The organism is Picosynechococcus sp. PCC 11901 (assembly GCF_005577135.1).
Classification (GTDB): Bacteria; Cyanobacteriota; Cyanobacteriia; order Cyanobacteriales; family MRBY01; genus MRBY01.
In genome coordinates this window covers 1,263,954-1,488,569 of record NZ_CP040360.1, presented here as the reverse complement: position 1 = coordinate 1,488,569, position 224,616 = coordinate 1,263,954, and the positions used below count along the sequence as shown (strand labels likewise).

At 49.8% G+C, this 224,616-nt stretch carries 233 protein-coding genes, 3 tRNA genes, 1 pseudogene and 1 riboswitch (2 of these 238 running past the window's edge); of the genes and pseudogenes, 125 read left to right on the top strand and 112 right to left on the bottom strand.

Going from position 1 to position 224,616, the window contains the following annotated elements:
• On the bottom strand, nt 1-205 hold the beginning of the coding sequence (locus FEK30_RS08215; protein ID WP_138072835.1) for an isoaspartyl peptidase/L-asparaginase. It extends 728 nt beyond the left edge of the window; 205 of the gene's 933 nt are visible here — the first part of the coding sequence; its start codon is at nt 203-205; the stop codon falls past the left edge of the window.
• 161 nt (nt 206-366) lie between these two features.
• Nucleotides 367-1,419: a uroporphyrinogen decarboxylase gene (gene hemE / locus FEK30_RS08210; protein WP_012306451.1), complete on the bottom strand. Its 1,053-nt coding sequence runs from the start codon at nt 1,417-1,419 to the stop codon at nt 367-369.
• A gap of 103 nt (nt 1,420-1,522) precedes the next feature.
• Here hemE and FEK30_RS08205 point away from each other — a divergent pair, with 103 nt between their 5' ends.
• The 4 genes from FEK30_RS08205 to FEK30_RS17345 all read left to right on the top strand — a co-directional run bounded on the left by FEK30_RS08205 (nt 1,523) and on the right by FEK30_RS17345 (nt 4,306).
• Nucleotides 1,523-1,954: an FYDLN acid domain-containing protein gene (locus tag FEK30_RS08205; protein WP_138072833.1), complete on the top strand. Its 432-nt coding sequence runs from the start codon at nt 1,523-1,525 to the stop codon at nt 1,952-1,954.
• Between the two features lie 48 nt (nt 1,955-2,002).
• The gene (locus FEK30_RS08200) at nt 2,003-3,772 is read left to right on the top strand and encodes an ABC transporter ATP-binding protein (RefSeq protein ID WP_099238163.1); all 1,770 of its coding nucleotides are present in this window, start codon (nt 2,003-2,005) and stop codon (nt 3,770-3,772) included.
• Between the two features lie 74 nt (nt 3,773-3,846).
• Nucleotides 3,847-4,068, top strand: coding sequence for a hypothetical protein (locus FEK30_RS08195; protein WP_138072831.1), 222 nt, complete (start codon nt 3,847-3,849; stop codon nt 4,066-4,068).
• On the top strand, nt 4,046-4,306 hold the full coding sequence (locus tag FEK30_RS17345) for a ParE family toxin-like protein (protein WP_099238165.1): 261 nt from the start codon (nt 4,046-4,048) through the stop codon (nt 4,304-4,306). The genes FEK30_RS08195 and FEK30_RS17345 overlap by 23 nt, the downstream gene beginning before the upstream one ends.
• Nucleotides 4,307-4,316: 10 nt before the next feature.
• Here the strand turns inward: FEK30_RS17345 and dxr are convergent, their stop codons facing one another.
• On the bottom strand, nt 4,317-5,495 hold the full coding sequence (gene dxr, locus FEK30_RS08185) for a 1-deoxy-D-xylulose-5-phosphate reductoisomerase (RefSeq protein WP_138072829.1): 1,179 nt from the start codon (nt 5,493-5,495) through the stop codon (nt 4,317-4,319).
• 68 nt (nt 5,496-5,563) lie between these two features.
• Nucleotides 5,564-6,202 (bottom strand): class I SAM-dependent methyltransferase, encoded by a 639-nt coding sequence (locus FEK30_RS08180; protein WP_138072827.1) that lies wholly within the window; start codon nt 6,200-6,202, stop codon nt 5,564-5,566.
• Nucleotides 6,203-6,313: 111 nt separating this feature from the next.
• On the opposite strand from FEK30_RS08180, the gene dacB reads away from it, so the two are divergent.
• A complete protein-coding gene (dacB, locus tag FEK30_RS08175) occupies nt 6,314-7,786 on the top strand; it encodes a D-alanyl-D-alanine carboxypeptidase/D-alanyl-D-alanine endopeptidase (protein WP_138072825.1) in 1,473 nt (490 codons plus the stop codon).
• A 59-nt stretch (nt 7,787-7,845) separates the two neighbouring features.
• Nucleotides 7,846-8,418, top strand: a complete 573-nt coding sequence (locus FEK30_RS08170; protein WP_138072822.1) for a CesT family type III secretion system chaperone — start codon at nt 7,846-7,848, stop codon at nt 8,416-8,418.
• An 84-nt stretch (nt 8,419-8,502) separates the two neighbouring features.
• Here the strand turns inward: FEK30_RS08170 and ndk are convergent, their stop codons facing one another.
• The 3 genes from ndk to FEK30_RS08155 all read right to left on the bottom strand — a co-directional run bounded on the left by ndk (nt 8,503) and on the right by FEK30_RS08155 (nt 10,729).
• Complete coding sequence (gene ndk, locus FEK30_RS08165) at nt 8,503-8,952, bottom strand: nucleoside-diphosphate kinase (protein WP_030007591.1); 450 nt, start codon at nt 8,950-8,952, stop codon at nt 8,503-8,505.
• A 99-nt stretch (nt 8,953-9,051) separates the two neighbouring features.
• A complete protein-coding gene (locus FEK30_RS08160; RefSeq protein WP_099238175.1) occupies nt 9,052-9,660 on the bottom strand; it encodes a PspA/IM30 family protein in 609 nt (202 codons plus the stop codon).
• Nucleotides 9,661-9,727: 67 nt separating this feature from the next.
• Nucleotides 9,728-10,729, bottom strand: coding sequence for a hypothetical protein (locus FEK30_RS08155; RefSeq protein ID WP_138072820.1), 1,002 nt, complete (start codon nt 10,727-10,729; stop codon nt 9,728-9,730).
• Between the two features lie 399 nt (nt 10,730-11,128).
• Between FEK30_RS08155 and FEK30_RS08150 the strand changes: the two genes are divergently transcribed.
• Nucleotides 11,129-11,875, top strand: coding sequence for a phycobilisome rod-core linker polypeptide (locus tag FEK30_RS08150; RefSeq protein ID WP_138072818.1), 747 nt, complete (start codon nt 11,129-11,131; stop codon nt 11,873-11,875).
• 260 nt (nt 11,876-12,135) lie between these two features.
• Entirely contained in the window at nt 12,136-12,879 is a 744-nt protein-coding gene (locus FEK30_RS08145) for a TIGR01548 family HAD-type hydrolase (protein ID WP_138072816.1), read from the top strand.
• Between the two features lie 216 nt (nt 12,880-13,095).
• Here the strand turns inward: FEK30_RS08145 and psbN are convergent, their stop codons facing one another.
• Complete coding sequence (gene psbN, locus FEK30_RS08140) at nt 13,096-13,227, bottom strand: photosystem II reaction center protein PsbN (protein WP_012306437.1); 132 nt, start codon at nt 13,225-13,227, stop codon at nt 13,096-13,098.
• 80 nt (nt 13,228-13,307) lie between these two features.
• On the opposite strand from psbN, the gene psbH reads away from it, so the two are divergent.
• A complete protein-coding gene (gene psbH / locus FEK30_RS08135) occupies nt 13,308-13,511 on the top strand; it encodes a photosystem II reaction center phosphoprotein PsbH (protein WP_012306436.1) in 204 nt (67 codons plus the stop codon).
• Between the two features lie 77 nt (nt 13,512-13,588).
• Here the strand turns inward: psbH and FEK30_RS08130 are convergent, their stop codons facing one another.
• The 4 genes from FEK30_RS08130 to FEK30_RS08115 all read right to left on the bottom strand — a co-directional run bounded on the left by FEK30_RS08130 (nt 13,589) and on the right by FEK30_RS08115 (nt 18,598).
• On the bottom strand, nt 13,589-15,829 hold the full coding sequence (locus tag FEK30_RS08130; RefSeq protein WP_255448004.1) for a serine/threonine-protein kinase: 2,241 nt from the start codon (nt 15,827-15,829) through the stop codon (nt 13,589-13,591).
• Nucleotides 15,830-15,952: 123 nt separating this feature from the next.
• A complete protein-coding gene (locus FEK30_RS08125) occupies nt 15,953-17,629 on the bottom strand; it encodes a DUF3352 domain-containing protein (protein ID WP_065710279.1) in 1,677 nt (558 codons plus the stop codon).
• Nucleotides 17,630-17,704: 75 nt separating this feature from the next.
• A complete protein-coding gene (locus tag FEK30_RS08120; protein WP_065716088.1) occupies nt 17,705-17,884 on the bottom strand; it encodes a DUF8622 domain-containing protein in 180 nt (59 codons plus the stop codon).
• Nucleotides 17,885-17,929: 45 nt separating this feature from the next.
• The gene (locus FEK30_RS08115) at nt 17,930-18,598 is read right to left on the bottom strand and encodes a class I SAM-dependent methyltransferase (protein ID WP_138072814.1); all 669 of its coding nucleotides are present in this window, start codon (nt 18,596-18,598) and stop codon (nt 17,930-17,932) included.
• A 97-nt stretch (nt 18,599-18,695) separates the two neighbouring features.
• On the opposite strand from FEK30_RS08115, the gene FEK30_RS08110 reads away from it, so the two are divergent.
• The gene (locus FEK30_RS08110; protein WP_138072812.1) at nt 18,696-19,190 is read left to right on the top strand and encodes a hypothetical protein; all 495 of its coding nucleotides are present in this window, start codon (nt 18,696-18,698) and stop codon (nt 19,188-19,190) included.
• 21 nt (nt 19,191-19,211) lie between these two features.
• Here the strand turns inward: FEK30_RS08110 and FEK30_RS08105 are convergent, their stop codons facing one another.
• The 4 genes from FEK30_RS08105 to FEK30_RS08090 form a co-directional block, all read right to left on the bottom strand.
• Nucleotides 19,212-19,637 carry a ferredoxin gene (locus FEK30_RS08105; protein ID WP_138072810.1) on the bottom strand — a complete coding sequence of 142 codons (426 nt, stop codon included), beginning with the start codon at nt 19,635-19,637 and terminating at the stop codon, nt 19,212-19,214.
• 3 nt (nt 19,638-19,640) lie between these two features.
• The gene (locus tag FEK30_RS08100) at nt 19,641-20,024 is read right to left on the bottom strand and encodes a DUF1257 domain-containing protein (protein WP_012306430.1); all 384 of its coding nucleotides are present in this window, start codon (nt 20,022-20,024) and stop codon (nt 19,641-19,643) included.
• A gap of 40 nt (nt 20,025-20,064) precedes the next feature.
• Nucleotides 20,065-20,277 (bottom strand): DUF2997 domain-containing protein, encoded by a 213-nt coding sequence (locus FEK30_RS08095; RefSeq protein WP_012306429.1) that lies wholly within the window; start codon nt 20,275-20,277, stop codon nt 20,065-20,067.
• Between the two features lie 233 nt (nt 20,278-20,510).
• Nucleotides 20,511-21,305 (bottom strand): Crp/Fnr family transcriptional regulator, encoded by a 795-nt coding sequence (locus FEK30_RS08090; protein WP_030006012.1) that lies wholly within the window; start codon nt 21,303-21,305, stop codon nt 20,511-20,513.
• Between the two features lie 352 nt (nt 21,306-21,657).
• On the opposite strand from FEK30_RS08090, the gene FEK30_RS08085 reads away from it, so the two are divergent.
• The 4 genes from FEK30_RS08085 to FEK30_RS08070 all read left to right on the top strand — a co-directional run bounded on the left by FEK30_RS08085 (nt 21,658) and on the right by FEK30_RS08070 (nt 26,388).
• On the top strand, nt 21,658-23,484 hold the full coding sequence (locus FEK30_RS08085; protein ID WP_012306422.1) for an SLC13 family permease: 1,827 nt from the start codon (nt 21,658-21,660) through the stop codon (nt 23,482-23,484).
• Between the two features lie 102 nt (nt 23,485-23,586).
• Nucleotides 23,587-24,150 carry a peroxiredoxin gene (locus tag FEK30_RS08080; RefSeq protein WP_012306421.1) on the top strand — a complete coding sequence of 188 codons (564 nt, stop codon included), beginning with the start codon at nt 23,587-23,589 and terminating at the stop codon, nt 24,148-24,150.
• 118 nt (nt 24,151-24,268) lie between these two features.
• The gene (locus FEK30_RS08075) at nt 24,269-25,258 is read left to right on the top strand and encodes an NAD(P)/FAD-dependent oxidoreductase (protein WP_138072806.1); all 990 of its coding nucleotides are present in this window, start codon (nt 24,269-24,271) and stop codon (nt 25,256-25,258) included.
• Between the two features lie 149 nt (nt 25,259-25,407).
• Nucleotides 25,408-26,388: a GntR family transcriptional regulator gene (locus FEK30_RS08070; protein WP_168191135.1), complete on the top strand. Its 981-nt coding sequence runs from the start codon at nt 25,408-25,410 to the stop codon at nt 26,386-26,388.
• A gap of 169 nt (nt 26,389-26,557) precedes the next feature.
• On the opposite strand, the gene FEK30_RS08065 is transcribed toward FEK30_RS08070, so the two are convergent.
• From FEK30_RS08065 to lipA, 5 genes are all read right to left on the bottom strand, one after another.
• The gene (locus FEK30_RS08065; RefSeq protein ID WP_138072802.1) at nt 26,558-27,505 is read right to left on the bottom strand and encodes a hypothetical protein; all 948 of its coding nucleotides are present in this window, start codon (nt 27,503-27,505) and stop codon (nt 26,558-26,560) included.
• Between the two features lie 98 nt (nt 27,506-27,603).
• Nucleotides 27,604-28,440, bottom strand: coding sequence for a nucleoside triphosphate pyrophosphohydrolase (gene mazG, locus FEK30_RS08060; protein ID WP_138072800.1), 837 nt, complete (start codon nt 28,438-28,440; stop codon nt 27,604-27,606).
• A gap of 102 nt (nt 28,441-28,542) precedes the next feature.
• Nucleotides 28,543-30,624 (bottom strand): ribonuclease E, encoded by a 2,082-nt coding sequence (gene rne / locus FEK30_RS08055; RefSeq protein WP_138072798.1) that lies wholly within the window; start codon nt 30,622-30,624, stop codon nt 28,543-28,545.
• Nucleotides 30,625-30,980: 356 nt separating this feature from the next.
• Complete coding sequence (locus tag FEK30_RS08050) at nt 30,981-32,144, bottom strand: cysteine desulfurase family protein (protein WP_315862704.1); 1,164 nt, start codon at nt 32,142-32,144, stop codon at nt 30,981-30,983.
• Entirely contained in the window at nt 32,141-33,031 is an 891-nt protein-coding gene (gene lipA / locus FEK30_RS08045) for a lipoyl synthase (RefSeq protein WP_138072794.1), read from the bottom strand. Before lipA ends, FEK30_RS08050 begins: the two co-directional genes overlap by 4 nt.
• A gap of 93 nt (nt 33,032-33,124) precedes the next feature.
• Here lipA and FEK30_RS08040 point away from each other — a divergent pair.
• A tRNA-Pro gene (locus FEK30_RS08040) sits at nt 33,125-33,198 on the top strand.
• Between the two features lie 57 nt (nt 33,199-33,255).
• Here FEK30_RS08040 and FEK30_RS08035 read toward each other — a convergent pair.
• Nucleotides 33,256-33,765: a pentapeptide repeat-containing protein gene (locus tag FEK30_RS08035; protein ID WP_138072792.1), complete on the bottom strand. Its 510-nt coding sequence runs from the start codon at nt 33,763-33,765 to the stop codon at nt 33,256-33,258.
• Nucleotides 33,766-34,011: 246 nt separating this feature from the next.
• On the opposite strand from FEK30_RS08035, the gene FEK30_RS08030 reads away from it, so the two are divergent.
• The gene (locus tag FEK30_RS08030; RefSeq protein WP_138072790.1) at nt 34,012-35,637 is read left to right on the top strand and encodes an iron uptake porin; all 1,626 of its coding nucleotides are present in this window, start codon (nt 34,012-34,014) and stop codon (nt 35,635-35,637) included.
• 83 nt (nt 35,638-35,720) lie between these two features.
• Here the strand turns inward: FEK30_RS08030 and FEK30_RS08025 are convergent, their stop codons facing one another.
• Nucleotides 35,721-36,038, bottom strand: a complete 318-nt coding sequence (locus tag FEK30_RS08025; protein WP_012306410.1) for a DUF3082 domain-containing protein — start codon at nt 36,036-36,038, stop codon at nt 35,721-35,723.
• Between the two features lie 216 nt (nt 36,039-36,254).
• Here FEK30_RS08025 and FEK30_RS08020 point away from each other — a divergent pair, with 216 nt between their 5' ends.
• Complete coding sequence (locus FEK30_RS08020; protein WP_052349580.1) at nt 36,255-36,497, top strand: hypothetical protein; 243 nt, start codon at nt 36,255-36,257, stop codon at nt 36,495-36,497.
• On the opposite strand, the gene FEK30_RS08015 is transcribed toward FEK30_RS08020, so the two are convergent.
• The 4 genes from FEK30_RS08015 to FEK30_RS08000 form a co-directional block, all read right to left on the bottom strand.
• Nucleotides 36,494-36,877 carry a VOC family protein gene (locus FEK30_RS08015; RefSeq protein ID WP_138072788.1) on the bottom strand — a complete coding sequence of 128 codons (384 nt, stop codon included), beginning with the start codon at nt 36,875-36,877 and terminating at the stop codon, nt 36,494-36,496. The two genes, FEK30_RS08020 and FEK30_RS08015, sit on opposite strands and share 4 nt — an antisense overlap.
• Before the next feature lie 3 nt (nt 36,878-36,880).
• Complete coding sequence (locus FEK30_RS08010) at nt 36,881-38,005, bottom strand: DUF3747 domain-containing protein (RefSeq protein ID WP_138072786.1); 1,125 nt, start codon at nt 38,003-38,005, stop codon at nt 36,881-36,883.
• A gap of 153 nt (nt 38,006-38,158) precedes the next feature.
• The gene (locus tag FEK30_RS08005) at nt 38,159-38,449 is read right to left on the bottom strand and encodes a hypothetical protein (RefSeq protein ID WP_030005999.1); all 291 of its coding nucleotides are present in this window, start codon (nt 38,447-38,449) and stop codon (nt 38,159-38,161) included.
• A gap of 162 nt (nt 38,450-38,611) precedes the next feature.
• Complete coding sequence (locus FEK30_RS08000; RefSeq protein WP_015132356.1) at nt 38,612-38,728, bottom strand: photosystem II reaction center protein I; 117 nt, start codon at nt 38,726-38,728, stop codon at nt 38,612-38,614.
• 158 nt (nt 38,729-38,886) lie between these two features.
• Between FEK30_RS08000 and FEK30_RS07995 the strand changes: the two genes are divergently transcribed.
• Nucleotides 38,887-39,849, top strand: coding sequence for a DUF6282 family protein (locus tag FEK30_RS07995; protein WP_181445683.1), 963 nt, complete (start codon nt 38,887-38,889; stop codon nt 39,847-39,849).
• 33 nt (nt 39,850-39,882) lie between these two features.
• A complete protein-coding gene (locus FEK30_RS07990; protein ID WP_062432810.1) occupies nt 39,883-40,668 on the top strand; it encodes a DUF1350 family protein in 786 nt (261 codons plus the stop codon).
• Nucleotides 40,669-40,685: 17 nt separating this feature from the next.
• Here the strand turns inward: FEK30_RS07990 and FEK30_RS07985 are convergent, their stop codons facing one another.
• Nucleotides 40,686-41,981 carry a Glu/Leu/Phe/Val family dehydrogenase gene (locus FEK30_RS07985; protein ID WP_138072784.1) on the bottom strand — a complete coding sequence of 432 codons (1,296 nt, stop codon included), beginning with the start codon at nt 41,979-41,981 and terminating at the stop codon, nt 40,686-40,688.
• Between the two features lie 208 nt (nt 41,982-42,189).
• Here FEK30_RS07985 and FEK30_RS07980 point away from each other — a divergent pair, with 208 nt between their 5' ends.
• The 7 genes from FEK30_RS07980 to FEK30_RS07950 all read left to right on the top strand — a co-directional run bounded on the left by FEK30_RS07980 (nt 42,190) and on the right by FEK30_RS07950 (nt 47,480).
• Complete coding sequence (locus FEK30_RS07980; protein WP_062432805.1) at nt 42,190-42,771, top strand: DUF4126 domain-containing protein; 582 nt, start codon at nt 42,190-42,192, stop codon at nt 42,769-42,771.
• 52 nt (nt 42,772-42,823) lie between these two features.
• A complete protein-coding gene (locus tag FEK30_RS07975; protein ID WP_138072782.1) occupies nt 42,824-44,035 on the top strand; it encodes a molybdopterin molybdotransferase MoeA in 1,212 nt (403 codons plus the stop codon).
• 135 nt (nt 44,036-44,170) lie between these two features.
• Nucleotides 44,171-44,638, top strand: a complete 468-nt coding sequence (locus tag FEK30_RS07970) for an LptA/OstA family protein (protein WP_012306399.1) — start codon at nt 44,171-44,173, stop codon at nt 44,636-44,638.
• Nucleotides 44,639-44,641: 3 nt separating this feature from the next.
• A complete protein-coding gene (lptB, locus tag FEK30_RS07965) occupies nt 44,642-45,385 on the top strand; it encodes an LPS export ABC transporter ATP-binding protein (RefSeq protein ID WP_138072780.1) in 744 nt (247 codons plus the stop codon).
• Between the two features lie 140 nt (nt 45,386-45,525).
• Nucleotides 45,526-45,903, top strand: a complete 378-nt coding sequence (locus tag FEK30_RS07960) for a hypothetical protein (RefSeq protein WP_255447999.1) — start codon at nt 45,526-45,528, stop codon at nt 45,901-45,903.
• A gap of 29 nt (nt 45,904-45,932) precedes the next feature.
• On the top strand, nt 45,933-46,505 hold the full coding sequence (gene lepB / locus FEK30_RS07955) for a signal peptidase I (RefSeq protein ID WP_138072776.1): 573 nt from the start codon (nt 45,933-45,935) through the stop codon (nt 46,503-46,505).
• Nucleotides 46,506-46,538: 33 nt separating this feature from the next.
• Nucleotides 46,539-47,480 carry a glycosyltransferase family 2 protein gene (locus tag FEK30_RS07950; protein WP_138072774.1) on the top strand — a complete coding sequence of 314 codons (942 nt, stop codon included), beginning with the start codon at nt 46,539-46,541 and terminating at the stop codon, nt 47,478-47,480.
• 11 nt (nt 47,481-47,491) lie between these two features.
• On the opposite strand, the gene FEK30_RS07945 is transcribed toward FEK30_RS07950, so the two are convergent.
• Nucleotides 47,492-48,157, bottom strand: coding sequence for a class I SAM-dependent methyltransferase (locus FEK30_RS07945; RefSeq protein ID WP_065710250.1), 666 nt, complete (start codon nt 48,155-48,157; stop codon nt 47,492-47,494).
• A 73-nt stretch (nt 48,158-48,230) separates the two neighbouring features.
• On the opposite strand from FEK30_RS07945, the gene FEK30_RS07940 reads away from it, so the two are divergent.
• Both FEK30_RS07940 and FEK30_RS07935 read left to right on the top strand, forming a co-directional pair.
• Nucleotides 48,231-49,931 carry an ABC-F family ATP-binding cassette domain-containing protein gene (locus FEK30_RS07940; RefSeq protein ID WP_138072772.1) on the top strand — a complete coding sequence of 567 codons (1,701 nt, stop codon included), beginning with the start codon at nt 48,231-48,233 and terminating at the stop codon, nt 49,929-49,931.
• A gap of 17 nt (nt 49,932-49,948) precedes the next feature.
• Nucleotides 49,949-51,031, top strand: coding sequence for a YheT family hydrolase (locus FEK30_RS07935; protein ID WP_138072770.1), 1,083 nt, complete (start codon nt 49,949-49,951; stop codon nt 51,029-51,031).
• Nucleotides 51,032-51,059: 28 nt separating this feature from the next.
• Here the strand turns inward: FEK30_RS07935 and FEK30_RS07930 are convergent, their stop codons facing one another.
• The 6 genes from FEK30_RS07930 to psbX form a co-directional block, all read right to left on the bottom strand.
• Nucleotides 51,060-51,275, bottom strand: a complete 216-nt coding sequence (locus tag FEK30_RS07930) for a hypothetical protein (RefSeq protein WP_030005987.1) — start codon at nt 51,273-51,275, stop codon at nt 51,060-51,062.
• Entirely contained in the window at nt 51,275-51,403 is a 129-nt protein-coding gene (locus FEK30_RS17095) for a hypothetical protein (protein ID WP_255447998.1), read from the bottom strand. The genes FEK30_RS07930 and FEK30_RS17095 overlap by 1 nt, the downstream gene beginning before the upstream one ends.
• Before the next feature lie 130 nt (nt 51,404-51,533).
• Nucleotides 51,534-52,034: a TolB family protein gene (locus FEK30_RS07925; RefSeq protein WP_138073770.1), complete on the bottom strand. Its 501-nt coding sequence runs from the start codon at nt 52,032-52,034 to the stop codon at nt 51,534-51,536.
• Between the two features lie 65 nt (nt 52,035-52,099).
• Nucleotides 52,100-53,020 carry a Ycf66 family protein gene (locus FEK30_RS07920; protein WP_138072768.1) on the bottom strand — a complete coding sequence of 307 codons (921 nt, stop codon included), beginning with the start codon at nt 53,018-53,020 and terminating at the stop codon, nt 52,100-52,102.
• A 73-nt stretch (nt 53,021-53,093) separates the two neighbouring features.
• Entirely contained in the window at nt 53,094-54,344 is a 1,251-nt protein-coding gene (locus FEK30_RS07915) for an RNA-guided endonuclease InsQ/TnpB family protein (protein ID WP_138072766.1), read from the bottom strand.
• Between the two features lie 240 nt (nt 54,345-54,584).
• Nucleotides 54,585-54,701 (bottom strand): photosystem II reaction center X protein, encoded by a 117-nt coding sequence (gene psbX / locus FEK30_RS07910; RefSeq protein WP_030005983.1) that lies wholly within the window; start codon nt 54,699-54,701, stop codon nt 54,585-54,587.
• Between the two features lie 76 nt (nt 54,702-54,777).
• Between psbX and FEK30_RS07905 the strand changes: the two genes are divergently transcribed.
• Nucleotides 54,778-56,403, top strand: coding sequence for a PhnE/PtxC family ABC transporter permease (locus FEK30_RS07905; protein WP_255447997.1), 1,626 nt, complete (start codon nt 54,778-54,780; stop codon nt 56,401-56,403).
• 100 nt (nt 56,404-56,503) lie between these two features.
• Nucleotides 56,504-57,622 carry a hypothetical protein gene (locus FEK30_RS07900; RefSeq protein WP_138072764.1) on the top strand — a complete coding sequence of 373 codons (1,119 nt, stop codon included), beginning with the start codon at nt 56,504-56,506 and terminating at the stop codon, nt 57,620-57,622.
• Nucleotides 57,623-57,632: 10 nt separating this feature from the next.
• Here FEK30_RS07900 and recO read toward each other — a convergent pair whose 3' ends face one another.
• The 8 genes from recO to rimP form a co-directional block, all read right to left on the bottom strand.
• Nucleotides 57,633-58,445, bottom strand: coding sequence for a DNA repair protein RecO (recO, locus tag FEK30_RS07895; protein WP_138072762.1), 813 nt, complete (start codon nt 58,443-58,445; stop codon nt 57,633-57,635).
• Between the two features lie 7 nt (nt 58,446-58,452).
• The gene (gene deoC / locus FEK30_RS07890) at nt 58,453-59,139 is read right to left on the bottom strand and encodes a deoxyribose-phosphate aldolase (RefSeq protein ID WP_065710244.1); all 687 of its coding nucleotides are present in this window, start codon (nt 59,137-59,139) and stop codon (nt 58,453-58,455) included.
• Nucleotides 59,140-59,312: 173 nt separating this feature from the next.
• Nucleotides 59,313-59,450: a hypothetical protein gene (locus FEK30_RS16750; RefSeq protein WP_168191133.1), complete on the bottom strand. Its 138-nt coding sequence runs from the start codon at nt 59,448-59,450 to the stop codon at nt 59,313-59,315.
• A gap of 4 nt (nt 59,451-59,454) precedes the next feature.
• The gene (gene petN, locus FEK30_RS07885) at nt 59,455-59,544 is read right to left on the bottom strand and encodes a cytochrome b6-f complex subunit PetN (RefSeq protein WP_071819460.1); all 90 of its coding nucleotides are present in this window, start codon (nt 59,542-59,544) and stop codon (nt 59,455-59,457) included.
• Nucleotides 59,545-59,737: 193 nt separating this feature from the next.
• Nucleotides 59,738-62,677, bottom strand: a complete 2,940-nt coding sequence (gene infB / locus FEK30_RS07880; protein ID WP_138072760.1) for a translation initiation factor IF-2 — start codon at nt 62,675-62,677, stop codon at nt 59,738-59,740.
• A gap of 237 nt (nt 62,678-62,914) precedes the next feature.
• On the bottom strand, nt 62,915-63,169 hold the full coding sequence (locus FEK30_RS07875) for a YlxR family protein (RefSeq protein ID WP_012306383.1): 255 nt from the start codon (nt 63,167-63,169) through the stop codon (nt 62,915-62,917).
• Nucleotides 63,170-63,220: 51 nt separating this feature from the next.
• The gene (gene nusA / locus FEK30_RS07870) at nt 63,221-64,483 is read right to left on the bottom strand and encodes a transcription termination factor NusA (protein WP_030005978.1); all 1,263 of its coding nucleotides are present in this window, start codon (nt 64,481-64,483) and stop codon (nt 63,221-63,223) included.
• A 59-nt stretch (nt 64,484-64,542) separates the two neighbouring features.
• A complete protein-coding gene (gene rimP, locus FEK30_RS07865) occupies nt 64,543-65,004 on the bottom strand; it encodes a ribosome maturation factor RimP (RefSeq protein ID WP_138072758.1) in 462 nt (153 codons plus the stop codon).
• Nucleotides 65,005-65,294: 290 nt separating this feature from the next.
• Between rimP and FEK30_RS07860 the strand changes: the two genes are divergently transcribed.
• Nucleotides 65,295-65,597, top strand: coding sequence for a 30S ribosomal protein PSRP-3 (locus FEK30_RS07860; protein ID WP_012306380.1), 303 nt, complete (start codon nt 65,295-65,297; stop codon nt 65,595-65,597).
• Nucleotides 65,598-65,748: 151 nt separating this feature from the next.
• Here the strand turns inward: FEK30_RS07860 and atpC are convergent, their stop codons facing one another.
• The 5 genes from atpC to dusA form a co-directional block, all read right to left on the bottom strand.
• A complete protein-coding gene (gene atpC / locus FEK30_RS07855) occupies nt 65,749-66,153 on the bottom strand; it encodes an ATP synthase F1 subunit epsilon (RefSeq protein ID WP_012306379.1) in 405 nt (134 codons plus the stop codon).
• A 100-nt stretch (nt 66,154-66,253) separates the two neighbouring features.
• Nucleotides 66,254-67,705 (bottom strand): F0F1 ATP synthase subunit beta, encoded by a 1,452-nt coding sequence (gene atpD / locus FEK30_RS07850; protein ID WP_012306378.1) that lies wholly within the window; start codon nt 67,703-67,705, stop codon nt 66,254-66,256.
• 156 nt (nt 67,706-67,861) lie between these two features.
• Nucleotides 67,862-68,611, bottom strand: a complete 750-nt coding sequence (gene rsmG / locus FEK30_RS07845; RefSeq protein ID WP_138072756.1) for a 16S rRNA (guanine(527)-N(7))-methyltransferase RsmG — start codon at nt 68,609-68,611, stop codon at nt 67,862-67,864.
• A 32-nt stretch (nt 68,612-68,643) separates the two neighbouring features.
• Entirely contained in the window at nt 68,644-69,957 is a 1,314-nt protein-coding gene (locus tag FEK30_RS07840; protein ID WP_138072754.1) for a four-carbon acid sugar kinase family protein, read from the bottom strand.
• Nucleotides 69,958-69,959: 2 nt separating this feature from the next.
• Nucleotides 69,960-70,994 (bottom strand): tRNA dihydrouridine(20/20a) synthase DusA, encoded by a 1,035-nt coding sequence (gene dusA / locus FEK30_RS07835; protein ID WP_138072751.1) that lies wholly within the window; start codon nt 70,992-70,994, stop codon nt 69,960-69,962.
• A gap of 127 nt (nt 70,995-71,121) precedes the next feature.
• On the opposite strand from dusA, the gene ebsA reads away from it, so the two are divergent.
• The 3 genes from ebsA (at nt 71,122) to ispG (ending at nt 73,959) form a co-directional block, all read left to right on the top strand.
• Entirely contained in the window at nt 71,122-71,502 is a 381-nt protein-coding gene (gene ebsA / locus FEK30_RS07830) for a type IV pilus biogenesis protein EbsA (protein WP_012306374.1), read from the top strand.
• Nucleotides 71,503-71,578: 76 nt separating this feature from the next.
• Entirely contained in the window at nt 71,579-72,667 is a 1,089-nt protein-coding gene (locus FEK30_RS07825) for a phosphotransacetylase family protein (RefSeq protein WP_138072749.1), read from the top strand.
• Between the two features lie 71 nt (nt 72,668-72,738).
• The gene (ispG, locus tag FEK30_RS07820) at nt 72,739-73,959 is read left to right on the top strand and encodes a (E)-4-hydroxy-3-methylbut-2-enyl-diphosphate synthase (protein ID WP_012306372.1); all 1,221 of its coding nucleotides are present in this window, start codon (nt 72,739-72,741) and stop codon (nt 73,957-73,959) included.
• Nucleotides 73,960-74,116: 157 nt separating this feature from the next.
• Here ispG and FEK30_RS07815 read toward each other — a convergent pair whose 3' ends face one another.
• From FEK30_RS07815 to FEK30_RS07805, 3 genes are all read right to left on the bottom strand, one after another.
• Nucleotides 74,117-74,338, bottom strand: a complete 222-nt coding sequence (locus FEK30_RS07815; RefSeq protein WP_065710238.1) for a hypothetical protein — start codon at nt 74,336-74,338, stop codon at nt 74,117-74,119.
• 112 nt (nt 74,339-74,450) lie between these two features.
• Nucleotides 74,451-74,819, bottom strand: coding sequence for a hypothetical protein (locus FEK30_RS07810; RefSeq protein WP_255447996.1), 369 nt, complete (start codon nt 74,817-74,819; stop codon nt 74,451-74,453).
• A 15-nt stretch (nt 74,820-74,834) separates the two neighbouring features.
• Entirely contained in the window at nt 74,835-75,809 is a 975-nt protein-coding gene (locus tag FEK30_RS07805; protein WP_138072745.1) for an aldo/keto reductase, read from the bottom strand.
• Nucleotides 75,810-76,119: 310 nt separating this feature from the next.
• On the opposite strand from FEK30_RS07805, the gene FEK30_RS07800 reads away from it, so the two are divergent.
• From FEK30_RS07800 to psb29, 9 genes are all read left to right on the top strand, one after another.
• On the top strand, nt 76,120-76,668 hold the full coding sequence (locus tag FEK30_RS07800; protein ID WP_255447995.1) for an ATP synthase subunit I: 549 nt from the start codon (nt 76,120-76,122) through the stop codon (nt 76,666-76,668).
• A 54-nt stretch (nt 76,669-76,722) separates the two neighbouring features.
• Entirely contained in the window at nt 76,723-77,463 is a 741-nt protein-coding gene (gene atpB / locus FEK30_RS07795) for a F0F1 ATP synthase subunit A (RefSeq protein WP_173867214.1), read from the top strand.
• Nucleotides 77,464-77,624: 161 nt separating this feature from the next.
• Nucleotides 77,625-77,870 (top strand): ATP synthase F0 subunit C, encoded by a 246-nt coding sequence (atpE, locus tag FEK30_RS07790; protein ID WP_012306367.1) that lies wholly within the window; start codon nt 77,625-77,627, stop codon nt 77,868-77,870.
• Between the two features lie 150 nt (nt 77,871-78,020).
• Entirely contained in the window at nt 78,021-78,506 is a 486-nt protein-coding gene (locus tag FEK30_RS07785; RefSeq protein ID WP_012306366.1) for a F0F1 ATP synthase subunit B', read from the top strand.
• A 129-nt stretch (nt 78,507-78,635) separates the two neighbouring features.
• Complete coding sequence (locus FEK30_RS07780; RefSeq protein ID WP_012306365.1) at nt 78,636-79,163, top strand: F0F1 ATP synthase subunit B; 528 nt, start codon at nt 78,636-78,638, stop codon at nt 79,161-79,163.
• The gene (gene atpH, locus FEK30_RS07775) at nt 79,160-79,717 is read left to right on the top strand and encodes an ATP synthase F1 subunit delta (RefSeq protein WP_138072743.1); all 558 of its coding nucleotides are present in this window, start codon (nt 79,160-79,162) and stop codon (nt 79,715-79,717) included. The genes FEK30_RS07780 and atpH overlap by 4 nt, the downstream gene beginning before the upstream one ends.
• A gap of 101 nt (nt 79,718-79,818) precedes the next feature.
• The gene (gene atpA / locus FEK30_RS07770) at nt 79,819-81,336 is read left to right on the top strand and encodes a F0F1 ATP synthase subunit alpha (RefSeq protein ID WP_030005968.1); all 1,518 of its coding nucleotides are present in this window, start codon (nt 79,819-79,821) and stop codon (nt 81,334-81,336) included.
• 84 nt (nt 81,337-81,420) lie between these two features.
• Nucleotides 81,421-82,365 (top strand): F0F1 ATP synthase subunit gamma, encoded by a 945-nt coding sequence (locus tag FEK30_RS07765; protein WP_030005967.1) that lies wholly within the window; start codon nt 81,421-81,423, stop codon nt 82,363-82,365.
• Nucleotides 82,366-82,668: 303 nt separating this feature from the next.
• Nucleotides 82,669-83,433, top strand: a complete 765-nt coding sequence (gene psb29, locus FEK30_RS07760) for a photosystem II biogenesis protein Psp29 (protein ID WP_062436490.1) — start codon at nt 82,669-82,671, stop codon at nt 83,431-83,433.
• Nucleotides 83,434-83,487: 54 nt separating this feature from the next.
• Here the strand turns inward: psb29 and FEK30_RS07755 are convergent, their stop codons facing one another.
• Nucleotides 83,488-83,961, bottom strand: a complete 474-nt coding sequence (locus FEK30_RS07755) for a DNA-binding protein (RefSeq protein WP_138072741.1) — start codon at nt 83,959-83,961, stop codon at nt 83,488-83,490.
• Between the two features lie 251 nt (nt 83,962-84,212).
• Here FEK30_RS07755 and cimA point away from each other — a divergent pair, with 251 nt between their 5' ends.
• The 7 genes from cimA (at nt 84,213) to FEK30_RS07720 (ending at nt 92,222) form a co-directional block, all read left to right on the top strand.
• Entirely contained in the window at nt 84,213-85,829 is a 1,617-nt protein-coding gene (gene cimA / locus FEK30_RS07750; RefSeq protein ID WP_138072739.1) for a citramalate synthase, read from the top strand.
• Between the two features lie 350 nt (nt 85,830-86,179).
• A complete protein-coding gene (locus tag FEK30_RS07745; RefSeq protein ID WP_012306358.1) occupies nt 86,180-86,680 on the top strand; it encodes a DUF2231 domain-containing protein in 501 nt (166 codons plus the stop codon).
• A gap of 3 nt (nt 86,681-86,683) precedes the next feature.
• Nucleotides 86,684-87,283, top strand: coding sequence for a DUF2231 domain-containing protein (locus FEK30_RS07740; RefSeq protein WP_138073767.1), 600 nt, complete (start codon nt 86,684-86,686; stop codon nt 87,281-87,283).
• Nucleotides 87,284-87,302: 19 nt separating this feature from the next.
• Complete coding sequence (locus tag FEK30_RS07735; protein ID WP_138072737.1) at nt 87,303-88,196, top strand: cytochrome c oxidase subunit II; 894 nt, start codon at nt 87,303-87,305, stop codon at nt 88,194-88,196.
• An 82-nt stretch (nt 88,197-88,278) separates the two neighbouring features.
• A complete protein-coding gene (gene ctaD, locus FEK30_RS07730) occupies nt 88,279-89,934 on the top strand; it encodes a cytochrome c oxidase subunit I (protein WP_030005960.1) in 1,656 nt (551 codons plus the stop codon).
• 117 nt (nt 89,935-90,051) lie between these two features.
• On the top strand, nt 90,052-90,645 hold the full coding sequence (locus tag FEK30_RS07725; protein WP_138072735.1) for a cytochrome c oxidase subunit 3: 594 nt from the start codon (nt 90,052-90,054) through the stop codon (nt 90,643-90,645).
• 86 nt (nt 90,646-90,731) lie between these two features.
• Complete coding sequence (locus tag FEK30_RS07720) at nt 90,732-92,222, top strand: GMC oxidoreductase (RefSeq protein ID WP_138072734.1); 1,491 nt, start codon at nt 90,732-90,734, stop codon at nt 92,220-92,222.
• Here the strand turns inward: FEK30_RS07720 and FEK30_RS07715 are convergent, their stop codons facing one another.
• Nucleotides 92,223-93,080 carry a pentapeptide repeat-containing protein gene (locus tag FEK30_RS07715; protein ID WP_138072732.1) on the bottom strand — a complete coding sequence of 286 codons (858 nt, stop codon included), beginning with the start codon at nt 93,078-93,080 and terminating at the stop codon, nt 92,223-92,225.
• Between the two features lie 542 nt (nt 93,081-93,622).
• Nucleotides 93,623-94,165, bottom strand: coding sequence for an HD domain-containing protein (locus FEK30_RS07710; RefSeq protein ID WP_138072730.1), 543 nt, complete (start codon nt 94,163-94,165; stop codon nt 93,623-93,625).
• 152 nt (nt 94,166-94,317) lie between these two features.
• On the opposite strand from FEK30_RS07710, the gene ureE reads away from it, so the two are divergent.
• The 4 genes from ureE (at nt 94,318) to FEK30_RS07690 (ending at nt 97,958) form a co-directional block, all read left to right on the top strand.
• Nucleotides 94,318-94,767, top strand: a complete 450-nt coding sequence (ureE, locus tag FEK30_RS07705) for an urease accessory protein UreE (protein ID WP_012306349.1) — start codon at nt 94,318-94,320, stop codon at nt 94,765-94,767.
• 107 nt (nt 94,768-94,874) lie between these two features.
• The gene (locus FEK30_RS07700; RefSeq protein ID WP_138072728.1) at nt 94,875-96,233 is read left to right on the top strand and encodes an MFS transporter; all 1,359 of its coding nucleotides are present in this window, start codon (nt 94,875-94,877) and stop codon (nt 96,231-96,233) included.
• Nucleotides 96,234-96,256: 23 nt separating this feature from the next.
• Nucleotides 96,257-97,420, top strand: coding sequence for a glycosyltransferase family 4 protein (locus FEK30_RS07695; protein WP_030005953.1), 1,164 nt, complete (start codon nt 96,257-96,259; stop codon nt 97,418-97,420).
• Nucleotides 97,421-97,493: 73 nt separating this feature from the next.
• Complete coding sequence (locus FEK30_RS07690) at nt 97,494-97,958, top strand: hypothetical protein (RefSeq protein ID WP_138072726.1); 465 nt, start codon at nt 97,494-97,496, stop codon at nt 97,956-97,958.
• A 31-nt stretch (nt 97,959-97,989) separates the two neighbouring features.
• Here the strand turns inward: FEK30_RS07690 and FEK30_RS07685 are convergent, their stop codons facing one another.
• Entirely contained in the window at nt 97,990-98,286 is a 297-nt protein-coding gene (locus tag FEK30_RS07685; RefSeq protein ID WP_138072724.1) for a TatA/E family twin arginine-targeting protein translocase, read from the bottom strand.
• 34 nt (nt 98,287-98,320) lie between these two features.
• Nucleotides 98,321-99,361: a dual-specificity RNA methyltransferase RlmN gene (rlmN, locus tag FEK30_RS07680; protein ID WP_138072722.1), complete on the bottom strand. Its 1,041-nt coding sequence runs from the start codon at nt 99,359-99,361 to the stop codon at nt 98,321-98,323.
• A gap of 192 nt (nt 99,362-99,553) precedes the next feature.
• On the opposite strand from rlmN, the gene FEK30_RS07675 reads away from it, so the two are divergent.
• The 5 genes from FEK30_RS07675 to FEK30_RS07660 all read left to right on the top strand — a co-directional run bounded on the left by FEK30_RS07675 (nt 99,554) and on the right by FEK30_RS07660 (nt 104,499).
• Entirely contained in the window at nt 99,554-100,387 is an 834-nt protein-coding gene (locus FEK30_RS07675) for an alpha/beta hydrolase (protein ID WP_168191132.1), read from the top strand.
• Between the two features lie 9 nt (nt 100,388-100,396).
• Nucleotides 100,397-101,152, top strand: a complete 756-nt coding sequence (locus FEK30_RS07670; protein WP_138072718.1) for a phosphonate ABC transporter ATP-binding protein — start codon at nt 100,397-100,399, stop codon at nt 101,150-101,152.
• Between the two features lie 26 nt (nt 101,153-101,178).
• Nucleotides 101,179-102,978: an ABC transporter ATP-binding protein gene (locus tag FEK30_RS07665; RefSeq protein WP_138072716.1), complete on the top strand. Its 1,800-nt coding sequence runs from the start codon at nt 101,179-101,181 to the stop codon at nt 102,976-102,978.
• A 62-nt stretch (nt 102,979-103,040) separates the two neighbouring features.
• On the top strand, nt 103,041-103,214 hold the full coding sequence (locus FEK30_RS16745; RefSeq protein WP_012306340.1) for a DUF8621 family protein: 174 nt from the start codon (nt 103,041-103,043) through the stop codon (nt 103,212-103,214).
• 4 nt (nt 103,215-103,218) lie between these two features.
• The gene (locus tag FEK30_RS07660) at nt 103,219-104,499 is read left to right on the top strand and encodes an FAD-binding oxidoreductase (RefSeq protein WP_138072714.1); all 1,281 of its coding nucleotides are present in this window, start codon (nt 103,219-103,221) and stop codon (nt 104,497-104,499) included.
• Here the strand turns inward: FEK30_RS07660 and FEK30_RS07655 are convergent.
• A complete protein-coding gene (locus tag FEK30_RS07655; protein WP_138072712.1) occupies nt 104,496-104,990 on the bottom strand; it encodes a PH domain-containing protein in 495 nt (164 codons plus the stop codon). The genes FEK30_RS07660 and FEK30_RS07655 overlap by 4 nt on opposite strands.
• Nucleotides 104,991-105,267: 277 nt before the next feature.
• Here FEK30_RS07655 and typA point away from each other — a divergent pair, with 277 nt between their 5' ends.
• On the top strand, nt 105,268-107,061 hold the full coding sequence (gene typA, locus FEK30_RS07650) for a translational GTPase TypA (protein ID WP_138072710.1): 1,794 nt from the start codon (nt 105,268-105,270) through the stop codon (nt 107,059-107,061).
• A 97-nt stretch (nt 107,062-107,158) separates the two neighbouring features.
• On the opposite strand, the gene FEK30_RS07645 is transcribed toward typA, so the two are convergent.
• Both FEK30_RS07645 and FEK30_RS07640 read right to left on the bottom strand, forming a co-directional pair.
• Nucleotides 107,159-107,776, bottom strand: coding sequence for a cation efflux transmembrane domain-containing protein (locus FEK30_RS07645; protein WP_030005944.1), 618 nt, complete (start codon nt 107,774-107,776; stop codon nt 107,159-107,161).
• Nucleotides 107,777-107,859: 83 nt separating this feature from the next.
• On the bottom strand, nt 107,860-108,225 hold the full coding sequence (locus FEK30_RS07640; RefSeq protein WP_030005943.1) for an ArsR/SmtB family transcription factor: 366 nt from the start codon (nt 108,223-108,225) through the stop codon (nt 107,860-107,862).
• 257 nt (nt 108,226-108,482) lie between these two features.
• Between FEK30_RS07640 and acsF the strand changes: the two genes are divergently transcribed.
• The 4 genes from acsF (at nt 108,483) to FEK30_RS07620 (ending at nt 112,625) form a co-directional block, all read left to right on the top strand.
• Nucleotides 108,483-109,562 (top strand): magnesium-protoporphyrin IX monomethyl ester (oxidative) cyclase, encoded by a 1,080-nt coding sequence (gene acsF, locus FEK30_RS07635; RefSeq protein ID WP_012306336.1) that lies wholly within the window; start codon nt 108,483-108,485, stop codon nt 109,560-109,562.
• A gap of 275 nt (nt 109,563-109,837) precedes the next feature.
• Complete coding sequence (locus FEK30_RS07630; protein WP_045441381.1) at nt 109,838-110,680, top strand: inositol monophosphatase family protein; 843 nt, start codon at nt 109,838-109,840, stop codon at nt 110,678-110,680.
• Nucleotides 110,681-110,742: 62 nt separating this feature from the next.
• Nucleotides 110,743-111,765: a daunorubicin resistance protein DrrA family ABC transporter ATP-binding protein gene (locus tag FEK30_RS07625; protein WP_030005941.1), complete on the top strand. Its 1,023-nt coding sequence runs from the start codon at nt 110,743-110,745 to the stop codon at nt 111,763-111,765.
• Between the two features lie 83 nt (nt 111,766-111,848).
• Complete coding sequence (locus FEK30_RS07620) at nt 111,849-112,625, top strand: alpha/beta fold hydrolase (protein WP_138072708.1); 777 nt, start codon at nt 111,849-111,851, stop codon at nt 112,623-112,625.
• Here the strand turns inward: FEK30_RS07620 and FEK30_RS07615 are convergent.
• Entirely contained in the window at nt 112,622-113,548 is a 927-nt protein-coding gene (locus FEK30_RS07615; protein WP_138072706.1) for a homogentisate phytyltransferase, read from the bottom strand. The two genes, FEK30_RS07620 and FEK30_RS07615, sit on opposite strands and share 4 nt — an antisense overlap.
• A gap of 69 nt (nt 113,549-113,617) precedes the next feature.
• On the opposite strand from FEK30_RS07615, the gene FEK30_RS07610 reads away from it, so the two are divergent.
• Both FEK30_RS07610 and FEK30_RS07605 read left to right on the top strand, forming a co-directional pair.
• On the top strand, nt 113,618-114,781 hold the full coding sequence (locus FEK30_RS07610; protein WP_138072704.1) for a class I SAM-dependent methyltransferase: 1,164 nt from the start codon (nt 113,618-113,620) through the stop codon (nt 114,779-114,781).
• 27 nt (nt 114,782-114,808) lie between these two features.
• Entirely contained in the window at nt 114,809-115,885 is a 1,077-nt protein-coding gene (locus FEK30_RS07605) for a glycosyl transferase (protein ID WP_138072702.1), read from the top strand.
• Here the strand turns inward: FEK30_RS07605 and FEK30_RS07600 are convergent.
• The 4 genes from FEK30_RS07600 to FEK30_RS07585 all read right to left on the bottom strand — a co-directional run bounded on the left by FEK30_RS07600 (nt 115,882) and on the right by FEK30_RS07585 (nt 121,000).
• On the bottom strand, nt 115,882-116,439 hold the full coding sequence (locus FEK30_RS07600; RefSeq protein WP_138072701.1) for a hypothetical protein: 558 nt from the start codon (nt 116,437-116,439) through the stop codon (nt 115,882-115,884). The genes FEK30_RS07605 and FEK30_RS07600 overlap by 4 nt on opposite strands.
• Before the next feature lie 8 nt (nt 116,440-116,447).
• Nucleotides 116,448-117,686 (bottom strand): type II secretion system F family protein, encoded by a 1,239-nt coding sequence (locus tag FEK30_RS07595; RefSeq protein ID WP_012306328.1) that lies wholly within the window; start codon nt 117,684-117,686, stop codon nt 116,448-116,450.
• 65 nt (nt 117,687-117,751) lie between these two features.
• Nucleotides 117,752-118,858, bottom strand: a complete 1,107-nt coding sequence (locus FEK30_RS07590; protein WP_012306326.1) for a type IV pilus twitching motility protein PilT — start codon at nt 118,856-118,858, stop codon at nt 117,752-117,754.
• Nucleotides 118,859-118,978: 120 nt separating this feature from the next.
• The gene (locus FEK30_RS07585) at nt 118,979-121,000 is read right to left on the bottom strand and encodes a GspE/PulE family protein (RefSeq protein WP_099237884.1); all 2,022 of its coding nucleotides are present in this window, start codon (nt 120,998-121,000) and stop codon (nt 118,979-118,981) included.
• Between the two features lie 409 nt (nt 121,001-121,409).
• On the opposite strand from FEK30_RS07585, the gene grpE reads away from it, so the two are divergent.
• The 12 genes from grpE (at nt 121,410) to rimK (ending at nt 134,039) form a co-directional block, all read left to right on the top strand.
• A complete protein-coding gene (gene grpE, locus FEK30_RS07580; protein ID WP_138072699.1) occupies nt 121,410-122,159 on the top strand; it encodes a nucleotide exchange factor GrpE in 750 nt (249 codons plus the stop codon).
• Between the two features lie 116 nt (nt 122,160-122,275).
• Nucleotides 122,276-124,231 (top strand): molecular chaperone DnaK, encoded by a 1,956-nt coding sequence (gene dnaK / locus FEK30_RS07575; protein WP_030005934.1) that lies wholly within the window; start codon nt 122,276-122,278, stop codon nt 124,229-124,231.
• Between the two features lie 121 nt (nt 124,232-124,352).
• On the top strand, nt 124,353-125,489 hold the full coding sequence (gene dnaJ, locus FEK30_RS07570) for a molecular chaperone DnaJ (RefSeq protein ID WP_030005933.1): 1,137 nt from the start codon (nt 124,353-124,355) through the stop codon (nt 125,487-125,489).
• On the top strand, nt 125,486-125,740 hold the full coding sequence (locus FEK30_RS07565) for a sulfurtransferase TusA family protein (RefSeq protein ID WP_030005932.1): 255 nt from the start codon (nt 125,486-125,488) through the stop codon (nt 125,738-125,740). The genes dnaJ and FEK30_RS07565 overlap by 4 nt, the downstream gene beginning before the upstream one ends.
• On the top strand, nt 125,716-126,813 hold the full coding sequence (gene rsgA, locus FEK30_RS07560; protein ID WP_138072697.1) for a small ribosomal subunit biogenesis GTPase RsgA: 1,098 nt from the start codon (nt 125,716-125,718) through the stop codon (nt 126,811-126,813). Before FEK30_RS07565 ends, rsgA begins: the two co-directional genes overlap by 25 nt.
• A gap of 46 nt (nt 126,814-126,859) precedes the next feature.
• Nucleotides 126,860-128,248 (top strand): IctB family putative bicarbonate transporter, encoded by a 1,389-nt coding sequence (locus tag FEK30_RS07555; RefSeq protein ID WP_062432612.1) that lies wholly within the window; start codon nt 126,860-126,862, stop codon nt 128,246-128,248.
• A gap of 153 nt (nt 128,249-128,401) precedes the next feature.
• Nucleotides 128,402-130,612 (top strand): ATP-binding protein, encoded by a 2,211-nt coding sequence (locus FEK30_RS07550; RefSeq protein ID WP_138072695.1) that lies wholly within the window; start codon nt 128,402-128,404, stop codon nt 130,610-130,612.
• A 91-nt stretch (nt 130,613-130,703) separates the two neighbouring features.
• Nucleotides 130,704-131,225, top strand: a complete 522-nt coding sequence (locus FEK30_RS07545; RefSeq protein ID WP_138072693.1) for a hypothetical protein — start codon at nt 130,704-130,706, stop codon at nt 131,223-131,225.
• 82 nt (nt 131,226-131,307) lie between these two features.
• Nucleotides 131,308-131,841 carry a DUF4330 domain-containing protein gene (locus tag FEK30_RS07540; protein WP_062432590.1) on the top strand — a complete coding sequence of 178 codons (534 nt, stop codon included), beginning with the start codon at nt 131,308-131,310 and terminating at the stop codon, nt 131,839-131,841.
• Nucleotides 131,842-131,851: 10 nt separating this feature from the next.
• A complete protein-coding gene (locus tag FEK30_RS07535; RefSeq protein ID WP_065710202.1) occupies nt 131,852-132,634 on the top strand; it encodes an ABC transporter permease in 783 nt (260 codons plus the stop codon).
• 44 nt (nt 132,635-132,678) lie between these two features.
• Nucleotides 132,679-133,137 carry an ATP-dependent zinc protease family protein gene (locus FEK30_RS07530; RefSeq protein WP_012306314.1) on the top strand — a complete coding sequence of 153 codons (459 nt, stop codon included), beginning with the start codon at nt 132,679-132,681 and terminating at the stop codon, nt 133,135-133,137.
• Entirely contained in the window at nt 133,134-134,039 is a 906-nt protein-coding gene (gene rimK, locus FEK30_RS07525) for a 30S ribosomal protein S6--L-glutamate ligase (RefSeq protein WP_012306313.1), read from the top strand. The genes FEK30_RS07530 and rimK overlap by 4 nt, the downstream gene beginning before the upstream one ends.
• A 23-nt stretch (nt 134,040-134,062) precedes the next feature.
• On the opposite strand, the gene FEK30_RS07520 is transcribed toward rimK, so the two are convergent.
• A complete protein-coding gene (locus tag FEK30_RS07520; protein WP_138072691.1) occupies nt 134,063-134,947 on the bottom strand; it encodes an alpha/beta hydrolase in 885 nt (294 codons plus the stop codon).
• A 316-nt stretch (nt 134,948-135,263) separates the two neighbouring features.
• Between FEK30_RS07520 and FEK30_RS07515 the strand changes: the two genes are divergently transcribed.
• A complete protein-coding gene (locus FEK30_RS07515; RefSeq protein WP_012306311.1) occupies nt 135,264-135,692 on the top strand; it encodes a photosystem I reaction center subunit II PsaD in 429 nt (142 codons plus the stop codon).
• A gap of 215 nt (nt 135,693-135,907) precedes the next feature.
• Complete coding sequence (locus tag FEK30_RS07510) at nt 135,908-137,428, top strand: anthranilate synthase component I family protein (protein ID WP_138072689.1); 1,521 nt, start codon at nt 135,908-135,910, stop codon at nt 137,426-137,428.
• A gap of 22 nt (nt 137,429-137,450) precedes the next feature.
• Here FEK30_RS07510 and FEK30_RS07505 read toward each other — a convergent pair whose 3' ends face one another.
• From FEK30_RS07505 to FEK30_RS07480, 6 genes are all read right to left on the bottom strand, one after another.
• Entirely contained in the window at nt 137,451-138,260 is an 810-nt protein-coding gene (locus FEK30_RS07505; protein WP_138072687.1) for an MOSC domain-containing protein, read from the bottom strand.
• Between the two features lie 3 nt (nt 138,261-138,263).
• The gene (locus FEK30_RS07500; protein ID WP_030005923.1) at nt 138,264-138,641 is read right to left on the bottom strand and encodes a DUF1823 family protein; all 378 of its coding nucleotides are present in this window, start codon (nt 138,639-138,641) and stop codon (nt 138,264-138,266) included.
• Nucleotides 138,642-138,938: 297 nt separating this feature from the next.
• Nucleotides 138,939-139,607, bottom strand: coding sequence for a protein-L-isoaspartate(D-aspartate) O-methyltransferase (locus FEK30_RS07495; RefSeq protein ID WP_138072685.1), 669 nt, complete (start codon nt 139,605-139,607; stop codon nt 138,939-138,941).
• Between the two features lie 68 nt (nt 139,608-139,675).
• The gene (locus tag FEK30_RS07490; protein ID WP_065711617.1) at nt 139,676-140,512 is read right to left on the bottom strand and encodes a prephenate/arogenate dehydrogenase; all 837 of its coding nucleotides are present in this window, start codon (nt 140,510-140,512) and stop codon (nt 139,676-139,678) included.
• An 86-nt stretch (nt 140,513-140,598) separates the two neighbouring features.
• Nucleotides 140,599-141,042 (bottom strand): YlqD family protein, encoded by a 444-nt coding sequence (locus tag FEK30_RS07485; RefSeq protein ID WP_012306305.1) that lies wholly within the window; start codon nt 141,040-141,042, stop codon nt 140,599-140,601.
• 120 nt (nt 141,043-141,162) lie between these two features.
• The gene (locus FEK30_RS07480) at nt 141,163-143,076 is read right to left on the bottom strand and encodes a long-chain fatty acid--CoA ligase (protein ID WP_138072683.1); all 1,914 of its coding nucleotides are present in this window, start codon (nt 143,074-143,076) and stop codon (nt 141,163-141,165) included.
• Between the two features lie 234 nt (nt 143,077-143,310).
• Between FEK30_RS07480 and argF the strand changes: the two genes are divergently transcribed.
• Nucleotides 143,311-144,231, top strand: a complete 921-nt coding sequence (gene argF, locus FEK30_RS07475) for an ornithine carbamoyltransferase (protein ID WP_012306303.1) — start codon at nt 143,311-143,313, stop codon at nt 144,229-144,231.
• Nucleotides 144,232-144,245: 14 nt separating this feature from the next.
• Here the strand turns inward: argF and FEK30_RS07470 are convergent, their stop codons facing one another.
• Nucleotides 144,246-144,416 (bottom strand): hypothetical protein, encoded by a 171-nt coding sequence (locus FEK30_RS07470; RefSeq protein ID WP_223209840.1) that lies wholly within the window; start codon nt 144,414-144,416, stop codon nt 144,246-144,248.
• Between the two features lie 229 nt (nt 144,417-144,645).
• Between FEK30_RS07470 and msrB the strand changes: the two genes are divergently transcribed.
• Together msrB and pdxA are read left to right on the top strand one after the other, a co-directional pair.
• A complete protein-coding gene (gene msrB / locus FEK30_RS07465) occupies nt 144,646-145,047 on the top strand; it encodes a peptide-methionine (R)-S-oxide reductase MsrB (RefSeq protein WP_138072681.1) in 402 nt (133 codons plus the stop codon).
• Between the two features lie 72 nt (nt 145,048-145,119).
• A complete protein-coding gene (gene pdxA, locus FEK30_RS07460) occupies nt 145,120-146,196 on the top strand; it encodes a 4-hydroxythreonine-4-phosphate dehydrogenase PdxA (RefSeq protein ID WP_138072679.1) in 1,077 nt (358 codons plus the stop codon).
• Here the strand turns inward: pdxA and FEK30_RS07455 are convergent.
• Nucleotides 146,126-147,178, bottom strand: a complete 1,053-nt coding sequence (locus FEK30_RS07455; RefSeq protein WP_138072677.1) for a tocopherol cyclase family protein — start codon at nt 147,176-147,178, stop codon at nt 146,126-146,128. The genes pdxA and FEK30_RS07455 overlap by 71 nt on opposite strands.
• 168 nt (nt 147,179-147,346) lie before the next feature.
• On the opposite strand from FEK30_RS07455, the gene FEK30_RS07450 reads away from it, so the two are divergent.
• Nucleotides 147,347-147,769: a hypothetical protein gene (locus tag FEK30_RS07450; protein ID WP_012306298.1), complete on the top strand. Its 423-nt coding sequence runs from the start codon at nt 147,347-147,349 to the stop codon at nt 147,767-147,769.
• 24 nt (nt 147,770-147,793) lie between these two features.
• Here FEK30_RS07450 and FEK30_RS07445 read toward each other — a convergent pair whose 3' ends face one another.
• From FEK30_RS07445 to FEK30_RS07415, 7 genes are all read right to left on the bottom strand, one after another.
• Nucleotides 147,794-148,285: a TolB family protein gene (locus tag FEK30_RS07445; RefSeq protein WP_138072675.1), complete on the bottom strand. Its 492-nt coding sequence runs from the start codon at nt 148,283-148,285 to the stop codon at nt 147,794-147,796.
• Between the two features lie 4 nt (nt 148,286-148,289).
• Nucleotides 148,290-148,577 carry an MSMEG_0570 family nitrogen starvation response protein gene (locus FEK30_RS07440; RefSeq protein WP_062432560.1) on the bottom strand — a complete coding sequence of 96 codons (288 nt, stop codon included), beginning with the start codon at nt 148,575-148,577 and terminating at the stop codon, nt 148,290-148,292.
• Between the two features lie 5 nt (nt 148,578-148,582).
• On the bottom strand, nt 148,583-149,560 hold the full coding sequence (locus FEK30_RS07435) for a sll0787 family AIR synthase-like protein (RefSeq protein WP_138072673.1): 978 nt from the start codon (nt 149,558-149,560) through the stop codon (nt 148,583-148,585).
• Nucleotides 149,561-149,586: 26 nt separating this feature from the next.
• Nucleotides 149,587-150,105 carry an MSMEG_0567/Sll0786 family nitrogen starvation N-acetyltransferase gene (locus FEK30_RS07430; protein WP_138072671.1) on the bottom strand — a complete coding sequence of 173 codons (519 nt, stop codon included), beginning with the start codon at nt 150,103-150,105 and terminating at the stop codon, nt 149,587-149,589.
• Nucleotides 150,106-150,119: 14 nt separating this feature from the next.
• Nucleotides 150,120-151,214 (bottom strand): MSMEG_0568 family radical SAM protein, encoded by a 1,095-nt coding sequence (locus FEK30_RS07425; RefSeq protein WP_315862703.1) that lies wholly within the window; start codon nt 151,212-151,214, stop codon nt 150,120-150,122.
• A 24-nt stretch (nt 151,215-151,238) separates the two neighbouring features.
• Entirely contained in the window at nt 151,239-152,246 is a 1,008-nt protein-coding gene (locus tag FEK30_RS07420; protein ID WP_138072669.1) for a Nit6803 family nitrilase, read from the bottom strand.
• A gap of 164 nt (nt 152,247-152,410) precedes the next feature.
• A complete protein-coding gene (locus FEK30_RS07415) occupies nt 152,411-152,893 on the bottom strand; it encodes an MSMEG_0572/Sll0783 family nitrogen starvation response protein (protein WP_012306292.1) in 483 nt (160 codons plus the stop codon).
• A 403-nt stretch (nt 152,894-153,296) separates the two neighbouring features.
• Between FEK30_RS07415 and FEK30_RS07410 the strand changes: the two genes are divergently transcribed.
• From FEK30_RS07410 to FEK30_RS17085, 4 genes and pseudogenes are all read left to right on the top strand, one after another.
• A complete protein-coding gene (locus FEK30_RS07410) occupies nt 153,297-154,535 on the top strand; it encodes an MSMEG_0569 family flavin-dependent oxidoreductase (protein ID WP_138072667.1) in 1,239 nt (412 codons plus the stop codon).
• A 150-nt stretch (nt 154,536-154,685) separates the two neighbouring features.
• Nucleotides 154,686-154,958, top strand: coding sequence for a hypothetical protein (locus FEK30_RS07405; RefSeq protein ID WP_012306290.1), 273 nt, complete (start codon nt 154,686-154,688; stop codon nt 154,956-154,958).
• Between the two features lie 3 nt (nt 154,959-154,961).
• A pseudogene (locus FEK30_RS17090) lies at nt 154,962-155,159 on the top strand (HNH endonuclease); the annotation flags it as partial.
• A 9-nt stretch (nt 155,160-155,168) separates the two neighbouring features.
• Nucleotides 155,169-155,429, top strand: coding sequence for a hypothetical protein (locus FEK30_RS17085; RefSeq protein WP_255448033.1), 261 nt, complete (start codon nt 155,169-155,171; stop codon nt 155,427-155,429).
• On the opposite strand, the gene FEK30_RS07395 is transcribed toward FEK30_RS17085, so the two are convergent.
• The 5 genes from FEK30_RS07395 to FEK30_RS07375 form a co-directional block, all read right to left on the bottom strand.
• Entirely contained in the window at nt 155,426-156,517 is a 1,092-nt protein-coding gene (locus tag FEK30_RS07395) for a LuxR C-terminal-related transcriptional regulator (protein WP_138072663.1), read from the bottom strand. The genes FEK30_RS17085 and FEK30_RS07395 overlap by 4 nt on opposite strands.
• A gap of 234 nt (nt 156,518-156,751) precedes the next feature.
• Nucleotides 156,752-157,147 (bottom strand): hypothetical protein, encoded by a 396-nt coding sequence (locus tag FEK30_RS07390; protein WP_138072661.1) that lies wholly within the window; start codon nt 157,145-157,147, stop codon nt 156,752-156,754.
• A gap of 88 nt (nt 157,148-157,235) precedes the next feature.
• A complete protein-coding gene (secF, locus tag FEK30_RS07385; RefSeq protein ID WP_099237936.1) occupies nt 157,236-158,207 on the bottom strand; it encodes a protein translocase subunit SecF in 972 nt (323 codons plus the stop codon).
• Nucleotides 158,208-158,239: 32 nt separating this feature from the next.
• Entirely contained in the window at nt 158,240-159,640 is a 1,401-nt protein-coding gene (secD, locus tag FEK30_RS07380) for a protein translocase subunit SecD (protein ID WP_138072659.1), read from the bottom strand.
• Between the two features lie 40 nt (nt 159,641-159,680).
• Nucleotides 159,681-160,664: an alpha-ketoacid dehydrogenase subunit beta gene (locus FEK30_RS07375; protein ID WP_012306284.1), complete on the bottom strand. Its 984-nt coding sequence runs from the start codon at nt 160,662-160,664 to the stop codon at nt 159,681-159,683.
• 368 nt (nt 160,665-161,032) lie between these two features.
• Between FEK30_RS07375 and FEK30_RS07370 the strand changes: the two genes are divergently transcribed.
• From FEK30_RS07370 to FEK30_RS07345, 6 genes are all read left to right on the top strand, one after another.
• Complete coding sequence (locus tag FEK30_RS07370) at nt 161,033-161,509, top strand: Hsp20/alpha crystallin family protein (protein WP_030005901.1); 477 nt, start codon at nt 161,033-161,035, stop codon at nt 161,507-161,509.
• 408 nt (nt 161,510-161,917) lie between these two features.
• A complete protein-coding gene (locus FEK30_RS07365; RefSeq protein WP_168191131.1) occupies nt 161,918-163,147 on the top strand; it encodes a Sll1247 family protein in 1,230 nt (409 codons plus the stop codon).
• A 93-nt stretch (nt 163,148-163,240) separates the two neighbouring features.
• The gene (gene ilvD, locus FEK30_RS07360; RefSeq protein ID WP_030005899.1) at nt 163,241-164,926 is read left to right on the top strand and encodes a dihydroxy-acid dehydratase; all 1,686 of its coding nucleotides are present in this window, start codon (nt 163,241-163,243) and stop codon (nt 164,924-164,926) included.
• Nucleotides 164,927-165,017: 91 nt separating this feature from the next.
• Nucleotides 165,018-165,674, top strand: coding sequence for a hypothetical protein (locus FEK30_RS07355; RefSeq protein ID WP_138072655.1), 657 nt, complete (start codon nt 165,018-165,020; stop codon nt 165,672-165,674).
• 63 nt (nt 165,675-165,737) lie between these two features.
• Nucleotides 165,738-166,763, top strand: coding sequence for an IS5 family transposase (locus FEK30_RS07350; RefSeq protein WP_138071033.1), 1,026 nt, complete (start codon nt 165,738-165,740; stop codon nt 166,761-166,763).
• A gap of 184 nt (nt 166,764-166,947) precedes the next feature.
• A complete protein-coding gene (locus FEK30_RS07345) occupies nt 166,948-167,160 on the top strand; it encodes a hypothetical protein (RefSeq protein WP_138072653.1) in 213 nt (70 codons plus the stop codon).
• Nucleotides 167,161-167,178: 18 nt separating this feature from the next.
• Here the strand turns inward: FEK30_RS07345 and FEK30_RS07340 are convergent, their stop codons facing one another.
• Both FEK30_RS07340 and FEK30_RS07335 read right to left on the bottom strand, forming a co-directional pair.
• Nucleotides 167,179-167,532, bottom strand: coding sequence for a type II toxin-antitoxin system RelE/ParE family toxin (locus FEK30_RS07340; RefSeq protein WP_138072651.1), 354 nt, complete (start codon nt 167,530-167,532; stop codon nt 167,179-167,181).
• Nucleotides 167,525-167,755 carry a hypothetical protein gene (locus FEK30_RS07335; protein ID WP_099237948.1) on the bottom strand — a complete coding sequence of 77 codons (231 nt, stop codon included), beginning with the start codon at nt 167,753-167,755 and terminating at the stop codon, nt 167,525-167,527. The genes FEK30_RS07340 and FEK30_RS07335 overlap by 8 nt, the downstream gene beginning before the upstream one ends.
• Before the next feature lie 144 nt (nt 167,756-167,899).
• On the opposite strand from FEK30_RS07335, the gene FEK30_RS07330 reads away from it, so the two are divergent.
• The 3 genes from FEK30_RS07330 to FEK30_RS07320 all read left to right on the top strand — a co-directional run bounded on the left by FEK30_RS07330 (nt 167,900) and on the right by FEK30_RS07320 (nt 171,897).
• The gene (locus tag FEK30_RS07330) at nt 167,900-168,463 is read left to right on the top strand and encodes a Uma2 family endonuclease (protein ID WP_138072649.1); all 564 of its coding nucleotides are present in this window, start codon (nt 167,900-167,902) and stop codon (nt 168,461-168,463) included.
• A gap of 156 nt (nt 168,464-168,619) precedes the next feature.
• Nucleotides 168,620-170,326: a DNA mismatch repair endonuclease MutL gene (gene mutL, locus FEK30_RS07325; RefSeq protein WP_138072647.1), complete on the top strand. Its 1,707-nt coding sequence runs from the start codon at nt 168,620-168,622 to the stop codon at nt 170,324-170,326.
• A gap of 35 nt (nt 170,327-170,361) precedes the next feature.
• Nucleotides 170,362-171,897, top strand: coding sequence for an NAD(P)H-hydrate dehydratase (locus FEK30_RS07320; RefSeq protein WP_138072645.1), 1,536 nt, complete (start codon nt 170,362-170,364; stop codon nt 171,895-171,897).
• A 21-nt stretch (nt 171,898-171,918) separates the two neighbouring features.
• Here FEK30_RS07320 and FEK30_RS07315 read toward each other — a convergent pair whose 3' ends face one another.
• Entirely contained in the window at nt 171,919-172,308 is a 390-nt protein-coding gene (locus tag FEK30_RS07315) for a C6orf136 family protein (protein WP_138072643.1), read from the bottom strand.
• Between the two features lie 15 nt (nt 172,309-172,323).
• The gene (locus FEK30_RS07310) at nt 172,324-173,055 is read right to left on the bottom strand and encodes an OmpA family protein (RefSeq protein ID WP_168191130.1); all 732 of its coding nucleotides are present in this window, start codon (nt 173,053-173,055) and stop codon (nt 172,324-172,326) included.
• A 7-nt stretch (nt 173,056-173,062) separates the two neighbouring features.
• On the opposite strand from FEK30_RS07310, the gene FEK30_RS16740 reads away from it, so the two are divergent.
• The 3 genes from FEK30_RS16740 to hemJ all read left to right on the top strand — a co-directional run bounded on the left by FEK30_RS16740 (nt 173,063) and on the right by hemJ (nt 174,676).
• Nucleotides 173,063-173,209 (top strand): hypothetical protein, encoded by a 147-nt coding sequence (locus tag FEK30_RS16740; RefSeq protein ID WP_156785464.1) that lies wholly within the window; start codon nt 173,063-173,065, stop codon nt 173,207-173,209.
• A 53-nt stretch (nt 173,210-173,262) separates the two neighbouring features.
• The gene (locus tag FEK30_RS07305) at nt 173,263-173,973 is read left to right on the top strand and encodes a hypothetical protein (RefSeq protein ID WP_138072639.1); all 711 of its coding nucleotides are present in this window, start codon (nt 173,263-173,265) and stop codon (nt 173,971-173,973) included.
• Between the two features lie 88 nt (nt 173,974-174,061).
• Entirely contained in the window at nt 174,062-174,676 is a 615-nt protein-coding gene (gene hemJ / locus FEK30_RS07300; RefSeq protein ID WP_012306273.1) for a protoporphyrinogen oxidase HemJ, read from the top strand.
• Nucleotides 174,677-174,804: 128 nt separating this feature from the next.
• Here the strand turns inward: hemJ and cynS are convergent, their stop codons facing one another.
• Nucleotides 174,805-175,248 carry a cyanase gene (gene cynS / locus FEK30_RS07295; protein ID WP_138072637.1) on the bottom strand — a complete coding sequence of 148 codons (444 nt, stop codon included), beginning with the start codon at nt 175,246-175,248 and terminating at the stop codon, nt 174,805-174,807.
• Between the two features lie 477 nt (nt 175,249-175,725).
• Between cynS and FEK30_RS07290 the strand changes: the two genes are divergently transcribed.
• From FEK30_RS07290 to FEK30_RS07280, 3 genes are all read left to right on the top strand, one after another.
• Nucleotides 175,726-176,757, top strand: coding sequence for a cysteine hydrolase family protein (locus FEK30_RS07290; protein WP_138073765.1), 1,032 nt, complete (start codon nt 175,726-175,728; stop codon nt 176,755-176,757).
• A gap of 92 nt (nt 176,758-176,849) precedes the next feature.
• The gene (pedR, locus tag FEK30_RS07285) at nt 176,850-177,125 is read left to right on the top strand and encodes a photosynthetic electron transport-dependent transcriptional regulator PedR (protein ID WP_012306270.1); all 276 of its coding nucleotides are present in this window, start codon (nt 176,850-176,852) and stop codon (nt 177,123-177,125) included.
• Nucleotides 177,122-177,637: a TolB family protein gene (locus tag FEK30_RS07280; RefSeq protein WP_138072635.1), complete on the top strand. Its 516-nt coding sequence runs from the start codon at nt 177,122-177,124 to the stop codon at nt 177,635-177,637. The genes pedR and FEK30_RS07280 overlap by 4 nt, the downstream gene beginning before the upstream one ends.
• Before the next feature lie 94 nt (nt 177,638-177,731).
• Here the strand turns inward: FEK30_RS07280 and FEK30_RS07275 are convergent, their stop codons facing one another.
• Nucleotides 177,732-178,460, bottom strand: a complete 729-nt coding sequence (locus FEK30_RS07275) for a phycobilisome rod-core linker polypeptide (protein WP_062432506.1) — start codon at nt 178,458-178,460, stop codon at nt 177,732-177,734.
• Nucleotides 178,461-179,433: 973 nt separating this feature from the next.
• Here FEK30_RS07275 and FEK30_RS07270 point away from each other — a divergent pair.
• The 11 genes from FEK30_RS07270 to FEK30_RS07220 all read left to right on the top strand — a co-directional run bounded on the left by FEK30_RS07270 (nt 179,434) and on the right by FEK30_RS07220 (nt 193,090).
• The gene (locus FEK30_RS07270; RefSeq protein ID WP_138072633.1) at nt 179,434-180,588 is read left to right on the top strand and encodes a D-alanine--D-alanine ligase family protein; all 1,155 of its coding nucleotides are present in this window, start codon (nt 179,434-179,436) and stop codon (nt 180,586-180,588) included.
• 68 nt (nt 180,589-180,656) lie between these two features.
• Nucleotides 180,657-180,803, top strand: a riboswitch (cobalamin riboswitch).
• Nucleotides 180,804-181,168: 365 nt separating this feature from the next.
• Complete coding sequence (locus FEK30_RS07265; RefSeq protein ID WP_138072631.1) at nt 181,169-183,139, top strand: TonB-dependent receptor plug domain-containing protein; 1,971 nt, start codon at nt 181,169-181,171, stop codon at nt 183,137-183,139.
• Nucleotides 183,140-183,179: 40 nt separating this feature from the next.
• Nucleotides 183,180-183,947, top strand: a complete 768-nt coding sequence (locus FEK30_RS07260) for a phosphodiesterase (RefSeq protein ID WP_138072629.1) — start codon at nt 183,180-183,182, stop codon at nt 183,945-183,947.
• Between the two features lie 11 nt (nt 183,948-183,958).
• A complete protein-coding gene (locus FEK30_RS07255; protein ID WP_138072627.1) occupies nt 183,959-185,173 on the top strand; it encodes an ABC transporter substrate-binding protein in 1,215 nt (404 codons plus the stop codon).
• On the top strand, nt 185,170-186,222 hold the full coding sequence (locus tag FEK30_RS07250; RefSeq protein ID WP_065716000.1) for an iron chelate uptake ABC transporter family permease subunit: 1,053 nt from the start codon (nt 185,170-185,172) through the stop codon (nt 186,220-186,222). Before FEK30_RS07255 ends, FEK30_RS07250 begins: the two co-directional genes overlap by 4 nt.
• A gap of 261 nt (nt 186,223-186,483) precedes the next feature.
• Nucleotides 186,484-187,432, top strand: a protein-coding gene (locus FEK30_RS07245) for an IS630 family transposase (RefSeq protein ID WP_138071064.1) whose coding sequence is annotated in 2 segments (ribosomal slippage) — nt 186,484-186,824 and nt 186,823-187,432 — 951 coding nt in all. Because the reading frame shifts where the segments join, the coding sequence is not laid out codon by codon here.
• 102 nt (nt 187,433-187,534) lie between these two features.
• Nucleotides 187,535-187,996 (top strand): hypothetical protein, encoded by a 462-nt coding sequence (locus tag FEK30_RS07240; protein WP_138072625.1) that lies wholly within the window; start codon nt 187,535-187,537, stop codon nt 187,994-187,996.
• A gap of 233 nt (nt 187,997-188,229) precedes the next feature.
• A complete protein-coding gene (locus FEK30_RS07235) occupies nt 188,230-188,715 on the top strand; it encodes a crossover junction endodeoxyribonuclease RuvC (RefSeq protein WP_099237976.1) in 486 nt (161 codons plus the stop codon).
• Nucleotides 188,716-188,808: 93 nt separating this feature from the next.
• A complete protein-coding gene (thrS, locus tag FEK30_RS07230) occupies nt 188,809-190,623 on the top strand; it encodes a threonine--tRNA ligase (protein WP_138072623.1) in 1,815 nt (604 codons plus the stop codon).
• A gap of 57 nt (nt 190,624-190,680) precedes the next feature.
• Complete coding sequence (locus FEK30_RS07225; RefSeq protein ID WP_181445682.1) at nt 190,681-191,121, top strand: DUF29 domain-containing protein; 441 nt, start codon at nt 190,681-190,683, stop codon at nt 191,119-191,121.
• A 49-nt stretch (nt 191,122-191,170) separates the two neighbouring features.
• Nucleotides 191,171-193,090: an ABC-F family ATP-binding cassette domain-containing protein gene (locus FEK30_RS07220; RefSeq protein WP_138072619.1), complete on the top strand. Its 1,920-nt coding sequence runs from the start codon at nt 191,171-191,173 to the stop codon at nt 193,088-193,090.
• Between the two features lie 74 nt (nt 193,091-193,164).
• Here the strand turns inward: FEK30_RS07220 and FEK30_RS07215 are convergent.
• A tRNA-Ser gene (locus tag FEK30_RS07215) sits at nt 193,165-193,251 on the bottom strand.
• Between the two features lie 71 nt (nt 193,252-193,322).
• On the opposite strand from FEK30_RS07215, the gene FEK30_RS07210 reads away from it, so the two are divergent.
• From FEK30_RS07210 to FEK30_RS07180, 7 genes are all read left to right on the top strand, one after another.
• A complete protein-coding gene (locus FEK30_RS07210; RefSeq protein ID WP_012306254.1) occupies nt 193,323-193,691 on the top strand; it encodes a 2Fe-2S iron-sulfur cluster-binding protein in 369 nt (122 codons plus the stop codon).
• Nucleotides 193,692-193,786: 95 nt separating this feature from the next.
• Nucleotides 193,787-194,629 (top strand): inositol monophosphatase family protein, encoded by an 843-nt coding sequence (locus tag FEK30_RS07205; protein WP_138072617.1) that lies wholly within the window; start codon nt 193,787-193,789, stop codon nt 194,627-194,629.
• 71 nt (nt 194,630-194,700) lie between these two features.
• Complete coding sequence (locus tag FEK30_RS07200) at nt 194,701-195,633, top strand: J domain-containing protein (RefSeq protein WP_065715992.1); 933 nt, start codon at nt 194,701-194,703, stop codon at nt 195,631-195,633.
• A 34-nt stretch (nt 195,634-195,667) separates the two neighbouring features.
• On the top strand, nt 195,668-196,882 hold the full coding sequence (locus tag FEK30_RS07195; protein ID WP_138072615.1) for an ATP phosphoribosyltransferase regulatory subunit: 1,215 nt from the start codon (nt 195,668-195,670) through the stop codon (nt 196,880-196,882).
• Between the two features lie 47 nt (nt 196,883-196,929).
• Nucleotides 196,930-197,562, top strand: coding sequence for an ATP phosphoribosyltransferase (gene hisG, locus FEK30_RS07190; RefSeq protein WP_012306250.1), 633 nt, complete (start codon nt 196,930-196,932; stop codon nt 197,560-197,562).
• Nucleotides 197,563-197,698: 136 nt separating this feature from the next.
• On the top strand, nt 197,699-199,018 hold the full coding sequence (rimO, locus tag FEK30_RS07185; RefSeq protein WP_065710156.1) for a 30S ribosomal protein S12 methylthiotransferase RimO: 1,320 nt from the start codon (nt 197,699-197,701) through the stop codon (nt 199,016-199,018).
• Nucleotides 199,019-199,198: 180 nt separating this feature from the next.
• On the top strand, nt 199,199-200,662 hold the full coding sequence (locus FEK30_RS07180) for a DEAD/DEAH box helicase (protein WP_012306248.1): 1,464 nt from the start codon (nt 199,199-199,201) through the stop codon (nt 200,660-200,662).
• Between the two features lie 156 nt (nt 200,663-200,818).
• Here FEK30_RS07180 and FEK30_RS07175 read toward each other — a convergent pair whose 3' ends face one another.
• The 10 genes from FEK30_RS07175 to FEK30_RS07130 form a co-directional block, all read right to left on the bottom strand.
• Nucleotides 200,819-201,205, bottom strand: a complete 387-nt coding sequence (locus FEK30_RS07175) for a RidA family protein (RefSeq protein WP_138072614.1) — start codon at nt 201,203-201,205, stop codon at nt 200,819-200,821.
• A 39-nt stretch (nt 201,206-201,244) separates the two neighbouring features.
• Nucleotides 201,245-201,679 carry an NUDIX domain-containing protein gene (locus FEK30_RS07170; protein WP_138072612.1) on the bottom strand — a complete coding sequence of 145 codons (435 nt, stop codon included), beginning with the start codon at nt 201,677-201,679 and terminating at the stop codon, nt 201,245-201,247.
• 71 nt (nt 201,680-201,750) lie between these two features.
• Nucleotides 201,751-203,397: a DUF3685 domain-containing protein gene (locus tag FEK30_RS07165; RefSeq protein ID WP_138072610.1), complete on the bottom strand. Its 1,647-nt coding sequence runs from the start codon at nt 203,395-203,397 to the stop codon at nt 201,751-201,753.
• A 161-nt stretch (nt 203,398-203,558) separates the two neighbouring features.
• Nucleotides 203,559-203,786 (bottom strand): DNA-directed RNA polymerase subunit omega, encoded by a 228-nt coding sequence (locus tag FEK30_RS07160; RefSeq protein ID WP_012306244.1) that lies wholly within the window; start codon nt 203,784-203,786, stop codon nt 203,559-203,561.
• Between the two features lie 72 nt (nt 203,787-203,858).
• Complete coding sequence (locus FEK30_RS07155; protein ID WP_138072608.1) at nt 203,859-206,867, bottom strand: sll1366 family intein-prone helicase; 3,009 nt, start codon at nt 206,865-206,867, stop codon at nt 203,859-203,861.
• A gap of 26 nt (nt 206,868-206,893) precedes the next feature.
• Nucleotides 206,894-206,966: transfer RNA gene (locus FEK30_RS07150), tRNA-Arg, on the bottom strand.
• Between the two features lie 81 nt (nt 206,967-207,047).
• Entirely contained in the window at nt 207,048-208,271 is a 1,224-nt protein-coding gene (locus tag FEK30_RS07145) for an ABC transporter permease (RefSeq protein ID WP_065710153.1), read from the bottom strand.
• An 81-nt stretch (nt 208,272-208,352) separates the two neighbouring features.
• Nucleotides 208,353-209,801: a bifunctional orotidine-5'-phosphate decarboxylase/orotate phosphoribosyltransferase gene (locus FEK30_RS07140; protein ID WP_138072606.1), complete on the bottom strand. Its 1,449-nt coding sequence runs from the start codon at nt 209,799-209,801 to the stop codon at nt 208,353-208,355.
• On the bottom strand, nt 209,792-210,079 hold the full coding sequence (locus tag FEK30_RS07135) for a DUF3288 family protein (protein WP_030005865.1): 288 nt from the start codon (nt 210,077-210,079) through the stop codon (nt 209,792-209,794). Before FEK30_RS07135 ends, FEK30_RS07140 begins: the two co-directional genes overlap by 10 nt.
• Nucleotides 210,080-210,150: 71 nt before the next feature.
• Entirely contained in the window at nt 210,151-210,849 is a 699-nt protein-coding gene (locus tag FEK30_RS07130; RefSeq protein ID WP_138072603.1) for a response regulator transcription factor, read from the bottom strand.
• A 94-nt stretch (nt 210,850-210,943) separates the two neighbouring features.
• Here FEK30_RS07130 and FEK30_RS07125 point away from each other — a divergent pair, with 94 nt between their 5' ends.
• Nucleotides 210,944-211,357, top strand: coding sequence for a gamma-glutamylcyclotransferase family protein (locus tag FEK30_RS07125; protein ID WP_138072601.1), 414 nt, complete (start codon nt 210,944-210,946; stop codon nt 211,355-211,357).
• On the opposite strand, the gene FEK30_RS07120 is transcribed toward FEK30_RS07125, so the two are convergent.
• The 4 genes from FEK30_RS07120 to FEK30_RS07105 all read right to left on the bottom strand — a co-directional run bounded on the left by FEK30_RS07120 (nt 211,354) and on the right by FEK30_RS07105 (nt 215,652).
• On the bottom strand, nt 211,354-212,496 hold the full coding sequence (locus tag FEK30_RS07120; protein ID WP_138072599.1) for a 5-(carboxyamino)imidazole ribonucleotide synthase: 1,143 nt from the start codon (nt 212,494-212,496) through the stop codon (nt 211,354-211,356). The two genes, FEK30_RS07125 and FEK30_RS07120, sit on opposite strands and share 4 nt — an antisense overlap.
• A gap of 90 nt (nt 212,497-212,586) precedes the next feature.
• Complete coding sequence (locus FEK30_RS07115) at nt 212,587-213,759, bottom strand: iron-containing alcohol dehydrogenase family protein (RefSeq protein WP_138072597.1); 1,173 nt, start codon at nt 213,757-213,759, stop codon at nt 212,587-212,589.
• A 56-nt stretch (nt 213,760-213,815) separates the two neighbouring features.
• Nucleotides 213,816-214,337: a Ycf51 family protein gene (locus FEK30_RS07110; RefSeq protein ID WP_138072595.1), complete on the bottom strand. Its 522-nt coding sequence runs from the start codon at nt 214,335-214,337 to the stop codon at nt 213,816-213,818.
• A gap of 325 nt (nt 214,338-214,662) precedes the next feature.
• The gene (locus FEK30_RS07105; protein WP_012306234.1) at nt 214,663-215,652 is read right to left on the bottom strand and encodes a phosphotransferase enzyme family protein; all 990 of its coding nucleotides are present in this window, start codon (nt 215,650-215,652) and stop codon (nt 214,663-214,665) included.
• A gap of 248 nt (nt 215,653-215,900) precedes the next feature.
• Here FEK30_RS07105 and FEK30_RS07100 point away from each other — a divergent pair, with 248 nt between their 5' ends.
• The 3 genes from FEK30_RS07100 (at nt 215,901) to FEK30_RS07090 (ending at nt 217,657) form a co-directional block, all read left to right on the top strand.
• The gene (locus FEK30_RS07100; RefSeq protein WP_012306233.1) at nt 215,901-216,113 is read left to right on the top strand and encodes a high light inducible protein; all 213 of its coding nucleotides are present in this window, start codon (nt 215,901-215,903) and stop codon (nt 216,111-216,113) included.
• Nucleotides 216,114-216,275: 162 nt separating this feature from the next.
• A complete protein-coding gene (gene rdgB / locus FEK30_RS07095; protein WP_138072592.1) occupies nt 216,276-216,851 on the top strand; it encodes an RdgB/HAM1 family non-canonical purine NTP pyrophosphatase in 576 nt (191 codons plus the stop codon).
• A 2-nt stretch (nt 216,852-216,853) separates the two neighbouring features.
• Entirely contained in the window at nt 216,854-217,657 is an 804-nt protein-coding gene (locus FEK30_RS07090; protein ID WP_030005859.1) for a M48 family metallopeptidase, read from the top strand.
• Nucleotides 217,658-218,101: 444 nt separating this feature from the next.
• Here the strand turns inward: FEK30_RS07090 and argS are convergent, their stop codons facing one another.
• The 6 genes from argS to FEK30_RS07060 all read right to left on the bottom strand — a co-directional run.
• Nucleotides 218,102-219,865, bottom strand: coding sequence for an arginine--tRNA ligase (argS, locus tag FEK30_RS07085; RefSeq protein ID WP_138072590.1), 1,764 nt, complete (start codon nt 219,863-219,865; stop codon nt 218,102-218,104).
• 151 nt (nt 219,866-220,016) lie between these two features.
• Nucleotides 220,017-220,400 carry a DUF4346 domain-containing protein gene (locus FEK30_RS07080; protein ID WP_030005857.1) on the bottom strand — a complete coding sequence of 128 codons (384 nt, stop codon included), beginning with the start codon at nt 220,398-220,400 and terminating at the stop codon, nt 220,017-220,019.
• A gap of 103 nt (nt 220,401-220,503) precedes the next feature.
• A complete protein-coding gene (locus FEK30_RS07075) occupies nt 220,504-221,109 on the bottom strand; it encodes a Uma2 family endonuclease (RefSeq protein ID WP_065710143.1) in 606 nt (201 codons plus the stop codon).
• Nucleotides 221,110-221,225: 116 nt separating this feature from the next.
• Entirely contained in the window at nt 221,226-223,274 is a 2,049-nt protein-coding gene (gene bchD / locus FEK30_RS07070) for a magnesium chelatase ATPase subunit D (protein WP_138072588.1), read from the bottom strand.
• 114 nt (nt 223,275-223,388) lie between these two features.
• Nucleotides 223,389-224,114, bottom strand: a complete 726-nt coding sequence (tpiA, locus tag FEK30_RS07065; protein ID WP_138072586.1) for a triose-phosphate isomerase — start codon at nt 224,112-224,114, stop codon at nt 223,389-223,391.
• 66 nt (nt 224,115-224,180) lie between these two features.
• On the bottom strand, nt 224,181-224,616 hold the 3' end of the coding sequence (locus FEK30_RS07060) for a S66 peptidase family protein (RefSeq protein ID WP_138073764.1). It continues 470 nt past the right edge of the window; only the last 436 of its 906 coding nucleotides appear in the window; its start codon lies beyond the right edge, outside the window — the gene reads right to left on this strand; the stop codon is at nt 224,181-224,183.

Sequence of the window (224,616 nt, the reverse complement as noted above, 5' to 3'; positions counted from 1 at the left end):
CTGTCCCTGCATTGAAACGCGGCTCATCTTCCAATAATTTTGCCCCTAGGATAACGGCTTCCACAGCACTGCCGCCCTGTTCTAAGAAGTCATAAACCTCTTGGATAATCCTGTGGAGCGACTTCCGTACGGCGATTAAGCCCCCTTTGCCCTTGAGGGAACTGCCGGCCCCACCGTGAATAATGAGTTTTGGTTGCACTGTCATCCCGCTGATTCCCCAGAATTTTTAACTAAAAGCAAACGCTAGGAAATTCTATCGAGAAATGTCGGCCCTGCCTATGGTATCAGCCCAATTCCCCAAAAAAAGCGCCCTAGGATTCGACTCTCCTAAAACGCTTTTTCTGAATGAAGGAATGGCTTTAAAACCTAGAGGAAACTCTGGACGTTCTTACAGGTTTCAAAGAAGAAGCGGACATTATCTTCGGGGGTACCGACGAGCACGCCATGGCCGAGATTGAGAATATGTCCCCAATTGCCGGCTTTACGCACGGTGTCAATGATCCGCGCTTTGATGAAGTCCTGGGAACCAAACAGCACACCAGGATCGATATTGCCTTGGACTTTCATGTCTTTACCAAGGCGCTGGCGGGCATCGGCCATATCCACCGTCCAATCGACGCTGACGATATCGACACCGGATTTACCCATGCGTTCTAGGACACCGGCACTGCCACTGATGTACAGAATCAGCGGAAAGTCTGGGTATTTTGCTTTGACTTTGTCCACGACCCGTTTTTGATACGGCAGGGCAAACATATCGTAGTCTTGGGGACTGAGTTGGCCCGCCCAAGAGTCGAACATTTGGATCACCTGGGCTCCACATTCGATCTGGTAGCAAACATAATCGGCGATCGCATCGGCAATTTTTCCAAGGAAACTGTGCAACACAGCCGGCTCAGAAAAGGCCATATTTTTGATGATGGCGTAGTTCTTTGAACTCTTACCTTCAATGGCATAGGCAGCTAGCGTCCAGGGGGCACCGACAAATCCCAGTACCGTCGAGGCATTGCCCACTTCCTGGCGGAGGGTGCCAAGGATTGTTTTGATAAAAGGCAAGGATTCTGCCGGATCAAAGGGGGTCATAGCATCGACCTGGGCCTGGGTGCGGATCGGGTTTTCAATGATTGGCCCTTTGCTTTCGATGATGTCGAAGGGAATCCCCATCCCTGGTAGGGGAGTGAGAATATCCGAAAACATAATTACACCGTCAGGCTGGAATGCATGCCAAGGTTGGAGCGAAATTTCGATGGCGAGATCAGGATTTTCAGAACGTTCCCGGAAGCTCGGGTACTTCTCCCGCAGGTCGCGATAAATTTTCATGTAACGTCCGGCTTGACGCATCATCCAAACCGGTGTCCGCTCAACTTTTTCCCCCCGTGCAGCCCTCAATAAAAGAGGTGTATTATTGCTTTCCGACATGATTTATTAAAATAATTTTTGTGCATTTGTAAGCTTATCATCTCGGTTTGTGAAATAAACTTGAGGCACTATCGTAAGCAGTTAACAATTATTAAGAAATATTGTGAACGATCCTTTCTCTCGTAATATTCAATTCTCTTCTTCGGGCATCGGCTGTTTTTTGACCTTTATTCTGATCGCGGCGTTACTGACTTCGGTGGGCCTCGGCTGGGTTGTCAACGGGTTTATTATTCTCATTCTGCTCATTCCCGTGGCGATCGCCTTGGGGGTGGTGGGCTTCCAGTGGTGGCTCAAGCGCAATTTGGTAGAGGCAGATTGTCCGGTCTGTGGCTATGAATTTACGGGTTTAAACAATTCCATGGCCCGCTGTCCTAGTTGTGGTGAAGTGGTGCAAATTACAGAAAAGAAATTCCAGCGCCAGACCCCTGAGGGGACGGTAGAGGTGGCCGCTGTGGAAGTGGACGGGCCGAAAGGGACGGATAACGCCGACGCTAAAACGGTGGATGTGCAGGTGCTAGAGCCGGGCGAAGATTAAACAGAACAGGTTATGATCTCTTGGGTATTGGCTTGATTTTCTTTGAGTATGTCCCATCCGCTAACCCGTTTATTTCGCTATGGTAGTCGCTACCGCAAACAGATCAATTTGGCGATCGCCTGTTCCGTTCTGAATAAACTCTTTGATCTGGCGCCTCCGGTGCTAATTGGGGTGGCAGTGGATACCGTGGTACAGCGGGACAACTCCTTTGTGGCCCAGTTTGGTGTCACCAGCATCATCGGTCAATTGGTCGTCATCGGCATTTTGTCTTTCCTGATCTGGAGTGCCGAGTCCATTTTTGAATATTTCTACCAACGTCTGTGGCGCAATTTAGCCCAAAAAATGCAACACAACCTCCGTCTCGATGGCTACGGCCATTTGCAGGAACTGGAGTTGGGCTACTTTGAAGAACGCAGCACCGGGGAACTATTAGCCCTGCTCAATGATGATGTGAACCAGTTGGAACGCTTTCTCGATGTGGGCGCCAACGAAATCTTGCAGGTGATCACGACAGTGATTTTGATTGGAGGCTTATTCTTCTACGCGACCCCCTCAGCGGCCTGGATGGCGATGGCGCCGATTCCGATCATCATTTGGGGTTCGGTGGCATTTCAGAAAAAATTGGCTCCCCGCTATGCCGATGTGCGCGAAAAGGTAGGGGTACTCAGCTCGCGCCTATCCAATAACCTCAGTGGCATCACGACCATTAAAAGCTTTACGACGGAGCATTACGAGCTAGAACGGCTCCGCTTTGATAGTGATGCTTATCTTCAAAGTAATGAGCGGGCGATCGCCTTAAGTGCCGCCTTTATCCCCTTAATCCGGATTGCGATTTTGGCTGGGTTTACGGCGATTCTCTTTTTCGGTGGATTGCAGGTGGAACAAGGAGCCTTGGCTGTGGGTACCTACAGTGTGTTGGTGTTTATGACCCAGCGGTTGCTATGGCCCCTGACCCGCCTGGGACAAACGATGGATCTTTATCAACGGGCGATGGCTTCGAGTAACCGGGTCTTTAATCTCCTCGACACGGAAGTGCAAATTCGTTCTGGGGAAGTAGCCCTGCCCACCCATACCGTCAAAGGAGAAATCAAACTCGACAATATTTCCTTTGCCTACTTTGAGCGGGCACCGGTTTTGCAAGATTTTTCCCTCCACATTCCTGCGGGTCAAACCATTGCGATTGTGGGGGCGACAGGTTCTGGGAAAAGTACGATTGTGAAATTGCTCCTGCGTTTCTACGAAATTAACCAGGGACAAATTACCGTCGATGGCCTTGATATTCGCGATATCTATCTCAAGGATCTGCGGCGCGCCATTGGTCTAGTGAGTCAGGATGTGTTCCTCTTCCATGGCACCGTGGCCGAAAACATTGCCTACGGGAACCCCGATGCAACTCTCCCGGAAATTATCCAAGCCGCAAAACTTGCCGAAGCCCACGACTTTATCGAAACCCTGCCCCAACAGTACGACACCATCGTCGGGGAACGGGGACAAAAACTCTCCGGTGGTCAACGGCAACGCTTGGCGATCGCCCGCGCCATTTTAAAAGATCCGCCCATCTTGATTTTGGACGAGGCTACTTCTGCTGTGGACAATGAAACCGAAGCGGCGATCGCCAAATCTCTCGAAAAAATCACCCAGCACCGCACTACGATTGCGATCGCCCACCGCCTTTCCACGATCCGCCATTCCGACTGCATTTATGTGATGGATCAAGGCAAAATTGTTGAACAAGGCACCCATGAACAACTCCTTGATCGGCAGGGTTTATACTACAGCCTCTGGCAAGTCCAAACCGGAGCACGTCTAGCAGTTTAACTTCCTTGGGTTTGGGTTTTAGTCGTTCTTTTTGACTTTTATATTTTTGAAAAAATATGGAGATGTTGCCCAAAATGACTTCCCTAGTAGAAATTGAAGCCGCCATCAAAAATCTGTCTGAAAATGAAATTCGCCATCTCTCGGAATGGATTCAAACTTATCTTGCTGAGCAGTGGGATCAGCAGCTTGAGATGGATTTCAATACAGGCAAGCTAGATCAACTGATTGCCAAAGCCGAGGCAGACATTACGAACAATCAGGTCAAAGATTTACATGCAGTCCTTCGTAACCTCTGAGTTCTGGAAAGCCTATAAAAAACTGCCACCAGAACTTCAGCAGAAGGCAAACAATACCTATCATTTGTGGCAAGCCAACCAAGATTATCCCTCCCTTCACTTTAAGAAAGTAGGCAAAAACCTATGGTCAATTCGGATTACCAATAATTATCGAGCTTTAGCCCTAAAAAAAGGGGATGATTACTATTGGTTTTGGATTGGCAACCATGCTGAGTACGAGCGTCTTATTAATTCGTGACAACGGTTAGCTAGGCCAATTGTGGTTGTAATTTAAGAACAGCTTGTCTGGCCCATTGATCTGCCTGCAAAATGTCGTCTAGGGTCGGGTTTGTCTTGTTGTCGTTTTGGTGGCGATCGCAAACCTTTTCAATCAAACGAGGGATATCGAGGAATTCAATTTTTTCTTCGAGGAAAAGGGCCACAGCTTGCTCATTCGCTGCATTTAAAACTGCTGGCATCGATCCCCCGGCCCGTCCCGCAGCATAGGCCAAATTCATGCAGGGATATTTATGGTGATCCGGTTCCCGGAAGGTAAGATCACCCGCCTTCACGAGGTCAAATTGCTCCCAATCGGTGTAGATGCGCTCAGGATAGGAGAGGGCATAGAGCAAAGGCAAGCGCATATCCGGCCAACCCAACTGGGCTAAAACCGAGGTATCTTGCAGCTCGATCAGGGAGTGGATGATGCTCTGGGGATGCACCACAATGTCGATGTCGTCGTAATCTTTACCAAAGAGATAATGGGCTTCGATCACCTCTAAACCTTTATTCATTAGGGTGGCAGAATCAATGGTGATTTTCTGGCCCATCGACCAGTTGGGGTGTTTCAAAGCATCTTTGACGGTGACAGTGGCCAATTTTTCCACGGGGAGATCCCGGAAAGCGCCCCCGGAAGCCGTCAGAATAATCCGCTTTAAACCTCCTTCCGGCACCCCCTGGAGACATTGGAAAATCGCGGAATGTTCGGAGTCAGCAGGCAGTAGTTTCACGCCATGTTTTTCGATTAAGGGCAAAACTACTGGCCCCCCGGCAATCAGGGTTTCCTTATTCGCGAGGGCAATATCTTTTCCGGCTTCGATGGCGGCAATGGTGGGTAAAAGTCCAGCACAGCCAACAATTCCCGTCACCACGCTTTCTGCATCACCATAACGGGCCACTTCGGCGATCGCCGCTTTGCCAGCGATGATTTGGGGTTGGTAATTTAAATCTTTGAGGAATGCTTTGAGTTCAGGTAAAAGGCTTTCCTGGCTGGTGGCGACAATTTCCGGGTGAAACTCCCGCACCTGTTCGGCTAGGAGTTGAATATTACGCCCAGCGGCCATCCCCACAACGCGGAATTTATCGGGGTGCGATCGCACAATGTCGAGGGTTTGCGTCCCGATTGATCCGGTGGAACCAAGGATAGAGATGGCTTTAGCGTTGGTCATGATACTTGTTTGCGTGAACCCGTTTGTTGCAGACAATCATCTCATAATCGGGGCTTCGTGGGGACGACTTAAGGGGCGATCGCCGCTGGGATTTCCTCGCTTTTCTGGAAAATCGTCAGTAAAACGCCGAACATCAAATAATGGTGCGCCACGGTTTCCAGGCCAACCTGTTCCCCCATGGCGGTTCGTTCTGCCCGGGAATAGAAACGCAATCCCCCAGGCGAAAAGGGAAAACCATCCCCTTGGCACAATTCTCCCTTGCCGTAATCTGCCAGATAAAATTGGCCACCCGGCTTGAGCACCCGCTGCACTTCCCCTAAAACCGTTTCGGGGTGGAGATAGTGCAAAAAGCTAATCGTATTAAACGCCGCATCAAAGGTATTTTCCGGAAAAGGTTGCGCCTCGGCATTCCCCTGGACAAAAGAAAGGCGATCGCCATGGATATTTTTCCGTTGGGCCTGGGTTAACATTTCTGGAGACAGATCCAACCCCACCCCCGTTAATTCTGGATAAAGCTTGCCGAGTCGTTTAAATAATTTGCCCGTTCCACAACCCAGGTCAAGCACATGGCCATCTCTGGGGAAATCAGCATCGGTGAGTAACCGCTTATGGACAGCCTGGTAAAAGGGCGTGGTCAATAAAATATCGTAATTTCTCGCCCAGCGGTCAAAAAAAGTCTGCTTCCGTTGAAAAAATTGTTCGCTCATGGAGATTTAGCCCAAGAAAACCACAAAGATCCTTTTCGCAGTGTACCGAAGCCCACCAAAAACGGCAGTATAGTAGGACAAATGCGCCCTGACCGTTGACGAGGAGAAAAAATGGGGAAAACACAATTTCAACCGGTAAGCCAGATCCTCGCCCTGGCAAGTTTAGCAACCCTGGCTTTTAGCTCCCAAAGTCTGGCCCAATCCCAAAAGACCTGCGATCTCTCTGGCACTATTTCTCAGATCCTGGAGCGTCCAGAACAGCAACAAACCCAGTGGGGCATTGCGATCCAAGATCCCCAGACCGATAGTTTCTTATTTGAGCACCAAGCCGACACTCTTTTTGTGCCAGCTTCTAACCAAAAACTCCTCACCACTGCCGCTGCCCTCACCGACTTAGGCGCAGACTACCAATATCAGACGCCCATTTCCCTCGTTCGGCATATCCACGGAGAAGTTCGCTATTTGGTAATTGAAGGCCAAGGAGACCCGACCCTAACCACGGCAAAGCTCCGCACTGCCCTCGAAGAACTTAAAAACCAAGGGATTACGGATGTGGGGGAGGTCATTATTATTGATAGTCCACCGTCCGCAACCCTGTCCCCCACCTGGGAATGGTCTGATTTACCTTGGTATTATGCAACGGCTGTAAATCAGCTTATTCTCAATGAAAATGTTGTCACTGCCACTGTGACGCCCGGAGCCGTGGGGAGTCGCGCCCGTGTCACTTGGTCGGATGCGATCGCCGCCCGCCAATGGCAACTGGATCACCAACTTTTTACAACCCCAGAAGGCGCAACTATTCCCCCAGAACCTCGCCAAACCTACGGGACGAATAGCCTAACCCTCCGGGGAGAACTGGCTCCCGATGCACCACCAAGGCAATGGTTTTTATCGATTCCAAATCCTGGCCGCTATGCCCTCGAAACGGTACAAACCATCCTGCGCAGTCAAAACATTAGCTTCAAAGGGGGACGGGTCATCAATACCGATATCCAATCCCTACTCCCTGATCCCCTTAATAAAGAAAGCCTCCTCTACAAAATTGAACCACTCACGGTGATCGCCTCTGACCCCTTGGCTGAAATCCTCAAAACTACCAACCAAGACAGCAATAATCTCTTTGCCGAAAGTCTCCTAAAAACCCTTACTGCCGCTGACCGAGACCCAGAAACAATCCTAGAATCTATTGGGGTAAATCCTGCCACCTACCGATTGCGGGACGGCTCTGGTCTTTCTCGCCATAACCTTGTCACTCCCATGGCCTTAATCCAAACCCTAGACGGTATGCTGACCCATCCCCAGGGGGAAACTTACCGCAACTCTTTGGCGATCGCCGGTCGCACAGGCACTCTCCAAAACCGCTTTCAAGATACCCCAGTCGAAAACCAATTCTTTGGGAAAACAGGCACCATGACCCACGTTTCTGGCCTCTCTGGCTACCTCGATCTACCCGATGACAGCACCTTATTGGTCAGTATTTTGGCGAACCAAACTGGCCAATCGGCTCGAATTACCCGTCAAGCCATTGATGATGTTGTCGTCGCTGTCCATGATTGGCACTCCTGTTCCACGACCCAGCCATAACCTCCGCTGTTGATCGAGTACAAGGCGAATATTCAATTTTTCCGATTCAAGTTGCAACAATGACCCCAGACGCCATCTTCGCTACCCTCACTGAATTTTTTCCTGACGCCAAAATTAACCACACAGACAACAAAACTTGGAAAGTACACAAATCCCAAGCCCGGTTTCACCTGCTGGTGAGCCTGTCTAGTGATGGTCAAATGCTGCGGATCTTCGTGCCTGTTGCGTCCCAGGATGATGCAGAACCCTATTATGGCCAGTTGCTCGAGAGTAACTTTAATGAAAATAAACTCGTCCGCTACGCCCTCAACCAGGGTTTACTCTGGGGCGTATTTAAATATCCCCTAGAACAACTTGACACCACCATTTTCCAACAGGTGTTAACGGAAATGGTGGCCTTACACCAACAAAATCTCAGTCCCTTTTTTAATCAACTGGCCGAAGATAAAGTGCGAGAAATTATCCGTGCCGCCAAGTCTCAGGGGCAAAGTATCGAAAAGACGATGCAAACGATTACCCGGTTTTACCAAGAAGGGATTATGGGGGGCCTCGACCAAGAACCCAGGGAACAACAGCGGGCTTTATTGGCTTGGCAGCACCAATTAGAACGGCTCTGGGATGAAGAGGAATAGCCACGAAAAAACCTCGTTGGGGTTGAACGAGGTCTTGAAAAAATTAAATTGCCGAAATTTGCTTGGAAACCAAACAGATTGGATTTATTCGTAGAGCCAAGCTTTGGTGGCGGGTTCCCAGTTGGCCAATTCAGATTCGGAGAACCAGAGGGCAATTTCACTGGCGGCGGTGTCGGGGCCATCGGAACCGTGGATCAGGTTACGGCCAATGTCCACACCGAAGTCACCCCGGATTGTGCCGGGTTCTGCTTCGAGGGGGTTGGTGGCACCGATGATTTTCCGGGCGGCGGCGATCGCCCCTTTACCTTCCCAAACCATGGCGACGACGGGGGCAGAAATAATGAATTCTACGAGGCTACCGAAGAACGGTCTTTCTCTGTGAACGCCGTAGTGCTGCTCTGCTAATTCGCGGGAAACAGAAACCAATTTTAGACCGACAAGCTTAAAGCCTTTTGCTTCAAAACGACGGATAACATCGCCGACCAAACCGCGCTGAACACCGTCCGGTTTAACCATTACAAATGTGCGTTCCACAGAATTCTCCTTTGGACATATACAAAACCACAGGCCAGCGTAACATAAGTTTTACCCTTCGTTGCGCCTAAAATGGAGTGGGCGATCGCCTTTATTTTTCTAAGAATTTTTTGGGTGATGGCGCTGACTTTTTTCTAGCTGACGGAATTGTGCTTCGAGGGGATCGATGAGATCGGTTTCTGCTTCCACTTGCCACAGGGACAATTCCAAATCGGCGATCGCCGTATCCAAACTTCCCCCCATTAATTCTTGCTGGAGGGTTTGTAACTGCTGTTGGGCGATCGCCGTCCGCAACCGCGTCACATACCAATCTTTTTGCAGTTTAATGTGGTTGATTTTGTCTTCGAGGGCCTCAAGATCGTGGCGTACGCCTCGGATAAAGGCTTGTTGTTCTTCCCGTTGCGCCTCCAGTTTCGCCAACATTTCCCCATAGGTTTGTCGTCGGGCGATCGCTGCTTTTGCTAAGGTTTCATCGCCACAATCCAGGGCCAATTTTACCCACTGCTGCCATCGCTGTACCATTGCCGCCATGGTTTTTCGGTGTCGTTCTCCCCGTTTAGCACTCGCCACCGCCTGGGCCACGGCCCGCCGCATTTGGATCAATTTTTTTTCCATGTCCCAGAGGGTCTGCTCCAGGAGGTGCTCTGGATCAGCGGCAGGTTGCCACCATTGTTGAATGCCATCCCAGGTGCGCCGGAAAAAATTCATCGTGCCCAGTGTCCCGCTTACTGACGCGTTTCAACTACTAATCTAGCCCAGGGGGCGATCGCCTCGTTTAGGAAGCTGGCGACAGTTGATGGTAATAAACCTCCGCTGCAATTTTTTGGGCCTTAAATTGACGCATCAGATCATCGGCTTTGGTGGCTGAATCGACTTCTGCCATCTGAATGGCTTGGCCCACGGGGAACTGTCGCACAAAAGCCCCATCAACCACTGCCTGAGCCCGATCCAGGGCGCTGGGACTCGTATTTCGGAAAATCACGTAGTAATATCCCAACTTCAAACCATCGGGGGTGGCCAAAGGTGTCCCCGGAAAGCCCGGCACTGGCGCAAGGGGGGTTGCTATTGCTTGATCTGGAGTCGGGGGAGGCGTTGTGGCACTGGTAGAAGCAGTGGCATCGGCTTCGGTATTTTCGGTGTCCGTGGGTACGCTGGGATCAATGATGCTGAGATTGTCTAGGCGCAACTCGATAAATTCTTGGGAGGCTAAATTAACGGTGCTAGAGGTCGCCGACGCAGTGGTCTCTGGCGTTGTTGCCGTGGTCTGGGCCGGGGAGGATTCTGCGGCTGTTTCCGGGGCTGGGGTCGGGGTAAATAAATCGGGAACGGCGATCGCTAAGGCCACCAATCCACCCCCTAAAATGGCTGCTCCCAAAAAAGCAAGACCTAATTTCCAACGTGGCGTGGGCGGGGTAACAGGTTGGCTGCTGGCATCTAAACTTTTGAGGAGTTCTTCCGACGATTGCAGGTAATCTTCCGGGGGGGGCGTGGGCTGCTCCCAGGGGGAAAGGGGGCCAGCAACGGCAGTGATGGTCTCGGTAGTGTCTGTTTCAGAAGCCTGTGCTGGTTGTTGGGCCATTAATTCGCCATCATCACCCTGATCGAGAGCTGCAGATCCCCCATCGAGAGGCGGTTCTGGACTCGGAGGCGGTGTGAATCGCTCGGATGGTGGCCGCTGTTGTCGATAACGTTGCAATTCTCGGTCTAGATCTAGGTCTAAATTGTCTAAAGCAGCCTGAAAGCTGGCATTTGCGGCGTTAGGGGGGGCTTGATTCATCCGAAAACTCCTACACTCTCAACGGAGAACAATCAATGGGATGGGGAAGGCGATCGCGGCTCAGTAACCCCGCTGTCAAACTAAGGGGTTGAGAGACTCAACTTTCTCTAAAATACTGCATTTTTTTCGGGCACCGTCAATTGTTCTAAATTGACCTTTTAGGGCCGGATCTTTTTTCCTTTTATCTTAAGGAAATGGCCCCGGCGATCGCCCCAGAATAGACCCTTGTTTGATCAAGTTTTGCCGAAAAAGCAAGCTACTGCGGCCCTAGGGCGCGGGAAATAAACGTTAACTTCTGTAATATTTTTTAATCTTTCCGAGGGATAGCCCCTGACTCCCTTATGCTAATCAGTAAGAAATTTTATTTTTTAAAGTCTTCTGATATAACGGAGGTCTGGTTTGACAATTCCTTTATTACAATACGCCCCCTCGAGCCAAAACACTCGGGTAGCAGGGTATACCGTCGGTGGCGACGAGCAGCCTTTTGTTTTTACAACCGATAACGTCATTAGCGATTCTGACTTTGACGTTCTCATCAACGCTGCCTATCGTCAAATTTTCTTCCACGCTTTTAAGTGCGATCGCCAACAGCTACTCGAATCCCAGTTGCGCAACGGTCAAATCACTGTCCGTGACTTCATTCGGGGTCTGTTGCTGTCGGAAACCTTCATCGATAGCTTCTATAACAAAAACAGTAACTATCGCTTTGTTGAGCAGTGTATCCAACGGGTACTCGGTCGCGATCCCTTCAGCGAACAGGAAAAAATTGCCTGGTCAATCGTGATCTGCACCAAGGGTCTAGCGGCCTTTGTTGACCAACTCCTCAACACTGATGAGTATATGGAAAACTTCGGCTATGACACGGTGCCCTACCAGCGCCGCCGTAGCCTCGCTAGCCGTGAGCAAGGTGAGACACCCTTTAACATCAAGTCTCCCCGTTACGATGCTTACTACCGCTCCCAGTTGGGCTTCCCCCAAGTGGTTTGGCAAAATGCAGTCCGTCGTTTCCGGACTCCCGACCGGGTGCCCCAAGCTGGCGATCCCGCTCTCTTCCTCAACATGGCGCGTTCTGCTCAGATTCCCAAAGTCAACGTTCGGGTTTCCACCGCAGACATCAGCCTTGCCGCAGTGCCTTACCGCAACTAAGACGGACAGCTTCTAGCACCCCATGGGGTGTTATTGTTTTGTTCTAAAAAATTGAATTACCGTCTTTAATCTTAGTTTGAGCAACCTCGTTTTGTTTGGACTGATATTAAGGGGCGGTAATTTTGTTATGGGGTATTGAGCCTTTGCCCAAGCCCCCAAAGGAACAGAAAAAATCTGATTTTGTTTTCAGTCAAAGACTTGGGAAAATAGCAAACGAGACGATAAGTATAGCGATAGGTTTTGCAACAGAGGTGGTGACCATGGCGAAGGGGATTGTGATTTTTGATATCGACGGGGTGATTCGCGATGTGAGTCAGTCCTACCGGCGGGCGATCGCCGATACCGTTGAACATTACACCCAAGGGGAATATCGCCCCAGCAATGGTGAAATCGATAGTCTTAAGGCCGAGGCCATTTGGAATAACGATTGGAAAGCCTCCCAGGAGCTGATCCGCCGTTGGGATGAGACGATTCCTGTCAATTTTAAAGAGCTCGTCGCTTTTTTCCAGCGCAAATACCGGGGTCACAATTTTGATGGGTATATCAACGATGAACCGTTACTCGTCACCAAAGCCTATTTTGAGGCCCTCACCGCTGCCGATATTGCCTGGGGCTTTTTTAGTGGTGCCATGCGGGGTTCTGCTGAACACGTACTAAAAGGGCGTTTGGGCTTAGAAAATCCTGTGCTCATTGCCATGGAAGATGCCCCCGAAAAACCTGATCCCAAGGGATTACTCGCGGCGATCACCCAACTCGAAGCCGCATCAGCCAAGACCCCCGTCGCCTACGTGGGAGATACCGCTGCCGATATGCGCACCATTACCAATGCCATCAGCCAGCAGCCCCAACGACGATGGCGAGCCATTGGGGTGATCCCACCCCACGCCCAGACTGGTGACGACAAGGAGTATATGTATGCCTCTAACTTGCAGGATGTCGGGGCCAATATTGTTCTCCCAGGAGTGCAAGAGCTCTTACCTGAGGTTTTATTACAACTATTTTGACGTTTTTAAAACCCAGAATTTCGAGTAATCCCCCAAGAAAAAACAGCCCGGAGGCTGCCTGATCAACTTATTTCAAGTGAGCTAGTTGAAGTGCGTCAGATTGTGACGGTATAAAAAGACATCTCAAAAAGGGTTTTATGATGACAGCGAGACTGGGGAGAAAAACAACCCAGGCATAAGAGCCATGGGGCTTGATGTTAAAGGATCGCTGCCCGCTTAATCTTCATGATCTTCAAAGGGATCCTCAAGTTCTACCGAAGGAGGCCCGAAGGCTGTGTAAATCGAAAACCCTGTTACGGCGATCACAACCACCGCAATGCCGATGCTAAGAACTGTTGCAGAATCCATAGGTGTATCTCAGTTTATGATGACTCTTCCTCTATAATATTACGGAACATTACAAAAATCCTTTACGATACACGAATCCTATGGCACAGCGTACTCGGTTGGGAGATATTCTCAAGCCTTTGAATTCTGAATACGGTAAAGTCGCTCCCGGTTGGGGCACCACACCGCTCATGGGCGTCTTCATGGCGTTGTTTTTAGTATTCCTGCTTATTATTCTCCAGATCTACAATTCTTCTCTGATTCTCGAAGGTTTTGAAGTGGATTGGACTGCCCTTGGTTTCTAAGGATTTACCAATCACCATTTTTGAAGCCATTTTTCTGCTGAGATCCGGGTCTACCCGGATTTTTTGTGGTTAGTCACTTACAACCAGGGCACAATTTCCCGCAGGGTATCCCGGAGCACTTTTTTCAGGCTATCGGCTCCTTCTTTAAAATCATCTTGGGCTTGTTCCCACTGGAGACGCTCCTGGGCATCCTGGCGATCGCCTAAAATATCTGGGTCATTGGGCTTGTACTGGAGCGCTTCGTCGTAGGCATTGATGGCAGTTTGGTACTGACCGGTCGCTTTGTAGGCATTCCCCAAACGCGCCCAAATATCTCCATCGGCATCGTCTAGGCGGAGGGTATTTTCGTAGGCGGCGATCGCCTCGGTGTAATTTTCAGAGTCATAGAGTAAATTTCCTAGACTGCGCCAACTGGGACGATCATCGCTATTTAGGGCAACGACACGTTGGTAGGCATCGATGGCCGTGGGGCGATCGCCATTTTGTTCTGCGTTCCAGGCGAGGTGATACCAGGCCCGGTCGTTGTTAGGTTCGAGGCGAGTGACATTGGCAAAGGCATCCTGGGCTTCGGTGTAATTGCGGAGATTTTCCTGGGCCATGCCGAGGCTATACCAGGCGGGAGCGCGGTCTGGCTCCAGTTCTACTACCCGGACATAGGCATTTTTGGCGTCCCGGTACCGTTGCAGTTTGCTATAGCTGTTGCCCTGCTGGTACCAAATATCGGCGTTCCGGTCGTCAAGTTTGAGGGCCTGCTGGTAGGCGGCGATCGCCGCATTATATTCGGCGCGATTATGGTGGATCCAGCCCTTCTCAAACCAGGCCCAGACCTGCTGGGAATCCAACCTGAGAAACGCATCAAGACTACTAAGGGCGGCATCGGTTTCTTCGCGACGGAGATGAAGTCGCGCCTTTGTCTCCCAAACCACCGCTTGCCGGGCATCTTCTTGAATAGCGCGGTCGAGAAAGGTTAGGGCTTGGTCGTCCTGTTGGCGATCGCTGGCGATTTTACCTTTGCTCCACCAAGCTTCCCAACGGCGGGGATTGACCTCCAATAGCTGATCATAGGCCCCTAAAGCCGCGTCAAATCGTTCGAGGGCTTGGAGGACTTGGGCCTTTCCCAAAAGCGCTCCTTCATGGTCTGGGACGGTCTGTAAAATTTCTTGGTATTGGGCGAGGGCCTGCTCCAGTTGATTTTGAGATTGGGATAGTTGGGCCTGTTCGTATTGGGCCATCAGGGCTTGGCGCTCTGACCACCACCGCCACCCCGCATGAACACCTAGACCAGTGCCCACCAACGCCGCTAAGCCAACACCGAGGAGTGCGGCCTTGATCGCCTGGTGATTAACGCTCAAACGCTGGTATTGCTGGGAAACGACCGTTGAGAGGTAATTGAGGGGGGCGATCGCCGTTTGTTTAATGTGTTGAATGCTGCCCGTTACGGGTGACAAAACACGAGTGCTCGTTTGCGGTGACTGTGTCCCCTGGGCCGCCAATGGCAGCAAGGCTTGTTGGGCTTCTGTGGCTGTCCCAAAGCGATCGCGCCAATTATGGTGCACCATCTTAGAGAGAAAATGCCTGACTTCTGCTGAAATTTCCACTTGATCCTGCCATTGCACTTCCCCGGTTTGGGCATCGAGGGGAATTTTGTCGGGGGCGGTACCCGTCAGGGCCGTAATCGCAATCATCCCCGCCGCATAAAGGTCGCTACAGTAACGGGGATAGCCCTGAATCTGCTCTAGGGGCATATAGCCTTGGGTGCCGATGGCGATGGTGGGCCGACCGGAAGTAGTCGCAAATTGGTGGGTGACCTGTTTAACCGCACCAAAATCAATGAGGCAGAGTTTTTGATCGGCTTGGCGGCGAATGAGGTTACTGGGGTTGAGATCCCGGTGAATTACCTGGTGCTCGTGGACAAAAACCAACAATTCCAGGATTTCTTGCACAAGGGCGATCGCCCCTGCCGGAGGACAAGGAGAAAGCTGCTGTAGTTCTTCCCAGAGACTTTGTCCTTCAATATATTCTTCAACTAAATAAAATTCTTGGCCTTCTTCAAAATAAGCCAGCAACTGAGGAATTTGCGGGTGCTGACCCAATTCATCGAGAATTTTTGCCTCGGTTTCAAACAAACGCCGGGCCGTTGCCAAGGTTTCTGCATCGGTGGTTTGGGGCTTGAGGAGCTTCACTACACAGATGGGCCGCTTTGGGCGATCGCGGTCTTCTGCCAAAAAAGTCGCCCCAAATCCTCCCTGGGCCAGAGACCGGAGAATATGATAACGTCCGCGCAGGGTGTGTCCGGGGGCCAATAGGGAAGCAGTCATCGGCAGCGGGGAAATAAAAGCAACAGATTAAAATCGCAGGGGCAAGGATTACCGGAGGACAAAATTTTCAAAAAGATCACCTTGTTCCATAGTAATCGGGACTTTCACAAATCGGGGACCGTCTCAATTTTGTAAACGATTGGGGGAGAGGTTGAAAAATAGGGTTGATCGCCGAATATCTTGGGTACTGCCGGCACTGGTGAGGGTAAAGGCGCGGAGATGGTTAAAGAAGGGTTTGGCCACATAATCGACCACCCGCAGGATCGGCACTTGGGTTTTGAACAGTTGGGAACCTTGACGCCAATCGGCAAAAAGATAGCCGCTGTTTTCGGGAGGCAGTTGGGCAATGCTGGTCTGGAAATCTTTGTTTTTCAGGAGCGATCGCCCGGTATTAGCTTGGATCGCCCGGCTGAGGGTTTTTACAGAAGTGGCAAAGAGTTCGTACTCGTCAACGCTGAGGTGCGCCCCCCGGACATCGGCATTGAGTTGTACCAGCTCATCTTGGTCTTGGGTATCGATGGCTGTCCAGGCAGTGACGCGGCGATCGCCCAAGGGTAAACGCCCCACACTTAAGCCTTTTTCCTGGGCCAAGCTATCAAAATGTTCAATGACGGGATCGAGGTTGACCTCCGGTTGTCGTTCCGCCACAAAGAGCCATTCCACATCATTGCGTTCGGCATCGGGGACGAGGGCCAGGGCATATTCCCCAGAAATCCACGCAAAAATATCTTCGGGGAGGTCAATGCCCAGGGGATCTTGAATTGCGGCGACCGCCTGTTGCAAGATCTGGGATAAGGGACTTTTCGGATTTAACCCTGTAGTCGCTTCACCCCAGAGAGCGTTTAAATCTCGCCCAGCCACGGCAAACATCGCCTCCTGGGGAATGTAGTTGAGGACATGGGTCGGTGCCGTGGTCGCCCCTGGCATCAGGCTAGGTTCCGTGTCCCCAATCAAAGCCGTTTCCGCCACTAACCCCTCTGGATGAAGACCGATGGCGATCGCCAAACGTTGTTCGAGGGTCGGTTCCTCTGGGGTCGGATCGTTGGCAATCCAAGCGCTGAGGGCGGGTAAATTCGCCACCATCACGCCAATGTGTTTCCGGTCAATGGTTTCTAGGGCTTCTGTATATTGCGGGTCATGGCTCAAATTCAAATCTGGCACCTGCACCGTATTAATCGCACTGCGTAGCACCTTTGCTTCGTTGGCAAACAGTACATAATTACCCACAATCGCACTGGCAAACCGATGGCTGTCCGCCTGGGGAATGACTAAATTGACCCCCTTATATTGATCAAACGTCAAACCCGCTTCTGGGGCGATCGCCTGTTCCGTATAAGAAAGCTGTAGAAATTCCTTGGCTAAGGCCTGATCCCGTGCTTCTACCACCAATAAATAACCCGGCTGCACCCCATTACTCGGATCGCGATCCACATCTAAAGTAGTCACCGCCAAGCTCAACTCGTCCCCCAGCCACGGTTCAATCTGCTTGCTGTAATCCAGTCCCGTCGCACTGAGTAAACTTGTTTTCACCTGTTGTAATTCCGTGAGCGTCGCCCGCCGTTTACCCCAAGGGGTTTGCACGAGGCCCAGGGCGGCTAATTTCTCTGGATTCACCACTAGCGAAAGCATCAATGGCGCTTGCCGGGGAACAAACAAGGCTGCTGCCGGATTGCGCGCTACCCCACCCTGCAACCAAGGTAAGGGACTCTGTTTAAAAATAGCGAACCAACTGCCTAGCCCCACCGAGAGCAGAAGCACCACCAGAAGACCGAGATACACAAAAAAGGAACGAGATTTCATGGGCTGCCTAGAAACGCACGGCATTCATTATCCCATTGTGCTGGGAGGATCGAAAATTCCCGACCGCGAAAAGGTTTATTTACGTTTCTTCGCCTTCCAGGTGCCGCCGTAGCGATAGTTAGGATTATTGGTTGCTAACTCGCGCCGACAATCAGGGCAAACTAACACCCACTGCTCACTCGCATCATATTGAATTCGGTAACGAACTGCCGCAATGGTTTGGCAATAATCACAGTTTTTCTCTCGAATACGCATGACTTCAGAACTGAGGCTAAAAAATTTATTCCTTGTTGCATGGCGTTAAGGCTGGGGAAAAATCAGCGTCCAATGACGTTCTGAAGATTGATAAACTTGGGCCTTGGTTAAGCCCGCTTCAGTGGCGATCGCCTCAATTTCAGGCACCGTAAACGCCGCATGGAGCGAATCCCAGAATAATTGACGTTGACGCGCATCAAAACCTGGCCCCTCGGCAGCAGCAACGATCTGGTCAATGGTGGCGGTGCTATCGGGACGAAACAAATCCCGCACGATAATGTTTCCCTGGGGTTTGAGGAGACGGCCCATTTCCTGAAAACAGGGCAACGGATCAGGTAAATGGTGAATCAGGCTATTAGAAATAATCACATCAAAGCTTTGGTCGGGCCAGGGCAAATTTTTCGCATCGGCATAAACCAACTCGATTTGTGCTGTTAAACCTGCGGCCACAACGTTTTTTTGTCCCAGGGCGAGCATCGACTGCGCTAAATCGGTGCCTTTAATCTGCCATTGGGGGCGCTGTTGCCCTAACAAAATCGGAATTTGTGCTGTCCCTGTGCCCAAATCTAAAACGAAAGCGGTTTCTTGGGGGTAAGTTGTAACCACGAGATCCGCAAAATCTTGATTCACCGCCCGAAAGTCCATCGCATCGTAGGCGATCGCCTCGGCGGGATCGTCCATCACTTCCGGTTCTAAAATTCTTGTTAGCGCCATCTTTCGTTTATTCCTGAAAAAATATCTCCGAATTGATTCTGATTGTCTAATGTTCTAAAAAATTCGCTACACTGCCGATATTGAGTGTTCGTCTGTAATGTCCTTGCTCTCGCCCTTTCGTCTGATTTCTCTCATCGGTTGCACCAGTCTTTTGAGCCTTGGCGCTTGCCAAAGGATTGACCCGGCCCTCTACGACTGTCAAAAACTTTTGGCGCAAATCCAAAGCACTGTCACGGAAGCCCAGACCCTTGTCCAGAACGAACCAACGGCAGAAGCTCCGCAAACTTTTAATTTTGAGCGTTGGCTCCAGGCGGCCGATGCCCTAAAAATGGGGGCCGAGGCGATCGCCCAACTGCGTTTACGGGATAGCCAGATGAAAACCTACCAAACGCAAATTAGCGACATTTATCAACGTCAGGCCGAAGCCACCTATGCCATGGTAAAAGCGCGCCAGGACAAAGACCTAGAAGCGGCCCAAACTGCCCAGTCCCTGAGCCAGACCGCAGGCACCGAAGAACAAACCATCGGCCAAGCCCTTAATGATTATTGCCAAGCCAAATATCAAGCTGTCACCGCTACAGAAGACCCATAAGCCAAGCAAAATTTAAAATGCTTAGGGTTTCCGGGAGGGTTTAGGTTTGCGGGCGATCGCCTGACCTGCCCCATCCTGGGGACAACCGAGGGGCCGAATCACCTGGTTTTTCCTGGCTGCTTCCTTAGCCTTTAGTTCCGTGTAATCTAGCCAATGGATGCAGTCTACCGGACAGGTATCAATCGCCTCTTGGACAACTTCCTCAGCATCTCCATCCTGGCGATAGGCCCGGGCCCGACCATGTTCTTCTTCGATATAAAAAGTGTTGGGAGCCGTGTGGGCGCAATGTTTGCAGCCGATACAGGTGGTTTCATCCACATACACCCCTTTTTGGCGCAGCAGGCCACCTAGTTCCGGTTCAAACCCAGACCGTTCCGTGTCATTTCTTAAAAAGCCCCCCAACTCCGGCTCAAAACCAGACCGCTGGGGGGAATTTTCAAAAGTCATACATTAGCTCCAGCGCTGGACGACGAGGCGAATCGAGCCATCTTCGTTTTTCTGCTGTTCACTGACTTGAAAGCCTTGTTTGTTGGTTTCGTTGAGGATCGTGTGGTAGGCATAGCCCTGGGTGAGACGTTGGAGGAAGCCATCAACGGTTAGGGGTTGCTGCCAATATTGCAAATCCGCGACGAGTTCATATTCATGGCCATTCCAGCTAAAGCCGATGTCGTAGTCATTGTTCTGTTGGATGACAACTTCAGCGGTGCGGCGATCGCCTTTATAACCCCGCACAGCACTGGGGCCTTCTTTCCACTCAATGTCCATGTCCTTGAGGGCAGACTTGAGGGAAGTCAAATTACGGATTTTGGTTTTGATATTGCTGAAATGAGACATAGGATTTAACGGGGCTATTTATAGAGGTTTGCAGAAAAAATCACCAATTGCTTTGGACGGGGTTCGTCGTCGTTGCAGTTTGGCTTACCGGTTGGGCAAAATATTCCGAGGTTTGTTCTTGGGAGAGAACAACGCCCAGTTGCTCTTCGATCGCAGCGGTCACTTCTTGGCATGAAGACCCGACAATGCCTGTGACCTTTTCTTGGACACGGCCATCAGGGTAAATGATGAATTCTAATGTCTCCATGTTCATGGGTGCGCTTCCTCATTGGCATGGTGGGAAAGTTGACCGATTTGGCGGGGGACAATATACAGAATTTTGCCCTTAACTTTCCAGCACATTTGTGTTTACAGCAGTTTAACAAATCTCGACAATGGGAGGGTAGCTTGCCGCCGCAAATCGTAAGATTCCTTTCATTTTCAGGTGGCTAAATAGATGATTTTCAATGGTGGTTAGGCGATCGCCCCAATGGTTGACTCCCTTGCCTAGCGCAATGGCCACCAAGCCACCTTATCGCGGGTCGCACTATAGACTTCCTTGAGGCCTTCTGGATTCAACACATGGATCAGATCCCCTTGTCCCTCAGCGGATTTTTCTGTCTTAATCAGTTCCACCTTCGTCATCCCCTTCAACACCTGTTCCACAGTGCGGTGGTTGAGTTGGCAGGCATGGGCAATGATATCTACGGGGAGATCAAAGCTAAAAACGCCATCACGCTGGGGTTGATTGGCCAGCGATCGCTCTTGGTAAATCAAAGCCCGCAGCAGGGAAGCGACGGCCTGGGGTGGGTAGGTACTACAGTTCAGCAGATGGTACTGGAATTTTTCTCGCAACTCGAAACTCAAGTTATAGCGATCGCGAAAATCAGCACTCTGGTCATAGATCCGTTGTACCGTTGCTACCGGAATTTTCAGCACATCGGTAGTTTTGTAGGCTTCCACCAAACTGGGAAAACTCCGACTCACCTGCCCAAACCCAACGGGAAGATTGCGCATCCCAAAACAACTGCCCATGTAGGTAATCGCTAAGATGCGGTCGAGGGGCGTACTCCGCACAATCACTGGCCCCCCCGCCAGTAACACGTAGAGAAATTCCAAATTGTGGTTCGGGCGAAAAGCTGTATAGATCGGCCGACTGGAATAGAGTTTCTCGGTGATCAGTTCCGCTGGATCAAGCCAATTTTGCAGTGCATCTGGATCCATTCCCCGAAAGAAAAAATTGTTTTCGGTCAACTCAGTGATGATTTCTGGCACTTTGGGAGCTTGGACAGGCTTGGCCATGGGGTTTTGTTGGATCTTGGTTCGGTCTTGGGACGGGTCTTTGGTCATTTTAACGGAGGATTGTCGCCCAATGTCTTCCAAACCAAGACATGAATTCTAAATGAATTGAAATACATCTTAAATTTTATTTGAAATTATTTTTCGTTGGGATATACTTCAAGGTTACTTAATCTTTTTTTCTTAGTGCCCCTGTCCTATGGCAAAACAACCTCCCTGGTGGCCGCGAATTTTGCAACGTCAGTGGCGATCGCCCCGAACTTGGAACGCGATTCTGCCCTTTAATGTCATAAAAACGACTAAATTCTTTTCAACGGCGCCCATGCTAGGCGTTCTATGTGCTGGAGGATTTTCGATGGCAATGTTTGCGCAGTTGCCTTCTTTGGGGGAGGCGGCTTTCTTCGGTTTGGGTTGGCAAGGTTGGTTGACCCTCGGTCTGACCCTGGTGGCCTTTCTTTTAAATGCCCTGACGCCTCTCCCTGCCGAGGTGATTTTTCTTGGTGCCTTGGGAGCCTTGCTGCTGACGGGGGTGCTTGATACGAGTACTACCCTCGCCGGGTTTAGTAACGAAGGTTTGGCGACCATTGCGGTGCTTTATCTCGTGGTGACTGGCTTGCAACAAACCGGCTCTCTCAGTTGGATTTCCCAGCGGGTTTTAGGACTGCCGAAAGGAGAGTCTGCGGCCTTGATGCGGTTGATGGTGCCCGTGATGGGCCTGAGTGCTTTTCTAAACAACACCCCTGTGGTGGCGATGTTTATCCCGGTAGTGAACGAGTGGTGCCGCAAGCTGCGCATTAGCCCCTCAAAATTAATGTTGCCCCTAAGCTATTCCGCTTCCTTTGGGGGCGTCTGTACTTTAATTGGTACCAGTACAAACCTGGTGGTCAATGGCCTCTTGATTGCGGAAACAGACCATGCCGGTCTCGGCCTCTTTGATATTGCCTTGGTGGGATTACCCTGTGCGATCGCCGGTGTGACCTTTCTAATGCTGAGTCACAGTTGGCTACTACCAGAGCGCAAACCAGCCATTAGTGACCAAGACGATCTGCGGCAATACACCGTGGAAATGGTTGTCCACGAAAACAGTCCCCTCATTGGCAAAAGTATTGAAGAAGCTGGGCTACGAAATTTGCCAAACCTGTACCTGATTGAAGTGGTGCGGGATTCCTTGGTGTTGCCAGCAGTCAGCCCGCGCGAAGTTTTGCAGGAAAAGGATCAGTTAGTTTTTGTCGGGGCAGTGGATTCGATCCTCGACCTCAATCGACTCCGGGGGTTACAGCCAGCCACGGATCAAGTTTTTAAATTAGATACTCCCCGCTCTGAACGTTGCCTAATTGAGGCGGTTGTTTCCAATACCTGTCCGCTAATCCGACAAACGATCCGGGAAGGAAAGTTTCGCAGTCGCTATAATGCCGTCGTTTTAGCCGTGGCCCGGAATGGGGAACGTCTCAAGGGAAAAATCGGGGAAATGCGCCTGTTGGCAGGGGATACCTTATTACTCGAAACCCATCCCACCTTTTTGGAGCAGCAACGGGGTTCCCGGGACTTCTATTTAGTCAGTGAAATTCCTGATTCGGAGCCGATGCGCCATGACCGTGCTCCCCTCGCCCTGGGAATTCTGCTGGTGATGGTGGTTTGTGTGGTGTTCGGTTGGCTCTCGATGTTAAAGGCGGCAACCCTAGCGGCGATCGCCATGATTGTTTTCGGTTGCTGTTCCCCCAGTCGTTCCCTCAAAAGTATTGAATGGTCTGTGTTGCTCGTCATTGGGGCCGCCTTTGGTTTGGGGAAAGCCTTAGAAACGACCGGGGCTGCTGGGGCGATCGCCGCCAATCTTCTGCAACTGGCCGGAGACAATCCCTGGCCCACCCTGGTTGTTGTCTACGGAATTACAACCCTCCTCACAGAATTAATTACCAACAATGCCGCAGCGGCGTTAATGTTCCCCATTTCAGTATCTTTAGCCAATACCCTCGGTGTGGATGTGATGCCTTTTGTGATTGCGATCATGATCGGCGCTTCGGCGAGTTTTTCGACTCCCATCGGCTACCAAACTAATTTGATGGTCTACGGGCCAGGGGGCTACAAATTCACCGATTATTTTCGGGTCGGGATTCCGTTAAATCTCCTGTTTTGGGCCGTGTCCTGTGTTCTGATTCCCTTCGCCTTTCCCTTTTACCCCTAAAAGAATCTTGACTTATTCCTAAATAAGAATTATTCTGGCTTATTAAGAAAGGTTGAGACCTTTCCTAAAATTTTCTGTTATCACACTATCCAAGAGGTCCACATGGCTAGAGTACCTGACGTTGTCTTCAAAACCCGCGTCCGCGATGAATCCGTAGAAGGCCCCAACCCCTACCGTTGGGAAGACAAAACCACCGCTGACATTTTCGGTGGCAAGAAAGTTGTTCTTTTCTCCCTGCCTGGTGCTTTCACGCCCACCTGTTCCTCCAACCACTTACCCCGTTACGAAGAGCTTTATAGCGAATTCCAGGCCCAGGGCGTTGATGAAATCATCTGTCTGTCTGTAAACGATGCTTTCGTAATGTTCAAGTGGGGTAAGGAAATCGGTGCTGACAAAGTCTTCCTCCTTCCCGATGGTAACGGTGAATTTACCCGCAAAATGGGGATGCTCGTTGAGAAGTCTAACCTCGGTTTTGGGATGCGTTCTTGGCGCTACTCCATGCTCGTCGAAGATGGCGAAATCAAGAAAATGTTTGTAGAGCCTGACTTCTCTGATAACTGCCCCACCGATCCTTTTGAAGTATCTGATGCAGATACCATGCTGGCTTACATCAAGGGCGAATCTGCTCCTGGTGTTTCTGAACCCCGCAAAGAATTTGTTGGCTAAGTTTCTATCACTGACGCTCACCAAATAATTTTTTTAGACTAAGGCAAGGGGGGCGGCGATCGCCTTCTTTGCTTTTTTTATTTCTCGTACCACCGCCAAACCATTGGGGGACCCTGCCATGAAGCTTTCTAGTAAAAACCTCGAAACCCGTTTAGATACCGTCTATGATGCCATTATTGTGGGGGGCGGGATGGGAGGACTATCCGCTGCAATCTACCTTGCCCGCTACGGTCTTAAGTGCCTCATCGTTGAAAAAGGCAGGGGCCGCTCCTTCTGGATGCAAGATCTCCGCAACTACGTTGGCTTAGATCCTGAAACCCCCGGACGAGATATTATTCTCCAGAGCACTAAGCAGGCCATTGATTGGGGCGCCGATCACCTGCGGGGTTACGTCGAAGAAGTCACCGATGAAGGTGAAACCCTCGCTGTCAAAGTAAAAGTTGGCAAAAAAAATAGTACTTATCCTGTTTTTCGCAGTAAATATGTAGTCGCCGCCTCTGGCATCATCGACAATCTCCCCGAAACCGATGATATGCAAAACGTCTATGACTATGCTGGCTATACTCTTCATGTCTGTATGATCTGCGATGGCTTCGATATGTGGGATCAAAAGGCGGTCGTCATTGCGGGCACCGAAGGACAGATCAACGCGGCTTTTGTCTTAAATTGGTTCACCCCCTACATCTCCGTGCTGACCCATGGCCTCGTGGAAGTGAGCGATGAAATGAAAGAAAAGCTCGCTGAACACGGCTATCCCCTCTACGAACAAAAAATTGTGAAGTTCCACGGCGAAAAGCACAAGATGAGCGGCGTTGAACTAGAGGATGGCACCATTGTCGAAGCCACTACGGGTTTGGTAAATATGGGTTCGACCTACTACAACGAATACTTGAAAGGGATTGATGGTTTGGAGTGGGATGGCGAAAATCTCGTGACCAATGATATGTGTCAAACAAGCCATGAACGAATCTTTGCCCTTGGTGATCTCAAAAAAGGTCTTAACCAAGTATCTGTGGCGGTGGCAGATGGCACTTTGGCGGCAACGCAGATTTGGCGCAATACTCGTCGAGCGGCTCCCCCCCGCAAATGGGAAGAGAATATTGTCTAGGCTTAAAGTAAGCACGTTTCGGCTGTTTGGCCACTTAATGTCGCAGAATTGAGATTCCCTCCATAATGAAAATTTTTTGATAACCCAGGGCGATCGCCTTGGGTTTTTTGGCTTTGATAATAGAAGCAATGATCTCTGCGAGGGTCCCCATGGCGTTTTCTTTTCATATTCAGTCCGATAGTGAAATTCCCGCGTCCCAACAGCTTCTGGATCAATTACAATTTGCGATCGCCTCCCATCAGTTTGCTAGCGATCAACGGCTGCCAAGTCTGCGACAATTGGAGATGATTACCGGACTTCACCGCAACACCATCAGTAAGATCTACCGAGAACTCGAAGCCCTCGGCCTCGTAAAGTTAGTCCCAGGCTCAGGGGTTTACGTCCAAGATCAGCGCCAGTCCCCAGCGACACCACCCCAGGCCATCAAGGAACCGTCACCTCAACTCCAGACCATTTTTGATGACGCGATTCACCAACTGTTAGAGGCGGGGTATAGTTTGCCCCAAATTCGACAACTGTTCATTAAGGCGATTGATTGGCGTTTTGCCTGTGCTGCCCAGGTGATTATCACTGTCCCTCAACGGGAATTGGGGGCTGGCCAGTGGATTTTGCAAGAAATTAGTCAGGCGATCACCATTCCCCTCCAACTAGTTCCCCTAGAAGCACTGGCTGAACGCTTAGAACGGATCACTGCAGCAACCCTTGTCACTACTCCCTATTTTGTCCAAGCCGTGGCGGCGATCGCCCCTCCGAATATCCAAATTATTCCGGTCACACTCCATGACTACGGCCCCGAACTCGCCCAAATCAAGGCATTACCCCCGAACCATCATCTTGGTTTAGTGAGCTTTAGTCCCGGGATACTTCATGCAGCCTCTACAATTATCCAAAGCCTTAAAGGTAGTGATATTAATTTGATTGTGAGCACTCCTGAGGATTCACCACGGTTGTGCTACTTAATTCAGCGTAGCGAGACCATTTTATGTGACAGTCTTAGCTATAAAATTATCAAAAAGCAATTAGAAAAACTTTATCCCAGATTGATTCATCAACCCCAGATTATTCTCTGTAAAAACTATATTAGTAAAACTTCCCTAAGGTTACTCAAACAGACCTTTGAAACGGATTGAATTTGGAAGGAATATTTTATAGAAAAATACAATCGAGTTAATCCCTTAAAACTCAACGAGCAGCGCACTTTCTATCGTTACTTATTACATTTAAAATATGTAAGCCTTAATGGAACAAAAATCCTGACTTCATGCCTGAATAATCCAATTAGAAGTCATACACGCTAGATCACAAATGTTTTTTGTACTTTTTATAAATTTCAAAAGCCGGTATAGGATTTTTGAAGTCCGGAGGGAGCTTGTACTCATAGGGACTGAATTTGCTCTGAGTAAATTTAATCTTTTTGTAAATCCTCTGCCAATCCTTTAGATATTTGAGTAGATCCTCAAATTCTTTTGCTTCCTTTTGATATCTATTTTTTAAGCCAATATACTGCAATATTCGAGCATAAGAGGCAATATTTCGATGCTCTTTTGGAACGCTTAAAAGACCATTGAGCTTTTTAAAAACCTCAATATTTTCCTGGACAACGAACTCAATCTGCTGAATAGATTGAACTTCAGATTTTTTGAATGTTCTCGCTAAATCATAAATTGTACGCAGGATACCATATAATTCAGTGGTATCACTGATTGTCCTAAATGTTCTTAAAAGATCAAAACCGAGAGGGTACTGAGAAACGGTATCGATTGCATCTAGATAGTCTGTTAAAACAAGACGTCCATGGTCAGTCTTAATTTTGCCTGTGAGAGGTCGGATTTTACCATCAATTACCTTTAAGGCTTTTTCGTTATCTTCTTTATTTAGGGTCTCTGTAATAAATCGATAGATTGTTTTTTGCATGGGGCTGCGAAAACGAACCTCAGTATCAGAAATTAAAAGATAACTCTCTGTCGCATCAAAACATACTTCTAAGAGTTCAATGATTTTTGCAAGACCTTCATAGTTACCAAGGTTACGGTCAACTGATAATTTGATCTGAGTATATTGAATGAACTCTTCATTATTAAATTTATCTAAATCTATACGATAGAGATGCCAGGCTTTCGATCTGATCTCCCTAAGATCTCGGTGATAAGCACGAAGAATATTATCTGGGATTTTTTTGGGAAATAAAAAATGGAGAATTTTTTTCCAGAAGACTCTAATCTTTTGTTTCAAAGGACTAATATACATATTAAAAGCATATTTCTAAGTATAGAGAAGCATCAAAGACTTCTTGTCGGTAGAACAAGTTTTATTGGTCAAAAAATGCTGAATATATTAGATAATACTTATTTTTGAAATAAATTCTTCTCACTGAGAACAGTTTTAGCTTTTTGCCATAAGGTTTCGAGCTCAGCGAGGGAGTAATCTGTCAGGGACTTATCTGCAAACTTTTCCATCAGAGAAATGCGTTGCACCATGCGGTCGTTGGTGCCGTGAAGCGCCGCATTGGGATCGAGGTCATACCACCGGGCTAAATTGACAATGGTGAATAGCAGATCTCCGAGTTCAGCCTGTTGATGGGCTTTGTCCTCGGTTTGAAGCGCCTCGTGAAATTCTTGGAGTTCCTCCTCAAATTTTGCCCACACTTCTTCGATGTTTTCCCATTCAAAGCCGGCCGCTGATGCTTTTTCTGACATTTTCAGGCTCGCCAGCAATGGAGGGAGGGTGCTGTTATAGCGGTCTAATTTCCGACTGAGCTGGGGCAAGTTCTGTGGAGATTCACCTTTTTCTTTGGCCTTAATGGTCTCCCAATTTTGACGAACTTCAGCGACGGTGCTGGCATTGGTTTCGCCAAATACATGGGGGTGACGTCGAATCAATTTTTCGCTAATGCCTTCGGCGACTTCCTGGAGGCTGAAGTGACCGTATTCTTGAGCAATTTGGGCTTGCAATACCACCTGAAGCAGTAAGTCCCCTAATTCTTCGGCGATCGCCTGTTGGTCATCCTGACGGAGGGCATGGACAACTTCATAGGCTTCTTCGATCACATAGGGAATTAACGTTTGGGGGGTCTGTTCTAAATCCCAGGGACAACCGCCATCGGGCGATCGCAATTGGGCGACAACCTCAATTAAATGTTGTAGAGCCGTGAGGATTGCGTCGGTCGTTTGTTTCGGTGCCATAGCTTTTTAAGGGGGAATTTTGGGGTCAGAGTGAGGGCGCGAAAACACCCCCAAAAGAAAAAAGCAGTGTTGCCACTGCCTTAGGTTAACGGTAATTGGGTTTTAACTACTGGCGGAAGAACGGCGACGGCGACGGCGGCGGCCATTGGTCTTTTCTTCAGCGTCTTTTTCTGCTGCTTCCGGTTCCGCCTGGGGTGAAACTTTTGTTTCTACGGGTTGAGCAGTTTGGGGAGCTGTGTCGTCTGCTTCGGGGGCGGCCTCTCCAGTTTCAGGGGTCTCAATCTTGAGTTGTTGCGGCTCTAAATTTTCGACTGGTGTTACTTTTTCCGAAGTGGCATCGGTTTCTTTGGCGCTTCCCGGTCGCACAATTTCGATAATCGTTGAGCGGGGGTCTTTTTTCCCAGCAGCGTCTAAACGCACCAGGGGTGATACCCCAATCAGGGCATAGACATTTTTTTCCTGCTCCGTCATTTCCACCTGGACGGTTTCTTTGGGCTCGTCACGGCGGTAACGACTCCGTTCGCGACGGTCATAGCGGGAAGACGTATTGCTGTTGTCTTGGGACGAAGACGTTTTTGTTTCTTTTTTTTCTTTTGTTGGCGTCTCAGCAGAGGGGCGATCGCCACCATTATCTTGGGTCTCTTTTTCGTCCCGGAGCACCGGCTTACTCGAAACCTCCGGCGATCGCCGGCGACGACGACGATTATTATTATTGCTGCTTTGTTCCTGATAATCGGGATGATGCACCAGATTTAACGGCTCTGCCGCAGGTGTATTCCCTGCATTAATCAGCTTGCTCCGAGCAACCCGTGATGTAATCCGTCGTCCGTGGCTGGTGGTGCCGCGCCGTCCCCCAGACAGTACAGGCCGACTTTCTCCCGGTGTCCGCGCCCCGCCCTGGAGCGAGAGAGAAGACAGAATATTGAGCTGGAGTGGTACAGGTTCCTCTTCACCGGGTAAATGTACCAAGTGACCGAGGCCATTACAGTGGGCGCAGGGCTTACCGAACAGTTCATAAATATTTTGACCCTGCCGTTTGCGAGTCAGTTCTACCAAACCCAATTCAGACAACTGGGCGATCTGGGGCCGGGCCTTATCTGCCTTGAGAATACTTGTAAAATGCTCCAGCAACTTCAACTGATCATGGCGAGAATCCATGTCGATGAAATCCACCACGATTACCCCACCAATGTTGCGTAACCGCAGTTGCCGCGCAATTTCTGTGGCCGCCTCATAGTTCGTCCAGAGCACCGTTTCCCGTGCGGTGGCGGATTTAGTAAAAGAACCAGAGTTTACATCAATAACAGTTAAAGCTTCGGTGGGTTCAATGATGATGTAACCCCCAGAAGGCAACTCAACCCTGGGCTTGAGGGCTTCACGAATGGCCGCATTCACCCGGAAATAGTCCAGAATCGATTGCTTTTCGCGGTGATGATCAATTAACAAACCGTCGGGCGCTTTCCCCCCTTCCCAGTTCATGAGCTGGCTTTTCACCCGTTTCATGCCGCTGGCAGAATCCACCACGATGCGGTTCACTTCATCGCTGTACATGTCCCGCAGCACCCGCTGAATAAAGTCGTCATCGCGGTTGATCAGGGTCGGAGGACGGCCGTAGTTTGCCTGCTGCTGGATCGCTTCCCACTGTTTTTGGAGCAGTTCTAAATCTTCGATGATCGCTTCTTCGTCGGTACCTTCAGCCTCAGTCCGCACCAAAAGTCCCATGCCGGGGGGTTTCATCAGCACGGCGAGGGCCCGCAGACGGTTACGTTCGCTATCACTACTAATGCGGCGGGAAAGGTTAACTCCTTTGCTGTAGGGCATCAGGACGACGTAGCGACCGGGGAGGGTAATATTGCCTGTGAGCCGTGGCCCTTTGTTCCCCGTGGGTTCTTTCATCACCTGAACCAGGGCTTTTTGTTGGGGTTCGAGGAGTTCGGTGATTGAGCTGGAATTTTTTCTGAGTCGAATGGGGCCGAGATCGCTGACGTGGATGAAACCGTTTTTTTCGGTGTCACCGATGTTGACAAAGGCCGCGTCAATGCCAGGAATGACGTTTTCGACGATACCGAGATAGATGTCACCGACCTGTTGGGCACCGGTGGATACGACAATTTCTTGGATTTGGTCTTCCCAAAAAACGGCAGCAATCTGATGCTGCTCTGCAATAATAATTTGCTTAGGCATTCAAATTCCTCGATTTTTTTCGCTTAATGCTGAAAAAACTGTTCTATGCAAGTTCTGTTGTCTGAAATAAATGCTTTGAAACTAGGCTGGATATTTCTTGTTTCGTGCAGACTTCACCGCAGACATGAGTCTATGTATGGCTGGGTGAGATGAAATGGTAGGCGATCGCCGGATCTTGTGTCGTTGAGGAAAAGGTTAGGATTACCGCAACAACAAACAAAGACCGGAGCAAATTCTTTCTTCACACGCTGTGTAAAGGGAGAAGACGGTTACGGCTAAATACAGGAAGGTTTAGCGGCATATTTGCAATCGCCTCAGATCCCATTCTAAAGCCAAGTGTTCACTTTGGATCACTTTCATGGGGTCTTGGTGGGCATTTTTCGGAGGCTGTGGAGGGTGTGCTGTAGGGTGTGGGCGACGTGATCGATATCGGTAGCGGTGGTGAAACGGCCTAAACCAAAGCGCAGGGAGGCGCGACAAAGGGCTGGCGATCGCCCCAGGGCCGTGAGGACATGGGAGGGTTTACCGGAACTACAGGCGGAACCAGCGGAAAGGGCGACGGTATTGCGCAGTGCCAAAAGGAGGGCGGTGCCGTCAATATTTTCGATACTGATGTTGAGGTTATGGGGGAGCCGTTGGTCGAGGTCGCCGTTGAGATAAATGCCTTCTAGGGGTTGGAGTTGCTGCCAGAGGCGATCGCGTAATAGTTTAAGCCTGGTATTTTCTTCGTCCATCTGGGCCAGACCGATTGTGATGGCCTTACCAAAGCCAACAATTTGCGGCGTGTAGAGAGTGCCCGATCGCCGTCCCCGTTCTTGGCCACCGCCGTGGAGTTGGGGCGCAAGATTGACACGGGGATTTTTTCGGCGCACATACAACGCACCGATTCCCTTGGGGCCATAGACTTTGTGGGCTGTCAGGGACAGCAGGTCAATGTTTTGGGTTTGGACATTTAGGGGGATTTTGGCGATCGCCTGGGCCGCATCACAGTGAAATAAAATTCCCCGGTTATGACAAAGGTCGCCAATCTCGGCGACAGGTTGGAGTACGCCAATCTCGTTATTGGCCGCCATTACCGAGACCAGCACCGTATCTTGACGGAGTGCTTTTTCCAACAAGGATAAATCCAATAAGCCATTGGCTTGCACGGGCAGATAAGTTACCTCAAACCCCAAAGTTTCTAAATAGGCACAGGGGTCAAGCACCGCTCGATGTTCCGTTTGCACCGTAACAATATGCCTGCCCTTGTCAAAATAAGCCTCAGCTACCCCTTTAATCGCTAGATTATTTGCCTCCGTTGCCCCGCTAGTAAACACAATTTCCTCTGGCTCTGCCCCAATGCTGCTGGCGATTATTTCTCTGGATTGTTCTACCGCTGCCGCTGCTTCCCACCCATAAACATGGCCAGCACTCGCAGGATTGCCAAACTGCTCCGTAAAGTAGGGCAACATCGCTTCTAGTACCTGCGGATCAACGGGAGTTGTCGCATGGTTATCGAGATAAATGGGGCGCTTCATCACATAACAACGACAGGTTTAGATCTAGGGTGAGTCTCCATTAAATGTCGCACCTGTTCGGCATGGTAGGAACTGCGGGTGAGGGGGCTAGATACTACTTGCAAAAAGCCGAGGGATTCACCATATTCGCGCCAAGCGTCAAATTGTGCTGGGGTAATAAAATCTTGCACCCCTAAATGCTTTTGGGTGGGCTGGAGGTATTGACCAATGGTGAGAATGTCACAGTCTACGGCTCGCAGATCACGCATTACTTCACGCACTTCGGCATCGGTTTCTCCAAGGCCAACCATAATCCCCGATTTGGTGTAAACCCAGGGGGTTAGCTCGCGGGTGCGCTGGAGTAACTCCAGGGAACGTTGATAATCCCCTTGGGGACGCGTTTTTTTATAAAGACGGGGGACGGTCTCGGTGTTGTGGTTCAACACTTCGGGGGCCGCATCAAGGATCGTTTTGAGGGCGTCCCAATTACCGCAGAGGTCAGGAATCAAGACTTCAATGGTGGTTTTGGGTGACAGTTCGCGGGTGCGTTCGATACATTTTACAAATTGGCTTGCGCCACCATCGGGGAGATCGTCACGGTTGACGGAAGTGATCACGACATGATTGAGATTCAGACGGCGGACGGCTTCGGCAAGATTGTCGGGTTCTGTGGGATCTAAACCCCGGGGCACTTTGTCAAAGTCAATGTCGCAGTAGGGGCAAGCACGGGTGCAGGCTGGCCCCATAATCAAAAAGGTGGCGGTGCCTGCATTGAAACATTCGCCAATGTTGGGACAGGAGGCTTCTTCGCAGACGGTGTTGAGGCTGAGGTCCCGTAAAATTTCTTTGACGCTGCCAACCCGTTGCCATTGGGGGGCCTTTACTCTGAGCCAATCTGGTTTTACCGCCACGGCGATCGCTCCTTACTTTTTGAGAATTTTGGACTTAACGGACAAGTTTTTATCGTAGCAAGGTTTACCTGTGTTAGTATAGGTTCTGTTTTTCGGGATGTAGCGCAGCTTGGTAGCGCACCTCGTTCGGGACGAGGGGGTCGTAGGTTCAAATCCTATCATCCCGATTTTTTGAAAAATCGCGACCAAAGATCTCCTGGATATTTTGCTAATTCCCAGGGGGACTAATTTTTACAGTTGAGACTGTAGCGGGTGTCGGTGCCGGTAATAGTATTGGTGCCGCTGGCTCGTTTGCAGAGTTCAGACAGTTGATAGCGGTCGAGGAGCGCACCAGAAAAATCAGCCCCGTCGATAATCGCTTCGGCAAAGTTTGTCCCCGGTGCAACGGCATCAACAAAAATGGCGTTGGTGAGGTTTGCCCCTTCCATGTTGACTTGATCCATAAAGGCTTCGGAAAGGTTGGCTTCGGTGAGATTGGCCTCCATAAATTTGCCTTCGGTGAGGATGGCTCGGCTTAGGTCACTGCCAGTAAAGTCACTCCCCCGCACATCGGCCCGGGCAAAGCTCGCTGCCTGGAGATTTTCGTGGGCAAAGTCATGGTTCGGCAGTTCGGAATAGGTGTAGTTCAGTTTACTGGCGGCGATCGCCTCTGGGGTCACCAAAATTATCACGGCGATCGCCAACAGAAAAATCATTCCCACACGTCGAACAAATTGCGCGGCTACAGAAACCATAATTTCACTAACCTCAAAAAATATTTTTCTTTTTCTAGGATACAAGCCTTCCCCAAGGGGGTTACATCCAGAACTTCCATGTAGTACCCGCTAAATTTGCATCACCGCCACAATTTCGTAGGAAATACTACAAAACTTCCACCATAAGTCATGGCAAAACTAAGCCATTCATTTTTTAACCCCGACTTCAACTTTGATTAACCTTGCCAAAATCAAAGCTTCGGGTGTGAGGACAAACACCAAACTATGACTTCTTTGAAAACTGTATCCTTAGCTGCAACCGCTTTTGTGACGATGACCGGCCAGGCGATCGCCGCAGATAATCAAGCATTGCTCGAACAAATTAATCAGTACAGTGCGAACAGTTCTACCGCTCAAGTCAATAGCATTTTCCAGCTCAGTGATGTGTCCCCTTCGGACTGGGCCTTTGATGCGCTGCGAAATTTAGTCGAAAACTACAACTGTATTGTTGGCTATCCCGATGGTACCTATCGTGGCAACCGTCCCCTCAGTCGTTATGAATTTGCTGCTGGTTTAAATGCCTGTTTACAGCAAATTGAGCGGCTGATTACCAGTGGCAGTTCTGAAGTTACGGCAGAAGATCTCGCTGCGCTACGTCGCCTCGTGAATGAATTTGAAGCAGAACTCGCAACCCTCGGTGCCCGCGTTGATGACCTCGAAGGCCGCGTTGAATTCCTCGAAGATCATCAGTTCTCAACGACGACCAAGCTAGTGGGGGAAGTTTCTTTTAATGTTTCTGATGCTTTTGGCGATGGCGTCAATGATGCCCAAACCGTTTTTCAAGACAAAGTTCGCTTAATGCTGGTCACCAGCTTTACTGGCAAAGATCGGCTCTATACACGTTTAAGTGCCGGAAATTCTGGCCCTTCATTTACAGGACAATACGATACTTTAGGGTCTCCTTCTACTCCCAGAACTGCAGAAGGACGTTTTTCCTATGATGGTGAGCGTGACAACGACGTCACAATCGATCGACTGCACTATGCCTTTCCAGTTGGTGATAGCACAACTGTCACGGCGATGGCGATTCTCGGTGCTCACCACTTCTATGCAGATACCTTCAATACAGGTCTAGAAGCTGGTGGTGGTTCAAATGGTGCCCTCTCTCGTTTCGGTGAGCGCAACCCAATTTATCGCCTGGGGATTGGTACTTCCACTACCGGGATTGGGATTAAACATGACTTTAATGATGTCTTCCAGCTTTCGGCGGGATATCTCGCAACAAATGGCAGTGATCCGAGCGAAGGAGAAGGACTATTTAACGGCACCTACTCCGCAATGGCGCAATTGGCAATCAAGCCCAGCGACAAGTTTAAATTTGGGGTGAACTATGTTCGCGGCTATGCCACTGACAGAAGTGATTTTGCCTATGGTGGTACTGGAACTGGCTGGGCTAACAATCTTAATATTAACGATCCTGAAATGATGCCTGGTCTCAATAATATTAAAAATATTGAAACTAATTCGTTTGGTGGCCAGGTTCAATGGGATGTTACCGATAAAATCAGCCTCCGGGGTTGGGTCGGCTATACCGATGCCAAGTTCGATGAAGGTGAAGCGGATATCTGGACTTGGGCTGGTATTTTGGCATTGCCTGACCTTGGTAAGCCTGGCAATATGGGGGCAATCATCGTTGGCTCAGAACCCTATGCAACTAATCTAGAGGTCAATAATGGCACACCCCAAGGCTTTACCGATGATATGCCTTTGCACATTGAAGGGCTTTATAAGTATCAGTTGAGCAAGAATATTTCCATTACCCCTGGTGTGATTTGGTTGATTAACCCAAATCAAAATGAGGATAACGAAGACATCATTATTGGCACGATTCGGACAACCTTCTCGTTCTAGAGGAGCTGGCAGCAAGTGAAGCTGTTTAACTGAAAATGCTGAAAAATAATGACCTGACCCTGGAAGCAATTCTAGGGGTTTTTTTATGAATCACCAGGGGAAGTTGTTTGCTTACCGCTTAAGAGAGACTGGAGACCCAAAATAAATAGACCTACAGCAATGAGGCCAAATACCCCGGTCGCCATGGTAAATAAGCCCATAATGAGGGTGCGTACTGTAATCCCAATTTGGATGGCAAGGCCATTCCCCGTAGGTGGTTTACTAGCAAAGCCCGCAATGACTTTATTGGTTAAAAGGTAGGCTGCAAAGGACATGGAACCAGCAACGGCAGTACCGTACCAACACCGCAAAGGACTGGGTAAGGTTTCGTCTGGTTTTAGGTCGGGGGTTTCTTCGCTCATCGTCTCGATTTGTTAAATAGTAGAAACTACAAATTACAGGCCAGGGGACATGGTTGATATTTTACGCCTTTGGGGTTTGGGCAAGGAAATTTTCTAGGAGTGCCAAGATCAAGATTTAAGCCAATATTTAGTACCGATGCCACTGGGCCAGGTGTTGCCATAGTATAAAAATTGAGAGAAATATTTCCGTGGCCGTTTACGAGGAAGGATAGATCCATGAAAGTTAAGTTCATGAGTGCAGGCAATTCGGTGAAGTTAGTTATTTTTCTGTTGCTGGCATTTGTGGCGGTGGGAGATGTCTTTTTACCGGAACCTCTCAAGGGGGCGAGTAAACAAATAAAGACAACCGTAAACAATCTTGTCCTGGGTATTTTGCCACGGGAGGGATTTCAAGATCCCCATGAGCGGACGGAAAAGGCCGTAGAAGAAATGGAACAGGAATCAGGGAGCCAACCCTAGGGATTGGGTTGAATAGCATTACTTTGGTGCAGAATTAAGCGGTTTTGGGCAGGATCGTAGGCGTAACATTCACGTCCATGAGAGGCTGTTATGATTTCACCATTTATCGCTCCCCCTAAGGCTTGCACGGTGGCGATCGCCTCTTCGAGATCATCAACTTCTAGGCAAAAACTCAAAGCCCCTGAGGTTCCGGTAAATTCTGCTTGGTGTTGGGGACTGGGTTGAAAAATGCCGATTTTCAGACCCAGAATCCGAAACTCCGCGTAACGATCTTGGCTGTAGCTTGCGGGTTCGTCATTCAGGAGGCCACGGTAAAAGTCAACCACCTCCTGCCAAGGGTCAGCGGCGATCGCCACAAAGATTTCTGAAAAATTTGCCATCACTTACTGCACAGGGACAATTTGCACGGCTAGACCCGTTTCTCGCAAGCGCATTTGCAGATCTTGGGCTTCAAATTCTGCGGCGAAGGCTCCGGCTTGCATCATCCGGCGATCGCCAACCCACGTATGAAACGCATCCGGGATAACAGCCTTTAACCGTTCTTTTTGTTCTGGGGTTTGGGCATCAACCACTACCCGGTAACGCAAGCCTAAACTCTGGGCTAGGGAAGCACTATTGGGCGGTGGCGGTGGTTGTTTGCCTGGTTCTTCGAGGCGAATGACCCCGGTATTGCTAGAACTGTAGGTGGGGATAGAGCGTTGGGGGACAGGGAGAACGTTGGGATTGCTGGGATTGCTCGGTAGACTCACGATGGGTTCAGGGGCCGCAGGAACTGTAATTGCTGCCACGAGAGTTTCGTTCGGGCGACTGGTGGTTTCTTGGTAGGGAGGCACAAAAATCTGAATTGTTTCGCTGCCAGAGACCGATTTTTCGGTGATTTTGCTACTGGTATAGGTGGTGGGCGCAGTTGCAACCCATTCCTGTCGGGGAGCGGCAGCAACCAGTTGATCACGGGGCCGTTCATTGGCGAGGTAAATGTGACCCAGGGTTTTTCCTTCATAGGTGCGTTTCGCCATGCGCCAACCCGGATTAAGGTTAATCTTCAGCATCCCCTGGGCCAGCCCTCCCGTATCTCCCACTTCGATGGGCGATCGCCCCGGATTTTCCACATCAAAAGCCTTGAGGACAACCGCTCCCCTTTCCTGAACCAGTTGGAGGCGATAGCGCCAAGCCATATCTTGCTCCCCTAGGCGCAGAGAATAGCCGTTGGAATCGGTGCTGCGGCCACAAATCCCCGTAAAGTCAAATTGCAACAGTAGCGGATCAATGACCGTGGGAGAGCCTGCCTGTTCTCGCCAACAGGCCCGGTTTTGATCAAGTTGTTCAAGGATCACAAGATTATAGGCTTCACCACCAGCAAGGGGGACGGCGATCGCCACCACATCTCCAGGAGTCAAATCCTGGGTGCCAAACAAACCGCTATTAGCTTGGGCTATGGGTGCAAAGCTAATGGGCCCTAGGGTAGCCATACTCACCCCCAACGCCGTGAGACCTGCGCGAATATTCATCTGATCCTCATCACCAAAATGAACAATGGGCCTGGGTTTTCCCCTGGGGGAAAGCTCAGAATTGCCAGCATTTTAGCACCGGACTTTTGCCTCTCCCATCCCCTATCCGGCCATCAGTCAACAAAAATTTATAGTTCCGTGTGCCGACACAGTTTAAAAGGGAGAAATTGTTTGCAGCAGTTTCCGCAACCGGAGAAGAAAAATGGTGTGCTGGATGTCTGCATTGACGGTGGGGGGAAGATTTCGTTCCGCCTGTTCCTGTTGGATTTCGGCGTATTCTTGGGCAGTGACGGGTTCTCCATCAATGGGCGATCGCCCTTCGGTAATCATTTCTGTGCGCAACACCTCCTCCGGTAAATCCTCTGGGGGCGGCAAGGCGATCGAGAGGGGCGTTGTCAGGAGCAAAACAACGGCGGTTATGGGAAAAGCAGGTCGTCTTAGCATGGTGACATTTAGGGGACAGTTGCGGGGGACTCAATGGCCTTTCTTTTCAATGTAGCGAATCTAAAACCCATACCCATGAAAAAGTGGGGTTGCCCTAGGACAGATCCCCACCATTTTTGATGCTGTAAATCAAGTTTGCTGCGATAAACAGCCCAAAATACTTTATTCGAAATCCTTTCTACCGGGGTTGCGGGTTGGGTCGCTAGATAGAAAACCGAAGATAAACAGAGATACAAAGAAAATGACTGTGATGTAAACAGCAATCTTAAGGGTAAGCATATTTATAGGTCTCCTGTGAACACAAAACCAACGGATGCAATTGGTTTTATGAGGATATTTTAATTAACGTAACATATCATACGTTGATATCCTCGCTTCCGTAAACGAAAGGAATCCTTAAACCGTATTCGCTAGCGCAAAAGCTATCATTCTCTGCCATGGAACGTCCCCTTTATTTCCTTAAAAATCCTTGCCTGTTGCGGTTGGTAGTCGGGATCGGTTTGGGCCTCTGGATTTGGGGGGTTGGGATGCTGGGGGCGATCGCCACGGATTTTAAAGGCAGTATCGATTTCCATGTCCATTCTGCTCCGGATATCACGGCTAGGTTATACGACGACTTAGAACTGGTTGAAAAAGCGGCCCAGGCAGGGATGCAAGCCCTCGTGCTCAAAAACCACGTCACCCCAACGGCGGATCGGGCGGTGTTGGCCCACAAAGTTGTGCCGGACATGGAAGTATATGGCGGCGTTGTGCTCAATGAAACGGTGGGCGGCTTAAATCTCCGGGCTGTGGAAACCATGGATCGCCTGGGAGAAGGGCGGGGAAAAGTCGTTTGGCTACCCACCATTGATGCGGCCCACCATCGTCAGACCCTAAACCACCGCTTTGGGGGATTGCGGGTTGCCCGTTATGGCCATCTGGTGCCAGAAATGCCGGACATTTTGCAGTACATTGCTGCCCATAATCTGGTTTTAGGTACGGGCCACATTTCCCCAGCAGAAATTCTCACCGTTGTCCCTGTGGCGAAACAATTGGGCGTTGAAAAAATCCTCGTAACCCATGCCATGGCCACCGTACCAGGATTAAACCTCGCACAAATGCAGGCGATCGCCGACCAAGGGGCTTTTTTAGAATTAACCTACGTGAATACATTGATGGGGGAAAATGCCACCGAAGCCGACCACCAAGCCTGGGAGAATGTGAGCATTGAAACAATGGCGAAGGCGATCCAAACCATCGGCGCAACCCACTTTGTCCTGAGCACCGACCTCGGACGAGCCCTTGATCCATCGCCCATTGAAGGCTACCAGCGATTTTTAGAACAGTTGGCGGCGGCGGGCATTTCTGAAGCTGACCTGTACCTGATGAGCCACACCAACCCCGAAAAACTTTTACAATAAAAGCCACTTTTAGTAAGCAACAAACGGCAAATAATGATTTGGCAAGAGTCTGGTGGCAGTTGGATTTTAATCCCAGTACAACCGGTGGGGGTGATTCATTTTTTGGGGGGTGCTTTTGTGGGCACTGCGCCGCAACTCACCTACAAATGGCTCCTAGAACAGCTTGCTGCCGAAGGGTATGCGATTATCACCACTCCTTTTGTGAATGGTTTTGATCATTTGGCGATCGCCCGGCAGGTGCTTAACCGCTTTGAAAATATCCTCGAACGACTGCAAAACTCAAACCAACTGGGCTACCGTTACCTCCCTGTCTATGGTGTGGGCCACAGCATGGGCTGCAAAATTCACCTGTTGATTGGCAGCTTATTCAATGTGCAACGGGCAGGCAATGTTTTGATGTCCTACAACAACTTTCCCGTGAAAAAATCTATTCCTTTCTTCGAGCAGTTTGACCCGGATAACACGATTAATTTTGAATTTACCCCTTCTCCTCTTGAGACCAATGAAATTATCCAAACCAGCTACCAGATCCGGCGCAATCTCCTGATTCAGTTCAACAACGACACCATTGACCAAACCCCAGATCTAACCCCCATCCTCATCGAGCGCTTTCCCAATATGGTGGCCACCCTCAACCTCACGGGGAATCACCTCACCCCCTTAGGTCAAGATCTAGACTGGCAATTTACCGAAGGCTTTTCTCCCCTCGATACCTTTGGCCAATGGTTAAAACAAGGCCTATCAAAGGATCTAAAGGGACTGAAAACAGAGATCTGCCGTTGGTTGAACCCTGCTGATTTTGCCGTCTCTAGAGCGTAAATCGAAAGAATTCTCCCCTAGGCCGAACTGCCTGAAAAATAAGTGCGTGTCCCCTTCGCATCTAGGGCCTCACCGAGGCGCATCAGAGCCTGGACATAGGCCGCAGTCCGCATCGAAATCTGTCGCGTTTGGGCAATGTGCCACACCTGGTTTGTGGCTGTAACCATACGTGTCTTCAGCTGATCACGAATGTCCGTCGCTGGCCAATAAAAGCCACTGCGATTTTGCACCCACTCAAAATAACTCACCGTGACCCCCCCAGCATTGGTGAGAATATCCGGCACCACCATAATTCCCTTTTCTTCTAGGATGACATCCGCAGCCGAGCTAATGGGGCCGTTGGCCACTTCAAAAATTAATTTGGCTTGCACTTGATGGGCATTGTCCGCCGTAATTTGATTTTCAAGGGCTGCCGGAATCAAAATATCAACATCTAAGGTCAAGAGTTGTTCATTGGTGATTGTTTGGTGTTCAACAATATTACAAACGGATTTTTCACAATAAACAGCAGCCATATTCCGACTTTCTGACTTGTACTGGCGGATGCTCGGAATATCTAAGCCCTGTTCTGCATAGATCCCCCCACGGGAATCACTAACGGCGACAACACGGTAGCCAGCGCAGGCTAGTTGTTGGGCCAGTTCTGCTCCGGCATTGCCAAACCCTTGCACCGCAACGGTGGTTTTTTCGGGGACATATTCTAGTTTTTTGCAGATGGTTTTAATCACATCAAAGGCACCACTGGCCGTCGCGGTATTGCGTCCTTGGCTTCCCCCCATGCCCAAGGGCTTGCCCGTTACGACCCCCGGCAAAATTTTCCGTTGAATAATGCTGTAATGATCCATCATCCAACCCATCACCATGGCATTGGTATAGGCATCTGGTGCCAAAATGTCCGTGTCGGGGCCAATGGCATCGGCGATCGCCTCGATGTAACCCCGGCTCAAACGTTCTAGTTCGGCTTTAGAAAGGCTTTTGGCATCAACAGTAATGCCCCCCTTGGCTCCCCCAAAGGGGAGATCTAGCAAGGCACATTTGAAGGTCATCCAAAAGGCCAGGGATTGTACTTCGTCTAAGGAAACGCTGGGATGATACCGCACGCCTCCTTTACCCGGCCCCCTAGTGTCGTCATACCGCACCCGATACCCCCGGAAGATTTTCAAAGAACCATCATCGAGGCGCACGGGAATAGAAACGCTCAGGCTCATTTTGGGATATTTCAAGCGTTCGCTGGCATCTTCAGAGATGTTGACGTGGTGGAGCGCTTTTTCGAGGCGTAGGCTAGCATCGCTCAGGAGAGAATTTACCGTCATGGTTCATGGTTTAAGCCGAATAAGGGGTATTAAATCACGGTGACTTTGGCTTGTGAGGTTGGGAACATGAATCACGGGGAAATCGTTACATCTGCTGGTGTGAAATCATTCGGGATTGGAAAAAAGGCCATCCCTAAAAATGGAACGATACACTGAAGGGTAAGGTCTTCTGTCCACGGGATTGTGGCACAGAATTTTTTATGCAGACATGATCATCGGATTTTTGGCGGTATTGTCAGCAGCGGCGGCGGCGGGAATGCGCATCGGTTTACCGTTGCTGATTATTTTGCTGCTCCACAGTGATGAATTGGTGGCAAATTTGCCTGGGATCGGTTGGTTGCCGCCCCGGGTTTTGATCGCTATTTTTACGATGTGGGCCGTATTTGAGCTGTTTGGCTCGAAGCAACTCCTGGGTCAACGCATTCTCCAGGCGATCGCCCTCTTATTTAGTCCGATTGTGGGGGCTATTTTGAGCCTGACCGTGGCCCAGGTGATCCGTTTAGAATTTGAACCGCTCTGGCTGGTGGGGGTAATGGGGGGGCTGGTCGCTTTTGTGCTGAAGCTGACTTTGACGGGGTGGTTTTTCCGGTTGCGGGGTCTGCCCCTGTGGTGGTCTTTTACGGAAGATTTTTTATGTGTGGTGCTGGTGTTGTTTGCCTTTCAATCGCCGGAGCAGGGCGGCATTATCGCGATGATTTTGCTGTGGTTAGCGGTGCGCAGTTCCACAGAATGGAAACGCTATTACGAAGAGAATCGCCAGCCCCAAGGTGATGCTTCAGGGCCAGACTAACTTGTTTGGCAAACTGACCTACTATATTGGGTGTCAAAATGCGTGACGAAGTATGATTTCCGTTGATCAAGCCCAAGCTTTAATTCTCCAGGCGATCGCCCCCCTGGGCGAGACTGAACCCAGCACCCTAGAAACGGCTCTGGGGCGGATTTTGGCGACGACGGCGACCGGAAAATTAGATATTCCCCACTGGGATAATTCCGCCATGGATGGCTATGCGATCCGGTTTGCAGACCTGGAAGAAGAGCCCGTCGAACTAGAAGTTGTTGAAACGATTCCAGCAGGTCAAGCGCCCCAAAAATCCCTAGCATCTGGTCAAGCCGCGCGCATTTTTACCGGGGCAATGTTACCAACCGGAGCGGATACGGTGGTGATGCAGGAGCATGCAGAGCAATGGGGTGATCGGGTCAAAATTTTACAAAATCCCTCTTTGCGGCAGTTCGTGCGCCAGCGGGGTGACTATTATCGCGCCGGGAAACCCCTTTTAAAACCGGGGCAACGGTTGGGCGCAGCGGATTTAGCCGTTCTTGCGGCCTGCCAATGTGTGGAATTTCCGGTCTATCGGCAACCGAGGGTCGCAATTTTTTCCACGGGAGATGAATTGCGATCGCCCCAGGAGAATTTAGAAGTCGGCCAGATTGTTGATTCGAATCGCTATGGTTTGACGGCCTTTGTCCAGGGGCAACGGGCGATTCCGAAAAATTTTGGCATTGTCCCCGATGATCTGGCCCAACTGAAAGCAACCATGGAAAAGGCGATCGCCGCCGGAGATCTCATCCTCTCGACGGGGGGCGTTTCCGTGGGCGAGTTTGATTATGTTGAAAAACTCCTCGAAGAATTAGGGGGCGAAATTTTCATCCGTAGTGTGGCCATCCGTCCCGGTAAACCCCTGACAGTGGCGAAATTTCCTGGAAATAAACTCTATTTTGGGTTGCCCGGCAATCCGGTATCGGCCCTGGTGGGTTGTTGGCGGTTCGTGCAACCTGCGTTGAAAAAGTTGTCCGGCGATGCTGGGCCTTGGGCACCAGAATTTGTCTGGGCCACCTGTGATCAGCCCCTCAAGGGCGCTGGAAAGCGGGATACTTACCTGTGGGGAACCTTGGTAGCCACGGCGACAGATTATCTTTTTCATTTGGCTGGGGGCGGCCACAGTTCTGCGAATTTAGTGAATCTTGCCCAAACCAATGCCCTCGCCATTGTCCCCCAGGGGACTGGTGAAATCCCAGCAGGCGATCGCCTCCGGGTGATGCGTCTCCAAACCTAGGAGAATTTTTGTTGAAAAGGGAAATCCCAGGCTTACTATAGGAAGATAATTCCGCAACTCAATCGGCCATCGTTGCGTCTTTAGGGTAAATAGCCGCACCCAGCGCGCATAGTCTTTTTAGCAGGTACAACAATTATGACGGTCAAGGGCTTTGGTAATCGAATGATTTATGGATTTGGGGGACTCTCCTTGGCGATCGCCGCCACGGTCAGTCAGCTTCCCCCCCAGCAGGCCGCCCAAGCCCAAAATGCCAATGCCCTCACGGTGCGTTCTGATATCCAAGAGGCGAATACCGAAACGGGGATTATCACTGCCCGGGGCAATGTACGGATCAATTATCCCGCCCGCAATCTCCAGGCTACTGCTGCCCAGGCCCAATATTTTTCAGAAGAACGTACACTAGTGCTCAGCGGCAACGTCTATGTCCTCCAGGATGGCAATAGTCTCCGGGCAGAACAAATGACTTATTCCATCGACGAAGGACGCTTTGTCGCCACCCCAGGCCGCAGCGAACAAGTAGAAGCCAGCTATCTCATTCCCGAACAGCCCCCGACAAGTCAATCCCGCACCCCTGCTCCCATTACCCTCCCCGAAGACGAATAAACCGTGACCATCGTTCTCGAAAACATCCGTAAAACCTATGGCAAACGCGTCATTGTTAACCGTGTCAATTTAAAAGTAAATCAAGGGGAAATTGTCGGCCTCCTGGGGCCAAATGGTGCTGGGAAAACCACTACCTTTTACATTACAACGGGTCTGATTAAACCCAATGAAGGGCGCGTCTGGCTCCAACGGCAGAACATTACGCCCCTAAGTCTAGATGAGCGGGCCAAACTCGGCATTGGTTATCTCACCCAGCAACCCAGCATTTTTCGGAATTTAACGGTCAAGGAAAATATTCAACTGGTTCTCGAACAGTCCCCTTTGTCCCACCGCCAACAGCAACATCGCCTCAAGGAACTGGTGAGCGAATTTCGGCTGCACCGCATTGTGAATACCCATGGTCGTCTGGTGTCAGGGGGCGAACGACGGCGTACCGAACTGGCCCGCGCCTTAGCCGTCGGCGGTCAAGGGCCGAAGTTTCTCCTACTTGATGAACCCTTTGCTGGGGTTGATCCCATTGCCGTCGCTGAAATTCAACAAATTGTGGCCCAACTGCGGGAACGGGGCATGGGAATTTTGATCACCGACCACAACGTCCGCGAAACCCTTGCGATTACTGACCGTGCTTACATCATGCGGGACGGGGAAATTCTTGCGGCGGGAACGACAGAAGAGCTTTATAGCAATCCCCTTGTGCGGCAGTATTACCTTGGGGAAAATTTTGAGCGCAATGTGAAATATTTCTAGGGCAAGGGTTGCGGGGCGATCGCCAATGGGTAAGGTTTTTACGGACTGAGACTTCATAAAACGTTAGGTAAAAGTTCCTAAGAATTCGTTAGGCTCAGATCAATAACATCATCTTTTTTTAAGAGCCTTTGAATATTGCCGTGTTCGAATTGAGTAGCGTTTTTGAGCAGTTGTGTGAATTTTCCCGGTGCCATTGTATTGCCATCTGTGGCGGTTTGGTTCCCTTTAACCTGATTTTGAGTTTTTTGACCTTGGTGTACGTGGTGCGCCAAGCTTCCCCCAGTTTGATCCAAAGAAATGCGATCGCCGTTTATGGGGGCGTAACCCTGATGGTGCTCCATGTCAGCACGTGGTTCCTGGTCGGCGTTGTAATGGTGCCCACCTTCCTCCTGCCTGCTTTTGGGGCAGTTTGTGTCGCGATTAATCTCTGGGGAACCCAAGCGCCCGCATCCCTGCGCCGTTTCCTGTTTTGGCTGTGGGGAACTGTACTGAAACGAAGCGAACGTGCCACAATATAGAGCCGTCGTATCAAATTTCACGGAGACCCATGGGCGATCAGGGCGAACACCTCAGCACAAATCAACAACCGAAACCATGGGCCGCCCTCTGGGAAAATATTCGCATTCTAGTCATTGCCCTGGCGATCGCCTTGGTGGTGCGCTGGTTTATCGCGGAACCCCGGTATATCCCCTCCGGTTCGATGCTGCCGACCCTCGATTTAGGCGATCGCATTGTTGTCGAGAAACTATCCTATCGATTCCAGCCCGTGCATCGGGGTGATGTGGTGGTTTTCCGGACGCCCCCTCAATTAGAACTCCTCGGTTACGATCCCCAACAAGCGTTTATCAAAAGAATTATTGCCACCCCCGGTGAAACTGTATCCGTTCACAATGGCACCGTGTATGTTGACCAAACGCCCTTAACGGAACCCTTCATTGCTGCGTCGCCTGACTATGAATTGCCGACCCTAACGGTGCCGCCCCACAGTTTTTTTGTCCTTGGTGATAATCGCAACAACAGCAATGATTCCCATATCTGGGGCTTTGTCCCTGCCGATAATGTTATTGGCCATGCCATTTTTAAATTTTGGCCCCTGAACCACCTCGGCAAAATTCTCTAGAACTATTTTCTCAACCTGCCCCCCCTTCTTTCGATGATTACTTACTCCATCATCATCCCGGTGTACAACGAAGAAGCGAATCTTCCGGAAATGTATCGGCGCGTTGTCCAGGTCATTGAAGAGTTAGATGGCCCCGCAGAGTTGGTTTTAATCGACGATGGCAGCCAGGATCGCTCCCTCGCCATTTTGGACGAATTGCACCAAAGGGATCCCAGGGTCCACTACTTAAGTTTGGCGAGAAATTTCGGCCATCAAATCGCGGTTACAGCTGGTTTGCAATATGCCCAAGGGGAGGCGGTCATTATCATGGATGCCGATCTCCAGGATCCCCCCGAACTGGTTCCTCAATTAATTGAAAAATGGCGGGCGGGCTACCATGTGGTTTATGCTCAACGGGTAAGTCGGGCCAAAGAAAGCCGGTTTAAGAAGCTCATGGCCTATGGCTTTTACCGAATTTTAAATCGATTCACCGATGTCACCATTCCCACGGATACGGGGGATTTTTGCTTGATGTCCCGTCAGGTGGTGGATATTCTCAACAGTATGCCCGAAAAACATCGCTACATTCGGGGTCTCCGGGCCTGGGTGGGGTTTCCGCAAACGGCGGTACGGTTCAACCGGGAGCCGCGTTTTGCCGGCGATGTCAAATACACCTTTCGTAAATCCCTGAAGCTTGCCATTGATGGGATTATTTCCCTGTCCCGTAAACCCTTAAAGATTGCCACTTATTTGGGTTTGGTGACGGCCCTAGTGGCGATCGCCATGATGATTTTGGTGTTATTTTGGCGGATCTACAATGCCCCGGCCCAGTTAATTGGCTATACCTTGATCACCATTGCCATTTTCTTTTTGGGAGCTGTGCAACTTATTTGTCTTGGCATTCTCGGTGAATACATTGGCCGCATTTACGACGAGGTGAAACAGCGCCCCCTCTACACCGTTAAAAAAGCGGCAGGCTTTGACGAAGTACTTTAAGCCAGATTTTTCTAAAGTTTGCGGGCGAGGGTCAGACCATCAGCTACAGGCAATACCGTCAAACTAATGCGTGGGTCGTTGTACAAAGCTTCATTGAAAGCGCGAATTTTTTCCGTACGTTTGTCTTGATCCGCTGGATCGGCCACGCGTCCCGACCACAACACATTATCAATGACAATGACACCGCCGACCCGCAATAGTTTGAGAGACCGCTCAAAATAATTTAGATAATTTCCTTTATCCGCGTCAATGAAGGCAAAATCAAAGGTACCCGCTTGGCCATCCGCTAGCAGAAGAAAATCTAACGTTTCGAGGGCTGGGGCAAGGCGGAGTTCAATTTTTTCGGCGACCCCTGCTTTTTCCCAATAGGTTTGGGCGATCGCCGTTGGCCTTGGGTCGCGATCGCAAGCAATGACTTTTCCATTTTTCGGCAGCGCTAAGGCGACAACAAGAGCACTGTAACCCGTAAAAACGCCGATATCTAGAGTTTTCCGCGCCCCCAGCAGTTGCACGAGCCAGGCCATCAATTGACCCTGTTCCGGGGCGATCTGCATCCGGGCCGCTGGGTGTTGGGCCGTGATTTCCCGTAATTCTTTGAGGACGGGATGCTCTTTGAGGGAAATGTGGAGGAGGTAATCATATAAAGGGGCGTCCAGGGAGAGGCTACTACGGGTCATGGCAAAGGAGTGAACGAAAAAAGTTTACAATTTGTTATAGACTGATGCTAATCCCACCCAGGAGTTTTTCCCGATGTTAAGACTTGAGCACATCCGCAAAATTTATCCCACCGGCGAAGTTCTCAAGGATATTAACTGGGAAGTGAAAACGGGTGAACGGGTTGGCCTTGTGGGGGTCAATGGTGCGGGAAAATCCACCCAGATGAAGATCATTATGGGGGAAGTGGAGCCGACGGATGGTGAAATTATTCGTCCGGCTGATCTGCGCATTGCCCATTTAACCCAAGAATTTGACGTGGTGCCGACGCGCACTGTCCGAGAAGAACTATGGACAGTCTTCACAGAAGCCAATGCTGTGCAGGATGAAATTCACCGCATTCAGCATGAAATGGCCGAGCCGGATGCCGATTTAGATGATCTGATCCACCAACTTGACCGGGCCCAACGAAAATTTGAAGCCCTTGATGGTTATCGTTTAGAGTCCCAAATTGAAAAAATTCTCCCGGAAGTGGGCTTTGAGATCGAAGATGGCGATCGCCTGGTGAGTTCCTTTAGTGGCGGCTGGCAGATGCGGATCAGTTTGGGCAAAATTCTCCTTCAGGAACCAGATATTCTCCTCCTAGACGAGCCAACTAACCATTTAGATCTAGAAACTATTGAATGGTTGGAAAATTATCTCCGGGGTTTAAAGACGCCGATGGTAATTATTTCCCATGACCGAGAATTTCTAGACCGCCTTTGTACGAAAATCGTTGAAACAGAGCGGGGAATTTCGACCACTTACCTCGGTAACTATTCCCAGTATTTGCAACAAAAAGCAGAAAATAAAGACGCCCAGCAATCTGCCTTTGAGCGCCAACAAAAAGACTTGGCCAAACAACAGGAATTCATTGAAAAATTCCGGGCGAGTGCCACCCGCAGCACCCAGGCAAAAAGTCGCGAAAAACTATTAGATAAGGTCGAACGCATCGAAGCACCCATTAGTGATGTGCGCACCCTCAAGTTCCAGTTTCCCTCAGCGCCCCGGGGTGGCCAGGAGGTGGTGACGATTCAGGATTTGACCCACACCTACGACGACAAAATTCTGTTTCTCGGTGCGAATCTGGCCATCGAACGCGGCGATCGCATTGCTTTTCTAGGGCCGAATGGCTGTGGCAAGTCCACAACTCTACGCATGATCATGGGCATGGAAAGCTACGACGAAGGCAACGTTAAAATTGGCACCCACAACATCATTCCCGGTTATTTTGAGCAGAACCAAGCTGAAGCTCTCGACCTTGAAAAAACGGTAATGGATACGATCCACGATGAAGTACCCGATTGGAAAAATGGCGAAGTCCGGACGCTCCTAGGGCAATTCCTCTTTAGTGGCGACACCGTTTTCAAAAAAGTAGGTGCCCTTAGTGGTGGTGAAAAAGCCCGGTTAGCCCTGGCAAAAATGTTGCTGCGGCCCGCAAATTTTCTAATCCTCGATGAGCCGACCAATCACCTTGATATTCCAGCGAAGGAAATGTTGGAAAACGCCCTCAAGGAATATGACGGCACCGTGGCGATTGTCTCCCACGACCGTTTCTTTATTTCCCAAGTCGCCAATAAAATTGTCGAAATTCGCGACGGAGAATTTATTGTTTACAACGGCGATTATCATTACTATCTTGAAAAAATCGAACAAGAAAAAGAAGCAGCACGACGACGTCTAAAAGCAGAGCAAGAAGCGGCGAAAAAAGCAGCAAAAAAAGCCAAGCAATTGGCCAAGAAAGCGACTAAAAAATAATAGCAAGATGTAGTTTTATGTTTTATCAACCGCCCCTCTGGTTACGGTCTGGCATTGCCATGACAATCTATGCGGCCTTTGGTGCTGCGAAACAGTGGCACAGTCAACCAAAAACATCTCCTTTAAAGTATCGGGAGGTGATCCTGACGGGGGCGAATCAAACGCCTATTTTTTGCCAATATGCGCAACCCAGTGATTCAAAAGGAACGATCGTTGCTACCTATGGCATTACCGGCAGTTTAGAAGACCAATGGTTTTTAGAAATTCTCGCCCATAAGGCTTTCCAGGCAGGCTATGGTGTTTTGTTGTTCGATTGGCGTGCCCATGGCAAAACAGCAGCCCTCTCCCCTGATTTGACTAGCGATGGTCTCCTCGAAGGCGAAGATTTTGTGCGTCTAGCGGCCCAGGGCAAACAACAACTGGGGTTAAAGCCGCCTTTTTTCTTTGCTGGTTATTCTCTGGGGGGACAATTAGCTTTATGGGGATTAAAAAAAGCCCAGGAATTGGATTTAAAGGCTTTAGGGTTGCAACCAGAAGATATTCTTGCGGGTGCTGTCATTTGCCCCAGTTTAGAATCCCACCGTTCCCTCAGTTATCTCGAAAAACATCCGTTCAAATGCTATTTTGAGCAGGCGATCGCCAAAAATCTACAGAAGCTGGCTTGGCAGTTACAAAGCTACCATCCCCACGCTTTCCAGACTGAAACCATTGAAAAGGCGACGACAATCCGAGAGTTTGATCAGTATCTCGTGATTCCCAAGCTGGGTTTCACCACAACCCAAGCTTATTACGAGGCCAGTAGCCCCCTTTATTTTCTCCAGGATTTACACAGGCCGACTTTTATTTTGTATGCAGCGGATGATCCCCTCTTTGCGCCGGATCTTGTTGAAGATCTCCGCTATGTCGATCAACGGAATACTCACCTAAATACCCAAATTACAAAGTTTGGGGGCCATGTGGGTTACATTAGCGATCGCCACTGTCAAAACCATTGGGGAGACAGTGATCCCTGGTGGGCATGGCAAAGAATTCTTTCTTGGTTTGACCAACAGTTAAGTCAGCACCACCGGACTCGTTCTGTCACGACAGCGCAACAATAGAACAATAGTCAGAAAGTCGCACAGAAATTCAAAGATCAGAAGAACGGGCTTTGAGGCGCTCGATGATGATTGGTAATGCAATGACGAGTACCTTAACGACCCAGGGGGCGTAACACAAGGCCAGAAATCCGGCGAGGATAGCCACGCATCCCGTGGCAACTTTGACAATTTCTTCCTTTGTGGTGACACTCAAACAAGTTGCACAAGCAGCAACTCCGAGACTCAAAATCGATGGGTTAATCATTATTCAATACTATTTCTGCTGCAAAAGGCGATCGCCCGAATGGCGTTGGTGCGGATTTTTACTTCCCTAGCTGTCATGGTGGGGCGGTTAGGGAGCGCACAGTCAATAAAAGTTAAGATATATGACATGATACTCCGATCTACTCATCTGTCAAGGTAGAGCAAGACGACTTTTTCTCACATTGTTAACAATTGCCCACAGCAATGGGGCTCAACATTTTCCGCTGAAGCAATCGCCAACTTACCTACAGCGGCGCGGTTAACCTGACGGATTTACAATCACTTCCTGGGGTAAATCAAATTCAATATTCGGGCCACGGTCTAAAACCTCAATGTCCCACTGGCCCCGCCGAGCTGATTCAAACACTACATAGCGGCCATCGGGGCTAATTTGGGGGTTGCGCACCCAATGACGGTAGCCCTGGGTCAAAATATCAGACTGCTTGGTCGCCCGATCGTAGAGGATAATATCCGGCTTCCCCAGGGGACTAGAAAGATAAACAAGGTAACGCCCGGTACGGCTTAGGCTAGGGCTTTCATAAATTGCATTTTTTTGATTGAGATTCGGCAATTCCACAAACTGCTTTTGGTTTAAGTCATAAAAAAGCAGTTCACTGGTGCCATGGCGATTGGAAATGAAGGCTAACCAGCGACCGTCCCCACTCAACGCAGGCTGTTCATCGTGGAAGCGGCTATTGAGGGAAACGGGGGTTAAGGGGGTGTTGCCAAAGGAGCAGCCTCCCAATCCCACCAATATCATCAACAACCAGAGAAAGCGAGGGGTTTGCCTAAGCACGTTCGTTAATGGGCAGAAAATTCGGGCAATTAGTAGTCGAAATTGACGGGGTTGTTGGGGCGATCGCCTTCTGGCATTTCTGGATTGTCGGGGGCCGGATCATCCCAATCTTGATCCTCACCAAAGGAGGCCCCATCAATGGGTTGATAGTCAACGGTGGCCACTTCCTCATCGGAGGCACCATAGTTATCGGGGCGAGGCCGACGGGGACGACGGGGGGCTGGTGGCTCATCATCGGGTCGGGGGCGGCGGGGTCGACGGGGCGCTTCATCGACGGGGCGATCGCCTTGCTCCCAGGCATCTTCTGACCAGACATCAGTGACATTACCGCTGCTGGGGCCATAGGCATCGTAGCCGCCATTGTCATAGCGATCCGGACGGGGGCGGCGGCTAGGGGGTGTGGGGCGACTGGGACGACGACTGGTGGGGCGGCCACTGGGGCGATCGCCATAATCCGTGGGAGGACGATTGGTGGGGCGGCTACTGGGTCGGGTACTCGTTCCCCGAGGGGCTTCATCTTCGTAACCCCGGCTCCGACTCGAACGGGGTTCAGGATAGCCCCGCAACCGACGTTCATAGCGTTCTTCCCCTTGGTAAGGCTCAATCTGATCCAGCTCCGCCCGATAAACCCGACTGACGGGCCGTTCATCGTCCACAATGGGCGTATTGCGGCGGGCCTGCTCTGTGGCCAAACCCCGGAGGCGAATTGATTCAATGGCGAAAAATACTGCTGAGCCAGACAAGAGAAATTGACCAAATTGCAAAATCGGGTCTAAACGCCACCCTTGGAACAGGAGAATGAAGCCGCACAATAGCCCAACCGCCGCAAAGAAAATATCGTGGTCGCGGGAAAGTTCTGGGCGTACCGACCGTAAAAAATAGAGGGATGCACCCGCTGCGGCCAGCGCAATCCCCAAGATACTGGCGGAATTTAGCCCAAAATTAACCATTGTTGATCTCCCTTGACTCTACCTTCTATAGTGACATACTCCCGACTCTGCTCTAGGAGACAGCGCGGGCTTCTTAAGTCGCCTCAAGAAATTCCTGCTTCAAAGCCTCCCCACTGGGCGTAGCTCCACAGGATTGAACGGTCTGTCCAACCGCTACACTTCGACATGCTTCGACAAGCTCAGCAACATGCTCAGTGCTAGCTAGTCCACGATTGCGAATTACTTGCCCACTGGCTACATCTCGATTGGTTGTGTAGCCACATTCTGGACATTCATGCCGACGCATGGACAAATCTTTTTTCACCGCTACCCCACACTCTGGGCATTCCTGGCTTGTACCAGCGGCTTTAACTTTTTGGAAATACACCCCACGCTTAAAGCAAACCCATTTCAATGTATCCAGGAACTGCCCCCAACCCGCATCCAGGCAATGCTTCCCCAGCATTCCTTTTGCCAGTCCTTTTAGGTTCAACTCCTCCGCAAATATCATCCCTGCTTGGTCGCAGAGATGATGGGCTAACTTACGGTGAAAATCTTTGCGTCGGTTCGCAATTCGTTCATAGAATCTGGCGACTCGTTGACAAGCTTTTTGCTGGTTCTTTGAACCTTTCTGCTTTCTGGCAACGGCACGGTTCAGCACTTTCAGCCTGTGTTGTGCCTCCACAAAGAATTGAGGTCTTGCTATCAACTCGTTGTCTGATGTAGCAACAAAATGACTTAACCCCACATCAATACCAATGGCGTGGCCTTTAATTGGGGGTTCTGGTATTTTGACGTCGCTTTGGATTACCAACTGGATATACCAGCCAGAAGCGCGTTTAACCACCCGTGCTTGCTTCGCCTCAAACCCATCAGGGATAGGACGGTGCATCACGGTCTTCACCCAGCCAAATACAGGCAACTTGATTTGATTGTCACCAATTGGGTTTTTGCCCAACTGCGGGAAGTTAAAGCTGCGAAAACGCTTCTTAAACCGTGGGAATCCGAACCCACTATTCCACAATGCATTAAACGCCTTTTCCAGCCTGCCCATCACATCCTGAAGCACTTGAGAATGCACCGCTTGCAGAAAAGAATTAGTTTTCCTTGCGGCGGTCAAATTGCGCTTTTGACTGTAATAGGTCGGCTTTTCTGAATCCATTGGGTAAATAAATTCCCGCTGAATACTGCAAGCATTAACTGGGCACTTACGGGACTGAATCCAGTCACGACGCTCCGCCAAGGCGTAGTTATAGACGCGTTTGCACGTTGCCAGCCACTCCTCCATTGTGGAAGATTGATTGGCCGTTGGATAGGCTCTGTACTCGTAAGTGAGGTTAAGCATCAGGTTATTCTATCAGGTTCTAGGGAGCTTGTTGATTTCCCTAAGATTTGTTGTTTGTCTCCGCGTTGCTATGACTTACCGCTTCTTATCCCGACGCTGTAATTTTAATTCAGCGTCGGGCTTCCTCATGATTTAGCTAACGACTTCCGTTTCCAGACTATAAGATATCTCAGATGAAAACAGAGGTGGGCAATGTTACAAAATGCCCACCTCGCAGTTTCGTGTTTTGGAAGGGAATATCTAGCGCTTAATTTTGTCCTGCTGACTGATGAAAATCAAAAATGCGGTGGCAGGAATGACCACAACTAAGGTGCCAGCCAAGAGGCTATAGAAAAAGTTTGCCAAAGAGGGAGTCATAATGAGGGTTTCCTTAATGTGTTTAATAATTATTTGTTGATAATTTTGCCATACTCTCCGCCGAATCTTGCCATTGATGTTTAGAATCTCCCTGCCGCTGCCCCGAAATGTTCAGCCCAAGGCTTGGGGATTTGGTCTTTTTGGCCTGGCGATCGCCTGCAGTTTGATCGACGTTACCGTTCGGGGTGGAGCCCTATTTAATGGCCAGGGTTTAGGCACCCTTGGGCGATTTGTGGGGGCCGCTTTTCAGCCAAATTTAACAGTAGACTTTCTCCTCCTGACCTGCCAGGCAAGCCTGACCACCTTTGCCTATGCGATCTGCGGCACCTTTTTGAGTTTGGTGGTGGGTACTATCGGCGGGCTACTCAGTGCCAGGTTACTCTGGGAGACGATATTTCCCCAAGGCAAGCGGTTAGGAAGCGGCATCCGGTTGCTTTTAGCTGTACCCCGTTCGATCCATGAGGTGGTGTGGGGTCTGATTTTGATTAATGTTTGGGGCCTAGATCCGGTGGTGGCCTTGGGGGCGATCACCATTCCCTTTGGGGCGATTGTGGCGAAAATTTTTGCTGAAATCATTGATGAGACTCCCCGGGCCGCCTTTGAAGCCTTAATTTATAGCGGTGTCCCCACGGCCCAAGCTTTTCTCTATGGGATTTTGCCCCAGGCTTTGTTTAATTTGTTGTCCTACAGTTTTTATCGCTTTGAATGTTCCCTGCGTTCGGCGGCTGTGTTGGGCATTATTGGTGCTGGGGGCCTGGGCTATGAGATTTATTTAAGCCTACAATCCCTCCGCTACGAACAGCTTTGGACGTTGTTTTATGCCCTGATTGCGTTGAATGGGATGGTGGATTGGGGGAGTCATTTTTTGCGGCAACGGCTAGATTGCACCAGTCGCTTTGACCTCAACAGCCACCGTTACAAATTGGGGGGACAGCGACGGGATTGGCTCCTCGGTACGATGCTTTTCGGTAGTGGTTTAGTGGCTTGGGGATTTGGGTATATTCAGCCCGATTGGTCGCGACTCTGGTCTGGCCGGGGCCAAGACTTTTTGGAGGAAGTTATGACTCAACTCCAGACCGTCAGTTTCGATTTCGCCCAGGGAAAACAGTTAGCGATCCTGAGTCTACAAACTCTGGAGATGTCTATTTTGGCGATCGCCTTAGCGGGGGTGGGCGGATTCTTTCTGGCCTTTTTGGCAGCGAAAAATCAGCGGCCCATTTTCTGGGGACAACGGCTCTTAAGTCATTTAGTGCTTTTGGTCTGTCGCAGTATTCCGGCTCCCATCTGGGCATTGGTAGTGGTATTCGTGATGTTTCCGGGGACTTTGCCGGGGGCGATCGCCCTGGGGATTCATAACCTGGGCATTTTAGGCAGATTAATGGGCGAAGTAATTGAAAATGTTCCCCCTGCGCCCCTCAATGCTCTCCGGAACCTAGGCAGTAGCGAAGGCAATGTTTGGCTCTACGGTACGGTGCCTTTAACGCTGCCTAATTTTATTGCCTACAGTTTTTATCGTTGGGAAGTCTGTCTGCGGGAAACGGTCATTGTCGGCCTCGTGGGGGCGGGCGGCCTCGGACGGCTTTTGATGGAACAATTGAGCAGTTTTAATTATGGTGGCGTCAGTCTGACCTTGCTTTGTTTCCTCTTGCTTACTTGGGGAGTTGATAGTTTTAGTGGATTTTTACGACAACAGCCCCGCTAAATAAACTGAGCTTTGGCGATCGCCGGGGTCTTTTGACAAGACTTTTTTTTTGAGCTTTACTTACAATGACATTTCAAGTCCATAGGCTGTTCTTGCGGTTATGTCCGATGTTGCCCCGTTAAATCTCCAGGATCTGCAAGCGGATCTCCAAACTCAACTTGAAGCAGAATATTTCCCCACAGACCCGATTCAGGTGCGTTGTCTCTTTAAGGAAGGTCTGTTGCTTGTCCTGGTGCAACATCAAGCTCCGGCCCCGGCAGAGCTCCCGCCCCTTTTCCGGCTGATCCGCGATCGCCTCCAGGGTGATCCCCGCGTCCAAGGGCATCAAACTCTCATTTATTTGCGAATCACCGGGGCCAACGAACCCTATGCTTTCCACGCCCTCACCCAGTCTGAAGTCGAGCCGGTTTCCGATGGAAAACCTCCAGAAAGTGAACCGGACTCCCCTGAACAATCTGAATTTCCGGAAGATATTGACCTCGAAGCCACGGATGATCCCTTTCCGCCCGTGGGCAATGAGTTAGAAGAAGACTCGTTTGACACCGCCGCCCCAGAAGAAGAGCCGACGGATTCCAGCGGCGATTTTGAAGGGTTTACCACTGCTGACGGGGGGCTAGAAGAGTTTACCGAATCCTCTAATCGCCCTCGCAAAAAAGGCCCCCTAATCCTCGGTGCGGGTTTGTTGTTAGTCCTTGTGGGGGTAGCGGGCTATGGTTTGAGTCGTCCCTGTGTGATTGGTGCCTGTGCGCCTCTGACCACCGCCACACAACTGGCTGATCCGGCTCGATCGCTGTTTGCTGCTGGCGAAAATCCCTCTGGCCAAGCGATTCTCCAGGCCCAAGCCAATTTAGAAGAGGCGATCGCCACCCTAGAAACCGTGCCCCGTTGGTCGCCTCGGTACGGAGAAATGCAGACCCAAATCGCCGATTACCAGTCCCTCAATGGCAGTCTTGGCAATCTAATCACAGGCTTATCCCAGGGAGCAACGGCAGCCCAAATGGCTGAAAATCCGCCCTCTTCTGTGGCCCAATGGCAAGAGATTATTGAACAGTGGCAAACGGCGATCGCCACCTTAGACGCAATTCCAGCAGAGGATTTTTATTACGATTTTGCCCAGGCAAAACGGGCCAGTTACCAACAAAATCTAGCGGCTGTGGAACAACGGGTACAACAACTCCAGGCCCAAGAATCCTCAGCCCCGGCTGCAGCCAGCAATTAACGATCGCCCCTTAAAAAGCTAAGGGGGCAAGGGTATCAATGAGCGGGGCCGCTTTGAGGGTTTTGCCAATGTGATGCTCAAGGTACTGCCGTAACAGATGTTCAACCCGGAGCCAAGCCGTTTCTAAGGAAAATACCATTTGTTCTGCTTGGGACCACCGCTGCAGCTCCGGCAGGGTGCGGTTGGGCAGCATTTGTAAAATATCTAGTTCCAAAGCCGTCAGCCGTTGATCGGGACGAATGTTTCCCTGGCCCAGCACCATAATCCCCCCCAGATCGTGACTAAAGCCAATGCGCCACCGGGGATCAACAAAGTTGGGAGAAATAAGGGTTTGACTGCCCTGGCAATGTTGAACTTGAGGGGCAAAACCGGCGATCGCCAACAGATGAAATAGAGCTTGGGTTAGGTGGGCGATGATCTGGGTCACCCTGGCGCTGGGCTGAAATTCTAAAGCTTCGATGCGGCGCAGATGTTCCCGGAGCAATTCATATAGTTCCGGCTGGGGGGTGTGGCTCACTGCGAGGTAATGGGTTACTTCTGCGAGGTATTGACCCACGGCTAATTTGGCAAAATCATGTCTGAGGCCAGAATAGGAGGTGAGCATATCCGCCTGCTGAATCCGGTCTAGCGATCGCCCCCTGGTCAAAACAAATTCATTGACCACCAGTAATTCGGTGCGTCCCCGCAGGGCAGAACGGTGTTGACGCGCCCCTGGGGCTACGGCTTTTACCAACCCTTGTTCCGGCGATAGGATCGTTACCAGCCGATCCGCTTCACCGAGGGGGCTGCCTTTGAGAATGATGCCTGTGATTTTAAAAGACATGCCGTATTTACCAAGTTGGGTTGTCGCTCGCTTGTTCCCTTTCCTGCATAATCTTGATACTCCGGGAGGTGCCAAGGCGAGTCGCACCAGCCTGGATTAAGGCGATCGCCTGGTCAACCGTTTTGATCCCTCCTGCTGCCTTGATCCCAATGCGCCCTTTGGTGATCCCATGGAGCAACTTTACATCGGCCACCGTTGCCCCCCCGAACCAGCCCGTTGAGGTTTTGAGATAACTCACCCCTGCATCGAGGCAAATTTCTGCGGCAAGGCGTTTTTCGGTATCGGTTAGGAGAGCCGTTTCTAAAATGCCTTTGATGGGAACCTTAGTTAGTTCGACGATTTGCGCCACTTCCTGATAGAGCTTCTCCGATTCCCCCATTTTCACCAAGGCCAAATTAAGCATCACATCTAATTCCGTTGCGCCATTTTCTACTGCTTCCTGGGCTTCGTAGAGTTTGGTTGCGGTCGTATGGGCCCCGGCCGGAAAACCGACGACAGAACAAATCTGAATCGGTCGCTGGTGTAAATAATCCCGGGCTGTTTTTATCGCCGTTGGGTAGAGGCAGACCGCCGGAAAATCAAATTGGACTGCCGCCTCACAGCATTCTTTGACCTGGGCTGCGGTGGCGGCTGGGTGCAACAGGGAATGTTCGAGATACCGGGCTAAATCAATTTCGTTTGCGGGAATCGCCATGGTTTTTGGAAATGGTACTTCCTTTGATTGTGGCAGAAATTGTTCGGCTTCTGGGGCGTCTGTAGAAATTGTCTAGGCACAACATCCACAAAAAAATCTCCTGCCATCACAGGAGATTAATCAAGCAAGATAGTTCGGGAAAGGCACCAAGGCCGCGCAAGTTCGTTTGAGGGTTACTTGCCCCGTTTATCTCGGTCTTGACGACGGCGATCGCGCCATTCCACAAAGGTGAGGTAGGAGATCCCACCGCTGACCAATAGCAGCAAGGCAAGGGCTCCCAAAAAAAGAGAATTTAAAAAAATTGTTTCCACGATCCTAGAAACCGTTACGTGCCCAAACAACCATGGCGATCGACCAAGTGAACAGGGCCAATAGCGCGCCCCAACCTAGAGAAAGAACATCCATTTTTAATAACGCCTTGAAATTACTAAAGAGTGATCATCCCATATCTTATCCTGTCTTGAAACCTACCGAAACGTGACTCCCTGAATCCCCAGGGGGAAATTGAAAGCGAAATTGGCGATCACCAAAAAAACCTCCCAGTTGCCCAGGAGGTTTTGGATTAAAGGATTATCGCCAGTTAAACAACGTGCGTCACTTAACTGGTGCGGCCCGCCAAGGTGCGGCGTTTGAAGACCATTTCGTAGGCTTCGATAATGTCCCCTTCTTTCCAGGTGCTAAATTTATCGACGCCAATCCCACATTCATAGCCAGAATTGACTTCCCGGACATCCTCGCGGACACGCTTGAGGGAATCGAGGGAACCGTCATAGACGACGACATCACCCCGACGCACGCGGATCATCCGGTTACGAACGACCTTACCCGACTGGACATAACAGCCCGCAACGGAGCCACGACCGACGGGGAAGACGGCCCGCACTTCGGCCCGACCTAGGGGTTCTTCGACTTCCTCTGGATCCAGGAGACCTTCCATCGCCCCTTGGATTTCTTCGAGGAAACGGTAGATCACGTTATATTCGCGGATATCAACCCCTTCTTGTTCGGCGGCCTGTCGCGCACCGGGAGCCAAGGTCGTGTTAAAGCCGATAATGATCGCCCCACTGGCGGCGGCAAGATCAACATCTGTTTCGCTGATTTCACCGGGAGCAGACAGCAAGACACGAATTTGGACTTCGTCCTGGGGCAGTTGTTGGAGGGAGCCAAGAATCGCCTCGACGGAACCCTGGACATCAGCCTTGAGTACCAAGTTGAGTTCCTTGAGTTCCCCTTCTTGGGCTTGGGCCGAGAGACTGCTGAGGCTGACCCGTCGGGAAGACATGGCCTGTTGGAGCCGAGATTGACGCTTCCCTTCAGCCCGTTCGTCGGCGATCGCCCGGGCTTCTTTTTCACTGGAGTAGACTTCAAATTCATCCCCAGCCGCTGGTACCTCACTTAAACCAAGGATTTCCACTGCAAAAGACGGTGTTGCATCCGTGACTTTTTCACCGCGATCGCTAATCATGGCCCGGATTTTACCCATCACCGATCCCGCCACAATGATGTCACCAACCCGTAGGGTTCCGTTCTGTACTAACAGAGTCGCTACCGGGCCGCGAGCGCGATCCAAGTGGGCTTCAATGATTGTGCCTCTCGCCAGACGATCTGGGTTCGCCGAGAGTTCTTCAATCTCAGAGACGAGCAGAATCATTTCCAGGAGAGTATCTAGGTTTTCTCCCTTCAGGGCACTGACGGGCACCATAATGGTTTCGCCGCCCCACTCCTCAGGCACTAAGCCCTGTTCTGAGAGTTCCTGCTTGACGCGATCCGGTTCTGCGCCGAGTTTATCCATTTTGTTGATCGCCACAACGATGGGCACTTTGGCCGCTTGGGCGTGGCGGATTGCCTCTAGGGTCTGGGGACGGACACCGTCATCGGCGGCGACAACGAGGATAGCAATATCTGTCACCTTTGCGCCCCGGGCCCGCATGGCCGTAAAGGCTTCGTGGCCAGGAGTATCGAGGAAAACAATTTGACCGGGTTTCCCGTTGTGTTCGATGTCTACGTGGTAAGCACCGATGTGCTGGGTAATTCCCCCGGCTTCCCCTTGGGCCACCTTAGTCTCGCGGATAGAGTCCAGGAGGGTGGTTTTACCGTGGTCAACGTGACCCATGATGGTGACGACTGGAGGACGATGTTGGAGGTGTTCGAGGTCGGCCACATCCAGCATTTCTGTGGATTTTTCAGCCGCTGATTTCACCTCTGGGGCAATGACTTTCACGTCAAATTCCTCGGCTACCATCTGGGCGGTGTCGTAGTCTAGGGTTTGGGTGATGTTGATCGCGATCCCCTTACTAAAGAGGCGACGGATAATGTCTGTTTCAGCGATGCAGAGGATATCCGCCATTTCCCGGAGGGTCATGGTTTCTGTGAGGGTGATCTCCGCTGGTGGTGTTTTCACATCAGGGCGATCGCGCCGTTGTTCTTTCTGAGATTGACCACTGCCACCACTGCCAGATCGTTTCGCCGCTGGTTTCTTCGGTTTTGAAGGTGATGGCTTGCTTGGGGAAGGAGATGATGAAGCACTCTTTGGTTTGGGGGGACGGGCAATGGACAAGCTGACAGAAGGCACTTCGGCATTGTTGTTTGTGGTTGTGCCAAAGTCATCGTCATCGTCATCAATGACAACGGGGCGACGCTTGAGTTTGCTGGTTTTTGTCTTCTTGCTTTCGGATTCGTCCTCTTCCTCATCTTCCCAGACTTTACGTTTGCTGGGTTTCGGGCCAATGGCTTTTTTGGGTTTTGCGGCGGGACGCTTGGGGGGAGCGAGAAGGACTTCTGGGGTCGCATCATCATCCCCTTCGACATTGTTGGTATCGGGTTCTTCGTCAAGCTCGGGTTCAATCGCTTGAACGGGGGCGGGCTTTTTACTGACGGTGCCAACAATTTGCGGTTTTGGCCGTAATTTTGGTGCTTTAGCCGGGGCTTCGGCGGTATTTTTCGAGAGGGATTTGGCCCTCACATCGGCTTGGGTTGCTCCACTGCTTGTTTCTGCCGTTGCAGGACTGGCATCGGGTGTCTTGGAAGCAGATGATTTGGGGGTTGGCCGAGGCGGCGGCCCCATGAGCTTGGGTTTCGGGGCAGCGGGGGCTGCTGGTTCTGCTTTGGGGGAAGTTGTCTTGGCCACTGGCTCAGCTTTGGCTCCATTGTTGGTCGGAGACTCTTCTGGTTGTGCAGGTGCCTCTTTTCCTCGACTCGGAGGAGACTGCAATTTCGGACGTTCAAGCTTTTTGGCTGTTGAGGTTGGTTGATTTGCGTCGGCTGATTCTGATTTACTAGCCTGGGGTTTTGCGCCCTGGGGCTGGTGCTGGACGGAGAGAATTTCTTGTTTTTTCTTTCTCTGGGGCCGCTGGGCCTTGGGGGCTTGGGGGCGCTTTTGTGTGGCGATCGCCCGGATTTTATCAGCTTCTTCTGTCGTGATGGTGCTACTGTGACTCTTCACATCAATGGAGAGCTGGCCACAGAATTCTAAAATGTCTTTGTTTTCGAGATCTAGTTCCTTTGAAAGTTCGTAAATTCTAACTTTTTCGTTATTCATCCAATAATGTCCTTAACTACTAGTCGTACAAATTGAGGGTGAGTGAGGGATAGGTGGGTTTAATGTGGATTGTGGGATCTAAATCCAACGGGGATTAGCGGCAATGATGAATGGAAAGGCCTCCGGGCTTGCTAGAGTTCAACAATAAAAAGAAGGTTTAATCTGAGTAATTTCAGGGATGATTTTAAATAGCATCGCGCGTCCATAATGGCTTGAGGAGTGGCGATTGTTAGAGCTTTAATTGAGAGAATTTAAGCGTTCTTTTAGGGTTTGATAAATCTCAGGGGAGACGTTCTTTTTGAGCGATCGCCCGAGCCGATCTTTGCGCTGGGCCATTTCTAGACAATGGTGACATTGACAGAGATAGGCGGAACGCCCCATGCCCCGATCCAATTGTACCTGCTGGGATGGATAGACTCGAACCACCCGCCAAAGAGATTGTTTTGGGGCAAGTTTGCGGCAGGCAACACAGCGGCGTAGATTTGGTTCCATGGCAATGGTTGAAATGGCGATCGCCTTTTACATCAAAATTCCCCCCGGAATCTAAGCGTCCGTTGGCGTGGCCTCTTCTTCTAAAGGTTCCGTTTCAGCTTGATCCGGCAGCACAGCAGTTTCCGATGCCATTTCATGGGGGGGGGCTGTCTCTTGTTCAGCGAGGGCAGCCTGTTCTGCCTCGTACTTAGCACTATCTTTAATATCAATTTTCCAGCCCGTCAAGCGTGCGGCCAAACGCACATTTTGTCCCTCCTTACCAATGGCAAGGCTCAGTTGGTTTTCGGGGACTAATACCGTGGCCTGTCGCTCTTCCGCATCAACCAAGATTACCCCATCGACCCGTGCTGGGCTCAGGGCATTGGCAATGTAAGTCGCTGGATCTGGCGACCAACGGATCACATCAATTTTTTCGCCCCGCAGTTCATTCACCACGGCTTGGATCCGTGATCCCCGTGCCCCAATACAAGCACCGACAGGATCAACATCCCGCTCTAGGGTATCCACCGCAATTTTTGTGCGGGGGCCAACATAACGGCCGGGGGGATTCGCTTCCCGGGCAACGGCCACAATCCGCACGATTTCTTCTTCGATTTCTGGGACTTCGTTGGCAAACAGGTAAACGACTAAATCTGCGGCGGCGCGGGAAACGACTAACTGGGGGCCACGGTGGGAGCCTTCTTTAACGTGTTTTAAATAAACTTTGTAGGTGGTATTGGCGCGGTAATTGTCGTTGGGGAGCTGCTCCCGTCTGGGTAATTCGGCTTCGGTTTCTGGTTGACCAAAGGCGCTGGTAACCGCCATCACCACAAAGTTCCGCTCAAAACGGAGGACACGGGCCTGGAGGACTTCTCCTTCTAGTTCTTGGAATTCTTCTTGGACGAGTTTGCGTTGCTGATCCCGTAATTTCTGAAGCAGCACTTGCTTGGTTTGAATCGCGGCCATCCGCCCAAAATCACTCTGTTCGGGGGTGACGTCTAGGATTACGGAATCACCGAGTTGGGCTTCATTGGCAACTTCTTGGACTTCTTGTAGGGCAATTTGATGATCGGAGTTTTCCACTTCTTCGACAATCACCTTGGTGGCCAATACCCGAAAGCCTTCGTCTTCGAGGTCTAGTTCGACTTCAAAGTTATCAAAGTAATCTTCGGCGAAGGGGGTGGCTTGGTTGAGCGTTAGGGAACGGCGATAGCGCTCATAACCTTTGAGCAGGGCTTCCCGGAGGGCTTCATGGACGGCACTTTGGGGTAAATTGTGGCGATCGCTGATTTCTTCAACGAGGGCGCTTAAACCAGTGAGACTAACAAGGGACATAGAAATTTACGGATAGAAAAAATCGATAAATGAACAAAGCTTGGGGCAGTTTGGGGCAACTAGGGTTGGCCATCTAGCTGTACTTTGGCGACCAGTTCCCGGGGAATGGCGATCGCCTTGCCCTTGAGATTGAGATGGATTGCCGCTTCATCCCGTTCCCGGAGGGTGCCACACCACTCTTTTTGATCTTTGTAGGGAGCATAGGTTTTCACCCGGACAGGAAAGCCCCGGAAGGCGATAAACTCTCGATCCGTGGTGAGGTTGCGGTCGGTGCCAGGGCTAGAGACTTCCAGCACATAGGCCCCAGGAATGATCTCTTGGGCTTCCAGTTGAGGATCGAGTAGGCGACTGAAGCGCTCGCAATCCTCCAGGCCAGTGTCTTGGGAGAGATTCCGGACATCAATTCTGAGGACTGGTGGTTTTTTATTCGTCTGGAACACCACGTCCACCACTTCTAAACCCAACTCTGCAGCAATGGGTTCGGCACAGGTTACGATTCGGGGGATGAGGGGATGAGCCATGGGGAAATCTAGACAACAAAAAAAGCGGGTCAGGCCCACTTCAGGATTTCTTGATCGGGGTGGTATGGATAAAAAATATTTTATCCATCTGCAAATAGTCTAACATTCGCCCGTCACAATGACATAGCTTGGGGCGATCGCCCCCGGTAACAAGTGTTTATTTCTCTGGATTTGTTACCCCAATTCGTCAGGAGATTTTCTAGGGGGCATCCAAATCTCCCGCTTCAATGTAAAATAATAGACTGTAAATTTTTGAAACCACTTGTGTAAATTTGGGTTTGGAGGCTTCTTTGGTAGAAAGATTTCTTTTAAAGGTACTTTGGTTAGATAAAGACGTGGCGATCGCCGTGGATCAAGTTGTTGGGAAAGGCACCAGTCCTTTGACTGCCTATTTCTTTTGGCCCCGTAACGACGCTTGGCAACAATTAAAAGACGAACTAGAAGCGAAGCACTGGATTTCTGAGGCAGAGCGCATCGAAGTGCTCAACCAAGCCACAGAAGTTATCAATTACTGGCAAGAACATGGCAAAAAGACCAGTATGGCTGAAGCCCAGGCAAAATTCCCTGAAGTGGCCTTTAGCGGCAGTAACTAAAGTCAATTGCCCCTGTACTTGTCTTAAATGTAATCACTATCTAAGTTTTTACGATTGTTATTTTGTAATTAATTTCTATAAAAAAATGGGCAGCTCTAGGGCTGCCTTTTTATTGCAAAATTTTTCTTTTGGCTCTAGGGCGACACATTGCCTATGCCATGCCACCAGCCGCCATGTAGCGGGCCCGGGTCCGCTTGAGTTCTTTGCGGGCATCAAGGATTGCTTTACGATCTGCCGCATTGACTTGATCAAGTTGTGCCTTTGCACTTTCAAAGGCCTTGCGGGCTTCCTCAAGATCGATGTCTTGACCCTTGGCTGCAGTGTTAACCAGCACCTTTACTTCATTGGCTTCTACCTCAGCAAAGCCATCGGTAATTGCGATGTTCTCCCAACCACTGGTCCGGACGCGAATGACGCCGGATTCGAGGGCTGTGAGGAGGGGCGCGTGGCCCGACAAAATACCGATTTGACCAGAACTACTGGGGAGGATGACTTCTTCGACACTGTCATCCAGTACCGTCCGGTCTGGGGTGATCACTCGTACTTTTAAAGCCATTTGCTTAAATCTAATTCAAAAAATAAGGAAAATTCTGACGTTCAAGGTCAGCACCCCGCAGAACGGTAGCACTGACCTGATGTCTTAGGCGAGGCAGGGTTTAGCCTTGCTCTTTGAGCTTCTTACCTTTGGCGATCGCCTCTTCGATGTTGCCAACGAGGTAGAACGCCTGCTCAGGTAGATCATCTAATTCACCAGAGAGGATGCGCTTGAAGCCTTCAATGGTTTCTTCAAGGGTCACATACTTACCAGGAGAACCGGTAAATACCTCTGCCACGAAGAAAGGCTGAGACAAGAAACGCTCAATCTTCCGAGCCCGGTCTACGGTCAGACGGTCTTCTTCAGAAAGTTCGTCCAAACCAAGAATTGCGATGATATCCTGGAGTTCCTTATAGCGCTGGAGAGTAGACTGTACCGCACGCGCCGTGTTGTAGTGGTCTTCACCCACGATGCTGGGCTGAAGCATTGTACTGGTGGAATCGAGGGGGTCCACAGCAGGATAAATCCCTTTAGACGCCAAAGCACGGGAAAGTACAGTAGTACCGTCGAGGTGAGCGAAGGTGGTTGCCGGAGCAGGGTCAGTCAAGTCATCCGCAGGGACATAAACTGCCTGGATCGAGGTGATAGAACCTTCCTTGGTGGAGGTAATGCGCTCCTGGAGATCCCCAACGTCAGTACCGAGGGTGGGCTGATAACCTACCGCAGAAGGCATCCGACCGAGCAGTGCCGATACTTCAGAACCAGCCTGGACAAAGCGGAAAATGTTGTCAACGAAGAGAAGTACGTCCTGCTTGTTTACATCACGGAAATATTCCGCCATGGTCAAACCAGACAGACCAACCCGCATCCGGGCTCCGGGGGGCTCGTTCATCTGACCGTACACGAGGGCGATCTTGGAATCGTTGAGGTTATCGGGGTTGATAACGCCAGATTCGATCATTTCGTTGTAGAGGTCATTCCCTTCACGGGTCCGTTCCCCTACACCAGCGAATACAGACACACCACCGTGGTTAGTGGCGATGTTGTTGATCAGCTCCATCATGATGACGGTTTTACCAACACCGGCACCACCAAAGAGACCAATTTTCCCACCACGACGGTAGGGAGTAAGAAGGTCAACAACTTTAATGCCCGTTTCAAACACAGAAGGAGCCGTGTCGAGTTCGGTCAGCTTAGGAGCAGGGCGGTGGATTGGGGAGGTTTCTTCTGCACCAACTTCGCCTTTTTCGTCTACGGGTTCACCGAGGACGTTGAAAATCCGACCGAGGGTTTTCTTCCCTACAGGAACGCTGATGGGGGCACCAGTGTCGAGGATATCCATGCCGCGAACGAGACCGTCGGTGGAGCTCATGGCAACGGCCCGGACTTGGTTGTCGCCGAGCAACTGTTGAACTTCACAGGTGAGGTTAATTTCTTGGCCGTAGGGGTTTTTTCCTTGGATTTTTAAAGCGTTATAAATCCGAGGCATTTTGCCACTGGGGAACTCTGCGTCAATGACAGGGCCAATGATCTGAGTGATTTTACCTAAAGTTTTTTCTTGTGTAGCTACCATGCTTCTCTATTATCGATTGGTTTCGCTCTAGGCCAAATGCTGGCTTTGTTCCTAAAGTTTTAACCAAATGTAAAAATTTGCCATACTCAGGGTACCATCTCTTGGGATCAAGTAAACAAGATTCGACAGAGGGCCAGGGAGCTTGATCTATAAGGCTTAAACCGGGGCGAGGGGGGATTGTTTCGGCAGGCCGATCGCCCTGGGGAATTGGGGGGCTGTGGTCTGGTTTTTCTCGATGTAGAGACAGGTGCGCTGGCCTTGAGTAATCGGGGTTGTAAATTGCTGTACGGCTAGGAGTTGACCACCACATTGGGCGATCGCCCCTTGGAGTTGTTCTGTTTCGGCCTCAGACCATTGACCCCGATAGAGGATCGCGAGGCCGCCAATTTTGAGTAGGGGCAAGAGATATTCCACACAGAGGGAGGCTTTACCCACGGCGCGGATCGTCGCGATGTCATAGCTTTCCCGGTATTTTGGGTCTTGGCCCAGGGTTTCGGCTCGGTCAGCGATGCCAAGGGTGTTCAGTTGGAGGGTTTGGCTCAGTTCAACGAGGAAATTAATTTTTTTGCGGGTGGCATCGAGCAGGGTAATTTGCCACTCAGGAAAGGCGATCGCCAAGGGAATGCCGGGAAAGCCGCCCCCGGTGCCCACATCGATTACTTTTTGGGGTTGGGTTAAACGTTCCCCCAGTACGTCTAGTTTCAAAGCGGCATAGGAATCCCACAAATGCTTTTCCCAAAAGTCTTCCGGAGACGTGATTCGGGTCAGATTCAGCCGCTGGTTGCCGTCGCAAATGCCGTGGTAAAGGGCAGCAAGAGCCGGATAGTGGGAAGAATCGGGTTGCCAAAGGTGAGGATCGGCATAGCGCTGGCATAGGTCGCGAAATAGGGCTTCGATGTCGTTCATGGTTTCAAGAAAAAATAAAGCCTAGATTGGGATCAACGAGGAATTTGGAGGCGTTGGTAAGCGGTGACGAGACTGTGGCGATCGCCCACATTGCCAGGAAACAGTACCACAGGTAACTGGGGAAATTGCGGGTGATCATGCTCCGTTTGCACGAGGCAACAACCAGGGATAATTTGGCCGAGCAACTGAATTGCCGGAACCCACAAACCTTTTTGGAGCAGCGCATTGGTGGTGTTACCGCCTTTACTAATCACAAAGCCGAGATCTGCGGGCAACTGGGCAAAAATTTCAAGGAATAGAGCCGTGATATTTTTACCAAATTCAAGGTTATGTTGGGCTTGGTCGCTGGCTGGCACTTGCCGACTGGTAAAGAGTACGGGGGTTTGTCCGGCCTGACGAATTTTTTGGATCTGCTCCAGAATTGTCACTGCTAGTTGATCACGACCTGGGGATGTTTGGCACAGCTCTACGTCGATTTCAACGCCGACAACGCCTGCTAATTGCAGCAATTCCGCGAGTTGTACAGTGGTTTTTTGCGTATGGGAGCCGACGATAATCAGGCCGGGTTGGGGCGATCGCCGCACGGTAAAACTTTCTTCTGGGGGAATCGGTTGGGGGCCAAGAGCCGCGAGGGAAGTCAGCAAACTGGCGGCACTGCGAAAGAGAAACTTTTTACCCTGGTGAATCGCTCGGAAGAGGTCGGGGACTAAACGATCAAAATCAGCTTGTTTTTCACCGTCGAGGACAACGTATTTTCCCTGCTGAAGTCCGCAAAAATAGCCCTGGAGATTTTCGGGTAAATTCCCTGGACTGAGGCAAGCCACTTGATTCGCTGTCACTGCGCCCTGGGTTTTCGTCGCAATAAAATCAGGTAAAAAACTGTCCTGAAAACCAAAGAGGCGATCGCCCGCAAATTCTGTCTCAGCCACGGGGATCAAGCGTTCATTTTCCTGGACATAGTGAATGCCGTTGCGGGTAATGCGGCCCCCCTCAAAAAATGCTGGGGCAAAAAAACAAGCATCAAACGGCCCTAATACGTTGGCGATCGCCTCAGTTTCTGCCGGGAAATGGCCCCTCAAGGTGGAATCCGAGCGACTGACGATCAGATATTCCTGGATATTTTCCTGGGTCAGGGCAATTTTGAGATTCCGACAAACTGCTGTGGTGGTGGCGATCGCCTCTGGTTCTGTCAAAGCGCGGGTATTCGCCAAAATAAAAATAATGGGGGCAGTATTCCGTAAACCCAACCGCAGCGTGTCCACATCCCAACGCAATAATAATGGACAACTATGCACCGTTTGGGAGCCCGTCGGGTCATCATCAAGCACAATAATTTTTGCTGTCATGGTCACTTTCTCCCAGAAACCATGGAGACCGGATCGGCGATCTCGTTTGTCTGGGGCACCAGGGCCAAGGCTTGCTCAATAATTTCTCGTCCCACCGTCGTTCCTCGACCCTCCTCCGTGATAAACCGTTTCCAGGCTTTGGTGCCGGGCTGGCCTAAAAACAGCGACAACATGTGACGACTAATGCTGTGGAGTTTCACCCCGGCTTTTGTGGCACGTTCAATGTAAGGCAACATCTCCTCAACAATTTCATGGCGGCTTTTGGGCTGTACCGCTTCCCCGTAGATATCGCGGTCCACCGTCGCAAACAGATAGGGGTTGTCATAGGCTGCCCGCCCCACCATTACTGCATCCACTTGGGTTAAATGGGTTTGAATTTGTTCTAGCGTCGTAATGCCGCCATTGATCTCGATCCAGAGGTGAGGAAAGTCTTGTTTTAACCGATAAACATCTGCATAACGTAAAGGTGGTACCGTGCGATTTTCCTTTGGGCTTAAACCCTGTAGCCAGGCTTTGCGGGCATGGACAGAAAAGCGATCGCATCCGGTTGCCGAGACAATCTCGATAAAGCGGCAGAGGTCTGCGTAACTATCTTGTTCATCGACGCCAATGCGATGTTTTACCGTAACGGGAATATTGACTGCCCCCTGCATCGCCGCTACACAATCGGCCACCAACTCCGGCTGGGTCATCAAACAAGCCCCAAAATTGCCCTGTTGCACCCTCGGACTGGGACAGCCCACATTGAGATTAATTTCGTCATAACCCCAGTCTTCGCCCACCTTGGCACATTCAGCTAATTCCTTGGGATTATCGCCTCCCAATTGGAGGGAAATGGGATGTTCTGCGGCATCGAAGTCTAAAAGCTTGGGGCGATCGCCATGGATAATCGCCTGGGTGGTAATCATCTCTGTGTAGAGTAATGTCCGTCGGGTAATCTGGCGCATCAAGTAACGAAAATGGCGATCGGTGCGATCCATCATCGGCGCTACACTTAACAAATGGGGACAAACCACGGCATTGATCCTCTGCGACATAAACCAAAACGGATGAAGAAATGTTCAACGGAAATTTCAGCCAATCCTAGAACAAAACAGAAACCAGCCAACAGGCTACAATGCGATGTATTCTCAACGCTAACTGATTTCTTTAGAGCAATGCCCCATGGCTGTTTTTGACGATATCCAATCTGCAGGAAAGGGAGAAGTGATGGTTTATGCTCCCTACTATCCAAAAAATAAACAAAAAACACTGCCCAAAGCCCTCGGACTATACCAGATCGGCTCCGTTGAGGGGAAACGGGTGATTGAAAAAGGAGAAAGTATCCCCTTTGTGGCCAGTTGGTATGTCTCTAAATTACCGTCGGAAATGACCAGTTGTCGCCTTCAATTTGCGGCCCAGGCGGATCTCAGTTACAGCGTGACATTACCAAACCACCAGTTTGTAGATTACCTCATTGATCTCTTAATTGGCTTCGGCCGTGACGGGGCCATTGACTTTCCTAAGGATTTTTATCGGGAGCTTCTGGGCCTAAAAAAAGAATAGCGTCCTGGTTTGCTCAGTCGCGAAATTCCGTTATTGTGGAGGCTAAAGAATGTGAGCTTCTAAAGGAGTAGTGGGTGTGACCAATTCAACCCAACATATCGTCGTTGCTTCTACCGAACCCTACAGTGGGAAATCTGCTGTGCTACTTGGGTTGGTACAGAGCCTTAAGCAAAAAGGCATCTCTGTGGCCTACAGTAAGCCCATCGGTACAGTTTGGCATGACGAGCAGAATGGGCGTTTCACCCGCATCGAAGATGATCTCCGGTTCCTTGGGGAAGCCTTTGGTCTTAAGGAAACGGAAGTGCGATCGCCGGTACTTTTTCTGGATGAGGCAACGGTGGCCCAGCGACTTACGGGTCAAGACCAAACCGATTATCCCCAAAAATTAAAGGATGATCTAGGGGCGATCGCCAGTGATATTACCTTTATCGAAGCCCCCAAAAGCCTCTGGGAAGGGAGTTTATTTAACCTCTCTGCCGGGGAAATTGCGGCGACCCTAGGGGCCAAAATCCTCTTGGTCATCCCCTACCACCACAAGCTTTTAGTTGATAGTTTGTTGACAATTTATCGGTTCCTGGGCGATCGCCTCATGGGAGTGGTGATTAACAAAATTCCCCCCGAAGCCCTCGAAACCGCCGAAATCCAAATTAAGCCCTTCTTGGCTCAGCGGGGCATTGATGTCTATGGCCTCGTCCCCGCCGACCGGATCCTCCGGAGTGTAACGGTGCGGGAATTGGTGAAGCGCCTCAATGCGGAAGTTCTTTGTCGGGCTAATCGCCTGGATCTGATGGTCGAAAGTCTCACCATTGGCGCGATGAACGTTAACTCTGCTTTGAAATATTTCCGGCAACGGCAAAATATGGCGGTGGTCACTGGGGGCGATCGCACGGATCTGCAACTGGCAGCCCTAGAAACCTCAACCCAATGTCTGATCCTGACAGGCCATGTCGCCCCCCAAGAAATTATTCTCAACCGCGCCGAAGACCTAGAAATCCCAATTCTGTCGGTGGACTATGACACCCTGACCACCGTCGAAATCATCGACCAAGCCTTTAACCATGTGCGCCTCCAGGAACCGATTAAAGTAGAAGTTGCCCAGACCCTATTCCAAAAGCATTTTGACTTCGAGCGTTTCTTAGCCCAGATGCCCTTTCCCGTTGCCTAGAACCTTTGCCAACGCTTATGCTTAGATCCTAGATACCAGCGACTTTTTGTAATTTCCTATCCTCAAGTTCCATGCAAGCTGTAGAGCGTCCTGTGCAAACGACCGATTCCCTTGTGGATACCACTATCCATCGCCGGAAAACCAGAGCTGTCAAGGTGGGCAATGTCACCATCGGCAGTGATTATCCTGTGGTTGTCCAGTCGATGATCAACGAAGATACCCTTGACATAGAGGGCTCCGTCGCGGCAATCCGCCGACTTCATGAAATTGGCTGTGAAATCGTCCGGGTAACTGTTCCGAGTATGGCCCACGCCCGTTCCCTGGCTCAGATCAAAGCGAAGCTCGCCGAGACCTACCAGGCAGTGCCAATTGTGGCGGATGTCCACCATAACGGCATGAAAATTGCTCTGGAAGTTGCCAAACACGTGGATAAAGTGCGCATCAATCCCGGTCTTTATGTTTTTGAACAGGCCAGTGGCGATCGCACCGGTTATACCGAAGCAGAATTTGCGGCCATTGGTGAAAAGATTCGTGAAACCCTCGAACCCTTAGTGGTTTCCCTGCGGGATCAAGGCAAAGCCATGCGCATCGGCGTCAACCATGGTTCCCTCGCTGAGCGGATGCTCTTCACCTACGGGGATACTCCCGAAGGCATGGTCGAATCAGCCCTAGAATTTATTCGGATTTGTCAGTCCCTCGATTTCCATAACCTGATCATTTCCATGAAGGCATCCCGTGTCCCGGTGATGTTGGCTGCCTATCGCCTCATGGCTAAACGAATGGATGAACTCGGCATGGACTATCCCCTCCACCTGGGTGTGACCGAAGCTGGAGATGGAGAATATGGCCGCATTAAATCTACCGCAGGCATTGGGACGCTCCTTGCGGAAGGCATTGGCGACACAATCCGTGTTTCCCTCACGGAAGCACCGGAAAAGGAAATCCCTGTCTGCTATAGCATCCTCCAAGCCCTAGGCCTACGGAAAACCATGGTGGAATACGTCGCCTGCCCTTCCTGTGGCCGGACGCTCTTTAACCTTGAAGAAGTGCTCCACAAGGTGCGCGAAGCGACAAATCACCTCACGGGTCTAGATATTGCCGTAATGGGTTGTATCGTGAATGGCCCCGGTGAAATGGCCGATGCGGACTATGGCTATGTGGGGAAAACGCCCGGTGTAATTTCCCTATACCGTGGTCGGGAAGAAATCCGCAAAGTCCCCGAAGCCCAAGGGGTTGAAGAACTGATTAACCTAATCAAAGCTGATGGTCGCTGGGTTGATCCGCCCCAATAGTTTTTGACAGAAATTCTCTCAATCATTTGTCACCCAGGCGATATCAATTTATCCCCTGGGTTTTTTCTCGTATCCGATCAATAAACCGATTAATGCAGCAGTGAAACCCTGAATATTCAAACTGTTAATGGCAGGGATTTTCTATGGCGATCGCCGACTAATCTTCAGCGTCCTCAGGGTAACGGGCATCGTAGGCAGGACGTTCTGCTTCACTGACGAGGTGTTTTAGGGCATCCAGACGAGAATTAAGCAGGAGTTGAGCAACGGTGGCTGCATCCCCTTCTTTGATCTGCATGGAAGCAAGGGAATCAAAGAGCTTTTGGTAACACTGGTTAAGCTCGTGGTGCAGCTGAAAACGAATTTCGGAGGTATCACGCATGGGCCGAAGGTTGATCGAGTCTAAAAGGGCATATCTTTTTTCATAGCATGCTCTTCTGTCGGAGTTAAGGCGCGGCAATATATGTTGATTTTCAAGGAAAATGCTTACTGTTTTACTTGAGTCGTTCGAGCATAGAACCGGGGCACCAATCGGTAAAGCCATCAACGGTAAACACGACGTAATCAACCCCGTAGGCGTCCCAATAGTCCACTACTTTGCCCTGTTTTTGCTCTGGATCTGCCCGGCGTTGCACAAGGCAACCAAGGGGAAATTCTTGGGCGATCGCCTTATCTTTCAAATCCCTGAGCTTGAGAATGCGGCCTTGCTGATCTGCCGATAATTGTTTCCAGGCGATCGCCTTAAAGTCGGGGTAGGCTTGGGTGAGCAGTTCAATTTCTGCCCAGGTTTGGGCTTGGGTGAGACATTCCGCCAACTGTTCGGGAGATTCAAGCACAGGGATAGGATGAGGAGCAGTGGTCATGGCAATCTTCAAAATTTAACGGGACTGGAACGGATTTTGCACCATGGTTTTTGTGACTTGGGCTGCCGCTTGATCGAGGGCTTCTACTTCAGCGGCGCTTAGGTGCCAACCCAATGCCCCAGCATTTTCCTGGGCTTGGGTGAGATTTTTTGCCCCCGGAATCGGCATTGTCCCTTTACAAATACACCAGTTTAAAGCGACCTGGGCCATGGTTTTTTGGTGCAGCGCCATCAGCTCCCGTAAACAGCTCTGCAACGGGGCCATGTTCGGCAAAACTTGCTTGAAAACCCGCCGTCGTAAACCTTTGGGCAGCGGTTGATCCAAGCTATATTTTCCGGTCAACAGACCAAGGGCCAGGGGACTATAGGCGATTAACTGAATCCCCAATTCATCGCATACGGCTTTGACGTCATATTTCAGCACTGGATCCGTTGAAAGCAAAGAATACTGCACCTGCAATGTCCGAATCGGTACGCCCCAATCCTGAAACCAACGGTGCATTTCCCGGAGTCGCTGACCACCATAGTTGGATAACCCTACGCCTTTCACCTGACCCGTTTCGTACAGTTCTGCCAAACCCCGCAATAATCGTTTTTCTTGCCAAGGGGCATAATTTGCCGTTGACCAATGCATTTGCACTAAATCAATTGGCCGCTGTAAACGTTTCGCGGAGGCGGCCCCAGCCCGCTTCATGGAGCCAGCGGTGAGCCGCCAAGGATAAGGAGCCAGTTTAGTCGCCAGAACGATTTCCTGTTGGTGACGGCCAGTGTAGGCTTGGGAAAATTGCCCCAAAAGGCTTTCACTACGACCGCTTAAACGTCCGGTTCCATAGGAATCTCCCGTATCAAAGAGGGTAATGCCGCTGGTCACACAGAAATCAAACACCTGTTGTAGTTCTTGATCCATGCTGGGTTGGTACCCCCACAGCAGGCGATTGCCCCAGGCCCAGGTGCCACAGCCCATGGTGGGGAGAATAAGTTGCTCGCGCATAACATCAGTTTGAATGGAGTGAAATACTGAGAAAAAGTCAGGAAAAGCTGATTAGCGCCGACTGAAAATTTGCCAGCAAACCAGTAGGGTAACGCCAAAATAACCGGCGATCGCCACCCAATCTAACACCGCAGTCTCCATCGCCATAATCCTCCTAGAACGATTCATTCTCCCACCAAAGCAGGTTTGCGCCCTATAAAAATAACTTGAATCTCCCCAAACACAACCCACAAATCCCCATCTTTAGCCCTTTTACAGCCTTCGCCCTGGGTCATGGGGAACTTTTTAAGGATTGTGACAATGGCGTGATATGATTGCACGTGGTTTGTACTGTTTCCCTTGTACAAAGCAATATAGACAGTCAAATAAACTGATCAAAACCCTTGATCTTCTAAACCTGCTGAGCGTGAATTCATCTGAGTCTCAAAGCCAATCAGACATTCCCAACTCTTCTAACTCAACCTTAGAAAACAATGGGGATTCGGCAAGTAACACCCCAATGGACGAGTACTATCAGCTCAAACAGTCCATTTTTTTTGTGACTCTTGCCATCAGTGGGGCGATCGCCCTGTTGGTCTGGTACTTCTATTCTGCCCAAACAGCAGTGAGTTATCTCATTGGTGCTGGCGTTGGAATAATTTATTTGAGACAGTTGGCAAAAAGCGTAGAAAAAATCAGTAGCACTAATCCCAGAACCGGTTCCGGTCGCCTAGCCCTTTTTATCGGCTTGATCGTCATCGCAACCCAACTGGAGCAACTGGAAATTCTCCCCGCTTTTTTAGGGTTCATTACCTATAAACTTGCCATCATTGTTTATGTGCTGCCGAATAGTTTACTTACCGCAGACAAAACACATTAGAATTCCGCCCTAGCCCTTGATTGTCGAGAGAAAGAACCGGGGAAAGATCATCAAATGGAAATGCTTAATAGTTTAACTACATTTAGTTTATTTCCCCTTGCTGAACTCGAAGTCGGCAAACATTTTTATTGGGAACTCGGTGGCTTAAAAGTTCACGGACAGGTACTAATGACCTCTTGGTTCGTTATTGCTGTACTCGTGCTTGCTTCGATCCTAGCAACCCGTAATGTTCAGCGTGTCCCTGGTGGTTTTCAAAACTTCATGGAATACGCCCTCGAATTTATTCGGGATCTGGCTAAAAACCAGCTAGGCGAAAAAGAATATCGTCCTTGGGTGCCCTTCATTGGAACATTGTTCCTCTTCATCTTCATTGCCAACTGGTCCGGTGCCCTTGTGCCTTGGAAAATCATTGGTTTACCCGAAGGTGAATTGGCCGCTCCCACTAACGACATTAACACCACCGTAGCCCTAGCTCTGTTGACTTCCTTGGCATACTTTTATGCTGGGTTCAAAAAGCGTGGAATTGGTTACCTGAAAAAATATTTGGAACCAACCCCTATCCTGCTTCCAATTAACATTCTGGAAGATTTCACCAAGCCCCTCTCCCTGAGCTTCCGTCTTTTCGGAAACATCCTCGCGGACGAACTGGTGGTTGGTGTACTGGTTTTCTTGGTTCCCCTGATTATTCCTTTACCCTTGATGGCACTTGGTTTATTCGCCAGTGCGATCCAAGCGTTGATTTTTGCGACCCTCGCCGCAGCCTACATTGCTGAAGCGATGGAAGGTCATCACTAAGGGAAGGTTTGACTTCAGGATTATTGATAAAAGCCCGAAGGCTAGCTAGAAATTTCAACTTGATTTGTGTTTCTGGTCACTTTTTCTGTTAATTTTTTTGACGGGGATCTGTTTTAGAGACCTGTTTATACCCACTTCAATAACATCGAAAGGAAAAAATTATGGATTCTTTAACTGCTGCTGCTTCTGTTATTGCTGCTGCTCTTGCTGTTGGTCTTGCGGCGATCGGCCCTGGTATTGGTCAAGGTAATGCTGCGGGTAGTGCAGCCGAAGGGATTGCCCGTCAACCCGAAGCGGAAGGCAAAATCCGCGGTACTCTCCTCCTCAGCTTGGCTTTTATGGAAGCTTTAACCATCTACGGTCTTGTTGTTGCCCTCGTTCTTTTGTTTGCAAACCCCTTTGCATAAAAAGACACTGGACTGGGTTTAGGTCATTCGAGGCTGATTTAAAAGCAGCTCACCTGGATGACCTAGGCCCCGTTTTTCCATGGGACAATGGGGTAACCCCCTAGATGTATAAACTCTATAAGACCCAAACACGGTGGGGTCAATTGATAAATGACACACTGGACAATTGTTTTAGCAACTGAAGCAGTCGAGAAAACCGCTGAGGGTGGTCTTTTTGATTTTGACGCAACGCTCCCCGTGATGGCCATTCAGTTTTTGGTCTTGGCGGCGTTGTTAAATAAGCTTTTTTATAAGCCTATTGGTCAAGCGATTGACGACCGTTCCGATTACATTCGCACTAACTTAGTGGACGCGAAAGAACGTCAGCAAAAGGCGGAGGACTTAGCCGCTCAATATGAGCAAGAACTCCGTGATGTGCGTCGTGAAGCCCAGGATGTAATTGCAAAAGCTCAGGCTGAAGCTCAAAAGGTCGTAGCAGATGAAGTGAAGTCTGCCCAGGCTGAGGCTTTGGCGGAGCGGGAAAAAGCAGCTCTGGAAATCGAGGCACAACGGGAATCTGCGTTCAAATCCCTTGAACAACAAGTTGATTCTCTAAGCCAGGCGATCGCCTCTAAATTAGTTGGGGCAAAGCTTTAGGGTAGTGCGGTTTTCGCTGCCTAGATGGGAACTCTTGAAGATTTCAAGCTTTTATATCTTTAAGAAAAAGAGTTATCCATTTTTAGATGTATACACCATAAGCAAATAGCGCTGGGGTAGATCGATATCATGGGAATTATTTCCTACCTTGCCACCGCATCGGAGGGTGGTTTTCATTTAAACTTCGACATTTTAGAAACAAACATTATCAACCTTGCGATCATCATTGGGGTTCTGTACGTCTATGGGAGCAAGTTTATTGGCAATATTTTAGAGACGCGCAAAAGCAAAATTGTCGCCGATCTAGAAGACGCTGAAAACCGCGCGAAAAAAGCCCAAGAAGCACTGACAAAAGCCCAGAAAGATCTCGAACAGGCCCAGGCCCAGGCTGCCAAGATTCGGGAAGACGCTAAGGTTGCCGCAGAAAAAACCAAACAAGACATCTTGGCCAAAGGTCGCGATGAAGTTGAAAAACTCAAGGCCTCTGCGGTTAAAGAATTAAGCACAGAACAAGCGAAAGTAATCACCGAGCTGAAGCGACGGGTTGCAGAACTTGCTCTGGCAAAAGTGGAAGCTCAATTGCGGTCTGATTTGGATGAGTCTGCTCAAGCCAAGTTAGTTGATCGCAGCATTGCACAACTGGGAGGTGGCGCATGAAAGGCAACACAATGATTGCTCAGGTCGTTGAGCCCTATGCTGGTGCCCTGATGACCCTTGCGCAAGAGACCAATAAAGTCGAGGCATTTGCAGAAAATTGTCGGGCTTTACTGTCACTCTTCCAAGAGTCTGCGGAGTTCCGGTCTTTTGTGATGAATCCTTTGGTCAAAGCAGAGGATAAAAAAGGTGTTCTCCAAGGGGTTTGTGGCCAGGATGTAGATACCTACTTCCTCAACTTTTTGTTTTTGCTTGTGGATCGTCGGCGTATTGTTTTCCTCGAAGGCATTTGTCAGGAATTCGTCGCCCTCCAGCGAAAACTGAACAATATTGTTCTCGCTGATGTCACGAGTGCGCAACCGTTGACCACTGACCAAGAAGCGGCGATCGCCGATCAAGTCAAACAAATGACCGGGGCCAATGCCATCGAATTGAACATTAGCACCGATGCCGATTTGATTGGTGGTGTCGTGATCAAAGTCGGTTCCAAGGTCTTTGACGCTAGCTTGCGGGGCCAACTCCGGCGGATCAGCATGGATCTATTAGGCTCAAACTAAGCTGGTGCCAATTTTTTGGACCTGTTTTAACACCGGCCACTTAACTTTAAAAGTGTCTCAATAGACTGTCCCTAGAATTAACCTTATTTAACAGTACAGACATGATTAGTATCAGACCCGACGAAATTAGTAGCATTATTCGTCAACAAATTGAGTCCTACGACCAAAAAGTTCAAGTCGATAACGTCGGCACCGTACTTCAAGTCGGTGATGGGATTGCTCGGATCTATGGTCTTGAGCAGGCCATGGCCGGTGAATTGCTTGAGTTTGAAGATGGCACCGTAGGGATCGCCCTCAACCTTGAAGAAGACAACGTCGGTGCCGTATTGATGGGCGACGGTCGTGACATTCAAGAAGGCAGTAGTGTGAAGTCCACTGGCCGGATTGCAGAAATCCCCGTTGGCGACGCGACCGTTGGCCGTGTTGTTGATGCCCTTGCCCGTCCCATTGATGGGAAAGGCGACATTGACGCTACCGATACCCGCCTCATCGAATTCATGGCCCCTGGGATTATTGCCCGTCGCTCTGTCCATGAACCGATGCAGACTGGGATTACCGCAATTGACGCGATGATTCCCGTCGGTCGGGGTCAGCGGGAATTGATCATTGGTGACCGTCAAACTGGTAAAACTGCCGTTGCGGTTGACACAATCATCAACCAGAAGGGTGAAGATGTAATTTGTGTGTACGTGGCCGTTGGTCAAAAGGCGTCCACCGTTGCTCAAGTTGTTTCGACCCTCGAATCTAAGGGCGCTTTAGATTACACCGTCGTTGTTGCTGCGAATGCTAACGATCCGGCAACTCTTCAGTACCTTGCTCCCTACACTGGTGCGGCGATCGCCGAGCACTTCATGTACCAAGGTAAGGCGACCCTCGTTGTCTACGATGACCTTTCCAAGCAAGCCCAGGCCTACCGCCAAATGTCCCTGCTGCTCCGTCGTCCCCCCGGACGTGAAGCTTATCCCGGTGACGTTTTCTACTTGCACTCTCGTCTGTTAGAACGGGCAGCGAAACTTAGCGACGAACTCGGCGGCGGTAGTATGACCGCTCTACCGATCATTGAAACCCAAGCCGGTGACGTTTCTGCTTACATTCCCACCAACGTTATTTCCATTACCGACGGTCAGATCTTCTTGTCCTCTGACCTATTCAACGCGGGCTTCCGTCCGGCGATCAACGCGGGTATTTCCGTATCCCGGGTTGGTTCTGCGGCTCAAACCAAAGCGATGAAAAAAGTTGCCGGTAAGCTGAAGTTGGAATTGGCCCAGTTCGCAGAACTCGAAGCCTTTGCCCAGTTTGCGTCTGACTTGGATGCAGCAACCCAAAACCAGTTGGCCCGGGGTCAGCGCCTGCGTCAGATCCTCAAACAGCCCCAAAACTCTCCCCTCTCCGTTGCTGAGCAGGTGGCGATTGTTTACGCTGGCTTGAATGGCTATCTTGATGATGTTCCTGTAGATAAAGTGGTTGAGTTTGCTGCTGGTCTCCGTCAGTATCTCGCCACCAGCAAAGCCCGGTACGGTGAAATCATTGCCAACGATAAAGTGCTTTCTGAAGAAGCGGAGAATCTCCTCAAAGAGGCGATCGCCGAGCACAAGCAAAGTTTCGCCGCTGCGGCCTAAGCAGATGATCATGTCGCCTGTGGCCTATGGCTAGCATCACCAGGGGTTGCAGGCGACCCAGAATCGAACTAAGGGATATTACTCATGCCAAACCTAAAGGGGATTCGCGACCGGATTCAATCCGTCAAAAATACCAAGAAAATTACCGAAGCGATGCGTCTGGTGGCCGCGGCAAAAGTACGTCGTGCCCAAGAACAGGTGACTTCCACCCGTCCCTTTGCTAACACCCTCTTGCAGGTACTCTATAGCCTCAAGAGTCGTCTCCGCCTTGAAGAAGCAGATTTGCCCCTCCTCAAGCAACGGGAAGTAAAGTGTGTCGGTCTGTTAGTTATCACTGGCGATCGCGGCCTTTGTGGGGGCTACAACGCCAACATCATCCGCAAAGCCGAACAAAGAGCAAAAGAATTAGCAGCGGCTGGTATCAGCTACAAGTTTGTGCTAGTGGGCCGTAAAGCGGTGCAATATTTCCAGAATCGCCAAGCTCCCGTTGCTAAAACCTATGCTGGTTTAGAACAAATTCCTTCGGCAGCAGAAGCGTCGGACATTGCCGATGAACTGCTTTCTTTGTTCCTCTCGGAAGAAGTGGACAAAATTGAACTAATTTACACACGCTTTGTGTCTTTGATTAGTTCTCAACCCGTTGTGCAAACGCTGTTGCCTTTGGTGCCTGAAGCGCTCACCAACCCTGACGACGAAACTTTCAACCTGATTACCCGGGGCGGTAAGTTCCAAGTTGAACGGGAAAAGGTGGCGACTGAAGTTAAAGAACTGCCCGCAGATATGATCTTCGAGCAGGATCCGAAGGACATTTTGAATGCCTTGTTGCCGCTATATCTCAGCAACCAACTGCTGCGGGCGCTCCAGGAAGGGGCAGCCAGTGAGTTGGCAGCACGGATGACGGCGATGAACAATGCCAGTGACAATGCTTCTGAACTGATGAAAACCTTGACGTTGTCCTATAACAAGGCTCGTCAGGCAGCGATTACCCAGGAGCTATTGGAAGTGGTTGCCGGTGCAAATGCACTCTAAAAGACGAACAAGTCATTCCCATTGCCGTCACTAACGCCAACGGTTACTTGAGGACGGCTTTAATAACATGAAAGGGTGGCATAACCATGTCACTCTTTTTTTATAGTGGCCTAGGAAAGCGATCGCCAAAGAGTTTTAAGGAGTTTTTAGAGGGGATCAATTTACCGACCAAAGGAGATTTTTTGGAGTGAATTTTAATTGAAATATCGCGCTGTTAATAATCTGCCCCAGACCCATCACCTTGGCAAACGCCTCTGGAAACGTCAAAATAGAATATTGAAATGTCAATTGTGGGTTCCATTTGTGAGTCAAGTTCGCACCGTTTCCGATACGAAGCGTGATTTTTATACACATCATACTCGGCCAATTAATTCGATTTTTCGGCGCGTCGTCGAAGAACTTTTGGTTGAAATGCATTTACTGTCGGTGAACGCCGATTTTCGCTACGATCCTTTCTATGCGCTGGGCGTCGTCACTTCCTTTGAGCGCTTTATGCAAGGCTATCGCCCAGAGGCGGATAAAGTTTCTATTTTCCAAAGCATGTGCCAAGCGATTGGGGGCGACGCCAACCGTTACAAAGAAGATGCAATGGCCCTGGTTGAACTGGCAAAACGTTGTTCTGGGACGCAACTGATTGAGTGCTTCCGGCAAGATGTGCCCCCCGAAGGTGCCCAGGAATTATGGGAAAAAATTGAGGCGATCGCCAAAAATGATCACTTCAAATATAGTCGGTTGTTTGCCATTGGCGTCTATACTTTTTTGGGTGAATCAGAGCCGCAACTCCTCGAAGACACCGAGAAGCGCGACGAAATGCTGACCACGGTCACCGCAGGTCTGAATCTCCCTGAGGAGAAAATGAAAAAAGACTTAGATCTTTATCGCAGCAATCTCGAAAAAATGAATCAAGTCCTAGAGGTTTTAGAAGATGCCCTCGCCGTAGAACGGCAACGTCGAGAAAAGGCAGAAGCAGAGGCGAAGGCTAAAGCAGCAGAAGCCACCGTAGCGACTGAAACCAACGACGAACAAGACGAACAAAAAGAAACCAGTGAATCCGGCTCCGATGCTTAGGATGACTTGTGCGCAACCTTGATTCTTAAATGTTATTTACTAACACCTTGATCCTCAGGACTTTTGATTGCCTTTGTGGGGCAAAAACTGCAGATCAAGGTGTTCTTTAATGGGTAATTGTGGCGGTGAAATCGTTCCCTCTTCTACGGTGTCGATAATCGCCTGTTCTTGAATAAAAAATTCTCCGAAATCTTGTTGCTGGAGTTGTAACTCATGAAATTGTAATTGCCCGGCGATCGCCAATTCTGCCCCAGGCTCCGGCAGCGGAGTTTCCGTAATCACCCAGATGCGCCCGGTGCTGTCCTGCAATTCGTAAGCACCTTGATCGAGGAGAGGCACCCGCTGGGTTACAGTTCCCTGGACATAGACCTCAGCCCCTGGTGACACAGCCCCAAGACTGGCGATGGGCTGCCTGGTTGTACCCAGGTTTTCCTGTTGAGATAAAACTGTCCAAGGAGTACAGCCGATTAAATTTACTGCGATGAAGCCGCTAAGACACCACCGACTAACTTTGAAGGCGATCGCCATAGACAACACAAGCTTATAAACGCATCACAAAATCAAAAAAGTATCTCCAGTGTACTCGATTCCCCAGAAGCTTCAAAAATCTTGGGGCCAGTGATCAATGTTTCCAAAGAAATGTCTAGAAAATTTAGCGATGTGCTGACCCCGAAATATCAACAAGATTGTCTAAGTTTGTGGAATCGTATCGAGGCCCGCCTTAGCCAGAAACTCCCTTGCTAGGATCAAAAGCAGCATTTCTAGTCGACGGTTCCCCTATGGTTTCTCCCCAAAACCCAGTTCAGATCTACGACACCACCCTCCGCGATGGTTGTCAGCGAGAAGGGCTTGCCCTCTCCCTCGAAGATAAAGTCCGCATCGCCCAACACCTCGACCGCCTCGGCATTCCTTTTATTGAAGGGGGCTGGCCAGGGGCAAATCCCAAGGATGAACAATTTTTTCTACATCTCCGGGAATATCCACTCCAGCAAGCGAAAATTGTTGCTTTTTGTTCAACACGACGTCCCCATTCCGCCGTCGAAACAGACGCTCTACTCCAGGCATCCCTCCGGGCGCAAACCCACTGGATTACTCTTTTTGGCAAATCCTGGGATCTCCATGTCACCCTCGGTTTAGGCACTACTTTGACAGAAAATTGCGCGATGATCCGGGAGAGTCTCGCCTATCTAAAATCCCAAAATCGGCGGGTAATCTATGATGCCGAACATTGGTTTGATGGCTACCAACAAAACCCCGAATATGCCCTCAAAACCCTCGAAGCAGCGATTCAAGGGGGAGCTGAATATCTAGTTTTGTGCGATACCAACGGCGGCACATTGCCCCAAGGAATTATGACCAGTCTCCAGGATATTCAACGGGCATTTCCGGATCTCAAGATTCCCCTCGGCATCCACACCCACAACGATTCGGGGATGGCGGTGGCCAATGCAGTGATGGCCGTGCAAGCCGGAGCCACCATGGTCCAGGGCACCATCAATGGCTATGGCGAACGGTGTGGTAATGCCAATTTATGTACGTTAATTCCTACCTTGCAGCTGAAGTTAAATCAGCCTTGTCTCGCACCGGAAAAACTACAACAGCTCACCAGTACAAGCCGCTTAATCAGCGAAATTGTCAATCTAGCTCCCGATGACCATGCGCCCTATGTGGGTCGTTCGGCTTTTGCCCATAAGGGAGGAATTCATGTCTCAGCAGTGCAAAAAAATGCCCTCACCTATGAACATATTGATCCGCAAACGGTGGGCAATGAGCGGCGTATTGTTGTGTCAGAACAGGCGGGATTAAGCAATATTTTGGCTAAGGCGAAAAGCTTCGGCATTGCCTTAGAGAAAACGGATCTGGCCAGTCGGACGATCCTGCAGAAATTAAAGGATTTGGAGCATGAAGGCTACCAATTTGAAGCGGCAGAGGCGAGTTTTCAGTTGTTAATCCGCTCGGCATTGGGGCATCGGCAGGAATTTTTCAAGCTGCGGGGATTCCATGTGAATTGTGATGTGGGAGAAACTCAAAGTACGGCGATCGCCACGATCAAGTTAGAAGTGAACGGGAAAAATTTGCTCGAGGCAGCAGAGGGCAATGGCCCCGTTTCGGCCTTGGATCAGGCGTTGCGGAAGGTGTTGACGAAATTTTACCCAGAGATTGCCGAGTTCCAATTGACGGATTATAAAGTACGAATTTTGGATGGGGCAGCGGGCACTGGTGCAAAAACCAGGGTTTTGGTGGAATCAAGTGATGGCCTGGAACGGTGGACGACGGTGGGCGTATCAGCCAATATTCTTGAGGCATCCTATCGGGCTGTGGTCGAGGGTATTGAGTATGGTCTGTTGCGGCGATCGCCTTATCCCTCTGTGCCTTTACCTGTGGCAACCCTGTGACTCTAACTCTGCGGGGATGGTGTAGATTTTTTGACCCATTTTCCGATGCGGGAGAGTTGACATTTAGAGGCGATCGCCACCCCTCCTTTTTTGATCTGAGCTAGTATGGTTTGCAAGTCAAAATACCTAAAAAATTTTGGGTATCAGTATTCCTCATTGCCGTCTCTTGTTCTAGTTTCCGGACTCACTCAACTCAGATTTTTAGTTTATTTTCTGGTTCTGGTGTTGATCTACTATGACCCAAACCTACCAAACCCAAAGGACTCTCTTTTTGGAAAATTAGTAACTTAAAAGTTGCTAAGGCTTCAGAATTCTTGGGGACTGGGTCGCATCCTCTCCATGCAATTTTCATGTTTGATAATCTTCTTCCCCCCCTCAACGAGCATAATCTGCCCTATCCCGACACAATTCACCCGATTGTGGTGCATTTTGTGATTGCGATGGTGTTATTTGCTTTTTTCTGTGATGTGCTTGGCTATTTCAGCCGCAACAGCAAACTCTATGAAGTGAGCTGGTGGAATATGTTCGTCGCCACGGTTTCGATTTTTATTGCCATTATCTTCGGACAAATCGAAGCAGGTTTGGCGATCGCCTACGATGCCGTTGAACCCGTGCTGAATCTCCACACGATCATTGGTTGGTCTTTGTCGGGGATTATCGCGGCCTTGACTGGTTGGCGCTACGTGATTCGCTCTAAAAACCCGGAAACCTTGCCGATGTCCTATCTGGGTATGGGAGCAATTTTGACGGGAATTGTCTTTTTCCAGGTTTATCTCGGCGATAAATTGGTCTGGGTTTACGGGCTCCACACCACAGAGATTGTCCAAGCAGCGAAAGAGGGACTTTTATAAGTGATGTATTCTGATCTGATCCATCAACTCGATTTGGGGGCAAACGGCTTACCCTACAGCATTCCCATCCACCCAAATCTGGTGCATCTGACCCTGGGGCTGTTCATCATTGGTATTGCTTTCGATATTGTCGGTGTATTTTTTACTTTTGAGCGTCCCATTTTTAAATATCTGGCGATCCCGGCCACCCGTTCTAATTTCTTTGATGTGGGCTGGTACAACATGGTGGCGGCGTCAATCATTACCTTTTTTACGGTGGCGGCGGGTTTCTACGAAATGCTGTTGATGGATGCCCCGTCTGAGGTAAAAAGTGCCTGGAATTTTAATGCGATAGATACGATGATTTGGCACGGCATCGGCGGCGTGCTGTTACTGGCGTTAATCGTTGGCATGACGGTTTGGCGAGGCTTTCAGCGCTATGTGTGGCGCAGCGATCGCAGTCGCCAGGTGCAATGGTGGTATCTGTTGGCGGGACTGGTGATTATGTTTGTGATGTATGTCCACGGCACTTTGGGCGCTCAGTTAGCCGCAGAATTTGGCGCGCACAATACAGCAGGTCATCTGCTCCGGCTCGGCGAAGATCCCAATGTGCTGTTGCGGTAGGGGTGAGGAACATTAGGCTATGAAATTAAAAACAATTATTTCACTTTCGGCGATCGCCCTAATTTTAGGGATATTTAGCTACAACGTCGGGCAATGGTCTTACAGTTGGTTGCCGCCCCAGGCTTCCGTGGAATCCCAACTGGTGGATCGGCTCTTTAGCACCCTGGTGGCGATCGGGACATTTATCCTGTTCGGCGTTGCCGGCACGATGACCTATTCGATCCTCTTCCACCGGGCAGGACGCTATGACACCAGCGACGGTCCCCCCATCGAAGGCAACGTCAAATTAGAAATTATCTGGACAACGATCCCCTTTTTGATTGTCATTTATCTCGCCTATTTCAGCTATCAAACCTACCGCGAGATGAATATCCAACCTCCGGGACATATGCACCAAGAGGCTTTAGTGACCAATGTTTCTACAGGGAAAACCACCATGGAGATGCCCGTCACCAATGTGGAAGTCACTGCCAAGCAATGGGCCTGGATTTTCCATTACCCCGAAAAAAATATTACCAGCACCGAACTCCATCTCCCGGTAAATCAACGCGCCCACTTCATTCTGCGATCGCCCGATGTGATCCATGGCTTTTTTATCCCTGCCTTTCGGGTGAAGCAGGACGTGATCCCCTTTGAAGACACCGATTTTGAATTTACACCGATCAAAACAGGGAAATACCGCATCCGTGATTCCCAATTTAGTGGCACTTATTTCGCAGCGATGCAAGCAGATGTGGTGGTGGAATCCCAGGAAGACTACCAAACCTGGTTAAACCAAGCCGCCCGCCAAACCCCGACCCCAGCGCCAAACCAAGCCGTCAGTGAATACGCCCGCCGTCAACAGAAAGAAGACCGCGCCGCCTGGAAAACCGTGCCCCCTGCGCCGCCGCCCGTGGTGAATTATCATCCCTGATTTTGTTTATTGACCTTTTTCCTCTGAATTTTTTTGTCAGTCTTCCATAAATTTTCTGTAATTCCGTAATCGCTCACAAACCATGACCCAAGCTCCCCCAGAAGCCCTGACCAACGAGGGACAACCCCTCACCAACCTGCCCAACTGGCGTACCTTCTTTTCCTTTAGTACCGACCACAAAGTCATCGGACTGCAATACATTGTCACGTCCTTTTTCTTTTTCCTCGTCGCCGGAATTTTCGCGATGATCATGCGGGGAGAATTGATTACCCCAGAACCGGATCTCGTGGATCGCACCGTTTACAATGCCCTGTTTACGATGCACGGCAGCATCATGCTCTTCGGCTGGACATTTCCGGTGTTGGCGGGCTTCGCGAATTACCTCGTTCCCCTAATGATCGGGGCGCGGGATATGGCATTCCCCCGACTGAATGCGATCGCCTTTTGGATGGTTCCGGTGTTTGGGTCGCTGTTAATCCTCAGTTTCCTGGCTCCGGGGGGACCCGCCCAATCGGGATGGTGGTCTTATCCGCCGGTGAGTATCCAGAATCCAGCAGGGGTTTTACTCAATGGTGAATTTCTCTGGTTGGTTTCCGTTGCCCTGTCGGGAGTTTCCTCGATCCTGGGGGCGGTGAATATTGTTACGACCATTGTGCGGATGCGGTGTCCAGGGATGGGCTGGTTTAAAACGCCGGCATTTGTCTGGACGGTGCTAGCGGCACAAATTATTCAGCTTTTTGGGTTACCCGCTTTAACTGCTGGGGCGGTGATGTTACTCTTCGATCTGACAGTGGGCACAACCTTCTTCGATGCCTCCCAGGGGGGAAGTCCAGTTCTGTACCAGCACTTTTTCTGGTTCTATTCCCACCCGGCGGTGTATGTGATGGTGTTGCCCGTCTTTGGCTTTTTCTCGGAACTGTTCCCTGTCTATGCCCGCAAGCCCTTGTTTGGCTACAAGGTGGTCGTCGTTTCCTCGATGATTATTGTTGTCCTTAGTGCGGTGGTCTGGGTACACCATATGTTCGCGAGTGGTACGCCCCCCTGGATGCGGATGTTGTTTATGTTTTCAACGATGCTCATCTCTGTGCCGACGGGGATCAAAGTTTTCGCCTGGGTGGCGACCCTCTGGGGTGGAAAATTACGCCTGGATACGCCGATGCTCTTTGCGATGGGGGGTTTGATTAACTTCGTTTTTGCAGGAATCACGGGGATTATGTTGGCATCGGTTCCGGTGGATATCCATGTGAACAATACCTACTTTGTGGTGGGGCATTTCCACTATGTGATCTACGGGGCGATTGTCTTTGGGATCTATGGGGCGGTCTACCACTGGTTCCCGAAAATGACGGGCAAGATGTACTACGAGGGTCTCGGCAAACTGCATTTTTGGTTAACGATGATCGGCACAACCTTGAACTTTCTACCGATGCACCCAGTGGGGTTAATGGGGATGCCGCGTCGGGTTGCGTCCTATGATCCGGAGTTTGCCTTCTGGAATGTGATTGCCAGTATCGGCGGTTTTATCCTCGGCATGTCCACGATTCCTTTTTTGCTCAATATGATTGCGTCCTGGATTAACGGCGATCGCGCTCCCGCAAATCCCTGGCGGGCGATCGGTTTGGAATGGCTAGTACCTTCTCCCCCGGAACATGAAAATTTCGAGGAGTTGCCCATCGTCATCGCGGAACCCTATGGCTACGGCAAATCGGAACCCCTCACGGAAAATCTGGGGGGTTAAACCCATGATTTTTTTGTTGTTGCCCCATCACCATTCGTAGGGGCGGTTCGCGAACCGCCCTTACCGTCCCTGCCGAGCACCCCTCCTACCTAGAAATTTAACACTGCGATTATTGTTATGACTGCCATCAATGAAACCCCGATCTCGGCAACAAGCCACGGACATGGAGAAGAGGATCATCGTCTGTTTGGTTTTATCGTTTTCCTCATGTCGGAAAGTGTGATTTTTATCAGCTTTTTTGTGGGTTATATCGTCTACAAACTCTCGGCAACGGATTGGTTACCGCCGGGGGTGGAGGGTTTAGAAATCCATGATCCGGCGGTTAATACGGTGGTGCTGGTTTCGAGTAGCGGTGTGATCTATCTGGCGGAGCGGTTTCTGCATAAAGAAAATCTCTGGGGCTTCCGTTTTTTCTGGCTACTCACAATGGCAATGGGGAGTTATTTTCTCTATGGTCAGGCGGTGGAATGGCAGAGTTTAGAGTTTGGGTTTACGTCTGGGGTCTATGGCGGAATTTTCTATCTGCTGACGGGGTTTCACGGCTTGCACGTCCTAACGGGGGTCTTGCTACAAGGGGTAATGCTGGGACGTTCTTTTCTGCCGAATAATTATGCGGGTGGACAGTATGGCGTAGAGGCAACGTCATGGTTTTGGCACTTTGTGGATGTGATTTGGATGATTCTTTTCGGGCTAATTTATCTCTGGCAATAATTGGGGCGATCGCCGATCTTTTTCTTGACAAAAAATTGACGAGTTTTTGCCCTACAAACATTTTTAGACATAGTGGTGTGTAAGTAATGATTATTGATGACCAAATTTATGACGTAATCGTTGTTGGAACTGGGGCAGGTGGTGGCACGATCGCCCGGAAATTGGCGGATGCAGGCAAGAAAGTATTGGTGCTAGAACAGGGGCAATTTTCCGAGAAGGAAAGCTCCGAATTAACCGAAGTCGAAGTTTTTAAAAAAGAGCAATACCACGCCCCGGAACAGTGGTACGACCAGCACGGTGAGCCATTCCATCCCCAAACCAGTTATTGCGTCGGCGGCAACACAAAAATCTATAGCGGGGTGTTGATGCGGCTCCGGGAAAAGGATTTTGAAGCGGTGGAACACAAAGATGGCATTTCCCCAGAGTGGGCGTTAAAGTACGCCGATTTTGAACCCTATTACACCGAAGCGGAAAAGTTATACCAGGTGCATGGGCAAGGCGGGGATGACTCCACGGAACCCTCCCGGAGTGAGGATTATGGCTTTCCCCCTGTTGAAAGATTGCCCCAACTCGATGCCATTGATCAGCGTTTTAGGGACTATGGTTTGCACCCGAACTATCTCCCCATCGGCATCGGGCAGGAAGGACGCACGGACTCAGAAGATACAGGCCTTAGTCCCGCCATCCGCGTCGGCGATCGCCTGACCTTGAAAACGGGAGCGCAGGTCACCTCGATCCACACCGATCCCTCCGGCAAAATCGTGAAGGGGGTGCAGGCGGTCATCCAAAACCAAGCTTTTTTGTTTGTGGGGGACATCGTGGTTTTAGCGTGCGGCGCGATTAACTCAGCGGCATTACTCCTCAAATCAGCGAACGCCAAACATGAAAACGGTTTAGGCAATAGTTCCGGGCTGGTCGGTCGCAACCTCATGAAGCAGTTGATGACGGTCATCGTGGAGCAGGAACCCACCCTTAAAGATGGTCTTTTCCAGCGATCGCTCTATGTGAATGATTTCTATTGGGGTGACCAAGATTTCCCCTATCCTATGGGTCATGTGCAGGATTCCGGCGGCATTTTGCAGGATGTTATTTTCTCCGAATCGCCCCCTTTAATATCCGTGGCAGCGAAGTTCTTACCAAAATTTGGGCTGAAACAGTTGGCGACCCGCTCCCTGGGTTGGTGGCTACAAACGGAGGATTTACCGAATCCCGAAAATCGCGTGTGGCTCAAAAATAATAAAGTTCACCTCAACTACACCGAGAATAACCTCGAAGCCCACGACCGCCTGTTATACCGTTGGCAGCAGATTCTTAAGGCGGTGGATAAGGAATTTAAAGGCACCCATCCCTACGCCCGGATGCCCATCTCCGTCGTCGCCCACCAGTGCGGCACCTGTCGCTTTGGGGAAGATCCCGCCACTTCCGTCCTCGATCTCCATTGCAAAATGCATGATCTGGAAAATCTCTACGTGGTAGACAGTAGCTTTTTCCCGTCTAGCAGTGCCACTAGCCCGATGTTGACGGTCATTGCCAATGCCCTCCGGGTTGGCGATCGCCTGTTAGAAATCCTTAGATAATTAATCCCAGTGATGTTGTCGCGCTTCTTCGACGATCCCCTGAGCTTCTTCAAGGGAAATATCATAGCGATCGCTCAATAATCGCGGAATACGGTTGCAGTCACGGTTGGGATTCATTTTTGGATGCTGGGCATAGGTAGGGAGAGCAACGTTACAAAGAAAGGGCGAGGGCTCTGCCTTGAGTTGAATGGGTTCAAGGTTAAGCACGTCCCGTGAATTGATAAAAAAGAGCAGGGCACCACTGAGATTCGCCTCGCTGAGGTTGGCATCACTCAGGAGGGTACAGTTGAGATCAGCATCACTGAGATTGGCATACCTGAGGTCAGCGCCGCTGAGGTTGGCGTATCTAAGATTCACGCGGCTGAGATTCGCATACTGGAGCGCCGCACCACTGAGGTTAGCCCCGTTGAGATTGGCGCGGCTGAGGTTAGCTCCGTTAAAATTAGCACCGCTGAGATTGGCACCACTAAAGTTGGTCTCAATTAGGCTCGCACCGCAAAAGTCAACGCCATTGAGATCCGCACCACAGAAATTAACATCATTGAGATCCGCACCGCAGAAGTCAGTGGTTTTCGTCTTTTTTGTGGCCCTGCGGAAACTGAGGAATAGGAAAATGCCGCCAACAATTGCGGCGATCGCCCGGAGGTCGCTGGCTAAAATTTCGCGATCGCGATGGGAGTCAACTAAGGTAACGTTTTCGTTTTGGGATAGATGAGGATAATTGGTTTGCTGTCTTTGGCCAGGGAGCCACCATAACCACCCCGTCATCCAGAGCACAACTGGCAAGGCGATCGCCCCCATTGTCCACCCCTTGTTAATTTTTTCCTTTGGCTGCCATGGCTTGAATCGCTTGGGCATTCTTGAGACTCCCCGAATACTGATCCCATTATTGCGTCCTCGATTTGGCAACACTCTAATCTTTATACAGGCTTCAGGATTCTCAGAAATGACAAAGGGGAATTGACACCACTACCTTCACAACACCCGATTTCTGGGGGCTGTGGAGGTAGTGGACTGACCAAAATCAGCTTTACAGTTTTGGGGAACTCAGATTTTTGTCGGTGATGAACGTTCTACCAATGTTCGGACATTGGGTGGCCGCAGCGGGCGCAGTCAAAACCTCCGGGTGGATCAACGAATGAGGGGCAACTACAACCGCTATGGGTGCATTTTCCTTTGCCGTTTACAGGGTGGTTTGGGGAAATATCTTTTCGAGGCAGCCGCCCAAATAAAAGTCCTACATTTTTGGTCGGTTGAGCGACTGGTGTAAGGGTCTTAGTATTCATCGGTTTGATCGGGTTTACGACTAGACCCCTCCAGGCTAACCTTCCCGGTTGGCGATCGCTAAAAATCGCTAAAAATCTCAAAGTTTTCGTAAATTAATAATTGAGGCATATTTCCTATAGATATTGGTCGTAATCGGATATTTTTACGATTAATCGGTGTGCAAGAAACGGACTGGCCTCACCGAGTTGTTCTAAGATAAACCGTGCTTCACTCTGGTATGCAGCTATTTTGACTTTATTCCAATGCATTGGCGGTGGTTGTAAGTTAGTAATGCGATCGCATAATTTAACCATCCATACTTCCTTAGGTTGCAATTGAATTCTGTTGATACTATCTTTCATTTGCTCAAATTTTGAAGGCAGCTCTGTATTTTTAGTCAGTGCTAAAACCCCGTCGGCAATTTCAATCCCAAAATCACGTTTTACATCCTCAAATGTAGTAGAAGTATCTTCAATGACATCATGCAACAATGCACACAAAACAAGAATGTTTGGATTGTCAATCCTCTCATGGGCTACCGTTGCTGTTGCTTCCATGGCAACCAGTCCAAGATGATTGATGTAAGGAATATCACTGCCTGGTAATTTCTGACCATTGTGTGCATTTGAAGCGAAATTCCATGCTTTTTGATATTTATCTTGATCCCAAATTTTCATTGATTACCTTTTTGTGACTATTATACGAATACTTTTCTCGTAACATTCTTTTTGTTACTTTCCCATAGAACTTTATGAAGCGATTTAGACTAAACTAATGCTTATTCCTTGAGGATTGCCGGTTTTCTTGTACTTCCATATCGCTAAAGACGATGGCTAACGCTGACTTAATCTTGACCCAAAAATATCAACCCCAGGCACCGATCCAAGTAGATCTGGAGTTGTTCCTCACCGCTGCCGAACGTCAAAAGAGCCGCCAACGCCTAGAGTTAGACAATGGCCAAGCGATTCACTTCAACTTATCCCGTGGCAGCCATATCCATCCCGATGACTACTTTCAAGACGCGACTGGCTCTACCCTCGTACAGGTTAAGGCAAAACCTGAACCCGTGGTTACCGTCACGGCCTCGACCCCTTTGGAGCTACTCAGGGCTGCCTATCACCTTGGCAACCGCCATGTACCCCTAGAGGTGCATCCCCAGTATCTCCGCTTCTCCCCTGACCACGTACTCGAAGATATGCTCACCCGACTGGGGTTGCAACTTAAACAGGAAATGTTGCCCTTTTTTCCGGAAGATGGGGCCTATGGCCATCATCACTAAGCACACAATCTGGGCGAATCCTGGGCGGTAACTCCCCAACATAAGGCGATCGCAGGATTTATACTTAAGAGTGATTCCCTTATCAACTTTTTGGTTGCCGAGCACCCATGTCAACGGAAACGGATCTACCGACCCTCTCCCCTAAAGATACTTCCCAAACCGAGATGGGCGTGGCCCCATCCCAGAGTGTAGATGGTTTTGGACCTGTGTTGCGCAACCCGAAATTCCTCGTCCTTTGGCTTGGTCAAATCTTTTCACAACTGGCCGACAAGATTTATCTCGTGCTGATGATTGCTTTGATTGCCAGTCACTTTCAAACGGCGGCTCAGAGCATTAGTGCTTGGGTCTCGGCGATCATGATTGCCTTTACGGTGCCTGCGATTTTGTTTGGTTCCGTTGCGGGGGTTTATGTGGATCGCTGGTCTAAAAAAGGGGTGCTGATTATTTCGAATTTGTTGCGGGGCGTCTTTGTTTTTTGCATCCCCCTCTTACTCTGGCTCGTGCAAGATCAACCCAATTGGTGGGAGCTTCCCCCTGGATTTGTCTTTTTATTGGGGATCACCTTTGCTGTTTCTACCTTGACACAATTTTTTGCGCCAGCGGAACAGGCGACTTTACCGCTCATTGTGAAGAATAAACATTTATTGGCGGCCAATTCCCTCTACACCACCACGATGATGGCCCTGTTAATTGTGGGCTTTGCGGTGGGAGAACCCTTGTTGGGCCTGGCGGATCAGCTAGTTGAATCTTTCGGGATTACGGGGACTTGGGGGAAAGAATTTGTAGTTGGGGGAGGCTATGCGATCGCCGGTTTGATTTTGTTGGCCCTGAAGACCAATGAAACGGAAACGGATCGCCAACGGGAACAACCCCATGTTTGGGAGGATATTAAAGACGGTCTAAGTTATTTGAATCAAAATCACCGGGTGCGCAATGCGTTGATCCAATTGGTGATTTTGTTTTCTGTGTTTGCGGCCCTGGCGGTGTTGGCGGTGAGTTTGGCGGCTCAAATTCCGGGGTTAAAGGCGGAGCAGTTTGGCTTTTTGTTGGCCGCAGGCGGCGTTGGTTTGGGGATTGGTGCTTTCTTTTTGGGGCACTGGGGGAATCAGTTACCCTACCGTACCCTCAGCCTTTGGGGTTCTATCGGCACGGCGATCGCCTTAATTGCCCTTTCTTTTTCGATTCACAATTTGGTTTTTGCCCTCTTGAGTACCACCTGTCTTGGCTTTTTTGCGGCCCTGGTGGGAGTGCCGATGCAGACGACGATCCAGCGCGAAACTCCGGCAGTCCTCCGGGGGAAGGTTTTCGGTTTACAGAATAATGCTGTTAATATTGCTCTATCTTTACCTCTGGCCCTGGCTGGGGTGGCAGAAACCTTTTTTGGCCTGCAACCAGTGCTTCTAGGTCTTTCGGGATTGGCGATCGCCGGAGGGGTATTGAACTGGTATATTTCAATCAAATCCTAACGCACACCACAGGATCCCCCTCAATGCATGTTGCTTGGCTCGGTAAAAAATCTCCTTTTTGTGGCAATGTCACCTATGGCCGTGAAGTGACCAATCATCTCCTTGATCGGGGCTATCAAGTGAGCTTTCTCCACTTTGCCCAGCAAGAAGAATGTGACCAAAAATGGCGGGACTGCCCAGAGGTTTTTTTACCCTTCCTCTACAAGTCGCAAATTTACACGATCCCCAGTCCGAAATCGAGTCAAGTGCTGATGCGATCGCTCCAAAAATTTCAGCCAGACCTCGTCCATGCCTCCCTGACCCTCTCGCCCCTAGATTTTCGGCTGCCCGACATCTGCCGCGAACTCGATTTGCCCCTAGTGGCTACCTTTCACCCTCCCTTTGACAGCAAACTACGCAACCTCAAATCCAGCACCCAATACCTCACCTACCAGCTCTATGCCCCCTGTCTAGCCAACTATGACCGGGTGATCGTCTTCTCAGAAATCCAAAAAGAAATGCTCGTCAAACTGGGAGTACCACGGGATACGGTGCGCATCATTCCCAATGGCGTCGATGAACAAAAATATGCCCCGGCCCTCAGTGCCTACCGCCATACCTTCCAAGCGAAACGGGTATTCATTTACCAAGGCCGCATTGCCCCCGAAAAAAATGTAGAAGCCCTCCTCAAGGCTTGGCGACTGGCCAATATGGGGGAAGATTGTGTGCTGTTAATGGTCGGTGATGGCCCCCTCAAGGCTTCCCTGGAATTGCTTTACACCGAAGATCAAGGGGTCCGCTGGCTTGGGTTCGTCGGCGATGAAACCCAGCGGATTGACCTCCTCCGGGCGGCGGATGTGTTTGTGTTGCCCTCTTTGGTGGAAGGATTGTCTTTATCACTCCTCGAAGCAATGGCCTGCGGTTTGGCCTGCATTGCCACGGATGCCGGCGCCGATGGGGAAGTACTCAACCAAGGAGCCGGGGTTGTCCTCGATACCCAGGGGGTCACCGGACAATTGAAAACCCTTTTACCCTTATTCCGCGAACAACCAGAATTAGTTACAATCCTGGGTCACAAAGCGAGGCAGCGGGTGTTAGAACGTTACACCTTGCAGAACAATATTAGTCAGCTCGAACAAACTTACCAAGAACTGTGTCCCACGGCGGCGTCTGCCCCCCATCCGGCTCCAGTGCAAAGTTTTCCCTAAAGGACTTACCATGGGCCAAGGTTTATCATGGGGAGACCAATGTATTTTTTGGCGATCGCCTTGATATTTTTCTATGGATTTAGACCAACAACTGCAAATCCTCATTGACCAAGCCCCCCAGGATGGCAAGATGCCCCAGGTGATGGCCCAGGCGATCGCCCCAGTCCTCAAAGCCTTCGCCCAAAACCTACAATCCCTCGAATACTATGTTTGCCAATCTTTAGAGGGGGACTGGCTCATTACGACCCTTGCCCAACAGAGCGATCCCCAGCAGACCAAAACCGTTATCTACGGCTTCTCAAGCCTCGCCCTCGCCCAACAGCACCAGGGCAGCAATGCCGATCCGTCCCTAATTGCTGTGCCTCTGCCCGTCACCCACCTGTTGTTTCAGCTATTTTCGCTGGCTGCCGTTGATAGCTTGATCCTCACCGAAGCCCAGGGGAGCCTTGAAATTCGCCGCCAGGATCTGCAACAGGCCGTTCAACAACAATTATTAGGCGATCGCCCCCGTCAAACCCCAGGCAGTCAGTGGGCTTAAACAAGACACCAAGGACAAACCCAGTTAATCCCTAACTAGATGGGGTATCAGCTTTTGTTTCCTGATCAGAGGTTTCCGGTTTCGGTTCCGAAGCCTCGACTTTTTCGCCGTTCCCTTCCTCTAGGCGGGCCTGCATCGAAACAGTTTTTTCAATTTTTTCGGCTTCTTTCTTAAATTCTTCCTGGAACTCGTTGGAGGCATCCTGGAAACTGCGGATTGTTTTCCCAAGGCTCCGGCCAATCTCTGGCAACTTTTTCGGGCCAAAGATTAACAGAGCAATAATAAAAATGAGGGCCATTTCTGGCAGGCCAATCCCGAAAATATTCATAGATTCTGGGGGTTAAGGGTGGATTTTTGCTGTTTTATTTTACCGTTGCCGGGGCAGATCGTCGGAGGTTTGATCGCAGTTGACCGCAGGCCGCATCCGCCTCCAAGCCCTTAGAATAACGCACGCTCACCGCGATCTTGTGATCCTGGAGGATTTGCTTAAAGACATTGATCCGTTTTTTCCCCGGACGCTGGAAAGGCACTTCGGTAATGGGATTGTAGGGAATTAAATTCACATGGCTTTGGAACCCTTTTAGTTTTTTAGCTAATTCGGCGGCATGGTCGGGCAGATCATTCACCCCCGCCAGCAAAATGTATTCAAAACTGAGGCGGCGACGGGTGATGGCGACGTACTCGCGGCATTCGTCCAACAGCTCCTCAATGGGATAATGGACAGCGGTGGGAATAATCGATTCCCGGAGGGCTTGGTTCGGGGCGTGGAGGCTTACTGCTAGGGTGATTTGCAGATTCTGCTGGGCCAGGGTGCGGATCTGATCGGGTACCCCCACGGTAGAAACTGTTAGCGATCGCTGGCCAATGCCGATGTCTTGGTTTAGGCTTTGGATCGATTTAAGCACCTGTTCGAGGTTGGCGAGGGGTTCCCCCATACCCATAAACACCACATGGCTGACCCGTTGCTGGAAATCTTCTTGGACAGTGAGCACTTGATCAACGATTTCATGGGCCTGGAGATGCCGGGTAAAACCACTTTTGCCAGTGGCACAAAAATCACAGGCCATGGCACAGCCCACCTGGGAAGAAACACAGACGGTGAGGCGTTTTTCGGTGGGGATACCGACCGTTTCAATAATTAAGCCATCGTGGAGTTGGAGGAGATATTTGCGGGTGCCATCGGGGGCGGTACGTTGGTGGTGGATCTGCGATCGCCCCACGGGATAGGTGCCCATTTGTTCGCGCCAAGCCTTCGGAAAGACGGTGATTTCACTCAGGTCATGGATCCCTTTTTGGTAGAGCCAATTGTAGAGCTGTTTGCCACGGTAGGCGGGTTGACCAGTGGTTTCGATCCAGTGGGTCAGTTCCGGGAGACTTTTGCCGAGGAGTACGTCTTGGGGCATGGGTTGCAAGGAAAAGGGGCGATCGCCTGTGATTGGGTTAAGGGATAAAGTTAAACAATTCCTTTTCCATTGTGGCATAGGGGCCGCTGCTTCCTGATCAGGTGCCCAGACAATTGAAAAACTGTCCTTAAATCCTTGGCTCCCCCAGGGAATCTGCCTATGATTTAAAGGTGGCGTATGGCAAGGAGAATAATGGTTGGCTGGCTATTAATTGGACTGGTATTACTCTATCTGGGGGGCTGTGGTTATCTCTTTTTTGGGCAGCGGCGGATTATTTTTGAACCCCAAGCCCAACCCTTGCATCCAGTGCCATCGGATTTTGCTCTACCCTACGAAACGATCACGATCCCCGTCACTTCAACGCAACAATTAACGGGCTGGTGGCTACCCCAGAACAAGGGGGACAAAACGCTACTATTTCTCCATGGGAATGGCGGGTTAACGGCTTACAATTTCCAGGCGATCGCCCTCTGGTACCAAGCGGGCTATTCGGTCTTGGCCTTTAACTATCGGGGCTATGGCCAGAGCAGTCCTGGCTTTCCCCAAGAATCCCAGGTGTACGAAGATGCAGCGGCGGCCTATACCTTTCTCACCCAGACTAAGGGGATCCCAGCCCAGCAGTTGACGATCCACGGCCATTCCCTCGGCGGGGCGATCGCCATTGAATTGGCCCAGCGGTACCCGGTGGGCGGCTTATTTTTAGAGGGTACCTTCACCTCGATGTTAGCCATGTCTACCACCAAACCCCTCTATCGGATTTTTCCCGTCTCTTTCCTTCTACACCAGCGGTTTAATTCAGCAGCTAAAATTACCCAACTCCAGCTACCGATTTTCTTTTGCCACGGGGAATTGGATGAAACAGTCCCCAGTACCATGGGGGCGCAACTGTGGGCGATCGCCAATGAACCCAAGCAATTTCAAGCTGTGCCTGGGGCCGACCACCATAATCTAGCCGCTGTGAGCCCAGCCACGATCCAGCAGGGCATTATCTGGCTCGAAGCTCACCGTGCCCTCTGCCACGGGTGATTAAAACAGATGACAGAACCAATTTTTGTGGGGCGATCGCTCTCTTGTCACTTCCGGGGTGTTGCGGCCCTGACGGAACTCAATTTTGCAATTTATCCCGGCGAGAAGGTGGGCCTGATTGGGGCCAGTGGCGCAGGTAAAAGTACGCTCCTTAGTCTCCTCAATGGTCAACAACAACCAACCCAGGGGGAATTGCTCATCTGGGGGGAAGCGATCGCAACCCTCTCCCCAAGGGGACGGCGACGCATCCAACGGCAGCTTGGTACCATTTACCAACAACTGCATTTGGTCGAAAGTCTGACCGTCATTCACAATGTCAACGCGGGTCATCTGGGGCGTTGGTCGTTCCTCCAGGCAATGTTTTCCCTGATCTTTCCCCAGGAGCGTCCCTTGGCCGAAGCTGTCTTGAAACAGGTGGGCATTCCCGAAAAACTCTTTGCTAAAACCAGTGACCTATCGGGGGGACAAAAACAACGGGTTGCCTTGGCGCGGGTCTTGGTGCAAAATCCGGCGGTGATCCTCGCAGACGAACCGATTTCTAGCCTTGATCCTCAACTGAGTCGGGAAATGATGGATTTGCTGGTGCAGCTTTGTGAAACCCAAGGAAAAACCCTCGTCGTCAGCCTCCACTCCCTAGAATTTGCCCGGAGCCACTGCGATCGCCTAATTGGTCTCAAGGGCGGCAAAATTCTGTTTGATCAACCCACCACAACGGTCAGTGAGGCCCAAATCAACCACCTCTATGGTGAGCAATCGATATACTAGATGTCTGCATTTCTTGAAAAATTTCCATGGCGATCGCATCCTCTTCTGTTCCGAAAAATGATTGGCAACTGGCCGGGAAGCTCCTTCCCTACGCCAAGAAAAATCTCATTACCCTTGTTGTGTCGATTGTTTTGCTGATCCCCTTGGCGATCGCCGGTGCGGTTCAGCCCCTCGTTGTCGGTCAGGCGGTTTCCCTATTGCGGGGCGAAACCGTGTGGGGCATCCTCGCTGATCTCAGCATTCCAGCAGGGATTAACCGTTTAATCTGGATTCTGTTAGCCACCATTGTGATTCGCTTGGCCTTCACCTCGATCCAAGGGTACCTCGTTCAAAAAGTGGGCCAGGAAATTACCGCAGGCATCCGCCAGGATTTATTCGATCACGTCACATCCCTTTCTTCTCGCTTCTTTGACCGGATGCCCGTCGGGAAGCTCGTCACCCGTTTAACCAATGACGTGGAAGCCCTGGGTGATGTTTTTGCCAGTGGGGCGATCGGCATCATTAATGATGTCATTTCCCTGGCCGTGATTATTGTGTCGATTTTTTTGTTGCAATGGCAGCTAGCGACGCTCCTCATTTTGATGTTGTTGCCCGTCACCTTTTTGATCATTTATTTTCAGGGGCAATACCGCAAAGCCAACTACCAAGCCCGGGAAGAACTCTCCCAACTAAACGCGATGCTCCAGGAAAACGTTGCGGGGATTAATATTGTGCAATTATTCCGCCGGGAAGCCCTGAATGCCGAGTTATTCCGGACGGTTAATGACCGCTATCGTCTGTCCGTTAACAAAACAATCTTCCATGATTCGGCTGTTTCTGCCACCCTGGAATGGATTTCGTTGGTGGCGATCGCCGGAGTGCTCTGGTTGGGGGGCTGGCTGATTTTCCAGGATGCCCTGAGCTTTGGGGTGTTGTCTGCCTTTATTCTCTATTCCCAGCGGTTATTTAATCCCCTGCGCCAATTTGCCGACAAATTCACCATGTTCCAGTCGGGACTAACGGCCATCGAACGGGTGACAGAATTGATGTCGGAGCCCATCGAGATCCAAGATAAACAACAGCATTTAACGACTTCTTTAAATCTCTCGGATTCTGCCTCCGGTGAAATTATTTTTGATAATGTTTCCTTCGGTTACAAGCCTGGGGAATATGTCCTGAAAAACCTGAATTTTAAGATCAAACCCGGTGAAAAAATCGCCCTTGTGGGGCCAACGGGGGCCGGAAAAAGCTCGATCATCCGTTTACTCTGTCGCCTGTATGACCCTAGTGAAGGACGGATCCTCGTTGATGGCATTGATATTCGTGATCTGCCCCAAGAAGATCTGCGGCGGCACATTGGCGTCATCCTCCAAGAAAGCTTTCTTTTTGCTGGAGATGTTCAACGCAACATTACCCTGGGGGAGGAGTATCCCTTTGAGGCGGTGAAGCAGGCCGCAGTACTGACCAACGTCGATCAACTCATTGAGGAACTGCCCCAGGGGTATCGCACAGCTCTCCGGGAGCGGGGTACAAATCTTTCTGGGGGCCAAAAACAACTGTTGGCCTTTGCCCGGGTTGCAATCCGGGATCCAAAAATTCTGGTACTCGATGAAGCGACGGCAAGTCTGGATGTGGGTACAGAGGCGCTAATTCAGTCGGCCCTAGAACAACTCCTCGAAGACCGCACGGCGATCATCATTGCCCACCGTCTCTCAACCATCCGGGATGTGGATAAAATCATTGTCCTAAAGCAGGGAGAAATCCTCGAAACGGGGAACCACGATCAACTCCTCGCCCAAAATGGGTTGTATGCCAGCCTCTATCGTTTGCATATGTTGGGAGACTAGACGGGGCGTTTCCTTTGCTTGGTATGATAATGGACACAGAATTTTCACTAAGGAACGGGCCGATGACAACCCACTTCATTACCGCAGAAATTGATCTCCAGGAAAATCCGGCAGATTTGCCCAAGGAAATTGAAGCAGAGCTCGAAAAGCGGGGTGATGTGCTCCGGTGGGCAATTACTGAAGTTGAAGAAAATACGGCAAAAGTTGAGGCGATCGCCTTAACTCCAGAAGACTAAAATCATGGCTTTGGTGGTTGATCCCGGTACCCAGAATATCGATCTAAAAGCGTGGCAATATTGTCATCCCCATTGGCATCGGCAGATGGAACGGATCAGCCGTCAAAGCCCCGAAGCCCTGCTTGTGCCCCACTCTCGCGCGGCCCTAACGGAAATCTTCCGCACAGCCCACCGGGAAAAAATTACGATTATCCCCTGTGGTAACGGCACAAAGCTCGCCTGGGGTGGACTCACTCCGAAAGTAGATTGGTTGGTGAGCACCCGGCAGCTAAATCGCATCGTGGATCACGCCGTTAATGATCTAACCATTACGGTGGAAGCAGGGATTACCTTTGCTGAACTACAAAACCATCTCAGGCCCCATAAACAGTATCTCCCCCTCGATCCCAGTTTCCCCAACCAAGCAACCCTAGGGGGAATTGTGGCCACAGCGGATACCGGCAGCTTACGTCAACGTTACGGTGGTGTGCGGGATTTACTCCTGGGAATTACGATGCTCCGGGCCGATGGCACCTTGGCAAAAGCCGGGGGAAAAGTGGTTAAAAATGTGGCGGGCTATGATTTGATGAAGCTCCTCACAGGTTCCCATGGCAGTTTGGCGACGATTACCGAATTAACGTTTCGCCTCTATCCGATCCAAGAGCAGTCCCAAACGATCTTAATGCTTGGGTCGTCTGCGCAAATACGCCAGGCTCAGGGCCAAATTTTAAATTCTGTAGTTACACCAGCGGCGGCAGATCTCCTCTCGCCTCGACTATTACAACAGTTGCAAAGGGGAACTGGAGAAGACTGGGGTTTGTTGCTGCGTTTTGAGGCGATCCGCGAGAGTATCACAGCACAATTACAGGAATTAGACGCTATCGGGCAACGTTTGGGTTTAGTCAGCCAACCGGAGAACTTTAATCTCTGGGAACAGCTACGGGACGCTTTATCCGGGGAAAAGGTCAGCGCTAAAGTTGGCATTTTGTCCGATCAAAGTATGGCTTTGCTGCAATACATTGAGACCCTAACCAATGGTCAGGCGATCGCCCGGATCCATTGCAAAAGTGGCCTAGGTATCATTGCGTTTCCCCATGACCAATTTCTCCGGCAATTCCGAACGATCCGGGACTTTTGTCAGGCCCACCACGGTTTTTTCACAATTTTGGACGCTCCCTATCGCCTCAAGCAGCAATTTGAACCCTGGGGCTATCCAGGCGATGCCTTGCCGTTGATGCGCCGCATTAAACAGCAATTTGATCCCCAAAATATCCTAAGTCCCCACCGCTTTGTGGGCGGCATTTAACGACGGAGAATTGCCGCGACAAACTGTTCAGGCTTCTCTGGTGTGACGACGATAGTCTGGTTAGGCCATTTCAGAACAACCGCTAAACGAACCGCTGTGGCATAGGCATTGTAGTGACCCAAGTTTTTATTCCAAAATTTTCCGGTAAAGGCAAATAAACCACCATTACCAAACAGCCGTAACGAACCATCCATGGCGGTGGGATCGTAGGTGGCACTTTCTAGATTTTCTAAAGCGATTTCTGTGCGCCACCCCAAGCGTTCAACATAAAGGCGATCGCCGTCCAGATGATAGCCCCGCACCATAAATAACGCCGTCATTACCACAATGCCGATGGGCAAAATAATCCACAGCAAAAAATAAGGATTCTGTTGTTGGAGTCCTAAAATCAAAAACAGCAGCACCATGGCCAACAACACTACGCAAACAAGAATTGTAATGGTGATTAAAGTTTGACTCCAGGGAGCCTTAAAAAACAGACTATTTTCCATAACCGTGACAAAAAGCTGATTTCACGGTAGCAAAGTTCCCCAAGAATTACGGCAGCGGTAAAGTTTTATCTCTGTTGGCCAGTATTGCTTGGCACCCTTCAACATTTCCGCACATTTATCTCGTAAATCTTGGCCGTGACGGTGCTACCCTGGATTTTTCGCCCGCCCAATAGCCGAAACTTCACAACTTAAATATTAAGAAAGATGATAATTAGGCTACAATTGGGCAGAAATTGTCAAAAAAATTTACAGGTCTTAGGAACCATCCGTAAAATTTATGTCTCTTCCCATTCGTAACGTCGCGATTATTGCCCACGTTGACCACGGTAAAACGACCCTTGTTGATGCTCTCTTACATCAATCCGGCATTTTCCGAGAAGGCGAAGACATCCCCGATTGCGTGATGGACTCCAATGACCTCGAACGGGAACGGGGTATTACGATTCTTTCCAAAAATACCGCCGTCCGTTACAACGACATTCTGATCAATATTGTTGATACCCCTGGCCACGCCGACTTTGGTGGTGAGGTAGAGCGTGTCCTCGGCATGGTAGACGGTTGCATTTTGATCGTCGATGCCAACGAAGGCCCAATGCCCCAGACCCGTTTCGTCTTGAAAAAAGCCCTCGAAAAAGGTCTACGCCCGATCGTTGTCGTTAATAAAATCGACCGCCCCAACGTCAATCCTGAAACCGCCGTTGATAAAGTCTTTGATCTGTTCGTTGAACTCGGTGCCGATGACGATCAATGTGACTTCACCACCCTCTATGCCTCTGGTCTATCTGGTTTCGCCCGGGAATCCCTCGACGATACCAATGAGGATATGGAACCCCTCTTCCAAGCGATTCTGCAGCATGTTCCCCCGCCAGCCGGAGATGTTAATAAGCCCCTCCAGTTGCAGGTTACAACCCTCGATTACTCCGATTACCTTGGTCGGATTGTCATCGGTCGTCTCCACAACGGCACGATTAAAGCGGGACAACAGGCAGCCCTGGTCAAGGAAGATGGCACCATTGCCAAGGCAAAAGTGGCTAAACTGATGGGCTTTGAAGGCTTAAATCGCGTTGAACTCGAAGAAGCAACCGCCGGAATGATCGTCGCTGTTGCCGGGTTTGCTGATGCCAATATTGGGGAAACGGTAACGTCCCCTGAAGATCCCCAAGCTTTACCACTAATTAAGGTGGATGAGCCTACATTACAGATGACCTTCTCTGTGAATAATTCCCCCTTTGCGGGCCAGGAAGGAACCTTTGTGACCTCGCGCCAAATCCGCGATCGCCTCGAAAGAGAACTCGAAACCAACGTGGCCCTGCGGGTCGAAGATGGTGAATCCGCCGATAGCTTTGCTGTATCCGGTCGGGGTGAACTGCATCTGGGTATTTTGATTGAAACCATGCGTCGGGAAGGTTACGAATTCCAAGTGGCCCAGCCCAAGGTGATTTACCGCGAAGTGAATGGCAAACCCTGTGAACCCTTTGAATACCTCGTGCTCGATGTCCCGGAAGAAGCAGTGGGTAGCTGTATCGAACGACTCGGTCAGCGCAAAGGGGAAATGCAAGATATGCAAGCTGGCGCAGGTGGACGGACTCAACTCGAATTTGTGGTACCCGCCCGTGGTTTGATTGGTTTCCGGGGTGAATTTATCCGGATCACGCGCGGTGCTGGCATTATGAACCATAGTTTCCTGGAATATCGACCCCTCTGTGGCGACTTCGACACTCGCTACAACGGCGTCATCACTGCCTTTGAAGAAGGCACAGCAACCTTCTATGCCCTCAAGAACGCTGAGGATCGCGGTCAATTTTTCATTACCCCAGGCACTAAGGTTTACAAAGGCATGATTGTCGGGGAGCACAACCGTCCCCAAGATCTAGAGCTAAACGTTTGTAAGGCGAAGCAGCTCACGAACCATCGGGCTGCCAGTGGTGATGAACTAGTTCAGTTACAAGCCCCCATGGAAATGAACCTAGAGCGCGCCCTCGAATATATCGGCCCTGGGGAACTCGTAGAAGTCACGCCTGAATCCATCCGTCTTCGCAAAGTGGAAACGAAGAAAATGGCAAAACGCTAATGTTCTAGGCATGACCCAACACCTGAAGGGTGAATGTTAGTGATTTTAAGAAAGGCTGATCCTGCCATGATGTGGGATCAGCCTTTTTTGTTTCTAGTTATTGTTGTTGCATTTCTCGCCACGATTGCGACAAAACTTTACTGGCTGATTTGGCGAAGACAAAGGTCAGGAGAAAACCCACCAACAAATCTGGCAGATTAGAATTCGTGAGAAACACCAATCCGGCAGCAATTAACACGGATGTATTGGCAATGATGTCATTGCGGGAACACAACCAAACAGAAGACATATTGAGATTATCGTTGCGATGACGTGTCAAAAGCAGTAGACAGAGTAAATTCGCGAATAACGCGACAATACCAATCATGCCCATGATGGAAGCTTCCGGGCTAACGCCTGCGAACAATTGGTAGCTTGCCCTTGCAAACACTGCAACCGCAAACAAAAACATAATGACTCCCTTAAGGAATGCGGCTCCAGCCTGGGCCTGCACACTCTTGTTAATGACATACAGGCTGCTGGCATAGACCAAGGCATCTCCCAACATATCCAAAGAATCTCCAGTTAAAGAGAGGGAACCCGCTCGAATCCCAGCCCCAAACTCGACCAGAAACATTGCTGCGTTGATAAACAACACGACCCAAAGTACTTTTGCTTGTTGTTGCTTTAGTTTCGACAACGCACAAGCTTTAGCTTGACAGCAATTATCATCCATGACTTGGTTTTACATTTCGATATTCAAATTAATATTAGAATGTTTTTGCCGATAAGTGCAGATCAAGTTGAAGTTGATTTGTTTTATTGTGCAAGTTTGTTAAGGGCGTGGCTCAGGATTTCAGCAACCCGTTGATCTCGGAGGGAGTAATAGGCTAGTTTCCCTTCATTCCGATATTTCAGGATTTTGAGATCGCGTAATTTTCGTAAGTGATGGGAAGTCGTGGCAATTTTGATGTTGAGTAAAGCCGCAATGTCACACACGCAGAGTTCTTCACTTGTACTGAGAGCGGCCAGGATCTTGAGACGGGATTTGTCGGCTAAAGCGTTAAAGAGAATCTGAGCTTCTTCGAGTAAATCACCCTCTGGTAATTGTTCACTGGCTTGGGCCACCAAATCCGTATTAACACAGCGGACTTGGCAGATATCCTGTGATTTTGGCTTTATCACAACTTTTAAGGGCGCAAATTCTACAATTTAATTGTACTCATTGGGTCATCGATCCCAGAAGGCGATCGCCTTAATTTCGTGATTTATCTTGCAATATTTTGTAACAATGTGTATCAACTATTCACAAAAAAGGGTTTAAACCCTGGTGTAGAGCTTGTTAGACTGTAACCTAATCAAAACCCCAAGTCTCACGCGGTTATATTTGGCAAAAAAGAGACTGATCCCCATAAAAAACGGAAGCAATAAACATTACAGATATGGTAAGCACTGTTAACAAATCTGCTGGCGTAGAGGAATTGCGCCCCGGCGTGAAGGTTCCGGCGAAGGAAACTATCCTGACTCCCCGCTTTTACACCACCGACTTCGATGAAATGGCGAAGATGGATCTTTCCGTCAACGAAGAAGAGATGGAAGCGATCATCGAAGAATTCCGCGTGGACTACAACCGTCACCACTTTGTTCGGGATGAGTCTTTTGATATCTCCTTCGACCATATCCAAGGGGAAACCCGGCAACTCTTCATCGAGTTCCTGGAGCGCTCCTGTACTGCTGAATTTTCCGGCTTCTTGCTCTACAAAGAATTAGGCCGTCGCCTCAAGGACAAGAATCCCCTGTTGGCTGAAGGGTTTAATCTCATGTCTCGGGATGAAGCGCGCCACGCTGGTTTCCTCAACAAGGCGATGACGGACTTTAACCTGTCCCTTGACCTCGGTTTCCTCACCAAGAGCCGCAGCTACACTTTCTTTAAGCCGAAATTTATTTTCTACGCCACCTACCTTTCGGAAAAAATTGGGTACTGGCGTTACATCAAGATTTATCGTCACCTCGAAAAGAATCCCGAAGACCGCATTTATCCGATTTTTAAATTCTTTGAGAACTGGTGCCAAGATGAAAACCGTCATGGGGATTTCTTTGATGCCCTGATGAAAACCCAGCCCAATATCCTTAATGACTGGAAAGCGCGGTTGTGGTGCCGTTTCTTCTTGCTCTCCGTCTTTGCGACGATGTACCTCAATGATACCCAGCGCCATGGTTTCTACGAGTCCATTGGTTTGAATGCGCGGGAATTTGACAAGGAAGTGATTTGGGAAACCAATAACACCGCTGGCCGGGTCTTCCCGATCATTCTCGATGTCGAAAAGCCTGAATTTTACGAGCGTTTAGAAACCTGCGTCAAGAACGGCGAAAAACTGCGGGAAATTGATGCCAGCGATGCGCCTGCGCCTGTGAAGCTGTTGAAGAAGTTACCTGCTTATCTCTCTAACGCAACCCAATTCATTAGTCTTTATCTGATGAAGCCGATCCGCGTTGATCAACTGGCTGGTACTGTCCGCTAACACCCTTTTGGAGAATACCCTCCCTCCGCCTTCGGCACCTCCCTCAAGGAGACACCCCTCTAACTCCCCTCAAGGGAAACACCCTCCGCCTTCGGCACCTCCCTCAAAGAGAGGATAATTTGCCTCCTTCTTTTTTAGAGGGAGGATTTTTTTGTCTAGAGATAGCGAGATTGCAGGATTTTGGGCTATGGTTGTTTAGCCAGACGAGGTATTGATTGACTCAGTGGCGATCGCCTTTTTTGGACTGGGATAACGTTTCTGGATCTAGCACACCGATGGTTGATGCATTATTTTGGACGGACATTTTGACCTTTGCGGCGGACACAAGTCACCGGATTGGCGCAGAATTAACGGAAAAATTTGGGAAGCTCACGGCAGTTCGTAAGGCTGATGGTAGCTTGGTGACGGAAGCGGATCGGTGGTCTGATCGAGAAATTTGTCAGGCGATCGCCACAGCCTTCCCTGACCATGGCATTCTCAGCGAAGAAAAAACGCATATTTTGCCTGGAAATGATTGGTGTTGGGTGATTGATCCCATTGACGGCACAACGAATTTTACGCGGGGCATTCCGATCTGGGGCATTTCCCTGGGGCTACTCTACAAAGGCACGCCCGTTTTTGGCTATGTGCATTTCCCTTGGTTGCGCCAATCCTTCCATGGCTATTGGTACGGAGACTCCGGTTTAACGGGGCCGACCGGGGCGTTTTGTAATGGCGAACCGCTCCAGACCAGCGACGACGAGCCGAGCCTAAACCATATTTTTAACCTCTGTGCCCGCAGTACGGCGGTGGCAGCTCAACCGAATTTCCCTTGTAAGATTCGCTTGATGGGGGTTGCCAGCTATAACGTTTTAATCGTGGCTTCGGGGGCGGCCCTAGGGGGAGTGGAAGCGACGTCGAAAATTTGGGATATTGCGGCGGTGTGGGCGATTATCCAGGCGGCTGGGGGAGCCATTGAACCCCTCGAACCGAACCCGATGTTTCCTTTAGAAATCGGCAAAAATTATGGCGATCGCCCTTTCCCTTGTTTAACGGCGAGTCGGGCAGAACTGATTCCCGTCTTCAAACCCTGGGTACAATTTATCGGCGATCAAGTCTGCGAAAAATACGGATTGTAAAGAACTTCGATACAATACACAACTGAGTATTTTGACGAACCATTGCGAGGACTCCCCCGACCATGACTGTTGCGGTTGCCATTGACCACCTCCAGAAAAGCTACGGCACCACCCAAGCGGTAAAGGATGTCTCCTTCACGGTGGAACAAGGAAAAATATTTGGGCTTTTGGGGCCAAACGGCGCAGGCAAAACGACGACGATTCGCTGTCTCTGTACCCTCGCCCAACCGGACGGAGGCCAGATCGAAGTCTGCGGTATTTCTGCTCTGACCCAACCGAAAGCAGTGCGACAACGGCTCGGCTATGTGGCCCAGGAAGTGGCGATCGACAAAATTCTTACCGGGCGGGAACTGCTGAATTTACAGGCGGCCCTCTACCATCTCCCGAAAAGCTTTATTCCCCAACGGGTGGAACAACTCCTTAATGCCCTAGGTTTAACCGATTACGCTGACCAGAAAACAGGCACTTACTCCGGTGGTTTGCGCAAACGCTTGGATTTGGCGGCAGGTCTGCTCCATCAGCCAGATGTGTTGGTTCTAGACGAGCCGACGGTGGGCCTCGATATCGAAAGTCGCGTTGCAGTTTGGGACTTTCTGCGGCAACTGCGGGCAGCGGGCACAACGGTCATTATCACCAGCCATTATCTTGAAGAAATTGATGCCCTCGCCGATAGTGTAGCGATCATTGATCAGGGCAAAGTCATCGCCAACGGCACCCCCAACGAACTCAAAGATAAAGTGGGTGGCGATCGCATTACGTTACGCATCGAAGAATTTACCTCTGCCCAGAATGCCGAACAAGCGAAAGAAGTGGTATCGGCCTTGGATTTTGTTGAGAGCGTGATTATTAATGGCTCCCAAGGGAATTCTTTGAATCTGGTGGTGAGTCGCCAGGGCAATCACCTGAGCACCATTGAGCAAAGCATTCAAGCGGCTGGACTGCCCATTTTTAGCTTGAGTCAAGCACGGCCTAGTTTGGATGACGTTTATCTTGCGGCTACGGGTAAGACCCTCATGGATGCCGAAATCGAAGCGGCCAGCAAGCGAGATCTCAAAAAAGAGAAAAAGCAACAAATGAAAGGTTAAGCCAATCCATCGTTTCTGGAGAATTTATCCACGCAAAAGTTGATCGCTCAAAAACCCTCGCTAAAGATTATCAAAAAATATTTATGGGATGTGTTGTTCGGAATGGACGCCTACGTTTAAATCAAGGCCAGATTTTTTGGCGAGAAACAGGACAGGGAAAGGCGATCGCCTTTATTCACCGGGAATATAGCGACGGTAGTCAGTGGTTAGATTTTTTTGAAAATTTAGGGCGAGATCATCAATGCTTTGCGCCGGATTTGTTGGGGTTTGGGGATTCTGATCCAGCAGTTTCGTCCCAGTCTATTCAATGGCAGAGTGAAATTTTAGCGGAATTTTTTAGCCAATTAAATCTGAAAAAAATATATTTTGTGGGAGATTCCCTTGGAGCTTGGGTCGCCGCTCGTTACGCCCTGAACAATCCTGAACAAATTCAAGGCTTAATTTTGCTTTCCCCGATTGGTTTTGAAGCCCCAAATAATGCTGGTTATTTCCTTGAAAAATGTTTACTATTACCAATTCCAATTTTGCCTTGGGGACTTAAATTACTCTACCCCCTAGGTAAGCTAATTGGCCTCGGTCACAAGATTCAAAAACTTCTTAACTATCGACAACAGTTGCTTAAATATCCGGCCAGTCGGCGACTTTTGTTTCAGCGGCATCCCAGTGAAATTCAGGCAGAATATCTAAACTCTGAATTGTCTCAGCTAACTGCACCTACGTTAATTGTTTCAGCCGATCAAGGCTCCCACCAAGCGCTATTGTTTGCCCAAAAAATTCCCCAATCACAAATGGTTAAAGTCCAAGACAACATAGAGGCGATCGCCTTAATCAAAAACTGGCTTAACCAACAGCAAACCTAAAGCCAATGGGCGAAGGGAAACAAAAGATATTCCAGAAAGAAGAGTTTCCAAATAAATTGATAAAAGCTGGCAATGGATTTTTTCGACGCAAGATCAATCTGACGACTACGCCACCACAGCAGAGCACCCAGGATAATGTGACACCCAATAAATAGCAGTTGATTCAAGCTGGTGGTCATCATTATTTCACCGACAATCATACCGGCGTAACAGGCAAAAATAATCCCCAATGAAAGCTGAAAAATCCGTTTTTTGCCCAATAAGATTGTAAAGGTTGTGATTTGATATTGGCGATCGCCTTCTAGATCCGGTACGTCTTTAAAAATGGCGATCGCTACCGTAAACACAATAATAAACCCCGTCAACAGCCATACCATCGGCGTAATCACCACTGGGTTCTGTAACATCGTCTGAAAATGGGCAAAAAGGCCAAGGTTCACCACCACACCCCGCACCGTAAAAATACACATCGCTGCGAGTAGGGGAAACCGTTTCAGGCGCACTGGGGGCAGAGAATACATTGTCCCGATGGCCAAGCTCCCCCACACCGTCACCCCAAGCCACAGGCCACTAAAAGCACTCAAAATCAGCGCTAAAGCTCCGCAAAACCAGACAATACCCCAACCTGTTTTTCGAGAAAAATGTCCCGCCGCCACTGGTAAATGGGGTTTATTAATTTTGTCAATGTCAATGTCCGTCAGTTGATTGAGGCCGACAATAAAGACATTGCCCGCCAGACAAGCGAGCCAAGCACCAAGCACCGACTGACCATAGCCCCAGGAAAATGTTTCAGGGGTCACCGCCAACAGCGCCAAAGCCCAAACACTCAGACTCGTGCCGATAATCGTATGGGGCCGGGAAAATTGCCATAGGGAAGCAAGAAATGACGGTCGCGGGGCAGTGGGAGAAATAGAAGACTTCACAGGTAAAAGGTTGCACCTCAAAAAGGCGGCAGCATACACTAATCGCACATCATTTTAACGGACTTGTCCATGGCTTCTCCCCTTTTGGCGATCCTCCAGGAAAAACTCCAGATAGCACCGCACCAGCGCCTCACCTTTGCAGAGTTTATGGAGTTGGCGCTCTATCACCCCACGGCAGGTTACTACAGTAGTGGGAAGGTGGCGATCGGTGCCCAGGGAGATTTCTTTACGGCCACATCCCTTGGCCCAGACTTTGGGGAATTATTGGCAGAGCAGTTGCTCCACATGAAGCAGATTTTGGGGCGATCGCCGTTTCAGATCATCGAAATGGGAGCAGGCAAGGGTGACTTGGCGAAGGATATTTTGTCTTACCTCCAGCAGCATTATCCAAAAGAACTTGAAGAAATTGAATATTATATTATTGAAAAATCCCCGGCTCTCCGCCAAGAACAACAGGAAAAATTAGCGGGGTTTTCCTATTGCAAAATTCAATGGTGCGATTGGTCAGAGTTGCCAGCAAATAGTATTCAAGGCTGTTTTATTTCTAATGAATTGCTTGATGCCTTTCCGGTACATTTAGTCACAGTGAATGCCGGAAAAATTCAGGAGGTTTACGTTCAATATAATCCTGCTCAAAATGCATTGGAAGAAGTGAAGGATTCTCTATCTACACCAGAGATTCAAGCTTATTTTGATCACTTAAATATTGATTTCTCTAATTATCCTGATGGTTATCGCACAGAAGTTAATCTAGGGATGCTGAGTTGGTTAGAGCAGCTACAGACTAAACTAAAAACCGGCTATATTCTCACCATTGACTATGGTTATCCAGCGAAAAAATATTATCATCCCCAACGGTCTCAGGGCACTTTACAATGTTATTTTCAGCACCGTCGCCATGATAATCCCTACACCAATTTAGGCGAGCAGGATCTAACAGCCCATGTGGATTTTACCAGCCTCCAAAACCATGGCGAATCTCTAGGATTAGCAACTTTAGGTTTAACGCAACAGGGACTTTTTTTGATGGCCTTAGGGTTAGGCGATCGCCTCAATGCTTTATCCCAAAATCCCACTGATGTGATGACCCTCTTTCGCCGCCGGGATGCCCTCCATCAGTTGATCGATCCTATGGGTTTAGGGGGCTTTTATGTCTTGGTTCAGGGAAAAAATCTCACAAATGATCAGCTTCAGACTTCCCTAAAGGGTTTAACCCAGCCCCCCATGGTCTAATAGTTTTCAACGATTGCGGAAGGTTCTATGCGTCCTGTTTTGTATTTGGCGATTACGAGTCATGGGTTTGGCCATGTGGTGCGGGTGGCTTCGGTGGCAGCCCAGGTACAGAAATTACTGCCCGATGTATTGCTGATTTTTGTGACGACAGCGCCCCACTGGTTGATCAGAAGTTATGTCAAAGGAGATTTTATTCAGCGGCCGAAACGGTTGGATGTGGGGGTAATTCAGGCGGATAGTTTCTCCATGGACTACGGTGCGACCCTAGAAAAATTGCGGGAAATTCGTCGGCGATCGCCCCGGATTATTGCGGGCGAAGTGGACTTTTTACGGTTAAATCGTGTCCAGTTAGTCCTCGCTGATTTGCCGCCCCTGGCGATTCCCATTGCCCATGGTGCCGAGATTCCCTGTTGGTGTATGGGAAATTTTGGTTGGGATTTTATTTACCGTGCTTGGGGTGGAGAATTTATTCCCGAAGCCGATTGGATTACAGAGCTTTATCGTGAAGGCGATCGCCTGTTTCGTTTACCGCTGCACGAACCCATGGGGAATTTTGCAAACGTTACTGATGTGGGACTGACGGGCGGCGATCCGCAATATGATCTGGCAGCCCTGCGGGAAAAATTTCAATTAACTCATCCCAAGGAAAAAACTATTCTTCTCAGTTTTGGCGGCCTCGGTTTTGCCGGAATGCCCTATGAAGCCTTGGCGCAATTTCCTGATTATCAATTTATTAGCTTCGACCGTAACGCCCCCGATTTAGCAAATCTCCGCAAAATTACAGAGACCCAATACCGCCCCGTTGACTTCATGCCCCTGTGCGATCGCATTATTTCCAAACCGGGCTTTAGTACCTACGCCGAAGCCCTGCGCCTCGATCTTCCCGTTGTGACCTTGCCTAGGGATGATTTTGCCGAAGGGCCAATTTTAATTAAAAACCTCCAACAATATGGCCACCACCAAATTTTAGATCCAGAGCAATTTGCCCAGGGTGATTGGGATTTTCTTCGGGAATCACCCCAACCGCCCCAAGGCAATCAACCCATCGATAAGACGGGCACAAAGGCGATCGCCCAAGCCATTGCCGAATTTCTCAGCCATTAATTTCCCGTAACAAAAACCTCAGGTACAGACTCCGGTTCAGGAAACGGTGATTCCCCCAGGACAAAGGGGAGGTGCGCCCCCGTAAGTCCCTTAATAATGTGCTCAGGGGTTGTCGGGAACACCACAAACAGAGGGTGAATTTGGGCCGGAAGATTACTGATCATGTGGGCCTCCGACTCTGGCATTAACCACTCGTAATCTTGATCAAGGTAAACCTGGGTATGACGCCAGCGCAGCAATAGCTCCGAAAAAGTTTCCCCAGGCCGATGGATAAACACCATAATTTCGGCATCTAGCTTAATTTGCCACTCCGGATCACAGGTTAAAATCGCCAGATCACAAGGCAAAATCAAGGTTTTTGGAGTGGAGCGCTGTTCATTTCTGCTGAGGTGGCGCATCACCGGCAGCGGCATCACAATTAAACTCCCCTCAGGACGCCGGACACTGGGCACCAAAGAAAGGTAAGGGCGATGTTGCTTCAGTAAGGCGATCGCCGTTTGTCGATCACTGTAGGCCGCTAAAAGCGTTTCATACTGACTTTGCTGTCCAGTCATCGTTTGCTCTAACCCAAATCTTCAAATACCTTAAACATCGGCAGATACATCGAGAGCAAAATAACACCAACCATCGCCGCAATAATCACCATCATCGCTGGTTCTAAAATACTGGTCAGCGCCTTCACCGTCTGCTCTACTTCATCTTCGTAGAAATCTGCCACCTTCATCATCATGCTATCTAATTCCCCTGTTTCCTCACCAATGGTCATCATTTGAATCGCAAGGATCGGAAAAACCCGGTCGCGATCGAGGGCAACACTTAACATCCCCCCTTCTTGGATTTCAGACTTGGCATCATTAATCGCCTTGGCAATGACCACATTCCCCGCCGTTGCCCCGACAATATCAAAGGAATTGAGGATCGGTACCCCAGACCGGGTTAATGTCCCGAAGATCCGACAGAACCGAGCCACCGCATTTTTCCGGAGCAAATCCCCAAACAGAGGCAACTTTAGTAACAAAGAATCGATTTGCCACCGCCCCATTTCGGTGTTGTAATAACGGCGGATCGCAAAAAAGAGAATGTTGGCACCAATAATCATCAGGAGCACATTCCCAAAAGGCATTGGCAATAACCCTTCGCTAGTCCGCAGAAAGTTACTGATCCCCATCATGATGATCGTTAAAGCCGGCAGTTCTGTGCCAATACTTTCAAAAATATCGGCAAAAACCGGAATCAAAAAGACGGTCATCCCAAAGAACACCGCCACCGCCAAAAATGCCACGGCCATTGGATAGGTCATGGCTGATTTGATTTGGTTTTCCAGTTTGGCCATGTCTTCGAGTACCTTCGCCAAACGGTTCAGGACTTCATCGAGCACCCCACCAATTTCACCGGCTTCTACCATGCTGACATACAGGGTATCGAAGCATTCTTCGTGGGGCCGCATCGCGTCGGAAAGATTCACCCCCTGCTGAACTTCGGCCTTGATGGCAGTGAGGGCTTTACGCATCTTGATGTTGGAGTGGTTTTCTCCCAAGATGCTTAGACAACGAACGATCGCCACCCCAGCATTGATCATCACCGCAAATTGTCGCGAAAATACGGCTTTATCTTTGATGGAAACTTTCGCGAGGGCTTCTTCTAAAAACGAGAGATCGATTTCCCCCGGCTTCATGATCTTGCCCACTTCTGGATAGCGCGTCGCTAGCATGGTGCGGGCTTGTTCGGGGGAGTTGGCTTCGATTTTTTCTTTTAGCTTTTGACCGTTGCGATCAACGACTTGTGCGACATACTGTGCCATGGCTTTCGTTCACTGGGAAAAATGGAATAAAGGGTGCTCTTGCCAGCTTAACTGACAATATTTATTTAGCGACGTTTTGCGGTTGGACTAGCCCCCAAGGCTCCCCCAACGAGTCGTTGTAGTTCATCGGGTTTACCACTCTTCGACAGGGCTTCTTCAAAGGTAACGGTGCCTGTGGCCACTAAACCCGCCAGGGCTTGCTCCATGGTTTGCATGCCGAGTTTCATCCCCGTTTGGATTGCTGAGTAGACCTGGGCGCTTTTTCCTTCACGAATCAGGTTGGCGATCGCCGGGGTGACAACCATAATTTCTTGGGCCATAGAGCGCCCGAATTCACCGGGTTTCGGATTCGCTTTTTTCACCAGACATTGACTAAAAACAGCCAAGAGAGAGTTGGAGAGCATCGCTCGAATTTGAGGCTGTTGGATCGGCGGGAACACGTCTAACATCCGGTCGATGGTGCTGGCGGCGGAGTTGGTGTGGAGCGTCCCGAAGACGAGGTGCCCAGTTTCAGCGGCGGAGATAGCCAAGGAGATGGTTTCGAGGTCTCGCATTTCCCCGACGAGGATGATGTCTGGATCTTCCCGGAGCGCGGCCCGGAGCGCATTGGCAAAGCTTTTGGTGTCTTCTCCCTTTTGCCGTTGGTGGAAGAGGCTTTTGTGGTTTGGGAAAACGTATTCAATGGGGTCTTCGACGGTGAGGATATGTTCGGCACGGGTGCGGTTGATTAAGTCCAACATCGCAGCCATGGTGGTGGTTTTCCCGGAACCCGTTTGGCCCGTAACGAGGACTAAGCCCCGGGGACGTTCGGCCATTTCCCGCACAATATCGGGTAAACCGAGTTGATCAAAGTTGGGAATTTTCGAGGACAAGGCCCGCAGGCAAGCGGCATAACAGCCCCGTTCTTTGTAGACATTGACCCGGAAGCGCGCGAGTCCTTTCACGCCATAGGAACAGTCTAGTTCCCAATTTTGTTCTAGGTCTTTGCGTTGGGTGTTGTTGAGCATACTGAAGATGAGCTTTTGGGCATCTTGGGCGGAGAGGGGCTCGTCATTAATGGGGCCAAGTTTCCCACTGACTCGGAAATAAACGGGGGCACCGGCCTGGATGTGCATATCGGAGCCGCCCATTTCTACGAGTTGCTCCATGAGGTCTTCGATCATGTAATCCATTGGCTTGTTACTCCTTGGGCGATCGCCTGGGATAGGAAAAGAAAAAAGTTGGGGTGAAAGATTGTCGCTGCCATTATTCTGCCCAAAAGGCGATCGCCAGGGAACAGAGAGTGAAGAGTCTTAACTAAAGCGGGGCGTCATACAGTAGGGACAATCTAGCCAATCCGGCTGCAACTCAGCATTACAGGTGTCACAAACCAGGCCCGTTTTTCGTTTCGCCTTTAGTTCTGCCTCAAGGCCAGAATCCGTAAAGGTAACGCGGTCTACCTCTTCAAAGGTTGTATGGCCTTCTTTGACCAACTCCAAACTGTAGGCCAAGATACTCAACATGCCCTCTTGCACTGCCACTTCTTTGATCATGTCCGTGGTGGCCCCGGTATTAATCAACCGTTCAATTTCTTCACTATTTTGCATAAACTCATAGACCCCCACCCGGCCTTTGTAGCCGCCGCCGCCACATTTAGGACAGAGACTGCCGGCTTCTTTGGCCATTTGGATTTGCTCTGGCGTCAGGGTATTGGCCCGGTACACCGTTAAAGGATGGCGATCATTACTGGAAAGGCCGTAGCGTGCCAGCTCTTCCACTGTGGGCTGATAGGGGATGCGGCATTCCCCACAAACCCGTCGCATCAAGCGCTGGGCCAGAACTCCCAGGAGTGACCCGGAAATCATAAAAGGTTCAACTCCCATCTCATCTAGACGGGCGATCGCCCCTGGAGCATCATTGGTGTGGAGAGTCGTTAGTACCAAGTGCCCCGTTAAAGCCGCCTCAATGGCTGTTTTTGCCGTTTCCTTATCCCGGGTTTCTCCCACAAGAATGACATCTGGATCCTGCCGCAAAAATGCCCGCAAAATTGACGCAAAATCCATCCCCTTCTCCCGGATGACCTGCACCTGGGTAATGCCCGGCAAAGTATATTCAATGGGGTCTTCTGCGGTACTGATGTTGATGCCCGGCTCGTTGCGCTCCGCCAGAATTGAGTACAAAGTTGTTGATTTTCCTGAGCCTGTTGGCCCCGTCACCAAAATTAGACCAAATGGCCGCTGGGCCATTTCCCGCACCTGCCCCAGAATATCTTGGTTGGTAATTAACAAATCCAAGCCCAACTGGGTTGAAGAATTATCGAGAATCCGTAAAACAATTTTTTCGCCGTAGCGACTGGGTAGGCTATTGACCCGAAAGTCCACCTTGCGCCCCTTAAACATCCGCCGAATCCGACCATCCTGAGGCGAACGACGTTCCGCAATGTCTAGGTCCGCCATAATTTTAAACCGAGCCGTTACCGCCGGCACAATCCGTTTGGGCAGCGGATCAAAAGCATATTGCAGAACCCCATCTTTACGGAAACGAATCCGCAGATCATTTTCTTGGGGTTCGATGTGAATATCTGAGGCCCCTTCCTGGAGAGCTTTAAGTAGCACTTTATTGACAAGTTTGATCACCGGAGCAGAGCTAGCCTGATTTTCATTCATCAGGTCAGCGCTTTCTTCTTCCTGCTCGTCTAATTCCCCGGCTACACCGAGATCAAGATCTTCGATATCAACTGCTTTTTTCAGTTCTGCTGCTTCGGCGGCCTTGGCTGCTTGTTCCTGCTGTTGGATTTGAATCTGGACTTGCTGTTCTAAATAGCCATCTAGCACCTGACGATAGTCGTCTTCTGTGATCACGATGCGCCGTAACGTCAGATTTTGCAGGCGAAAAAGACGGTTTAAATCATCTTGGGCGGCTAGGTTATCGGGCTCTACCATCGCCACAATCACTTCATCTTGAACCCGCCGGATCGGGAGGAGACGATGGCGGCGACATAATTCTACGGGCACGAGGGAATTGATCAACTCGCCCATCTGATCGATGTCAATTTTTTGAACTTCTGGGTCAATGGAATTGAGACCGTAGAGGATCTTCAGTTCAAAGAGATGATGCTTTTTGTACTGTCGGACTAGCTCAGGGGACAGAGCTTTCCCAGTTAGTTCTTCGACAATGGCCGTGAGGGGGCGTCCACTACGCCGGGTTTCAACGAGGGCTTTTTCCATCTGTTGATGGTCTACAACTCCCTGTTGAATGAGCTTGTTGCCGAAAGGAGAGAAATCATTGCGGAGGGCAAGGGCTCTTGTCCGTTTGGGAAGGGAAGAGTGGGTCATAGGAAAAACCAGACAGCATTGGCAAATGACGGCAGACTAGGCAAAAAAGAAAAGCAGGATAGTTGTTGGCAATATGATGATTCGTAGTTCAATGCTGAATGTAGCAGAAAGAATCTGCTTTTTGGGATCAAGGGGATCGGTCGGGGCTTAATAATGGCAACTGTCTGTGTCGGTTACGATGCCAGGGTTGTTTCTTCCTAATATAGCGGTTGCTTGAAGTTTTATTCTTTTTACCTGGGAAAGACGGGATCCATAGGGGACAATGTTACATTTGGTAATGTTAAAAGACCTATATTTGATGTTTTTACTCTAGGTTAGGCGATCGCCCACCATCACTACTAGGATAGAAACGACTAAAAACATCGATATAACCCAATAGCCAATCCTAAAACAACTAGTTCAAGCAACCATGGTAGAAGACGCGAAAAATCTTGATAGCCCAATTGATCCAGGAAGCACGCCCGAGTCTGTTTCCGACGAGGCCCCCGAGACAACCATCGAGTCTAACCTTGGGGAGGATGCCACAACGATCGAAGCTCAAAGAGAAACAAACACCGATACGGCAGATCAAGCCCCTGACCAGGAGGTCGATGACACGCCCCTCGATGGTGCCGAACTAGAAGCTGTCATTGCCGCTCTCCAGCAGGAGGTCAGTACCTTGCGCCAACAGCTCAGTACCCAAAGTCAACAAACCGAAAATTTCAAAAGCCAATATATGCGGATCGCCGCCGATTTTGAAAATTTCCGCAAGCGCACCAGCAAAGAAAAAGAAGAAATGGAATTGCGAATCAAGTGCAATACCGTCAATGAAATCTTGGGCGCCGTTGACAACTTTGAGCGGGCCAGATTGCAGATCAAGCCCTCCACCGATGGCGAAATGACAATCCACAAAAGCTATCAAGGGGTTTATAAACAACTTGTCGATGGATTGAAGAAAATTGGTGTCTCTGCCATGCGTCCAGAGGGAGAAGAATTTGATCCCAATTTCCACGAGGCGATCTTCCAAGAACCCACCAGTGAGCACCCAGAAGGCACTGTGATTGAGCAGGTCGTGCGTGGCTATCTTTTAGGGGACATGGTGTTACGCCATGCCATGGTTAAGGTTGCCGCCGCGCCCGAGGAACCCCCCAGCGGTGAAACCAGCACCAGTGAAAGTTAAGGGTTAAACCCAATTTTTGCGATGGGGCCTATAGACATAAACTGTTGTAGTTCCTGGCCCCAGACAAAATCTTCAGTAGTATTGAAAAAATCCTTATCGTCTTTCGGCCGCGAACCATGGGCAAAGTAATTGGCATCGATCTTGGCACTACCAATAGCTGTGTTTCTGTCCTTGAGGGCGGTAATCCCCTTGTCATTACCAACGCAGAAGGGGCACGGACTACGCCAAGTATTGTCGGTTTTGGCAAGAGCGATATTCGCCTCGTGGGTCAATTGGCAAAACGCCAGAGCGTAACCAATGCCGAAAACACAGTCTATAGTATCAAGCGGTTCATTGGCCGTCGCTGGGATGATACGGAACAAGAACGCCGTCGGGTTCCTTACAAATGTGTTAAGGGAAAGGATGATACCGTTGATGTCGCGGTACGGAAACAGGTTTTTACGCCCCAAGAAATTTCAGCAATGGTGCTCCAAAAGCTCAAGGCCGATGCAGAGGCATTTTTAGGGGAGGAAGTTTTTCAAGCTGTCATCACCGTGCCAGCCTACTTTACTGATGCCCAACGTCAAGCCACCAAAGATGCCGGAACGATCGCCGGTCTTGAAGTGCTGCGAATTATCAATGAACCGACCGCTGCAGCCCTTGCCTATGGCCTAGACAAACAAGACCAAGAACAATTTATCCTCGTATTTGACCTTGGGGGCGGCACCTTCGATGTTTCCATCCTGCAGTTGGGAGACGGGGTGTTTGAGGTCAAGGCGACCTCTGGAAATAATCAACTGGGTGGTGATGATTTCGACAACGCCATTGTGGAATGGATGGTTGAACGGTTTCAGCAACTCGAAGGCATTGATCTAAGTAGCGATAAGATGGCCCTCCAACGGCTCCGGGAAGCGGCAGAAAAGGCCAAGATTGAGTTGTCTAGTACCATTACGACATCCATTAATTTGCCGTTTATCACGGCTGATGACACTGGCCCTAAGCATTTTGAAATTGATTTGAGTCGCTCGAAGTTTGAGGAATTAGCCAAAGATTACATTGAGGCGACCCTCCGCCCCGTAGAACAAGCCCTAAAAGATGCAGAATTAACGGTCGATAATATTGATCGGATTATTTTGGTGGGGGGCTCCACGCGCATCCCCGCAGTCCAGCAGGCGATTCAAGGTTTTTTCCATGGCAAACAAATTGATCGTTCTGTAAATCCTGACGAGGCGATCGCCATTGGGGCCGCGATCCAAGCCGGGGTCCTAAACGGTGAAGTGAAAGACGTTCTCCTCCTTGATGTCACCCCCATTTCCCTCGGCATCGAAACCCTCGGCGAAGTCTTTACCAAAATCATTGACCGCAACACCACCCTGCCAACCAACAATTCCCAAGTTTTTTCCACCGCCACCGACGGCCAAACCTCTGTAGAAATCCATGTTCTGCAAGGTGAGCGCGCCCTCGCAAAAGACAATAAAAGTCTAGGAAAATTTCTGCTCACAGGGATTCCCCCTGCTCCCCGGGGCTTGCCTCAAATTGAAGTTAGTTTCGAAATCGATGTCAACGGTATTTTGCAGGTGTCCGCCCAGGATCGCGGTACCGGCAAAGAACAGGGCATTAAAATCACCAATACCGGTGGCCTTGACCCCGCTGAAATCGAAGCAATGCGCGCCGAAGCCGCAAAATACGCCGAACAAGACCGCCAACGTCTCCAAGTAGTTGACCTCCAAAACCAAGCCGATAGCCTCTTCTACAGCCTTGATGCCACCCTGCGAGAAAATAGCGAATTGTTAACCAATGAAGTTAAAACCCAACTAATCCAAAAACGCGCTGTTTTAGAACAATCCTTTACCGACCGTTCCTTCTCGACCGCAGAAATTCGCCGTCTACTCGAAGACTTTAAGACAGCACTCCTGGCCATTGGCTCAAAACTCTATGACCGCGAAGGCGATACACCGATCTATCGCCCTATCTCAGTGACCCCTGTGCCAACCACTGCCGACGATGATTTAATTGAATTTCCCACCGAAGCTGGTGTTGTCATTGAAAATGGCGAAGGCAATATTACTGGGGATTATGAAACCATTGATTGATTGGGTTATGGCTAAACCTTGACCCAGATAACACATCTATTCCCCATAACACTTTTCAGGTTTTCCCAGTTCAAGTTAAGATTGGTAAAGGCTAGATTGTGCTCGTTATTAGAAAAGGTTTATGGCAGGCGACTTTTACGAAATTCTTGGTGTCTCCCGTGATTGTGGGAAAGATGAACTCAAGCGGGCTTATCGTCGTCTAGCTCGTCAATATCACCCAGATGTGAATAAAGACCCTGGGGCCGAAGAAAAATTTAAAGAAATTAATCGCGCCTACGAAGTCCTCTCGGAACCAGAAACCCGAGCCCGTTATGATCGCTTTGGTGAAGCTGGTGTCTCTGGGGCAGGTGCTGCTGGGGCTGACTATGGCGACATGGGCGGCTTTGCTGATATTTTTGAGACTATTTTCAGTGGGTTTGGTGGTATGGGCACTGGTGCCACCGGGGGCGGCCGCCGACGCAGTGGGCCGATGCGGGGCGATGATCTCCGCCTAGACCTAAAGCTCGACTTTAAAGAAGCGATTTTTGGGGGCGAAAAGGAAATCCGTATTCCTCACCTAGAGACCTGTAAAACGTGCAGTGGCTCTGGAGCAAAGGCTGGTACTTCGGCAAATACCTGCAGCACTTGTAATGGCACTGGCCAAGTTCGGCGGGCGACCCGCACTCCCTTTGGTAGTTTTGCCCAGGTTTCCGTCTGTCCGACCTGTAATGGGGAAGGGCAAGTGATCGCCGAGAAGTGTGAATCCTGTGGTGGTGCTGGTCGCAAACAAGAAACGAAAAAGCTCAAAATCACGATTCCTGCCGGGGTTGATAGTGGCACACGGCTGCGGGTATCACGGGAAGGCGATGCTGGCGTTAAAGGTGGCCCCCCTGGGGATCTTTACGTTTACTTAGCCGTCAATGCGGATAAAGAGTTTCGTCGCGACGGTACTAATATCCTCTCGGAAATTGAAATTAGCTATCTCCAGGCAATTCTTGGGGATACGGTAAAGGTTAAAACCGTTGATGGTACAGAAGATTTGACGATTCCCGCTGGTTTACAGCCCAATAAAGTGCTTACGTTGGAAGGAAAAGGGGTGCCTAAACTGGGTAATCCAGTGAGCCGTGGTGATCATCTAATCACGGTAAAAGTCGTGATTCCGACGAAAGTAAGTCGAGAGGAAAAAGAACTGTTGCACCAACTGGCGAAATTAAAGGGAACCGAACACAGCAAAGGTGGTTTTGAAGGGTTATTGGGGAACCTATTCCATAACAAATGAGCAATCCGCAAACATTAGAGGCAGACGCACGGTTAGATTTGCGGGGGACTCCCTGCCCGATTAATTTTGTGCGCACAAAGTTACAACTCAAGAAAATGGCCGCCAATGCCCTGCTCGAAGTGTGGCTCGATGCGGGGGAACCCATGGAGCAAGTGCCCGATAGTTTGACGATGGAAGGGTATTTGGTAGAAAAGGCGATCGCCCAACCGGAGGGCCACTACGTATTATGGGTACGTTGTCCGGCGACATGAGTGGTGGCTTAGTCCCAGAGAACTGCCAGGGAACCGTAACGGCGGTTCAGGCAAACTTTTACCATGTGCAACTCCAAGCTGGGGCAGGACATTTACTCTGTACAAGGCGAGCCCGCTTAAAAAAAATTGGTCAACGGGTCATGGTGGGAGACCAGGTCATCGTTGAAGAAGTTGATTTTCAAGATAGACGGGGGGCGATCGCCCAGGTTTTATCCCGCCGCACCGTTTTAGATCGACCCCCTGTAGCCAATGCCGACCAACTCTTGTTGGTGTTTGCCCTAGCGGAACCACACCTTGACCCCTGGCAACTGAGTCGCTTCTTGATCAAAGCAGAATCAACGGGGTTGCCGTTATTATTGGGTCTTAATAAACAAGATTTACTCTCCACAACAGAACAACAGACCTGGGCTGAACGCTTACAGGAATGGGGCTATCGGGCTGTCTTTTTTAGTGTGCTCCAGGATGCTGGCATTGCCGCCCTAGAAGCCAGTCTTAAGGATAAAATCACCGTGGTGGCTGGGCCTTCGGGGGTGGGAAAATCAAGTCTGATCAACCGCTTAATTCCCCAGGTGGAGCTACGGGTGGGCGAAGTTTCAGGCAAATTGCAGCGGGGACGACACACAACCCGCCATGTGGAACTATTTCCGCTGCCCCAGGGGGGACTTTTGGCTGATAGTCCTGGGTTTAATCAGCCGGATTGGTCGGTGCTGCCCCAGGATTTGGGGGGGTATTTCCCAGAGATTCGTGCCCAACTCAAACAAGAAAATTGCCAGTTTAAGGATTGCCTACACCTGCAGGAACCCAACTGCGCGGTGGGACGGGATTGGGAACGCTATGAGATCTATGAAAAATTTCTCGAAGAGGCGATCGCCTACCGTGAGATCCAGCAGCAGCAACGGGATGAAGAAGATCACCTCAAGGTCAAAATTACAGCGGCGGGCAAACAAATCCATGAGCCGAAACTAGCGACCAAAAAATATCGACGAACTTCCCGGCGGGAACGGCACCAAAATTTAAAAGATTTATACGAAAAGCAATCCCTCGATGAGTTGTATGGGAACGACGACGGCTAAATCTCTTTTACAATGAACAGTTACACAATACTGAGGTTGATGGTTCATGGCGGCAGTGTGGCAGCAGATTCTCTTTTTGCGCTTTCCCTTTGAGCCTTGGTTACGGGCCAGTGTCAGTTACCGGGTGTTTGGACTTTTGCAGGGCTGGCGGGGCGGCAGTTGGCTATTGCAATGGGCAGAACCCCTGGGGGCAATGATTCTCTGTGTATTGTTGGTGGCAGCGCCCTTTGTCTCGACAACCTTAATCGGATTTTTGCTGTTGGCCTGTGCGGGCTATTGGATTTTGCTAAGTCTGTCTGATCTGCCCCTGGGACAAGTGACAGGAATTCATCTTTTGGTTGCACTATATGGGGGCATCGCGGCGATCGCCACGGTCTTGTCGCCAGTTAAGGGGGCCGCCCTGTCTGGGTTGGTGCAGTTGTTGCTATATCTGATTTTCTTTGCGTTTTGTGCGCGGGTCTTGCGATCGCCCAAAATTCTCGCGGCGGTCATTTGGGTGTATTTAATGGTGTCCCTGGTGGTGAGCGGCTATGGTATTCGTCAGGAATTTTTTGGGGTAGAACAGTTGGCCACCTGGAACGATCCTTTGTCGGAGTTTGCCAACGATACTAGGGTTTACAGTTACCTAGGCAACCCGAATCTTTTGGCGGGTTATCTCCTGGGGGCGATCGCCTTTAGTGGCGTAGCGATGCTGATTTGGCGCACCAAGATCCAGAAAACTTTAGCAGCGGTCATGTTTGTAACCAATGCGGCTTGCCTATTTTTTACCGATAGTCGGGGGGGCTGGCTGGCGATGGTGGGAGCGGCCGTTGTGGGGGGATTATTACTCTACAGTTGGTATGGCGATCGCCTCAGTCCTTTTTGGCGTAAATGGTTGCTGCCCCTGTGTTTCGGCTTTGGGGCGGGGTTACTACTCATTGCGGTATTGGGCGTTGATGCCATTCGCCTACGGTTGTTGAGTATTTTTTCCTGGCGGGGCGATAGTAGTAATAATTTCCGGATTAATGTGTGGTTGGCGGTGCTGCGGATGATTGGCGATCGCCCCCTGTTGGGGATTGGGCCAGGCCATGATGCCTTTAATGCGGTGTACCCCCAGTATATGGAAAGTCGTTTTTCGGCCCTGAGTGCCTATTCAATTTTTCTGGAGACCGCTGTGGAAACTGGTTTACTGGGCTTGACCACATTTGTGTGGCTGCTGATCAATATCTTTAGCCAAGCTTTACAAAGCCTTAAAGACTTTCAGTCCCAGCATAAAATAGAAGGACTATGGTTAGTTGGGGCGATCGCCGCGATGACAGGACTGTTGATCCAGGGCCTCTTTGATACCGTTTGGTATCGTCCCCAGGTCAATACCCTCTGGTGGTTGATGGTGGGCATTATTGCCGCCCAGATCCCCCAGTGCCAACCCACTGGAAGAGACAACCCCAGCCCTTAATCTCGATTATTTTTTCTGGCTGAGCTACCGGGGAACTTTTTGTCCCGTGGTTTCAGCGTGCGGCCTGAAATTTTGATCTGCATCTGCTCTTTGGAGAGGAGCGGTCTGATTTTTCTTCCCATTATCTCCTGCCCTGAGGTTTGCAATTTTGTCATGATTTTAGTCGGTGAGCACCAAGCCCATTTCCTTGAATTTTTCCTGGAGACCCTCCGGGGTATTGCCGCAGTGCAGGTTGCCCCCAGCGCCGCCCATCTGTCGGCTTTGGCGATCGCCAATCATCCAGAACTGATCATTGTGAACCTCGATTTTGTGTCCCGTCCGGAGCGCAAACTGTTTGCCCAGCTTAAAAGTGATCTGCACAGCCGCGATATCCCCCTGATTATTACCACCACGGATATCCATGCCCAAACCCGGGCCGAGGCTTTCTCGTTTGGGGCCGATGATGTGTTGCTATTGCCCTGCACCAGCACCGAATTACAAAAACGTGTCCAACAACAACTTAACCACAAACATCTCCAAGCCCTGTGGTCAAACCAAACCGAGCAACTGCAACGGACAATCACCCGCCAAAGAATTCTCCGGGTCGTGATCAATCGAATTCGTCGTACCCTCAACCTCAACGAAATTTTTCAGAGCACGACTAAAGAAATCCATGATGCCCTGCACTGTGACCGGGTGGTGATCTATAAGTTTAACCCCGACTGGAGTGGTCACTTTGTAGCTGAGGCCATGTCTCCCCAATGGCGATCGCTGATGAATGACGCCAGTGCGCGACAGCGTGAACTCCTAAAATATTCCGCAGTGCGTGATGACCGTTGTATTGTCAAAGTTTTTGAAAGTGAGCTACCGGGCTGGGTAGAAGATACCTATCTCCAGGAAACCCAGGGGGGGATTTATCGTCAAGGCAATACCTACCGGGCAGTCCATGATATTTACAAAGCTGGGTTTCCTCCCTGTTACATCGAGCTCCTCGAAAACTTCCAAGCCAAAGCCTATATCACCCTACCGATTTTCCTAGGCGATCGCCTTTGGGGACTCCTCGGCATCTACCAAAACAACGCCCCCCGCACCTGGCTTACCGAGGAAATTGAAATGCTGCGGCAGATCGCTACCCAACTGGGTGTGGCCCTCCAACAGGCCAAACTCCTAGAAACCCTACAGGCAGCCAAGGAAGAAGCAGAAAAGGCAAACCAAGCAAAAAGTCAATTTTTGGCCAATATGAGCCATGAACTCCGCACACCCCTCAGCGCCATTTTGGGGTTTACGGAGCTACTCACAGGGGATACTAACCTCACTGCCGATCAACTCGAATCCCTCGACATCATTACCCAGAGTGCCCAGCACCTGCTGAACCTGATCAACGATATTCTCTCCCTCTCAAAAATTGAGGCCGGGGAGACCAGCGTCCTTCGAGAAGCCTTTAATCTCGTTGAAGCTCTCAATGTTATCTACGATTTTGTTGTTCTTGCGGCGAAACAAAAGCAACTAGAACTGATCTTTGAGCGTGATGCCAATGTACCGGAGGTGATTTACCTCGATGAAAAAAAGCTCAAGCAAGTCTTAATTAATCTCTTGAGTAATGCCATTAAATTTACTGAGGTGGGTCGCGTTACCCTTAAAATCACCTATGATGCCCACCAACAGAACTTACACTTTGCCGTAATTGATACGGGGCCTGGCATCCCAGAACATGAGCAGAACAAATTATTTCAGGTTTTTCAGCAAACCAGCACAGGAATCCGTTCACGCCAAGGTACGGGCCTGGGTCTCGCCATCAGTCAGCAGTTGGTACAGCTCATGGGGGGAGAGATCCAGGTAACAACGGCAGAAAATCAGGGTAGTTGCTTTTGGTTTGAGCTGTCCCTCGCTTCGCCAGAAAAAGATCAAGCAGACATTTCAATTCAGGCTTTTGTAAAACACACGGGGCGATCGCCCAAAATTTTGCTCCTCAAGGATCAAGTCGAGCAGCGGGAACTACTCTGTCAGCGACTGGCCAGGGCTGGTATCGAAACCCAGGCGATCGCCATGGAAGCAATCTCCAATCACCCATGGCAACAATGGACACCAGACCTAATTTTGGTTGACCTGAAACTGGCCTCCGTCGATGGTGCGGAGATCTTGAGCAATATCCAACAACAGCTCCAAACAGTCCCCCTAACCGAAGACCCAAGACTCATCGTGATTACCGCCGATATCTTTCAAAATCAGCAAGATGAGCATTCGCGGTTAGCTTGTGATGACATTATTTATCACCCGGTCTCTTTGGAGGAACTTCTAGGTAAGGTTGCCCATCATTTAGAGCAACATAGGGGAATCTTGAATCCCGTTGATGCCCACCCAAAATCACAAACCTCCCCGTCCTAAATCCAGTTCGTTATGCTGAAGTTACCAGCGATTACCTTGTTTGAATCCCCTTGGCCTAAAGGCTACTAATCTTTAAATTTTGTCACCGCCGATGGCTTCTACTTCCCCGAAAAAACAACCGCCTCGCCTGATCACCTTTAAACAACTCATCAAAACCCACCATGGTCGCGCTTATTTCCTGGGTGGTAGTTGCTTGGCGATGTTAACCCTCACAAGTGTGGGCTTCGCAACCCTGGTCAATCCTCGGGTGCCGATTCCGGTGGTGGATAGTCTTTTGGGACAATTGCCAGCCCAGACAGCGGCGCGGGTTTTGGAGGAAACGGAATCTCCATCATCCCAAACGGTCAGTGGTGCGGACGCCCCTCCGGCAACAACAACGCCGCCACCCGCCGAGACTAATGCTCAGACGAATTCCCCTGGGGGAGAACCGTCCGTGTTACCCCTCTGGATTTATGGTGTCATTGTGCTTTGTGCTCTGGTGGGGCCTTCTCTATTTACCTATGCCCTTTACCGACTCTATCAACAGTCCCGACGACGGCCTCAAATACAGAGACAAGCCTTCCCAGAAGTTGGGCGATTGCCGCTGCCGATGTCCCCTCCCCAAGACGGTTAAGGGCGAATTTATCGGGGGACGGCGGCCACCTCCCCTATAATGTGGAGGGTTAAAAAAACTTTTAGTGTATTTCCACAAACATATGGCTCTGTTGGATTCAAAAGGGCGTCTTTTCGGCAAAGTGAGCATCCTCGATCTGGGGGCACTTCTGATCATTCTCGGCGTAATTTTTGGTATTTTTTTCCTCCCCGGTCGTTCGGGTTCCGTGGCCCAAATTGGGTCAGCCATGGAAGCGATCGAGGTGGAAGTCCTGGTGCGGGGTCTGAGTGTGAAGTCCCCAGAGACCTTTGTGGCAGAATTTCAAGGGTCTGAAACGACCTCCATCGTGATCCGCAATCAACCCTTTGCCAATGTTGGCATTAAGTCCATTGAGCTTTTACCCCGGACAACCCCTGTGCCCCAGCCGGACGGCTCTGTTTTACCGTTAAATGATCCCCGTCCTGAGGTTCAGAATATTGGGGATTTTCGGATTGTGTTAACCAGCGAAGCCCAGAAAACAGATAATGGCTATGTTTTTGGCAACAACAAGGTCAAAATTGGCCATACCCTGCGCCTTGAGGGGTTTAATTACGATTTCAATGGCAGCGTGATTGATATCCGGGCAGTGGAGAAATAGGCTCGACTCCATGGGCAAGTATTGGCGCATTTTAGGACTGTTTTGGAGTACGGCGATCGCCGCCGAATTGGAGTATCGTTTAAATTTTTTCATTGCGGCCCTCAGTAGTGTGGGAAATTTGGCGGGCAGCCTGTTCAGCCTCTTTTTGTTTTACCGCACGGGATATCAATTTTCCGGTTGGACTTGGCAAGAGGCGATGTTGGTGGTGGGCATGTTTACCCTCTTGCAGGGGGTGGCCAATACCTTCTTTTCGCCGAATCTCAACCGGATCGTCCAACAGGTACAGGAAGGCACCCTCGATTTTGTGCTGCTCAAGCCCATCAGTAGTCAATTTTGGCTCTCGGCGCGGATGATTTCCCCCTGGGGCTTGCCTGACTTGGTTTTAGGACTGGGAATTTTGATCTACATCGGGCTGCAGTTGGGTCTGTCACCGCTCAATTATGTGTTGAGCCTGATTCCCATCGGGTTTGGGATGTTGATCCTCTACAGCCTCTGGTTTATGTTGGGGGCAACGAGTATCTGGTTTGTGAAAATTTATAATGTCACCGAGGTGCTGCGGGGCTTCCTTGAGGCCGGACGTTACCCGATTGTGGCCTATCCGGGGGTCTTTCGTTTTTTCTTTACCTTCATTGTCCCCATTGTTTTTTTAACGACCATTCCTGCGGAAACCATGTTGGGGCGATCGCCTTTGGGGTGGATTGCTGGTGCCGGTTGTTTGGGCCTGCTGCTGCTGTTATTGTCTAATGTGGTGTGGCGGTTTGCCCTACGGTTTTATACCAGTGCTTCTAGCTGAAGCCTTAGCAAGAATTTAAACTTTGTCTCCTAGACTGCCGTTGTATGAAAAGAAAACCCATCCTATCAACCATTGGTTGGCGAGAATGTGTGGCGCTCCCGGATTTTCAGATCCCCGTGATTCGCGCCAAAATTGATACCGGTGCTGGCTCCTCCTCGATCCATGCCACCCGCATTCACTATTTTCACCAAGGCGATCGCGAGATGGTTCGTTTCCAAATTCACCCCCACCAGCACAATATCCATGACACCGTTACCATAGAAGCCCCTTTGGTCGAACACCGCAGCATCAAAAGTTCCAATGGCCAAAAGCAACTGCGGCCCGTCATCGAAACCCATGTTCAACTAGGCGAACACCGTTGGCTCATTGAACTCAACCTCACCAATCGCTCCTTAATGGGTTATCGCATGCTCCTTGGACGCCAGGCCCTGCGTAAACGATTCCTCGTTGATGTGAGCAAATCTTTTCTCCAAAGCCAACCGGATCATCCCCACCAACCATGAAAATTGCCATTCTCTCCCAAGATCCAAAACTCTATTCCACCCGTCGTCTCCGGGAAGCCGCCGAAAATCGCCACCACGACGTCCAGGTGATTAATTTCATGCGCTGCTACATGAATATCACTTCCCACCAACCCTTTGTCATTTACCAGGGGCAGCGGTTAGAAAATTTTGACGCGATTATTCCTCGCATTGGAGCATCGGCCACCTTTTACGGTACGGCGGTGGTGCGTCAGTTTGAAGTAATGGGAGGGTTTAGTGCCAATACATCCCAGGCGATTTCTCGGTCCCGTGATAAATTGCGATCGCTGCAAATTTTAGCCCGCAAAGGCATTGGACTCCCGGTGACAGGTTTTGCCCACGCGACCCAGGACATTGATGGCCTCATCGAAACCGTGGGTGGTGCTCCTGTCGTCATTAAACTTTTAGAAGGCACCCAGGGCATTGGTGTGGTGCTCGCGGAAACCCACCAGGCCGCCAAATCCGTGATCGAAGCCTTTCGGGGGTTGGATGCCAACATTTTGGTGCAAGAATACATCGCCGAGGCTAAAGGCACGGATATCCGCTGTTTTGTGGTGGGCGAGAAAGTCGTGGCGGCAATGAAGCGCCAGGGTGCAGAGGGAGAATTTCGGTCTAATTTGCACCGGGGCGGCAAAGCAGATAAAGTTCGACTCACCCCCGAAGAGCGCAGTACCGCTGTCCGGGCCGCTAAAGCGATGGGATTGCGGGTTGCTGGGGTGGATTTGTTGCGCTCAAACCACGGGCCTCTGGTGATGGAAATTAACTCTTCACCGGGATTAGAAGGCATCGAAAAAACCACCGGGGTTGATGTGGCCGGAAAAATTATTGAATATCTCGAAAAGAATGCCGCTCCTGGGAAAACCACCGATCGCATTCAGTATTAAGAGATCAGGTTGTGGCTCACAAGCTAGAAAAAAAGCTGCAAAATTGTCTCAAGGCGATCGCCCCAGGCAAGTTCATCGTGGCGACCAAGGGGATCTTCAAGGCTAAAAAGATTCATATTTTCTTGGTATTGGAACTCTTCGATTAAAAGCGATCGCATTTCTTGGCCCCGTAACCTCGCCCGTGCCTCCTGGTGCTGGGCATCAGCCATTAAACCCCAGTCTAGGTAAATTTTGGGGCGCAATTTGGGATTGCTCAAAACGGGAGTCGCGGCAAAAACCAACGCCGAATTTTCAAGGGATATCTTAAAAGCTCCATCTAAACCATTTATGGACATTGGGTTTGCCTCCAGTCCCAGCCAAAAAGAGGGGGATAAAGCGGCCACTTGGGGAAACTGGCGGGGGTGCTGGGTAGCCGTGTAAAAAGCAGCCAACCCGCCTTGGGCAGCACCGACGATGAGCGTTTGATCGGTTTGGGTGCGGTATTGCGCATCGATAAAGGGTTTCAGTCCTTTGGCAAGATAACGACTGTAATCCCCTAGGCCACCACCTTGATCCGGGATATGGGAATATTCGTAAGCACGATCATTGGGGCAAATGGCCACGACAATCAGTTTTTGCAATTGCTCCCGTAGGTACAGTCGACTCAAGCGCTCTGCCACCTGCCAACATTGACCAAAATCCCCATCGGGGAAAAAAATATGGTCGCCATCGTTGCAGTAAAGTACGGGCAGGCGATCGCCGGTTACTTCATAATCTCGTGGTAAAAAGACATGGATTTTGCGGGGTTGATCAAAATACGCCCCAAAACCCTTGAGTTGCAACTGATCATAGGTATGGAAAAAACCGCCCCAATGGCCCTGATCATGGAACCAAGCCCGTTGTCCACCTTTGTAAAATTCTTCTGCCATAGATGTTTTTTAACCTGCTGGGTTCAACCCATCCCCTAACCCAAAAATTCCAAAAATAACGGATGCTCACCTTCTACTAAGCCTCGGTTTTGCAGTGGAAAAAAGGGGATTTTCTCGCATTCTAGTGGCTTTTGCCAGAAACTTTTACCCCTAGGGCCATTCCCACCAAAACAGTCCCTAAAGGATGATAAATTTGCCTGTCTGCTTCCCTTACAAATAGAAAATAACTGTTACAGTTCTTGACACTTGATCTATGGCGTAGGGGTCTGGTGATAGCATTTGCGAAACACCCTTTATTTAATAAAGATTTTTGAGCATGTCTAACGAGCTTACTGGAAAAACACCGAAATTCGGTGGCAGCACGGGTGGTCTACTCGCCGCTGCTGAACGGGAGGAAAAATACGCCATCACCTGGTCTAGCGCAAAAGAGCAGGTTTTTGAACTGCCCACCGGTGGTGCAGCGGTCATGAACGAAGGCGATAACCTCATGTACTTTGCCCGCAAGGAACAGTGCCTTGCCCTCGGGACTCAGCTGAAAACACAATTTAAGCCCAAGATTACCGACTATAAGATTTACCGTGTCTTCCCCTCCGGCGAAACTCAGTTCCTCTATCCTCTCGATGGTGTACCTTCTGAGAAGGTAAACGAAGGTCGCGAATACAAAGGGAAAGTTGACCGCAATATCGGGAGCAACCCCGAACCGGCAACCCTGAAGTTTTCTGGTGTGGCCCCCTACGAAGCCTAGATTTTTACCACAACAGTTCGGGCGGAAGTTGACAGTTTTAGTTTGAGTTATGAAGGCTTTCTTGGTGGTGGCGATTAGCCCAGACCGATGAAGAAAGTCTGTTATGATGAAAAGCTGAACAAAAGGCTTCCGCTTCTTTGTGTCTAGCTCTATTTTTACTTTTATTCACTGTCCCAGCGGCCCTCCATGTGCCCCAGGCGACCGACGCATTTCCTATGATTTTTCCTGATTTCGAGCAGTTTCGGCATCTCAGTCAACAGGGTAATTTTATTCCGGTCTATCAGGAGTGGGTGGCGGATCTCGAAACGCCAGTGTCGGCTTGGTACAAGGTTTGTGCAGATCAACCCTACAATTTTCTGTTGGAGTCCGTTGAGGGGGGCGAAAATATTGGTCGCTATAGTTTCCTCGGTTGCGATCCGGTTTGGATCTTAGAAAATAAAGGCGATCGCACCACGCAAAAATTCCGTGATGGGGCTGTCCAAGAATTTAGCGGCAATCCCTTTGATGTGTTGGCCCAATGTCTCGCCAGCATTAAGCCTGTCCAACTGTCGGAATTACCACCGGGGATTGGTGGTCTATTTGGGATGTGGGGCTATGAGTTGATGCGCTGGATCGAGCCACGGGTGCCGGTGTACGAGCGCCAGGCAGGGGATCTGCCCGATGGCCTCTGGATGCAAATTGATAGCTTGATTATTTTTGACCAAGTTAAACGCAAGATTTGGGTCATCACCTATGCTGACCTGCGGGATCCGGCGGTGCCCCTAGAAGAAGCCTACCTAAATGCCTGCGATCGCGTGACGAAATTAGTCCTCAAGCTCAAGTTGCCTTTGCCTGTTGCCGCCAAACCCTTAGAATGGCTCGCCAACCCAGACGGGGAAGCCCTCAAGTACGAAAGCAACACTTCCCAAGCACAGTTTTGCCAGAACGTCGCCAAGGCAAAGGAATACATTAAGGCCGGAGATATTTTTCAGGTGGTGCTGTCCCAGCGGCTCCAGACGAGCTACGAAGGCCATCCCTTTGATCTCTACCGTTCCCTGCGCCTGATTAACCCTTCTCCCTACATGTCTTTTTACAATTTTGGGGATTGGCAACTCATCGGTTCTAGCCCAGAGATTATGGTCAAAGCCGAGCAAACGCCAGACGGAAAACTCCAGGCGATGCTCCGACCGATTGCGGGCACGCGACGCCGGGGGAAAACCCAAGCTGAGGATTTAGCGTTAGAACAAGACCTCTTGGCCGACCCTAAGGAAATCGCTGAACACGTGATGCTTGTGGATTTGGGCCGCAATGACCTCGGTCGCGTCTGCGAAAAAGGCACGGTGACGGTTGGGGATTTGATGATCATCGAACGTTATTCTCACGTAATGCACATTGTGAGTAATGTGATGGGAGATTTAGCCCCCGACCAATCGGCTTGGAATTTATTACAGGCTTGTTTTCCCGCCGGGACGGTCAGCGGTGCACCGAAAATTCGCGCCTTAGAAATTATCAACGAACTGGAACCCGAACGGCGCGGCCCCTACTCTGGCGTCTACGGTTACTACGATTTTGAAGGCCAACTGAATACGGCGATTACGATCCGGAGCATGATCGTGCGATCGCAGGGGAATCAGCACCAGGTCTTTGTCCAGGCGGGCGCGGGCATCGTCGCGGATTCAGAGCCGGAACGGGAATACCAGGAAACCCTTGATAAGGCCAGGGGGATGTTGGAAGCGATTCGCTGCCTTCAGGTTTAATAACGTCTGGGGACAGGGAATTTTAAGGCATCGTTGAATTTAGGATTACAGCATCTCCCACTGAAATCTTGCCTGAACTGGTAGGCATGAGGTTAATGCCAAAAAGAATGCCTTTGGCAGTGCGTCGAAAAGTGCCCAGAGTGCGGAGGGGTTCTTGGGTTGGGTGGCGATCGCCTGTGGTTTGATTTGTTGTAATCACAATGCAACGCTCACAGGGTTTGGCGGTGACAAAGATCGTGCCACCAATGTCCATAGTCTGCCAATGATCTTCCGCAAAAGGTTGTGCTGTCTCAACCACTAGATTAGGACGAAACTGATTCATCGAAACGGCTGCCCCTAATTTTTCTTCCAGCAGCTTTAAAGAAGCAGTATTGGTGAGGAGCACCGGATAACCATCGGCAAAACTGACATTTTGGGTCTCCCACAGGGCATATTTCGGGTTGAGGGGCCGGGGATGGTCGGGAGATTGGCGCACGAGACGGCAGGGGGTTTGTAGCACCTCCGAAAACCAAGCGGCAGCTTCAGGGCCTTGGTCAAGGGCTTGGGTCTGGTTGTGCCAGATTGTCACAGGTTTGAGGGAGCCTACGGTTTTGGGAGACAGTTTCAGGGGCGAAAAATCATCAAAAGTTAAGGTGAAATTATCCTCTGTCATGTGGGGCTTAACCCTGGCCAGTTGAGGATATTGCCGTTGACTGAGAAATTTCCCGTCGGTATCAACAATCATCCATTGGCGATCGCCTTGAAAACCTTGGGTCAAAACTTCCACTGTCTCCAAAGCGATCCCGCCGCAGGACTTCACCGGATAAATCCATAAGGCCGTCACCCGTGCCACTCGCTAAACCTCTAACAAATCGTGTTGGGCCATATAGCTAAGGAGCCAACTGGCCATGGTCGCCCGCCGCGTCAGGCGCGGAATCAGTTGATCAACTGTGTAGCCCTTAAAGCCCATTTTTTCCTTGAGCAGAGCCTTATAGGGTTTGGGGATCGAGCGGGTCAGTTGCACCGTGGGGGGACGCTCCTCGATAAATTTAGGCGGTTCTGGATATTTTTCGGCCCAGGCTGGATCAACTTGGTCAAGATTCCAGCATTTTTGAGTTTCATCGTAACGGTAGCCGAGGTAATGCCAGACCAACTGATGGAGCGTTTCATCCTCAAGACGATCGTCGATGATTAGCTGAATGGTGTCCGTTGTTAGGGGAGGCAAAGTCACGATAACAGAAAGAAAAGGTGTAGAGAAAGCTGGTTCAATTTTAGGCGATCGCCTCCACAAAATATGTGGCCGTTGCGCCGGATTCCCAAACCGCCTGGGTCACTCTCCAGGAAGGTAATGCCCTCGATGCGAGCAATAGAGATGGGACAATTAATCTGGTGACCTATCCAAATTTGTTCAAAATCCGTAGCTGTGACCCTGGAGTGGCACAAACCGCACAGCGTGCCGCACAGCGGATCTCTCCGAGATCGCCTTTTCCATTTCCAAGTCAGTGCTGGTTTTTCGGGTCAAAAGATTGTTTCAAAATCCGTAGCTGTGGCCCTGGAGTGGCACAAACCGCACAGCGATCGCCTTTTCCATTTCCAAGTCAGTGCTGGTTTTGTGGAGGACTTCAAGGCGTTGGCCGACGGTGCCCACAGGAATTACCAGGTGACCGCCCACGGCCAATTGTTGCAGTAACGGTTGGGGCCGATGGTCTGGGGCCGCCGTAACAAGGATCGCGTCGTAGGGAGCAAATTCTGGCCAGCCCTGGTAACCGTCACCAATCTTGTAGTGGATATTTTTGTAACCTAATTTTTCCAGGCGATCACGGGCCTGCTGGGCTAATTCGGGCACAACTTCAACGGTAAAAACTTCCTGGGCAATTTCGGCGAGGATTGCCGCTTGATAACCGCACCCCGTACCAATTTCTAAAACTTTGCTGCTGGGCGTCAGGTGGGCCGCCTCGGTCATGTAGGCGACGATATAGGGTTGGGAAATGGTTTGGCCATAGCCGATGGTGAGGGGTTGATCGGCGTAGGCGAGATTTTGGAGAGAATCAGGCACAAAGCGATGCCGGGGCACTTGCTGGAGCGCGGCTAAGACGGCTGGATCGTTCACGCCCCTGGCGATAATTTGCTGCTTAACCATCCGCTGACGTAACGCAACGGTGGGATCGGCACAGAAATCATTGGTGGGTGGAAGATCCATGGTCGCTGGCGAGGATCATTTCAGTTGAATCCTTCGACTTCCTCCTACCTCCATTGTACTCCTGGAATCTAGAGAAAGTCGGGCCGCTGTTGTTGGGTTGCTGCGAGGAATTGGGCGATCGCCTCCCAGTTTTCTGTTTCAAGATCTGCAATGACTTGATCTAACTGCTGCCGATAATGGGTGAGGGATTTTAACAACGCCTGTTGATTCCCCTGGGCCATCATCAACCCCAATTCTGGATTGCCACCGCCGACACGACTGGTATCCCGAAAGCCAGAACTTGCCAGAGCTTGGGCCATTTGTAGCACTTCTGAATTAATTTCTGACCCACAGGCCGCGATCAGACTCGCACTAACGTAAACGGGCAAATGGGAAATCCAGGCCACCGCTTGATCGTGAATCTCTGGGGCGCAGCAGTAGAAACGGCTCTGGAGCAGCGTGATTAAGTCTTTAAGGATTTTTACCGCATCAGGGGAAGTTTCATTGGTCGGCGTTAAAACGTAGGGTGCGTTGATAAACAATCCGGGGAGCGCGGCGTCAATACCCTGTTCGGCTGTGCCCGCCATGGGATGTCCCCCGACAAAATTGGGCCACAGCGGGGCGATCGCCTGGACAATTTCCCCCTTCACCGAGGCCACATCGGTCAAAATCGCCGTGGATTTGAGGTGGGGAATAAGGGTTTGAGCCGTGGGCAAAATCGCTTTGATCGGCGTGCAGAGAAACACCACATCCGTATCCTTGAGAAGAGAAAAATCTGTGCTGGCTTGGTCGACAATTCCCTTCCTCAAGGCCGTTTCGCAGGTTGTATTTTTCCGGGAAATACCCAACACTTCTAAGCCTTTTTCCCGGAAGGCGATCGCCAAAGATCCACCGATTAAACCCAGCCCGACAATGCCAATTTTCATGAATTTTTTCCCCATTAAAAATCCCCCGCACCGCAAGTGTCATCGGGGGAGCCGAACACTGTCACGCGACAGCAATCACAAAAAAATTAGAGGTCGCCGCGAATTTCTTCAACAACACCATCCCGGACCACAAGTTCAACATTCAGCTTGCGCACCAGATTATCGCCCACTTTCACTTCAAAGAAACTCTCCATCTGACCCTGGAGAAACTCTTGATCTAATTCTAAGTTTTGTACCTGTTGGAGCTGCTGGAGCACTTGGTTTTTCTTCTCAAGGAGTTCCCGCTTTTTTTGGTTAACCTGGAGTTGAATATTTTCCATTTGTTGAGCGACCTGGGGGGTATTGCCCTGTTGTTGAAGTTCACTAATGGTGCGATTTCCTTGGACATCCAGTTGTTGTAATTGACCATCAAAAGTCGCTATTTGTCCCTGGAGTTGCTGCTGTACTTCCTCTTTCCAGCGGGGGGTCACGATGACCTTCAGATTAATTGGGCGTTTGAGGGTAACAGTAGGCACTTGGTTTCCGTCCATGTGAATGTTTTCCTAGAGAAATGTAACTCGGTTTTGTTAAATCAGTGGGCTAAAGGGGCCCTATCTGCAAAATATTTTCAGGGTAGCATCAATACCCGAAGATTCCGCCATTCGGATCGCTTAATCTTTGTCGTAAAGGGAAGCAATTAAGGCCGCATATTTCTCTGCCACCACTGGCCGCTTTACCTTTAGCGTCTGGGTCATCAGGCCATTCTCAATGGAAAAAGGCTCTAGAATCAACGCAAAATCACTAATGCGGTCATCCACTCGATAGCCAGGCCGATTTTTAATTTCTCGATTCAGCTCCTGTTTAAATAAATTCAAGACTGGCTTACTGTACAAATCCGTTTGGGGCAATTGTTCTGAAGGAATGTCAGGATCTGGCAATTGCAAACCAAGGCCACCCTGGGACACCCACTGGCCGAGGGCTTCGAGGTTCGGCACAATTAAAGCACCAAGGGATTTTTGATCCTGGCCCACCAGCATAATTTGATCGATGTAGGGACTGCGGGCGCAGGCATCTTCAATGGGCTGGGGTTCGATGTTTTCGCCGTTGGTGAGGACAATGGTATCTTTTGCCCGGCCCGTTAAAACGAGATCCCCCTGGGGCGTCACCCAACCGAGGTCGCCGCTGTCAAACCAGCCTTCGGGATCAATGGCCTTGGCAGTGGCTTCGGGTTTGCGGTAGTAGCCCTGCATCACCTGGGGGCCACGGATTAAAACCAGTCCCTTTTGGCCTTGGGAAAGGGTTTGTCGCGTTTCGGGATCGACAATGCGAATTTCGGTGCCCTTGAGGGCGGGGCCAGCAGAACCACGCACATTGCGTTCTGGCCGACGGGCATTGGTCACTGGGGAGGTTTCAGTGAGGCCATAACCCACAAGGATATTGATCCCCACGATTTCAAAGAAGGTGTCGATGTGTTGGGCGAGGGAGCCGCCGCCGCTGATTACGTAGCGAATTTTGCCGCCAGTGGCCCCCCGAATTTTTTCGTAAACGAGTTTGTTGCCGAGGAGATGAAAGGGATAAAGGGCGATCGCCTTTGCTCTAGCCATTAACCGCGTCAGGGAAGAAACATGGAAATGCTCCAGGCTGAGGTTGTTGGCGATGCGCTGGGCCAGGACATAATTTTGGGAGCAGGTGAGGAAAAAGTTCACCAGCTTTTGTTTCTTGGCGGGTTGTTCCCGGAGATTTTTCTGCACTCCTTCGTAAATCGATTCCCAAATGCGCGGCACCGCAACCATGTAACCGGGCTTGTAGGTTTGGAGATCTTTTTTGATGTTGCGGATATTCGTATAAATTTGGGTGCAGCCCTGGGATAGGAGGAAATATTCAGCAGCCCGTTCGTAGGAATGCCAGGTGGGGAGAATGCTGAGGGTGACATCGCCAGGATTCGGTTGAATCACCTGGTCGAGGTTGCGCACTTGGTAGAGGACATTGCCGTGGGAAAGCATCACCCCTTTGGGTTTGCCCGTCGTCCCAGACGTGTAGATCAAGGTCATTAAATCTTGGGGCGATCGCCCAGGCATCGTCAGGGGTTCTTGGCTGCCGAGGGTCATCAGTTGGGAAAAGTTGAAAATCGGGAGTTCCGTTTCTGGCACTTCTTCGTCGGTAAGGAAAATGACGGCCCTGGGTTGGAGATTTGTAATTTCTGGATTGAGGCGTTCAAAGGTTTTGCGGTCTTCGACGATGAGAAATCGACTTTCGCTGTCAGTGTAGATGTAGAGCAGTTCTTGTTTTTCTGCCTGGGATGAGCGCACCGCATTCACTGCCCCCGCCGCAATACTACCTTGATCGGCGATGAACCAACGGGGGCTATTATCCGCAATCAGGGCGACTTTTTCCTGGGGTTGAAGACCAAGGGCTTGGAGGCCAGCCCCAAACTGCTGAATCCCTTGCCAGAGCTGATGATAGGTCAGTTTGAATTCTGGTTTTTGGTGGGGATCATAGAGGGCAACAATGTCGGCATAACGCTCAGCGGCGATCGCCCAAATTTCTGATAAAGATTGGATCTGGTCGTAGGGAGCAGTGCTCATGGCAATTCCATTTAAAAGCGCAAAAAACAAGCCGAAATCATGGCTACAATCCTACTTTAAAACCAGATTTCACCCATCTCCCCAAAAGTAGACAGTTTTTCAAGTGTCACCCCCTTGGGATCGCCATCAACATTTCCTGACGAAGACCAGTGGCGATCGCCCTTGCAAGCTTTTGTGGAATCTGGAGGGGAGCTTATAATGATTTTTTTGCCACGGTAAGGAGCCGAAAACAGGATGAATGCACTCAAGGGTCGGGATCTTCTGAGCATTGCAGATCTCAGCAGCACAGAAATTATTACCCTGCTAAACCTGGCGGCAGATCTCAAACAGGGAAAAATCGCCCCCACCTGCCCCAAAACCCTCGGTCTGTTATTTTACAAAGCCTCTACCCGCACCCGAGTCTCCTTTAGCGTGGCCATGTACCAACTGGGTGGCAATGTCATTGACCTGAACCCAAACCGTACCCAAGTGGGTCGCGGCGAGCCCATCGAGGACACCGCCAGGGTTTTAGACCGCTATCTCGATATTTTGGCGATTCGTACCTTTGATCAACAGGATCTCGAAACCTTCGCTGATTACTGTGAAATGCCGATTATCAACGCCCTTACAGATTTAGAACACCCCTGTCAGATGTTGGCGGATCTGCAAACGATGCAGGAAACCTTCGGCCAACTCGAAGGCCTGACCATGACCTATGTGGGTGATGGCAATAATGTCGCCCACTCGATCCTCCTCGGTGGCGCGTTAGTCGGCATGAATATTCGCATCGCTACCCCCAAAGATTACGAACCTAGCCCGAAAATTGTCGCCCAGGCCCAGGCCATTGCAGGCGATCGCAGTCAAATTTTAATTACCCATGATCCCAAGGAAGCCGCCGAAGGCTGTCACGCCATCTACACCGATGTGTGGGCCAGTATGGGCCAAGAAGACCTCGCCAACAGTCGGGTACCCATTTTCCAACCCTACCAAGTTAACGCCGAACTCATGGCCCTCGCCGATAAAGAGGCGATCGCCCTCCACTGTTTGCCCGCCCATCGGGGCGAAGAAATTACCGCCGACGTGATGGAAGGCCCCCAAGCCAAAATTTGGGATCAAGCCGAAAACCGGATGCACGCCCAAAAAGCGCTGATGGCCAGTCTCCTTGGCATTGTCTAATTCTAATTACGGACTTAGCGGAGGGTGATTTGTAGCTGGAGATTACTCATGCCCCACATCGCAAAAAATTTCCGCGATAGCTCTAGGCTGGCTTCGGTCATATCACCATCGGGAGCAACCAGTCCTCCCTCTAGATAGCGACCCCCGTCCGTAACCAGATCAAGCCGTTGTTGATCGTTTTCCATCGGAGTTAAGACTAACTTCCCTCGCGCCAGAGTTTGACCGGCACGACTAATAATGGCACATCGCATCTTTTGGCGCTCTCCTTGAACTTGAATAAAAAAACCTTGTTGAGTATAGCCGAAAGCCCCGACCCCACAACATCCATTGGGGGATTTCTCACCTGTTTTCCCCTAGTCGATCTTGTTACGATACAAAGCAGTGCAACCCCACTTTTGGAGACAAAACACCACCATGACCGACAAAGTTGTCAAAACTGACGCCGAATGGCAAGCGCAACTTTCCTCAGAGGCCTACAAAGTCACCCGCAAACATGGCACCGAGCGGGCCTTTACGGGTGAATATCACGATTTCAAGGGGGAAGGCACCTACAATTGCGTGTGCTGTGGTGCGCCCCTGTTTACCTCGGAGACGAAGTTTAATTCGGGTACTGGCTGGCCGAGCTATTGGCAACCGGTGAATGATCAGGCGATCGCCGAAAAAAATGACTTTAGTTTCTTTATGAAGCGGACAGAAGTGCTCTGCGCGAAATGTGATGCCCACCTAGGTCATGTATTTAACGATGGCCCCCCTCCCACGGGCTTGCGCTACTGTATCAATTCCGTGGCCCTGAAGTTTGAACCGAAGGCCGAGTAGACGCCCTCACACCCTCCGCCTTTGGCACCTCCCTCTAGGGAGGATTTTTTTATTTATTGACTATTCTCCCCTATGAAAACTCGCCTCGCTTTGACTATTGGTGATCCGGCCGGGATTGGCCCAGAGGTACTTTTAAAAGCTCTGGCGGATCCAGAAATTAGAGCGCTTTGTCCGATGAGGGTCATTGGTGATCGCCCCTTGCTCGAAAAAACCTATCAGCACCTCAAAACTCGGACGGAATCTGATCTCCTTGATCCCAGTGAGTTAGAGATTGTCGAACCGAGTGGCAATGAATTTCTGAGAAATTTCACCTGGGGGGAAGGTTCGGTAGAAACAGGCGATCGCGCTTTCCAGTACCTCGACACGGCGATTGAAAAAACCCTGGAGGGAGAATTTTCGGGCATTGTCACCGCCCCCATTGCTAAATCCCTCTGGAAAGCAGCAGGCCACGACTACCCCGGCCAAACGGAGGTTCTCGCCCAAAAGAGCCAAACCACCCGCTATGGCATGGCTTTTATTGGCAAATCGCCCTATACAGGCTGGACATTGCGGAGCCTGCTAGCGACGACCCACATTCCCCTAAAAGCGGTGCCGGAAACCTTGAATCCAGGGCTGATGGATTTGAAACTTAGTCTTCTTTTAGAGTCGCTCCAGCAGGATTTTGGGTTAGAAAATCCCCAGGTGGCGATCGCCGGCTTAAATCCCCACAGTGGCGAAAATGGTCAACTAGGTACAGAAGAACTGGACTGGCTTAACGGTTGGCTAGAAGATGCGCGACAAAAATATCCCAATGCAACTCTGTTAGGGCTTTATCCTCCGGATACCATGTGGGTGAATGCGGGCAAAGCTTGGTATGGTAAGCCGGAATTCAAACCCGCCGCCGATGCGTATCTGGCTCTCTACCACGACCAAGGGTTAATCCCAGTGAAACTAATGGCCTTTGACTACGCGATCAACACCACCATCGGTTTACCCTTTATTCGGACTTCCCCCGACCACGGCACCGCCTTTGATATTGCCGGTCAAGGCAGCGCCAATCCCACCAGCATGAAAGAAGCGATCAAACTGGCCGCCAACATTAGCCAAAATCGCGCCGCCACCACTGTCCCCCCACTTCTAACCCCCCCAGATCGCTCGTTGCTTGGATGAGGGGCGTTTTGTCCGGGGCGAATAGTTCGAGGGAAATTTGGCCCCGCAGAGTATCCTGGCAACAAAACCGTAGGCCCGTGTGGGTCGGTGCTCGCAGGGGTTGTCCCGGTAGGTCGGTTTTCCCACTGAGATGAACCGTAAAGCCTTGGCGATCGCCTGCGGTCATTTCCCAACTTCCCCAGGGCGAAAACTGCCAAGTAAGATTGCTTGTCCAGGGGGCAAATTCATAAAATTTTCCGTGGTGGTGAATGCCAATTAAGCCCACTTCCTCTTCCCTCGCTAAAATTTGACGAATGCCACCAGCGGCAGTGAGGGCGAGATCTTTTTCTTCTTTGAAAGCATTGCAATTGAGCCAAAACCAAGCCTTTGGAAAAGATTTGCCCCAATTTTTTTCGCTGTAGGCCGGGGCATCTCTGAATTCATAGCGTTTGCCCTGCCATTCGATCCAACCCGTACTCAACCCATGGGCCAGCAACACCTGCCAACCGGGATCGTAAATGGGCAAAAAAGAATACCAATTGGCGGTGGGCTTAGCGGGCCTTCCCCAACCGTAGATCGGCTTTGTTTCGTAGTGCCACTGGCAAATTTCTCCGCTGACTGGGTCGATAATACGGCCTTGGTTGAGGGTTGCCGTTGCCTGGTAGCCTTCGTGAATTTTCTCTTGGAAAACCCTGGGGGCGAGGGGTTGGGGTTTTAAATTGGGGGGGCAATGTCGCCAATGGCCCAGGGCGAGGCGTTGATGATCGGCCCAAAAATTTTTGACGTTCGGTAAGGTGCGCCAGAGATATTCATCCTGGAGGCCCAGAACTTGCACGGCACCACCACTATGGGGGCGATCGCCGAGGGGATCTTCGATGGAATACATGAAGGCAAAATTATCACCCAACTCCGGCAAGGTGACACGAAAGTACCAACCTTCAAAGAAACGGGGGGTGTGGTGATCCCAGTGGTAGCCACTGTGGGGCGGTTCACAAAAATTCATATAAAAAGGCGGTGATGGGCTTAAATCTAAAAACGATCTTAAAAAAAATTGCTTTTCGAGGCTCAGACGGAGGCGATCGCCACGGGTCTTCTTTTTTCTCGATAGGATAGGGACGATGGGGACGGCGTAGCTTTAGGAATTGATATGCAGCAGGAAGAAGATAGATATATGGCGACCGTGAATCAAGTTAAACAATATTTAGCCTACTGGTTTCAGGTGGGCAAACCGGTGATTTGTCCCAAGGGCGATCGCCAAATTTTACCGATGACCGTGCTCGAAGGAAATCAATATTCCCCAGATTTTGAGGCCTGTTGGCAAGACCTCAACGCAAACCGTGACTGTTATCTCCAGGGTACAACCCAAACCATCGCGGATTTGCTCTCAGAGCGCTGGGATATTGCCGATTGTCCCCGCTGTGCGATGCCGATGCCCTTCGATGCGGTGGGTTTGAAAAATGGCTGCCCCTGTGCGGATCTCGCAGATTGGCCGAATGTAAATATTCCCGTGCCCCACTGTCCTCACTATGCTCGCGACCAACTGTCTGCGATCCATAAACGTCTCCGGTCACGCCAGCACCATTCTGATCTGTAGATGCAATTGCGGGGAAATTTCCCGCTAGGGAGCCACGTCCACCAGCATCAAATTCCATTGCCCCCGTTCGTTGCTCTGAAAAGCGACCCGACGTCCATCGCCGCTAATGGTGGGATTTTGCACCGATCCCCGCAAATTCACCGTTAACAACTGCGATCGCCCCTGGTTGCGATCATAGACAAACACATCTTGGCGGCCCCGTTCGGTGGAAACATAGGCGATAAAACGGCCATCTTCACTGAGATCCGGTTGGTCTTGGCTAGAGTCGCGGCGGTTGAGATTAGGCAGGTTAACTAATTGATTAGTCTGGAGATCGTAGAGAAAAATATTGCGGCGGCCATCCCGTTCTGAGGCAAAGGCGAGATAACGGCCATCACCGCTGTAGCTCGGAAATTCTTCGGCAAAATTACTATTAATTCCCCCCGTGGCAATCTGGGGCTGATAGAACAAGGCCCGACCACAGCCCCCCAAGATCACTCCCATAGCGGCGATCGCCAACGGCCAAAACTTTCCCATGGGATTAGTGATCATTCGCCAAGATTGTGACTTGGGCATTGGGTTGATCCATGAATGTACTAGCCTTTTGTTCAACACGTTGGAGTTGCCTCAGGGCCAGGGAACAGGGGCTACCATAGCGCTGCTCGACCCGCTTACTGGCCAGGGTCAGGGCCGTTTGGGAGCGATGCACAAAATCCGCCAGGGCGTAGCCTTGTCCCACCTGAAAGTAGTCATGGACGACGGTGGAGGGGGAATAAAATTGATCCTGGGAGCCGTCGGGCCAAACAATATCAAAAGTAACGGCTGGCATAGAATTTAGGAGCCTCCGGTAAAGCCAGTGAGCGGAACATGGTCGAGGTGCCAAAAATCGAGGCTAGTTTCCCCCAGTTTAAGGGTCAAGGTGTGGCCTGGGGTAATGGTGGCGATCGCCTGAGCGACTAACCCCTGATCTTTGCACAACATCTGTACTTCAGAGACCTGCTCTGGGGGCACAGTCAGCAAAAAACCGTAGCTTGGAAAACTGAGGAGCCATTGTTGCAAATCGAGCTGTGGTGGACAGGGAACTGCGCCAATATCCAAGATCGCACCACAATTAGACGTTTCTAAGAGCATCAAAGTTGTGCCGATAATTCCCCCCATACTGACATCTTTGCCAGCGCTACATAAACCCCGTTCAGCCAAGAGCGGTAATAAATCCCATTGGGCCTGGAGTTGCGCTGGATCGGCTTGGGTGGCGGCATCCCAACAGTAGGGGAGGTGGGGCCGGGGTTGCCCTTCAAAATTAGCGACTAATACGAGGCGATCGCCCACCTGAGCATCAAAACTGGTAATCAGCTGTTTTGCCCGACCGAGGATCGCGACCCCCAAGGCATCATATTCACTGTGGGTATTGGTGTGACCCCCGACAATTGGTACCTGAAACTTTTCTGCCGCTGCCTGCATCCCGGCCCAAATCTGCCGCGCCTGCTGATCTCCACAGGCCCACAGAGCATCCACAACCGCCAAGGGTCGTCCCCCCATGGCATAGATATCACTGACATTCACGAGCACCCCACACCAGCCCGCAAACCACGGATCCTGCTGCACCAATGCAGGGCTCATGCCCTCTGCGGCGAGAAGGAGAAAACCAGCTTGGTCGGGAATGGCTGCACAATCATCCCCCAGGCGAATGGCTTGCCCCTGGGCCGTAAATTGCCGTTGAAATTGCCGGGAAGCGAGTTGAATATCTCGTTTGTGTAAAAGGCCCAGATTGTGGCGTAGGGTCTCTGCCAACTGGGGTAAAGTGATGTTCACGCCAAGTATTTCGATTATTTTTTCCTTTAGGAAACGAGCCAAGTCCCCAGGTCAAGTTGGGGTCGAGGATTCACTGCCGGTGGGTAAAAGTTTAAATCTGCCTCCATGAGATGGTGGGGGCGATCGCAAATGTCCATTTCCGCCAGGGAATGCCAATGTTGCCGCTGGAAAAAACGCACATTCTGTAGCTGTACCGTAGCGAGGAATTTGGTACAACCCCAACCATGGGCCGTTGTGACCGCTTTGTAGATTAATCCCTTCCCAATGCGTCCCACTCGCCGAAACTCTGGCTGGACTCCCAGGCGACCACCGTACCAAACCTGGGGCTCACTTTCGTAGATGCGCACAACCCCAACCACCTTACTCTGGGGGGATGAGCCCTTGTCCAAAGCGACAATCGGATAGGCAATGGGATCGAGATCATCAAAATCATTACCGTTAAAAATCCCCTGTTCTTCACAAAAAATATCCCGTCTCAGGGCAAAATAGGCGCGAATTTCCGCCGCAGACTGGGCGAGTTCAAACTGAAATCGTTGACGACTCATCTCCCGTAACCTCCCTAATTTTCAAAGGTAGACAATGCTGAACAGGCCCCACATTTTGCACAACCGGCTTTGATTGCCTGGGAAGACATTCCCGCCTCCTTGAGAATCTGACCCACCTTTTGGTAGAGAGCGAACATAAACTTTGGATCAGGGGCTGGATGGGTTGCTAAGGGCGTGCCAGAAATGGGGACAAAAGGCACCACAAAGGGATAAACGCCAAGGCTGACTAATTTTTCTGCTGCTGTCACAAGCGTCGCAAAACTGTCGCCTAAACCCGCTAAAAGGTAAGTGCTGACTTGGCCCCAACCGAATACTTGCACTGCCGCTGCATAGGCTTGGTAGTAGTAGGAAACAGGGACTTCCGCTTTGCCCGGCATGATTTTGGCACGGACTGCGGGATCAACGGCCTCTAGGTGCATTCCTAAACTATCGACACCAGCGGCTTTTAAGCGCTCAAACCAAACAAAATCAGCGGGGGGTTCACATTGGGCTTGGATAGGAATATCGACTTTTGCTGTGATGGCAGCGGCACATTTGGTCAGGTAAGCTGCACCGCGATCGCCTGTGTTGGGAGTCCCTGTGGTCATGATCACCTGCTCAATGCCATCGAGCCGCACCGCCGCTTCCACAACCTCTGCTAACTGTTCCGGGCGTTTGCGGGCAATGGTTTGTTCTGCTTCTAGGGATTTTTCGATCGCACAAAATTGACAGGCTGTACTTTCGTCCCGGTAGCGCATACAGGTTTGTTGCACCGTTGTGGCGAGGACATTGTTGCTATGGAGAAGGGCAATTTTCCAGTAGGGAATTCCCTCTGCTGTTTCTAGATCGTAAAATTTGGGACGTCCTTGCAGGGTAATGGGGGCGATGTCTTGGTGATGTTTCTGGAGCTTGGCTTCACCCTGTTGGGAATCTAGGATGGCATGGTAAGGCGATCGCCCAGCGGTATTCGTATAGATAGGAACCATCACGGTGGTCCCGCCAATGGTCACTGCCCGGTGATCCGAAGGCCCTGCCCCCCCTTGACGTCCAGTCATTGTGGTCTCTGTCAGGCGGAGACCGTGGGACTGGAGTTCTGTAATCAGACGTTGTTTATCTATGGGCATAGTCATAGGGATTGGTGATGGCACACTAAGTTAGGGACAGGAGGCGGTAATGTCTGGGGCCGGGGTATTCGGCAGTGGCGTTACTTCTGAGGGAAAGGGCAAGGAACTCGCGTTGAGGGTGGCCCAAGGTTCGCTATTGAGTTGCACCTGGAACAGATCAGGACGGGAGTAATGTCCCACCGAATCCATCATTCGCTTGCGTTTGGTAATCAGGGAGAAATCTAAATCGGCGATCGCCAAACCTTCCCCTTCATAAATCGGAGCCGTTAAATGCTTACCTTCAGGACTAATGATGGCCGTATAACAACCACCACTAAGGGCTTTGTGCATCTTTTCATTGCTGGTTAATTGGGTCTTCTGTTCTGCCGAGAGCCATCCCGTTGCATTGATCACAAAACAGCCGGATTCAAGGGCATGGTGGCGCATGGTCACTTCCATCTGCTCCGTAAAAATTTGCCCCACCATAGATCCCGGAAATTGACCGCAGTGGATCTGCTCATGTTGGGCCATCAGACTATAGCGAGCAAGGGGATTATAGTGCTCCCAACAAGCTAAAGCACCCACACGGCCCACAGCCGTATCGACCGTCGTTAAACCAGCCCCATCTCCCTGGCCCCAAACCATTCGCTCATGGTAGGTGGGAGTGATTTTGCGGCGCTTAAGGCGCAATGTCCCATCGTGATCAAAAATCAATTGGGTATTGTAAAGGGAACCCTCCTCCCGTTCATTCACCCCTAAAACCACGACCATGTCATGGGATTGAGCCGCTTCAGCCACCGCTGTCGTGACTGGGCCAGGGACTGTGACTGCTTGCTCATAGAGCTGGAGATGGCTTTTCCCCATCAGCACAGGGGGCTCGATAAAAGAAAAGTAAGGATAGTAGGGGACAAAGGTTTCTGGAAAGACAATCAACTGCACGCCCTCCTTGGCCGCCTGGGTAATTGTCTCCAGCACTTTTTCCGTCGTACCTGCACAACTAAACAAAACCGGACTAATTTGTGCTGCTGCCGCCCGAATTGTTTTCGAGTAATCAAGCATAATCGCTACCGGAAAAATAACAAACTCACGGAAAACGGATTTGGTAACCGAAAATATTCCAACAAAACTTTTTTAAAGACTCGGAAGCTTTTAAAGAGTGCAAAAAAATCTAAAAATTTTTCTTGTAAACTCTTCGGGAATTTTCGGAAGTAAAACCTTTGTTTTTACATCGTCCAAGTATCAAGGATAAATGCCCCTTCTTTGCGATGCATTAAAATCAAATCCATCACATCTAAGGGATTAATCGGGCGGATACCAGGAATCAAAGAAGGTTCTCCGTGGCCATAAAGAGCTTGTAGTGCAAAACGACAGGCATAGACCTTTCCGCCAGATTCCATAATCTTGACCAGGCGATCATTCATGGCTAAGTGCCCCGGAAAACCTTCATCGCCGAGTTTTGGAAAGCCCCGCTGAACCCCCAGAGTTACCCCAGGGCCATAAAGTAGCACAGACGTTTCAAATCCTTTTTTAATGAGGCGACTCGCTTGTAATAAATTAACTAAACCAATAGAACCTTCAAAAGCCACTGTGTGAAAGGTGATCAGTGCTTTTTCGCCGGGCTCTGCTTGGACATCAGGAAAAACCTTTTCTTCGTAATCGACGAGAAAGTCACCGGTCTGATGGGCAGGGATTGTTACTTCAGGCATGGGAGATTTTCCTTTAGTTTTTAGGTTTTAATGTGTTGAGTTGTGCCTCACTTTAAGGGGAGAATTCAAGGCGACCTGTATCATTGCTGACAAAAGGAGACCTTCTGTTTAAAGGAATAGTTTTTTGATTGAAAAGCCAATTTCTGGATTGTCTTTTTAGCTAGACTCAAGCTTGTTTGATAATAGCTATCTGAATGGTTTTGTCCTGATTAGAGGATAGTGACTGTGTCCTAAAAAGAACTATTGATTTTGCTAGGTTAGGCCACCAAAATAGCAGCTACTGGGTCGTAATTCATCGATCGCCTATGGGTAATCACAAACCGCTGGGATCGGTAACAACCCTTACAAGAAAAAGAATTGAGCGGGTTTACAGTTAAAGCAAATCCACTTAAGAGCAACGGCAATGCAGACCCATTACCCGGTAATAATTGTTGGGGGTGGCCAGGCAGGACTTGCCCTCAGCTATCTCCTCAAGCAAAACAATATTGACCACCTTATTTTTGAGAAACACAAAATTGGTCATGCGTGGCGTAATGAACGCTGGAATTCCTTTTGTTTAGTGACCCCCAATTGGCAATGTCGGCTCCCTGGTTTTTCCTATGCAGGGCCTGATCCTAATGGCTTTATGGCCAAGGAAGAGATTGTTGCTTATTTAGAAGCCTATGCCCGCTCTTTTAATCCGCCAATTCGAGAGGGAGTAACCGTCTTAAAAGTAAGTTCGTCTGGAACCCAGTTTGCAGTAAAAACATCTATCGGTAACTACACGGCTGATCAAGTGGCGATCGCCACGGGGGGATACCACATTCCAAAAATTCCGCCCATCGCCGCCCAACTGCCCCGTGAGTTGCAGCAAATCCATTCCGTACAATACAAAAATCCCCAGGATCTTCCCGATGAAGTGTTGATTGTGGGCACTGGCCAGTCGGGTTGTCAAATTGCCGAAGATCTTCATTTAGCAGGGAAAACAGTTCACCTTGTTACCGGTAGTGCGCCCCGGGCGCCGCGCCGCTATCGGGGGAAGGATGTGGTGGAGTGGCTCGAACGCATGGGTTATTACGACCTCCCCATTGACCAGCACCCCCAAAAAGAAATGGTGCGTCATAAAACCAATCACTACGTCACAGGCCGGGATGGGGGCCGCGATATTGATCTGCGCCGCTTTGCCCAACAGGGAATGCACCTCTATGGTCGCTTGCAAAGTATTACCGGGCAGACTCTCCACTTTGGGAACGATTTAAAACAAAATTTAGATCAGGCTGATGCCACCGTGGTGCGCATTCAACGGAATATTGACAAATTCATTGCTGATCATCACCTCACTGCTCCCCCAGAGGCCCATTATCAACCCGTCTGGGAGCCAGAATTAGAACCATCATCCCTCAACCTCAAAGAAACTAATATTGGTGCAGTTATTTGGGCGACGGGCTTTCGCTTAAACTTTAGTTGGATTGATCTCCCCATCTTTAATGAATTGGGAGAACCCTTACATGACCGAGGGGTAACTGCCGTAGACGGATTATATTTCCTTGGTTTGCCCTGGCTCTATACCTGGGGCTCTGGTCGTTTTTCCGGTGTCGCTCGCGATGCAGAATATTTGGCGACACAAATTACAGCAAGGCTTTTGGTTCCGGCTTCTGCTTAACAACCGAACGAAGGATTATTAATCCGGTTTCAGTTGAAAGACGTTCATTAGGAATTCTAAACTTCCTCAATCAAATAAAAACCGAGTTCCTGACTTAGTGGCGAGCAGTTTACTAAGTTATGATGATCATAGTTTTTCGATTTAAACATTATGGCTGCTTCTGCTTTTCCTGTGCTGCAACGTTTGTCGAATTCCATACCGCTTGATGGTGCTGTTCAGCTTGATTTGGTGGAAGGAGTTCTGATTTTTCGAGCTTCAGTACAGGTACAGGCGCGGGTTGAAGTTTTGTTGGAGAAGCAGCAGTCTGAAGGATTGACCGAGGCTGAGGAGGAAGAATTGGACTGTTATGAAGAAATTGATGATTATTTGAGTTTTGTGAATCGGACAGTTCGTAATGCTGCTGCTGGGAGCATGGTGGCATAGGAAATGGGTAGGTCACCACTTCCAGAAAAAATTCAAAATAAAGTCAGAGCAAGGGCTAAGGGTCTATGTGAGTATTGCCATGGGGTGGAGTTATGGCAGTATGTTCGCTTCACGATTGATCATGTCATTCCACAGGTTCGGGGCGGTTCGGATGATGTGGAAAATTTGGCGTTGGCTTGTTTTCATTGCAATCGTAAAAAGTCAAGTTTTGTGACAGGAATTGATCTGCTGTCAGGGGCGGAAGTTCGCTTGTTTAACCCGCGTTGTGATCGATGGGCTGATCATTTTGTTTGGGCAGAAGATGGAGTTATTTTGGTAGGCTTAACAGAAATTGGGCGGGCAACGATCGCCAGATTAGATATGAATCGGGAGCGCGTTCTGTTGATTCGGCAAGCGGATCGAGATGTTGGGCGACATCCTCCGAAATTGGATCGGCTGTTGGGGGATAGTGGAACTAGCGATCGCGTTTAAATCAAACCTTGTTTTGTGGCTTGGTAAATGGCTTGGTAGCGGTTTTTAGCTTGTAGTTTACTCAAGGTGCGGTTTAGGTGGAATTTTACGGTACTTTCACTGATGTGGAGCTGCTGGGCAATGTCGCGATCGCGCAGCCCTTTGGTGAGGAGCGCTAAAACCTGACGTTCCCGTTGGGATAGTGATTCTTTTGATTTGTAGACTTGGGTGGTCGCTCCATAGGGCAAAGTAAGGCGAATTTGGTGAACTGCTTCCTGGGCGTTGATCCCGACATCGCAGTTCCCCCCAAGGGTTTGTACGAAAAATTCAATGTCGGCAAAGGGCGATCGCCCTGTGTTTTTCGTCGGGGTAGGGGCAGCGATAATCCCTTCGAGACAAATTTCCGTATCACCGTAGATGAGTCGGCAATAGTGACAGTTGAATTGATTGAGAATTTCTACGGTTTTAATCAAGAGATAGGTCGAACTTGGTGTCAGAGGTCGTTCCGTACCAATCAAACTAAGCTGGCTGGTACTTAAAAGGCTGCCCAGGTGATCCGAGAGGGGGTGAGATTCTCTTGTCTGGCTTTTGCTGGGATCTTGGGGACTTTTTTGGGCGGCATCTAAGGCGATCGCCCCAGCCATACACAGCACCTGCAAAACCTCTAAAAATTCTGGTAAAAAAGTTTCATGGCTAAAAGCTGCTAACACACCAATAATTCGCTGTTGACTGGCAAGGGGATAACCCGCAAAACCTTGAATTTCGTTGGCGATCGCCCAGTCACGGTCTTTTACCCAAGCTTCTTCCGCCAGTTGATTACTCAGGAATGGAATTCCATTTTTGGCAATTTTTCCGACCTTATAGGCGCCCATGGGAACCCGTGCAAAACTGCCGTTAATGTTTTCAGACAGACCTGATGAAGCCACTAACCGGAGCGATTGTTGATCTGGCTCAGTTAACCAAATTCGCGCAAAGGCGCAATTAAAGTCTTTAATCAATGCTTCGGTTAAACGTTTGGCGATCAGCGTTGGTTCCAGACAACCGGAAATGCCCTGGGTAATGCGCTGAACCTTTTGCAAATCAACAATCAAGCAAGCAGAATCAAGCACGGCATCGGTAAATTAAGCACAAGTTCTTTTTCTAGTTAACGCGAGCCAGCTCACCTACGTCAGTCAGTAGTGAACATTAGTACAGAAACCCGCAATTATCTGGAACTTTGGAGGGGATTAATCCAGAAAAGTTTCAGCGACTCGCTCTCCCAGAAGAGCGGCTTTCAGTAATTTGGCGTATTTGAGAATGCTGGCTGTTTTTCTTTTGACACCCTATAGATGGCTGAAATCACACTATAAACGCCTTAGGAAAAACCAAAGCCAATGCTGCTGATTTCGGGTTAATTTTTCTGCCCATTGATTGAAACGATATTTTTCCCGTTGAGACCAGCCTTGAGTTAATTTCTGGCTATGCCAAACCAAAACAGCACAGGTATAGGCGACACAGATCGTCAAGGCAACGCTCGCCCAGTAATGGTAACCGAGGCTCAAACGCACCACGGCCCAGGTGAGATGGTCGCGCCAGAGGGCAAATTCTCCCCGCAACGCCCAAATGCCGTAGCTCCCCAAGATCAGCCACAGCAAGGCGACCAATAGCCAACGCCAGAAGAAAGTGAACCGCACCAGCTTGCGGGCCAAGGGACTGAAATGATGGTCTGTTGGTGCTTCCTGAAGTTGGCGATCGCCCATATTTTTTCACCCTAAACATCTTTACCGAGTGGGTCAGGCCAAATCCTGGGATTGCTGCCGCCGTTACCGGGAAGTTCCCCTGCAATGGCTAGGACAATTCTGTGACATTCACCGCTTCTTTGGTGACCGTGGGGGGTTGGCCATTACGGTTACGCCACCAGGCCAAGAGGGTACTGGCGACAAAAATACTAGAGTAAGAGCCGCAAATAAACCCAATAATCAAGGCGAGGGCAAAAAACTTGAGGGTCGAACCACCGAACAAAAAGATCGCCACCAGCGGCAATAGGGTCGTAAGGGTGGTATTGATCGAACGGCCCAGGGTTTGCTGGACGGAATGATCAACAACTTGATCGATGTTGTCTCCCTCGTCGGCCTTGAGATTCTCACGAACGCGGTCATAAATAACCACCGTATCATTCACAGAAAAACCAATAATCGTCAGTAGGGCCACGAGAAAAAGGCTATCTACTTCAACGCCCAACACCAGACCGAGTAGCGCAAAGACGCCAGCCGTGACCAGCACATCATGGAACAATGCGGCGATCGCAAACAGCGCATAATCGAACTGAAAGCGGATACTCAAGTAGACAATAATCCCGAAAAAAGAAACCAGGAGGGCGAGCATCCCTTGGATAAACAATTCCCGACCAATGGTTGGCCCCACCGAGTCAATTTGGATCGTGCCAGGATCTAGGGCGCCCACTTCGGATTCTAGGGCGTCGAGCAAACGGCTGCGTTGATCCACATCAAGCTGCGGTGTCCGCACCGAAAACGTTGTCCGCTCTTGGCCCAAAATTTGCACCGTACTGCTGCCGACTCCCTGGTTATTCACCACGGTTTGAATTGTCGCTGTTTCTAAAGGATCAGTACAGTTGCCAGCCACCGTACAGTCGAGGGCCACTTGGATTTTTGTGCCCCCAACAAAGTCGAGACTGGGTCGGAGGGGTGCTTGGAGTTGGTTGAAGGAAATGCCCATAAACAACACACTCGCAAGGATAGCGATCGCCGAGATGGACCACCAAAGGAGACGCTGTTTAATGACGCTAAATTTAAAAGTCATCGGGTTAACAACAGACTAGAGGGCAAAGGAAATTAGTTGGGGGCTTTGGGCGCAAACAACTTGGGATTTTGACGCACCGCCGGTAAGCCCAATACCGTCAGCAGCAGTAAAGTACGGCTGCAAGTCACTGCCGTAAACATACTTACCCCCACCCCGATCGCCAAGGTCAACGCAAAACCTTTTACCAAACCCGAACCCAAGAAAAAGAGGGCCGCACAGGCGATCAAAGTGGTGACATTGCTGTCGAGAATGCTGGAGAAAGCGTTAAAAAATCCCGATTCCACGGCTCGGTATAGGGTATTCCCCTTATAGATTTCCTCCCGGGTGCGCTCAAAGATCAGCACATTTGCATCCACGGCCATACCGATGCTGAGAATAAAACCAGCAATCCCCGGTAACGTCAGCGTAACCCCCACAAGGGAATAGCAGGCCAAAGTGAGGAGGGTATAAACCACTAACGCCACATCTGCGATCAGCCCTGGCAAACGGTAATAGACTGCCACAAAGATCAACACCAGAATTAGGCCCGCAATCCCTGCATAGATACTTTGGCGAATGGAATCTTGGCCTAGGGTTGCCCCTACGGTACGGTTCTCGACCACGGCCACCGGGAAGGGTAACGACCCACCCCGAATCTGAATGGCGAGATCACTGGCGGTATCAATGTCAAAGTTGCCGGTAATGGTCACATTGCCCCCGGCGATCCCTTGGGCAGTATATTCTGGGCCAACGGTGGGGGCGCTGAGGAGAGCATCATCTAAGAAAATACCGACACTCCGGCCTGTACCAGCTAGGCCTTTTGTGATTTCTGCAAAAAGTTCGGCCCCTTCACTATTGAAATTGAGAAAGACTTGCCAACTGTTGCCCGTTTGGGTGGGGGCTGGTTGGGCATTGGTGACGTATTCGCCGACTAGACCAACGGGTTCAAACAGAGCGAGGATCTCTTGATCGAGACTGTCAATATTGGTTGCTAATTCTTCGATTTCGGCGTCGCTAGCGGCAGGGCTTTCATTACCACGGAGGCTGGTTAACTGGGCGTCGAGTTGACGACGGAGGGCGTACTTTTCTTGGAATTCGGCTTCAGTACCAGGATTTTGGGGCCGAAATTCGAGCTGGGCCGTGCCACCGAGAACCCGTTCAGCCTGCTCAGGGTCTTCTCCAGGCAATTGCACGAGGATCCGGTCGTTCCCCACGAGTTGGGTGATGGGTTCGGCCACTCCTAGACCATTGATGCGATTTTCGATGACTCGCTTCACGGCAGCTGTATCATCGGCCTCAACGACGACTCCTTCGGCATTGGGTTGTACCTGGATCGTCAATTGGGCACCACCTTTGAGATCCAGACCGAGCTGGAGGGGTAAGGTTGTCAAAATCGTGATGGCGATCGCCACCAAAAAAAGAATTGCAACTATGATTAACCGTTGTTTTTGCATGATGGATCTAGGAGGATGAACCGCAGTTGGTCGCTGGTGTTTAGACGTTCAGGGCCAACATATTTTGCACTGCTTCGACAATGTTGTCCGGTTGGACGATGGTGAGTCGCTCCAGGGTGCCGTTGTAGGGGGTGGGAATATCCTGGGACGAGAGACGCATTACGGGGGCATCTAATTCGTCAAACAGTTGCTCGTTGATCAAGGACATCACTTCCGCCGCAATCCCCGCCGTTTTCATACATTCTTCGACGATGATCACCCGGTGGGTTTTTTTCACGGATTTGGCGATCGCCTCCATGTCGATGGGCTTCAGGGAGATGAGATCAATCAATTCTGGATCGATACCTTGTTTTTCGAGGGTTTTAATTGCCTGGGTGCAATGGTGACGCATCCGCGAATAGGTCAAAATCGTCACATCTTTCCCTTCCCGTACCAATTCCGCCTTATCGAGGGGCAGCACATATTCCCCATCGGGCAAATTCTCTTTCAAGTTGTAGAGCAGCACGTGTTCAAAGAAAAGCACGGGGTTTTCGTCACGAATCGCCGCTTTTAATAAACCTTTGGCATTGTAAGGGGTGGAACAGGCGACGATCTTCAAACCAGGGACAGCTTGGAAATAGGCTTCTAGACGCTGGGAGTGTTCAGCCCCCAACTGCCGACCGACCCCCCCAGGCCCACGGATCACCATCGGAATTGTGAAATTACCGCCGGATGTGTAGCGCAACATCCCAGCGTTATTGGAAATTTGGTTAAAGGCCAACAGCAAAAAGCCCATATTCATCCCTTCGATGATCGGCCGCAGTCCAGTCATGGCAGCGCCAACAGCCATCCCGGTGAAGCTGTTTTCTGCGATGGGTGTATCCAGAACGCGCAGGTCACCATATTTTTTCGCAAGATCCTTCGTTACCTTGTAGGAACCGCCGTAATGACCCACATCTTCGCCCATAACGAAGACAGTTTCGTCACGTGCCATCTCTTCATCGATAGCTTGACGCAGCGCATTAAAAAGTAAAGTTTCCGCCATATGAAATCGTTCTAAAACCTATCGCAGCAAGTGACATCGTATCATTCCTGAGCCTTTCTTGCGCCATCAATCTAGGTGGGATCGAAGCCAATATTTTTAGGGCTCTAGGGCCGGATTGAGAAACCCCATCGGCAGGGAGGCTCTGTCCGGTGGCGATCGCCTTTTGCGGGGGGAATGGCCAACCAGCCCCAATGGTGATCGAAAAACCCTTAAAATTTTCCTAAAAAAATGCAATTTGTAATCCCAAAAAAAACAGCAATTCTGCGGTAATTCCACCAAAAAAATACGGTTTTTGTCATCTACAAATCCCTTGAAGATAGTAGACAATAAAAATGTAGCAAGAAGTCGATTCTCTTAGGAGGTCATATATGTCTTTAGTACATTTCTCGCCGTTTTCTGAACTAGAAACAGTTCAGACCCAAATGAATCGCATTCTCGATGAACTTGCCGGCTGGCAAGGGGAAGGTCGCTCCCCCTGGCGTCCCTCTGTCGAGCTACTCAATGGGGACGCAGAATTAACCTTAAAAGCCGCCCTTCCTGGCATTGCCGCTGACGATATCGATATTCAGTTGACCCGTGAATCAGTCCGCCTCTCCGGGGAATATAAATACGAAGAAGAAAAAGAAGATGAAGGCTGCTATCATTCTGAATTCCGCTATGGAAAATTTGACCGCACCATTGCGCTTCCGGTCGCCGTCGACCACGAAAATGCCACAGCAGAATTTAAAGATGGCATTCTTACCCTGAAGCTGCCCAAAGTTGTTCCCGCAGCGAAAAAAGTTGTCAAACTACAACTGGGTAAAAGCCCCGAAACTCAAAAAGTTCTCGAAGAACCGACTGAATAGTTCACGGACTGTCATTTTCCATGACGCCGTCAAATCATAAACACTGTGCTGGCCTTCCCCGAAAATTCGGGGAGGCCATTGTTTTTTTGAGTAACTGACAGAGCCTGCGCCAATGTGAATTTACAATAAAGTTTGGCTATATATCTAAAGAAGCAATGAAGTATAAAGCTTTTCTTTGAATTGTCCAAGAAAGCAATGCTCAACAGACCTGGAACTTTATCATGGAGGTAGTCAAGAAAACTGGGGATTGCCGGGGGGAGAAACATCATGAAGCAACTGTTGCCACTGAACCACCTACGGCCGATCACGTCGAAATCGGTTCGCCGCAGCCCAAAGACTGACCCATCAGGGCGAGCCAATGTATCATCGGAAGAGACAGTACTGCAATCAACAGAGATGATCCCGGACATGACTCCAGGCCGTGATTTTGAAACCTCCTTAGCTCCCGTAGAATCATCGTTACCGAAGCCAGAAATCCCCCCGGAACAGGTTGTTTTTGATTTCTTTGCCCAAACGCTACAAACCGCTTCCCTTGATGAGTTCTTGGGGTTATTTCAAGGGTTTTTCGTTGGTTATGACACGGCCCAATGTCCAGAACCCTTGCAACAAGCAAGTTATCAGCTGATTATTGGCAATCGGCGCACGGGATTTATTGCGGTTCTTAAACGGTGTTGTTATCTATTTATCGAAACTTGCCTTAATCAAGAAAGCATCCAGCACATTACTCAACTGGCCCATTTGCTGTTGACGCCCACATCGCAGACGGGTGATGCGTCGTTGACCACAGAACGATTTCAGGATTGGCTACGGGGATTTATTCAGAGTGAGGAATGTCGGGTCTTGCGGGTCTTGGCTCCTCCTAGTGAGACAAATCAACGGACTTGGGGCGATCGCTACGTGGGTTTTATGTTGTTTGCCCAAGCGACAGATCCACAATCTTCCCCCGAACAACAACGGGCCTCTAAGCTGCTTTACCAACTATTTAATAACCGCTATCGCTACCGCTTGGTAATGTACCTGTCAACGAAGGGAAAAATGACAGCGACGGGAGAGGCCATTAAAAATCCTACCCTCATTGAAGATGTAACCCTGAATCTGATTCACCGTTTAGTGGTTAAAAAGCAGCCCAGTTACCCTGATATTGCCACGCAATTTTTAGCTCAGACAGATGAACACACCTTTGTCACTTGGCAACCCTATTTTGTTGACTATTTGTTCTGTGCCATGACTTCACCACGCCGTTTGAAGTGGCTGCCCGATAAGATTTTGCAACATCTGAAACAGTGTTATCTCGCAGGAGACAGTATCACCCTAGACCGGGCGCTGATTACTGATGTTTGCCGCAATTTGATCCATTACCTACTCAATCCTGAACATTTGCAAGATTTATCCCATCCTCTGCCCGTTTTAATGATTCAGCGGGAATATTTAACCCACAGTATTTTGTTGTTGAAATTGGTATTGGTCGCGCCAGAAACCTATGGTGAACTGATGCAAGCCCTCAATCTTCTGCTCGGACAATATCAAGACCAGCCCAAGGCAGAGTGCCAGTGGCTCATGGGCTTTTTTGAGACGGTTCAGGTTATTTTGGCGTTGGTGCTGACGGCTCCCCAGTATTGCCCGGTTGTGCCTGAGTAGTCGTGGTTAACTTGAGGCAGTCCCTATCCAAAAGCTCGAAAAAAAAGGACAATAGAAAGGTTATTTTGATGTAAATCTTGATTTCTATTTGTTATGAGCGACAATCGACGTAGCCGGGTAGTCACCGAAGGTCATCAGCGCAGCCCAAACCGCGCCATGCTCCGGGCTGTGGGCTTTGGGGATGATGATTTTAGTAAACCAATTGTGGGCTTGGCGAATGGGTACAGTACGATTACGCCATGCAATATGGGAATCAATGACCTCGCCCAGCGAGCGGATAAGGCGATCCGGGAAGCGGGAGCGATGCCGCAGATGTTTGGGACGATCACCATTAGTGATGGGATCTCCATGGGTACTGAAGGGATGAAGTATTCTTTGGTTTCCCGTGATGTGATCGCTGACTCCATTGAGACGGCTTGTAATGGCCAGAGCATGGATGCGGTGCTGGCGATCGGTGGCTGTGATAAGAATATGCCGGGGGCAGTGTTGGCGATCGCCCGGATGAATATTCCCGCAATTTTTGTCTACGGTGGCACGATCAAACCCGGTCATTTAGACGGGGAAGATCTCACAGTTGTGAGCGCGTTTGAGGCAGTCGGTGAATTTAGCGCCGGAAAAATCGACGAAGAAAGATTATTAGCCGTTGAGAAAAATGCTTGTCCGGGGGCGGGTTCCTGCGGCGGCATGTACACGGCCAATACGATGTCCTCGGCGTTTGAGGCGATGGGGATTAGTTTGCCCTACTCCTCGACCATGGCTGCCGAAGACGAAGAAAAAGCTGTCAGTGCGGAAGAGTCGGCACGCGTTTTGGTCAATGCGATCAAGAAGCAGATCCTGCCGAAGGACATCCTCACGCGCAAGGCATTTGAAAACGCGATTTCTGTGATTATGGCCGTGGGCGGCTCGACAAATTCGGTCTTACATTTGTTGGCGATCGCCAATACTATCGGTGTGGATCTGACCATCGATGACTTTGAAACGATCCGCCAGCGCGTCCCTGTCATCTGTGATCTCAAGCCCTCTGGTCGCTACGTTGCGACCGATCTCCACAAGGCGGGCGGCATTCCCCAGGTGATGAAAATGCTCTTGGATCACGGTCTTCTCCATGGCGACTGTCTAACAATTACTGGCAAAACCGTCGCTGAAACCCTCGCCGATATTCCCAGCGAACCCTCTCCCGATCAGGATGTGATTCGTCCTTGGGATAAGCCAATGTACGAAAAAGGACACCTGGCGATCCTCAAAGGCAATCTAGCCGAAGAAGGTTCCGTCGCGAAAATTAGCGGCGTGAAAAATCCCCGGATCACTGGCCCCGCCCGCGTTTTTGAGTCCGAAGAAGAATGTCTCGATGCAATCCTGGCTGGCAAGATTGTTGCTGGTGATGTGGTGATTGTTCGTTATGAAGGGCCGAAGGGTGGCCCCGGGATGCGGGAAATGTTAGCGCCCACCTCCGCCATTATTGGTGCGGGTCTGGGCGATTCTGTCGGTCTGATCACCGATGGTCGTTTCTCTGGCGGAACCTATGGTCTCGTGGTTGGTCACGTTGCCCCGGAAGCGTTTGTGGGTGGCAATATTGCCCTCGTGGAAGAAGGGGACAGCATCACCATCGATGCCCACGAAAAACTGTTGCAAATCAATGTTTCTGATGAGGAACTGGCAAAACGTCGCGCTGCTTGGAAACCCCGTGAACCTCGTTATAAGCGTGGTGTCCTTGGGAAGTATGCCAAGATCGTTTCCACCAGTAGTAAAGGTGCAGTAACAGACATCGATCTGTTCTAATATTTGATTGCAGTTAGACTAACGAATTAGCTTCACTATAAGATAGTTTATGATATGGAGAAGAAAGTAATTTCTTCTCCATTTTATTAATATGACTCAACAATCAAGTCAGCTTAGAACTTTACAGAGAATTTTCAAGGAAGCTATTAAATCAGGAAAGACAGATAGTGCAGCGAAGGATGTAATTTTGCCATTAATAAAATTGCCAGTAAACGCAGATAGCGTTATTACGTTTTATGGAATTTTATTTAATGCAGCCAATGAAGTAAATAGCTTCAGATCATCTCCCACAATGGAAAAGGACATATTGCAAGAATCTTTGCAGTCAATCACAAAACTTAATCGATTTTTTGTTGAGAATAATATCTGGAATACACCCTGGCAAAAATTCAGCACTTTTTTAAAAAACGCTAATTATATTTTATTGCTTGATAACTTATCCAATTATTATTATTCAGCATACAAATTAAAGACTGTTGACGAGGAAGACCTTGAAAAAATCGCTCAAAAAATCAATCAACTTCTAGATGATGTTGATAAATCAGGACTACCTTCTAATGTCAAAAATGTACTCATAAGTCATCTAAATGAAATTTTAAGAGTGATTAGTCGATATCAAATTGACGGTACTGAGGGGTTACAAAAAGTTGCAAAATCTATGATGACTGATCTTCTTCTTGCTGAAAAATCTATAGATTTAGAAGATCAACCGAAAACAACATTTAATAAAGGGGATCTCGAAAAATAGCTTGAAGCGAAGCAAGAATATGAGATCATAGATACCAAAGTATCGCCAAAGCAGTGTCTCAAGATGAGTCAATTAGGATTCTGGGATTGGGAAAAACGACATCAGTATTTGGAGGAGAAACAAGATATCCTCGTCAAGCTCAATGAATGGATTCCTTGGGAAGAATTTAGAGAGATTCTCAATCAGGTTCAACCAAAAGAGAGAAAAAGTAAGGCGGGCAGGAAAGCAATAGATCCCGTACGAATGTTCAAATTGCTGATACTGCAAAGGCTCTACGGTATTAGTGATGAAGCTCTAGAATATCAAGTCAATGACAGGCTATCATTCATGAAGTTTGTCGGTTTGGGCATCGAAGATAAAGTACCAGATGCGACAACAGTCTGGCTATTTAGACAAAAGCTAGTAGAGCAAAAGCTAGCGGCAGCACTGTTTGAGAAATTTGAAGGCTATTTGCAAAAACAAGGATATCAAGCAGAAGAAGGACAAATAATTGATGCAACACTCATCCCAGTACCGAGACAGCGCAATCGTCGGGAAGAGAATGAAGTAGTGAAATCAGGCAAAATTCCCGAAGACTGGAAAGATAAGCCCAGGAAAAAGCGACAGAAGGATTGTGATGCTCGCTGGACAAAGAAAAATCAGGAGAATCACTTTGGCTACAAGAACCACATCAATGTCGATGTGAAATATAAACTCATCAGAAAATATGCAGTGACAGCAGCTTCAGTGCATGACAGTCAAATGTTTGCGGCAGTCTTGGATGGCAGTAATAGAGGGGATGGCATCTGGGCAGACAGTGCTTACCAAATCCAAGTACGGGAAAGAGTATTAGCACTGATGGGTATGGACAGTCATATTCATGAGAAGGGGAACCGTAATCATCCCCTAAGTGAGACACAAAAAGCCAGAAATAAAGAACGCTCTCATGTCCGTTCGAGAGTGGAGCATATCTTTGGTACTTTTGTGACCTCTATGGGGGGCAAGATGGAAAGGGTGATTGGTCATGCTCGTATTGAGACACAAATTGCCCTGAAGAACTTAGCCTACAACTTCCGACGGTACGTCTACTTGCAGCAATCTTGTGCCTAAAATCAAAAAAAATGGAGGCAAATAGGGTGAATTGACAACATCATATGAGCAAATATTTTTGCTTTTATGCTGTGACTGATAGTTTTTCTCAAAGCCTATCCATTTTTTGAAAATTTCGAGGTTCCCTAAAGTAAAAGGATTGGCTTTGGGCTTTTTGTTTTGGGCTTGTCCTTCACCTTCGGATATGATTAGCATCGTTCCAGCAATTGAACAATATTGGGTGCCTAACTATGAGCAATTTATTCACAAAATAGAAGAATCTCAAAGATTAGTTGAAAATTCATCAAGTTTATATGAGGCTTATTTGAATATGTCTCAAGATTCTTCTTCCATTTCAATGAATGCATCTTTAGATCCAAAGTGTCTGCCTCAACCAAAACAAGATGAAGAAGAATAAAATTAAAAGGACGCTCGCCTACTCACCATAAAAATCCTGTAAAATACTTAAAAGTTCTTTCGTCGAAATATTTGCTTGCTCTGACTTACTGTAAATAGTTAAGAGGATAATCTTTGTTTCCTTTTTCAATAAATAAAGCACTCGATAGCCAGCACTTTTGCCTTTCTTAATATCAGAATTTTTGACGCGAACTTTGTAGATAGCATTATTGTCAACACCAGACAGGCGATCACCTAGAGTCTCCCCATTTTGTAGCTGCTGAATAATCGGTGTGAGATCTTGTTTGATACTACGATATTTTTTGAAAAGCTTGCGGACCCTTTTTTGAAATTCATCAGCAAACTCTATAGAAATTTGCTTTTTTTTAGTCATCAATTCCTGTCCAAAGCTCTGAAATCGGTCTTGTTTTCCCTGCTTTTACATCTTGTAAAGCCTGTTTCAAACTAGCCTGAATTACTTCAGAAGTATCTGCTTCAAGCTCCTCGCCAACAGCCGAAACAATAATTTCTATTTCTTGATTTTTGAAAATAAGTTTTAAGCCTTCAAGGAAATCTGTATTAAGTTCATCGGCTTTGAGACGGTAAATACTTCGCATAGATTCGCGCTTTCTTATTTTCTACATTATACAAAGCTTTTTCTACAACTCTAGTCATCAGGTTAGCGACCGCTCCTGTGTCAATGGCAGAAATCAGAAGATGTCAATGTTAGACTATGGATATTCTTGAGATAGAGCGAAATTATGACCGCTTTAACTTCACTACAGATATCATTACAAGATTTTTTAGCACGTCCTGAAACAAAACCTGCAAGCGAATATATCAATGGTGCCATCTACCAAAAGCCAATGCCAAAGGGTAAACATAGCCGTCTTCAGTTAAAACTCAGCAATCATATCAATGCTGTTACTGAAACAACTCAACTTGCCTATGCCTTTCCAGAGTTGCGCTGTAGCTTTGGCGATCGCTCTATTGTTCCTGATATTGCGGTGTTTCAATGGTCACGCATCCCGTTGGAAGCAGATGGTGAAGTCCCAGATAATTTTCTGCTGTGTCCAGATTGGACAATTGAAATTCTTTCCCCTGAACAAAGCCCCAACCGAGTCACTGGCAATATTTTGTACTGTTTAGAGCATGGCTGTCAGTTGGGATGGCTGATTGATCCAGGCGATCGATCAATTCTAATTTTTCAGCCTAATCAACAACCACAACTGCTCACGCAAGAAGATGCACTCAAGATTCTACCGAATATTCCCTTAACCTTGACCGCCGCTGAGGTGTTTAGTTGGCTAAAAATGGGGTTGTGATTATTTTCTGATGTTTGATTTGAAGATAAAATAGTTTTCCATAAAAATTTTCAATCTTCATCAAAAGTGAGTGCTAAGTTATTAAAGCCTGGTCTTAAATTACTGAGATCTTAGCCATAACTTGATCGCCAAAAATAAATAATTACTCAGCACTAAATGGCCAATATCAAACAACTCCCTAATGATGTCATCCAGTTAATTGCGGCTGGTGAAGTGATTGATTCCCTGGCGGCGGTGGTGCGAGAGTTGGCGGAAAATGCCATTGATGCCGGGGCGACACGCATTAACATCGATATTCAGCCCCAACGTTGGCAAATTCGCGTTGTAGATAATGGTCAAGGAATGGATCTGGAGGATTTGCAACAGTGCGCCCTCCCCCACCGGACAAGTAAGATTGGCGATCGCCAAGATTTAGCCCACATCAAAAGCCTCGGATTCCGGGGGGAAGCCCTCCATAGCATTGCCCAGGTGACGAAGCTGACCATTGCCAGTTGTCAAGATGGGCAACCCGGTTATCAACTCATGGTGCAGCAAAATCATGTTTCGGAACCACTACTCAAGCCGATGGCTGTGGGAACGATGGTGGCGGTGACAGACATTTTTCAGAACTTTCCGGTGCGACGCCATGCCTTACCAGCGATCGCCCAGCAATTAAAAACCGCCCAGCAAATTATTTATCATTTAGCTTTGTGTCAGCCACAAATTACTTGGCAAGTGACCCAAAATAATCAACCCTGGTTTGCCATTAGTGCTGGAAAAAATGCCCAGGATATTCTGCCGCAACTGCTGAAATCAATTAATATTCAAGACTTACTTTATCGGTGCTATCAAGCCGCAGATTTTCTATCAGAACATCTGCCTAGTTTTTCTCAAAGCCGTTTGGAATTAGTGCTTGGTTTACCAGACCGTTGTCACCGCCACCAAGCTGACTGGTTAAAGCTTGGCATTAATGGACGAATCGTGAGATTTTCGGCCTTAGAACAGGCAATAATGAAAGCTTTTTCTCGCACACTGCCGCGCGATCGCCATCCCATTTGTTTTGTCCATCTCCACGTACCACCAGAACAAATCGACTGGAATCGTCACCCTGCAAAAAGTGAAATTTATCTGCAAAATCAAGCCCTCTGGCAAGAGATCATCCCTCAGGCGATCGCCAAAAGTTTAAGTTTTAGTGAAGTGAGTTTGCCGCGTGTCGAAAATCAACGGGTTTTAAATCTCATTCAAGCCGCAGAAAAATCAGAAAGTTATTCACTTAAATCATCAGAAAAACAAGCCGATATTCACTCAGAAAATCCATTAAAAAAATCCTTAAAAGTGATTGGTCAAGCGCGCAATACCTATATTTTAGTGGAGCATACCGAGGGGATTTGGCTCGTGGAACAGCACATTGCCGATGAGCGAGCAATCTATGAAGATTTACACAAAAATTGGCAGTTAGTTTCTCTCTCCCAACCGATACTTTTAAACCATTTATCTCCTAAACAAATCGAGCAATTAACAGAGAATATTGGCCTTGAACTGGAAGTTTTTGGGGAAAATATTTGGCGAGTGAATACCATTCCGAGCGCTTTGCAAGATAATCCTGACTTAGAAGCAGCTTTACTAGAACTCAGTCTAGGGGGAGATCTCGATGCCGCCCAGGTGGCGATCGCCTGCCGGACTGCTGTCCGTAATGGCACACCGCTAGATTTCCCGACCATGCAAACAATTATTGATCGTTGGCAACGGTGCGAAAATCCCAGTACTTGCCCCCATGGACGACCCATTTATCTGGCCCTAGAAGAAACATCCCTTTATCGTTTTTTCCGTCGCCATTGGGTTTTGGGTAAAAGCCATGGCATTACCGAAAAAAGAGTATTTTAAAAGTTAATTGACCTTTTACCGTTATCTAGAGAAAAATGCTTGAGCTTGACCAGATTTTTGTCACTGCTGCCCAAATGCAGCACCTTGAAACAGCAATTTTTAACCAAGGAATGCCGATACCAGCCCTTATGGAAAAGGCGGCGGGGTTAATTGCCCAATATATTCAAAATCAGTATCCTTTAAAAAATTATCGAAAAATCAGCATTTTAGTAGGGCCTGGTCACAATGGCGGCGATGCCTTAGTTGTTGCGCGGGAGTTATCTTTTGCGGGTTATAAAATATGCTTATTTCGTCCCCTAGAAAAGCTAAAATCCCTCACCCAAAGCCACTGGGATTATGCACAATTTTTAGGAATTTCCCATACAAAAGATCTTGATATTTTTCTGGAAAGTCATTTAATTATTGATGGTTTATTTGGCTTTGGTTTAACGCGACCAATTACGGGAGATTTAGGTTTATTAATCGATGAACTGAATGAATCAGGACGGCCCATTGTCAGTATTGATTTGCCTTCGGGACTCCATACCGATACCGGGGCAGTGTTGGGTACAGCGATTCAAGCGACGGAAAGTCTTTGTTTAGGGCTTTGGAAGCGGGTCTATGGCCAGGATGCCGCCACGCCCTATCTAGGTAAAGTTAACCGCCTTGATTTTGGTATTTCCTCCCATTTAATTGCAGAAACTTTATCCGCCAAAAATACGATTCAAGGTATTCCCCAAAGCTTGTTACAACGTTTGTTACCCCTGGGGCGATCGCCGTTAACCCACAAATACAAACAGGGCCATTTATTGCTCATTGGTGGCTCCCAAACTTACCTGGGCAGTGTGCTGCTGGCGGCTTTGGGGGCGCGGGCGACGGGGATTGGCATGCTCACCATTGCGGTGCCAGAATCCCTGAAATTATTGGTGGTGGCCCAACTGCCGGAAGCCTTGGTGCTTGGTTGCCCGGAGGATGAAACAGGGGCGATCGCCCAACTGCCAAGCCTAGACTTTTCCCGATACCAAGCGGTGGCCTGTGGCTGTGGTCTAACCCTTGCGGGGGCGATTAATTTAATGCCCGACCTTATGCCGCGGGAAGTGCCTCTAGTGTTAGACGCCGATGCCCTCAATTGGCTGGCCGAGGAAGATTTAGAAGTGCTTCAAAACCGCCATTTCCCCACAATTTTAACGCCCCATTTAGGTGAATTTAAGCGCCTGTTTGCCGACCAAATCCCCATCACTGCCGACCGATTCCAGATGACCCAAAAGGCGGCCCAACTGACCGGGGCGATCGCCCTTTTGAAGGGGGCAAAAACTGTCATTACCCGTCCCGATGGCGTGACCCATTGCGTTACAGAAAGTACCCCAGCTTTAGCTAGAGGCGGTAGTGGTGATGTCCTCCTTGGTTTAATCGGTGGCCTTTTGGCCCAACACCCAGACTCATCCTTAGAGGTCGCTACAGCAGCCGCTTGGTGGCACGCCCAAGCTGGAATTCGTGCCGCCCAGGCCAGAACTGTTGCGGGGGTTGATGGGGTCACTTTGGCGGAATTTCTCGTTGAAGTTTTACAGCAATGGCAAGCAAAATCTGCCTGAACGTAAACCTTTGGGAACGACCTAGACAGAGGTTGACGGTTGAAAAACTTGCAGCAAAATCTTTAGGGGCGGTTTTTGCCAGTAATCAATGTGGGAGACGATTAAGTTATCAGCGTTGATTTCCAAAAGACTATGGCCAGAAATGCGTAATCGGGGTTGCCAGGGCAGAGGACAGGTCATGGATAAAGTCCACTCGCTGCGGATGATCTGTTGAGTTTGCTGGAGATCGTGGAGTTCCAAGTGAATATCCCGAAACCAGCGCCCTAAAAAACCAATCATTTTTTGATAGCGATCGCGCCCCCGGAACCGATTGAGGGGGTCTCGGAAAAAAACATCGTCACTGTAGATGGCAAAGGTTTGATCCTGGGGAAAGTTTTGGTAATCCTGGCGCAAGATATCGAGGAGATCCATCGACAAAACCGGTAACTACTGGGTACTAATTTCAAGGCGGGCTTGGCTGCTGGTTTCTGTTGTGTCTTCTGGGGGGTCAGCGGTGGCCTGTTCACCATAGCCCACCACGAGCCAACGATAATCACCGGGGAGAGCCTCGGCCAGGTAAGTTTTGACGGCCTGGGCCTGCTGTTGGGCGAGGCTTGTCGCTTTGGTGGCATCGTCCCCAACTTGATAACTGCGAATGGTGATCGTTTGCCGCTCCTGTTGCTGGAGATCGATGGCGATCGCCCCTAGAATTTCGGCGGCATCGGCGGCGAGTTGCCCATCGGCACTAAATAGGGCATTGCTGGGCAGGGTGATTTTTAACGGTTCCGGAGTTTGCGAAGTTGCTGCGGGGGTCGCCTGGGGGTCAAAGGTGCTGGGATCAGCGGCGAGGAGTGCGGTCAAATTGGTGAGGCGATCGCCGAGATCCGCCTGTTGTTGACTCAGATCAAGTTCTGCCTCTAGTTGTTGGGTGCGCGCTTCGAGGACATCCAGTTGGGCCTGAATGCCCGCAATTTCTTGTTCGATGGCGGCCCGGTCTTCAGCCGATAATTCAGCAATGGTTTCGTTGAGGGTCGGCTTGGCGATTCCAGCAGAATTTGTCGCCCATAACCGTAAAAATAATGGCGGTTTTGGCTCGGCCCGTGGCATAAAATGACCCACCAGGATCCCCAAGGCGATCGCCCCGAAACCAGAACCCAGCAAAAGCGCTGTGCGGCCCAAGGTTGCGATGATCCATTTTGTTACAGAAAAGCGGGATTTCGTTGACGGTATTGGGGGGTGGGGTGAAGATGAACTCACAGTTGTCGTCGCCATCGGCACAATAATTTATCGCTATTCTAATGCCCTAGAGACCCCACCGCTCAGGTTTATGTAAACCATTTCCTGGCCGTTCTGTCCTTTTTTTGCCGCTCTTTCCCCCCTGAGATCATGTCCATCTCCACCGCCGACCCCCAGCTCATTACGGATCCACTCCACAGCCCTTTCCCTATCCCTTGGCAGTGGATTTTAGAGACCCAAGCCACGGTGGCCGCCGGGAACCAGAGTAGCGCCGATGTGTGTCGCAGTCCTGCCTTAAATAATGGTCGCCATCAGTACGCCGCCTACAGTCGCATCCAGTTAGCACTGCGCCCGCAGCTCCAGGAGAGTCAGGTCACCAGTGTTTTATTTGTGGAAAATTTGCAAACAGGCATTTTAAGCACGGTAATGGCGCGATCGCCCCTCGCCCCTCAAGCATTTCAAGAAGTCGAAGGAAATGATGCTGCAGGTTTAATTTCGCTATTGATTCCCGTATCTTGGTCTGCCGATGGCCAAAGGCTCCTGGCGCGGCAGTTTGAAGGCTTTTTTAACAGTGGCGTGATGTCAGATTTTGCGGTGGTCTGGGATGCCAAAACCCAACGGAGTATCACCCTCCAACCCAATATCGAAGCCGAATATAGCCATGCCATTTTGTTGGGCTGGAGTGAGCAATATGCTGAGGATGTCCTATTCCAAACCGGGGTGATGGGGGAGGAAACCTGGCCCATTTGGCGGGTGAGTCCCAGTGGGGATACAAACCTTGCCAGGGAAAATCACGGCGTGGTCTACGGTGATCTCCTTTCTCCAGCTTGGTTTGGCAGTGATAGGGAATCTAACATTTAATGTCAACTTCGGAAAAAACTGCGGCGATCGCCCCCAGCCCCTTTTACACTGACTAAAAACGATATAAAGATTTTTATCGAAACTTGCTATGACACAGTTTTGGTCAGAGATTGCTCCCCAGGCCTATTTTTGGTTCAAGGCTTTCCATATTATCGGTGTGGTGGTTTGGTTTGCGGGGTTATTTTACCTCGTGCGCCTTTTTGTCTACCATGCCGAAGCCGAAAAGGAACCCGAACCCGCCCGGAGCATCCTCAAAAAACAATATGAGTTGATGGAAAAGCGCCTCTACAACATCATTACCCAACCGGGAATGTTTGTGACTGTGGCCATGGCGATCGCCGTGATCAGTACCGAACCGGGGGTTCTAAAAGCCTGGTGGCTCCATGCGAAATTGGCCTTGGTTGTCCTGTTATTGGTCTACCATTTTTTCTGCGGGCGGATTATGCGCAAACTGGCAGAAGGCACCTGCACCTGGACAGGTCAACAGTTCCGCGCCCTCAACGAAGCGCCGACCCTCCTGTTGGTAACCATTGTGATGTTGGCCGTGTTTAAAAATAGTTTGCCCCTCAATTGGACAGGGGGTTTAATTCTGGCGTTGATTGTTTTTATGGCCGCCGCAATCCAACTCTATGCGAAAAAACGTCGTAAGGATCAAGAAAAACTCCGGGAAGCCCAGAGCCAAGTGGCCACCTCTAATCCTTAAAGTCAGCCCTTGATTTTGTACGTTTAAACCAAGTAAAAGTCCCTGGATTCTGTCAAAAATCTAGGGACTTTGCTATGTACATCAAACTTGAAATTTAAAAAAGAAAAACCCAGTGATTTTTAAATGGCTTACCATTTTTTGTAGGGTAAAAACTTACCGCACATGGTTACTTGCACGCGATCGCCTTTGGGGTCTTCGACCTTATCCACCTCAATGGAAAAATCAATGGCACTCATGATCCCATCGCCAAATTTTTCGTGGACGACTGCTTTGACGGGCATCCCATACACTTGCATGATTTCGTAGAAGCGATAGATTAACGGATCGGTGGGAATGACGGGCTCTAGGGAGCCTTTGAGGGGCGGTTCGGTAAGTGCTGCGGCGAAATCTTCCGGTAAACCGACGGCGGTGACGAGGGATGTTGCTTCCGTCTTATCGGCACTGGCTTGACGGTAGAATACAGCAGCGACCCAAGTTTCATCGCGGCCAACTTTTTCGCCGAGGGTCGCAAAACTAAGACCTGTTGCTTTTTTGGCAGCAAGTAACTTTTCGGTAATTACGGCGATCGCCATAGAAATGTTTCTCCGTTATCAAATAAATTCAACTGCACAGAATTTGCGGACAATTTGAGTAATTAACTCAGAGCAAATTTGTCCGGGCCATATCACGAAATATCAGCCTCTAACTTGATTTACTGAAATAATTTTTGTGAAGAAAATGTTCCAGTAAGTGTTAGGAGGAAGACTTTTAGTGGAGTGGTTGCTTGCTATTAAACGGTTTAAAAAATCAACGCAATGTAATTAAAGATACGCTTTTAAATGGCAACAATTGTATGTTGAATCTGGGAAACTATCACAAAAATCAATGCTTCACGACAAAAGCACATCGAATCAATCCTAAAAATACATGATGCAAATTGTCGCTCCGGCCGATGTAACTAAAGCTGGGCGATCGCCTTTCCCTCGGCTGACCCCGATTTGACAATGTGTTTTTAAAACACCAAAATAGGGGTATGGCGAAAATATCTGTTGCCAATTGAGGTGTCGATGATGGCGAACCAACTACCCATTCCTGCTTTTTTTAATCCCCAGACCGTTGGTGAGATCTGGCGTGTCCCCTATCTAGACCGGGCTGCCGCGGCTGAAACCTGGGCCAAGGAACACGGGATTCAGCCGGCCACCACTGACCGCTGTCGCGTTTGTCTGCTGGTGGTCGATGTGCAAAATACCTTTTGTATCCCGGAGTTTGAGCTGTTTGTCGGCGGCCAATCAGGGCTGGGAGCAGTGGAAGATAACCGACGTTTGTGTGAATTTATCTACCGAAATCTCGGAACAATTACCACCATTACCCCCACCATGGACACCCACAAGGCGGTGCAAATTTTTCACCCGGTCTTTTGGGTCAATGGAGCAGGCGAACATCCCCAACCCGCGAGCAATATCAGCTTTGCGGAGGTTGCACAGGGTCTTTGGCGCGTCAATCCGGCGATCGCCTTTAGCACGAAGCGCGACTACGAAGACTTACAACAATATGCCCGCCACTACACCGCTCAACTCAGCCAAGCAGGGAAATATCCCCTGACGATTTGGCCCTACCACGCCATGCTCGGAGGAATTGGCCATGCCCTTGTACCAGCGGTGGAAGAGGCTCTATTTTTCCACAATTTAGTGCGCCATAGCCAAACCCATTTTGAGATTAAAGGGGACAATCCCCTCACGGAAAATTATTCTGCGTTGCGGCCAGAGGTCTTAGACGATGCCCAGGGACAACCCATTGCCCAGGAAAATACCCGTTTCCTGCAAAAATTGTTGGCCTTTGATGCGCTGATTATTGCGGGGCAGGCGAAAAGCCACTGTCTAGCCTGGACGGTGGACGATTTACTCTCGGAAATTTTGCGTCACGATCCAGCCTTGGCAAAGAAAGTTTATCTTTTGGAAGACTGTACTTCTCCGGTCGTGATTCCTGGGGTAGTTGATTTTACAGCCCAGGCCGATCAAGCCTTTGATCGATTTGCCGCAGCCGGGATGCAGCTTGTCAGTTCGACGATGGCGATCGCCGATTTTCCGGGGTTAAATCTTTAGTTGTCTGGGGGAGGGAATTGTGTACAATCTAGCCAACGTGAAAACCTCCCCTACAATAGGAAAATAACAATACACAGACAAAAGAAGGGTCTATGGCTACGGAAAAGACGGCAAGTGAAGCGGCTTTATCGGAACGGGAGATCGAAATTGTCGATTTGGTGGCAGCGGGTCTGACGAACCATGAGATTGCGGCGCGCCTCGACATTAGCAAGCGCACGGTGGACAACCACATCAGTAATATTTTGACAAAAACGGCGACGGATAATCGCGTTTCCCTGGTGCGCTGGGCGTTACAGTGGGGGAAAGTGTGCCTGGATAATGTGAACTGTTGTGCCCTCCCGAATCAGTCTGCTACCTCAGATTCATGAACCATGCTTGGGCGATCGCCCTTCTAGGGATTTTGTGTATCGGCTGCCAGAGTACCAGTTTTGTGACGCCCCCAGCCGACCCCCTTGGCAATAATCTCAATAGTCTCCACAGCGAAAAAAATCCCCGCCTTTCCGATGAAGGCCGTTATCTGGTCTTTAGTAGCGATCGCCGCCAACAACGGCGTATTTTTTTGTATGATCTCGCCCAACGCAAACTCTTGCCCCTACCCGGTTTAAACCAACCCAATGTGTTCTACGACCAGCCAGACATTAGCCGCAATGGTCGCTTCATTGTCTACACTTCCGAGCAGGAAGGAAAAACCAATATTTATCTCTACGACCGCCAAACGTTCCAAAGCCAAAATCTGACCCGTACCTACATCGGTCAAGTGCGTAATCCTACCGTTAGTGGCGATGGTCGTTGGGTCGCCTTTGAAGGCGATCGCACGGGGCAATGGGATATTGAAGTGATTGACCGCGGTGTTCAACCGGATTTAGTTGAAGCAGAATGAACCAAACCCCAAGATCTGCTCATGTTAGGCCTTGAGGTTGAAATTTATGTATTGTGCAAGGCATTGAAGTCTTGCCCTCAATCGAGCCATAGGCCTACAGCTTAATGATTTCAAAAGCGGCCAAAGCAACGGCGATCGCCCCTAAAATCAATGTCCCAGCCCCAGCAATGGTAACCGTTTTCCCGATCACGCTGACCCAGGCAGGAGCGACCCATGGCGTTTCATCCCGTTCTTGGAAATAGCCCAGATCTTCTAATTGTTGACGATAATCAGCGTCATAACGGGGCATCCGTGCAAAGGGCAAATTTCCTTCTGTGCGCTGGGGTAAGATGCGTCGCCGCTGATAAGGGACAGTATCTAAGCCAAAATTGTCGAGATATTCCTCAGAGTTCAAGAGGGCATCCACAAAGCCATTTAAACCCTGGGTCGCCAACAAAATTGACCAAGCCAGAACCTCTTTCTGACCATAAACATCCCGGCCCAGTACCCGCTGCACGCACATCTGCACAAAGCGATAGTTATTGTTCACGTCATAGTTCCGTTGCCGAAAAGACTCAGACAATAACAACGCCCGGATAAAGTCTTGAACGGTGATAAAGCCGGATTTCAGCTTAGATTCTTGAACTTTTAGGCGATTTTGTTCAAGCATCTGCTGCTCATTGAAAATTTGACGATAGGCCGCCTGGATTAAGGTCTCAAAATCTGTTTTTGCAAAAGCCGATTCCACGCTAAATTGCTTGGGACTTTCTTCACTGCCGATAAAAAAATCTTGTACCCGTTGATTCTGAGAGCTTGGTTCGTAGGTCAATAGAGGTATAGTCATTTTTTTATAGTAAGTATTGACTTTAGAAAATGAAAAAAATTAAGTTTATAAAAACTATAGACTAGACCAGGCAAAGTTTCGGGAAAGTTGCTTTTTTTAAAGTAAGGTTTATTTTTCTTAAGTTTTCGCCATAATCCCCCTAAGGGTCTATGGACAATAGGGCATTCGCCATTTAAGACAGTATGATTTTTCCCTATTTTTAGTTGCAAATTACAATAAGACAACAAAAATTATATAACGATTTATAATTCAGACAATCTCAAAAATATTATTGACAAATAAAGAAATGATTCTTGTTCAATTAGGAAAATATAAGCCTAATTTCTAGAAGTTTTATTGACTTAAATATTGGTCTCTTTGGATCTTTTGCCAGGGATGAAGCGGTAAGCATAGGCGCTATTAAAATCGTTATCGCAATGGAACCAAATTGACGCAGCAAATCTTTTGAAAATTATGTCAAGCGCTTTAGCCCATCGCCTTGATAGCCGATCTCTTGATGAATCATTGTGGCTGTATCCACCGATTGAGCATTTACCACTCCATAGCTTGGTGAAGAGGGTGCTCGTGACCTGTGCATGCGGCACTTCCACTGGTGGGGAGTTTGCTTAATGGGTTCGAGGGTCGTGTCGTCACACCATTAGCGGACGCAGGGGGAGACGGTTTTCTATTGGGGAAAATTACGGGGCAGTAAGCGCTAGATAATACTACCCGTGAGGAGATAAAAGCGCGCATGAACAAACCTGGCGCAGATCAGTGGGACAGGAGCTTGCTAGATTGAACTGGGGGAAGTAGGGGTTTGATGAGAGACCATTGGTCATTGGTGAGGTCTGTCGGATAGGATGCAGACATGATTTTTTTGTTTAGAGATTTTAGTACTTTTAAAGACTCAATCTCTTTTTTTCTGCCTGCCATATTTTTCTCAGGGATCCTCTAAAATAACAAAACTGCTCAGAATTGTGGGAAAGTCACGTTAATGATGGGATTTGTTTACGATTTTAGTCAACTGCCAAACTACCTTGAAATTCTCCGGAAAAAGTTAAGAATTGCCGTAATTCATGGGGGTGACAAAGCAGCACAGGGGGCCGTGATCTACCAAACCCACAATCCCCGCTCTACCAAAACCTACGAAGTGGTAGCCCATGACATTGCTGCGGCCCTCGAAGATTTAGAGTTTCAGCACGTGTTTGTGTTGCCCGATGATTCGACATTAGGCGATCGCCTCCGGAAACATCAAATTCATTTGGCTTGGCTGAATACTGGTGGGGTTCAGGGTTACAATCCCGTCTGCCACACCCCGGCAATTTTAGAAATGTTGGGGGTGCCCTATATCGGCCATAACCCTTTAAATAGCTCGATTTTAGATAACAAACACAGCTTTAAACGGGAACTGCAAGGGCTCGGTTTTCCCACCGCGCCGTTCATGATTTGGCATCCAGCCCAGGGGAAATTTACTGCCAAGGACAACGCTCGTTTCCAGCAGACTTTTGGCGATTACCAGGGCAGTTTTCTGGTTAAACCCGTGTCTGGTCGTGCTTCTTTGAATATTCATTTTGTGGATCAGCCCCAGGATCTCGGTGAGGCGATCGCCAACATACATCAGCAAACCCACAACACCGCTTTGATTGAACCCTTCTTAACCGGGCGCGAATTTTGTGTCTCTGTGTGTGGCTATGTGCGCCATCGTCAAGGGCAGTTTGAAAAATTAGAATCTCCCTTTACGTTTTCGATTTTAGAGCGTCTTTTAGAAGCCGATGAAAAGATTTTTACCTCAATGGATAAAAAGGCAATTACAGGCCAAAGAATTCGCTTTTTAAATGATAGTGACTCAGCCAAAAAAAAGCTAGCAAAACTCGCCCAACAAGTCTACTGGGAATTTAGTTTAAATGCCTTAATTCGTATCGATGCCCGGATGGATGCGATGGGAAATATCCAAATTTTAGAGGCCAATCCCAAACCCGATCTTAAGCGGCCCGCTGCCAACGTCACTAGCCTCGTCGCCCAGGGACTATCAGAAGAGGGGATGACCTACGAGGATTTAATTTTGTCGCTGATTAGCGATCGCCTAGATTATTTATTGACCAACCACGCCCAGATTATCCCCCACATTACGGCCCTGCTTAATCCCTAAAGGTGCTTTTCTCCCAAGGCTCAAGGGGACTTCATAAATCTATTTACATCGGGGGCGATCGCCTGCTATATAATTAGACTCTGTTCGGTTTTATCGGGGATCAGCCGATAAAAGCAATGGGGAAAGAACGGTGCAAATCCGTCGCTGTCCCGCAGCTGTAAGGAAATTTTCCGCAATTTCTAAGTCAGAATGCCCGCCGAGCCAAGCGTAAACGTTTTAGTAATTACCCATCTGCGAGGTACGGATGATGTTTTCTTTTAGCACCCAGTCTTTTTCTGCTGCCCATAATTTCTATCTTCTGAGACTGCAATATCGCCGCAATCAGCAAACCCAGTCTCGTTAGCGAGTTTGTCTTAAACATTGCTTTAACCCGTTATTCCATCAGCATTAGCCTCATTGAATGGGGTTGAGAAATGCATTGATTTTGGCAAACCAGAAAAAAATCGACGATATTTTAATCGCTCAACTGCTTTGCTTTTCTTAAGGTTATTGACCAAGGCTTTTTATGACTTAAAAGTCTTGCTACTACTCCATGAATTCTCCCTTCATTACATTAAAAATTAGCCCAAAATATTCTTAGATGACGTCATTTTTTACGCCCCAGACGATTTGCTTTACTATTCTTTGTTTTCTCTGTAGTAGTACCGCTGTTTTCGCTCAAGAAGAGAACGATCTAGATGATGAACAAGAGACCGTTGATTTTGAACTAACGGTCATTGACCAGCTATTAAATCAACCTGTATATGCTCCGTCGCGCCAGGAAGAAACAGTGCAAGATGCAACCCGTGCGGCCTATGTGATTAACCGGGAGCAAATTGAAGCCCAAGGGTATCGCACCGTCAATGAAGCCTTGAAATATTTCCCTGGGATTTTTATTGATAGCACGGCTGGATCTCGCCTCGGTGCCCAAAGTTCTCAGATTTTTCGGGGGGCTAATAGTTCTTCCCAAACATTAATTTTGCTTGATGGCAGGCCGCTGAATCGTTTCGATTCAGGGAACTTCGATCTGTCTAATTTGACTACCGATAATGTCGAACGCATTGAATTAATCCCTGGGGGCAGTTCGGTGCTGTTTGGTTCCAATGCCATCGGCGGCGTGATCAATATTGTGACGCGCCAACCCGGATTTAACCAACCAGTTGCAGTAGAGACCGGGGTCGATCTGGGGAGCTTTGGCTACAATCGCCAAAATGTTGGGGTAAGTTTTGGTGCGGAAACCCAGGCAGTGCGACTGGCCTATGACCGCACCGCCGCAGAAAATGACTTTGACTATGACATTGCAGCACGGGGTTTGTCGGGTGTCCGGGATAATGCGGCGACGAATATCCAAAACGTGAATCTCCAGGTGGTTAATCAGTTAGGCGATCGCCACCGGTTGCGCTTTAACGGCATCTACAGCAGTAAGGATTTAGAAATTCCGAGCAGTGTTTCTTCCCCAAGTCCAAATGCGACCCAATACGACAATAATTGGTTGTTGTCCCTGGATTTAGAGTCTCGCCTGGGGAATAGCGATGATTCTCTGCTGACGACAAGATTATTTGCGGATCTGAATGATTTTCGTTTCTTTGATGAGAATCAATTTGGGACAACCGATGCCCGCTATGAAAACAATTCTTTTGGTGCCCAGATTCAGCACAATTGGCAACTGAATGAAACCCAAAATCTCACCTATGGTTTTGATTACCGCTATTTGACTGCAAAAGCAGAGGATCCTGGCGTATTTGGCTTTAGTTACGACGAAAACCTCAGTCAAGGGGCCATTTTTGCTCGCTATGGCCTGGATATTACCCCGGAACTGGCTTTAAATCTGGGCGTGCGCCAGGACTTTAATAGTTTGGCTGATGGTTCGGTCACATCACCCAGCGCAGGGTTTGCCTGGCAAGTGGGAGACTCCACCCGAATTCGGGGGAACTATGCCCGCAATTTCCGGGTGCCAACTGCCGTGGATCTCTATTTTCCGGGGTTTAGCAATCCTGATTTAGTGCCGGAACTGGGTAATAGTTTTGATCTGGGTGTTGACCACCGTTTTTCGGATCGTGCTTTGGTGCGGCTGACTTATTTTAATAACACCCTTGATGATGCCATCGTTTTTGATCTTGGGACATTCACTCCCCAAAATGTCCGGAAAGCTCGCAATCAAGGTTTAGAAGCAGAGGTGACGTTGCAATTGTCCCGATCTCTTTCTGCCTTTGCTAACTACACTTGGAACAACTCAGAAATTCTTGCCGATGCGGATCCGACGGTGGTTGGTAATGAGGTCGCCTTTGCGGGGACAGATTATTTCAATGTGGGTCTTGCCTACGAAAATCCCCAGGGAATTTATGCCGGAATTTTCCTGAAACGGGTGGGCGATCGCCTGACGAATAATGCCAATACTGAATCCTTGGCAGGCTACACAAACCTGGATCTGCGGGCGCGCTATCCCATCAGTGATACCGTAAATTTAACGGCGAGTGTGGAAAATTTGTTTGATGCGGATTTTGAAACATTCCCCGCTTACCCTGGAGTGGGGCGCAGGTTTCAGATTGGTGTCAATGCCCAATTCCGTTAAGCTGCTTTGTTTCGTTTCCTAATTTTGCCCACAATTTCCTATGGTTCTCATTGCCCAAATTACTGATACCCACCTCCTCGATCACCCAGAGGCCGAAATGCGCGGCGTTAAAACCGATGCGTCTTTTCAAGCAGTCCTGGCGGCGGTGCAACAGTTTAAACCAGATCGGCTAATTTTGACGGGGGATCTGGCCCATCATGGTGAGGCGATCGCCTACGAACGGCTACGGGATTTGGTCGAAGCAACGCAGATTCCTAGCTATTGGCTGCCGGGGAACCACGACAATCCAGAGGTCATGGCCGGGATTTTGCAGGGGGATTATCTTTCGCCAGACAAGAACGTTTCTTTGGGGAACTGGCAACTGTTGCTGTTGGATTCGTTTCTTGAGAACCCAGAATATGGCGAGGGGTTTTTAAATGCGGCACAATTGGCCTGGCTCGCGGAAAACCTGGAACAATCTTCAAACTCTCCGGTGGCGATCGCCATCCATCACCATGTGGTGCCAGCGGGCGTTGATTGGCTCGATCAAATCGATGTAACCAACTGCGCTGAATTTTGGCAGATTGTGCAACATCATCCCCAGGTAAAGACGGTTTTCTTTGGTCACGTCCACCTGGAATATACCGTCACCCAAGGGGGCATTCCTTGTTTTGGTACGCCCTCAACTTGTACCCAAGTGACACCTCCGGATCAGGAACCCATCGAAGGCGATCGCCAACTGTGGGAACAACCAGGTTTCCGTCTGTTTGAACTCCATGATGATGGTCGCTTTCAAACAAAAGTCCAACGCATTCCGTGGTTTGCGTAGGAGAAAAAACGATGCGCTTCCCCTTCTTGCCACACCGTTCGATTCCTCTGCTGGGCCTGGGTTTATCCCTGTGGCTAGGGGGTTGTGGCCCCACCCAACAAACCGTAGAAACTCCAACTTCGACGGCGGCCTGTGTCGAAAATTATGACCCGGCGGTGGATTATTTCCCCGATAAGGTGACACCAGAATTTGCCAGGGGCTTTCAGGTGACATACCACGACCATTACAAAGTGGTGACGGTGCGGCAACCCTGGGAAACGGCCCAGCAGGATTTGACCTATGTTTTCGTGCAGTGTGGTACGCCCATTCCAGAGGATTATCCAGGGGCGACCATTGTTGAAGTGCCTGTCAACCGGGTGATTGCCCTTTCGACGACCTATTTACCCCATTTGGAAATTTTAAAGCAGTCGGAAAATTTGGTGGGGGTAGGCGATCGCCAATTGATTTACAGTCCTGAGATCCGGGCGGCCATTGAAGCAGGCGACATCCAAGAAGTCGGCAACCTCCAGCTAGACCGGGAAGCGATCCTCAGTCTCCAGCCCGATGTGATTTTGAATTATCGCCTCGATGCTAGCGAAGGGAACAATTCCAGCGCCCTAGATTCTTTGGGATTAACGGTGGTTTTAGACGCAGCGCACCTGGAACCCACTCCCCTGGGCCGGGCTGAATGGCTCAAGTTTACAGCTCTCCTCTTTAACAAAGAAGCTGAAGCCAATGAGATTTTTGGGGCGATCGCCGACCGTTACCAAGCCCTCGTGAACCAAGTCAAAGATTTAGACACCACGCCAATGGTGCTGAGTGGATCGCCCTACCAAGGGGTCTGGTATGTGCCGGGGGGCAAAAGCTATGTGGCCCAACTGCTGCGGGATGCGAACGTGAATTACCCCTGGGATGCGACAACGGCCCGCTTGAGCTTACCTCTAGATTTTGAGGCTGTTCTAGGTCGGGCAAAAACAGCGGATCTTTGGCTGAATGTGAATCCTGATTGGCAAACCACCGCTGATATTTTCCAGGAAGACCCGCGCTATGAACTGTTTGAGGCAGTACAAAACCAGCAAGTCTATGCCGCCAACAACCGGGTTGCGTCTGGGGGAGGTAATGATTTTTGGGAAGGGGGCATTCTCAATCCCGATGTGATCCTCGCCGATGTGATTAAAATCGCCCATCCGGATCAATTACCTGACCACGAGCTTTATTATTACCGTCACTTGCAAGATTCCCCGTGAAAATTCCCTACACCACGACCCCTCTAACTTGTTTGTCCCTACCGGAACTGCGGTGGCGATCGCCCTCGTTATTTATTCTGCTGGGGGGATTATGGGGGGTTTTATTTTTCCTCAGTTTGAGTCTGGGCTCGACGACCATTCCCTGGGATCAACTTTTGGCGATCGCCTTGGGTCAACCCATTGACAATCCGGTGTGGGCAGAAATCGTTTGGCAACTGCGCTTTCCACGGGCGATCGCCGCCACCTTTGCCGGGGCAGCCCTGGGGATTAGCGGCCTCCAGATGCAAACCCTATTTAATAATCCCCTCGCTGGCCCCTTTGTGCTGGGCATCAATTCCGGGGCGAGTTTGGGGGTGGCTCTGGTGCTGTTGGGAACGGGTTTTATGGGCGGTCTTTTTGGAAATTTGAGTGTGGCGATGGCGGCGAGTTTGGGGGCGGTGGCGGTGTTGCTGCTCGTTTTGGCGATCGCCCGTCGAATTCCCCACAATGGCACCCTATTAATTTTGGGGTTGATGCTCGGCTATGTCAGCAATTCCCTCGTCACATTGTTGCTGCACTTTAGCCCCACGGAAGCGCTGCGCCTGTATCTCAGTTGGACGTTTGGCAGCTTTGCGGAAATCCAACGGGAACAGTTGCCTATTTTTATGGTGTTAATTTTTGCGGGGGGACTGCTAGCTTTTTTTCAGGCGAAACCTTTGAATGCGCTTCTTCTCGGCAAGCAGTACGCCCAAAGCGTGGGCCTCAACCTGAAGGCGACCCGCCGCCACATTATTGTTAGCACTGCTCTCCTGGCCGGATCCGTCACGGCATTTTGTGGCCCGATTTCTTTCCTGGGGATTGCGGTGCCGCACCTCTGCCGGGGCTTACTAAAAACAGTCGATCATCGGCTTTTGGTGCCAGCGGTGACTTTATTGGGATCTAGTCTGGCATTGCTAGCGGATATTATTGTGCAACTACCAGGGAGTGAATTAACGTTGCCCTTGAATACTGTTACAGCGATGTTTGGCGCGCCGATTATTGTGGTCTTGATTTTGCGCCGTCATCGTTAATTTAGGCTAGATCACTCTATAATTTGGTTTTGTCCGATAAGGGTAATGCTTGAGACGAATGACCTCACGAACTACGCCCAATAACTTACACGATTGGAGTGGTGTCATGCAAAGCTTTAGAATCTGTATATTACCTTATAAAGAAATTATATGGATTTTGTCTGAACAATATCCCATTCCGTGTGTTTATACAGCATTTTTCGGGCTAGTAAAGCGATAGCGAGTAAGATAAAGCTGTAATCTACCCAATCAAAATTTGCAGTGCGACCCTACTCTGTTGATTTACGCCAAAAAATTATTGACACCTATCTCGAAGGCAAACTATCACAGCGCCAAATTGCTGAGCAATTCCGGGTTGCCTACAGTTTCGTGCGTAAACTAACTAAGCAATATCGTGAAACAGGAGATATTCAACCCAAGCAGCGCCTCAAACAAACCCCCACTAAACTCAATGAGACTCAACTCATCACCCTGCAACAGCTAGTAAAGCAGCATAATGATGCAACCTTAGCCGAACTCTGTGACCTTCTCGAAGAAACCGTTGGCGTCAGGATTAGTGTGACCACAATGTTTCGGATGCTCCAAAAACTCAAGATAACCCTCAAAAAAAACACTGCATCCCGATGAGAAAGAAACAGAACGAGTACAGCAGCAACGATATGAATTTTGGCAACTGGTGCGGGAGATTTTAGTAAAAGACTTGATCTTTATTGATGAATCAGGGGTTGATTTAGCGCTGACTCGATTACGGGGTCGAGCACCCAGGGGAAAACGTGCCCATGGGAAACGTCCCAGCAAAAGGGGGAAACGAGTATCCATGATTAGTGCCATTAGTCTTGAGAAGGTACTGACCAATGTAAATCTACTGGGCAGTAGTGATGGTCTCACTTTTGAAGCTTTCATACATCGCCAGTTAGTACCTCAGTTATGGCAAGGAGCCTGTGTGATTATGGACAACTGCTCTATCCACAAGGGGAAAGCCATTAGGGACTGTATTGAAGCAGTTGGTGCAAGACTGATATTTCTTCCTCCATACTCGCCAGACTTTTCACCGATTGAGAATTGTTTCTCCAAAGTCAAAAGTATTTTACGTTCGTGGGGAGCCCGTACTTATCCAGAGCTCGCACAAGGGATTGAGGCCGCCTTCTCACAAGTATCAAGCCAAGACTTGCAGAATTGGTTTACCCATTGTTGCTACTCCGCCTCATAAGACCGAAAAACGCTGTACAGAAATACTCCATATAAAAGTAACAGAGAGAATTTTATACAGAAAGCATCTGTATAATTCTTAGTCCGGCAGAAAGGAGTACCCATGACAACGATTGTTGACCAAGAACTCGACAAATGGCCTGACAAATTCAAAGCAAAGGAGATTCACCTTGTCTGCATAGCCACCGGAGGTCTGACCACCTGTGATTGTGCGGCATCAACCATCGGCGGCATGAGCCAGGAAAGGGAAGTATGGCCCCTGACCAAGAGGGTGAATCGGCAGGGTGAAACAGGGACGTTTTATCCTCGATTCCCTCTCACCGTGGTCCCGCTTCTCAAGTGGGAAGATCGTCCAGAACCAACCGATATTGGTGACTTTCTGAGACGGAGCTTTCGGGATGTTCTGAAGGCCAATCGTGATTACATCAAATTGAAAACCCTTTACATCGACCTGAATGGTTGGGGCAGCTATTACCCATTTGATCAAGCACGCCAGATCGCAGAGGAGATTCTTTCAGGCGATCCTGGAATTGAAACAATCTACTTCGCTCCAAAAGCAACGTGAACAAAATGCTGAACAAATTGTTCCAGCGGACGCGCCGCTTTTTGGCGCGTCCCTGAACTCAAACGTTAAAGGATTATCATAGGTGAAAAAATGTAAGGATAATGTGATCGCCCTACATTGATCATTGTTACAAGAACTTTGAGGGTTTTGGAGTTTCAACCGTACTGGAAGTGTGCTTTGAATGCCGTGCTAGATTTATGACTGAATGAATACCTTATAAAAATTATTTTGCCATGAAGCGTTGGCTTGGCATTGATCCTGGTTTAGCGATCATCGGTTGGGCTGTCCTCGAAGACCAGGGGCAAACGCTGCCACAAATTCTTGATTACGGCATTATCGAAACAGCCAAAAATTTATCGACGCCCCAACGACTCCTAGAAATTGAACAAGACTACACAGAAATTTTGGGGGAATTTCACCCAGAGGCGATCGCCATCGAGATGCCCTTCTTTAGCCGTCAGATCAAAGCAGCAGGGGGCGTATTACAGGGTCTAGGCATTTTAAACTTGGTTAGCCTGCGAGAATTAAACATCGAACCGATTTATCTGCACCAATCTAGTTGGAAATGCCACATCGGTAATGCAAAGGCTGATAAGCGGGAAGTGGCGACCCTCGTGCAGTCGATTTTTGGGATGGAGACGATGCCTATCGATGACAGTGTCGATGCCATTGCGATCGCCTATGCCGCCGCCTGTGGTTTGCGCAATGAGATTCGGTAAGTGAAAATTCCCCAGTCCAGCAGAGACAACGGATAACATAGAATGGCGACCTGCTAAACTTTTTGGAGCAATTTTAAGGAGCATATTTCAACCATGGATCAGGTGAATGGTGAACAACTCGAACCGATGAAACTTCCCAAAACCAGTGAATCAGACACCCTCAAGCGGATTCGCCACACCACCTCCCACGTCATGGCGATGGCTGTCCAAAAGCTATTTCCCGACGCCCAGGTCACCATTGGTCCTTGGACAGAGAATGGGTTTTACTACGATTTCGACAAGCCAGAACCTTTTACGGAAGCTGATCTCAAGGCGATCAAAAAAGAGATGGTGAAAATCGTCAAGAAAAAATTGCCTGTGATCCGTGAAGAAATTTCCCGGGCCGAAGCCGAAAAACGGATCAAGGAAATCAACGAACCCTACAAACTCGAAATCCTCGCAGGAATTCACGACCCGATCACCCTCTACTACCTCGGCGATCAATGGTGGGATCTTTGTGCTGGCCCCCACGTGGAAAATACCGGTGATATTAACCCCAAGGCGATCGCCCTCGAATCGGTCGCCGGAGCCTATTGGCGGGGTGACGAAAATAACCAACAACTCCAGCGCATTTACGGAACCGCTTGGGAAACCCCCGAACAGCTCAAAGAATACCAACGCCGCAAAGAGGAAGCCCTCAAACGCGACCACCGTAAACTCGGTAAAGAACTGGGTTTGTTTATGTTCTCCGATCAAGTCGGCCCTGGTTTACCCCTCTGGACGCCGAAAGGGACGTTGATCCGTTCCACCCTCGAAAATTTCCTTAAAACTGAACAAACCAAACGCGGCTACCAAGGTGTCGTGACTCCCCACATCGCCCGCGTGGATCTTTTTAAAGTGTCCGGTCACTGGCAGAACTACCGCGAGGACATGTTTCCGATGATGGCGGATGGCGACGCAGAACGGGCGGCGGAACAGGGTTTTGTGATGAAGCCGATGAACTGCCCTTTCCACATCCAAATCTATAAGGATCAACTGCGCTCCTATCGGGAATTGCCGATCCGTCTGGCGGAATTTGGCACGGTTTATCGTTACGAGCAATCCGGTGAATTGGGCGGATTAACGCGGGTGCGGGGCTTTACCGTGGACGATTCCCACCTGTTTGTCACCCCCGACCAACTCGAAGAAGAATTCTTTAACGTGGTTGATTTAATTTTGACCGTCTTTAAGAGTCTGCAACTGAAGAATTTCAAGGCGCGACTGAGTTTCCGTGACCCCAACTCCGATAAATATATTGGTTCCGATGAGGTCTGGGAAAAGGCGCAAAACGCAATCCGTAAAGCCGTCACCAAGCTCGACATGGACTACTTTGAAGCCGAAGGGGAAGCCGCTTTTTATGGCCCGAAACTCGACTTTATTTTCCAAGATGTCCTCGAACGGGAATGGCAACTGGGCACGGTGCAGGTGGATTACAATCTCCCCGAACGGTTTGAATTGGAATACGTTACCGAGCATGGCGATCGCCAACGGCCGATTATGATTCACCGAGCGCCCTTCGGTTCCTTGGAGCGATTGATCGGCATTCTGATCGAAGAATATGCGGGTGATTTTCCTCTATGGCTCGCCCCCGAACAGGTCAGAATTCTCCCCGTTAGCGATGAATTTTTCGACTACGCCAAAGCCCAAGCGGATAAACTGCAAGCCGCTGGCATCCGGGCGATCGCCGATGCCTCTGGGGAACGTCTGGGCAAATTGATCCGCAACGCCGAAAAACAGAAGGTTCCTGTGATGGCGATCGCCGGGGCGAAGGAAGTCGAAGCCAATAGCCTCAGTATCCGCACCCGTGCCTCCGGGGAACTCGGTGCGATTCCGATGGAGGAAGTGATTTCCCGCCTCATTGAAGCCAACACGAACCACACCAATTTCTAATATCCGTAGGGGTTTACCACGGTAAACCCTTTTTCGCTTCATTGCGAGGGCTAAATTATGACCCAGGCAAAATCAAAAACCCTCTATGATCAAGACTTTTATCAATGGATTGAACAAACCATCTCTGACTTAAAATCAGGCGACTTAGAAGCCCTTGATCGAGACAATTTAATCGAGGAAATAGAGGCTTTGGGTAAACGGGAAAAACGCGAGTTAGAAAGCTGTTTAATTACTTTATTTGAGCATGCCCTCAAACGAAAATATGTCCCTTTAGAAGAATGTCATCGCGGTTGGGACGTGACAATTCGACGCACCCAAAAAGAAATATTGAAAGTTCTTAGGGACTCCCCCAGCCTAAAAAATTATCTTCAAGAAATTTTCTTAGATTGCTACCAAGAAGCCCTTGAAAATATGCAAATTGAATATGATGTAGAATTCCCTCAAAATTATCCTTTCCCAATAGAGTTCAATCAATTATTAACACAATCCTTAAGCTAATCTAATCAAGTATCCAAACAATAATTTTAATTCTCTCCCTTCACAATTCATGAGTATCATTACCCTCCAATCCATTAAAAAAGATTTCGGCATTAAAGAAATTCTCAGAGAGGCGAGCTTAAGCATTGATGATGGCGAAAAAGTCGGCTTGATCGGGGTAAATGGGGGTGGCAAATCAACCCTTTTGAAAATGATTGCGGGGATTGAACCCATTGATGGGGGACAGCAGTTAGTTCGTTCTGGAGCAAGGATTATCTATCTACCGCAACAACCAGAAATTGACCCAGAAAATACCGTTTTAGATCAGATTTTTGCTAACTGTAGTGAACAAATGAAATGGGTTAAAGCCTACGAAGATTTATCCCATAAAATGGCAAAAGCTTCTGGCGATGAATTGAATAGTTTAATGGGAAAATTGTCCAGCATTACCGAAAAAATGGATGCCCTGAATGCTTGGGAAGTGGAAACCAATGCCAAGATTATTTTGAGTAAATTAGGTATTGATGATTTTGAGACAAAAGTAGGGGACTTATCCGGTGGTTACCGCAAACGCATTGCCCTTGCTTCAGCATTGTTATCAGAACCTGATTTGCTCCTAATGGATGAACCAACGAACCACCTAGATGCCGATTCAGTGGAATGGTTGGAGGGCTATTTAACTCAATTTTCGGGGGCATTACTGTTAATTACCCACGACCGTTATTTCCTCGATAAAGTCACAAACCGAATTATCGAAATTGATCGAGGGGATCTGTATACTTATGCCGGAAATTATTCCTATTACCTAGAGAAAAAGGCTCTAGCAGAAGAAGCAGCAGTTAGTAGTCAACAAAAACATAAAGGGGTATTGCGGCGGGAATTAGAGTGGCTAAAACGGGGGCCAAAGGCGAGAAGTACCAAACAAAAAGCACGCATTGATCGAATTGCCGATATGCAAAATACAACCTTCAAAGAAGCCCAAGGTAAAGTTGAAATTGATACACCGGGGCGACGGATTGGTAAAAAAGTTGTTGTCGTCGAGAATCTCTATAAAAGTTTTGGCAAAAAAAACATTATCAAAGATTTTAGCTATGAATTTAATCCCGGCGATCGCCTCGGCATTATCGGTGGCAATGGGGCGGGCAAATCGACCTTTTTAAATCTGATTACGGGACGACTTGAGCCCGATAGCGGCACAGTAGAAATTGGCAGTACGATTCATATTGGTTATTTTGATCAACATTCCGATGATTTACTCGATGAAGCGACACAAAATCAACGGGTGATTGATTACATCAAAGACGTTGCCACCTATGTACAAACGGCGGATGGCACACAAATTACAGCGTCACAAATGTTGGAACGATTCTTGTTTCCGCCTGATCAACAATATGCGCCGATTCAGAAACTTTCTGGGGGTGAAAAACGGCGTTTATTTCTGCTAAAAGTGCTAATGGGTGCGCCGAATTTACTCATTCTTGACGAACCTACGAACGATTTAGATGTACAAACCCTGTCTATTTTGGAAGATTACCTCGAAGACTTTAATGGCTGTGTGATTATCGTTGCCCACGACCGTTATTTTCTCGACCGGACAGTGAACATGATTTTTGCCCTCGAAGGCAATGGACTGCTGAGACAATACCCCGGCAATTACTCCCTTTATTTAGACTATAAACAGGCAGAAGCTGCCCAAAACCCACCGGAAAATCCTCCCCCAAAAGAGGCGATCGCCAAACCACAAACGCCTAGCAAGCCAAAAGCTGCTCCATCCCGTCGCCTGTCAAACTACCAACGGCGCGAACTAGCACGCCTCGAAAATGAGATTATTCCTGAGCTAGAAATTCAGCGGGAAGCATTGCAAACAGAACTCAGTAACCAAGCTGACTATGAGCAATTGCAGGCCCTTTCTTTAAAATTAGAAGCCCTAAATCAAGACATCGAAGCAAAAACAGAACGGTGGTTAGAACTGGCAGAAATGGAGCATTAACCATCGTCTTTCAAGCCACAAAAAAGCCCTAGACAACACATCTAAGGCTTTTGTAAATAGGTTCTAAGTTAGAACGGAGAGAGAGGGATTCGAACCCTCGTTAGAGTTACCCCTAAACAGCATTTCCAGTGCTGCGCCTTCAACCGCTCGGCCATCTCTCCAGATGGGGCACGGTTAATGATTATACAATAACTAAAGGAAAAGGCAAATTTTTATTTTTTCTGCTGTAACCATGGCTAAAACTCACAAAATCACGATTAATTACCGGCAAATTAACGAAACCCAGACTTTTACCGTCCCTGAGGACGAATTCATCTTGCGGAGCATCGAAAAACAAGGGTTTCAGATTCCCTTCTCCTGTCGCAACGGGGCCTGCACGACCTGCGCTGTGCGGGTTTTGTCCGGGGATCTCGAACAAAAATATGCCATGGGACTTTCCCCGGATCTGCAACGCCAGGGTTATGCGCTGATGTGTGTGAGCCATGCCAAAAGTGATTTGGTGGTAGAAACCCAGGATGAGGACGAAGTGTATGAACTCCAGTTTGGGCGCAACTTCGGTAAGGGTAAGATTCGCTTTGGTCTACCCCTTGATGAAGACTAACGGCATTTAGACACCCCCATTATCAACTCTGATCCTGGGGCGATCGCCACTTTCTTGGATTCAAACTTTGCCCATCTCCTTTTATAAATATCTCTATGGCCCTTCCCTCCCTACCCGAACGCCAAATTTACCTCGACATTGCCACAGAAGCCGCCCTCAGTGCTGGCGCAATTCTCAGAAAATATTACGGTAACCTCCAACAAATTCGAGAAAAAGCAACCCCAGGCGATCTGATCACAGAAGCGGATACCACCTCCGAAGCCGCCATTATCGAACTGCTCCAAAGACATCTACCGGATGTGCCGATCCATGCCGAAGAAGCAGGCCAGTTAGCCACAAATCAGCCCAGTCCTTACCTCTGGATGATCGATCCCCTCGATGGCACAGTGAACTATGCCCATGGCTATCCGATGTTTTCGGTTTCCATTGCTCTGTTATATGCTGATGAACCGTTAGTCGGCGTTGTTTACAATCCCTACCGCGATGAACTCTTCCGCGCCGCCCAAGGATTAGGGGCCACCCTAAATCGCCAACCGATCCAAGTTTCAAAAACAGATCAGCTACAAAATAGTCTCCTTACCACTGGTTTTGCCTATGATCGCCGGCAAACGAAGGATAATAATTACCGTGAATTTTGTTACCTCACCCACCAAACCCAGGGGGTCAGACGGGGCGGATCGGCGGCCCTTGATCTCGCGGATGTGGCCTGTGGTCGCCTAGACGGTTACTGGGAGCGGGGCATCCAACCCTGGGATATGGCGGCGGGCATCTGCATTTTGCGCGAAGCAGGCGGCCTCGTCACCAGCTACGATCAAACCCCCCTCGATATGGGCAGTGGTCGGCTCTTGGCGACGAATGGCAAAATTCATACCCCGTTGAGTGTCGCCCTCCAAGAGGCCCAAGGATGGTTTCAGAGTTATTACGCTGCGGATTCATAAAAACCATCATTAAACGGTTGTACCTTTTTTAGAATCAGTCATAATTAGGTCAATGGGACCCCCACAAACATATGTCGCTTGCCATTAACCAAGGATTATTTGCTCGAAAAATTGCCGACCATTTTGCAGTGCTCGGCTTGCCCATTGATGCGAATCCAAAAGTCGTGCGCAAAGCCTATTTACAAATTGCCCAACGGCTCCACCCGGATACCTGTACCCTAACCCAGGCTCTGGATAAACGCTTGGCCAGTGAATTTTTGTCAAAGCTCGTGAATCCGGCCTACGAAAAACTGTCTAAACCGGCTTCCTGGTCGGAATACCAAGTGATTCTGGTGCAATTGAGTCAGCAATTGAGTAATGAGACAGATAACCTTGTCCTCACTACGACGGAAGCCCAGGAACTCCTCGATACCCCAGGGAATATTTCGGCACTCTACCGGGAGAAGGTGGCAGCTTTGGCCCAGGCAAATTACCAAACGATGGCCACAGTCCCCCAGGCGATCGCCACCTTAAGCGAACTGAACCTTGTCTATCTCCAATACCTAGGCAAGGTTAAAAAAGTCGAGACCAAAGAAACCATGCCCCAATATCCTGGGGAAACCATGGCGACATCAGGCGCTACCGTCAGCCCGCCGCCGCCGAAAAATACCAGCACATCTTCCCTAGACGCAGCCCTCTGGCGGGGAGAAGAACACCTAAAAAAGAAAAACTATGCCAAGGCCGTGCTGGAATTCCGAGATGCCCTCCAGCTCGATCCCAACTGCATCAAGGCCCACGCCCTCATGGGACTGTCCTATCTCAGCCAAAACCAACTGGCAATGGCCAAGGTGCATATCAAAAAAGCTTACCTCTCCAAACCAACAGATCCCCTCGTGCGCCAAGCTAAGCAAGCCCTCGAAAAAGTGATGGGCAGCGCCCTAGAGACCCAACCAGGGGCCAAGAAAGGGAGCGCCGATAAACAAGGGGGTTTATTTGGCGGTTTGTTTGGCGGGAAAAAGAAGTAGAATAGGCGACGGCAAAGCTCAACATACGGATTTCATGATTCATCAACCCCCCGCAGGTGCCAGGGATTTATTACCCCTCGAAGTGGCTCAAAAGGCCTGGATTAATGACAATCTCCAACGGGTTTTTCAACAGTGGGGCTACCAGCGGATCGTCACCTCTACTTTGGAATGGTTGGAGACGCTCACGGCTGGCGGGGCGGTGGATCGCACAAAGGTCATTCAACTACAAACGGCAGAAAGTCAAGCTTTGGGTTTGCGTCCAGAGTTAACGGCCTCGATCGCCAGGGCGGCTGTCACCAGAATGGCCGAAAATACCTTTCCCCAACGGCTTTGTTACCGGGCCAATGTATTTCGCCATCCCCCCCGGGGCAGCCACGGCAAACAAATGGAGTTTTACCAAGCGGGGGTAGAGTTACTCTTTGCGGCAGGAATTGTGGCGGATGCAGAAATTTTATTGCTCCTGGCAGATTCCCTCGACGCCCTGGGTCTAGACGATTGGCAGTTAATTTTAGGGGAGGCGGCCCTGGGGCGATCGCTCTTGGATCCGTTTCCTGAACCAGTAAGGGAAACAGTTCGTCATTGTGTGGCCAATTTAGACCGGGTTGGGTTGCAGGAATTGCCCCTGGATGAGGATCTCAAGGCCTATGCCCTGGACATTTTTGATCTGCGTGGCGAGCCAGAAACCGTATTGGCGCGGGTGAGTCAGTTTGATCTGGGGCCAGAGGCGCAGGAAATCGTCGCGAATCTTAAGGCTCTCTTTACGTTATTGGCTGGGAGTACCCGAAAACAACTGCCAATTATCTTGGATTTAACCCTAATTCAGACCTTTGATTACTACACGGGCATTGTGTTTGAGGTGGTTAATTTTGCCAATCATCAGTCTTATATCTTGGGTCAGGGTGGCCGCTATGATCAGCTTCTGGGCTTGTATCATCCCCAACGGGAAAATCACCCCGGTATTGGCTTTTGCTTGAATATTGAAGAACTACACACCTGTCTGTTGACAAGTCCCCAACTACCTAAACAACTCGCTGGCAGTGCTTGGCTGGTGATTGCGACGGAACCCAATGCCCAGCAGCAGGTATTTCACTATGCCCAAACCCTCCGCCAAGGGGATGAAATGGTGCGCGTCGAAGTGGAACTGGGAGGGCGATCGCCTGCGGAAATTTATGCCTATGCCCGCAGCAGCCACATTACCCACCTCGCCTGGATTGACCCCAGTGGCGAACCCAAACTCGAAACCCTCTAACTTAAATTCTGTTTCCTCAAGATTTTTGAATCACTGCTAACGAAAAAATGCTTACCATTGCCATTCCCAAAGGTGGCCTCCTCCCAGAGGCGATCGCCCTCCTCCAACAAGTCGGGTTAGACTTTAGCGCCTTCCTCGATAAAAAAAATCGCCAACTGCAAATCACCGATCCCACTGGCACCGCCCGGGCGATGCTCGTGCGCACCCATGACGTTCCTGTCTATGTCGAATATGGCCAGGCCCAACTAGGCTTTGCGGGTTACGATGTCCTCCGGGAGAAAAAACCCGATGTCGCAAATCTGTTAGACTTAGGGTTTGGTGGTTGTCGCCTCTCCGTTGCCGTCCCCAAGGCCAGCCCCTACAAAAATCCCCGGCAACTCCCCCCCAACTGCCGTGTAGCCTCCAAATTTGTTAATTGCGCCAAAGACTACTTCCGCGATCTCGATCTCCCCATCGAAGTCATCCCCCTCCACGGCTCCGTCGAACTCGGCCCCATTACTGGTATGTCCGAGGCGATCGTTGACCTTGTTTCCACTGGGAATACCCTCAGGGAAAATAACCTCGAAGAAGTTGAAGTGCTCTTCCATAGCACCGTCCGCCTCATTGCCCACCCCACCAGCTACCGCGCCAACCGTCACAATATGCTCGATTGGGTGCAAAAATTGGAGCAAATCCTCTAAATTTTTGGGCAAATGGTAACAAGGTTTGCTGACAAATTCCTAAAAAATATTTCAGCATCGCCCCAAGATCCGTTACAATGCATTAAGAAATCGTTCCTAGATCTTGACCTGAACTCCGTTCTTTACTAGAAACTGCATGACCACAAAACCGACAATCGCCATTTCCCATCTTGGTTGTGAAAAAAACCGCATCGATTCCGAACATATGATTGGGCTATTGGTAAATGCTGGTTATGAGGTCGATGCAAACGAAGAACTGGCCGATTACGTCATCGTCAACACCTGTAGCTTCATCGAGGATGCCCGCGCCGAATCTGTGCGTACCCTAGTGGAATTGGCAGAGGCAAACAAGAAAATTGTCATTTCCGGTTGCATGGCGCAACATTTCCAAGAGCAGCTTTTAGAAGAATTGCCTGAAGCTGTCGCCCTCGTAGGCACTGGGGATTATCACAAAATTGTTGACGTGATTCAACGCACCGAACAGGGCGAGATTGTGAAGGAAGTTTCCCAAGAAATCACCTATATCGCTGACGAAACTGTGCCCCGCTACCGCACCACCAACGAAGCGGTGGCTTATCTCCGGGTGGCGGAAGGCTGTGATTACCGCTGTGCCTTTTGCATCATCCCTCACCTCAGAGGGGATCAGCGATCGCGCCCCATTGAGTCCATCGTGGCTGAAGCCAAACAACTGGCTGACCAAGGTGTCCAGGAAATTATTCTGATTTCCCAGATCACCACCAACTACGGCAAAGATATCTACGGCAAACCCAAACTGGCAGAACTCCTCAGAGCCTTGGGTGAAGTCGATGTGCCTTGGATCCGCATCCACTATGCCTATCCGACGGGGTTGACCCCTGAGGTGATCGCGGCGATGCGTGATACCCCCAACGTTATTCCCTATCTGGATCTCCCGCTACAACATTCCCATCCAGATATTCTTCGGGCGATGAATCGTCCTTGGCAAGGTCGCGTCAATGATCGAATCATTGAAGACCTGAAAGAGGCGTTACCCGATGCAATTTTGCGCACCACCTTTATCGTGGGTTTCCCCGGCGAGACGGAAGAACACTTCCAGCACCTCGTGGATTTTGTGAAACGTCACGAGTTTGATCATGTGGGTGTGTTTACTTTCTCGGCTGAGGAAGGAACCCCTGCCATTGATTTACCGAACCAACTACCGCAATCTGTCAAAGATAGCCGTCGGGATGCTCTGATGGAAATTCAACAACCGATTGCTGCCCGCCGCAATGAACTTTGTGTCGGACAAACGGTGGATGTGCTGATCGAACAGGAAAACCCAGCGACTGGTGAATTAATCGGGCGATCGCCTAGATTTGCTCCAGACGTTGACGGACTGGTATATGTCACCGGAGAAGCCTCCCTCGGCAGTATTGTCCCTGTTCAAATTACCGCTGCGGATATTTATGACCTCTACGGCACCATCGTGGAAGCATAACTAGACCGTCCAGCCACACCCCCGGCATTGTCCAGACTGCCAAGAAGCATCCAATCGGTTTTATTTCAAAGAACCCAGTTTGGGAAAAGGGTTGGGGGAGGGATTGCCCTTAGATGAGACGCATTCCCAATTTTTGTCAAACCTTAGCAAAAACCCATCCATAAACCTTACAACTTTTTTATGACCACTTCTTTTCAAACCATCGGCTTATCCGACGCCCGCGTTGACCTGTTAGAAAATATTGGCTTCGAGAAGCCCACCGAAATTCAAAGTAAAGCGATCCCCGCAATCCTCGAAGGACGGGACGTGGTGGGACTATCCCAAACAGGTACAGGTAAAACCGCCGCCTACTCCCTGCCTTTCCTTGAAAAAATTGACCTGGAACAAAAGACCGTCCAAGGTTTGATCCTCACTCCCACCCGTGAACTGGCGGTGCAGGTGACCCAGTCCCTCAAGGAATTCGCCGTGGATCGTCGTCTCTGGGTGCTCACCGTCTGCGGTGGTCAATCCATGGAACGGCAAATTCGCAGCCTGCAAAAGGGCGTCCACATTGTTGTGGGCACGCCGGGCCGGGTCATCGATCTTCTCGAACGGGGTAAGTTGTCTTTTGAAGAACTCCGTTGGGCAGTGCTTGACGAAGCCGATGAAATGCTCAGTATGGGCTTCATTGATGATGTGAAAAAGATTTTGCGTCAGTCCCCCAAAACACGCCAAACGGTTTGTTTCTCGGCGACCATGCCCCCCGCAATCCGGGATCTGGTGGAAAATTTCCTCAATGACCCGATCAATATCACGATCAAACAACCTCAGGTAACCCCCGACCGCATTGCCCAAGAGGTTTACATGATTCCGCGCGGTTGGTCAAAAACCAAAGCCCTCTTGCCCATCTTGGAAATGGCAAATCCGGAATCGGCGATTATCTTTGTGCGCACGAAACGGACAGCTTCAGAGTTGACCAATGAGTTGGTTGAAGCGGGCCAAAGTGCCGATGAGTACCACGGCGACCTCAACCAAAACCAACGGGAAAAACTGGTACGTCGCTTTAAAGACGGCAAAATCAAGATGATCGTCGCCACGGATATTGCGGCGCGGGGTCTGGACGTGGAAAATCTCAGTCATGTGATTAACTTTGATCTGCCAGATAATACGGAAAGTTACATTCACCGCATCGGTCGGACGGGTCGGGCTGGTAAAACGGGTACTGCGATCGCCCTCGTCGAACCCAGCGATCGCCGGTTGTTGCGTCAAATTGAACGGCGCGTCAAACAGTCCCTCAAAGTTTCGACTATTCCGAGCCGCACTGAAGTAGAAGCCCAACGGGTGACCCGCCTGGAAACCCAAGTACGGGAAGCCTTGGCTGGAGAACGGATGGCCTCTTTCTTGCCGATTGTGAAGCGTTTGGGTGATGAGTATGATCCCCAGGCGATCGCCGCGGCGGTATTGCAAATGATGTACGACAATAATTCCCCCGAATGGCTCAACGAAGATTGGGAAGTACCAGAAGTCAACACTAAGACAGGTCTCCCCAAGCCGACGAAAAAAGGTGGCCGCAGCGGACGTCGTTCTAACTACAAAGGGAGTGGCGGTGGCTACAAAGGCGATCGCTCCCGGGGACGCCGTTCCTACAGTTCCAACCATTCCTAAAAATGTGATATCGCTGACTCTTCAGGTGAGCCAACTCACTAAATCTAGGGGAATGCGACAAGCATTATAGAAATAAAAAAGAGCCTCCACTTCTCATCGGAAATGGAGGTTTTTCTTTGGGTAAAGCTTTATAAAAATGCAGCTTTAGTGGTGTATTTAAAGCACGGCAATACATTCAATTTCGACGAGGACATCCTTCGGCAGACGCGCCACCTCAACACAAGCGCGGGCCGGAGCAGTGGCTTCATCAAAGTAGGTGGCATACACAGCATTAACCGCCGCAAAATCATTCATATCCTTGAGAAAAACGCCCGTTTTCACAACATTTTCCCAGGTGGCACCAGCTTCTTGTAATACCGCCGCTAAATTTGCCATGACTTGTTTCGTTTGGGCTTGGACATCCCCCTCAATAATTTGGCCCGTGGTTGGATCAAGGGCAATTTGGCCAGAACAAAATAACATCTTGCCTGAAGCGGCGATCGCCTGGTTATAGGGGCCAACGGGGGCAGGGGCATGATTAGTTTGAATAACTTGTTTTTCCATCACTAAATTCTTAAAACCGTTAAAAAATTGCAGATCACGTTAAGCACCCAGACGGGGACGCATCCCGTGGTGGCGGTAAGACCAATAATCCTGCAAAATGCGCCCATGATCAAAACATAAATTTTGCGGAACTTCCCACGGCTGAAAAATGCCGACCGTTTTCGCATCATCTGCCGCTTTGGGGTCTCCCGTTGCCGTAGCGATAAAGACCACACTAATGGTGTGTTGGCGTGGGTCACGGGCAGGGTCGGAGTACACACCCAATTGCTCAACCAATTGCACCTCTATGGAAATCTCCTCTAAAGCTTCCCGTTTGGCGGCTGTCTCTACTGTTTCGCCATAATCCACAAAGCCCCCTGGAATTGCCCAACCAAAGGGTTCACGTTTGCGTTCAATCAAAATAATTGGTCGATGGGGGCGATCGCAGAGTTCAACAATGATATCGACAGTGGGAGCGGGATTACGGTAAGCCATGGCAGAGAAAGGCAAGTGCAATCAGGATCATAGCAGTTTCTCTAAAGCCCGCGAGTAGACTTATTGTCTTCTTAGGAATTTTTTCGGGTCATGTTCGCTAGCTCAATTTGGCGCGCCCGGAGATGTTGCCAACTGCTGCCAGCTCCTTCGACGATGCCCCTGGCGATTAACCCAAGGGCTCGGCCAATCACATTGGTCAGCACATAAACTAAAATTTCACCGAGCCAGGCCACGAGGGCGCGAATCCGGGGGGCAAGGGCATCCCTCAGTTCCAGGAGAATCGTCACCAGCCAGGGAATCCCCTCAAGGTTGGCGAGTTCTGCGGATCGGGGCTGGTAAACGGCCGTTTGCACGATGCCGACTGGACTAACGCTCAAAAATTGATGTTGACTTTCAAAAATGGCCTTCGGTTCTAACCAATATTTGCGCAGGCGATAGGCCCACGATAGATCATTGCGAAAACGGGCAATATTGCGGGAAGAGCGCAGTTTTGGCTGGTAAATTTCTGCCTTGAGTAATTCTGGCTCCGGTAAGGTATTCAAGATAAATTGCAGGATATCGTTACCGACGGTGATCAACAAATTTTCTAAAATGAGTTGGCTGCGTTGCAGGGCTTCCCTGGCCTCAAGGCGATAGGTGACATTATCAATCTTGAGGGGCTGGTCTTGTAGTAAATAGGCGAATAAGTCGTCGCTTTGGGGTAGTCTTTGGTTTAGGCCTGGGGCATTGGCGATCGCCACCCGATTGAGCAACTCCAAAAAGCCCTCGGCCTGATTGTCAGCGGTGAGGTGGTAGCGGCCAATAAATTCCTGGGCACTAAATTTCCAGAGGTTGCGAATGCTGCGTTGATGTTGCGCTTGGAAGGCTTCGGGATCTAAATTTTTCCACTGGGGATCATTAAAAATAAAATTGAGTTGTTGCAGAATGATGTAGAGCAGTTCCCGTCGTTTTTCTGGGGTGACAATCTCTAGTTCTAGGCTACTGCCAGTGGCATTTTTCAGGGAGCCATTGAGCTTCACAAAGGTCTTTTCGAGGAGGGTTTGCCAGCGGCTATTGGTCGTCGTGATCTCTACGGGCGAGGCAATGGCGATCGCCCCGGCGGGAGGCGTTTGGGGCTGGGCGGGAGGAACTGTATTGAGGAAAATGGCACTTTGGGGCAGACAATTGCGCAGGAGCCAGGCTGCTGTTTTGAGTTCCCGTTGTTGTCCAGCGAAAACGGCACGGTACAGAGGCGGGAGATTCTCTTGGGCGAGGTAGGTTTCGACGCGATCTAGGGCTGTGTAAATCTGGTTGAGACCCCGGCGACGCATCCCAGCGAACAAATTTTGGTTAATGCCCTGGGGACGTTGGGACCAAACTTTACCACCAGCGGCGATGGTACTCAGCTCCGGGACGAGATCGGCGATCGCCAAGCCTTTCGGGAAATAACCTGCTAGTCCATCCCGTTTCGCCTGTAAGATCCGCTCTGAATCCAGTTGTGCCGTGCAGAGGACTAGGGGCGTTGTGGGGTAAAGGCGTTGCAGTTCGCGGTATCGACGCCAATGACGATCCCCCTGCCAGGCGGGATCACAGAGAATCAGATCCAAATCCTTGCGGGGGGATGCTGCCAAAATGGTGCTGAAATTTTCTGCGGCGATCGCCCAATCTGTTTCCTGGGCCAAAGCAGTACAAAAGCCTAGACGAAAAATGGGATCATCATCTACCAACAGCAGTTTCATGGGAAGCTTACGAATGTCTTACACTGAGTTACCAATGCTCCCAGTGTACTGGTTGACGCCTGTAATACATCGCTCCCCACAAACTTCTTGTGGATTTTTTGCTTAGGGGCCACTTGTTAACCCCTTCAGGACGACGAAACTAGATGAGCGCAGGGTTTGAATTATTCCCCAATAATTTCAGGCTGGGTCAGTTCGTCGGACATCTCGATAATGGCGCGGATCGGCGGCTTCATTAACGGATCTTCAACGGCATCAAATTCTTCGTAACGGCGGCGCTTAGCCCGCTGAGCCACCTGCACAGTAATGCGGTAACGATTGGATGCGGCCTGCATGAGATCTTCAGCCCGGTGCATAATTTCTGCAGAATCGAAGGAGCTACGTTTTTGCATACGAGGTGGTAATAAATCTGTGGGTTGGGTGTTCAGGCTTTCCATTATAACGGTGTGGGGGAGTTCGCCTGGTTATTCTTCCATGAGGCGATCGCGCTCTAAGAGCAGTAAATCTCGCAGTTGATTCGTATCCAGTTCCGTCAGCCAATTTTCTCCCGTATCAACGGTTTGTTCGGCCAGTTCTTTTTTGCTGGCGATCATGGCACTAATCTTTTCTTCGAGGGTGCCGGTACTGACGAATTTATGCACCTGGACATTTTGTTTCTGGCCAATGCGGAAGGCGCGGTCGGTGGCCTGGTCTTCTACCGCCGGATTCCACCAGCGATCGACGTGGAACACATGGTTGGCGCGGGTTAAATTCAATCCGGTGCCCCCTGCTTTGAGGGACAGGATAAAAATAGGCGGGCCATTGGGATCATTTTGGAAGCGATCGCACATCTGTTGGCGGGCCTCCCGTCGGGTCGCTCCGTAGAGGAAAAGGACATCCTGGCCGAGGCGTTCCTGGAGGTAGGGTTGGAGCAGTTTCCCCCACTCGGAAAATTGGGTGAAGATCAAGGCGCGATCGCCTTCGGAGATTAATTCTTCGAGCATTTCTTCAAGGCGGAGTAGCTTGCCGGAACGGGGGGCGAAATTTTTGCCGAGTTTGGGTTTGCTCTGGAGCAGTACAGGGTGATTACAAAGCTGTTTGAGCCGTAGCAGCAGGGTGAGAATTAAGCCGCGCCGTTGGATGCCGTCGGTGTTTTCGATTTCCGCAAGGGATTCATCCACCAGTTTTTGGTAAAGGTTGGCTTGGTCTTTCGAGAGGCTACAAAAGACTTCCATTTCCTGTTTTTCGGGCAGGTCTTGGATAATTGTCTTGTCGGTCTTGAGGCGACGCAGGATAAAGGGTTGGGTCAGCTTACGGAGGCTCTGGAGGGTTTGGCGATCGCCATATTTTTCGATGGGAATCGCAAAGCGCCGTTGGAAAAATTGTTGCGTACCGAGGAAATTGGGATTGAGAAAATCAAGGATTGACCAGAGTTCCTTGAGGCGATTTTCCACAGGGGTTCCCGTGAGGGCAATGCGAAAACCACTGTCGAGGTCACGCACCGCTTGGGACTGTTTCGCCTGGGGATTCTTGATATTTTGGGCTTCGTCGAGGATCATGCCCTGCCAAGACACAGTCGCTAAATCTTTTTGATCCCGAAAAACCAAGGAATAGCTGGTGAGAATCACGTCATATTTTTGGGCCGTGCTCGCAAAGGTTTTTCCTTTGACGCGGCGATCGCCATGGTGAATCAAGGTTTTTAAGCTGGGGGCAAACTTGTGAAGTTCTCGTTCCCAGTTACTGACCACGGAGGTGGGACAGACCAATAGCACTGGCTGGGTTAGTTTTTTGTTTTCCTGGAGGGTTAATAAAAAGGCGATCGCCTGGATTGTTTTCCCTAGGCCCATATCGTCGGCGAGACAAGCCCCCAAGCCCCATTTTTGTAAAAAGCTCAACCAGCTCATCCCCTTGTGCTGGTAGGGCCGGAGCGTTCCTTGGAGCGAGTCAGGCGGCTCAATTAGCTTCAGGGCTTCATTATTTGTTAGATGATCGAGGAGTTCTCGCAACGCCCCCGACGCCTCAAAGCCAACCACGGGCAACTTCGCAAACACCTGGCCCGGTTCTGCCCCCAAGCGCAGGGCGTCCTCGACCCGCAGTGGTTGTTCAGCCATTTTTGTTTGGTAAATTTCCTGGGCGGCCCGCACATCGGTGGGTTGGAGGGCGAGCCATTGACCATTGACTTCTACCAAAGGCGATCGCCGCGCGAGGAGATCCTGAAATTCCCGTTCTGTGAGAGTCGTTTCGCCAACGGCCACCTCTAGTTTGTACTGCAATAGACTCTGGAGGTTTAAGCGACTTTCATCTTTGACCTGGGCAGAAATTTTAATGCCCAGGCGTACTTCATTACTCCCGGCCTCTAAACCTGCTGGTAGGATGACCCCCAAACCCTTGTCGCGCAGTTGCCAGGCCGCCGAACGGATAAACTCATAGGCTTGGATCGCATCAAGGGGACAACCACAGGGCTGCGGCCCCCCTAAACTTTCACCAATGGGTTCGTACAACCGGGACGCCAGGCCTAGACCCTTTAATAAAATTTCCTGGGGTTGGCTGGGATCTTGCCAAACTTGATCCGCCGTGACAATATTTTCTGCATTTCCCAAGGCCTGCAAACCATATTGCAATTGCCAACTGTTTTGGTCTGCGGTGGGGGGTAGCAGTTGAAAGCAGGCACGAAATAGGGGCTGATTCAGGGCAAAATCCGGCGGATTTACCAAATATTCCCGCACGGGAAACATCCAATTTTCGTAGGCATGGCCCAGTTGACGGGGCAGATCTTCAAAGGTGGCCTTAGCTTTGGAAAGGCGATCGCACCAGGGAAACACCACAGAGGTTTTCGGAAAATTTTGCAGGGGCTTGGCATGGGGGCGCACCTGGGCATCGACCACCGCCGTGAGAAAACTCAATAACACCTGGGCTGGCCTTTGACCGACCGCACAAATGCCTGGCATCTGTTGCAAAAACTGGGCAAACCGCTGTTGTTCTGTGACGCTATCTAACAAAGGTACCCACGTCGCTAGGGCTTCTCCCGTTGGGAGGAGGGTCACATGGGGCAGAAATTTACGCCGCACAACTAAATCAAGGCTCCAGCGGCACACCTGCCACCAAAACCGGAGATCCCCCGCGAGGGCGTCATCGGTGAGGGGTAATATTTGAATAATATTCGTTGCTTGGCGGGCATTTAGGGCAAGGCCCATAATTTGCCAGTCGGCCCAATCGAGCTGATCGGGAATCTGGGTTTGATTAGACAAGAGTGGGATCGAGGGTTTGGTCTTGGTGCCTTTGGTACTGGGTAGAGAAAGCGTCGTTTCTAACCATTGGGCATTTTCTGGCACCGTCACCCCATAGGCCTGGAGTTGGGTTTCGAGGCTTTGGCGATCGCCCCCAAAAGGATAAGCGGGCGGGCTGACTGCGGACTCACTGCGCCAGACCTCACTCCACAGGAAAAAGTAGGATTGCTGTGCCTGAAAAATCCAAGTGCCGTGTACCAGTGCCATAGACGATATGTATTTGTCGAGAAAAACGGACGCAGCAGGATTCGAACCTGCGACCGACCGCTTAGAAGGCGGTTGCTCTATCCACTGAGCTATGCGTCCAAGGGTTTTGGGCTAATAAAGTATAGCAGATTGAAGTTTGGCTGTAGACCCCGATCTATCTCCATTGCCGGGGATAAAATTCTACTCGCTGCGGAGGGCAACAATCGGGTCTAAACGGGCCGCCTGTCGAGCCGGAAACACCCCAAAAAATAAGCCAATTCCCCCAGAAACACCTACCGCCATCACAATGGCTGTCACAGAAATAGGGGCCGCCAGGGGGGTCAAGACATTGGCGAGAAACACTCCCCCCAAGCCTAGACCTGTCCCAAAGATCCCACCAATCCCTGCGAGAATTACCGATTCAATCAGGAACTGATACAAAACGTCGTTTTCTGTGGCACCAAGGGCTTTACGGAGACCAATTTCTTTTGTCCGCTCGGTGACAGACACCAACATAATATTCATAATGCCGATCCCACCAACGAGGAGAGAAATACCGGCGATCGCCGCCAACATTGTGGTTAAAGCCCCGGTAATCGTATTCGCCACATCCAATAAATCCTGTTGACTTTGGACACTAAAATCATCCTCATCGACAATCTTATGGCGGAGCCGCAATAGATTTTCGATCTGAAACGTCATCGCCCTGACTCGGTCTTCACTTTCGCCGGAGACGGAAATAAAGGTTAACTCGGTGCCATAGGGAGACGTGCGTCCCACCACCTGGTTCGACATTGTGGTGAGGGGCATATAAACGGCGTTGTCTTGGTTTGTGCCAAAGGAAGCCCCCTTTTCTTCTAAAACACCAATCACATCGAAGGTGAGGTTTTTGACCCGGAGTTTTTGGCCCACCGGCTCGATGTTTGGGAAAAGCTCCGTGGCAATCTCAGAGCCAATCACAGCAACGCGCTTGTTGCGCTCCACATCACTATCGGTCACAAACCGGCCTTGGGCTAGGGTAAATTCGCGCACATCAATGAATTCGGGGGTAATCCCCAAGAGCAGAGAATCTTTATTAATCCCCCGAAATGTCACTAAACCACGACTATTAATCTGGGGCGCCACCGCCGCTACGTTTGGCACCTGTTCGGCGATCGCCTGGGCATCTTCCCAAACGAGGGTCTTGGGTAAATCGATGGTGGTGCGTTGGGCCGCCCGGGAGCCGGGAATGATAAACAAAACATTGGAACCGAGGGATTCAAACTGCTCTGTGGCTAATTTTTGGGCACCTTGGCCTAAACCGACCATGGCAATCACGGACGCATTGCCGATGATGATGCCGAGCATCGTTAAACCACTGCGCATTTTGTTGGTGCGGAGGGTGGCGATCGCCATTTGTAAATGCTCAAACAGATGTAATCCCATGGGGCCGTCGTCGATAAAGGTGCTTCTTCTCTACTGTACGCAAAAGACCCAAGCCCTGGCAGAATTTTGTCCGAAAAAAGCTCAATGGTTCACGAGGCAATCGTACTGACTCTGGTTAATGCGGCCCGCTTGGAAAAGGGTTTCGGTGATTTCAGAAATGGTTAAAATGGCGTGGGCTTGATATCCCTGGGCCTGGAGCCGATCCTTAACGCCCGCTTCGTGGTCAATGAGAACCACCATCTCCTTCACGGTAAGGCCCGCCGACTCCAGTTTTTTCGCCCCCTCAACGATACTTTTGCCCGTAATCAGCACGTCATCGACGACCAGAATCGTTTCCCCTGGCTCAAAATGGCCCTCAATCACCCGCCTCGTCCCGTGGGCCTTGACTTCCTTACGGGGGAAAATCATCGGGTAATTTAATTTCAGAGCCAACCCCGTTGCCGTGGGGAGCGAACCATAGGGAATCCCCGCAATGCGGTCAAATTTCAGGTTTTTGGCGATCGCCCCGTAGGCATTGAGCACCTGGTTAAAAACCTGGGGGTTAGAAATAATTTTGCGCAGATCAATGTAATAGGAGAACGTCGCTCCGGAGGCCTGGACATATTCCCCAAAGAGCAAACAGCCCAGGTCAAACAACTGCACAATCAACTCCGCCTGGGGGTGCGCTGCGGGGAAATTTGTCGGTACTTGGAGCAAATCACACCGGGCGTTGCTGGGGGTATAACGCTGGCGGATGTCTTCGATCTTTTGCCGTAGCTGGGCGACGGGTTGCCGACAATCGGTTTGGCTGAGGTCATCGTTAGGAATGGGAATTAAGAGGCCAGACCCATTGGAATTTAAGCCCTGGTGCACGATTTCTTCGAGGTTTTCGCTCCGTTGCCAGATACTGCGGGCAAGGATCCACCGTTCCGGAGCAATAGCACGCACTTGGCGAAAAACCGCCGGGCGATCGCCCCCAATTTCTAGGAAAAGTTGTTCCGGGGTGCCCCACTGTTTGATTTCTTGGATCAGGTGCAGATAAAAAGGCCGTTGCGGGTCGGGGTAATTTTGCAGGGGAAAGGCGCCGGGGTTAGAGGTGCGGCATTGCAAGAAAACGCCTTTGTCGGGATAGAGCAAAAAAGGGGCAACGTGGTCTTGGCCCGGGTAGGCGCTGAGGGTGACTGCATCCACTTGCCACGCCTCAAAAATCGCCTGGGCGAAAAGGCTGCTGGTATTGAGATCGGCGTGTTTCGCATCGAGAATAATGGGGATATCAGGCGGAATATGGGCTAAAACCGTTTCTAACAGTTGCAACCCCGGCACCCCCAAGGCTTGATAAAAACCGAGGGTCGGCTTGTAGGCGCAGACGAGATCCTGGGTCTGGTCAATGATCCCCAAAAGCCACGTTTTCAGGTTCTGAATTAAATCTCCGGTGCGTAAAGTATCCGGCAGCATTTCCGGGTTCGGATCGAGACCGGCCACGAGGAGAGTCTTTTGGGCGGCGATCGCCCCGGTGAGTTTTTCGGTGAAAGTTGCGGGTGCTAGCTCCAATCCTGTTGCTCCTCGCCATGGCGTAGATGTTTGTAGGCCCGCCCGGCCGCATGGATTTCCCTTGTTTTGGCGAATAAAGCTTCCTCTGTCAGGCCCCACTGTTGGAACAGCAATTTCAGATCCTGCTGAATTTCCCTCGCCCCAGGGAAGCCGTCATAGCGCAGATGGAGCCGTGCCAATTCCACCAGGGCATTTTCTGTGGGTTCTCCCTTGAGGAGACTATCCACAATCAGGCGATCGCGGTTGGCTTGGGGATGGACTTGATCTTGTTGGGGCATCGGCGCGAATGGAACTAACAGTGCAAAAAGGGCTAAATCATGGCGCAAGACTGAAGGAACTTTCTCGTCAACTATTGCGTTAAGCCGTGCTTGAGGGCGTAGCGTACCAATTCTGTCCGACTATTGGTTCCCGTTTTGCTAAATAGGCGACTAACATACTTTTCGACATTGCGGACGCTGGTTTCTAGCTCCTTGGCAATTTCTTTATTCATTAGTCCCTGGGCCACGAGATCGAGGACACTTTGCTCCCTAGGGGTCAGGTCAATTTTTAAAGGCGGTGGGGTGGTGACCAGTTGATTTTGCTGACCGAGAAATTGCTTAATCTCCCGGAGATCCTGAGCAATGCCTTCGAGATTGCTGCCGCCACCGTCTTGTTGTTCGGCGATCGCCGCTTCTCTGGTGAGGAGATTTTTGACAATCGCTTCGAGTTCTTCGGGTTCAAAGGGTTTCGGTAAATAGGCATCACAGCCTGCTTGGTAGCCTTGGATGCGATCGCCAGTCATGCCACGGGCCGTTAGAAAAATTACCGGAAGCGTTTTAAAGCGCGGATCTTCGCGCAGTTGCTCCAAAAACTGATAGCCATCCACCTGGGGCATCATAATGTCAGAAATGACCAAATCCGGTGTAAACGTTTGCAAAACATCCCAGGCTTTTGTGGCATTCTCAGCGGTGGTGACGGTTAGGGCTTCATCATCTTCTAAATAGGCTTGAACCGCCTCCCGGACGCCCGGTTCATCATCGACAAGCAAAATATTGTAGCGTTTATCCATCGCCCATTTTCCCCTTACGAAAGCGCATGATCTTGCCCCTGATTATAGCTTTTCGCGGTTTCGCCCTCTGTTGTTCTTTGTCGGAAATCACACCATGCTCAAGGTTTTCGTGTATGGCACCCTCCAGCCAGGAGAAGCAAATTTTCCCCGCTACTGTGCCCCCTATCACCCCCACATTGAGAAGGCTTTCATCCCAGGGAAGCTTTATCAGTTACCGGTGGGTTATCCGGCCCTCACCCCAGAGCCTGGCTGGGTAGAGGGTTGTCTGTTACGGTTCAAGGATCCCAAGGTTTTAGGGAAACTAGATGTCCTTGAAGATTATCAACCGGGGCGATCGCCAAGCCTCAATGAATATCAACGGCGTCAAGCGCCTGTTTACACGGAGACAAAAACGATCCTGACAGAGGCTTGGGTCTATGGGATGACCCCAGAAAAGGTTGTCCAACTGGGAGGGACGCCTTTTTCTGGTTCCCGCTGGACGGCTAACCAAAACTTCTCGAACTTCTAGGTGGGGCTAGAGTCACCATACCAAATGGCTTCAATTTGCTTGGCGATCGCCACCAATGTTTCTCGGTCATTCGTCTCACTTAAAACTGTGACATGACCCAGCTTGCGGCCTGGGCTGGCGCTGGTTTTGTCGTACCAGTGGACATGGCTATGGGGAAACTGGGTCAACATCTGCCGTTTGTGGGCATAGTTCCCCGTACTGTGCTCAAACCCTAGTAAATTCACCATCACCGCCCCAGGGGTGATCATCTTGGGGTTCCCTAAAGGCAGATCGGCGATCGCCTGGAGTTGCATTGCAAACTGCGAAGTCTGACAAGCATCCAAACTAAAATGGCCGGAATTGTGGGTGCGGGGGGCGATCTCATTCACCAACACTTGTCCTTCGGGAGTGAGAAACAGCTCAATCCCCATAATGCCCACCAGATTTAACCCTTCAGCTAAGGTGCGGGCAATCTTTTCGACCTGATTCACTACATCTTGAGCGATCGCCGCAGGGGCCAGCACCCAACGACACACTTGATCAATCTGTTGGGTTTCCACCGTCGGAAAGGTGCGAATTTCTCCCCGGCGGTTGCGGGTCACCATCACCGCCAATTCCTGCTCAAAGGGCACAAACGTTTCTAAAAGTAAGGGAGTATCAGCTAAATCCGTTGGTAAAGTCTGTAACGCCGCAGCATCTTTCACGATAAATGTCCCTTTGCCGTCATAACCATGGCGACGGGCCTTCACGACCAGTGGAAATTCCCAACCAGAGGGTAGCGGTTCCCCCAGTTGCCAAGGGACAAAGGTCGGCACCGGAATGCCAAACCGTTGACAACAGCGCCGTTGATCATATTTATCCAACAGAGCAGCGAGAAAAGGCAGAGAAGGGAAGAATTTTGCCCCCCGTTTAACGAGGGTATCGAGGGCTTCGAGATCAACAAATTCATTTTCAAAGGTGACCACATGGCAGTTTTCCACCAGCTTGGCCGTAGACTCTAGATCGTCGATCGCCCCAATGATCACTTGATCGGCATTAGAAACCGCCGGATCACTGGCGTTGGGGGTTTGTACCCACAGTTCCATGCCGAGGCTCCGGGCTTCTGCTCCCATCATCCAGGCGAGTTGTCCGCCGCCAATGACACCCACTTTATGTTTCATGCTCTTGTTTTTGCCGTTTTTATATGGATTGCCCGTGCCCCATTAAACCCTAGGAGGGCTGCCGGATGTCAATTGTCTAGATCCGCGAGCCTAAGCCTGAGCTTTAGTTACCTCTGGGGCAGACTGGGTCTCAGAGGCGGTACTCTCTCTGGTTGCTTCTGTGGAAACCATCGCCGCCATTAACTGGTCTGGGTTGACGGTAAAGGGTAGGCGGTGGATGTCTGACTGGGGCTGACAGGTGATCTCTGCCACCTGGCGCAGCTCAGCCAAGGTCATTGTATTTAGACCGAGATCAGCGAGGCTCTTCGGTAAGCCAATATCGCGGTAAAACTGGAGGAGCTGTTGGCGGGCAGTCTCAGCCAGTTGACTTTTTTGGCAAATTTCTTCGAGACGGAGTTGCACCAAAATGCCATAGGCAACTTTTTCACCATGCAAAATGCCATGGGCCGCAGGTAGGTGGGTTAACCCGTTGTGAACCGCGTGGGCGGCTACGGTGCGACAGTTGGCCCCTCCCAAGCCACCGATCACGCCAGCGAGGAGAACTGTTGCATCAACGACTTCCTGCCATTCGGGACTGTGGACATCGGCGATCGCCTGGGAGGATTTTTGAAAGAGGAGATCTCGGAGAATCCGCGCTTCTTGGACGGCGGCAATGGTGAGGGTCTGGGGGGAATGGCCACTGCTGACGGAGGCTTCGTACCATTTGGCGATCGCATCCCCAATCCCGGCAATGAGAGTCCGTTGCGGCGCCGTGCGTACCAACTCGTAGTCCAGGATCAACAGATTCGGGCATTGCTCCAAGGCCACATCATATTGAAAGGCCCCTTGATCAGAATAAATATTCGACAGAGCTGTCCAAGCAGCACAGGTGGCCGCCGAGGTGGGCACGGTCACAATGGGGCAACGTTGCTGATGAGCAAGGAGCTTGGCCGTATCGAGGGCTTTACCGCCACCGATACCGATGACAAAATCTGCTTTGTGGGCTTTAAATTTTTTGTTGAGTTCCTTGAGGGACGCTTCGGAACAGTCAGGACTGTAGCTGCCACTGGCGAGATCGAGTTTTTCTTGCTCGGCTAGGGTTTGGAGCGGGGCTGCCAATTTTTCGAGGCTCTGCTGTCCTCCCACCACAAAAGGACGTTTTCCCCACCGGGCGATCGCCGCACCAGCTTGGGCCAGGGCGTTATTTCCCTTGAGCACTTGGGCCGGCGCAATCAGCACTTGCATGGGAACAGTTTGGGTTTGGGTAGCAGCAGGCTTTTTCATGGGTATTGGTAGCGAAGAAATGGCGACGAAACGGTTGAGAAAAACTTCCCTAGATCCTAACTAATCGCATTGGGTTGGGGCAGCTTTTTGAGATTTTCTGGATAAAGCTGGATGTCCAGGGCCCCATTTTCACGGTCGGCAATGGCGCGTTGGACTTGACCTAGATAGAGGGGTTCGGAAACGCCGGGTTCGGGGTGACTCATCACCCGGAGGCGCACGGTAAATTTATTATCGCCATTGCCAATGCGTCCGTAGGAAAAGAGGTCATTAGAAGCTTGGCGGAGGGTTGCATTGATTTCCTCGGCAGTCACTTCAGGCTTCACGGAGACAACAGCTAGGTTGGCACCATTGTCGTAGACCAGGGCATAGCGCACGGCCCCCGGCACAACACTACGGCTAAAGAGTCCTAAGCTGAGGCCAAACAAACCAATGGTAAGCACAATCATAAAGCCGGTGGTGCCGACTAAGCGGAAACGGATGCCCCACTTAAAAAGAAACGCGGCGATCGCCAAGACCGCAAAGAACAAGGTGGCGTAGGCAGACCACTGGGTATAAAGGGCAAAATCTAAATTTTCCATGGGTCAGTTCGGTAAAAACGTTTTGGCACAAGGCCAGTGCAGTTAATTAAGGGATCATTAAAAGTTGTGGCTTCCATTATCCCAGCAAGGGCCCCAAGAAAAAACCAGCGAGGCGATCGCTGGCATGACTCAAGCTTGTTGTTGTTTTTGCATCGAAAAAATACAAGATTTCAAACCACGCGTTCCCAGCACGAAGCCCGAAATATTTCTTTACACAACGCTAAGTGTAGCAGAACATACCATTTTTGATCAGGAAATTTTTCAACTTTTCGCGACATTTTCCCTCAGCCTGGGTCATGTCACATAGATTTATCACTGGGGAGATTTAGAATAATTGCCAATCCCGCGAAGATAAAGCCTTGAGTCGTTCTAGCCGCTGGGTGAGGTAGTGACGATCCAGTTGGCTGTTGTTAAAAATTTGAATACTGGTGAGACTGATGCGCCACGACCAAATATAAGCCAGTTGGGTGAGGGCCTGGAGAGCCGCCTGTTCCTGGGCGACAAAGGTGGTTTGGGACTCATAGCCCGCGATAAAGGCTTCTCGCACCCGTCGCTGGAGACCTGTGGTGAGTGCCCCCTGGAAAAATTTGCCAATTTCAAAGGCGCGCCAACCGTAACCGCATTGGTCAAAGTCGAAGAGGGTGAGCTGATGATCTTCGGTGAAATGGACGTTGCCGCAGTGGGCATCCCCCCAACAGACCGACCAGAGGGGCTTTTCCTTGGGGAGTTGCGCTAAAGTTTCGCGGATTTTGTGGGCAATGTCCTGCATGAAACCCCAATCCCGGGGGCGATCGCCAAAAAACGGCAAAATCACGCCCAAGGATTCATCCAACAGATACTCAAGATCTAGGGGTTTGCGCGGGTGGTCACAGATAAAGTCTTGGCTGACCTGATGGATCTGCGCCACCACTGCCCCTAAATGACGACTTTGGCTTTCGTTCCACCCCCCTAGGGCAATTTCCCCTGGGGCAAAGGGAAACAGAGTGGCATAGCGATCGCCTTCTGGGGCCTGAATTTTGACTGCCCATTCACCAGCTTCCGTCGGTAAAGGAGCCGCCACCGGTAAACCCTGGGCCTTGAGAAAATTTAAAAAATCTAGCTCGAAAAAAATTTCCGTGGGCGATCGCCAATGGTGATGGGAGACCCGCAAGACAAACGTATCCTGGGCTGCTTGCACAAAATAAATATCACTCAAGCCCCGATTCCATAACTCACATTGGCTGACGGTCTTAAGGCCATATTGCGGCAGCACACGCTCCCGGAGGGCGATCGCCGATAGCGTGGAGTAAATGACGGGGAAATCCGAGCAGACCATAGACCGCAGCCCCTCAGGTGCAGGACAAATCAACTATCAACCTAAAAAGATATGGGCCAAAAATCTGTAGCCCATGGCACCATCTTCCAGAACATCAAGAAAAAGTTTGCAATTCTTTTCTAAAATGGGATAAACGCTTATACCTACAGCTTTTGTCAACCTCGAAAAATAAAATGTTGCAAATTGTTACAAAACTTGTTAATCTTGAATCAAGATAAAAAACAACCTAATTTACCCCAGATAACAATATGGCTAAAAAATACCAAGGCAACATCATCGACGACCAAGGCAAAATGAACACCTTTGCCGTAGAGCCCACCGTTTACGTCCAAGAAAATCCCCGCGTCGGCTTTACCGAATACGCAGAAAAATTCAATGGTCGCGCCGCAATGATCGGTTTTGCTTCTTTACTTCTTCTCGAAATCTTCACCGGCCACGGTGTCATTGGTATTTTTCAGTAAGACCAGCAGCTTTTAATTTTTTCAAACAACATCTCAACAGCATAAGTTTGTGTAGGGCGGCCCTTGGTCGTCTTTTTTTTCGGCAAATTTCCTTAAAATAGGAGTCGCTGCCCGGTACTCCCGGTTAACTTTTTTAATTTCTCATTCAGATATTTAACGCCCATGCCCGTCCTCGTCGTCGCCACCGGAAACCCCGGTAAATTACAGGAAATGCAAGCCTATCTCCAGGATTTGCCCTGGGAATTGCAGCTCAAGCCCCCGGAACTCGACATCGAAGAAACAGGCACAACATTCCTCGAAAATGCAGCTCTCAAGGCCTCTCAAGTGGCAAAGGCCCTCAACCAATGGGCGATCGCCGATGATTCTGGTTTAGCCGTCGAAGCCCTCAACGGTGCCCCTGGTCTGTATTCAGCCCGCTACGGCACCACCGACCAAGAACGCATTGAACGTCTGTTAACGGAACTGGGCAACAATCCCAATCGCCGCGCGAAATTTATCTGCGCTGTGGCGATCGCCAAACCAGACGGTACCATTGCCGCCCAAGTCCAAGGAGACTGTCCCGGAGAAATTCTCCCGGAACTGCGGGGGGCAGGGGGCTTTGGCTATGACCCCATTTTTTATGTGCCAGAATATCAACAGACCTTTGCGGAAATGTCAGCGGCGCTCAAACATAACGTCAGTCACCGGGGCCAAGCCTTTGCACTGTTGTTGCCGCGTCTTGCCACACTCCTCGATTAACGATGCCTGCTCCCCCCACCCCAGAAGATCGCAACCCTGAAGCGTCCCTCCGAGAACTCCTTACCCTTGGGGGAATGTTTATCTGTGCGATCGCCCTCTTGATTTGGCTATTAAACTTCAGTGTCAACTGGCTCATTGTCCAGATGCCCGTGAGTTGGGAGCAACGGTTAGGGCAAGCCCTGGTCAAAATCTACGAACCCCAAGCCGAACCTTCGCCCGCCCAAGACGAACTCAATGCCCTGCTCGACCGCCTGGAAGCAGAAATTCCTGCTGGCGCTAAAGAAAAACGTGACTACCAACTCCTCTATATTCCCCAGGATGTGGTGAATGCCGCGGCCCTGCCGGGGGATACAGTATTGGTCTATCAAGGGTTGTTAGATCAAATGGACTCAGAAAACGCCTTAATGATGGTGTTGGGCCATGAAATCGGTCACTTTGCCAACCGAGACCATCTGCGTAATATTGGTCGGGCCCTCGTAATCCGTACAGTGATCTCTTCTATTTTTGGTGATGTCAGTTGGTTGGGAGATGTCGCGCAAATTGTCAGTACCTCACGCTTTTCCCAAGCCCAAGAAAAACAAGCCGATGAATATGGTTTGGATTTGCTCTATGCCACCTATGGACAGGTCGCTGGTGCAACGGATTTCTTTGAGGCGATGAGCCAAAAACAAGGGGCCAATTGGGATTTTCTTGCGACCCATCCGGCCCCCGCAAAGCGAGTGCAACACCTCAAAACGTTAATTCAGCAAAGGGGCTACCCCATCGGTGAATATACCCCTCTGCCAGAGGTATTAACCCAAGATTAATCTACCGCTGTTTGGGATGATTTCCCCCAAACAAGGCGAAAGCCTACTCAGGGGAGCAGGCTTACAATCCAAATTTAACTAACAAAAAGATTTACCAAACAACAAAACGAGGTTAACAACGAACCCAACAAGCGCTTCTCGAAAAACGATACCTAACAGGCAGTGATTATAGCCCGATTACCCGATTCCGTTAGGGGGAATAACCGAGTCTATCTTCAACTTGAAATGTTGAGAAGGACTTCTGGGCGAGACCGAACAAAGGAGGTACAACCGCTCAATCTCTTCGTCCGAATAAAAGCTTTTTCAGAACTTTTATTTTGTACCTTGCTTATAAGGTATCAGCAAAGATAGGTAGCGGTGATGGATACTTTATATCTTGTAATATTTGCTTATCGATCTCGCGGGCGATGTTGGCAACTCTTCTGAAGGAATAAGGGTTCAGGACTACATTCGGTCTAGCACCTCAATCCCCAGGAGAGATAAACCCAATTTGAGGGTGCGGGCCGTGGTGTCGGCGAGGATTAACCGGGAAATGCGGCGATCGCCTTCGGCCTTGAGGATCGGGCAAGCCTCATAAAATTGGTTGAATTTGCGGCTGAGGTCATAGAGGTATTCACAGAGGCGATTGGGCATCAGATCCTGCTCAACACTCATCAGAACTTCACTCAGTTGCAGTAAATGTTTGGCTAGGGTCAGTTCAGCGGCCTCTTCAAGAATAATCGGCGTATCGGTGGGTAGGGTGAGGGTGCTGAGGTCAATGCCCCCTTGGCGACTGACCCCTTGGACACGCACATAGGCATAGAGCATATAGGGTGCCGTGTTGCCCTGGAGCGCCAACATTTTATCGAAGCTAAAGATGTAATTACTGGTGCGATTTTGGCTCAGGTCAGCATATTTCACAGCTCCAATCCCGACCACCTGGGAGACTTTTTCGATGAAGTCTGCTGTTTCCTGGCGTTCATCTTCGGCGAGACGTTTTTCTAAATCAGCGCGGGAGCGGTTGACAGCTTCATCCAATAAATCCTTGAGCTTGATCGTATCGCCAGCACGGGTTTTGAGTTTTTTGCCATCTTCTCCTTGCACAAGGCCGAAGGGCACATGGGCAACTTCCACATCATCGGGTAAAAACCCAGCACGCTCTGCCACCTGGAACACCTGGGCGAAATGTCCGGCCTGACCAGAGTCTGTCACGTAGATGATCCGTTTGGCCTGATCTTCTGTGATGCGATAACGAATTGCTGCTAAATCAGTGGTGGCATAGTTAAAGCCCCCGTCGGATTTTTGGACAATCAATGGTAGGCGATCGCCATCTTTATTTTTAAACCCTTCGAGGAAAACACATTGCGCCCCGGCATCTTCTTCTAACAAACCCACTTCGTCCAATGCCGTTAGAACATCTGCCAGGTATGGATTGTAAAAAGACTCGCCCCGTTCCGTTAATTTGATATCTAGAATGTCATAGATCTTTTGAAATTCTCGGCGGGATTGTTCACAGAGCAATTGCCACGCTTTTTGACTTTCTTCGTCTCCAGATTGTAATTTTACGACTTGATTTCGAGAGGCTTCTTTAAAGGCTTCATCTTCATCAAAACGAACCTTTGCTTTTTTATAAAATGCGACCAAATCACCAATGTCGAGAACATCTGCTTTCGTTAAAGCATCGGGATAGGCTTCTTTTAAATAGGTGATCAACATCCCAAATTGCGTGCCCCAATCCCCCACATGGTTGAGGCGTAAAACATCCTGGCCCCGAAACTCTAAAATCCGTGCAATAGAGTCCCCAATAATCGTTGAGCGGAGGTGGCCGACGTGCATTTCTTTAGCAATGTTCGGACTAGAAAAATCTACAATGACTTTCTGGGGATTTTCTGCTGGCTCAATGGCAAGGCGATCGCTTTGCTGAACTTCCTTTAAAAGTGTGGCTAAATAGCTCGGTTTGAGGCTGAAGTTAATAAAACCAGGCCCGGCAATGGTCGGATTTTCACAAAGATCAGCAATGTCTAAAGCTTCGATAATACTTTGGGCAATTTCCCTAGGATTTTTCTTCAGTGTTTTCGTTAGCGATAGGGCGACATTAGACTGATAATCACCAAATTTCGGATTACTAGCAGGGACAACAAGGGGATCAGTATCTTTAAGATCTTCGCCAAATGCCTTGATCAGAGCCTCAGAAACAGCCGTTTTTAATTGCGACAAAATAGATTTCATGATAAATGATTGTTTTTTTAGTTTTAGTTATAAAAAAGAGTTTTATATTTTGTTTGCTGTAAAAGAAATATGCGAATTAGTTTGGCGAAATATTATTCTTACTTGAAGATCGCATTGACAAACATCTTTTTTTAGATATGTTTCAATTCAATTAATCTTGAATGTATTCTGTGCCGGAAAGAAGGGCGATTTCTGCTTTGACAAATTCCCGTCCGAGATATAGGGCATGATCTAACTTGGAAATGGGACAGGGATCGGCTTTTTCGGTGATTTCAATGCCTAATTCTTTTGCGGTGCGGCCAGTGTAAACAGTGACATGAGTCCGTTCTAAACTACCTTTGCAGGCGAGGACTTCTCCGGTTTCTGGATCTGTGGCTAAACCTTTATCGTTAATCGTATTGGTGTAATGTTTCGCGCAAATTAAGCCTTGTTCACGGTCTAGGTAGATAATAAAATAACCGTCGGGATCGAGGTCAATAAACCGATTGGATAATTCGTTGTCAAGTTTAGCCCGTTCTTCGGCGTTAACAGTCATGGTGAAGGCAGTAATCTTGGATGGCGTTTGGCACAGCTTTTTAGTATAGCCTACGGGGTTTCGTCACCAAAAATTCTTGAACTAAAAGGCGATCGCCTAAAAATCACCAAATTTTCGCGAGGGATAATGTAAATCCTGGCAGTTCAGGATCGGCACTGACTGTGTCCGGATTTTCGAGAATTTGGGGCGATTGCTGGGGTCGATAGATGTGGACGGTGCGGTTTTGGCGATCAATGAGCCAAGCCAAAGACACACCATTTTCCAGATATTCCACCATTTTTGCTTGTAGCGTTTTGAGGGCATCACTTTTGGAACGCAACTCAATTACAAAATCGGGACAAATCGGCGCAAAGGAATTTTTCTCCTCATCGCTTAGGTTGTCCCACTTTTCACGGCGCATCCAAGACGCATCGGGGGAACGGGTCGCGCCATTAGGCAACGTAAAACCGGCACTCGAATCAAAGCCTAGACCTGTACCATCCTGTTCGCTCCATAACCAAAGATAAGCAGCGAGATTAAAATTTCGATTGCCAGTATCCGAAGTGGCAGGGGACATAATGATGACTTCTCCTGTGGCAGTTTGTTCGATGCGTAATTCAGGGTTGGCGCGGCAAAAGGCGTAAAATTCATCTTTTTCCATTTTGGCGATCGCCGGAAAGGAGACTTCAAGAGGAGCCAGATTACTTTGAATCAAGAGAGTGGTTGCCATGGTGGGTTTTCCCGTGAGCCAGATGGTTTTATTTTAGCTTTGCCCCCGGAAGAAAAAATAAAGGCGATCGCCTTTGTAGACAATCGCCCCTGAAGCTTTTATGGATTTAAAATCGCCTAAATTTCGGCCATTGCTCCTTTGGCCATGGCGGCGATCGCCTGATCTGTGGCCTTGGGCAGACGGTAATATTTACCCCCCGCTTTAGCAGCTAGCTCTTTACCGAAGCCAGAGGAAATAAACTTCTTCTCTGTGTCAATAATCAGCAGTTTCATCCCAGAAGCACGGATTTTACCGGCAATATCCAGAAGTTCCTCTTTAATATCAGGTTTTTCTTCCCCTTCCTCTGGTTTTTCGCCGAGGGAACGAGAGAGGGGAATATTGCCCCGACCATCAGTAATCGCGACGATTACTACTTCACCCACATCACCGGACATTTGCGCATTCACACCGATATGCACAGCTTGGGTTAACCCATGGGACAGCGGTGAACCACCACCACAGGGCAAAGTTTCTAATCTATTGCGCGCCAAAGTAATCGAACGGGTAGGAGGTAAAAGCACCTCCGCCATTTCGCCCCGGAACGGGATCAACGCAATTTGGTCACGGTTTTCATAGGCTTCTGTCAGCAGACGCATCACCGCCCCTTTTGCTGCCTGCATTCGGTTCAGGGCCATAGATCCAGAGGCATCAACAAGGAAAATCATCAAAGCCCCTGCTTTACGGGCCATCCGTTTAGAACGCAGATCGCTTTGTTCGACGATCACTTTTCGCTCAGGGTGTCGCAGTCGTCGCGCCTTTTGGTAGGGAGCCGCCGCCCGCAGGGTCGCATCCACCGCAATGCGTCGCACTTTCCCCCGGGGTAACATCGGCTTAATGTAACGGCCCCGGTCATCGGAGAAAATTAAGCCCCGTTTCCCGGAGTTGCCTTTGTTTTGCATCATTTGGGCAAAGGCGAGAATCCCTGGGTCAAGCACAACCCCCTCTGGGTCAAATACAAATTCCTCGGGAATCGTCGGCTCCTGTTCCGGCTGTTCCTCTTGGTCTTCGTTTTGATCGTCGTCGTCTTGATCCTCTTGATCTTCGTCTTGGGATTGATCCTCCTCGTCCTGTTGATCATCCTGGGATTGAGGGGGTGGCGGCGGTGGAGGTGGCTGCATATCCTCATCCTCTGGGGTGGGGATTGTCGTGGCCCTGGGCAAAATCACCAGTTCGACCGCTGTGCGGAGATCATCGGCAATTACTACATTCCGGCCATCAAGGGCAGCGGCAGCCATGGCAACGCGCACGGCAAACAGTTCGGCCCGGTGACCTTCGACACTACCACGCACTGCTTCGCTCACGAGGTAAGCCACTTGGTCTTTGCTGATTTTGACTTCCTTGAGCCATTCCCGGGCCAGGATAATTTGGGTGCGGAGGGCATCGAGGTCTTCTTCATAGCTTTGGAGAAAATCCTTGGGGGCCGTGGCATATTGCACGACTTGATCCACCGCTGCTACCCGTTCTTCGAGGCTGAGGGGGCGATCGGCAGACAGGGTAATGGCGATGCGATCGCGGAGGTGTTCCCGCAGATTTCCTTCCTCAGGATTATAGGTGGCAATGAGGAGGGGCCGACAGGGGTGCGAAAAACTAATACCTTCCCGTTCGATTTGGTTGCGTCCTTCGGTTAAGACCGTCAGGAGTTGGTTGGCAATTTGGTCATCAAGGAGGTTGATTTCATCGATGTACAACACACCCCGATGGGCTTGGGCTAATAGACCGGGTTGGAAAACAGGTTCTCCCTGGCGCACGGAAGCTTCGACATCCACAGAACCCAAGAGACGATCTTCGGTAACGCCCAGAGGGATTTGTACAAAAGGCGCGGCAATTACTTCTGTGGGAATGTTTTCGCTGACAGTCTCACCATAGGCCGCTGCGGTGAGATCGTCCCAGTCACTGCGGTTCTGCACATCACAGTTAAAGGGATTGTCCTGAATGACTTCGATGGGGGGCAAAAGGGAATGGATTCCCCGGGCCATCACGGATTTTGCGGTGCCCCGTTTCCCGGCGATCGCCACCCCACCAAGGGCAGGATCAACGGCCCCCAGCAGGAGAGCAGTTTTGATTACATCTTGACCAACCACCGCTGTTAGGGGAAAGGTCGTGCGCGATGTCGTGAGAGTAGGCATCTATCAAAAAAGTTTTTATAAAAATAAAAGTTTGGCAATGTGGAAATGAAAAGATGATTAAAACGTAGGGGTTTACCATGGTAAACCCCCACCCAATGAAAAATTGATTAGAACTTACACATAGTTCACCAAGCGGGCAAAACTCTCTGCCTCTAGGCTCGCACCACCTACCAAGGCTCCGTCAATTTCGGGCTGGGCCATAATCTCATCAACGTTATTCGGTTTAACGGAACCACCATATTGGATGGTGACATTTTTATTGGTGAGTTTTTCGCGGATCAGACCAATGACTCGGTTTGCTTCGGTGGTATCACAGGTGTCACCTGTGCCAATGGCCCAAATGGGTTCGTAGGCAACAACCAAGTTATTTTGATCAATATCGACTAAATCTTGCTCTAACTGGGCAAAAATCACCGCTTCCGTTTCGCCAGCATCCCGTTGGGCTTTGCTTTCACCAACACAGAGAATCGGGGTTAGACCGTGGCGTTGGGCCGCTTTAAGGCGTTGATTTACGGTTTCATCGGTTTCACCAAAATATTGCCGTCTTTCGCTATGGCCCACAATGACATAACGGACGCCCATTTCCGTCAGCATTGACCCGGAGATTTCCCCAGTAAAGGCACCTTCGTCAGCCCAGTGGATATTTTGTGCTCCTAGACGTACCCGCGTTCCGTGGAGACTCTTGGACATTAAGCCTAAATCGGTAAAGGGCGTACAGAGTACCACTTCTCGTTCTTCATGGTCATCGGCGATTTTGGGCAGTAATGCTTTGAGAAAGTCTAAAGACTCGGCTTGAGTCTTATACATTTTCCAATTACCCGCAATAATGATCTTTCGCACGGCTTTCCTACTAATGCTTTCCTTACAATGCACAGGGATCCAGTTTACCCCATTGCCGAAGCGGTGCTAATGGGGGGTCGGCTTCTCCGGGAAAGAGAGTAAACCGCGATCGCCATCTAAAATTACCGGAACTCCCACGGGTAAAGCGGCATTAATCCCATCATGGCCAAAGGGCAACTCGGCGACGATCGGAATGTTTAAATCCTGGAGGCGATCGCCAAGCACTTCCATAACGCTAAAACTGTCCGCTGAACCCAACTCATCACATTGGCTAAAACGACCGAGGGCAATGCCTTTGATTTTTTCAAAAGCCCCCAGCAGCCGCCATTGGGTTAACAGGCGATCAATGCGGTAGGGCGCTTCTGTCACATCTTCGAGGGCCAAAATTACATTCTTAAAATTCGGCTGTAACGGTGTTTTGAGAATGTGGGTCGCCACCGTCAAATTTGCGGGCAATAAAATTCCTTCAGCTTGGCCATTGCCCCAACCCTTGCCCTGGAGC

What these genes read in the sequence shown, in the direction of transcription:
- FEK30_RS07110 (WP_138072595.1), bottom strand. Translation starts at nt 214,337, where the DNA reads ATGGAAAATTTAGATTTTGCCCTTTATACCCAGTGGTCTGCCTACGCC.
- FEK30_RS07990 (WP_062432810.1), top strand. Translation starts at nt 39,883, where the DNA reads ATGATTTGGCAAGAGTCTGGTGGCAGTTGGATTTTAATCCCAGTACAA.
- FEK30_RS17345 (WP_099238165.1), top strand. Translation starts at nt 4,046, where the DNA reads ATGCAGTCCTTCGTAACCTCTGAGTTCTGGAAAGCCTATAAAAAACTG.
- FEK30_RS07765 (WP_030005967.1), top strand. Translation starts at nt 81,421, where the DNA reads ATGCCAAACCTAAAGGGGATTCGCGACCGGATTCAATCCGTCAAAAAT.
- FEK30_RS07925 (WP_138073770.1), bottom strand. Translation starts at nt 52,034, where the DNA reads ATGATATTGGTGGGATTGGGAGGCTGCTCCTTTGGCAACACCCCCTTA.
- atpA (WP_030005968.1), top strand. Translation starts at nt 79,819, where the DNA reads ATGATTAGTATCAGACCCGACGAAATTAGTAGCATTATTCGTCAACAA.
- FEK30_RS07950 (WP_138072774.1), top strand. Translation starts at nt 46,539, where the DNA reads ATGATTACTTACTCCATCATCATCCCGGTGTACAACGAAGAAGCGAAT.
- thrS (WP_138072623.1), top strand. Translation starts at nt 188,809, where the DNA reads ATGGATCAGGTGAATGGTGAACAACTCGAACCGATGAAACTTCCCAAA.
- FEK30_RS17095 (WP_255447998.1), bottom strand. Translation starts at nt 51,403, where the DNA reads ATGTCATATATCTTAACTTTTATTGACTGTGCGCTCCCTAACCGCCCC.
- FEK30_RS07725 (WP_138072735.1), top strand. Translation starts at nt 90,052, where the DNA reads ATGACTGCCATCAATGAAACCCCGATCTCGGCAACAAGCCACGGACAT.
- FEK30_RS07620 (WP_138072708.1), top strand. Translation starts at nt 111,849, where the DNA reads ATGGGATGTGTTGTTCGGAATGGACGCCTACGTTTAAATCAAGGCCAG.
- FEK30_RS07555 (WP_062432612.1), top strand. Translation starts at nt 126,860, where the DNA reads ATGGCGGCAGTGTGGCAGCAGATTCTCTTTTTGCGCTTTCCCTTTGAG.
- grpE (WP_138072699.1), top strand. Translation starts at nt 121,410, where the DNA reads ATGGTAGAAGACGCGAAAAATCTTGATAGCCCAATTGATCCAGGAAGC.
- FEK30_RS07480 (WP_138072683.1), bottom strand. Translation starts at nt 143,076, where the DNA reads ATGAGCACTGCTCCCTACGACCAGATCCAATCTTTATCAGAAATTTGG.
- FEK30_RS07180 (WP_012306248.1), top strand. Translation starts at nt 199,199, where the DNA reads ATGACCACTTCTTTTCAAACCATCGGCTTATCCGACGCCCGCGTTGAC.
- atpH (WP_138072743.1), top strand. Translation starts at nt 79,160, where the DNA reads ATGAAAGGCAACACAATGATTGCTCAGGTCGTTGAGCCCTATGCTGGT.
- nusA (WP_030005978.1), bottom strand. Translation starts at nt 64,483, where the DNA reads ATGTCCCTTGTTAGTCTCACTGGTTTAAGCGCCCTCGTTGAAGAAATC.
- FEK30_RS07175 (WP_138072614.1), bottom strand. Translation starts at nt 201,205, where the DNA reads ATGGAAAAACAAGTTATTCAAACTAATCATGCCCCTGCCCCCGTTGGC.
- FEK30_RS07355 (WP_138072655.1), top strand. Translation starts at nt 165,018, where the DNA reads ATGACTCAACAATCAAGTCAGCTTAGAACTTTACAGAGAATTTTCAAG.
- FEK30_RS08015 (WP_138072788.1), bottom strand. Translation starts at nt 36,877, where the DNA reads ATGGCAAATTTTTCAGAAATCTTTGTGGCGATCGCCGCTGACCCTTGG.
- FEK30_RS07515 (WP_012306311.1), top strand. Translation starts at nt 135,264, where the DNA reads ATGTCTAACGAGCTTACTGGAAAAACACCGAAATTCGGTGGCAGCACG.
- FEK30_RS07800 (WP_255447995.1), top strand. Translation starts at nt 76,120, where the DNA reads ATGATTGCACGTGGTTTGTACTGTTTCCCTTGTACAAAGCAATATAGA.
- FEK30_RS07170 (WP_138072612.1), bottom strand. Translation starts at nt 201,679, where the DNA reads ATGGCTTACCGTAATCCCGCTCCCACTGTCGATATCATTGTTGAACTC.
- FEK30_RS08195 (WP_138072831.1), top strand. Translation starts at nt 3,847, where the DNA reads ATGACTTCCCTAGTAGAAATTGAAGCCGCCATCAAAAATCTGTCTGAA.
- ctaD (WP_030005960.1), top strand. Translation starts at nt 88,279, where the DNA reads ATGACCCAAGCTCCCCCAGAAGCCCTGACCAACGAGGGACAACCCCTC.
- rsmG (WP_138072756.1), bottom strand. Translation starts at nt 68,611, where the DNA reads ATGAACGACATCGAAGCCCTATTTCGCGACCTATGCCAGCGCTATGCC.
- hemJ (WP_012306273.1), top strand. Translation starts at nt 174,062, where the DNA reads ATGACACAGTTTTGGTCAGAGATTGCTCCCCAGGCCTATTTTTGGTTC.
- FEK30_RS07535 (WP_065710202.1), top strand. Translation starts at nt 131,852, where the DNA reads ATGGGCAAGTATTGGCGCATTTTAGGACTGTTTTGGAGTACGGCGATC.
- FEK30_RS07365 (WP_168191131.1), top strand. Translation starts at nt 161,918, where the DNA reads ATGACTCCAGGCCGTGATTTTGAAACCTCCTTAGCTCCCGTAGAATCA.
- FEK30_RS07265 (WP_138072631.1), top strand. Translation starts at nt 181,169, where the DNA reads ATGACGTCATTTTTTACGCCCCAGACGATTTGCTTTACTATTCTTTGT.
- FEK30_RS07455 (WP_138072677.1), bottom strand. Translation starts at nt 147,178, where the DNA reads ATGAATTTTTGTGAACCGCCCCACAGTGGCTACCACTGGGATCACCAC.
- FEK30_RS07090 (WP_030005859.1), top strand. Translation starts at nt 216,854, where the DNA reads ATGCCTGCTCCCCCCACCCCAGAAGATCGCAACCCTGAAGCGTCCCTC.
- FEK30_RS07585 (WP_099237884.1), bottom strand. Translation starts at nt 121,000, where the DNA reads ATGACCCACTCTTCCCTTCCCAAACGGACAAGAGCCCTTGCCCTCCGC.
- FEK30_RS07420 (WP_138072669.1), bottom strand. Translation starts at nt 152,246, where the DNA reads ATGCTTGATTACTCGAAAACAATTCGGGCGGCAGCAGCACAAATTAGT.
- FEK30_RS08120 (WP_065716088.1), bottom strand. Translation starts at nt 17,884, where the DNA reads ATGCGTATTCGAGAGAAAAACTGTGATTATTGCCAAACCATTGCGGCA.
- FEK30_RS07315 (WP_138072643.1), bottom strand. Translation starts at nt 172,308, where the DNA reads ATGGATCTCCTCGATATCTTGCGCCAGGATTACCAAAACTTTCCCCAG.
- FEK30_RS07510 (WP_138072689.1), top strand. Translation starts at nt 135,908, where the DNA reads ATGATTTTTCCTGATTTCGAGCAGTTTCGGCATCTCAGTCAACAGGGT.
- recO (WP_138072762.1), bottom strand. Translation starts at nt 58,445, where the DNA reads ATGTCTTTTAAAATCACAGGCATCATTCTCAAAGGCAGCCCCCTCGGT.
- psbN (WP_012306437.1), bottom strand. Translation starts at nt 13,227, where the DNA reads ATGGATTCTGCAACAGTTCTTAGCATCGGCATTGCGGTGGTTGTGATC.
- FEK30_RS07735 (WP_138072737.1), top strand. Translation starts at nt 87,303, where the DNA reads ATGAAATTAAAAACAATTATTTCACTTTCGGCGATCGCCCTAATTTTA.
- rimO (WP_065710156.1), top strand. Translation starts at nt 197,699, where the DNA reads ATGACCACAAAACCGACAATCGCCATTTCCCATCTTGGTTGTGAAAAA.
- FEK30_RS08020 (WP_052349580.1), top strand. Translation starts at nt 36,255, where the DNA reads ATGAAAGTTAAGTTCATGAGTGCAGGCAATTCGGTGAAGTTAGTTATT.
- FEK30_RS07370 (WP_030005901.1), top strand. Translation starts at nt 161,033, where the DNA reads ATGTCTTTAGTACATTTCTCGCCGTTTTCTGAACTAGAAACAGTTCAG.
- atpB (WP_173867214.1), top strand. Translation starts at nt 76,723, where the DNA reads ATGGAAATGCTTAATAGTTTAACTACATTTAGTTTATTTCCCCTTGCT.
- FEK30_RS07520 (WP_138072691.1), bottom strand. Translation starts at nt 134,947, where the DNA reads ATGGCAGAAGAATTTTACAAAGGTGGACAACGGGCTTGGTTCCATGAT.
- FEK30_RS07740 (WP_138073767.1), top strand. Translation starts at nt 86,684, where the DNA reads ATGTATTCTGATCTGATCCATCAACTCGATTTGGGGGCAAACGGCTTA.
- FEK30_RS07610 (WP_138072704.1), top strand. Translation starts at nt 113,618, where the DNA reads ATGGCTTCTCCCCTTTTGGCGATCCTCCAGGAAAAACTCCAGATAGCA.
- FEK30_RS07080 (WP_030005857.1), bottom strand. Translation starts at nt 220,400, where the DNA reads ATGACTGTTAACGCCGAAGAACGGGCTAAACTTGACAACGAATTATCC.
- argF (WP_012306303.1), top strand. Translation starts at nt 143,311, where the DNA reads ATGAATGCACTCAAGGGTCGGGATCTTCTGAGCATTGCAGATCTCAGC.
- FEK30_RS07945 (WP_065710250.1), bottom strand. Translation starts at nt 48,157, where the DNA reads ATGACCCGTAGTAGCCTCTCCCTGGACGCCCCTTTATATGATTACCTC.
- FEK30_RS07755 (WP_138072741.1), bottom strand. Translation starts at nt 83,961, where the DNA reads ATGGCGATCGCCTTCAAAGTTAGTCGGTGGTGTCTTAGCGGCTTCATC.
- FEK30_RS07690 (WP_138072726.1), top strand. Translation starts at nt 97,494, where the DNA reads ATGGATTTAGACCAACAACTGCAAATCCTCATTGACCAAGCCCCCCAG.
- FEK30_RS07445 (WP_138072675.1), bottom strand. Translation starts at nt 148,285, where the DNA reads ATGGGAAAGTTTTGGCCGTTGGCGATCGCCGCTATGGGAGTGATCTTG.
- FEK30_RS07240 (WP_138072625.1), top strand. Translation starts at nt 187,535, where the DNA reads ATGACAACGATTGTTGACCAAGAACTCGACAAATGGCCTGACAAATTC.
- FEK30_RS08100 (WP_012306430.1), bottom strand. Translation starts at nt 20,024, where the DNA reads ATGTCTCATTTCAGCAATATCAAAACCAAAATCCGTAATTTGACTTCC.
- FEK30_RS08110 (WP_138072812.1), top strand. Translation starts at nt 18,696, where the DNA reads ATGTCCTTGCTCTCGCCCTTTCGTCTGATTTCTCTCATCGGTTGCACC.
- dnaJ (WP_030005933.1), top strand. Translation starts at nt 124,353, where the DNA reads ATGGCAGGCGACTTTTACGAAATTCTTGGTGTCTCCCGTGATTGTGGG.
- FEK30_RS07805 (WP_138072745.1), bottom strand. Translation starts at nt 75,809, where the DNA reads ATGCGCGAGCAACTTATTCTCCCCACCATGGGCTGTGGCACCTGGGCC.
- FEK30_RS07100 (WP_012306233.1), top strand. Translation starts at nt 215,901, where the DNA reads ATGGCTAAAAAATACCAAGGCAACATCATCGACGACCAAGGCAAAATG.
- ilvD (WP_030005899.1), top strand. Translation starts at nt 163,241, where the DNA reads ATGAGCGACAATCGACGTAGCCGGGTAGTCACCGAAGGTCATCAGCGC.
- FEK30_RS08160 (WP_099238175.1), bottom strand. Translation starts at nt 9,660, where the DNA reads ATGAATTTTTTCCGGCGCACCTGGGATGGCATTCAACAATGGTGGCAA.
- petN (WP_071819460.1), bottom strand. Translation starts at nt 59,544, where the DNA reads ATGGATGTTCTTTCTCTAGGTTGGGGCGCGCTATTGGCCCTGTTCACT.
- rimP (WP_138072758.1), bottom strand. Translation starts at nt 65,004, where the DNA reads ATGGCTCATCCCCTCATCCCCCGAATCGTAACCTGTGCCGAACCCATT.
- FEK30_RS07840 (WP_138072754.1), bottom strand. Translation starts at nt 69,957, where the DNA reads ATGACAGCAAAAATTATTGTGCTTGATGATGACCCGACGGGCTCCCAA.
- mutL (WP_138072647.1), top strand. Translation starts at nt 168,620, where the DNA reads ATGGCCAATATCAAACAACTCCCTAATGATGTCATCCAGTTAATTGCG.
- FEK30_RS07210 (WP_012306254.1), top strand. Translation starts at nt 193,323, where the DNA reads ATGGCTAAAACTCACAAAATCACGATTAATTACCGGCAAATTAACGAA.
- FEK30_RS08075 (WP_138072806.1), top strand. Translation starts at nt 24,269, where the DNA reads ATGAAGCTTTCTAGTAAAAACCTCGAAACCCGTTTAGATACCGTCTAT.
- hisG (WP_012306250.1), top strand. Translation starts at nt 196,930, where the DNA reads ATGCTTACCATTGCCATTCCCAAAGGTGGCCTCCTCCCAGAGGCGATC.
- FEK30_RS08155 (WP_138072820.1), bottom strand. Translation starts at nt 10,729, where the DNA reads ATGAATCAAGCCCCCCCTAACGCCGCAAATGCCAGCTTTCAGGCTGCT.
- FEK30_RS07305 (WP_138072639.1), top strand. Translation starts at nt 173,263, where the DNA reads ATGTCCATCTCCACCGCCGACCCCCAGCTCATTACGGATCCACTCCAC.
- FEK30_RS07695 (WP_030005953.1), top strand. Translation starts at nt 96,257, where the DNA reads ATGCATGTTGCTTGGCTCGGTAAAAAATCTCCTTTTTGTGGCAATGTC.
- FEK30_RS07115 (WP_138072597.1), bottom strand. Translation starts at nt 213,759, where the DNA reads ATGAAAAAGCCTGCTGCTACCCAAACCCAAACTGTTCCCATGCAAGTG.
- FEK30_RS07605 (WP_138072702.1), top strand. Translation starts at nt 114,809, where the DNA reads ATGCGTCCTGTTTTGTATTTGGCGATTACGAGTCATGGGTTTGGCCAT.
- FEK30_RS07405 (WP_012306290.1), top strand. Translation starts at nt 154,686, where the DNA reads ATGGCTGCTTCTGCTTTTCCTGTGCTGCAACGTTTGTCGAATTCCATA.
- FEK30_RS07255 (WP_138072627.1), top strand. Translation starts at nt 183,959, where the DNA reads ATGCGCTTCCCCTTCTTGCCACACCGTTCGATTCCTCTGCTGGGCCTG.
- FEK30_RS07565 (WP_030005932.1), top strand. Translation starts at nt 125,486, where the DNA reads ATGAGCAATCCGCAAACATTAGAGGCAGACGCACGGTTAGATTTGCGG.
- FEK30_RS07195 (WP_138072615.1), top strand. Translation starts at nt 195,668, where the DNA reads ATGATTCATCAACCCCCCGCAGGTGCCAGGGATTTATTACCCCTCGAA.
- FEK30_RS07940 (WP_138072772.1), top strand. Translation starts at nt 48,231, where the DNA reads ATGTTAAGACTTGAGCACATCCGCAAAATTTATCCCACCGGCGAAGTT.
- typA (WP_138072710.1), top strand. Translation starts at nt 105,268, where the DNA reads ATGTCTCTTCCCATTCGTAACGTCGCGATTATTGCCCACGTTGACCAC.
- FEK30_RS08065 (WP_138072802.1), bottom strand. Translation starts at nt 27,505, where the DNA reads ATGTATATTAGTCCTTTGAAACAAAAGATTAGAGTCTTCTGGAAAAAA.
- FEK30_RS07700 (WP_138072728.1), top strand. Translation starts at nt 94,875, where the DNA reads ATGTCAACGGAAACGGATCTACCGACCCTCTCCCCTAAAGATACTTCC.
- FEK30_RS07875 (WP_012306383.1), bottom strand. Translation starts at nt 63,169, where the DNA reads ATGGAACCAAATCTACGCCGCTGTGTTGCCTGCCGCAAACTTGCCCCA.
- FEK30_RS07985 (WP_138072784.1), bottom strand. Translation starts at nt 41,981, where the DNA reads ATGACGGTAAATTCTCTCCTGAGCGATGCTAGCCTACGCCTCGAAAAA.
- FEK30_RS07785 (WP_012306366.1), top strand. Translation starts at nt 78,021, where the DNA reads ATGACACACTGGACAATTGTTTTAGCAACTGAAGCAGTCGAGAAAACC.
- FEK30_RS07120 (WP_138072599.1), bottom strand. Translation starts at nt 212,496, where the DNA reads ATGAAACATAAAGTGGGTGTCATTGGCGGCGGACAACTCGCCTGGATG.
- secF (WP_099237936.1), bottom strand. Translation starts at nt 158,207, where the DNA reads ATGACTTTTAAATTTAGCGTCATTAAACAGCGTCTCCTTTGGTGGTCC.
- FEK30_RS08000 (WP_015132356.1), bottom strand. Translation starts at nt 38,728, where the DNA reads ATGCTTACCCTTAAGATTGCTGTTTACATCACAGTCATTTTCTTTGTA.
- FEK30_RS07530 (WP_012306314.1), top strand. Translation starts at nt 132,679, where the DNA reads ATGAAAAGAAAACCCATCCTATCAACCATTGGTTGGCGAGAATGTGTG.
- dxr (WP_138072829.1), bottom strand. Translation starts at nt 5,495, where the DNA reads ATGACCAACGCTAAAGCCATCTCTATCCTTGGTTCCACCGGATCAATC.
- atpC (WP_012306379.1), bottom strand. Translation starts at nt 66,153, where the DNA reads ATGGCTTTAAAAGTACGAGTGATCACCCCAGACCGGACGGTACTGGAT.
- acsF (WP_012306336.1), top strand. Translation starts at nt 108,483, where the DNA reads ATGGTAAGCACTGTTAACAAATCTGCTGGCGTAGAGGAATTGCGCCCC.
- FEK30_RS07590 (WP_012306326.1), bottom strand. Translation starts at nt 118,858, where the DNA reads ATGGATTACATGATCGAAGACCTCATGGAGCAACTCGTAGAAATGGGC.
- FEK30_RS08130 (WP_255448004.1), bottom strand. Translation starts at nt 15,829, where the DNA reads ATGACTGCTTCCCTATTGGCCCCCGGACACACCCTGCGCGGACGTTAT.
- FEK30_RS08180 (WP_138072827.1), bottom strand. Translation starts at nt 6,202, where the DNA reads ATGAGCGAACAATTTTTTCAACGGAAGCAGACTTTTTTTGACCGCTGG.
- infB (WP_138072760.1), bottom strand. Translation starts at nt 62,677, where the DNA reads ATGAATAACGAAAAAGTTAGAATTTACGAACTTTCAAAGGAACTAGAT.
- FEK30_RS08005 (WP_030005999.1), bottom strand. Translation starts at nt 38,449, where the DNA reads ATGCTAAGACGACCTGCTTTTCCCATAACCGCCGTTGTTTTGCTCCTG.
- FEK30_RS07125 (WP_138072601.1), top strand. Translation starts at nt 210,944, where the DNA reads ATGCTCAAGGTTTTCGTGTATGGCACCCTCCAGCCAGGAGAAGCAAAT.
- FEK30_RS08145 (WP_138072816.1), top strand. Translation starts at nt 12,136, where the DNA reads ATGGCGAAGGGGATTGTGATTTTTGATATCGACGGGGTGATTCGCGAT.
- FEK30_RS07710 (WP_138072730.1), bottom strand. Translation starts at nt 94,165, where the DNA reads ATGAAAATTTGGGATCAAGATAAATATCAAAAAGCATGGAATTTCGCT.
- dacB (WP_138072825.1), top strand. Translation starts at nt 6,314, where the DNA reads ATGGGGAAAACACAATTTCAACCGGTAAGCCAGATCCTCGCCCTGGCA.
- psbH (WP_012306436.1), top strand. Translation starts at nt 13,308, where the DNA reads ATGGCACAGCGTACTCGGTTGGGAGATATTCTCAAGCCTTTGAATTCT.
- FEK30_RS07935 (WP_138072770.1), top strand. Translation starts at nt 49,949, where the DNA reads ATGTTTTATCAACCGCCCCTCTGGTTACGGTCTGGCATTGCCATGACA.
- FEK30_RS08115 (WP_138072814.1), bottom strand. Translation starts at nt 18,598, where the DNA reads ATGGCGCTAACAAGAATTTTAGAACCGGAAGTGATGGACGATCCCGCC.
- FEK30_RS08080 (WP_012306421.1), top strand. Translation starts at nt 23,587, where the DNA reads ATGGCTAGAGTACCTGACGTTGTCTTCAAAACCCGCGTCCGCGATGAA.
- FEK30_RS08105 (WP_138072810.1), bottom strand. Translation starts at nt 19,637, where the DNA reads ATGACTTTTGAAAATTCCCCCCAGCGGTCTGGTTTTGAGCCGGAGTTG.
- FEK30_RS07390 (WP_138072661.1), bottom strand. Translation starts at nt 157,147, where the DNA reads ATGGGCGATCGCCAACTTCAGGAAGCACCAACAGACCATCATTTCAGT.
- FEK30_RS07130 (WP_138072603.1), bottom strand. Translation starts at nt 210,849, where the DNA reads ATGGATAAACGCTACAATATTTTGCTTGTCGATGATGAACCGGGCGTC.
- FEK30_RS08010 (WP_138072786.1), bottom strand. Translation starts at nt 38,005, where the DNA reads ATGAATATTCGCGCAGGTCTCACGGCGTTGGGGGTGAGTATGGCTACC.
- FEK30_RS07470 (WP_223209840.1), bottom strand. Translation starts at nt 144,416, where the DNA reads ATGGAAAACGATCAACAACGGCTTGATCTGGTTACGGACGGGGGTCGC.
- FEK30_RS07685 (WP_138072724.1), bottom strand. Translation starts at nt 98,286, where the DNA reads ATGAATATTTTCGGGATTGGCCTGCCAGAAATGGCCCTCATTTTTATT.
- FEK30_RS07165 (WP_138072610.1), bottom strand. Translation starts at nt 203,397, where the DNA reads ATGAAACTGCTGTTGGTAGATGATGATCCCATTTTTCGTCTAGGCTTT.
- psbX (WP_030005983.1), bottom strand. Translation starts at nt 54,701, where the DNA reads ATGACTCCCTCTTTGGCAAACTTTTTCTATAGCCTCTTGGCTGGCACC.
- FEK30_RS08170 (WP_138072822.1), top strand. Translation starts at nt 7,846, where the DNA reads ATGACCCCAGACGCCATCTTCGCTACCCTCACTGAATTTTTTCCTGAC.
- FEK30_RS07975 (WP_138072782.1), top strand. Translation starts at nt 42,824, where the DNA reads ATGATTTCCGTTGATCAAGCCCAAGCTTTAATTCTCCAGGCGATCGCC.
- ebsA (WP_012306374.1), top strand. Translation starts at nt 71,122, where the DNA reads ATGGCTGTTTTTGACGATATCCAATCTGCAGGAAAGGGAGAAGTGATG.
- FEK30_RS07320 (WP_138072645.1), top strand. Translation starts at nt 170,362, where the DNA reads ATGCTTGAGCTTGACCAGATTTTTGTCACTGCTGCCCAAATGCAGCAC.
- FEK30_RS08095 (WP_012306429.1), bottom strand. Translation starts at nt 20,277, where the DNA reads ATGAACATGGAGACATTAGAATTCATCATTTACCCTGATGGCCGTGTC.
- FEK30_RS16740 (WP_156785464.1), top strand. Translation starts at nt 173,063, where the DNA reads ATGATCCATTTTGTTACAGAAAAGCGGGATTTCGTTGACGGTATTGGG.
- FEK30_RS07675 (WP_168191132.1), top strand. Translation starts at nt 99,554, where the DNA reads ATGGTTGGCTGGCTATTAATTGGACTGGTATTACTCTATCTGGGGGGC.
- FEK30_RS07915 (WP_138072766.1), bottom strand. Translation starts at nt 54,344, where the DNA reads ATGCTTAACCTCACTTACGAGTACAGAGCCTATCCAACGGCCAATCAA.
- rdgB (WP_138072592.1), top strand. Translation starts at nt 216,276, where the DNA reads ATGCCCGTCCTCGTCGTCGCCACCGGAAACCCCGGTAAATTACAGGAA.
- FEK30_RS07670 (WP_138072718.1), top strand. Translation starts at nt 100,397, where the DNA reads ATGACAGAACCAATTTTTGTGGGGCGATCGCTCTCTTGTCACTTCCGG.
- FEK30_RS07375 (WP_012306284.1), bottom strand. Translation starts at nt 160,664, where the DNA reads ATGGCGGAAACTTTACTTTTTAATGCGCTGCGTCAAGCTATCGATGAA.
- rsgA (WP_138072697.1), top strand. Translation starts at nt 125,716, where the DNA reads ATGGGTACGTTGTCCGGCGACATGAGTGGTGGCTTAGTCCCAGAGAAC.
- cynS (WP_138072637.1), bottom strand. Translation starts at nt 175,248, where the DNA reads ATGGCGATCGCCGTAATTACCGAAAAGTTACTTGCTGCCAAAAAAGCA.
- FEK30_RS07600 (WP_138072701.1), bottom strand. Translation starts at nt 116,439, where the DNA reads ATGACTGGACAGCAAAGTCAGTATGAAACGCTTTTAGCGGCCTACAGT.
- atpD (WP_012306378.1), bottom strand. Translation starts at nt 67,705, where the DNA reads ATGGTAGCTACACAAGAAAAAACTTTAGGTAAAATCACTCAGATCATT.
- FEK30_RS07715 (WP_138072732.1), bottom strand. Translation starts at nt 93,080, where the DNA reads ATGCCCAAGCGATTCAAGCCATGGCAGCCAAAGGAAAAAATTAACAAG.
- FEK30_RS07645 (WP_030005944.1), bottom strand. Translation starts at nt 107,776, where the DNA reads ATGGATGATAATTGCTGTCAAGCTAAAGCTTGTGCGTTGTCGAAACTA.
- FEK30_RS07415 (WP_012306292.1), bottom strand. Translation starts at nt 152,893, where the DNA reads ATGCCTGAAGTAACAATCCCTGCCCATCAGACCGGTGACTTTCTCGTC.
- FEK30_RS07330 (WP_138072649.1), top strand. Translation starts at nt 167,900, where the DNA reads ATGACCGCTTTAACTTCACTACAGATATCATTACAAGATTTTTTAGCA.
- FEK30_RS07810 (WP_255447996.1), bottom strand. Translation starts at nt 74,819, where the DNA reads ATGACCACTGCTCCTCATCCTATCCCTGTGCTTGAATCTCCCGAACAG.
- FEK30_RS07155 (WP_138072608.1), bottom strand. Translation starts at nt 206,867, where the DNA reads ATGGCACTGGTACACGGCACTTGGATTTTTCAGGCACAGCAATCCTAC.
- FEK30_RS07345 (WP_138072653.1), top strand. Translation starts at nt 166,948, where the DNA reads ATGATTAGCATCGTTCCAGCAATTGAACAATATTGGGTGCCTAACTAT.
- FEK30_RS07160 (WP_012306244.1), bottom strand. Translation starts at nt 203,786, where the DNA reads ATGCAAAAACGTAGCTCCTTCGATTCTGCAGAAATTATGCACCGGGCT.
- FEK30_RS07660 (WP_138072714.1), top strand. Translation starts at nt 103,219, where the DNA reads ATGGCTTTGGTGGTTGATCCCGGTACCCAGAATATCGATCTAAAAGCG.
- rne (WP_138072798.1), bottom strand. Translation starts at nt 30,624, where the DNA reads ATGCCTAAGCAAATTATTATTGCAGAGCAGCATCAGATTGCTGCCGTT.
- bchD (WP_138072588.1), bottom strand. Translation starts at nt 223,274, where the DNA reads ATGCCTACTCTCACGACATCGCGCACGACCTTTCCCCTAACAGCGGTG.
- FEK30_RS07745 (WP_012306358.1), top strand. Translation starts at nt 86,180, where the DNA reads ATGTTTGATAATCTTCTTCCCCCCCTCAACGAGCATAATCTGCCCTAT.
- FEK30_RS07440 (WP_062432560.1), bottom strand. Translation starts at nt 148,577, where the DNA reads ATGCCAGCCGTTACTTTTGATATTGTTTGGCCCGACGGCTCCCAGGAT.
- FEK30_RS07980 (WP_062432805.1), top strand. Translation starts at nt 42,190, where the DNA reads ATGATCATCGGATTTTTGGCGGTATTGTCAGCAGCGGCGGCGGCGGGA.
- secD (WP_138072659.1), bottom strand. Translation starts at nt 159,640, where the DNA reads ATGCAAAAACAACGGTTAATCATAGTTGCAATTCTTTTTTTGGTGGCG.
- FEK30_RS07135 (WP_030005865.1), bottom strand. Translation starts at nt 210,079, where the DNA reads ATGCCCCAACAAGATCAAGTCCATCCCCAAGCCAACCGCGATCGCCTG.
- FEK30_RS07905 (WP_255447997.1), top strand. Translation starts at nt 54,778, where the DNA reads ATGTTTAGAATCTCCCTGCCGCTGCCCCGAAATGTTCAGCCCAAGGCT.
- atpE (WP_012306367.1), top strand. Translation starts at nt 77,625, where the DNA reads ATGGATTCTTTAACTGCTGCTGCTTCTGTTATTGCTGCTGCTCTTGCT.
- FEK30_RS07495 (WP_138072685.1), bottom strand. Translation starts at nt 139,607, where the DNA reads ATGGATCTTCCACCCACCAATGATTTCTGTGCCGATCCCACCGTTGCG.
- FEK30_RS07205 (WP_138072617.1), top strand. Translation starts at nt 193,787, where the DNA reads ATGGCCCTTCCCTCCCTACCCGAACGCCAAATTTACCTCGACATTGCC.
- FEK30_RS08070 (WP_168191135.1), top strand. Translation starts at nt 25,408, where the DNA reads ATGGCGTTTTCTTTTCATATTCAGTCCGATAGTGAAATTCCCGCGTCC.
- dnaK (WP_030005934.1), top strand. Translation starts at nt 122,276, where the DNA reads ATGGGCAAAGTAATTGGCATCGATCTTGGCACTACCAATAGCTGTGTT.
- FEK30_RS07425 (WP_315862703.1), bottom strand. Translation starts at nt 151,214, where the DNA reads ATGACTATGCCCATAGATAAACAACGTCTGATTACAGAACTCCAGTCC.
- FEK30_RS07625 (WP_030005941.1), top strand. Translation starts at nt 110,743, where the DNA reads ATGACTGTTGCGGTTGCCATTGACCACCTCCAGAAAAGCTACGGCACC.
- FEK30_RS08085 (WP_012306422.1), top strand. Translation starts at nt 21,658, where the DNA reads ATGGCAATGTTTGCGCAGTTGCCTTCTTTGGGGGAGGCGGCTTTCTTC.
- rimK (WP_012306313.1), top strand. Translation starts at nt 133,134, where the DNA reads ATGAAAATTGCCATTCTCTCCCAAGATCCAAAACTCTATTCCACCCGT.
- dusA (WP_138072751.1), bottom strand. Translation starts at nt 70,994, where the DNA reads ATGTCGCAGAGGATCAATGCCGTGGTTTGTCCCCATTTGTTAAGTGTA.
- hemE (WP_012306451.1), bottom strand. Translation starts at nt 1,419, where the DNA reads ATGTCGGAAAGCAATAATACACCTCTTTTATTGAGGGCTGCACGGGGG.
- FEK30_RS07485 (WP_012306305.1), bottom strand. Translation starts at nt 141,042, where the DNA reads ATGGACGGAAACCAAGTGCCTACTGTTACCCTCAAACGCCCAATTAAT.
- FEK30_RS07335 (WP_099237948.1), bottom strand. Translation starts at nt 167,755, where the DNA reads ATGCGAAGTATTTACCGTCTCAAAGCCGATGAACTTAATACAGATTTC.
- ispG (WP_012306372.1), top strand. Translation starts at nt 72,739, where the DNA reads ATGCAAGCTGTAGAGCGTCCTGTGCAAACGACCGATTCCCTTGTGGAT.
- rlmN (WP_138072722.1), bottom strand. Translation starts at nt 99,361, where the DNA reads ATGCCCCAAGACGTACTCCTCGGCAAAAGTCTCCCGGAACTGACCCAC.
- FEK30_RS08025 (WP_012306410.1), bottom strand. Translation starts at nt 36,038, where the DNA reads ATGAGCGAAGAAACCCCCGACCTAAAACCAGACGAAACCTTACCCAGT.
- FEK30_RS08035 (WP_138072792.1), bottom strand. Translation starts at nt 33,765, where the DNA reads ATGGTTTCTGTAGCCGCGCAATTTGTTCGACGTGTGGGAATGATTTTT.
- FEK30_RS07545 (WP_138072693.1), top strand. Translation starts at nt 130,704, where the DNA reads ATGGCTTCTACTTCCCCGAAAAAACAACCGCCTCGCCTGATCACCTTT.
- FEK30_RS08090 (WP_030006012.1), bottom strand. Translation starts at nt 21,305, where the DNA reads ATGGCCAAGCCTGTCCAAGCTCCCAAAGTGCCAGAAATCATCACTGAG.
- cimA (WP_138072739.1), top strand. Translation starts at nt 84,213, where the DNA reads ATGGTTTCTCCCCAAAACCCAGTTCAGATCTACGACACCACCCTCCGC.
- FEK30_RS07450 (WP_012306298.1), top strand. Translation starts at nt 147,347, where the DNA reads ATGGCGACCGTGAATCAAGTTAAACAATATTTAGCCTACTGGTTTCAG.
- FEK30_RS07340 (WP_138072651.1), bottom strand. Translation starts at nt 167,532, where the DNA reads ATGACTAAAAAAAAGCAAATTTCTATAGAGTTTGCTGATGAATTTCAA.
- FEK30_RS07225 (WP_181445682.1), top strand. Translation starts at nt 190,681, where the DNA reads ATGACCCAGGCAAAATCAAAAACCCTCTATGATCAAGACTTTTATCAA.
- FEK30_RS07920 (WP_138072768.1), bottom strand. Translation starts at nt 53,020, where the DNA reads ATGGTTAATTTTGGGCTAAATTCCGCCAGTATCTTGGGGATTGCGCTG.
- FEK30_RS07290 (WP_138073765.1), top strand. Translation starts at nt 175,726, where the DNA reads ATGGCGAACCAACTACCCATTCCTGCTTTTTTTAATCCCCAGACCGTT.
- deoC (WP_065710244.1), bottom strand. Translation starts at nt 59,139, where the DNA reads ATGGCGATTCCCGCAAACGAAATTGATTTAGCCCGGTATCTCGAACAT.
- FEK30_RS07410 (WP_138072667.1), top strand. Translation starts at nt 153,297, where the DNA reads ATGCAGACCCATTACCCGGTAATAATTGTTGGGGGTGGCCAGGCAGGA.
- FEK30_RS07655 (WP_138072712.1), bottom strand. Translation starts at nt 104,990, where the DNA reads ATGGAAAATAGTCTGTTTTTTAAGGCTCCCTGGAGTCAAACTTTAATC.
- FEK30_RS07550 (WP_138072695.1), top strand. Translation starts at nt 128,402, where the DNA reads ATGATTTTAGTCGGTGAGCACCAAGCCCATTTCCTTGAATTTTTCCTG.
- FEK30_RS07815 (WP_065710238.1), bottom strand. Translation starts at nt 74,338, where the DNA reads ATGCGTGATACCTCCGAAATTCGTTTTCAGCTGCACCACGAGCTTAAC.
- argS (WP_138072590.1), bottom strand. Translation starts at nt 219,865, where the DNA reads ATGAAATCTATTTTGTCGCAATTAAAAACGGCTGTTTCTGAGGCTCTG.
- FEK30_RS07630 (WP_045441381.1), top strand. Translation starts at nt 109,838, where the DNA reads ATGGTTGATGCATTATTTTGGACGGACATTTTGACCTTTGCGGCGGAC.
- FEK30_RS07490 (WP_065711617.1), bottom strand. Translation starts at nt 140,512, where the DNA reads ATGAAAATTGGCATTGTCGGGCTGGGTTTAATCGGTGGATCTTTGGCG.
- FEK30_RS07900 (WP_138072764.1), top strand. Translation starts at nt 56,504, where the DNA reads ATGTCCGATGTTGCCCCGTTAAATCTCCAGGATCTGCAAGCGGATCTC.
- FEK30_RS07780 (WP_012306365.1), top strand. Translation starts at nt 78,636, where the DNA reads ATGGGAATTATTTCCTACCTTGCCACCGCATCGGAGGGTGGTTTTCAT.
- msrB (WP_138072681.1), top strand. Translation starts at nt 144,646, where the DNA reads ATGACCGACAAAGTTGTCAAAACTGACGCCGAATGGCAAGCGCAACTT.
- pedR (WP_012306270.1), top strand. Translation starts at nt 176,850, where the DNA reads ATGGCTACGGAAAAGACGGCAAGTGAAGCGGCTTTATCGGAACGGGAG.
- FEK30_RS07275 (WP_062432506.1), bottom strand. Translation starts at nt 178,460, where the DNA reads ATGACTATACCTCTATTGACCTACGAACCAAGCTCTCAGAATCAACGG.
- FEK30_RS07105 (WP_012306234.1), bottom strand. Translation starts at nt 215,652, where the DNA reads ATGGTCTGCTCGGATTTCCCCGTCATTTACTCCACGCTATCGGCGATC.
- FEK30_RS07075 (WP_065710143.1), bottom strand. Translation starts at nt 221,109, where the DNA reads ATGGCAACCACTCTCTTGATTCAAAGTAATCTGGCTCCTCTTGAAGTC.
- FEK30_RS07665 (WP_138072716.1), top strand. Translation starts at nt 101,179, where the DNA reads ATGGCGATCGCATCCTCTTCTGTTCCGAAAAATGATTGGCAACTGGCC.
- FEK30_RS07970 (WP_012306399.1), top strand. Translation starts at nt 44,171, where the DNA reads ATGACGGTCAAGGGCTTTGGTAATCGAATGATTTATGGATTTGGGGGA.
- FEK30_RS07430 (WP_138072671.1), bottom strand. Translation starts at nt 150,105, where the DNA reads ATGAGTCGTCAACGATTTCAGTTTGAACTCGCCCAGTCTGCGGCGGAA.
- FEK30_RS07145 (WP_065710153.1), bottom strand. Translation starts at nt 208,271, where the DNA reads ATGGGATTACATCTGTTTGAGCATTTACAAATGGCGATCGCCACCCTC.
- FEK30_RS07260 (WP_138072629.1), top strand. Translation starts at nt 183,180, where the DNA reads ATGGTTCTCATTGCCCAAATTACTGATACCCACCTCCTCGATCACCCA.
- FEK30_RS08125 (WP_065710279.1), bottom strand. Translation starts at nt 17,629, where the DNA reads ATGAAATCTCGTTCCTTTTTTGTGTATCTCGGTCTTCTGGTGGTGCTT.
- FEK30_RS07720 (WP_138072734.1), top strand. Translation starts at nt 90,732, where the DNA reads ATGATTATTGATGACCAAATTTATGACGTAATCGTTGTTGGAACTGGG.
- FEK30_RS07220 (WP_138072619.1), top strand. Translation starts at nt 191,171, where the DNA reads ATGAGTATCATTACCCTCCAATCCATTAAAAAAGATTTCGGCATTAAA.
- FEK30_RS07280 (WP_138072635.1), top strand. Translation starts at nt 177,122, where the DNA reads ATGAACCATGCTTGGGCGATCGCCCTTCTAGGGATTTTGTGTATCGGC.
- mazG (WP_138072800.1), bottom strand. Translation starts at nt 28,440, where the DNA reads ATGGCACCGAAACAAACGACCGACGCAATCCTCACGGCTCTACAACAT.
- FEK30_RS07200 (WP_065715992.1), top strand. Translation starts at nt 194,701, where the DNA reads ATGTCGCTTGCCATTAACCAAGGATTATTTGCTCGAAAAATTGCCGAC.
- pdxA (WP_138072679.1), top strand. Translation starts at nt 145,120, where the DNA reads ATGAAAACTCGCCTCGCTTTGACTATTGGTGATCCGGCCGGGATTGGC.
- FEK30_RS07995 (WP_181445683.1), top strand. Translation starts at nt 38,887, where the DNA reads ATGGAACGTCCCCTTTATTTCCTTAAAAATCCTTGCCTGTTGCGGTTG.
- FEK30_RS07350 (WP_138071033.1), top strand. Translation starts at nt 165,738, where the DNA reads ATGAGTCAATTAGGATTCTGGGATTGGGAAAAACGACATCAGTATTTG.
- FEK30_RS07235 (WP_099237976.1), top strand. Translation starts at nt 188,230, where the DNA reads ATGAAGCGTTGGCTTGGCATTGATCCTGGTTTAGCGATCATCGGTTGG.
- lepB (WP_138072776.1), top strand. Translation starts at nt 45,933, where the DNA reads ATGGGCGATCAGGGCGAACACCTCAGCACAAATCAACAACCGAAACCA.
- FEK30_RS08200 (WP_099238163.1), top strand. Translation starts at nt 2,003, where the DNA reads ATGTCCCATCCGCTAACCCGTTTATTTCGCTATGGTAGTCGCTACCGC.
- FEK30_RS07540 (WP_062432590.1), top strand. Translation starts at nt 131,308, where the DNA reads ATGGCTCTGTTGGATTCAAAAGGGCGTCTTTTCGGCAAAGTGAGCATC.
- ureE (WP_012306349.1), top strand. Translation starts at nt 94,318, where the DNA reads ATGGCTAACGCTGACTTAATCTTGACCCAAAAATATCAACCCCAGGCA.
- FEK30_RS08030 (WP_138072790.1), top strand. Translation starts at nt 34,012, where the DNA reads ATGACTTCTTTGAAAACTGTATCCTTAGCTGCAACCGCTTTTGTGACG.
- FEK30_RS07595 (WP_012306328.1), bottom strand. Translation starts at nt 117,686, where the DNA reads ATGGCACAGTATGTCGCACAAGTCGTTGATCGCAACGGTCAAAAGCTA.
- FEK30_RS07930 (WP_030005987.1), bottom strand. Translation starts at nt 51,275, where the DNA reads ATGATTAACCCATCGATTTTGAGTCTCGGAGTTGCTGCTTGTGCAACT.
- FEK30_RS07270 (WP_138072633.1), top strand. Translation starts at nt 179,434, where the DNA reads ATGATGGGATTTGTTTACGATTTTAGTCAACTGCCAAACTACCTTGAA.
- FEK30_RS16745 (WP_012306340.1), top strand. Translation starts at nt 103,041, where the DNA reads ATGACAACCCACTTCATTACCGCAGAAATTGATCTCCAGGAAAATCCG.